Below are 224,440 nucleotides of genomic sequence, written 5' to 3'. Positions count from 1 at the left end.
CCATCACGGGGATAGCCACCACACGCCACCAGCCGTAGCGGTGGGCGAACCGGACCACCGGGTTCGGGTGATCCGGAATTCGCCTATGGCCCTGTTGAGCCTTGCGATTCTGCCTACTTTCCATAGGCATTGAGGATACCCGGTTGCTTATTCACACACTGAATTAGCAAACCTTTAGAAAGCCCCAAGCTTAGGCGCCGGCGAAACCGACAGATTGCTTCTTCGCGGCACCAACCTCGACGTACACCACGCGGTCCGTGCGCACGAGGTACTTGCGGCCCTTGTCATCTTCTAGCTCCAACGTGGAGTTTTCCGCCAAGGCGCTATTAATCTTTTTCGTCAGCTCCGCCTGCTCGCCGGTGGTGCTAATGATCAGCTCGCGCGGGGTATCTGCAAAACCAAACTTGATATCCATAAAAATTATCCTCCTCTAACGAGAGTTTTACATGCCAATGGCCCCACTATAACCATCCCGGCTACTATCAAGGTGTGTCTGTCATAAAAACCCAGCCACCGACCTTCGCGGAACTCGGCGTCGCCGCCGAAATCTGCGATGGGCTCGCTGACCGTGGCATCGCGCGAACCTTTGCAATCCAGGAATTAACCCTGCCCATTGCGCTCAATGGCCAAGACCTCATTGGCCAGGCGCGCACCGGCATGGGCAAGACCTTTGGCTTTGGCGTACCGCTGCTCGATCGCGTTTTTGATGACGCGGATATTGCCCCACCGGATGGGACGCCGCGGGCTCTCATCGTCGTGCCCACCCGCGAGCTAGCCCAGCAGGTCACCGCTGATCTGCAGGACGCGGCCGCGCACCTGCCGGTCCGCCTCGCTGCCATCTACGGCGGGCGCCCCTATGAGGAGCAAATTAAGCTCCTCCAGCGCGGCGTCGACGTGGTCATCGGCACGCCAGGCCGCCTGCTCGATCTGCATGAGCGCGGCGATCTGGTCCTGCGCCACGTCGCCATCGTGGTGCTCGATGAAGCCGATGAGATGCTGGACCTTGGCTTTTTGCCCTCCATAGAGGCGATTTTGGAAGCGCTTGATGGCAATGCGCACCAAACAATGCTGTTTTCTGCCACCATGCCGGGCGCAATCTTGAACCTATCGCGCCAGTTCATGCATAAGCCCGTACACATTCGGGCCGAATCGGAGGCGGATGAGGTCACGCACGAAACCACCCGCAAGGTCACCTTTCAGGCCCACCGCATGGATAAGGTGGCGGTCATCGCGCATATCCTGCAGGCCCAAGGCCGGGGGCGCAGCATCATCTTTACCCGCACTAAACGCTCGGCGGCGCAATTAGCCGATGACCTTGCTGAGCGCGGCTTCCGCGTCGGCGCCGTGCACGGTGACTTGGGCCAAAAGTCCCGGGAGAAGTCCCTGCAGGCCTTCCGCTCGGGCGAGGTGGACATCCTCGTCGCCACTGATATCGCCGCGCGCGGCATCGACGTCGATGATGTCACCCACGTCATCAACTACCAGGTTCCCGATGATCCCATGACGTTTATCCACCGCATCGGGCGCACCGGCCGCGCTGGGCATACCGGCACCGCCGTCACCCTCGTTGGCTACGATGAGCTGGCCAAATGGCGGGTCATCAACGATGAGCTAGGCCTAGATACGGCCACGCCACCACAGTGGTTTTCCACCTCGCCGGAGCTTGCCCAGGCGCTGTCCATCCCCGCTGGCGTGCAGGAAAAGGTGGGCCCTGCCACCAGCGTGATTGGCCAGCTTCCGGCGCATAAGCGGTCCGCGGGACAAGCCCAATCGCGGTCCCGTTCCGGAGCTCGGCGCGGCAAGGGCACGCCCCGAGGAGGGCGCCGATGACTAAGGCCCCCATCTTGCGGGCAACCGCGGCGGATTGGAAGGCCACCGGCATCATCGGCGCTATCTGCGCCATCGCGGTGGGCGGCGCGGTCGCCACCGCCAATATCCACCAGGCTGACCTGCACCAAGAGGCGGTTCCTGGGGAAGGTGATGCCGCTGTGCTTGCCGATGTCCCCTCCTCCCTCACCACTGCCTACAGCCTGCCCACCCAGCCCGTACCCGGCCAATACCGCGCCATTTCCGCCCACGGGTTGAGCATTAGCCACGATGGCGATGTACTCACGGCCACCAATGCCGATGGCTCCACGGCCTGGACCTATACCCGCAGCGATGCCGAACTCTGCTCGCTTTCTACCGCCTGGGGCAAGGTGGTTGCCACCTATCGCACGGGAGTGGGCTGCGGGGATACGGTTGCCATCGACGCCGCGACGGGTGAATATGACTCCACCCGCAGCGCTATTAATTCCCCGGATGTTGTACCCGTGCAATCCAATGACCGTGTAGGGACCGTTTCTGCCGGGCGAATCGATCTGTGGCGCTCAGATCTCGTGCGCACCGTGGAATACGGCGACGTAGAGGCCAAGCAGGAGGCGCAGAAGCAACCGCACGAGGAGTGCACCATTTCTTCGGCGTTGACGCGTACCGAGAATCTCGCGCTGACGGAATCATGCCCGGAAGAACCTCACACCACCTGGTTAAGGTTTCAAACCACCACCCCGGAGGACTCCCGGGAACCAGAAATGGACGCCGATATCTCCGTCGATCGCGATGGGGCGCGGCTTATCGCGGTGGGCCAAGACGCCGCCGCGGTCTATGTCCCCGGCCCAGAACCCCGCATTGAGTCTTATAACAACCAAGGCGAAAAGCTTTCTTCTACCCCCGTAAAGCCTTCCGACGCCATCGATTCCGGCACAAGCCCTTTCGCCCCGGCCGTTGCGGATCTCCCGCACCATATGACGTGGTTTGATGGGCAGCGCCTCTACCTCCTAACCCCCAGTGATTTGCGCGTCGATCACGTTATCGACGGCGCCATCGGCACCCCGATTTCAGTGGCTGGGCGCATGCTGATGCCCACCGAAAAGGGCATAGCTGTCGTGGACTGGTCTACCGGTAAGGTACTGCGCGAAATTGCCGTCGACCGCGGAGATTACCGCGGTCCCGTCCACCTCACGTTGGCGGGCGAGACCATTGTAGAAACCCGCGGTGATACCGTCGTTGGCCTCAGCAGCGACTAAGCGAGTGCCACTCGTGGGCCCCGCGCGAGTGGCCCAAACGCGAGTGGCCCTTAGAAATTCGAGGCGGCCCACTCTGAGGACTCGCGTCTAAACATCAAGAGATAAAGCACCGCGACCGCGCTTAACAGGGTGATAGTCCCCAGTACCGGTGATCCACCGCTATACATTTGAAACGCGCTCGCACCCAAGATGAGCTCTACGAGGACCACGGCGCCTCTTCCCCATCGCTTTCCTTTCACCATGGCCCAGGAGCCTGCGATGACAAACCCAAAGACAATGAAGATAAAGATGGCGGTGCCAAGCCCCACAAAGCTTCCCGAACCGGAATCAGAAACCATCGAGTCATTTTCCGCGCCCACCGCTTCGCGCACGATGAGGAATATGCCAAAACAAATAACCGCGATGGATTGCACCGTGGCAATGCCTGCGCCTATAAGCACCGACTGCGGGGCACTATCCGGTGCTGCCGCTGGCGCTGCCGACTTATCTCGCTGCTGCTTATTTACGTGGCGTTTGTTCTGCTTAGACACAAATCCCCAGTCTACTAATGCGGCGCGGATTTTTTCTGTGCCACCCACGGCGGGGCCTCGATGTTGCCTGCAGTAGCGCGGGGGCAAGGGGCTGAGCTGGGAGATTTGACGGCCTCTCCCTCACCACACTCACAACATAGCACCTATAGCTGCAGCTCACGGCGATTCTCACAGGCTTCTTTAAAATTTGATTTTGACATTTATGGCCCCCACACTGCGCCTATTTGCGTGATGTTAACCACAATTTAGCCTTTAACCCTAGCGGCGATCGGGTAAACATGTCATGATTCTCTAGTAGCAAAAAGAAAGAGGGCGTAAACCTCTTCTTAACCTGGAGGAAACTTCAGGCAACAACACCGTGAACCATAGGCGGCGGCGACGCTGGCCCGACCTCGAGACCGGGCCCCACTGCTAGCAGACCAGTTCACACACCACCTAAAAATCAAGGTGCTTTCCTGCCCCGCACGGATTGCGCTCGTATTTACTGCTGTCAAAAATTTGTTAGGAGATATCAATCATGGATTGGCGCCACGAAGCCGTTTGCCGCGACGAAGACCCAGAGCTGTTCTTCCCAGTAGGTAACTCTGGTCCTGCTCTTACCCAGATCGCTAAGGCCAAGCTGGTCTGCAACCGCTGCCCCGTCGCTTCTTCCTGCCTCAACTGGGCACTCGAGTCTGGCCTCGACGCCGGCGTCTGGGGCGGCCTGTCTGAAGAGGAGCGCCGCGCCCTCAAGCGTCGCCGCAACCGCGGCCGCGGCCGTTCCCGCGTGTCCGCCTAAAAGCGCGGACCCGGAGAGCCTAACGCCTACCCCAATTTTCGTTTCGGCGCCCTTAGCCGCTACAGTTGAATAAAGTTCAGAAACCCTCAACGAAGGAGTGCGCAATGAGCAAGCGTGGTCGCAAGCGCAAGGATCGCCGCAAGAAGGCCGCTAATCACGGCAAGCGTCCTGGCGCATAACGTACAGCAAACATAAAGCCCGGCTTAGTTGGCAGTGCATTTCAGCACTACCCAGCCGGGCTTTTGCTATATCTACGTTAAGGTCTAAACAAGAAATTTCTGCACCCCAAAAACCCCAGAAGCCTCCAGAGGGTTTCGCAGCTCTGAAGGACGCTTCTTACCAGCGGGATTCGATCTCCGTAATTTCTACCGAGATACGGCGGCGCAGCGATTGCGGTGCCTTAGCTTGGCCGGCACAGCAATTGCGCACGAGGGAGCGGACGAGCTCTTCGCGCTCTAGGCGTTGCTGGCAAAAATCGCATTGGGCGATGTGCTCGCGGATGGCTAAAGCGCGGGCGTAGGTCGTGGATTCATCGAGAAGCTCGCAAAATAGGTTGTGTACCTCAGTGGAGCTGCACGCACCACAGTTCTTTCCGGTTGCGCCTTCCATTACTTGTCCTCCATGTCCGGGTGTTCTAATCCAATTCCTTGTTCACGTGCTACGTCCTTCAACGCCTTCCGGAGCATTTTTCTTCCACGGTGTAGGCGGGACATCACCGTTCCCAATGGAGTATCCATGATTTCGGCGATTTCTTTGTACGCTAAGCCCTCCACATCGGAGTAGTAGACCACCATCCGGTAGTCTTCCGGCAAGTCATTAATGGCCTGCGAAATGGACCTATCCGGCATCTCTTTAAGCGCTGCCACCTCGGCGGATTCCAACCCGGTGGAATCGTGTCCCGCGGTGGTATAGAGCTGAAAATCACTCAGATCATCGGCAGAAGACTCGGTAGGGCGCCGCTTCGCCTTGCGATAAGAGTTGATGTAGTTATTGGCCATGATGCGATACAGCCATGCCTTCAGGTTCGTTCCCTGCTTAAAGGAATGAAAGGACTTATAGGCCTTCAGATAGGTCTCTTGCACCAAGTCTTCCGCGTCTTGCGGGTTTCGCGTCATGCGCAGCGCGCCGCCATAGAGCTGATCGAGTAGCGGGAGCGCTTCCTTTTCGAAGCGGCGCTGCAGCTCCTTTTCGCTCACTGTTTCTTTAACCACACAATCTATCCTAACGTCTCACGCTAAAATTCCTATATGCCGAAAAAGTCCCCGCATGCCGCTACCCCAGCCCTGAAAGTCATCGAGGATGCCGGAGTCAAGCACTCCGTTTCCACTTTTGAGGCGGGCAAGGATCACTTTGGCGACCACGCCGCGGCGGCCTTAGACGTAGAACCCGAGCGCGTACTAAAAACGCTCATCATTGATCTCACCGCGGGCAAGGGCCCTCGCCGCGAGCTGGCGGTATGCGTGATTCCTACCACGCACCATTTAAGCCTCAAGAAGGCGGCCGCTGCCGTAGGGGTGCCTAAGGCCACCATGGCGCAGGTTCACGATGCCGAGAAATCCTCCGGGTATGTACATGGCGGCATTTCTCCGCTCGGCCAAAAGAATGCGCTCCCCACCGCGATCGAGGAGTCTGCCGTGCTTTTCGATACTGTCTTTATCTCCGGCGGCCGCCGCGGCTTAGATATCGAGCTCAATGCAGAAGACCTCGCGCAACTGTGCGGGGCCGGTTTTGCTGATCTGCTGGCTGAGTAGCTCCGGGTAGTCATTAGAGACAGTCCCCACGGCCTTGTCCACAGCGTGGTACTCAAACCCTCGCAGGCCCGTGGGCACTAGCAGCTCCTTGGCCTCCTCGGCGCTACCCTCGAGCCAGGTGCGCATCTCCTCCGGCGCCAAGAATCGCGGCAACCTGTGGTGCAGCCACTCCATCTCTTCGGTAGCCGCGGTGGTCACGATGGTGGCAGAGAGCCGGTCCAACCCGGTATCCCAGAGCCCCGCGGCCCACAGCAGTCCCTGGTCTGGGTGGACGTAGTACGGCGTCTTGGTGGAGCCATCCTTGTGCCACTCGTAATAGCCGTTCATGGGGATAAGGCAGCGCTGGGATTTAAAGGCGGTGCGAAAAGACGGCTTGCTCGCCACCGTTTCTGCCCGGGCATTAAAAAGCGGCGGGCCATCTAGGTCTTTCTTCCACTGCGGCAAGAGCGCCCACCGCGCGGGATCGACTTCCGCTAGCTCCTCGCGCACGCGCACGATGGGAATGGGCTGAGTCGGGGCAATATTATATCGGGGCCCGGGCGTACCCTGTGGGGCGTGGACTTCCTGGATTCCCGGGAGGTTTCCCACCTCATCGAGGAGGGACTCGGTAAAAAGAACGAATCTTCCGCACATGGCCTCTATTATGGACACTATGTCTCAACCTTGGACCGCCCCGCTGGCTACCAGCCCCGTTACGGGGGAACACCAGGTGCCTGGATCGAAATCGATTACCAATCGCGCCTTCATCTTGGCCGCGCTGGCTAATTCTCCGTCTATCCTGCACGCCCCGCTGGTTTCGCGCGATACGCAGCTGATGGAGGATGCGCTCAGCGCCATGGGGGTTCGCTTCACCCATGAGGGGGCCGATATCCACGTCCAGCCGGGAAAGCTGCACGGTGCCACGGTGGATTGCGGGCTGGCCGGCACCGTGATGCGCTTTGTGCCACCGGTCGCGGCGCTGGCGGATGGCCCGGTGCGCGTCGATGGCGATAAGCAGGCCTATAACCGCCCCATGTCCACGACGCTGGATGCGCTGCGCAGCCTCGGCGTTGATGTAAAAGGCGATAGCCTGCCCTTTACGGTGTCCGCCAACGGCGTACCAGAAGGCGGGAAGGTCACCATCGATGCTTCTGGTTCTTCCCAGTTCGTCTCCGGCCTGCTGCTGAGCGGGGCACGTTTTTCCCAGGGCATCCAGCTCACCCACGAGGGCGGCCAACTGCCGTCCATGCCGCACGTGGAAATGACGGTGGGCATGCTACGCCAGGCGGGCGTGCGCGTGGATTCGGATGGCACGACGTGGACGGTGCATCCCGGCCCCATTGCCGGGCGCGAATGGTTCATTGAGCCGGATCTCTCCAATGCCACGCCGTTCCTCGCCGCAGCGGCGGTCACCGGCGGGCGCCTGACCATCAAGAATTGGCCGGCGAATACCACCCAGCCGGGCGATGCCATCCGCCATATCCTGCTGGATATGGGCGTGATGGTAACCCAGGAGCACAATAGCGTCACAGCAGAGGGCAACCCGGCGGGAAGGCTGCAGGGCATCGAGCGCAATATGGGCGATATCGGGGAGCTTACCCCCACAGTTGCGGCCCTGTGCGCGCTCGCGGAAACGCCGTCCCGACTCACGGGCATTGCCCACCTGCGCGGCCACGAGACCGACCGTTTGCAGGCACTCGCGGCGAATATCAATGCGCTGGGCGGCAGGGTCACCGAGCTTGACGATGGCCTGGTGATCGAACCCGCCGAGCTCCACGGCGGCGATTGGCCCTGCTATGCCGATCACCGCATGGCCACCGCCGGCGCCATTGTGGGCTTAAAGGTCCCTGGTATCCAGATTGAGGATATTTCCACCACCTCCAAGACCTTGCCCGGCTTCGCCCGCATGTGGGAGACGATGTTGCACCCCGACCAACAGGATTTACATGGCTAGACGTTTCGGTTCCTTTGATGAATCTGATGTGCGCGTGCGCCCCGGCAAGGGCTCGCGCCCGCGCACCAAGGATCGGCCCAAGCACAAAAATGCCAAATACGGCATGGTAATTACCAAGGACCGCGGTCGGTGGGGCGTCGCGCTTGACGATGGCCCCACCGTCACCGCCATGCGCGCCCGCGAGCTGGGCCGCACCGCCATCGAAGTCGGTGACCGCGTCGGCGTGGTTGGTGATACCTCTGGTGCGAAGGACACGCTGGCGCGCATCGTCAAGCTGGCGGATCGCACCTCCGTGCTGCGCCGCACGGCCGATGACACGGATCCGTATGAGCGCATCGTGGTGGCCAATGCCGATCAATTGCTGATCGTTTCTGCCGTGGCCGACCCGCCCCCGCGGTCCGGTTTTGTCGAGCGCGCCTTGATTGCCGCGTTCGTGGGCAACCTCCACCCCATCTTGTGCCTTACCAAGACGGATCTCGCGGACCCGACGCCGTTTGCAGAAGAATTCGCTGACCTAGATGTCACGGTGGTCGAGGCCGGGGTCGAGGATGGCTTGGAAGCCGTGCGCGCGCAGGTAGATGGGCATATCACCGCGCTCATCGGGCATTCCGGGGTGGGCAAATCCACGCTGGTTAACCGGCTGGTCCCAGATGCGGAAAGGGAAACGGGGGAAGTATCGGGCATCGGCAAGGGCCGGCATACCTCGACGCAATCGGTGGCCCTCCCCTTGCCCACCGACGCTCCTAGCACCGACTCCCAGGGCGGCTGGATCATCGATACGCCGGGCATTCGCTCCTTTGGGCTGGCGCACGTGGACGCGAATACCGTCCTTGGCGTTTTCGAGGACCTCGCCGCGGCTATTGAGGAATGCCCGCGCGGCTGTACGCACGCGGGGCCACCGGCGGATCCCGAATGCAGGCTCGATGATCCAGAGATCATCCCCGAAGGCACCGCTACCGCCCGCCGCCGCGATGCGGTACGCGGGCTGCTGCAAGCCCTGCGCACCAACGTGGAGTGGGAAAACTAGCGCGGCCTAGAGCAATTCCACAAGGAAGGGCAGCTCCGTGGGGTGGTAGAAGGCCATGAAGTTATCCAGGGCATCGCCCACCGCGAGCTCCGCATCCTCATCGCCGAGGTCCGCGGAATCAACGGCCTCGATGGCCTTGGCCGTTGCCTCTTCGGATTCTTCAATATCCACGTGAATGGCGGCGAGGTTATCGGTGCCAAACTGCGCTGGCTGGAGCTCTACCACCGGCTCGCCCATATCTGGGCGCGGGGTGACTGCAGCGTCATCAACGTCGATGGAAATGACCACGCGACGGTGCGGGAACTTCTCCTCATCCCCAATGGTCAACAGGCGCAGCGAGGCCATGGAGGCCTCGAGGAAAGCGGAGTAGGCGATCTCTTCTTCATCGCCTGCGGTATAAAAATCGCGCAGGGCTGGGGTGACCATGAATCCCCACCCAGAGCGCGCCGCGAGCGTACCGGTTTCTGCGAGCTCCGCCAGCATGGCATAGGTCGCCGGAATATAGACGCGGGCTTCAGCCACTAAAATTCCCCTTCAATATCGAATACGGCTTGAATTTCTACAGACACGCGGTCGAAGCTGGTGTACAAGAAACCGATCATCCCGGCATCGACGGCGGCGCGCACGTTGAGGATCGAATCATCGACCATGACGCAATCGCTCAAGGGCAGCTCGAGGGCATCGGCAGCCGCTTGGAAGGCCGCAACCTCCGGTTTTTCCGCCCCGATTTCGCCAGACAACACCACGGCATCGACGTTGCCGCGGTATTCCCACTCGCGAATGTGCTCGGCTCCGGAACCACCCGGGTCATTAGACAAGATAGCGGTTGCGGCACCATTTGCCTTCGCCGCAGATAGCAGAGCCTTCCAGCGGCGATTGTCCTCTTCAGCGCCATCGAGGACGCCGACATAGTCAACGATGAGACCACGCATAATTTTTAATCCTTCAGTACACGAATTCTTTGTAACTCCCGAAAGTATAGCGAACTGCGCTTATATTCTCGCCCGCCTCATACAGGAAACTGCCAGAAATAGCGCGCGCAGCGCCCCCATGAGATAATTATCACGCGTTCGCCTCCCTGCCCTTTTCGCAGGAGCACTCATTTCACCATGTATGAGCCCATTCCCGGCTACTCTCATCTCAAGCTATATATCGCCCCGCACCGCATCCATTACGGCCGCCTGCCCACTACGGCCGAGGTTGCCGTCCAGCACCATATCCAAGCCTGGGTCGTCTTTATCCTTGAGGTCGCCGCCGGCTACCGCCCCATTGCCCACCTCAATTCCCCGCGCTTTTCGGATTCCATCCGCCTGCATATCGGCTCTTGGGTGCACCGCCGGGAAAGCCCCTATGACACCGATGCCCTGCGCCTTACCAGCCTGCACGCGCGGCCTAATGGCGAATACTTCGGTTCCGCGGTCATCGGCACCCAGCGCCACGCCTTTACCGGCTCCGCCACAGACCAGGGCCTGCGCTCGTTTCGGCTGCTCTAAAACTGACCGCACCCTCCCTCTTTCCCCCACCGCGCGAGGACCGGAGGAAAAGGAAGGGGCGCAAAAGAGCGCGGAGGTTTTATGCCTCTACGGTTTCTTGGCCTGCAGGACCAGAGCCCGAGTCACCGCCGGACTCTTGGTTTTCTTCCTGCTGCTTGAACTGCTTGCGCAGCATGAACAACTGGCGCACGGTTTCTTCCTTCACGCCTTCATTCATGGCATTGAACATATCGCCACCCTCCTTCTGGTATTCCACCAGCGGGTCGCGCTGCGCCATCGCGCGCAGGCCGATGCCCTCCTTGAGATAGTCCATCTCATAAAGGTGCTCGCGCCATTTCTGGTCAATAATCGGCAGGATGACCATGCGCTCGGTATTGCGCATCTGCTTGTCTCCGCCGATGGCAGACACGGCTTCCTCCAGCTTGTCGTACTCCCGGTTCGCGTCGGTGACGAGGGCATCGCGCAGCTGCTCCGCGGTGAGCTCGCCTGGGGAGCCGTACTCGGAGCCTTCTACGAGTTCCTCCGGGGACATCGTGGGGCCGTAGAGCGCCTCAAGAGCGTTCCAGAGTTCCTCGAGGTTCCAGTCCTCGACATAACCGGTGGCGGTAGCGCCCGCGACGTAGGCAGAGACCGTGTCATCGATCATGGTGCGGATATCGTCCTTGATGTCATCGGCATCGAGGATGGAATAGCGCGTGGAGTAAACCACCTTGCGCTGCTCATTGAGCACCTCATCGTACTTCAGCACGTTCTTGCGCATCTCGAAGTTCTGGTTCTCCACCTGCGCCTGGGCGCCCTTAATGGAGTTCGAGACCATCTTGGCCTCAATGGGGACATCATCAGGCACGTTGAGGCGGTTCATCATGTGCTCCATGGACTGGCCCACAAATCGCACCATCAATTCATCGCGCATGGACAGGTAGAAGCGGGTCTCGCCCGGGTCCCCCTGACGGCCGGTACGACCGCGCAGCTGGTTATCGATGCGGCGGGACTCGTGGCGCTCGGTGCCCAAGACATAGAGTCCGCCCGATTCGCGCACCTCATCGCCCAAGCGCTTCGAGCGCTCTTTCTCGCCGTCGATCTCGGCTTCCCAGGCCTCCTGGTACTTTTCCTCATCTTCAAAGGGGTCGAGGCCGCGTTCGCGCAGCTTTTCATCGAGAATGACTTCCGGGTTACCGCCGAGCACGATATCGGTACCACGGCCGGCCATGTTGGTTGCCACGGTCACGGTGCCAGGGCGGCCCGCACGGGCAATGATCTGACCCTCTTCTTCGTGGTGCTTGGCATTGAGCACGTTGTGCTGCACGCCGCGCTTGCTAAGCAATTGCGACAGATACTCGGAGCGCTCCACAGAGGTGGTACCCACCAAGACCGGCTGGCCATGCTCGACGTGTTCTGCAATATCATCAACCACCGCGGCGAACTTTGCCTCTTGGGTCTTGTAAATGCGGTCCGAGTGATCGGTGCGCTGGTTCGGCTTATTGGTAGGAATAGGAACCACATCCAGCCCATAGATGGAATGCAGCTCCGCAGCTTCCGTTTCCGCGGTACCGGTCATGCCGGAAATCTTTTCATAGAGGCGGAAGAAGTTCTGCAGGGTAACCGTCGCCAGCGTCTGGTTCTCGTTTTTGATCTCCACCTGCTCCTTGGCCTCAATGGCCTGGTGCATGCCCTCGTTGTAGCGGCGTCCTGCCAGAACACGGCCGGTAAAGCCATCCACGATCATCACTTCGCCGTTGCGGACGATGTAGTCCTTATCGCGGGTAAATAGCTCCTTGGCCTTCAACGCGTTATTGAGGTAGGAAACCAACTGGGAGTGCTCCGGCGCGTAGAGGTTATCAATGCCGAGCTGATCTTCGACGTACTCCACGCCCTCTTCCAAGACGCCGATGGTGCGCTTTTTGTGGTCCACTTCGTAGTGAATTCCCTCGCGCATGCGCGGCGCCAGCTGCGCAAAGACGCCGTAGAACTGGGAGGAGCCATCAACCGGGCCGGAAATGATGAGTGGGGTACGGGCTTCATCGATAAGAATCGAGTCCACCTCATCCACGATGCAGAAATTGTGTCCGCGCTGAACTACATCATTGAGGGTGCGCACCATGTTATCGCGCAGGTAGTCAAAACCCAGCTCATTATTGGTGCCGTAGGTAATATCGCAGTCGTAGGCTTCCTTGCGCTCTTGCGGGCGCATTTCGGCCAAGATAACGCCCACGGACAGGCCCAACCAGCGGTGCACACGACCCATCATCTCGGCGTCGCGCTTGGCCAGGTAGTCATTGACCGTGACGATGTGTACGCCCTCGCCCTCCAAAGCATTGAGGTAAGCGGGCAACAAGGAGGTCAGGGTCTTACCCTCACCGGTGCGCATTTCTGCAACATTGCCAAAGTGCAGGGCGGCGCCGCCCATGATCTGCACGGGGTAGTGCTTTTGCCCCAAGACGCGCCAAGCAGCTTCACGGACGGTAGCAAAAGCATCGAGCAAGATGTCGTTCTTTTCTTCGCCATCCCTGAGGCGAGTTTTGAACTCGTCAGTCTTGGCCTTTAGCTCATCGTCCGAAAGTTCCGCGTACTGATCCTCGAGTGCAATTACATCGTCTGCAATCTTGCCCAGGCGTTTGACCGTACGGCCCTCGCCCGCGCGCAGCAGCTTGGAAAGCCCAAACACTATTCGTTAGTCCTTCTTGTCGCGACACATTAGTTAACTTCCCGCAATTGTACTCACGCCACTGCCCTTGTCGCGTTCTACCCGCCCTTAAACGATAGTGATTTCGGACTAAGATCAATAAGAAAATGGATAGCTCACAGCACGACAAATCCCCCACTCCCCACCTCATCGAGCGAGGGCGCGATGGGTAAGGAGGGAGGGATGAAGAGGTTTAGCGCTCTAGGCGGGGCGCTGTAGATTTTAGCTCTCTGCTTCCTCGGACAAGGAAATAATGCCGTAGTCGAAAGCGTGGCGGCGGTAGACCACGGATGGCTTGTTGTTTTCCTCGTTGACGAAAAGGAAGAAATCGTGGCCAACCAGTTCCATTTCACTCAGGGCATCGTCCACGCTCATCGGAGTGGCCGGGTGCTCCTTGCTGCGCACGATCTGGCCGGGGCGAACATCCTCGACGGTCTCAGCATAAGGATCGACCAAGCGCTCTTCCTTGGCGCGCTGAGCTTCTGCCTCCGCAACCATCTCGGCGGCGATTTCGCCGGTGCCCTTCTGTGCGCGGTGGCCGCCCTTGACGTATTCACGGCGCACCTTCACCTTGCGCAGGGAACGTTCCATCTTCCCCATCGCGGTTTCCAGTGCTGCGTAGAAGGAGTCTTCCTTGGCCTCTGCGCGGGCGATGTGCCCCTTGCCGGTCGCGGTGATCTGGATGCGGTCGGACTCTGCTTCGCGGCGTGGGTTCGGCTCGTGCTGCAACTCCACGTGGAAGAAGGTCAATGTGGGATCAAGGCGTTCAATCTTTGCCAGCTTCTCGTTGACGCGCTCCTGGAAGTGTTCCGGTACCTCAACGTTACGGCCCGTAATCGTTACCTGAGCTTTATTTGGCTGGGACATTGAAATGCCTCCCTTTGGTAGTGGGGACTAGAAACAATCACAGTAACTGTTCCTCTGTGACACCTTTAATAATACCAGTGGTTATGACCTGATGACATTAGGGGGTAACACTGTATACCCCGTTATGTGATGTTCCTTAAGCATCTGCAAAAGCCAACGCCCCATAGACCGTGGCGCCGGCAGCGCGCAGGGCTGCCATGCTGGCTGCGAGGGTGGCACCGGTGGTTATAACGTCATCGACAAGCAGCGCCGGCTCACCGCTCACCGCGGCGCTAACCCTTACTCGCCCCTGTAGGTTCGCCCATCTATCCTGCGCATTGAGCTCAGATTGGTCTGCCGTACCCTCGCCCATGGTAAGCGCCTCGCGTACCCGGAGGGTCCGTTGACGTCGCGCAGCGCCCTGGCACATGGCGGTAACGGGATCACCGCCGCGCATGCGCGCCGAGCGACGCCGAGTAGGAGCGGGGACCAGGCACAGCTCGCGGGGAATCTCGCCGCGGGCAGCTAAATGCGTCACGCCCGCGGCCACCACCGCACCTATATAATCGCGCACTTCCCTATTGCCCTGTTCTTTCATGCTGATGACGATGTTGCGGCGAATATCGGAATAAGGCCCTAGGGCGAATACCGGCGCCCCGAGCAACCGCGGCCGGCTTACCAGGTAGGGAGGCTGGCGCAGGTGTTCCCGGCACTGCGGGCACAAGACGTGGCCGGGCGCGCGGCACCCGGCACACGCACGCGGAAAAATCAGCTCTCGCACGCTCACGGCGCGACACCACCCCATCCCCCCGAAAGGTCCTCCGCGGCAGCGCCGCCCAGCGCGGCCGCCTCTTAGCTAGACACGATAGGCGAAGAGCGCCGGCCCTGCAGGCCAGGCACCTCGCGCCAGTTCACCTCATCGACCACCGTGGCGGGAAGCTCCAGCATGGCATGGGAATCCGTAATATAAAGCTTCGATGGCGAGGTAGCCACCGCAACTACCGGGGCGGTGATATTACCCGTCGGCATGGTAGAGGCCGAGGAACCATCCTGCTCGATGCGCCATACCGGCGACTGCCCAGAGGACGTACCCACAATGAGCGAGCCATCGTTATTCCAATCCAGCGATAGTGCCGAGCCGGAGACCTCAGGGCCCACCTCGCGGGCGTTGACGATGCGCTTATCGCCGCTGCTGGATTGGGCCACCGCGGCGATGTAAACGTGGCCGTCAATGATCATCGCCGCGCGTGCGCCGCTATGGGAGAGGCGGATAACGGAGATTTCGCCCTCGATATCGTCGATGCTGCGGGCATCGACCTCGGATTCTGAAATCCGCCCGGTGGTCTTGGAACGCACGACGCGCACGATACGGTCACCATCGACCACCGTCCAGACGGCCTGCCCGTTATATTCAAAGGTGGGCCGCGCCAGCGTCTTACCTTCGACCGAATCCTGCAGCGCGGCACCAATCTCGCCCATCTGCAGCTTGAAGTCGCCGCTAGGCTTCCGGCTAACCGCCGCAATCATGCCGGACTCGGTGACATCGACCGATTGCACATTGCCGCTCGAGCCCAAAGAGCCCTTAACCGGCTCGGCCACCCCGCTATCGACCTCCAGCACGTTGCCCTCGTTCAAGGCGTACAGCGTGGACAGGGAATTACTGTTTACCTTGGGGTTATAGTCAGCAAAATCGTCCACGCTGACGGTGTCCATGCCTTCTAACAGATTGCTGCCATCGGCCTTGACCTTGAAGGGGCCGATATGCCCGGCATCAGAAAGCGTCCAGACCAACTGCGCCGCAAAGCGGGTGCGGTCATTTTCATCCAGGTCCGACAGGCCCTCGAACTGGTAGCCGTTTTCGTTGTCATAGCCGGCGAAGGTGACCTTTTCATCCGCCGCCCGGCGGGTGGCCGGAGCAATGCTGCTAGATGGGCCTTCCATCAAGAGGGTAATTAGCGTGGACTCGGATTCCTCGCTGCCCTTATACAGCCACCGGCGGTCCGGGGCGAGGACGTCATCGGTTTGTTTATAAAAGTAGAGCGATTGCGGGGTGTAATGATTGCGCAGCTCATTGCGCTCGATAACCAACCCGGCCGGCAAACTATCAACGAGCCACTGGTCATCTACCATTTTCATGTCGATGGTAGCTTCGTAGCTCTCATTTTCCGGCACATAGGCCCCGCCGGATTTGAGGCGTCCAATGATGGTGCCGCGCACATTGAAGGAGCGCGCATCCGCCGCCGTATTTTGCTTCTTATCAGGCGCGGTCACGATATCCAGGCTATCGACCACCATGACATCGCCTGAGGCATCCCAGGCCCCGCGGGCGTTATTCGTGAGGAACCCGCGAGCGGCATCGTGGTCATTGGTGGGAACGGCCGCGGCGCGATAAAAATCGCGCAGGGTAAGGTCCGGGTCCGCCCCCACCTCTGGGGCAATGACCTCTTCCGGGCCATCGGCCTGTTTGTGGTAGGTACCCACGACCTGGGGGCTCGTATCGTGCGGCAAGGTTGAGCAGCCGGTGACAAAGCACAGCGCCGCCACCGCGCCCACGGCGGTGCTCCGCCGCCACAATCCATTGCGTATGACCGAATTCATTTATTTATCCCCCTTAAATCCGGCGCCTTATAGGAGCGCCTCTCGGGCGAGGCGGCCCCACGGTTGCGCTCAGAAGGCCACAAGATTCCGTCACCATCCGCCTCGGCCACCTCCGCCGAGTCATCGTCGATGCCAATTCCGCGGCCTACCACCGAGCTGCTGCTTGGCGATGCCCCACCGGCGCCACCCTCGCCCTCATCTTCTGCTGCACCAGCAGCCGCTTCCCCGGCAGCCGCTTCCCCAGCATCCGCAGTATCAGGCTCATGAGCTGCGTCGGCCGCGAAGTCAGCAGCGGCGCCGTTTTCTCCGGCGGCAGCGGTAGCGGGATCAGCGATAGCGGGGGCATCGGCAAGCGCATCATGCCCGTCGTCTGAACCGGTGCCCGGGGCGCCTGGAATCTCGCGGGAGATGGGTTCTTCACCGATCTCGGTATTCGGCTCGCGCGGGATGATGAGGCGGAAGCGGGAACCGTAGCCGAAGACGCCAAAGGCATCGAGCGTGCCGCCGTGCAAGACCGCGTCCTCGCGGGCGATGGCAAGGCCCAGCCCGGTGCCGCCAGAGTGGCGCTTACGGGAGGAATCCGCGCGCCAGAAACGGTTGAATACCAGCTCTTCTTGCCCGGGTTTCAGGCCCACGCCGTGGTCCGTGACCGCCACGCCCACGGCCTTCTCCGTGGTGGCGATATCGATGACCACGGGTTTGCCCTCAGAGTGGTCGATGGCATTGGCCAAGAGGTTGCGCAAAATGCGCTCGATGCGCCGGGAATCGGCCTGGATGGTGATCCGCTCGTCTGGCATATTGCGGACCACCTCCACGTCGAGCTTTTGGGCTAGGTGCTCAACCTGGCGGTAGGCGGCATCCACGCAGGATCGCAGGTCAATGGCCGTGGTGGACAGGTCCGCCACGCCGGCATCGTGTCGGGAAATCTCGAGCAGATCCGCGAGCAGCTCCTCGAAGCGGTCCAGCTCCCTGGACATGAGCTTGGAGGCGCGCTGCGCGCCCGCGGGCAGGCTATCGGCCTCGGATTCGATGAGGTCTGCGGCCATGCGCACGGTGGTAATGGGGGTGCGCAGCTCGTGCGAGACATCGGAAGTGAATTGCCGCTGCAAATCGCCGTATTCCTCCAGCTGCGCAATCTGGGAGGACAATTTATCCGCCATATTATTAAAGGAGGCGGCAAGTCGGCCCATCTCATCGTCCCGGTCCACGGCCATGCGCTCCTTGAGATGGCCGGCGGCCAGGCGCTGGGCAATGCGGGACGCGGACTTAATCGGGGTGATGACCTGCTGGGTAGCCAACCAGGCAATGCCCACCAATAAGACCACGACCACCACGCCGGCGGCAGAGAGCAGGCCGCGCATCAGCGCCATCGTGGACTCTTCCGATTCCATGGACAGGGCCAGGTAGACCTGCAGATTCGGAATCTCGGCATCGGTGGGCGTGCCCACCATGAGCGCGTTATAGTAATCGCCATTGCCGCGCGGGACCGGATAATACTGCTGCGCAATCTGGTCCTGGCCCACCATCTGCCGCATTTGTTCCGGCACCGGGAAATCCTCCGGCGAGGTGGTGATGGATCCATCTTGGTTTTCCACCACGATGACGGGTTCATATACGGCCTGCGCATCGCCTTGTTGCGCAGAGAGTTGATCCAAAGAAGCGCGGGCGGAGTTGATGCGCACCTGCACCGAGTTGGCCGAGCTGGTGGCATCGATTTGCTGTTCCACCGCCGTGCGGGCGCGTTCGAGTTCCTGCAGCGCCACGTCTTCTTTTTGGGATACCAACCGCTGGGTCAGCACGGAGACCAAGGCGTAGGCCAAGATGATCATGACCACCGAGGAGGCGACCACAATCATGCCGATAACGCGCGCCTGCAATGAGGTGCGCAGCGTATCTACTATGGCGTCACGAATGCGCCGCACGCGGTCCAGAATTCTGATGTTTCCTTACTCCCCGGCACCGGCCTTGCCGGTCTTATACCCCACGCCGCGCACCGTCAGCACGATCTGCGGATCTTCCGGATCGTGCTCGATCTTGGCGCGCAGGCGCTGCACGTGCACGTTCACCAAACGAGTATCGGAGGCATTGCGGTAGCCCCAGACGGACTCCAGGAGTGACTCGCGAGTATGCACCTGGCCTGGGTGGCGCGCCATTTCCAGCAGGAGATCGAACTCCAGCGGGGTCAGGTTCAATTCGGTGCCATCGGTACGGCGCACCGTATGTTCCGGCACGTCGATGATCAGGTCGGCGACCTCAAGGGTTTCCGGTTCCGCGGAATCGGTGCGGCGCAGGCGCGCCCGAATGCGGGCGATGAGCTCCTTCGGCTTAAAGGGCTTGGTGATGTAATCATCCGCGCCGGATTCAAGGCCCAAGACCACGTCCACGGTATCGGTCTTGGCGGTCAGCATGACGATGGGCACCGCGGATTCGCGCCGGATGGTGCGGCAAATATCCACACCGTTCATGCCCGGCAGCATAAGATCCAAAAGGATGAGATCCGGTTCGTGCTCGCGGAAGGCAGGAACGGCATCGTTGCCATCCATGACGGGGACGGGGTTTAGTCCCTCAGATTCAAGGACAATGGTCAGCATTTCCGAGATCGCTGGATCATCATCCACGACCAAAATCGTTGGCGCCACGTTTTAATCTCCTACAAGGTCATTAATTGCTGCCGTAATAGTATCCGCATCGGCGGTGGCGATCCAGCGCCCACCCCAACCGGATTCGACCAAGCACCGGTAGGCGGCGGCGGTGCGCTCCTGTAATCCCCCATCGCGTTCATAGTGGTCGCGCTCGCGGGTGGAATCGGTGGCGGCCCGGGACTGCGCTCTTGCCGATGCCACCTCCACCGCCGTATCCACATACACCTGCAGGTCCGCTTTCGGCAGGCCCAAGGTACCAAATTCTAGGTCGTAGACCCACTGGAAGAGGCTATCGTCGCGCAACCGGGCCGCGGAATAGGCAGCATTGGAGGCCACATAGCGATCCAAGATGACTATCTCGCGGGTTTCCTTCGCCGCCCGCAATTCCTCTTTTATCCCAAAGCGGTCGAGGGCGAAGAGCGTGGCCATACCGTAGGCCGAATCCGTGAGATCGCCCATCTTTCCGTACAGCGCCTCGCGCGCGAGCTGCGCGTGGATGGAGGTCTCATAGCGCGGAAAGGCTATGGTCCTTACCGGGACTTCGAGGGCGCTTCGCACTGCGGTCGCAAGCGTATTTTTTCCGGCGCCGTCAATGCCTTCAATGCTTATGAGCATGGTGAGATACGCAGAATCCTTTCTGCTCTGTGGCGGCGCCTTTGGCACCGAAGGACATGGTTTTTAAGAAAGTGCCTCGATAAAAGGTTCCACGTCGTAGTCTTCTTCGACGGTGTCCAAGATCTCGAGGGCATTTTCGGTCAAGGTATCGTCAACGGTTCCCACCAAGTCCCTAATATAGGGGGTTCCCACCAAGTCCCTAATATAGGGGTAGTCCTCAACGGTTTCGCTGGCACTGAACGGCGCACCCGCCCAAATGGCGGCGATCGTGGCCGCAGCGTGGGCGTTGAGTTGTTCCTCTTCGGTTATATCGTCCTTGCTGCGGGCCACCTCGCAGGCATCCTGTACTGCGCGGATTACCCCTTCTTCATCGAGGTTTGCTAATTCATCTAGAAAATCCACGTTGAGATCGGTGCTAAAAATCTCTTCGTCCCAGCTGCTCATCTATCACTCCTTCGACGGGTTTAGCGCCATTTATACACGCTTTTCCGGCGGAGAAAAATCGGGCATGAAAAGGATTGCATAAGCACTGCCATTTCTCATCTCCACGTTGTTTACATATCACGGAATCCGCAGCCTGTCGCGGAAATTCCAATACATGATACTCTCGTTATCAACTTGTTACCCACCCTATGCAACCAAGAAAGGAGGGCACGATGAAACCAGATTCACGTCGCGTGTACGTCTTCATCGTGCTCGGCCTTATCGCCGCCGTCGTCGTGGGAGTGGGCGTGTGGCGCATGAGCACGCCGAGCGCCCGTTACTCCAACGCCGCGAATGAGTCCCCTACCTCTACCGTGGCACCAAAAAATACTTCCGCTGAAGAGTCGACGACATCGTCGACGCATAAGAAGCCTTCGACGGAAAACTCTGCCCCCGCAGAGGCCAATTCTGGCGCCGGTGAATCAGACCACCAGCACCCTGAATCAACGGACCCATACTTGGCGCCGAATGCCGTCACGCATCCCCACGCGGCCACCCGCCCTACCAAGGTGTACCGCCCCGAAAATGTGTACTCGCCAGGAACTTCCGTTAATAATGCCCCGTCTAACCAGGGCGGGCAGGTGCCGCAAAATGGTAACGGCACAGGCACCGGCACCATGCAGGCGGTCCCAGACAACCCCAGCAAGCCGGATAACCTAGCACCGTCGTCCCAGGCACCGAGCTCACCGGCTCCATCCCCTGCCCCGGGCGAAGAGAAGCCTGATCAAGGTGGCGAGCCCGGCAAGCCTGGTAAGCCGGAGGAGCCCGCCGAATCCGGTATCCCGGCGCCGCCAGCGACGCAGGCTCCGCACAAGCCTCGTCCCGAGTCGAGCACGCAGCGCACCCCGTCGGCTCCCGATGCCACTACAGAGGGACACGGTGCAGGAGCGGGCGCGCCTTCTGGTACACAGCAGACGAAAAATAAGTCCCACGCCGAGCCGCAGGCAACCGAGAAGCTTGTTCCTACGCAGCAGCCAGGAAACCAAGAACCCACGGATCTCCCGGCAACGGGAAGCTCAGCCGCCAGTTCTTCTGCTGCGCGCTAACTTTTCACCGCGGCTAGCGCCTAAAAATGCCCCCTTGCTGGGATTTTCCAGCAAGGGGGCATAGTTGTGAGGCCGCTTAGACTCGGGCGACGAATAATTGCGCCGTGCTGCCCTCAGGATTTTCCTTTTCTACAGCGTGAGCCTGGGCGGTAACCATGCCGTCGGAGGCCGGCAGCCATGCGGCCTGGCCCGGGGAAAGGATCAATTCCTCGCCCGCAGCATTGCGCAGGTTGAGGGACCCACCGGTGCACAAGGCGATGGTGGGGCCGTCATAGTCGAGGTCGACGGAAGAATCCGGCCCGAGCTCGGCGCGGTCGAGCAGGAATTCATCGATGGGCACTGGATAGGACCACGCCTCGGCGCCGTGGACATTGTCCTGGTTTTGCTTATCCTTTTGCTGCACCCGCGGCTCATTGGCGGCCGCATAGGTCAGGACCTTGACCAGCTCCGGCACATCCACGAATTTCGGGGTCAACCCGCCGCGCAAAACGTTATCGGAATTGGCCATGATTTCTACGCCCAGCCCGGAGACATACGCGTGGAGTTGCCCGGCATCGAGGTAGACGGCCTCACCCGGGGCAAGCTCGATGTGGTTGAGCAAGAGCGCACCAAGCACACCGATATCGCCAGGATAGCGGTCATTAAGGTCCACCACCGTAGCCATGACCCGCGCCTTCCAATCCTTGGGATCGACGGCAATCAGGCGCTCGCCGGCGGCAACGATGGCCTTAATGAGCTCCTTGCGCTTGGCCGAAGGGATGGTAATCCACGTGGTGAAAAGCACCCGGAGGTTGGCGGACTCGGAGGATTCCGCGGGGTCATCGTCAAGCATGGCCAGGTAGCGCTCAAGCTCTGGGCATTCCAAGGCGGCAAAGAGCTCGCGGGTTTGTGCCAGGGGACGGAAACCCGCCATGGCGTAGAAATCCGACAGCGCCACGATAAGTTCCGGCTTGTGGTTATCGTCCTTGTAATTGCGGTTTGCAGCCTGCAGGGCAATGCCCGCCTCGTTTTCGCGGGCGAAACCCTCCTCGGCCTGCTCCTTAGACGGGTGGGCCTGCAAAGACAGCGGATCTTCGGCGGCGAGGATCTTCAACAGGAACGGCAGGTTCTCGCCGTATTCTTTATAGACTCGAGCGCCCAACTGGCCTTCTGGATCCGCCGCAATAACCTCATTGAGAAGCTGGCCATCCACCGTGGAGGGATCGCCTGGGTGGGCGCCAAACCAGAGTTCAGCCACCGGCTTTTCTGCGGCTTCTTCGCCCCGCAGCTCAGGGATGAGGGTGCGCGAACCCCACGAGTAGTTGCGGGTAGCGCCTTCCAGTAATTGCATTTATTTCTATCCTTTAGAAATCTCGTAGGCGGTCGCGGCAAAACTCCGCGTAATAAGCTGCAGTGAGCGGGCAAGATGCCCAAGGCCCGGTTCCGGGTCGGTGCTGCGGACTGCAAGCGAGTTGGGCAGGTTCGCCTCTTCCTGCCCCCAGAAAATCACTTTCAAGGGTATCAAAGGTGTATCCGCGCCAGCACCGTCGATGAAGGGATCGTAGAAAAGGTCATCGGCAGACGCGGGCGCCGTACTGGATTCAGCGCCCCGATCGAGTGCGCCGCGCAGGTCAGCGGGCTCGACAAAGGTGCCGGGCAACCCGTGCACGGCCCAGATGGTTGCTGCCATGCGGGCGACCAAGGTATCGATGTGCACGCGCTCGCGGCGCTCGGCATACGCGTAGGGATCGATGACGCAGGAGTGGATAATCCGCGCGCCCTCGGCGTATTCGCGCAGTTGCCGGCCGGGATTGATGGCATCATCGCGCTCTGGCGAAAGCTGCTCGATCTCGCGGTCCACGGCGGCGGCAAGGTCCTCTAATTCTTCGCACACCGCGCGCGGGGAGGTATGAACGATGCTGCACAGCGCGTACAGGGCCGTGATAAATCGCGCCGGCGAGCAGCCCTCTGCGGTGGGAAGCGACGGGGCAATCAGGGTGTCTTCCGGGCAATCCTCTACCAAGGGGCCGCTTGCCGGGCCCACCAGGATGGTGGTGGCGCCGCGCTGGCTCGCCGCAATGAGCGCGCGGGAGGCCCAATCGCATTCTGCGGGCTCGCCCACCGCCACGACGATATCGAGCGCGCCCACGTATTGCGGCAGCGATTCCGTCACCACCAGCGGGATGCGCAGCGGTTCGGCCAAGCCGACGCCGAGGTGCGCTGCCTCGCGGGCGATGGCATCGGTGGGCAAGATGACCAGGGAGCGCGGATTGAGCCCGTTGAGGATCTCACCCCAGCGCTCCATTTGCCCGGCGAGCAGACGAATCTGCGCGCCCTCGTGGGCGACATCAAAAAATCGCACCGTTTCGGTGTCATAGGCGGAACCCTCAGTGAAACCGTTATCCATATCGCTCAAGCATAGTCTGGCTCCCACTATGATGGTGCGGCATGACGTCCGCACAGATTCACCCCGTATCCCTTATCGGTGGCGGCCCCGGCGCGTGGGACCTGATTACGGTTCGCGGCATGCGCGCCCTACAGGAGGCCGAGGTCATCTTGACCGATCACCTGGGCCCTGCCCCGCAGTTGGATAAGCTCTGCGATATTTCAGCCAAGGAGCTTATCGATGTCTCCAAGCTGCCCTACAAGAAGTCGATTACCCAGGACAAGATCAACGAGCTGCTCATCGAGCACGCCCAAGCCGGGCGGAAGGTAGCGCGGCTGAAGGGCGGCGATCCTTTCGTGTTCGGCCGCGGCTTTGAAGAGGTACAGGCCCTAGCCAAGGCATCTATCCCCACCACCGTCATTCCAGGGGTGACCTCCGCGGTTTCCGTGCCCGCGGGCATTGGCATCCCCGTCACCCAGCGCGGAATGGTTCACGGCTTTACCGTCGTATCAGGGCATCTGCCGCCTGGCCACGAGAAGTCCCTGGTGGATTGGCACGCCCTGGCCCAGTCCGGCGCGACCTTGTCCATCATCATGGGCGTGAAAAATGCCCCGGCGATTGCCAGGGCATTGCAGGAAGGCGGGCTTGCTGGGTCGACACCGTGCGCGATTATCCAGGAGGGCACCCTGGATACGCAGCGGGAATTTCGCTGCGATTTAGAACGCCTTGCGCAGACAATGAAGGACAATAACGTCTCCTCCCCCGCCGTCTATGTCATTGGCGAGGTTGCCGGCCTCGACCCAGCCGGGGATTAGGCCTTATCCGCCTGCGGTGCGGACTCCTCCACGATGCTCGCGTCCTTAGAGGCACCGGCCGCGCTGTGTGCAAAGCCTGCGGCATGAAATTCCGCGTGCGCCTTGGTCTCGGCGTTTTCGGCTTCCAATTCCCTTGCGCGGGCTGCCCGGGTAGCGCGCGCACCGTGGATGGTGGCGGAAATGCCCACGACGAGGACTAGGACCATGAGCAGCGGGGAGACAAAGCCCGGTACCGTCAGCCCAAAGTAGGTTTCTAGCCCACCTAAGACCTTGCCGATATTGAGAGCCACGATGGCCGTACCCACGAGTCCACCGAGGACGACCGGCTCAATCCGGGAAATCACCCAGGCCGCAATCGGGGCGGCAATGGAACCACCGATGAGCAGGGCCAGCACGGCGGAGAGGTTGGCGACGATATCCTGCCACAATCCAACGACGAAGCCGAGGGTGGCACCCAGTGTGACCAGGAATTCGGCGGTATTTACCGTGCCGACGATGCGGCGGGGCTGCTCGCGGCCAATCGCCATGAGCGTCGAGGTAGACACCGGGCCCCAGCCGCCGCCACCGGTAGAGTCAACAAATCCGCCGACGGAACCGAGACCGATCAAAAATGGGGTGGAATGGCTGCGTTTTTGCACGAACTTCGCCCGGCGCGGGCGGGAAAAGCGCCAGATGAGGTTGCTGCCGATGGCCACCAAGATGAGCGCGGTAATCGGGGCTGCCGCATCGGTGGAGATATTGGAGAGCACGGTGGCGCCGATAAACGCCGCGATGGCACCCGGCACACCCAGCCGGAAGACGGTTTTCCAGTCCACATTGCCAAAACGGGCGTGGCTCAAGCCCGACATTGCGGTGGTTCCTAGCTCAGCGGTGTGGACTACGGCGGAGGCTTGGGCAGGCCCAAGGCCCGCGAGGAGAAGGATGGTGGTTGAGGTGACGCCGAAGCCCATGCCGATGCCGCCATCGACAAGCTGGGCGGCCGCACCGGCCACGGCGATTAAAATCAGGGTTAGCATGGAACACCGACCTCCTGGGCGATGTGGTAGTGAGCAGCAACGATGCCAGCGAGATCGGTACCAAGAACGGGATCGACGGTGACATTGCTGGGGGTAGATGACAGTGGTTTAAGGAGCAGTCCTGCGGTGACAAACAGCGGGATAACCCGCATTCGCGCAGTGCTCCTCGCCAATGCATGGATGTCATTGCTGCCGCCCCGGGTGGCAAACGCGGCCGTGGCGGGGACGCCGGTGAGCTGGGATACCCGAACGGCCAGCCGGTGGATGGAGTCATTGGCCGCAGCATCAGAGGAACCGACGGAGTAGATGACGTGGTGGGTATCTTCCGGCCTTGCGCGTGCCGCGAGCACCGCCGCCAGGTCCGCTTCTGCGGCTTCCCGCCTGCCCACATCTCGTACGCCATGTTCTGCGGCGCGCCCTCCGCCCAAGCACTCGCCTTGTACCAAGCGCACGCCTGAGGCCTGTTCGGCCGCGGCAATAACGCGGGGAACGTCAACGCGCTGGTGGTAGCCCTGCGTAAAGAGCAATGGAATGACTACGGCCGTATCCTCCCCACAACGGGCGAGGTCGACCGCAGCTGCGGTGAGATCGGGAGTATTGAACTCTAGGTGCGCCGCCCGATAAGCAGGGCGGGCTGGTATCGCGGCAGCAGCGGCCTGGGTGAGCCGTTCAATGCCAGCGGCGGCGCCCGGGTGGCGCGAGCCGTGGGACAAGGTGATGAGTGTGGTCATGGTGCATCCTTAATCCACCGGAGCCGTGGAGTGTCCGCGGCGGGCTAGGGAGCGCTGCAGGGCTTCGGTGGAAGAAACGGCCGGGGCCGGTGCCACGGGGGCATCGTCTTGGCCGTGGAAGCGGACCGAAAATACGCGCAGGCATTCCTGGCAATTCCAGGCAAAGTCGTCTTCTTCATCCGGGAACAGATCGGTGCCGGCGCAGTAAGGGCAAAAGGTGGGGTGATTGCGATTGGGATTAGGTTTACGGCGGAAATTCACTGCAGATCTTCCTCCTCGGCGCGCAGTACCCAGTGGCGAAACTGCTCGCCTTCTTCGCGTTGTTCCTTATATTTATTGACCAGCCGTATGACGTAGTCCGGTACCTCATCGGCTACGACCTTGTGTCCGCGGAGCTTGCGGCCCCAGTCGGGAGAAAGGCCGAGGGCACCGCCTAGGTGGACTTGGAATCCTTCGACGCGGTTGCCATCGGCATCGGTGACGATCTGACCTTTAAGTCCGATATCGGATACCTGGGAGCGCGCGCACGCATTGGGGCAGCCATTGAGTGCGATAGAAATGGGTACGTCCAAATCCCCCAGGGTGTCTTCGAGGATGTCCACCAATTCGATGGCGCGGGCCTTCGTGGTCACGTGCGCCAACTTGCAAAATTCCAGCCCAGTGCAGGAAATGACGCCGCGGCGAAACTCCGTGGGCTGGGAATACAGGCCCGTTTCATCCAGCGCGCGCGAAAGTGCCGGAATATCGTCTTCTTCCACATCGAGGAAGAGCAATTCCTTCATCGGGGTGGTACGGATGCGCGAAATACCGAATTTTTCCGCGACATCGGCAATGGCAATGAGCTGCTCACCCGTTGCATGGCCCACGGTGGGTTTTACGCCGACGTAGAACTTGCCGTCCTTTTGCCTGTGCACGCCCAGGTGATCGCGGCTGCCGGGATTAACCTCGAGCGGGATGCCATCGGCAAGCGGCTTCTCCAGGTACTCTTCCTCGAGGACCTGGCGGAACTTGTCGATCCCCCATTTAGCCACCAAAAGCTTCAGCCGCGCGCGGTTGCGGTTGCGGCGGAAGCCGTAGTCGCGGAAGATGCTGACCACACCGGCCCATACTTCCGGCACGCGCTCGAGTGGCACCCACGCGCCCAAGGATTGCGAGAGCATCGGGTTGGTGGATAGTCCCCCGCCCACAAAGCAATCAAAGCCGGGGCCATATTCGGGGTGGTTGACGCCGACGAAGGCAACGTCTTGAATTTCGTGCGTCACGTCCTGGCGCGCATTGCCGGAAATAGCGGTTTTGAACTTGCGGGGAAGGTTATGGAACTCCTCGCGCGGTAAGTAATTATTCTTAATCTCCTCGATGGCTGGGGTGGCATCGATGATTTCATCCTCGGCAACTCCCGCGACCGGCGAGCCCAAGATGACGCGCGGCACATCGCCACACCCCATCAAGGTGCCCAGGCCCACAGATTCGAGTTTGTCCCAGATGGTGGGTACGTCTTCGATCTGAATCCAGTGCAGCTGAATATTCTGGCGGTCCGTAAAGTCCGCGGTGGAGCGGGCATAATCGCGCGAGATTTCTCCCACCGCGCGCAGCTTGGCTGGATCGGCGCGGCCGCCATCGAAGCGCACGCGCATCATGAAGTATTCATCTTGCAATTCCGCGTTAGATAATTTGGCGGTCATCTCCCCGCCCAGGTTCTGGTTGCGCTGCGTATACAGGCCTAACCATTTAAAGCGCGGTGCTAAATCCTCCGGCGGGATGGAGGAAAATCCCTGCTTGGAGTAGATGTCTATCACGCGCTGCTTAGCGGAGAGACCACCATCATCCTGTTTGATGGCCTCATCGTTATTCAACGGTTCTTTACCGTCGATTTTCCACTGGCCCTCGGGCTTATTGGCGCGTGGCTTGCGTTTGGTCGTTGTTGCGGTAGCCATAATGTGGTGTAGACCTCCCTTTCAAAGCGTTGAGGGAAAACCTACCCGTCTATAGATTACAGACAAATCGGTCTGTTTTATTTTCACTTTCCCCAAAGCTATGACCTGCACTTTGAGAAGGCTTAATAAAGAATCTAATTCTTCCGCTTGTGTGCAAACAGACCATACGGTTCACTCTCTTAAGAGAAATCCCGCGCTCACTCACGATAAATAGACTATGTGGTCTATTTGCGCATATTTATTGAGAACTTCGTTCCCTTCATCCCACCGCGGGAGACTACGCAGACAAGAAAGGCAAAATTACCGTGTCAGATAAACCCTTAAACGTAGCCGTCATCGGTGCCGGCCCCGCTGGCATTTACGCCTCCGATATCTTGGTGAAAAAGACCGACGGAAACGTGCGCATCGATCTCATTGAGCAGATGCCCGCCCCCTTCGGCCTCATCCGCTACGGCGTGGCCCCTGACCATCCACGCATTAAAGGCATCATTAAATCCCTGCACCGTGTATTGGACACGGAGCAGATTCGCCTGCTTACCAACGTGCACATCGGCCGCGATATCACCGTGGACGAGCTGCAGCAGCACTACGATGCCGTCGTCTTTGCCACCGGTGCGGTAGGCGATCGCCACCGCGATATCCCCGGCGCACAGCTGCAGGGCGTGCACGGCGCCGGTGAATTCGTAGGCTTCTATGACGGCAATCCGCGCTTTGAGCGCGAATGGGACCTCTCCGCCAGCGAGGTCGCTGTCATCGGCGTGGGCAATGTGGGCCTGGACGTCTCGCGTATCTTGGCCAAGACTGGCGATGAACTTAAGGTGACCGAGATCGCCGATAATGTCTACGATTCGCTGGCACAAAATAAGGCAGAGACCGTACGCGTCTTCGGGCGCCGCGGGCCCGCCCAAGCCAAGTTCACCCCGCAAGAGCTCAAAGAGCTCGACCACTCGGATAACATCAATGTGGTCGTCTCCCCCGAAGATATTGATTACGATGAGGCCTCGCTAGAGGCACGCGCTTCCAGCAAGTCCACGGATTTGGTCTGCCAGGTTCTTGAGCAATATGCCATTCGCGATCCCAAAAAGGCCCCGCATACGCTGCAGATTCATCTCTTTGAGCAGCCGGTGGAGATCCTCGGTGAGAACGGCCGGGTGAGCGGGATTAAAACGGAGCGCACCGAGCTGACCGGCGATGGCAGCGTGCGCGGGACGGGTAAATTCACCACGTGGCCAGTGCAAGCGGTCTACTTTGCCACGGGCTACCGCTCGGACGCCGTGGATGGCGTGCCATTTAATAGCGAGAAAAACGTCATCAATAATGACGGTGGCCACGTCATCGACGAAGAGGGCGCCATCGTGCCTGGTCTCTATACCACCGGCTGGGTAAAACGCGGACCCGTGGGGCTGATTGGCAATACCAAGTCCGATGCCAGAGAAACCATTGGCATGCTGCTTGATGATGCCGCCGCGGGCACCCTACCGTCCCCCACTTCCGGCGATATCACCGAGGTCTTTGCGGATAAGGGCATCGACTATCTCACCTGGCAGGATTGGCAGCGCCTCGATGCCGCTGAGCGCGCTTTGGGCGAGCGCGAAGGCCGCGAGCGAAAGAAGCACGTGGAGTGGGACGACATGGTCGCCCACTCCCGCGCGCAGTAATTCAGTAATTACCGTCTGATGATGGCGAGGACCTCGTCCACAATCTGCTGGACCTCCTCGGAGGTCTTCGCCTCAACATTGAGTCGCAACAGCGGCTCGGTATTGGAAGCGCGCACATTGAACCACGCGTCCGTGCCCTTGAGCTCGACCGTGACACCGTCGAGCTCATCGACGGATTCGATCTTATCCGCCAGCCCATCGAGCACGGCCTGGGTGGCGGCCTTTTGGTCCGCCACGGTGGAGTTGATCTCCCCGGAAGCCTCGTAGCGGGAGTATTCCGCCATGAGCTCGCTGAGCGGCTTATCCGTCTGTCCCAACGCGGCCAGGACGTGCATAGCGGCCAGCATGCCGGAATCGGCATTCCAGAATTCCTGGAAGTAGTAGTGCGCGGAGTGCTCGCCGCCAAAGGCCGCCGTGTGCTCGGCCATTTGGGCCTTAATGAAGGAGTGGCCCACGCGCGTGCGCACGGCGGTACCGCCCTTTTCCGCGATGAGCTCCGGCACCGTCTTGGAGGTAATCAGGTTGTGGATGATGGTCGCGCCCGGGAACTTATCCAAGTAGCGGCTGGCCACCAGCGCGCAGATGGCAGACGGCGATACTGGCTGGCCTTTTTCATCCACCACGAAGCAACGGTCGGCGTCGCCGTCGAAGGCAAGGCCGATATCGGCGTTTTGCTCTACGGTGAATTTCTGCAGATCCTCCAAGTTCTTGGGATCCAGCGGGTTCGCCTCGTGGTTGGGGAAGGTGCCGTCGAGCTCGAAGTAGAGATCGCGGACATCAAAGGGCAGGCCATCGAAAACGGCCGGGACCGTGTGCCCGCCCATGCCATTGGCGGCATCGACGGCGACGACCAGCGGCTTGGATTCTTCCAGCGGCACGAGGTGACGCAGGAAGTCCGCGTAGCCGGTCAGGATTTCTTGCTCGGCGATGGCACCATTAGGGCCGTCGTAGCTTGGGGTGCCATCGATAAGCATCTGCTTGATTTCTTCCAACCCAGTCTGTTGCCCCACGGGGACGGCACCGGCGCGGCAGAGCTTGATGCCGTTGTACTTCGCCGGGTTGTGGGAGGCGGTAAACATCGCGCCCGCGCACTCCATAGAACCCGCCGCATAGTAGAGCTCATCCGTAGAGGTAAGCCCCAAAAGCGTCACATGGAGGCCTTGACTCACCACGCCCTCAGCAAAGGCTTGCGCCAACGCGGGAGAAGACGGGCGCATATCGTGGCCTACAGCCACGGTGTTTTCGCCTTCTTCGCGCAGGATTGCGGCGAAGGCGGCGCCAGTATCGCGCACGAAGTCTTCATCGATATCTTCGCCCACCACGCCACGGACGTCATAGGCCTTAATCACTGCATCAAGATGCTCACGAGTTCGCATACCTCGCAATATTACTCCCTGCCTACGGGCAACTAGCGCAGTGCTCCTTCCGTGTCTGCGGCTAGGTAGCGCGAGTTTTCTCAGGCGCTGTGCTCAGCGCCCTTGCTTTAATCAGATTCGGTGTCCGTGTCCTGCCTCTCGGCAGAATTATCTTCGCTCTGCGCATCAGGAACGACGGACAGGTGAGCGCGGCGGGCCTTTTTGGCATAGGCCACGCGGCGGGTGCGAAATACCGGATGATTGGAATTGGCGGGATCAGCGCCATCGAAGGTGGCGGCGTAATCGATGGGATCTGCCCCGGAGCCGGCGCTGCGGTCATCGACAAGCCCAGTGGTCACCCTGCCATCTTCCTTGACCGCCTGGGCCAGGGCCATAAGGTCGTCATCCTCGTCGAGCTCGATGCGGTCTACGCGCACCAGCTCCCAGCCCACCGGCGCGGAGATGCGGTCGCGGTGGGTGCTGCAGAGATCCCAGCTGTGCGGGTTATCCTCTTCTGCCAGCGGGCCAACCACGGCGGTTTGATCCGCGTATGCGTAGGTCAACGTCGCCACGGCGGGTCGGCCGCAGCCTGGGCGGGAGCAATGGCGAGATTCAGTCACGCGCATTAGTCTAAACCCTTGGTTGAGATTTAGATAGTACTTCCCCGGCGTGGCTGCACTTATTGCGCAACCTTAGAGCTTTAGAATCAACGCCATGACCGCTGCTCGCCCCCGCCCGCATATCCGCCCCGCCCACGATCGCCACGGGCGCGGCCTGCACGGGCCCCTTCTGCCGCAGCAAACCCCACGCTACCGCAGCGCCCGCGAGCTTTTCGATGCCGCCGTCCTCGAGGCCTACGCACCCATTCAGCACGCCTTCGCCCCGCAATTGCGCGGGCTCGACCTTGCGGTAGACACCATCCCGCGCATGCGCCTTTCGGCGGATATGACGGTGCTGCCGGATGAAATCATTGCCGATGGCCCCGTGCCGCTCGGCCGCATCGTGCCCGCCGGTGTCGATTCCGCTGGTAGCCCTACCCGCGCCCGGCTCGTTATCTTCCGCATGCCCATTGAGCAGCGTGCCGTGACCTCCGCCGAGCGCGCGGAGCTCCTCGGCACGGTCATTACTGCCCTAGTGGCCAATTACTTAAACCTCGCCCCAGAGGAGGTAGACCCGCGCTATAGCTGGTAGGAAGGCATATTCGCGTTAAAGAAAACTCTAGCCCTTGACCACACCACGTAGGGCGCGGCCAAGGGCTAGAGCACACACAACTTAATTAACCAATCTCGCGCTTGAGGCGGCGACGTTCGCGGTCCGAAAGCCCGCCCCAAATTCCGAAGCGTTCATCGTGCTCCAGCGCGTATTCCAGGCACTCATCGCGCACCGCGCAGGCTTGGCAGATACGCTTTGCCTCACGGGTGGAACCTCCCTTTTCAGGGAAGAATGCCTCTGGATCCGTCTGCGCGCACAACGCTTGATCCTGCCACTCCTGCTCGACGGCACCGAAGAGTTCATCGAGCGATACCTCTGCAGCAGCACCGCCACGGAGAATGGCGTTGTTATTAGCCATTTTGTCCACGCCTTTTCCTTTCTCCGAGGTTGGGTAATCCTAATCAGTGCAACCGACTGTACACGAGGCTGAAGTGCGGCTGAATCGCCGTCAATCCTCGAGCCAATCCGTAAAAACGGGTGTGTCGGTCGCCGTTTCTTGCACTGATGTAATTTCACACCGGATCACTAAATATCGTCAACCTGAATTAGTGCCTTTTTCGCGCTTTATCGCAAAAACGCTGCACACGATCCCCATCCGTCACATTAGTAACACCTGGTGCCGTCCGGGGGTATAGGTAGGGGGTACTAGATATAGTGGTGCCCGGTTTTTCTGTCAACAATTTTCAGGAAGTATCGGCGTGTCTCCCAAAATCTCGGCCGGGCGGGGATCACAAAACCCTCCGCACCGCGCTCGTGCCCGAGCTACAGCAGGTGCGGAGGGTAGGTGGCGGGTGTTTTAGGCGTCGGAGCTAAAGCGGATGCCGGCATCGGGGATGGTCACACCGGGAAAGACTCGCATGCCGTCCACGAGCTCACAGCGGGCGCCAACGTGGGCGCCTTCGCCGATGACGCAGTTTTCGATGACCGCATTGGCGCCAATATGCGCGCCGGAGGCGATGATGGAGTTGTGGATGATGGCCCCTGGTTCGATGCGCACGCCATCAAAGACCACCGTTCCCTCCAGGCGGGAGCCCGCACCCACCTCGGATCCGCGGCCCACCGCGGTGCCAGATAGCAGCAGCACGCCGCCGGCAATACCGGCCGAGGATTCCACGAGGGATTCGCCGGTGCGGCCTTCCAACAGCGGCGATGGCGCGATGCCGCGCACCAGATCGGAGGAGCCGCGGGTGAAGTCATCGGGGCGGCCCATATCGCGCCAGTAGGAGTTATCGACGTGGCCGACGACCAGGCGGGCATCGGCAAGCAAGCCCGGGAAGGTCTCGCGCTCAACCGAAACCACGCGGCCTGCCGGGATGGATTCGATAACGGAGCGGTCAAAGACGTAGCAGCCGGCATTGATCTGGTTGGTTGGTGGATCCTCGGTCTTTTCCAAAAAGGCCGTGACCCGGCCCTCAGAATCCGTGGGCACGCAGCCGAAGGCGCGCGGATCCGCCACGTTGAGCAGGTGCATGGTGACATCGGCACCCTTGTTGTGGTGCGTGGTCAAAATGCCCTCTAGATCCATGCCGGAAAGAACATCGCCGTTGAAGACCATGACGGTGTCATTGCGCAGCTTGTCATAGACGTTGCGGATACCGCCGCCGGTGCCCAGCGCGGTTTCTTCCACCACGTATTCGATGTCCAGGCCGAGCTCGGAGCCATCGCCAAAGTATTCCTCGAAAACCTCTGCCTTGTACGAGGTGGACATCACCACGTGCTCAATGCCCGCGGCCTTGATGCGGGCGAGCAGGTGCTGCAGGAACGGGTAGTTCGCCGTCGGCAGCATGGGCTTGGGCGTACCAATGGTCAGTGGGCGCAGGCGAGTTCCGCGCCCGCCCACCAAAATCACTGCATCGGTGGTGGCACCGTGGGTGGTGGCTGCTTCAGTCATAGTCATCCTTTGTATGCAGACAATCTTATTCTGAGGTTTTTCGAGGGTCAGTGTATGCGGCCGCGACCAGAAACCAGGTCAACGGCACGCGCTTCAGGCTTCCGAATCTTTGGCGGTACTGGCACGAGCGGCCGTTACCGCTCCCCGCGCCTGCAAGCCCAGCCACAACGCTGCGCGCAGCGGGGCCTGCCACCACGCCGGGTGGCGGTCGGCCTGGAAGCGGTACGCGGAGCTGTGGTGCGCGCGCAGCATCGCCCCGGCGTGCGCCTGGGTGGAATGCCCCTTGGCGTGGCTAATGACGGCTTCCGGACAGAAAATATTTTGATACCCGGCGCGCGCGAAGCGATCGCCCAAGTCCACGTCTTCCAAGTACATGAAGTAGCGCTCATCAAAACCGCCGATGGCATCGAAGGCCTCCCAGCGCACCAAGAGGCAGGATCCGGATAACCACCCGGCGGGGCGCTGGACGGACATATCGGCATCGTTGCGGTACGTGCGTGTCCACGGATTAGAGGGCCATAGGTTAGAAAACAGCGCGTGGCCGATGCCGGTGGATATATTCGGCACCGACCGGGCGGACGGGTAGTTGCTGCCGTCGGGTTCCACGATGCGCGGGCCAACCGCCGCGGCATCCGGCCAGCGGCGCGCGCACGCAATCATCTGGTCAATCGCGCCTTCGGTGAAGGTGACATCCGGGTTAGAGATAAGGAAGAACTCATCGTCTACGCGCCGGTTCTCCCGTACCCACCGCGCGCCGGCGTTCATGCCAGCGCCGTAGCCAATATTGCCGCCGGTATCGAGGAAGTCCACGCCTTCCCTTTCCGCCGCGGCGGCTTCGGGGATGCCATCGGTCGAGCCATTATCCGCCAGCACCACCTGGGCGCCTTGGGCGCTGGCGTCCGGCAGGGAGCCTATAAAGCGCGCCAAGTACTCACCGGGGTTATAGGTCACGGTGATAATGGCGAGCGGAGCTGTAGTTTCAGTAGTCACAATGGGCCCCAAGCTTAGTCACGCCAGAGGCTGTGTCCGGAGACAGACACTGTTCAATTGCGCGAAACTGGTCACGGATCCCTAATTTTGGCGAGATCTCCCCTAAACTGTCTCCAGATCCCCGGAAAGTAGAAAGCCTTCACTTGTGACTTCTGAGAACACTCGCCGGGCGCGCAATATCCAACCCGCGCCCTCTGCCGCTAACGCGGTTAAGCAAAAGGGTTCCACGGCCACCAAAACCATCGTGGCTGTTATTTCTGCCCTCATCCTGGCTGTCTCCGGCGTGGGCTACGCCACGGTGGGGCGCCTGGATACGGGCATGTCCTCCGCCTCGGACTTATCTTTGGGCGAGGATGGTTTATCCGATCCTTCCTTGGACGGCGCCGCCGATATCTTGCTCGTGGGCAAGGATTCGCGCACCGATGCCCAGGGCAACCCGCTCTCTGAAAAGGAGCTGGCGGATCTCCACGCTGGCGTTGCCGAGGGTGAGGAAAATACCGACACCATCATGCTCGTGCGCATTCCGGAAGACGGCTCGCGCGCTACCGCGGTTTCCATTCCGCGCGATACCTATGTCAACGATCCGGACTACGGCAATATGAAGATCAATGCCGTCTACGCCTCGCACAAAAACGACAAGGTCCAAGAGCTCCAGCAGGAAAACGCCCAGGCGGAGGCGCAGGGCGAAAAGGCACCGTATACGGATAAGGACATCGAAAAGCACGGCGTAGAAGCCGGCCGCGAAGGCCTGCTGAAGATGGTGCACTCCCTGACCGGCGTATCCATTGACCACTACGCCGAGGTGGGTCTGCTGGGCTTTACGCTGCTTACTGATGCCGTCGGTGGCGTCGAGGTCTGCCTCAACGAGGATGTTGAGGACGAGATGTCCGGCGCCAACTTCCACAAGGGCACCCAGACCCTTAATGGTGCGCAGGCGCTGACCTTTGTGCGCCAGCGCTATAACCTGCCGCGCGGTGACCTTGACCGCATCGTACGCCAACAGGCGTATATGGCCTCGCTGGTCAATAAGGTGCTCGATAATGACACTCTGACCAGCCCATCCAAGCTCTCCAAGATTGCCAAGGCCGTGGAGCGCTCCGTGGTCATCGATGACGGCTGGGACATCATGGGCTTTGTCACCCAGCTAGCAGGCCTGGCCGGCGGCAACGTCACCTTTACCACCATTCCGGTCACCTCCATCGATGGCCGCGGCGATTACGGTGAATCCATCGTCACCATCGATACCAATGAGGTCCACCGCTTCATGGAGGATCTGGCCATGTCGCACGAGGAAGCCGAAGAAGACGCGGCCCACAAGGAGGAAAACGCCGAAAACGCAGCGGAGCACGATGCCGATATCAACTCCGATAACGAGGTCCACGTCCTCAATGCCGGCAATATCGATGGCTTGGCCGCTGGCATCGGCACCTGGCTGGAAAACACCGGCTATACCGTCGAGCGCTCCGCCAATGCCCAGCCCGGCATCTACTCTGAGTCCCAGGTCGTTGCCGCCGACCCCGAGAGCGAAGATGCCAAGAAGCTGGCGGAAAAGCTCGGTGGCCTGCCAGTGGTAGAAAACCCGCAGCTCGATGCCAATACCTTGCTCGTCGTAGCCACCGATGATTACCAGGGCCCTTCCGATGAGGAAGCCAGCGCCGAGGAATCCGCGGCCGAAGAGGATACCGACCTGGTAGGAACCCCGGGCAACGACTTCGGTGCCAACAAGGTTGCCCCTGAAATCGACGCCGGCGGCGACGGTCCGCGCTGCGTGAACTAAGCAGGCTGGCCTACGATGGGCGGGTATGGAACTACTCGCCCATCTTTTAAACGCCGATGCCGCCACCCCGCGGCTGACTGTTTATAACGAATCCACCGGCGCGCGCATGGATTTTTCCGCCCAGACGCTCGATAACTGGGTGGCCAAGATCGCCAATATGTTGGAAGAAGAGCTCGACTTGGAGCCGGATTCCACCATCGCCATCGACGTGCCCACCTCGTGGCAGGCCGCCGTCATTGCTTTAGGCGCCCTCGCCGCCGGGCCCAGCTTTGATTTCGGTGAATCGGCCGCGCTTGCCGATGTCGTCTTTACCTCCCCCTCCCGCTACCTCGCCGCCCAAGAGCGCCAGCCGCAGGCCGATATCGTGCTCATCAGCGACGACCCCTTTGGCCGCGGCATCGTTGAATCCGGCGGGGATCTGCCCACCGGTGCCATCGACTTCGGCCCCACCGTCCGTTTTTATGGAGATCAGTACTTTGGTGAAACCCAGCCCCTGCCGGAATTGGTGACTCCGCCCGGCTGCGCCGAGCGGCTGCTATCTACCGGGTCGAGCGATAAATCTTCCTTCACCCGCGCCGTCCTCGAGCCCTTAGCGGCCGGCGGCTCCGCCGTCATCGTCGCTGGACTCTGCCCCGCGTCCCGCCTGGATGAAATTGCAGCGAATGAGAAAGTAACCGCCCGGCTCTAGGCCAAGTGCCCTATACTTGCCTTCCATCATGTTCTTGGGAATCTCTTCAGACGCGTGGGTCTACATCTTTATTGGTGTGCTCATTTTGGTCGGCACTATCACTCAGGGCTCGATCGGCTTTGGGCTCGGCACCATCGCCACTCCCATCATCGCGCTCTTGCGCCCGGATTTAGTCCCCACGCTCATCTTGCTCCTCGCGCTGTGCATTTCCATCTATACGCTGGCGCGAACGTACCGCGAAACCTCATGGCGCTTGGTCGGCATATCCGTCATCGCCCGCATTCCGGGCTCGTTCGCCGGCGCGTGGGCAATCGCATCCCTCTCACACGATGGCCTTTCCATCTTCATCGGCTGCGCCGTGCTCTTGGCGATGTCCCTCTCCAGCCTCGGCTGGAGCCCCGAGCCCACCAGGCGCAATACCGTTCTTGCCGGCCTTACCTCCGGATTCCTGGGAACCTCTACCTCCATCGGTGGCCCACCGATGGCGCTGATTATGAAGCGCTTCGACCCACAGCGCACGCGCGGCAGCCTCGCCGGCACCTTTGTGATCGGTACCGTCATGTCCCTTATCATCCTGGGCTTTAACGGCCAGGTGACCCAGCCGCAGGTCTACGCCGCCGCGGCCTATAGCCCGTTAGTAGTCGTCGGCTTATTCATTGCCAACTACCTCAACCACTTCATCGATACCAAGCGCCTGAACCGCATCGTCACGGTGGTAGCTATTACCGCTGCCCTGGCACTTATCGGCCAAGTGCTGTTTTTCTAGGCCGCCACTAAGACCGGTATTACCTCGTGCTCACTGCCCCCGGTTTTGTGCCCAGCCTGTCACGCTATTGTTTCGCGCGTAAAAAGGCTTGTACGCTAGAAGCACATCATCAGCGCAGAGGAAGGACCAGAGAGTCTGTGCCCCTAATAATTTTCCCTGCGCCCTATTCTCTTTCTTTTAGGTGATGAAATGAACGAATTTATCGCTGCGCGCTGGCAGGATATCCTTTTCCGCAGTTACCAGCACGCAAGCCTTGTCATCCAATCAGTCGCCGTGGCCCTGGTCATCGCGTTGATTATTGCCATTTTCGTAGCCCAGCGCCCGCGCGGTGCGGCTATCGCTAATGCCCTGACCTCCATCGGCCTGACCTTGCCATCGCTGGCGCTCCTTGGTCTTGCCATCCCGCTGTTTGGCATCGGCACCATACCGTCGGTTGCCCTCGTGGTCTTTTATGCCGTCCTTCCCATCCTGCGCAATGCCATCGTCGGCTTGCACAATGTCAGCGACGATGTCATCGAATCCGCCCGCGGGCAGGGCATGAGCTCGACGGCTATCCTCTTCCGCATCCGGCTGCCGCTGGCCTGGCCGGTGATTATGACCGGCATCCGCGTCTCCACCCAGATGTCTATGGGTGTTGCCGCCATCGCCGCCTATGCGCTCGGCCCAGGACTGGGTGGATATATCTACTCAGGACTCAGCCAAATCGGCGGCACCAACGCACTTAATTTCACGCTGGTGGGCACCATCGGCGTCGTCATTATTGCGCTCATCGTGGATGCGATTCTCGCCGGAATCCAAAAATTGACCACCCCGAAAGGTATCTAAGAATGTCTGATTCAACGCACGCTTCATCCACGCACGCCGCGGACGCGAGCAATAGCGGTGCCAGCATCGTCTTCGATCACGTCACCAAGGCCTATTCGGGCCAAGACTCCCCCGCCGTGGAGGACCTTTCCTTCGAAATTCCGGCAGGCAAGCTGGTCGCATTCGTCGGGCCGTCTGGTTGTGGTAAGACCACCTCGCTGAAGATGATTAACCGCTTGGTGGAGCCGACCAGCGGCACCATTTATATCGATGGCGAGGACGCCACCAAGAAAAACCCCACGCAGCTGCGCCGCGATATTGGCTATGTCATCCAAGGCGGCGGCCTCATCCCGCACATGTCCGTCGCGGATAATATCGCCTTGGTGCCCAAGCTGAAGAAGTGGAAGGCCGATAAGATTGCTCAGCGCACCGATGAACTTTTGGATATGGTCGGGCTCGATCCTGCAACCTACCGCGATCGCTTCCCCAGCGAGCTATCCGGTGGCCAGCAACAGCGCGTCGGCGTCGCCCGCGGCCTGGCTGCGGATCCGCCGGTGGTCTTGATGGACGAGCCCTTCGGCGCGGTCGACCCCATCACCCGCACGCGCCTGCAGGATGAATTGGTCAATATCCAGTCCGAGCTGAAAAAGACCATCATCTGCGTCACGCACGATATCGATGAGGCCATCAAGCTGGGCCACCGCATCCTCATCTTTGAGCCAGGCGGGAAGATCAGCCAGTACGATACGCCCGAAAATATCCTCGCCGCGCCCGCGAATGACTTCGTGGCCGACTTCATTGGTTCCGGCTCCGCCCTAAAGCAGCTCAACCTGCGCCGCGCGGACGAGCTGGAACTTGCGGATCAGGCCACCGCGCGCATCGGTGAATCCACAACCGAGGCCCTAGCGCGCCTGCGCGAAGCCGGCGAAGAAATGGTGGTCATCGTCGATGACAAGGGCCATCCCCGCGACTGGATCTTCGCCCGCCAGCTCGAGCGCTACGAGACCATCCCGGAGCCGCAATTCGAGCTCAACTCCGTTGTGGATGCGCACTCTACGCTAAGCGATGCCATGTCCGCCATGCTTGCTTCCTCCCACAGCGGGGCGCTTGTTACCCGCCGCGGTGAATTCGTGGGCGTTTTGTACTACGAAACGGTCACGGATTATATCCAGCAGATGAATGCCGCCGCCCAAGAGGCTTTAGATGACAAGGAGGTGGATTCCGGTGGAGAAATTTAAGCGCCTGACCGGCGAAGACCGCCTCCTAATCATCGGCATCCCCATCCTGGTGGTGCTCACGGTGGGCGGCTGGCTCTTCTGGCACGCCACGGCCGAGCTGGATGATATTGAAGAGCGCACCCTGCAGATTAGTTCTGTGCTCACCATGACCCGCGAGCACTTAGTCCTCGTGGTCATTTCCGCGCTGTTGGTCATCGCCACGGCCGTGCCGCTGGGCATCGTGCTAACGCGCAAGTCCACCAAGTTCATGGCGCCGATCATCACCAGCATCGCGAATATTGGACAGGCCGCGCCCGTCGTCGGTGTCATCGTCCTATTGGCCATCTGGCTCGGCTTTGGCGAGCCGGTGGCCATCCTCGGCCTCTGGTTCTATGCCTTTTTGCCGGTACTCGCCAACGTAATTGCGGGTTTGCGGGGTGTGGATAAGCAGCTTGTCGAGGCCGCCTATGGCCTCAGCATGTCACCAATCCAGGTGCTCACCAAGGTCGAGCTGCCCATGGCCCTGCCGGTCATCATGACCGGCATCCGCACCTCCCTGGTGCTCTTGGTCGGCGCGGGTGCGTTTGCCACCTTTATCGATGCCGGCGGCCTCGGCGGGCTGATTACCACCGGTATTACCCTCTACCGCAACCCTATTCTCATCTCTGGCGCGGTCCTCATCGCCGCCTTAGCCTTAGCGGTCGAATGGGTGGGCCGCGTTCTTGAGGTTGTCTTCGCCCCGAAGGGAATGATCCAATGAAACGCCTCCTCGCAACCCTCGCTGCCGCAAGCACCTTCTTCCTCGCCGGGTGCGGCCTCGGCACCGCCGGTGGCCTCATCCCGAGTGGGGAATTAAAGGGTGACCTGGCCGATATTGACCTCGACGGCGCCAATATTTCCATCGGTTCCAAGAACTTCACCGAGCAGGTCATCCTGGGCAAGATTGGTGCCATCCTCTTGGAATCCGCAGGTGCCAACGTAAAGGACCTAACCAATATCCCCGGCTCTACCTCGGCGCGCCAAGCGCTGGAGGTCGGCGATATGGACTCCATGTTTGAATACACCGGTACCGCCTGGATTACCTACCTGGGCAACGCCGATCCGGTCCCCGGCTCGCAGGAGCAATACGAGGCAGTGAAGGAGGCCGATAAGGACCATGGACTTACCTGGCTACCCCCAGCGCCGATGAATAATACGTACGCGCTGGCCATTAGCGAGCAGTCCCACGCACAGTACGGCCTCGAATCGCTGGCCGATATCAAGGGTATTCCCGCCAACGAGCAGACCTTTTGCACCGATAGCGAATTCTTAGCCCGCAATGACGGCCTGCTTACCATGTTGGATAGCTATGGCATTGAACAACCACCGCGCGACCGCATCAGGATTATGGATTCCGGCGCCGTCTATGCCGCCTTGAATAAGGGCGAGTGCACCCTCGGTTCCATCTTTGCCACCGATGGCCGCATTAAGTCCTTAAACCTCACCGTGCTGGAGGACCCTGAGCTCTTCTTCCCCAAGTACAACCTCGCCCCGGTTGTGCGCACCGAGGTCTTGGAAGAATACCCAGAGATCAAGGATCTCTTCGCTCCCCTCGCGAAACTCCTGACGGATGAGAAGATGCAGGAGCTCAATGCCCGCGTGGACGTCGACGGTGAGGACTACACCGCCGTGGCACAGGATTTCCTCATCGATGAAGGCCTGCTAGAAGGATAATCTTTGAGGGCCGCTTACCAGCGCAAATGGATTTACAGGAAACTTTCAGTATTTTTCAGCGACCTATCAGATAGATTCCATTGCTGTTCCAGCCGCGTGCCCCATACTTAAATCATGCGTTTGAGAGAGCGCATACGAGAGAGATAGAGAGAACCCCTCAGTTTCCAGAGGGCGGTGAAAACCGATACATGGAAACACCCTTGTAGAGAGAGACGCCAGCGGCACTCGGAACCGAAAGGAACCGGGTGCCACTGGCGTTTTACTAGTTCTACAGGCATAACCCGCGCGGGTTATGCCACCAGCTTGTTCTTGCGCGGCGCGAAGAGCACGGCAGTACCCGTCACGATCGCCGCAGCCACCAGATAAAAGGCCGGGGCTAGTTTATTTCCGGTGGTATCAATCAGCCACGTCGCGATCATCGGGGCGGTACCGCCGAAGATGGCATTGGCAGTATTAAACGTCAGCGCGAAACCAGACAGGCGCACATGCGTGGGGAACTGCTCGGAAAGGAAGGAGGGCAAGACGCCATCGTTAAGCGCCAGCACCCCACCCAGGCACACCTGAATGATGATGACGAGCAGGATGCCTGCGCCATCGAGAAGCATGAATGCCGGAATAATGGCAAGTCCCATAAAGAGCGCGGCGCACAGCATGGTGGTGCGCCGGCCAAGGCGATCGGACAGCAGGCCTGTCAATAGCGCAAAGCCCACGTAGAACGCGGAGGCCACCGAAGACGCGATAAACGCCGGAGTTTCTGCCATGCCCAGCTCCTCCGAAAGATAGGTGGGCAGGTAGGTCAAGATGACGTAGAAGCCAATCGCGTTGAGCACCGCGCCGGCAAAGGCAATGGCCAGGGCCTTGGGGTATTTCAGCACCTGGCGCAGGGGCGAAAGTTCGGTGTCCGCGTGCTTTTCAAAGCGGTTGGATTCCTCCGTATGGCGGCGGATCCATAAGCCGTACAGGCCGAGCGGCACCGCCACTAGGAAGGGCACGCGCCAGCCCCAGGAATGCAGGGCATCATCATCGAGCACGCCAGTAAGAAATGCCGCGATGAGCGAGCCCAAGAGCAGCCCGGATGCGGTGGCCGAGGGCACCACCGCAGCATAAATCCCGCGTTTCCCAGGTGGGGCAATCTCAGCCAGGTGGGTGGCGGCGCCGGCATATTCACCGGCGGCGGAAAAGCCTTGCACCATGCGGCATATAAGAAGCAAGAGCGTCGCGGCAAAGCCGATGGTGGCATACCCAGGCAATAAACCGATGCAGGCGGTCGCCAGTGACATCAACACGATGGAATAGGTCAACGTGTGGATGCGGCCGTGCTTATCACCAATATGTCCCCAGACGATTCCCCCGATGGGGCGCACCAAGAATGACAGCGCGAAGAGCGCGAAGGTCAAAATCAGCGCGCGGCGGCCTTCCATTTCTGGGAAAAAGACGCGCGAGATAATCGCGGACATATAGATATAGGCCGCATAATCGAACCACTCAATAAACGTGCCGATGAATGCGGCCTTGATGGCGGAAACGCGCTGTTCATGTGAAGTGCCAGGAACGTCCACGTCCGTTCGCGCAGATTCATCGCTCGCTGGCGGTGGGGCTATCAGAGGAGCCATGCTCCTCACCTCGTTTCTGTTGAGCTTCTTTCGCAAAAATGGCGCAGAATAGTCTGCACCCGTAGCGACGAGCCTACAGAATTTACTATGCTTTAGGTCACTTTTATATGCCTTTATAGCTTCGCTGACACGCTTTGCTTGCCGATGCCTCCCTTCCCCACCCAACTCACAGCACTTTGCAGCAACCTTTCAGGCAGATTCCATTGCCGTTCCAGCCGCGTGCCCCATACTTAAATCATGCGTTTGAGAGAGCGCATACGAGAGAGAGATAGAGAGAACCCCTCAGTTTCCAGAGGGCGGTGAAAACCGATACATGGAAACACCCTTGTAGAGAGAGACGCCAGCGGCACTCGGAACCGAAAGGAACCGGGTGCCACTGGCGTTTTACTATTCGTGTTATTGGCTGCCGCTTTGCCTGTTGCCTCTGGCCGCCGTCTCTGGCCGCCGCCGCTGGCTATCGCCTCGGCCCCGCTGCAAGGCCGAACCACCCGCGCTAGGCGGGCTTCTTTCGTGGGATTTCCTTATCGAAATCAATGAGCCGCCCCAACGCCCAATCGCGGTCCGTGAGCAACCGGGCAAATACCATTCCTGCGCCGATGGCTCCTACCACCATCAAGCCGGTGGCCACATTTGCCACCGCCTGATCCATCTGGCCATCGTTGAGGTAATAGACCGCGCGGAACATCGTCACTCCAGGAATCATGATGACGGCGGCCGGCACGGTGGTGGTAATGCGCGGCAACCGCGCCTTTTGGGAGGCCACCGCGCCCAAGAGCCCGATAATCAGCCCGCCGATAAACGCTGCAAAGTAAATGGTCGTGCCCAGCTCAAGGAGGCCAAGGCGCACCGCGTTGGCCACTGTCCCCACGCTTGCAGCCACCAACACCATACGGCGCGAGGAATTAAAAAGGAAGGCAAAGCCCGCGATGCCGAAGAAACTGGCGACAAACGCCAGCAGGTACCACCGCGTATCCGGTGCGGGGACCGGCGGATCCGGGCTGAGATCCGTTAGCCAACTGACCATGGAGACGGTAAACGTAGCGGTAAAGATGACCGTAAACGCATAACCCAGCCGGGCGATACCCGCATCAAAGTCAAAGCGCGCGATATCAATCAGGGCCGAGAACAGCGGGAACCCCGGAATCAAAAAGAGCACCGCCGCAACATAGCCCGAGGACAGCGAGCTCGGCTCTACTACCCCAGCAAATCCGAGAAGCTCGATGAGGATAAAGAAGGTGATGCTGGCTGCCGCGCCACCGGCAATGATCCCGCCAATTTGGTGCACGTGCTGGTGAAGCACTTCATAGCGCACAAACTGCCCCACGAATGCCGCCAGCGCCACGAGCCCTACCGCTTGCACTGGGAAGAAATTTAAGAAAGCAAACGCCGCGCACGCGACCGCGGCCGCCGTGGATAGGACCCACACGCTCCAGCGCTTTTTCACATCGCTTTCTATGGAATCGAGCATCCCTGAAAGCTCTTCCGCGGTAATGCCGGAATATAGGTGGTTATGGGTGAGGTCCTCCAATGCCTCAATGCGGGAGGCATCAACGGCCGGCGAGTGCGTGCGCGCAATCACGGTGCGAAAGGAATCGCCCCGGTGGAAGGTGCAGGTAATCTGCGTCAGGCCCACATTGGCGTCCAGGTGATCAAACCCCAACGCCCGGGCGCTGCGCTTCATGCCGCGCAGCACGCGATAGCCCGATGTGCCAGCCCCCATCAGCATCATTCCGACACGCAAGACGACGTCAGCTTCCACGCCCATCTGCCGGTGAAAATTCGGATCATACTGCGACGACAAATCTTCCACCTCTACCTCGTACGAAAACTGCGATCCAGGCCACTTCCCAGCGGCCATTGCCCCAGCTTCCACGCACATTTTGGCTATTTCTTCTACCTCCCAGACTAGCGCACCGCGTGCCTACCCCGTGATCTTCTTAGCCTGCACTAACTTTCAGGAAAATTTCAGCTTTTTTCAATGCCTATAACAGGATTTAGGCCCATACTTTCCTTAGCGTTTGAGAGAACGCAAGAGAGATAGAGAGAACCAGCTCCAGCGCCCTGCGGCCCTTCACTGCGGCCCGGGCGCTGGAGTTGTTTTTACTGCGCCATCTGGCTTGCGCACTGTTGCGTCCACCCAGTCGTCCCATCCGTGAAATAGGTGGTCCCTGGTTGCTGATTGGATGGGTCGCCACAGGAAGCAACTGTTTTATCGAGAGGGTGCGGATTCTCCACGCCAGGGGCTTGGGTAATTCCTACGACAGGCGCATCGCCAGCATTCTGGGGCGCATCGCCTTCCTGGTTGTTCGGGTTTACCTGCTGTTGTCCCCCACTATCTGTTCCCGATTTCGGCTGCGGGGCAGGCTGCGCAGCTTCGCCTGCGCGCTCTTGGGCAGGGTCATTCTTGGGGCTTGCTTCATTGGTGGGCTCCTGCGAAGAAGGCTCCGCTTCACCGCCACTTTCCACCTTAATCTTGTAGCTCACCTCATTCGTAGCCTTAAAGTGCAGCATATTGGTGTCTTTAGAAACATCGAGGAAAGCCGTACCGTCGGCGCTGTAGCCTGGGAATTCATCCATGAGGTTGAGGTAGCTGCCATCATCGCAGCTAACTTCTGCCCGCGCATTATTAATTTTGTTGTCAGCGGTGCTTACCCGCCACGGCATAGACCTAAAAGGCGAGGTGAATCCGTCATCCGCGCCCTCAGGCATGGACGCGGAAATCTCTACCGCGACAAACTTCCCTTTCTTCGACTCGGTACTTGCGCAGTGCGCATCATCGACAATGTCGTTGATTTTCACGGTCATGCACGTGGTGTCATCATTGCCGCTGCACGGTACATCGAAGCTATCGCCCTTGCCTAAGGCTTGCGCAGCCTCTGAGGTAGAGGACGTCGCTTCCGATTGTGCACTGGTAGATGGTTCTGCAGCATCATCGCCGCCGGAAGAACACGCCCCGAGTGCCACCGCACCTGCCAATATCAATGCCGAAAAGCCAAGCTTGCGCTTCATAAAGAGTCCTTTCCAAAGGTGAGAGAGATAATTCCAATGTAGCCTTGTCTGCTCATCCCAGGAAACCCGCGGCGGTTCACCTCCATCGGGTGTCGCGTCAGCCTCATTTTCCACGATTACACGCAGAACGCGTTCCAGGGCGAATTCAATACTGCTACCGTGACGGATTGAAAAGGCCAATACGCCCTATTAAATTTCAAACGGACGCAAAGGATCCTTTAGCTCATGGATACTTGGGAGCCAACACTTTCTACTGGCCCAATCCTCGGCATCGCCATCGCCGCGATTGCATTAATCCTCGTGCTTGTCATCTATTTCAAGCTGCATGCATTTTTAACGTTGCTGGTGGTCTCCGCCCTAACAGCACTTGCGGCCGGCATACCCCTCGAGGGCATTGTCCCTACGATGACGGAAAGCTTCAGCTCCACACTTGGCTCGGTGGCGCTTCTGGTGGGACTCGGCGCCATGATCGGCCGGCTCGTGGAGGCTTCCGGCGGTGCTCAGTCGCTTGCCGATGCCATGGTTCGCCGCTTCGGCGAGAATAAAGCGCCGCTTGCACTCGGCATCGCCTCGCTGATTATGGGCTTTCCAATCTTCTTCGACGCTGGGCTTATCGTGATGCTCCCGGTTATCTTTGCCGTCGCCCGCCGCTTGGATGGCCCAGTCCTTGCCTTTGGCCTGCCGGCCGCTGGCGCCTTTTCTGTCATGCATGTCTACCTGCCACCGCACCCTGGCCCTGTTGCCGCCAGCGAATTCTACGGCGCCGATCTCGGCTTGGTGCTGCTCGTCGGCCTGCTTCTGGCCCTGCCTACCTGGTATATCTCCGGCTATCGCTTTGGACTTTTTGCCGGAAAGAAGTTCCCATTCAAGGTCACTGACGCCATCGCCGGGCCTGTCCTTGAAAAGGAAGAACAACCCTTAAAACCTGCCTCCGCCACCACAGTGATTTCTATTTTGCTCATCCCGATGGTGCTCATCTTCTTTAATACTGGGCTCAACGCCCTAGCTTCTTACGGCACAATCGATGCCGATGCCACGTGGGTCAGGTTCTTCGTCATGCTCGGCCAAACTCCAATCGCACTGCTGATTACGGTGCTTATCGCGCTGGTAGTCCTCGGCCTGCGCCGCAGCGTGGAAAAGACTGCGCTGGAAAAACTCGTTGACTCCTCGCTTGGCCCTATCTGTTCCGTCGTGCTCATCACCGGCGCGGGCGGCATGTTCGGCGGCGTGCTTCGCACCTCAGGCATTGGCGATGCGCTTGCCGATTCCCTCTCCGGCCTCGGCATCCCCGTCATCCTGGCCTGCTATCTCATCGCCGTAGCCCTCCGCCTGGCACAGGGCTCAGCCACCGTCGCGCTCACCACGGCCGCCGCCCTCATGGTCCCCGCCGTGGAAGCTGGCGGTTTCAACGAAATGCAACTCGCACTCATCGTCGTAGCCACCGCCGCCGGTTCGGTCTTTGGCTCCCACGTCAACGATTCCGGCTTCTGGCTCGTCGGCCGCCTAATGGGCATGGATACCATGACAACTCTGAAGACGTGGACCGTCAACCAGATGCTCATCTCCGTCATCGGCTTCGCACTCGTCCTCGTCCTCTACGGCGCGGCTGCAGTCTTTTAAGCGCCGGTCTTTATCCAGGCAGCAGCCTCTTCTGCAATATCTTCCGCTGGCCGCGTCACATCGAAGACGCGGCCAGTTTCGTCCTCTTCCAACGCTTCCAAGGTGTCGAACTGCGACTGCAACAGCGACGCTGGCATGAAGTGTCCCGGCCGGTGTTGCATCCGCTTATACAACACATCAAAGTCCCCGTGTACGTGCACAAACGCCACGCCTGGGCAGTACTGCCTAATCAGATCCCTGTACTTGCGTTTTAGCGCGCTGCACCCCACCATCGCACCTTCCGGCCTATCCGCCAGCCACTGCCCGATCTGTTTTAGCCACGGCTCCCGGTCCTCATCATTCAGCGGCGTTCCCGCGGCCATCTTGTCGATATTTGCCTGCGGGTGCATATCATCGCCGTCGCGGTACTCTAGCCCCACCAACGGTGACAGGGCCTCCCCCACCGTTGTCTTACCCGAGCCAGAGACTCCCATGACGACGACGTGACGGAATTTGTTCTGGTCCATGGTGGCTCCTCGAGTTGGGTTTTCCTGTTCAGTTTATCCGCATCGAGTTACCAGCCCCGAACTGTGAATTTGCGGATGTGGATATTGACGAGGAGCAGCCTCATTCCCAAAAATTGCGAGGACTTCTCAATTCTGAAGAAGTCTACAAAGATCCTTGACCCCACAACCGGCTCTTAAAGTGAGAAGTAGTACTCCTTCATTTTCTTCGCCATCAAACGCCGCTGCTCTATATCAGTATTTATAAAGCAATGCCGCCCTTCTCAATCGGGACTCGGTTCGCTTAACTGCAATGAAGCAGTTTACGTTGGTCAAAGCACACAAAGAGCTAGGCGAGATTTTTAAGGGCCTCGGTTACCAAATTCCAGAAGCCCGCATGGTCCAGCTTGGTAGCGACCTGAGTATGGCAAGTGTCATCGGCGGGCTCCCGCAAATCAGTCACGGTCATACCGGTGGTAAGTGCGCCGGCGAGCTCAACGTGAACGGGTGCCTTGCGGGTTTGCACGATGCTCGGATCGATGAGGTAAGCCACCGTGCACGGATCGTGAACCGGAGGATCCGTGAAGCCTTGGTTTTGCTGATACGCCTCACGAAAGAAGCCGAAGAGGCCGACGACAAAGTCTGCGACGGGCGTATTTAACGCCTTAATTTCGGCTTCGACCCCGGCTGTGGCCAGTGCTTGGTGGGTAAGGTCGAGCCCGACCATGGTGACCGGCCACGGCTCTTCGAAGACGATATGCGCCGCCTCAGGATCAATCTTGATATTGAATTCGGCAACGGGGGACCAATTGCCTTCGTGGTAGCCGCCGCCCATAAGCACAACCTCTTTGACACGCTCTACGATGCGCGGTTCTTTGCGCGCGGCCATAGCGATATTGGTCAACGGACCCGTTGGAACCAAGGTAATGGTGCCGGGTTCGTGGGACATGACGGTGTCGATGATGAAGTCGATGGCGTGGGCATCGGCAAGCGCGGTGCCGGGCTCCGGAAGCTGGACTCCATTGACATCCATGCCAGTTGAGCCGTGAATGGCCTCGGCAACTTCAACGGGGCGCACGAGCGGGCGATCGCAACCAGCATAGACCGGAATCTCCGGATGACCGGCGATCTCCTTGACCACTAGGGCATTGCGGGAGACCTTGTCCAAGGTCTGGTTGCCGCCAACGGTGGTAATGCCCAGCAGATCGATGTTGGGGTTACCCATAGCCAGGAGCAGGGCTACCGCGTCATCGTGGCCGGGGTCGCAATCCAGAATAATTTTTCGCGTCATGTCTCGAGCCTACTTTTGGTCGGTGAAGACCGCCACGGTTTCAGCGTGTGGCATAGCTTCAATTCCTCCGAGCTCACCAGCTGTACCCTGGAAAGCAGCAAGTCACCCCGCAAACGGTATGAACCGTCGTGGAAAGGAATTCACCCCACCATGTCCACAATTTCTGACCGCCTGACCCACGCGCAGCAAGAATTTAACGCGGTGATTTCCACCATTTCTTTTAATGAAGACGCGGTGGATTCCGCGCCTACGCTGCGCGGATTGCCCATTGCCTTTAAAGACATCGTGGATATCGCCGGGGTGCCAACGACCTGTGGCACCAACGTGGATATGGGACCGGCTCCGACCATGAATGCCACGGTGACGCAGCGCCTAATGGATGCCGGCGCGATTCCCGTGGCCAAGGCCAACCTCCAGGAATTTTCCTATGGCATCTTGGGCGATGCCTCCGCGTATGGCCGCGTCATCAATCCGCGCGATCCGCAGGTCTGCAGCGGCGGTTCTAGTTCTGGGTCGGCGGCGCTGGTTGCGTCTGGGGCGCTCGATCTCACGGTGGGTTCCGATAGCGCCGGTTCCGTGCGCGTCCCGGCCGCCAGCCAGGGCGTGCTGGGATTTAAGCCCACCACCGGCACGATCCCGCTCGATGGTGTCTTCCCCTTCGCGCCGAGCTTCGATTGCATCGGATTCTTCGCCAGCTCCATCGAGCTCATCGAGCAAGCCCTGCTAGCCACGGTGGATAAGGCACCGGCTCCGGCCGAGAACGTGGCCACCATCGATGTCTCTGCGTTGAAAACCAAAGGTGAGCGCTTTGCTGGTCTGCTGTCTGCGCTGCAGGATTCCACGTTCGCAGCCGTGGAGCGCCTCGATTACTCCCAGCTCGAATCCACCCTCGCTACCACCGCGAAGCTCTACGCGCCGATGCGCCTCAAGGAGGCTTACGACGTCCATCAGCCCTACCTTGATCAGCGGGATAAGTATCAGGACGTCATCTTGGAGCGTGTCCTCGGCGGGCAGGATATTACTCAGGCAGACTACGACGCTGCAGCACAGCAGGTAGAACAACTGCGCACGGAAGCACTGGCGCTTTTCGATGCCTCCCCCATCATCCTCGCCCCCACCCTCGACGCCGGCCCCATCAAATGGGACGACATCACCGCAGAAAACACTGCGGATTCCGCTGCCAGCCTGCGCCGCTGGACCGAGCCATTCAATGTCTTGGGCTGGCCGGCGATCACTATCCCGCTGCGCACGACGGAGACCAAGGGAGTGGGTGATGCGGTGCAGGTCATCGGCAAGCCGGGCCAGGACCTCACCGTCTTGCGCGTCGCCCGCGAGATTCAGGCGCTGCTTTAAGCACACCGCAATTCTGCGCGTCTCTGCCTGCTGACGGCGTTGGTAAGGTGATGGTTATGAGCACTCCAGCACAGCTTGCCGCGCGGTTGCGCGCTGAGGCCGATGACGGGTCCTTGGAGTCATTCTGCTTGGATACCGGCATTGACCTGCTGGTTCTTTTTGGCAGCGCGCACGTAGATGCCACCAACGCGAATGATGTTGACCTTGCCTATTCGGTTGATTTCTCGCGCGCGAAAGCTGACCGGCCGAATCTGCTCGACGTTGCCACGGCGTTTTACGCCCGCTATGGCGACGGCATCGATCTCATGTGCCTGGATACCGCAGACACGGTGGCGCAACATGAAGCTCTGCAAAAGTGCGAGCTCTTGGTCGATCCATCCAACTCCAAGTATGGAACGCTGCAAATGATGGCGGCACGGGAATATATCAATACGGCGTACCGTCGCGAGTTCGAGCTCAGGAGCTTAATGTCATGAGCTGGCTAGCCTCCCGCTAACACGGTCTTTTCTTGCGTGCGCGGGCGCCAATACGCAGCTTCTACTGCGTTAAGTTCCTTAAAGTGCGAGGACGTCAGCTCATCCATCGCGGTTAAATAGTCGCCCACGTCCTCGCGCGGTAAGCGCAGACCCATCGTCAGATGCGGCGTCCAGCGCGGTCCGCGGCCCTCAGGATTGGCAGCGCTAATCTTCCGCGCTGCTATTTCGAGTTCATCGCTGGTCTCTAATAACCAGGCCACGGTTCGTTTCCGCTTCGTGCCGAAAATGACGTTTCCCACGCGCCGAAACGTCGCCGGAATAACCGCCGGTAAAAGCTCCGCGGCAAGCTCCACAACGTGAGGATCCATCTCCGGCGCGAAGGTCACCGTAATATGCGGGCGCTGATTTTGCACGGGGAATCCGCGCTCGGCAAGACCTGCAAAGATCTCCCGAATCTGCTCTTCCTGCTTTTCTGGCAGGTAGAGCAGGATATTATCCGGCGATGCTGTACTCACGATGCGGCTTTCTTCGTTTCAAGTGGGCACGATTCATTCGTGTTCCCCAAGTGCGGGCGGTTTCGGTTCTGTTTCTAGCTCTGGTTCTAGGGTACCGCCGGTCTTCACTTGTGCGATCTCCGCGATGCTATAGGTCCTTTGCACAGTTTAAGCAAACTCGCCCTTCAAAAATCGCATCGCGCCTTCAATTGACGCAGAGGAGGATGCGCATAGGACCCTGCACAGAGGAGGTTGCACATAGGAGGTTGCGCATAGGGCCCTTGCACGCCGGACCCTGCGCAAAGAACCTCCCCTTTTTCCTTGTGCTCGTTTACACGGGTGCCTTTAATAAGAATATGAGCACATCAGATTCTTCGCCTTTCATTCTCGCCATCACGGCGTGCCCAACGGGTATCGCCCATACCTATATGGCCGCCGAGAACTTAGAGGCCGCCGCCGAAAAGCTGGGCTACCGCATCAAGATTGAAACGCACGGTTCCATCGGCGTGGAGGGCCACTTCAGTACACAAGACATCGAGGAAGCCGATGCCATTGTTATCGGTGCCGATACCGTCATTGCAAAGGACCGATTCCACGGCAAGCGCTTGGTGGCCACCGGCGTGGACGAAGCCATCAAGCACCCCGAACAGCTGTTAACCAAGTCATTGGAGGCGGCAGCGTGGAAGGGTGAGGATGAGGGGGCATCGGAAAGCGAGGCAGAGGACGCCGCGGAAGATGCTGGGCTGCGCGGTATTGGGCAGACAATGTACAAGGCGCTGATGAATGGCGTTTCCCACATGATTCCTTTCGTGGTCACCGGCGGATTGCTCATCGCCGTGGCGCTGTCCTTGGGCGGCACGCCGACGCCGGAGGGGCTGTCCATTCCTGAAGATAGCTTCTGGAATACGCTCAATGAGCTCGGTGGCCTGGCGTTTTCGCTGATGGTGCCGGTCTTGTCTGGCTACATTGCCGTTGGCATCGCGGATAGGCCGGGGTTAGCGCCAGGCCTTATCACCGGGCTCATCGCCACAACCGGCTCGCTGTACGGGTCCGAGGCTGGCGCCGGATTCTTGGGCGGTATCGTCACCGGTATTCTCTCCGGCTACGTGGCCCTTGCAATCAAGAAGATTCCGGTGCACAAATTCATCGCGCCGATTTGGCCGATTATCGTCATCCCAATTTTCACCACGCTGATAGTGGGCTTGGCCTTCATCTATTTCATCGGCGCGCCGATTGCCACCGCCTTCGAGGCCATGACCGAATACCTCGGCGGGCTGGAAGGCTCATCGGCGATTGTGCTGGGTCTTATCATCGGTGCGATGATCGCTTTCGATATGGGCGGGCCCTTCAATAAGACTGCCTTCCTGTTTGGCGGCGGCATGATCGCCGCGGGAAATGCTGCTCCGATGGGGATGGCCGCCGCCGCGATTGCGGTTCCGCCGCTCGCAGTGGGCGTGGCTACCCTCCTGCGCCGCGGTTGGTTCAATAAGGCGGAAAAGGATTCCGGTATCGCCGCGCTATTCATGGGATTTTTCGGCATCACCGAAGGCGCCATTCCCTTGGCGGCGGCGCGTCCCCTGCAGGTCATCCCGGCCAACGTCGTCGGTGGTGCCGTTGCCGGTGCGATGGCGGGCGCGTTTGGGGTCCAAGATCATGTCATGCACGGCGGCCCGATCGTCGCCGTCCTCGGCGCGGTGGATCACGTGGCGTGGTTCTTCCTGTCCCTGCTCTGCGGCGTTGCCGTGTGTGCCGCGCTCATGCTCCTGCTCATTCGCCTGACGCAACGCTCCCCGCAAGCGGACGAGGCGACGGAGTCACCCGCAGTGCTCCCGCTTCTCGGTACCTCTACCATCAGCCTCGATGAGCCACTCGGCCAAGACTCCGAGGCCGTCATCAAGTCGCTCGTTTCCCTCGCGGCAGCCGATGGCCGCATTAACGACGCCGCCGTGGTTACCGATGCCGCCCTTGTCCGCGAATCCCAACACTCCACCGGCGTAGGCCACGGCGTGGCCATCCCGCATGCTCGTTCCGCTGGGGTTACCACACCGACGCTGGCCTTCGCCCGGCTTCCCGAAGGTGGCATCACCTGGGGCACCGGAGAAGGACCCACGAGCTTAGCGTTCCTTATCGCCGTGCCCGATGACGCTGCGAAACAGCACTTGAAGCTGCTGTCCACCCTCGCCCGCGCCATCATGAAGGAGGATTTCCGCGCCCAGCTGCACGAGGCCAGCTCCCGCGAAGAGGCAGAAGGGATTATCTCCTCTGTCCTCCAGGTCAAACCCCAAGCCGCCGTGGAGTCTTAGTTTTCTGCCTTGCCCTCGGTCTGTCCGGAAAGGAGCTGTTCCACCGACACCACCCCGCCCAAAAAGTAACCGCCTTCACAAATGGCAGTGGCACGGGTTACACTTGGAACCACACTTATTGTTCAACAATTAAGGATGGTGTTGAATGGCTTCGCTCCACATTGATCTCAACGCGGACTTGGGTGAAACCACCGCTGGCAACCCGGTAGCCGATGATGCCGCGATGCTGGAGATGGTCTCCTCCGCCAATGTCGCCACCGGCTTCCACGCCGGTGACCCGCACTCCATTGCCCAGACCCTTAAATCCGCGGCGCGTGCGGGAGTCACGGTCGGAGCACACGTGGGCTATAACGATCCGGCCGGTTTTGGCCGCCGCTTTATCGACTACAACGCGGCGGAGCTCGCGGACGAGGTCACCTACCAAATTGGTGCGCTCGATGCGCTGGCGCGCGCCAATGGCACGCGGGTGTCTTATGTGAAGCCGCACGGCGCGATGTACAACACCATCGTCAAGGACGAGGCACAAGCCAAGGGAGTTATCGCAGGCATCAAGGCCTTCGGTGACCTCCCCGTGATGCTGCTGCCGGGCGGCCTCGCGGTCGATATTGCAGAATCCCAAGGCCTCACCGTCATCCGCGAGGCCTTCGCGGATCGCAACTACAACCCGGATGGCACGCTGGTCTCCCGCAAACAGGACAATGCGGTATTGGGGGATGAGGGGGATGTCGTCAAGCGCGTGCTGGAAGTCGCCCAAACCGGATCTATTACCGCCATCGATGGCACCACGCTCGATGTCGATGCCCAATCCGTGTGCACCCACGGTGACTCACCGGGCTCCGTGAAACTGCTGCGCGGTGTGGTCGAACGCCTCAGCGCGGAAGGAATCGATATTCGGAGCTTTATCTAATGCCGCATATTCACTTCGTTGGCACCCGCGCCCTCCTCATTGATTTGGACGGGCTCGAGCAGGTCATGGCGTGGCACGCGGCGCTGTCCGCTAAACCGCTGAAGAACCAGGTGGATTGCATTCCCGCCGCCACCACGTTGCTCATTACCTTTGAGGCGCCGAATTCCGCGCGCGCGGCCGCAGAGTTCCTGACGGACTTCTCCCCTGCCGCCGCCACCGCCAAAGAGGCGCGCACGGTAGACATCGACGTGCTTTACGATGGCGAAGACGTCGACGCCGCCGCCGATCTCCTCGGCATGTCGCGCGAGGCCTTGATTGACTGGCATACCTCTACCGAATGGACCGCCGCCTTTGGCGGTTTTGCCCCCGGCTTTACCTACTGCGCGCCCTCCGATCCTGCCCAGGCCAAGGCCGTTCCCCGCCGCTCCGATCCGCGCACCGCCGTTCCGGCTGGTGCAGTAGGCATCGCGGGTGAGTTCTCCGCAGTCTACCCGCGCGTTTCACCAGGTGGCTGGCAGTTGCTCGGCACCACCAATACCCCGATGTGGGATTCGCACGCGAACCCGCCCGCGCTGGTACAACCCGGTGACCGCGTGCGCTACCGCGCCGTGGACGAGCTGCCGGATTTGGTGGATCGCAGCGCGGAATCCAAGCGCTCGCCGGCCCGCCTGCCCCGCATGGAGGTCCTCGATGCCGGCCTGCTCACGCTTTTTCAAGACCTAGGCCGCCCCGGTGTGGGTGACTTGGGCGTAACACCCTCCGGTGCCGCCGACCACGCCGCCGCGGCAACCGCGAATGTTGCCGTTGGCAACCCGCGGGGAGCTACGGTGCTAGAAAATATCGGTGGCATTAAGCTGCGCGCGCTGACCGATACCGTCATCTGCGTGACCGGTGCCATCGCCCGCGTCCGCCTGGGTGAGATGCCCGTGCACCTCGCCCGCCCGGTGCTCGTAACCGCTGGCCAGACCGTGACGGTCGGTGCCGCAACGGTGGGCATGCGCAACTACGTGGCCATTCGCGGTGGCATTATTGCCGAATCCGAACTCGGCTCTTCTGCCACCGACGTCCTCTCCGGCCTCGGCCCCGATCCCGTCACCACCGGCGATGTCATCGGCGTACTGCCGCGCTCGACCGGCATGACGGATGCACAATTGGTCAACCCCCTGCGCGTATCCGCTGATTCCGCTGGCAAGACTCGCGCGACACTGCGTTGCGTGCTAGGACCGCGCGATGACTGGTTTGGCGATAATATTTCCACCTTCCTGGATACCGAATGGGTTGTTTCCTCTGATTCCAATCGCGTTGGCCTGCGGCTTTCTGGGGCTAAAGACAGCGCAGAGGCTTCCGAAATCACCGTGCAGCGCGTGAAAGACGGCGAGCTGCCCTCCGAGGGAATGGTGGCCGGTTCCATCCAGATCCCGCCGAATGGCAAGCCGGTGGTCTTCCTGCGCGACCACGCCGTCACCGGCGGCTACCCCGTCATCGCCACCGTGCTGGAGGAAGATATCGACATCGCCGCGCAGCTCCCGCCCGGCGCGCGCGTGACCTTCCGCCTCGTGACACCCCAAGCTTTAAATACTGGAGAAGAAAATGCAGATTAAAACCGTCCTCATTGCTAACCGCGGCGAAATCGCCGTGCGCATCGCCCGCGTGGCCCACGATTTGGGCATTAAGTCCATCGCCATTTATTCCGAGGCCGACGCCGGTGCCCTGCACACCCAGGTTGCCGATGAAGCCTATGCGCTGCCCGGCAATACCGCCGCCGATACCTATATGAATATCCCGGCACTGCTGGATATCGCCGTGCGCGCCGGTGCGGATGCCATCCACCCGGGTTACGGTTTCCTCTCCGAAAACGCCGATTTCGCCCGCACCGTCACCGATGCCGGCATGATCTGGATCGGCCCCTCGCCGGAATCCATCGAGCTTTTGGGCGATAAGATTGCCGCCCGCCGCGTGGCCGAAGAGGTCGGCGCGCCCCTGGCTCCGGGCACCTCCGATCCCATTGATGATTGGCAGGAGGCCCGCGCCTTTGCTGAGGAGCATGGCCTGCCGATCGCCATCAAGGCCGCTTATGGCGGCGGCGGGCGCGGCCTCAAGGTCGTGGACTCCATGGATGAGATCGAAGGCGCGTTCAACTCCGCCGGACGCGAGGCCATGGAAGCCTTCGGCCGCGCCGAGTGTTACGTGGAGAAGTTCCTGACGCACCCGCGCCACGTGGAGGCGCAGGTCCTGGCGGATACCCACGGCAACGTCCGCGTGCTGGGCACCCGCGATTGCTCCACCCAGCGCCGCTTCCAAAAGCTCATCGAGGAGGCCCCGGCGCCCGCGCTTTCCGATGCCCAGCGCACCGGCATCATCGAAGGCGCCCGCTCCATTTGTTCCCACGTGGGCTATACCGGCGCCGGCACCGTGGAGTACATCGTTTCCGAGGACGGCACCATCTCCTTCTTGGAGGTCAATACCCGCGTCCAGGTCGAACACCCCGTAACCGAGGTAGTGACCGGCACCGATATCATCGCCGAGCAATTCCGCATCGCCGCGGGCGAGCCCCTGTCTATCTCTGAGGATCCAGCCTCCACCGGCCACGCCTTCGAGTTCCGCATCAATGCCGAGGACATCCTCAACGGCTTTGCCCCCTGCCCCGGCACCATCGTATCCTTCGAGCCGCCCACCGGCCCCGGCATCCGCGTCGATTCGGCTGTCCGCTCGGGATCCATTATCCCGCCGTACTATGACTCGCTCATTGCCAAGCTCATCGTCTGGGGCCCCACGCGCGAGGTGGCCCTCGCCCGCTCGCGCCAGGCGCTGCGCGAATTCGACGTCTCCGGCGTGCGCACCGTGCTGCCCTTCCACCGCGACATGATGGACGAGCCAGCACTTATTGGCACCCCGTCTTCCGCCGAGGCCGATGCGGGCGCCAGCGACATCGGCGTGTTCACCGACTGGCTCGACCACAACTACCGGCCCTCTGCCGCCAACCAGGTAGACAAGGTCGAGGCCATCTACACCAAGCGCCGGACGGTAGCGGTGGAAATCGATGGCAAACTCGTCAATATCGGCGTGCCCATGGACTTCCTCGCTGGTGCTGGTGCCGGCGCTGGCGCGGGCGCCGCGGGTGATTCTGGTGCCACTGCCACCGCTCCCTCGACGGCCGGGGCACAGTCCAGCGACGATAACGCGGTCACCTCCCCCTTCGAGGCCAACCTCGTGGCCTGGAATGTATCCGATGGCGATAGCGTCTCCGAAGGAGATTCCATCGCCACGGTCGAGGCCATGAAGATGGAATCTGCCATCAAGGCCCCGCGCGGCGGCACCATCAAGATCCTCGCTGAAGAGGGCGACCGCCTGGATTCCGCGACGGTGATTGCGACCATCGACTAGCGCGTGCTGCGCAAATACTCGCCAAGGTAGGGCAAAAGGAAATGCACGGTTCCGTAGCTGCGGCTAGCGATGAGATCGCGTTCTAAAAGCAGCTTGCGGGCCATGGAAATGGCATTGGGAGTCTTGCCCAGGTGCGCCGCGATGGCACCGGTGGGAATATCAGCCCCGTGTTCGGATTCCAGCTCCGCCATGGCGTTGAGAAAAGCGCGCTGGGCGTCAGGAACATTCTTCAACGCAATCCTGTGCACCTGGTTGCCCATATGCGCTGGAATCTCGCGCGCAATAGAGGACACGTGACGCTCTTCGATGGCATCCGCCCCATCGAGTACCGCACGGGTCCACGCCAAAGCGCCGACCAGCTGCAATAGGTACGGATACCCCTGCACCAATGCGGTCGCCTCCTTTAAAGCGCGCTCGCTGAAACCGCGCCCAGCCGCGGTGGCGGTGCTGTGGAGGGTTTCGGCTACGGTGGCATCATCAAGCAGCCCCAAATCCAGCCGTTGAGCGCGGCGCAAAAAGGTGGTGCCCTCGTGCTCCAATAGCTCTTCTACCCCAAACGTCAATCCCGCGGCGGCGAAGGCAATATCGTACTCGTCGCGAATGAGATCCTGGATGGCGGTGGCAAGTTGCGCAAGCTCATCCACGCTGGCCGCTTGCACCTCATCGACGGTCAATAGGACGCCCGCATCATGCGCACGCGCGGCCTTCAGGAGGCTGCGCGTGCGCGAAACCAAGCTGGGTTGGGCCTGGTTGTGGGGCAATTGCGTCGTTACAGATCCCACGCCCGCCACAGAAAATCCCGTGATCTTTCGGCCCGGAGTCTCCGTATAGTCCAGCTCCTCTATGGCTTCCGGAATCGTGGAATCGCGCAGCTGCGCCACCATCTGGGCATCCGCATAGGCGCGGATGACAACCCACCCAAGGCGGCGCGCGGATTCTTCGAACTCATTGAGAAGTACCGTTTTGCCCACCCCGCGCGTACCGCTGACCAGCAAGGCGCGCTGCATGGCGCCCACGCCACCCAGGAGCCCATAGTTAAACGAGCTGATTTCAAAATCGCGCCCGGCCAGCTGCACCGGCGACGCGCCAAAACTGGGACGAAAAGGATTCTTATCCGGAATCACTATGCCAGACCTTCCTTTTAGAACCTTTAGAACTATGGTCTCAGTTTAGATCCTTTAGAACTTCGCCGCCTCTTTAGAACTTTTAGATCTTTAAGTCATACGGAATGGCCGTTGACGCCTCACCCATTCAGTAAGGTGAGGGTCATGCTTTCCCAGTCCGTCGCCACCGCTTTGCGCCAAGAGATGTCGGCCGGCAATTTTCAGCCCGGCGAGCAGCTCAGTGAGGTAAAGGTGGCTGAGCAATTCGGTTGCTCCCGCAATACCCTCCGCGAGGCCTTCACCACGCTCGCCGCTGAGCGCCTGGTCGAGCGCATCCCCCACCGCGGCGTCTTCATCGCCACCCCGGATGCCGCCTATATCCGCGATTTATTCGCCGCCCGCGCCGCCATCGAGCCGGCCGCGGCGCGCTGGGGCGCGTTTGCCGATGCCCCCTCGCTTATCTCCCTCGCCTCCTCCGCCTTCGAGTGCGCGAGGCACGATAAACACCAGGAAGTCTCCTCCATTAACCAGCGCTTCCACCAAGCCCTGGTAGCAGGGCTGGGTTCCCCTACCTTGGATGAGCAGATGAGCAACCTTCTCGCGCGCATGCGGCTTACCTTCTTATTGGTCATCCCGCGCTACCCGCAGCTGCACGCCGAGCACATTCAAAACAACGTTGCTGTAGCCACGCTCATCGCGGACGGAAAACGCGAAGAGGCCACCACGCACTTGCGCGATAGCCTCTTAGAAACCTGCGATACCATTTTGTCCTTCACGGACTAAAAATCCCGTGGCGAGTCAATGCCTCAGGGATAAGGTACTCCGCATCGCGGGCATTGGTCACCAGCATCTTGCCCGGCGCATGGGCAATGGCCAGCTCCGGCTTTGATTCCATCACGATGGCCTGCGGGGTGACCCCACAAGCCCAAAAGACGGGCAGGCAGCCTTCTGGAATATCTACTGCATCACCAAAGTCTGGGTGCGCTAAATCCGCAATGCCGATAGCGGCCGGATCCCCCACGTGTACCGGCGCACCATGCACGGACGGATAGCGGGAGGTAATGCGCACCGCATCGGAGACTTGCGATGCCGGAATCGGGCGCATCGATACCACCATTGGTCCGGAGAATACGCCCGCAGGAGTAGTGGGGATACTCGTCCGGTACATCGGCACATTGCGCTGCTGTGCGATATGCGCGATCTCGATGCCCGCATCCACTAGCGCCGTTTCAAAAGTAAACGAGCAGCCGATAAGGAAGCTGACCATGTCGGGGGTGTAATAGGAGGTGGCATCGGCAAGCGTGGCGGTATGCTCACCGTTTTCAAAAATGCGATAGGCCGGGATATCGGTGCGGATATCGCCACCAGGCAGCAGATCCGAGGTGTACTGTCCCGCCTCAAGCACGCCGACGATGGGGCACGGCTTGGGATTGCGCTGGGCAAAAAGCAGGAAGTCGAAGGCGTATGCGCTGGGCAGCGAGAGCAGGTTGGCCTGCATGTATCCCCGCGCGTGCCCGGCGGTGGTGGTCATCTCGTGGGTGCGTGCGAACTCGCGCACCTCTTCTGGCGTGTGCATTATGCCCATATCGCTGTGATTCCTGAAACTGCGCGGAGGCCGATGAAAATGGTAAGCAGCCAGGCCAGGCCGCCAAGGATAAGCAGCCACTTTGGGTACTTATAGCCCTGCAGCAGGTCGCTACGCCGCCAGGCTACCCACATCACCAGCGCGAAGCCGATGGGAAGGATGAGCCCGTTAATCGCGCCGGCGAAGATCAAGAGCTTTTGTGGCGCGGAGTTGATTATTACAAAAATGACCGTGCAGACCGCAATGAAGATGACGGTGAAAATATTGCGCGTACGGGCCGAGGTTTCCTGGGTGGTCACGAAGGATACCGAGGTATAAGCGGCACCGATGACCGAGGACAGCCCTGCGGCAAAGAGCACCATGCCGAATGCGCGGAGGCCGAATTCACCGGCCGCGTGGTAGAAGGCATCGGCGGCGGTATTATCTTCTGCAAGCGTGACGCCGGTAGCCACCACGCCCAATACTGCCAAGAAGAGCAGCATGCGCATAATACCGGTGACGATGATGCCGCTAACGGAGGTTCGAGTAATGTTCTTGACGTTTTCAACACCAGATAGGCCCGCATCGATCAGCCGGTGTGCGCCAGCGAAAGTAATATAGCCGCCGACGGTACCGCCGATGATGGTGGTAATGACGAAGAAATCGATTTCACCCGGCGCGACGGTATTCCTCAGCGCCTCCCCTACCGGCGGCTGGCTGACGATGGCCACATACAACATAAGCAGGATCATTACCGCGCCCAAGGCGGCCACGAGGCGGTCCAACGCCATTCCAGCGCGGCGGGAGAGGAAGATGAAAACCGCAATCGCCGCCGCAATGACGCCACCGATGCGGGCATCGATGCCCAGCATCGCGTTCAAGCCCAAGCCTGCGCCGGCGATATTACCGATATTAAAAATCGCACCGCCGAAAAAGACGAAGCCTGCGAGAACCCAGCCCAAGCCGGGAAGAACGGTATTGCCTAGGGTGTTTGCGCGCATTCCCGTCACGCAGAGCACGCGCCACACATTGAGCTGGATGGCAATGTCCACGAGGATGGACAGCGCAATCGCGAAGGCAAAAGAAGCGCCCATCTGGACGGTAAAGACCGAAGTCTGGGTCAAAAAGCCCGGGCCGATAGCCGAGGTAGCCATGAGGAACATGGCGCCTGCCATGGCGCCGATGCCCTTGGGCGGGGTCTTCGCATCCGCCTGCGCCCCCGCCTGTGCCGGGGCGGAAGCCTGTTTTTCAGCACTCACTAATTTCACCTTTCGTGACGCCGGTCTCTCCTAAATGTGATTCGCATCATCATAATTGCTCCCCCGGAGGTTGTTCAACAACATTTATGGCAAGGGGTGCTGCGGGGGTGATCTACGCTACTTTTCCCGCCTTTCGCTCCAGGTATTCAACTATTGTCTCTACGACCCTATTCGGGTCATTGACCAGCTCTTTTGGCCCAAATCTCAATACCGTAAATTGCTGGTTTTCGATTTCTCGTTGCCGGCGCATCTGTTCCTTGACCACTGTTTCCGGCGCTGTCCCATACGTACCGTCGTACTTAGTGTCCCCGTCGACCTCGATAATGAGCCACCCATCGATACATAAGTCAGCCCGATACTTTCCCAATACGCGAAATTGAGGATACACAGTGGCAGCGGGAATCCTTTCAATAATTAACGCCCGCAAAAGCGACTCGTACGGTGATTCGGAACCGGCATACGCATGCTTGACTACCATTTTCATGGGGATAGGCCCCTTCATCCGAGCCATCGCTGCCCGTGTTTCCTTCAGATCTTCTACCGAAACCAGGCCCGCACGTAACGCGGAATCGACCGCAACAAGCCCCTCCGCAAACCCATGTAGCCTGGCGATATCCAAGCATGTCCGCGCCGGATTCGTCACGCGAACTCCAGACCTTTCCACCGTTGTTTCCTCTATCCGTGCCATGCGGTAATACTTTCGCGGCCACTGCGTGTGCGGTGGAATACTTCCTGACGGTGAAGCGAGCTCAATGAGCTCATTTCTCCGGGGAATCACCCAAATTCCCCAAATACGCGCAGCTGACTTAGCCACCAACGATGCCCTGTGCGCACTTAGGCCGGCCCCTAAAGTAAGGGCCAACTGTTGCTTATGCCATGGCCAGCTTTCCCACGTCGTTGTTTTTACTGCAATCCAGGGTGCAACCCGCTTTAGTTCTCCTGAGTAGAGCGCTGGATAGTAAGGACTAGTTGAACCTGCATAACGAAGATTAATGAACTCATGATTTAACATGCTCTTTATCTTCGCCGCTTCTTGGAGAAACTGCTGAGCGTGATGCTCCAAATGGTCACATTCTGAGCTCCTTGCGGGACACCTGCACCGAACGGGTGCCAATCCCACGGGACGGGCGACTAACACCTTTTGCGAAGGCCCGGAAGTCGGTCGCTTTGGTCAGAGTTCGAAGGTCAGCCTCCTATGGTCAACCTCCACTGCAATAACTGAGCAAACTGGCGCCTCAAATATCGCAAATCTTCTTCAAATATTGCATAGGACCCTGCACATTTTGCGAAGCTCCCTGAGGAGGCCTTCGAGCTGCCGGTTGCGGAGTATGCTGAAGCGGCTTTGCGCAGCTTTTGGCGGAGCTTCTGAGAGGCCCTTTGAACAACGAATTGCACAGCTCTTTTGCGACCCTGTTGCGGGTTGGAACGCAATGAGGCCTAGAACTATCGCGAACCTTCACGAATCGAGCCCACATCAGGCGCGTGCAGCTCACAGCTGGAATGGGGCGTGATTTACTAGAACCAATGGAACCCCTCGAGCTCTCAGCACTTACCGGCACGCAATCGCGCACCTATGGCACCCGCAAAATCACCAAGGACATGGTGTCTGCGCCGGTCCATGTGGCGATCGCGTTGTGGGATGAACGCTGGGATTCAGCGGAGGATGGAACCATCGAGGGGTGGGTCATTGCGGTCAATACCGCCCAGGCACGCTTCGTGCGCAAAGGCCAGATCAAAAAAGGCGATATCGTTAAAGTTGCGGTACGCGAGCTGCAACGCGCCCTGCACGGAATCGATGGGCGCACCTGGATTGTCACCGGGCGCAGGCAAAATGCGCTCCGAGCGGCGCTCGAGAAGCGCGGCTATACGGTGACGGGGAGCTTTGCGGGGGAGAATCGGGCATCGGCAAGCGCGAGCTCCGTACGCCGCAAACAAGCTGGCTTGACCGCGCGTAAGGCCCGCAAGCTGGGCGAGGCACCGAAAAAGAAGGAAGCCAACCAAGTCGAAACGCCAGAGGCGAAATGGTGGCCAAACTTCTCGCACACGACGTCGTGGCCGGCAGGCGCGGTGGTACGCATCGCCACCGACGCCTCCTCCGATACCGTATTCAAGGGCTCGATGTGTTTCGTAGCGGGCAACGGCGACTACCGCCTGCGCACCCGCGAAACGAAAGCCAGCACGGATGAACTGGAGTTGGAAGCACTCACGCTCGCATTAAAGTACCTGCGCAAAGTAGGTGCGACGAAGGCTGTCATCGAATCCGATTCTGTTGCGGCATTGGATGCGGTCAACCACATTGTGCACAAGAAAGGCTCGAAGGCGGCGCGGTCCGGACGCAGGTGGCGCGGGGTATCCTCTGGCGCGCGCTCCCGATTCCAGCAGGCTTGGGGCGACCTAGAAGGCACCTGCGAGGTGGATATCCGCCGAGTCCTCGGCCATGCTGGGGATCCGCTCAATCGCGCCGCCGATCAGATTGCGTATATGGGGCTGCGCGCCATTGCCCACCCCATGAAGCAATCGCGGCCTACCTTGCAAAGCGGGATCAGCAAGGCGCTCAAGGCGGTAAAGCCCCGGTAACGGTTACCGCCGCAGCACGCTTAGTGCAATCGGCGCGCGCCCTCTCCAGGGCGGGCCACCACGAAGGTCGGAGCGGGAAAGCCCTGCTGTGCCGCTGCTTCTTCAATAGCCTGCGCGGTCGCGTCCACGTCGTCCTTCGCTATTAGGGCGATAACTGCGCCGCCAAAGCCACCGCCAGTCATGCGCGCACCGAGCTCACCTGCCGCGTTAAAAGCAGAGTCGAGTTCGGGCGTTGTGACCTCGTAAAAATCCCGCAGCGAGACATGGCTATCGCGCATCAGCTGGCGAAATGTATCCATATCGGATGCGCACAAGGCGGAAGCAGCGCTCAAGGTGCGCTCGGTTTCTTCCACCACATGGCGCACGCGCCTTTGGTACAGCTCGGCCGAATCCGAGGACTTTTCGGCGACGGTTGCAGCAAAATCCACAGCATCCGGAATATCGCGAATGGTGCACCCAGCCGCGGATTGCACATCATCGATAATCCCGCGGCGGGAGGCGTATTGGCCATCGGAAAGCATGTGAGGTGCGTTGGTATCCGCAATGAGCAGCACCAAGTCCTGGGAGGCGATATCGAATGGGATGCGTTCGACGGCTCCGGTGGAAAAATCGAGAAATAGCGCCTTTCCACGCTGCCCAAAGAGGCTGGCATTTTGATCCAGTCCCCCGGTGGAGGCGCCCACCACCTCATTCTCCGCGCGAATACAGGCTTCAACGAGCCCGGCGCGGGCAACGTCATCGGGTAAATGCCCATGGTCAAGCTCATAAGCCGCTACGGCAATAGAGCACTCCAACGCTGCAGAACTGGATAAACCAGAGCCAACGGGAACGTCCGATACAATCGCGATATCGAGTCCATCGCATTGCAATAGATCGGCTTCCACCGCCGCCCAAATTGTGCCAGCGACGTAGCCTGACCAGTCAGCGGGATGCCTCGGCCGCACGCTAGAAAGCGGAACACAGGCCTGAGCTACGGAACCATCGAATTCCGACGCAATGCGTATTACACCATCTGTACGCGGGCGCACGGCCACGGCCGTATTTTGTTCCAAGGCAAAAGGAATGGATGCGCCACCGGCATAATCAATATGCTCGCCGATGAGGTTCACCCGCCCTGGAGCCGCCCACACCCCAACCGGCTCGGGGCCAGCAGCACTTGCTTCATCTTCAGCGAAAGTCGCCATAAAAAGCCGACGGGCAGCGGTCGCGAGTTCTTCGTCCGTGCGCGTAGTAAACCATTTAGGCATCCCAGACCTCCTTAAAGCGTGCAGCGATGCGTTCTGGGGTGGTGTCATTAATCCACACTCCCTGTGCAGATTCAGAACCGGCAAGGTACTTCATGCGATGCGGCGAGCGCATGAGCGAAAATAGCTGCAAATGCATGCGGACGCCCGAACGTAGCTCCGGATCCACCGGGGCTTGTGTCCAGCCGGCAATATATGGCGTCTTTTCCACGCCCTCAAAAAAGCGATCGACCGCGGAATAAAGCTTTTTCAGCACTCCAGCAAGGTCGGCGCGTTGTGCTTCATTAAGCGCCGAAAAGTCTGGGACATCGTCATTGGGCAGAACCATCGCCTCAAGCGGCCATTTAGCGGCCGCGGGGACGAAGACAGTGAAATATTGCGTCTCCGCAATGATACGATCACCTGCTTCCCGTTCCCTATCGAGAAGCTCCTGGAAAAGATCGCCGTCATAGGCGCGAACCGAATCCACAATGGAGCGCAACCGCGGGGAAAGGAACGGGTAAGAATAAATCTGGCCATGCGGGTGCTGGAGGGTAACCCCGATTTCTTCCCCGCGATTTTCAAAGGGGAATACTTGCTGTACTCCATCGATGGCGGATAGTGCAGCGGTGCGGTGTGCCCAGGCCTCGATCACGGTGCGAATACGGGATTCAGGCAGTTCACGGAATGAAAGGGTTGGGTCTTCGGTAAAGCACACCACCTCGCAACGGGCCTGGGCTGGCAGGCGCGGGACCATGCCGAGGAGCTCATCATTATCCGGTTCCTCAATCGTGGCGGCCGTGGAAAAAGAAGGGAAGCGGTTTTCAAAAACCACCACGTCATAGCTGGGGCTGGGAATCTCCGTGGGCAGTTGGTCTGGCCGCGTCGGGGCTAGAGGGTTTTCATTGGCCGGCGGCATGAAGGTTCGGTTCATGCGGTGTGCGGCAAAAGCCACCCAATCGCCGGTCAACGGATCACGGCGCATTTCAGAAGCAGGAGCGACGGCGGGGATATCGCGGGCATCGTCAAGCACGCGATCGGGGTGAGGTTGGTCGTCGAAGTAGATGATCTCGCGGCCATCGGCAAGCGTGGCATGGGTGATATCAACCATTACTCTTCTCCTGGAATCCGAATGGGCTTAAAGCGGGCCCAAAGGGCGAATAGTACCGCTACGGCAAGCATTCCGAGGCCTGCCCACAAGTTATCCGCTGCTTCTTTTGGCATGGCGGTATCTGGGTTAATGCCTGGGTCGAGGAAGAAATAACAGGCGATGAGGATGAGGCCGTACAAGCCTAATAAGGCCCCAATCACGTTGCGTAGGTCGAATGCGCCTGCGTGCTGTTTATCAGACATAAGCTACTCCTTAGGCGAAAATGATATTGAGGCCGACGGCCATGGCGAGGCAGATAATGCCCAATGGGACAGTTTGCTGGTACCACGGCAGGGACTTTTCGGTGTAATCCTCGAAGTGACCCTTTGGGGTAACGGAAGAAACAAAGCCCACGAGCTCGCTGTCCGGTTTGGGCTGGGTACACATGCTGACGATGATAGAAACGAGGATGTCCACGACGAAAGCGACACCCGCAGCGACGAACGCAGTTCCCTGCCCCGGAAGATTAATGGCATCAGTGAAGGTAGCTACGTACCAGAACGCGATCGCTGAAGCCGTACCAGCAACCAAGCCCGACCAACCGGCGTGCGGAGTCATCCGCTTCCAGAACATGCCCAAGATGAACGTGGCGAAGAGCGGCGCATTAAAGAATCCAAAGAGCGTTTGCAGGTAATCCATGATATTGCCAAAGTTTTTCGCCAACAACGCGGTGAAAATCGCAATCGCCGTCGCCGCTACCGTAGCCCATCGCCCGAACTTGAGGTAATAATCGTCCTCGCGATCCTTGACCACGTACGTTTGCCAAATGTCATAAGAAATGACCGTATTAAACGCCGAGATATTGGCGGCCATACCAGCCATGAAGGATGCCAGCAGACCGGCAATAGCCACGCCCAAAAGGCCATTGGGCAATAAATCGCGCATTAGCAGCAAAATCGCATCGTTCGGCTCGGCGCGTTCTTCCATCAGGTCTGCGACCGATACGGAAGCCACCATGCCGGGGATGACCACCAAGAACGGGATAAACATCTTGGGGAAAGCACCAATGATCGGGGTCTTGCGGGCCGCAGAAATGGAATCCGAAGCCATTGCTCGCTGCACTTCTACGAAGTTTGTGGTCCAGTAACCGAAAGACAGCACAAAGCCCAAACCCAGGACGATTCCGATGACCGACCACACGGGGTTTTCGAAACCGGAAATTTCCGTGCCCGGCCAGGTGTGGAAGTGCGATTCTTCAGCCACGGCATCCTTCAAACCGCTCCATCCACCAACCCGGTTAAGGCCGATGATGGTCAGTGGCGCTAGTGCAGCCACGATGACAAAGAACTGCAATACCTCGTTATAAATCGCTGCCGATAGGCCACCTAGCGTGATGTAGGACAGCACGATAATCCCGGCTACCAGCAGAGATACCCACATCTGCCATCCCAGCAAGGCTTCTACGATGGTGGCTAGAAGGTAGAGGTTCACTCCGGCGATAAGCAGCTGCGCGATGGCGAAAGAAATCGCGTTGACCAAGTGTGCTGCGTTGCCAAAGCGTTTGCGCATAAACTCTGGAACCGAGCGGACCTTGGAGCCGTAATAAAACGGCATCATCACGATGCCAAGAAATACCATGGCGGGAACGGCACCGATCCAGAAGTAGTGCATGGTCTGGAAGCCATATTCGACACCGTTGGCGGACATACCGATAATCTCCACCGCACCCAAGTTGGCAGAGACAAAGGCCAGCCCAGTTACCCAGGCCGGAAGTCCCCTACCAGATAAAAAGAAGTCAATGGAGTTTGAGACCCGGGCCTTTGCCGCCCAGCCGATGCCCAAAACGAATAGGAAGTAAATGGCTACCAACAGGTAGTCCACCCATGAGGCATCCAGCCTCAATACGGATTCAGCTGTTTCCATCGCTGACCTTTCTCGATTTTATTTTTCTACGGCAGACAAATGTAGGTTAAAAACTTGCGGTTTCCCCTGCTTTAGTCGCACAAGATCTATCCCACTGCGCAAGGCATTAGGTGGCGCACTCATAGGTTCAACTGCCAAGGCCTTGCCCGATGGTGCTACATCGCGGGGAAAATTCTCCGGTGTATACAGTTGCACCCACTCCAAACCAGGATCCATCTCCAGACGAACCCCACGGCCCTGAGCGGTATAGTCCGCTACAAGCGGGCCGTGTCCGTGAAAACAGTCATCCCAGTTCACACGGTCCAGCGGTGTGTCCACCAACTTCGCCGGGCGCACCTCACCGGTGGGCAGGTTTCTTTCACCCAGAAGGTGGTGCTCATCTACATTCAGGTTGAGCACGCACTCGTGGGTGGGCGCACCCTGCGCAGACAAGTAAAGGTGAAGCCCATAAGCAAATGGAATCTCCTCGGCGTGCTCGGTCACGGCCTTCACATGAGAATGCAAGCCGCTGTCATCCACGGCGTAGGTGGCCACTAGCTCTACAGTCCACGGCCAGCCATTGTGGGGCCCAATGCTAAAAGTTAGCGTGACCTCGTCTTTATGCTGTTCAACTAGCTTCCACCAGTTCACTGCAAGCCCATGAATAGCGTTATTGCGCTCTGGTTCTGTAATGCCCAGCTGGTAGTGCTCACCCTGCCAGGTGAATTGACCGTCTTCGGTGCGGTTAGGCCACGGCGCCATTACCACCCCGGCCATCATCGGGGGCTTGTCCTTATAGGTTTCTAACAGCGGCCGTCCCCGAAAGGTCAGGGATTTCACGCCGCCGCCCCATAAGGCAATTTCGGCTAAGTAATCGCCATGAGAGATGCTGACGCACTCAATGTCGGCGCGCTCTTCATTCGATGTATAACCGGTCATATTAACGACCTTTCTGGCTATAACGTGTGGTTGAAATCAGCTTAAGATCTCGCGCAAAATCAAGTCAATCGTTTGCACAACCCTCTCCTTAAAAGGAGCATTTGGCCAGCTCGGCCACTGCAAGATTGACCCATTTCAGGGCTACCGCGGTGTACATACCCACACCGTTGCGTACCCACATGCCTGAGATTGATTTTTACCTCTCCCCCAGAAAGCGAGGAATACTGGCCTCCCAGCAGTCCAAGCCAGACGAGATCACCCCCTACACAATCGCTTCCCACTACTTGCACAGTCGCCGCCACAGGATGCGCGCCGCGGAATGCGGGGTCGCCACAACCTCGCGCAGGTAATTGCTCGGCATCGCTAGCCACGGCGTGCGTGCGGGGTGAACGTTTATCGCAATGCCCAAATGCCAGGCCCACAATGTGGTGCGCAGCGCATGGAAATCGTTGGTAACTACCTGCAACACGTCATCTGGTGCGAGGCCGTGCGCGTTTTCTAGGTTCTCATTTGTGCTGGTAGCGGCTGGTTCCACGAGCACATCTGCAGGATCCACACCCCGCTGAATTAGGTACTCAGCCATCGCGCCCGCTTCCCCGCGGCCAGAGACGATGACCGTCTGCCCAGAATAGAGTTCGAGCGCCTTATCCAAGCGAGACCGCAGCATGGCGCCCGGATAACCGTGGGTGACACGGGAGCCCAATACAAGGAGCGGATCGCGCTGGAGATTTTCCATGATTATTAGCTTAGACCGGCGGGAACCCTTGACACCCATAAGAGTCAAACCGTAGAGTTAAAATAATCGTGCAAACGATTGCACACTTAGTCGTTTATTCCCCATCTATGAGGAGCTCGGCATGGCTACAACCACTCTGAAAGACGTCGCCGCGGCTGCTGGGGTGTCCATTTCCACCGCCTCACGCTCGTTGGCGGGAAATACCTCCATTTCAAAGGCCACGCGGACCCGGGTTCAAGACGTCGCCGAAAAGCTTAATTACAGGCCCAATGCTCAAGCGAGGGCCCTGCGCAGCGCACGCTCACACGCCATCGGGCTCATCATTCCCAACCTGGATAACCCCTACTTCGCCGCCATGGCAGCAGCGGTGGAAACAGAAGCAAACGCCCAAGGCATCGCCACCATCATTACCAGTTGCGGGGAAGATCCGGAACGCCTAGTGACAGCACTGGAAGCATTGGGACAACGACGAGTCGACGGCATCATCGCCGTACCACTCGCTGGAGCAAAGGATGCCCTGGCGCAATCGCAGGAACAACGCCCCCTCGTTCTCATTGACCGCGAACTCGACTCGCTGCCAGCCGTGGTTTCGGACCCCTCCCTTGGAATCAACGACGCCGTGGCCCAACTCAAGGACAAAGGCCATACCAAGATTGGTTATCTCTCAGGGCCGCAGGAAACATCTACTGGTCGCCAGCGCCTCGAAGTGTTTAAGCAGGCCGCTCAGGGAATGGATATACACATCCACCAAGGCAACTTTCGGCACAAGGAAGGCTATAAGGGCGCCATCGAACTGCTGCAAGCAGAAGTCACCGCAATTGTTGCCGGGGATTTCATGATGACTGCCGGCGCATTAGAGGCCTGTCATAACGCCGGTAAATCCATCGGCCAAGAAGTAGCGCTCGTTGGTTTCGATGATTTTATCTATCTGCGGTTTCAAGCAGCCCCAATTTCCGTGGTGGACCAAGATGTCGCCTGCATGGGCCGAGCCGCCGCTGCTGAACTCATCGCATCCATCGAAAACAAGCGACACCCCCAAGGAAAAATCCTTCCTACCCGCTATATTCCGCGGATGTCCACAGCCCACGAGGTGCAGGGAGAAAACACATGAGCGATACCGTCCTCAAACTCGACAACGTTACTAAGTCCTTCGGACCAGTCGAGGTCATCAAAGGCGTAGATTTAGACGTACGCTATGGGCAGATTCAAGCCCTCCTCGGTGAAAATGGTGCCGGGAAATCCACACTCATCAAGATGATCGCAGGCGTACACGAGCCGGATTCAGGACGAATCCTCATTGATGGATCCGAGGTAAAAATCCCCGATACTAAAGCCTCCGAAGCGCTTGGCATCGCCACAATCCATCAAGAGCTCAACCTCGTTCCCACGATGTCTGTGGCAGAAAACATCATGCTCGGGCGGACGCCGAATAAGTTTGGCCTAGTCAACAGAAAACACCTCAAAGCACAAGCTAAAGCAGCATTAGACCTCATCGGCTTGGACGTTGATTTAAATCAACCGGTAAGCGAGCTGGGCATCGCCAAGCAGCAATTGGTAGAAATAGCCAAAGCCCTATCGATGAATGCGCGCATCCTCATTCTTGATGAGCCAACCGCGGCATTGACGGGCAAAGAGGTCGATGCCCTTTTCGCGGTATTAGAGGACCTTAAAGCCAAGGGCGTCGCGATGGTTTTTATCAGCCATCACCTCGATGAACTGGCGCGAATCGCAGAAACCATCAGTGTGCTGCGAGACGGCGCCTTCATCGCTGAAGTCCCCGCTGATACCGAAAAGGACGAGCTGGTGCGCCTCATGGTTGGCCGTGAGATTGAAAATCAGTATCCGCGAAAAGCTTCGGCTCAGCCTGGCGAGGCACTGCTTGAAGTTAAAAACCTGTCCTCCGAAGGCGCATTTCACGATGTCTCGTTTGAAGTGCGCGCCGGCGAAGTGGTCGGGCTGGCCGGCCTTGTGGGAGCGGGCCGTACCGAGATTATCCGCGCTATCGCCGGTGCGGATTCGTATGATTCGGGCACCATATACGTCGCAGGAAATGCTTTACCCAACGGTGATATCAGTTCCTCTATCGCTGCAGGGGTAGGCCATATTCCGGAAAACCGTAAATCTCAGGCCTTGATTCTCGATGCCTCAGTATCCGACAACCTTGGCCTTGCCACCCTGTATCCCACGGCAAAGGCAGGGCTCGCAGACCGCAAGGGGCAACACCAACGGGCCGGTGAGGTTGCCGAAACCCTTCGGATCCGTATGGCCGGGCTGGACCAACCCATCCGTGATCTCTCGGGTGGTAACCAGCAGAAGGCTGTGTTCGGCCGGTGGGTACTGGCCGGCTCCAAAGTCTTATTGCTTGATGAACCAACTCGCGGCGTCGATGTTGGTGCAAAGGTAGAAATCTACAACATCATCAACGAAGTAACTGCAGAAGGCGGAGCAGTACTCATGGCTTCCTCTGATCTGCCCGAAATCCTCGGTATGTCTGACCGCATCCTCGTAATGTCCGGTGGCCAACTGGTGGGACAGCTACCCAAGGATTCCACTCAAGACGAGGTCATGGCACTTGCCGTTTCCAACGTAGCTGCCGCTACGGAAGTCTCCGCAGTCAACACCGAATCCGCCACACCACCTTCCGCCTCTACAAAATAAGGAATACTCATGACCAAGAATCGCATTGCCAACTGGGCCATGAATAATGGCGCGCTCGTGGGGCTCATCGCCTTGTGTATCGCGCTCTTTATCGCCACTCCCTATTTCCTTACGGTGGCTAACCTCCTCAACGTAGGTATTCAAGCTGCCACGGTGGCCATCTTGGCCTTCGGCATGACTTTCGTCATCGTCACTGCAGGCATTGACCTTTCTGTTGGCTCGGTGGCGGCCTTGGGAGCAATGGTTTCGGCCTACATGTTCTCCAACGCTGGGCTTCCCGGCTGGCTTACTCTGCTTATCGGTTTGTTCGTCGGTGCGCTCGCCGGTGCTATCTGCGGTATGGCCACTGCTTGGGGAAAAATTCCCTCTTTCATTGCAACTCTGGCCATGATGTCCATCGCCCGCGGCATCACTCTTGTAATTTCACAGGGTTCGCCCATCGAAACTGCACCCACAGTTAACGCTTTCGGCGGTGACGTATTCGGCTTCCCTGTTCCCATCATCATGATGGTCATCGCTGGCGTTATTTGTTGGTTTATCTTAGAGCGCACCGTCCTTGGCCGTTCGATGTATGCCATTGGCGGAAACCTTGAAGCCGCGCGCCTGTCTGGTCTACCAGTAAGGCGTATCCAAATCGCAGTATTCGCGCTTTCCGGATTTTTCGCCGCCTGGGCAGGAATGGTTATGGCGGGCCGCCTTGAATCCGCACAGCCACAAGCCGGAACCGGCTATGAGCTAGATGCTATTGCAGCCGTTGTCATTGGTGGTGCCTCCCTTTCCGGCGGACAAGGCAAAGCCACGGGCACACTCGTTGGCGCCATCCTTTTGGCCGTGATTCGCAACGGATTGAATCTGCTCAATGTTTCTTCTTTCTGGCAGCAGATTGTCATCGGCTTGGTCATCGCCCTAGCCGTGGGCTTCGACGTATTCCGTAATAAGACCGCGAATTAGGCAGGAGACCATGAAGAAACTTTTAGTCTCACTTATCGTCCCAGCACTAGCGTTGGGTCTAGCCTCGTGCAACCGCTCCGAGGAGGATCGAAACCGCATCACCCTGTCCGTATCGACGCAAACTAATCCATTCTTCGTAGAATTACTCCACGGCGCGCAGGATAAGGCCAAAGAGCTCGACGTTCCCCTCGATATCCAAGATGCCTCCGATGACCCGGCTCAACAGGTCAATCAGTTGGGAAATGCGACATCCATGGGCGCAAAAGTGGTGGTCATTAATCCCACCGACTCTGATGCCGTCGCCCCCGCTGTACGCAGCATCAAAAATGATGATGTGCCAGTCATCGGAGTCGACCGAGACGTCAATGGCGTGGAACTAGATTCCATGGTGGCTTCTGACAACGAGGCCGGTGGCGCCCAAGCGGCGGATAAACTCGCAGAATCTATCGGCGAAGAGGGCGAAATTCTCATCCTGCAAGGAACTGCTGGTACCTCTGCCTCGCGCGAACGCGGCAAGGGGTTTGAGGAAAGGATCGCGCAGTACCCGGGCATCAAGATCGCCGGCAAACAGTCCGCGAATTTCGACCGCACTGAAGGCCTCAACGTAACGACCAATCTGCTGCAGGCGAACCCGAATATCAGCGCCATTTTTGCAGAAAACGATGAGATGGCTTTAGGAGCTGTTGAAGCCCTCGGCTCCAGAGCCGGCAAGGAAGTCAAAATTGTTGCCTTCGATGGCACTTTTGACGGACTCAAAGCCGTGAAAGATGGCAAGCTGGAAGCCACAATCGCCCAGCAGCCTGCCGAGCTTGGTGCCCGAGCAATTGAACAAGCAGCAGCGCTTCTGCACGGCGAGAGCGCAGAAAAGAATGTCCCTGTTGAGGTTATTACCGTCACCAAAGACACCGTGGAGGATTTCCAATGAGCAAGCTAACCGTCGTCGGCTCCATCAATGCTGACCTCATCGTCCATGCCGAGCGCCACCCCCACCCCGGCGAAACCCTGCTGGGCTCTGGCGGTGAGATTCTAGCTGGCGGCAAGGGCGCTAACCAAGCGGTCGCCGCCGCGCAATTGGGCGCCAATGTAGCTTTCGTCGGCGCGGTCGGCTCCGATCCCTATGCCGAGCCCGCCATGCACTACATGCACAGCTCCGGCATCGATCTCAGCGCGGTGGAACAGTCCGATACCACTACTGGTTTGGCGGTCATCACGGTCTCCGCCGATGGCGAAAACACCATCGTCATCTCCCCCGGCGCGAACGCTCTTGTCGATGCCCCCTTCGTCACCGCCCGCCAATCCACCATCGCCGATGCGGACGTGGTCCTGCTCCAGGGCGAAATCCCCGCCTCCGGTTTCAAAGCTGCTGTCGATGCCGCCCAAGGACGCGTAGTCGTCAACCTCGCCCCGGTCATCGAGGTGGACCGCGACGCCCTCCTGCAGGCCGATCCCCTCATGGCCAACGAGCACGAGGCCGGCCTCATCCTTGAGCAACTGGGCCTTTCTTCCACCGGCACCCCGCGCGAGCTCGCCCACCGCCTCGTCTCCGCCGGCTTTAAATCGGTGGTGCTGACCCTCGGGGCCGAAGGCGCCTACGTGGCAACGCCCGAATCCAACACGGACATCCTCACCCCACAGATCACCGCGGTCGATACCACCGGCGCCGGCGATGCCTTTGCCGGAGCATTTTGCACCAAGCTCCTTGAAGGCGCCGCGCTTGTCGATGCCGCCACCTTCGCCGCCCGCGTCGGTGCCTTCGCCGCCACCAGCGCCGGCGCCCAGCCGTCGTATCCCACGACCTCTTCGAGGTTGCCAGAGGTCACGCAGAAATAGAACTGTGTTCGGTGGTATCTAGCCGTAGATTGGTTCGGACTCAAATCCGGCAAGAATCCAATGCCACTGCCACACGGGCTTGTGAACGTGCGACGTGAAGTTGGTGCGGTCCTCGTCTGCTTCGATTATTTGCTGTACTACATCAACTAAGTGGTGCTTCACGCAGCTTCCCGAGTACCGCAACACCGTATAGCCTTTCAACGCAGCGTTATTTCCCTTCCATCGGTCCTTAATGAAGGTCCCTAGGTCTTCAGCCTTGTGGTAGTCGTAACCATCAATCTCTACCGCCACCTTACCCACCACAATGTCCCACAGGTACGGACCGATTTGGTGGTTAACCTGCACCTTTTTACCGCGCTTCTGCAATGCGCGGGTCACCTTTCTCTCCACTTCACTATCGGCACCGATGGCGGCCTTTTTCACCAATTCTTTAACCCTTGCTGGTACCCGAGAGATAGCGCCCCGTTCCTTCTCTAGGGCTTGTTTCCCGCGTCGCGTCTGATAGCGCGCTTCTAGCATCGCCACCGCGTCCGCTTCGCTTACTTCTCCCGCAGCCAAAAGCGGATTCTGCACGGGAACGCCTTCATGGCTAAAGGTCGTTGTCTGACGCGTACGCTGCACTTTTAACCAAGTGGAGTTGGCTAGCGGGTGCTCGTAGGCACAATGCAGCGGAAAGGTCAGTTCCTTCTTGGAATAGAGCTCAACCGCAGATTTCCCCGCGAGCATTATTCCAGGCCATTTTTCATGCACGATGCGAGCAAGCTCGAATGGCGTAGGTTTCCGCCACGTATACAGCCCACGGCGAATTTTAATTATCTTGCCGCTGGCCAGACCGGACCTCAGTTGCCTTTGATTCAACCCCGATACTAAAAGTTCCTTCATCTACTCCCCCTCGGAGCACTTACGCCCCGAGTGGAAGTGTAAGTGAGGCAGCGCGGACTCGCAGGGCCACGTGCCACCGACCTCAGCCCTGAGGCGTCCATAATAACCGCGTTCCTCTAAAAATCAGGCCGAAAAATGAAGAAACGCGGTTGTTTTGAACGCAGCGCCGCCCGATGAACGCCCTAGGAGCCAGGAAACCTACGCAATCATACAAAAATGTCCAAAACAACCGCGTTCTTATAAAAATCGGGCCCAAAATTGGAGAAACGCGGTTGTTTTGGACACGGCGTGCTAGTGACTACTCCCCTAGCAGCTTCGAGCGCAGGTTCTTATCCTTTTGCTCAACCTCGTCCGCCATCTGTTCTTGGTAGGCAACCATCTTGTCTTGCAATGCGGGGTCGCCGGCACTCAAGATGCGGGCGGCTAGCAAGCCAGCATTCTTCGACCCTCCGATGGACACCGTGGCAACGGGTACGCCGCTGGGCATCTGCACGATGGAAAGAAGGGAATCTAGGCCATCGAGATCTTTAAGTGCGCGCGGAATGCCGATGACGGGCAGCGGGGTGGCCGCCGCGACCATACCGGGCAGATGTGCAGCACCGCCGGCGCAAGCAATGATGGTCTTCAGGCCGCGGGAGTGCGCGCCCTTGGCATAGGCCAGCATCTTTTCTGGGGTACGGTGAGCGCTGACCACGCCAACCTCAAAGGGGATGCCGAAGTCCGCGAGGACCTGCGCAGCCGGTTCGACGGTGGGCCAATCCGAGTCTGAGCCCATGATGATTCCTACCTGCGGTTCCATAATGTCCTTTCTAGAATTGGTTAAGCCCAGGTCGCGTGCATGAGAAAGTGCGCAGCTTGGCCAGCAGCATCGCGGGTCTCCTCAAGAGAAGTACCAGCGACATTGACGTGGCCGATCTTACGGCCAGCGCGGTGGTCCTTGCCGTACAGGTGAATCTTGGCGTGTGGGTAGCGTTCCATGACCTCGCGAACACGCTGCGGCATAGGCATCTTGGGATCTGCATCCGCGCCGAGCACATTGGCCATAACGGTCACCGGGGCAAGGGCGTCCACCGCACCCAAGGGCAGGTCGAGTACGGCGCGCAGGTGCTGTTCGAACTGCGAGGTCACGCAGCCATCCTGGGTCCAGTGGCCGGTATTGTGCGGGCGCATGGCCAATTCATTAACGGAGATATCTTCGCCACCTTCACCGTTGAAGGCGAAAAGCTCCACGGCCAGCACGCCGGTCACGCCAAGGGATTCGGCAATGCTTAGCCCCAGCGCAGAGGCGCGTTCGGCCAGCTTAGGCGAGAGATCGGGCGCGGGCGCGATGGCCTCGGCACAGATGCCGTTGGCCTGGCGGGACTGGGTAATGGGCCAGACCTTGGCCTCACCGGATGGGCGGCGCGCTACCAAGATGGATAGCTCGCGGGTCAGATCCACTTTCTCTTCGGCCATGAGCGGCGTGCCGGCATCTAATAGCTCGGCAACGAGGTCATCGAGATCAGCATCCGAAGGGAACCACACGCCCTTGCCGTCATAGCCACCGCGGCAGGCCTTGAGGCAAACGCGCCCGTCTACGGCATCGAAAAAAGCGCGGGCATCAGCAACGGATTCGATGGCGCTAAACCGCGGAACGGGCGCACCCAGAGCGGAGAGCTTTTCGCGCATGTCCAGCTTGTCCTGGGCATAGCGCAGGGCGCTGGGCTGGGGCTGGACGTTAAAGGAGGCATCAATAAGCGCAGCGGAATGCTCATTGGGCACATGCTCATGCTCGAAGGTAATGGCGTCCGCGCCGCGTGCTGCTGCGAGCAAATCCTCGTAGTGGTGGTAATCGCCCACCACAATATCCGGGGTGACCTGCGCGGTAGCAGAATCCGGGCTACCAGCAAGAATCCGCAGATGAATATCGAGTTCCGCGGCGGCAGGCTGCATCATGCGCGCCAACTGACCATCGCCACAGACAGTTACAATAGGTTTTGAGACACTCACGCACACAATATTAGCTTGGATACCATGTTTACCCGTCATTCGATCTTCCAGAACTCCCTCATGAGCGCCCTCCTTGATGGCATCTATGACGGCGAGATGACCATTTCTGAACTGCTAGGAAAGGGCAATTTTGGCATCGGTACCTTTAACGGCCTCGATGGTGAAATGATCATTCTGGACGGGACCTGCTACCAACTGCGCGGCGATGGCTCCGCGCGGGTAGCGGACTTGGACCAGCAGACTCCTTATGCCGTGGCCACTAACTTTGTGCCTCGCATTCTTGTCGATGCCCCACGGGGCCTGCGCCGCAACGAGCTTTCCGCCTTCATCGACGAGGTGGAGCCTTCCGCCAACTACATGTACGCCGTCCGCATCACGGGCAGGTTTTCTGAAGTCTCAACGCGCACCGTGGTTAAACAAACCAAGCCCTATCCCCCAATGACCAAGGCGGTCGGCGGCGATAAAGAGATGCTCTTTAGCGATGTCGAAGGCGTCATCGGCGGCTTCCGCACTCCCGTATACGAGCGCGGGATTTCGGTGCCCGGCTGCCACGTGCACTTTATCGACGCCGCGCGTAAGTCTGGCGGACACGTGCTGGATTACACCGTGGATGAAGCGAAAATCGAGCTCTGCCCCGGTTCCGATCTAGAACTGCGCCTGCCGCTGACCCAAGAATTCGGCCGCGCAAACCTCGCGCCGGAGGATCTTGATAAGCAATTGCACTCCACCGAGGTTAAAACCAGGGGCGATCATTAATAATCTCCGCCACCTGCTTTGACTTGGCTACGGTGGGAAAATACATGGCTCTGTCCCAGCCGTTGAGCGCAATGGAAATACCGCCGCGGCGCTTGCGGGCGCCGCGAATATCTTCCAGCGGGATCGAATCGATGTGGCGTCCTTCCCGCACGATGACGCGGCGGTTGGTCACGATGAACCGCTTGCGGCGGGCCTTATATAAAGGAATAAGGAAGCGCCACGTGCTCAGCCCAGCCCACAAAACGACGAGTCCATTGCGCAGTATTGGTTCTACCCCCTCGGCATCGCACCAGCCGATGGCAATCCACAGCACGCCCGTAATGAGGATGAGCTCCAAGAATGGGAAAACGAGCGCGCGAAACGGCGCGGACACGTCCGCGCGCTTAACCTCGCCTTGGCCCATCTTCATCAATCCCATAGCCATGGATAGTACCAGTGCGAGGCCGTGCTGCTCAGTCCACGCGGACTCCGCAGCACCTGCCGCGCGATGCCTATCGAGCGGCGTCTATCGTGCCGGACGCAGATGCGTCACGTCGCCGGCGGAGTAGTACTCGCCCGCGACATTAATGCGGCCGTCATCGCCGATGCCCTCGACGCGGCCGATGACATCGCCAGTCGGGGTCTCCAACCGCACCTCCTGGTCAATAGATGAGCACACCGCCCGGTAATCCTGCATCAGCTGCGGATCTTGGTTCTCCCACTGCGTAATGCGCCGGCGCAGGTTTTTCAGCACGGTAATGGCCAGCTCGGTGCGGTCGGTATCGCGGCCTTCCAGAGCCAACGAGGTCGCCTTTTCGATGGGCAATTCCTCGCGGGTGAGCGTGACATTAATGCCCATGCCCACGACCACGCGCGCAGAGGGCGCCTGCCCGCCGACGGCCTTATTTACCTCGGCTTTATTGACTTCTGCTTTGTTGACCTCAGCCTTGTTCAACTCAGTCTTATTGAGTTCTGCCTTATTAACCTCGGTCTTCGGTGCGGACTTGAAAGCTTGGCCCACGGGACCGGCCTCGGCAAGGATGCCGCACAGCTTATTGCCATCAATATGCACGTCATTCGGCCACTTCAGCACGGAGCCCTCGATGGAATCGGTCACGGCCAGGCCGGCAGCCAGCGGAAGCGTGCCCAAGTAATCGAGGGAATCGGGCAAGAGCAGCATGGAAAAAATCACTTGGGAGCCGGCCGGCGCAGTCCACGCCCGGCCGAGGCGGCCCTTGCCGGATAGCTGCTCATCGGCAAGCAGCACGGTGCCATCGGCAACGTTTGTGGCCTGCATCAGATCGGTATTGGTGGAACCGGTCTGATCCACAAAATCGATGGTGGTGAAATCCTCTGCCAGGGCGGTGCGAATGCGGTGCTTATCAAGTGCAGTCATAGATTCCAAGATACCGCCCGCTGGTGGTGCTAGTGTGTTGCGCATGGCAAAGGTCACTTTTGAAAAGGTAAATATCACCTACCCCGGCGCGGCGGCGCCCACCGTGAAGGAATTGGACCTAGAAATCGCGGACGGCGAGTTCCTCGTTTTGGTGGGCCCTTCTGGCTGCGGCAAGTCCACGACGCTGCGCGCGCTGGCGGGCCTTGAGCCAACGTCTAGTGGCCGGATTCTCATCGATAATGCGGATGTCACGGGCCTTGAACCGGGCGATCGCGATATCGCGATGGTTTTTCAAAATTACGCGCTCTACCCGCACCTTTCGGTGGAAGAAAACATGGGCTTTTCGCTCAAACTGGCCAAGCTCCCGAAGGCTGAAATCAAGCAAAAGGTCCAGGATGCCGCGGAAATGCTGGGCCTAAGCGAGTTCCTTAAGCGCAAGCCCAAGGACCTATCGGGCGGTCAGCGCCAGCGCGTGGCCATGGGCCGTGCCATCGTGCGCAATCCTAAGGCCTTCCTCATGGATGAGCCGCTATCTAACCTGGATGCAAAGCTGCGCGTGCAGACTCGTACCGAGCTTGCGAGCCTGCAGCAACGGCTTGGGACCACCACGGTCTATGTCACCCACGACCAGGTCGAGGCCATGACGCTGGGGCACCGGGTAGCCGTGCTCAAAGATGGCGTATTGCAGCAGGTTGCCCCGCCGCGCGAGCTTTATGCGGAACCGGCCAACGAGTTCGTGGCCGGCTTTATCGGTTCGCCTGCGATGAACATCTTTGACCACAACGGCGAGCGCCTGGGCGTGCGCCCGGAAAACATGCACCTCAATGAGGGTGCTGAGGGCCTGCGCGGCGTGGTCGACCTGGTTGAAGAATTGGGTTCCGAATCCTTCGTTTACGCCACGGTGGGTGGCGAGCGTTTCGTTGCGCGCTGTGAAGGCACCCCGCCGCAGCGCGGCGAGGAAGTTGTATTGACCTTTGATGAAAGCGCGGCACACCGCTTCGATCCGGAAACCGGGCAGCGCATCGCCGCCTCCTAAAGCACCCCCGTATAGAGGTGAATAATCAAAATCTATTCTGCGCGCGGTGTTTGTAAATTATTTTTAAGGAACACCCAAGCTTTCTGAAAGGTGAATCTCCCCATGAAGAAGTACTTCATTCGCACCACAGTCGCCACCACGGCGGTACTGGCACTAGCCGGCTGCTCCACGTCTGATGATGGTGCAGATAACGCGGATGGCTCCGCATCCGGTTCCGGTTCCGGCGCTGATTCCCACGGACCCATCACCTTTGCCATGGGCAAGAACGACACGGATAAGATCACTCCCATCATCGATAAGTGGAATGAAGAAAATCCGGATGAAAAGGTCACGCTCAAGGAGCTCGCGGGCGAGGCAGATGCCCAGCGCGAGACCCTCGTGCAGTCCCTCCAGGCCGGTAACGATGACTACGATGTCATGGCCCTCGACGTGGTCTGGACCGCGGAATTCGCCGCCAACCAGTGGCTCCAGCCGCTCAACGGTGACTTCGAGACCGATACCTCGGAGCTCTTGCCGGCCACCGTGGAATCGGCAACCTACAATGACGTGCTGTATGCGCTGCCGCAAAACACCAATGGTCAGCTCCTCTTCCGCAATACTGAGCTCGCGGACGCTACCCCGGAGAAATTCGCTGACCTCGAATCCGCCTGCAAGGCGCTGGAAGACGGCAAGAAGTGCCTGACCACCCAGCTCAAGCAGTACGAGGGCTTGGCTTTGAACACCGCCGGATTCATGGAGGGCTGGGGCGACTCGGTGCTTGACGATGACGGCAATGCCACCGTCGACTCCAAGGAGGCCCAGGAAGGCCTGCAGGCCATGGTGGATGCGTATGAAGACGGAATCATTTCCAAGGACTCCACCGCCGCCACCGAGGAAGAGACCAACATGGCCTTCACCGAGGGCAAGACCGCCTTCGCGGTGAACTGGCCCTACATGTACACCAACGCGGTCGATGCCGGCATCGACGTTGAGGTCCAGGCACCGCTGGGCAAGGACGGCGTGGGCGTGTCCACCTTGGGCGGCTACAACAACGGCATCAATATCAATTCCAAGAACAAGGGCACCGCCCTGGACTTCATGAACTTCATCATCAATGAGGAAAACCAGAAGTCCTTTGCTGAGCAGTCCTTCCCGCCGGTTCTTTCCTCCATCTACGATGACCCGCAGCTGCAGGAGGAATTCCCCTACCTGCCAGCGCTGAAGGAATCCCTGGAAAACGCCGCACCGCGCCCGGTATCACCGTTCTACTCCGCCATCTCTAAGGCCATTCAGGACAACGCTTATGCCGCGCTGACCGATGGCAAGTCCGTCGAAGATGCCACCTCCGATATGAAGGCGGCCATCGACTCTGCTTCGCAGGGTTAAAGATAAGCTCCCTGCCCCTCGCATCCCGCGAGCAGGGAGCACACTGAAAACCGAGAAATACATAGCGAACCGCTAGTGCACAAATGGGTGAGGAAGGCGCATACGCCATAGCCTCACCCTTTGTGGTTTTCCCACCCTAGTTGGGGATAGAATCTAGCGCACCAGAAATTATCTGAACCAGAAAGGCGAATAACCGTGGTCACCACTTCGCCGACGCAACAGACGCACCCATCATCGAAGAAACCCAAGCGCAGCCCTAGCTCCAGCAGGTTTGCCAATTTCGGGCGGCCGGCCGCGCTGATCGCCCCGGCGCTTATCGTGCTGGGCATTATCATCGGCTATCCCATCGTGCGCGCGGTCATCCTGTCTTTCCAGGGAAACCGGCAGCTGAACCCCAAAACGGGCATCTTTGAAGAAGGCGGTTTTGCCGGCCTAGACAATTACCTGTACTGGATCAATAACCGCTGTGTTTCCGGTGCGGGTGAAATCACGACGTGCCCGCCCGGTGTTATCGCCACCGACTTTTGGCCCGCCGTTAAAATCACGCTGTTTTTCACCGTGGTCACCGTCGCCTTGGAGACCATCCTCGGCATGTTCATGGCCATCATCATGAACGGCGAGTACCGCGGCCGCGGCTTGGTGCGCGCCGCCGTGCTTATCCCTTGGGCCATTCCTACCGCCGTGACTGCCAAGCTGTGGCAGTTCATGTTCGCCCCAGAGGGCATAGTCAATTCCTTGCTTGGTACGAATATCGCCTGGACCACGGACCCGTTTTATGCGCGCTTTGCCGTCATCATCGCAGACGTGTGGAAGACCGCACCGTTTATGGCGCTGCTCATCCTGGCTGGCCTGCAGATGATCCCCAAGGACGTCTACGATGCCGCCCGCGTCGATGGCGCCAACCGCATCCAAACCTTCTTCCGCATCACCCTGCCGCTGGTGCGCCCAGCCCTGATGGTGGCCGTACTCTTCCGCACCCTGGATGCGCTGCGCATGTATGACCTTCCCGTCATCATGATTTCGAGCTCCTCAAACTCCCCTACCGCCACTATTTCCCAGCTGGTGGTGGAAGATATGCGCCAAGGTAACTTCAATTCCGCCTCGGCGCTATCCACCCTTATCTTCTTGCTCATCTTCTTCGTCGCCTTCATCCTCATCCGTTTCCTCGGCGCGGATGTCTCCGGCAGAAAGGGTGCAAAGTAATGCGTAAATTCGGACACTACGCGGGCATTATCTTCATCATGTTCTGGGGCCTTGCCCCCTTTTATTGGATGGTGGTCACCGCCCTGCGCAGCCAGGAATTCACCTTCGATACCACGCCCTGGCCAACGCATATCACGCTCGATAATTTCCGCGATGCCCTCGCGACGGACAAGGGCAATGACTTCCTCGGCGCGCTAGGCAATTCGCTGTTCATCTCGCTCGCAACCACCGCGGTAGCCGTCTTGGTCGGCGTATTTACCGCGTATGCGCTCTCCCGCTATGACTTTCCCGGCAAGGGTATTGTCACCGGCATCATCCTGGCAGCTTCCATGTTCCCTGCCATCGCGCTGGTTACCCCGCTCTTCCAGCTCTTTGGCCGCCTAGAGTGGATCGGCACCTACCGCGCGATGATCATCCCAAATATCTCCTTCGCCCTGCCTCTGACGGTCTATACCCTGCTCAGCTTCTTCCGGCAGCTGCCGTGGGAGCTCGAGGAGGCCGCCCGCGTGGATGGCGCTTCCCGCGCCCAGGCATTCCGCCTCATCCTCCTGCCGTTGGCCGCACCGGCGCTCTTTACCACCGCGATCATTGCCTTTATCACCACGTGGAATGAATTCATGTTGGCCAAGCAGCTATCCACGACGGGCACCGAGCCAGTCACGGTGGCCATCGCCCGTTTCTCTGGCCCCTCGGCCTTCGAGTACCCTTATGCCGCAACCATGGCGGCTGGTGCATTGGTGACCATTCCGCTTATCATCATGGTGCTCATTTTCCAGCACCGCATCGTCGCCGGGCTTACCGCAGGAGGTGTCAAGGCCTAATGCGCCGGTCCCTGCTGTGGGATTCGCTCCTCGGATTCCTCGGCTTCTTCGCGTGCCTTGCGGTCATCCAAGCCGTAGTGAACTTATTTGAAGACTCCCCCGCCGTATGGCCCGGCCTAGTGGCCGGCGTGCTGTGCGCACTGACTTACCTTGCGTGGCGGGCAAAAAGAAAGGATCTGCAATGAGCTGGTACCACAACGCCGTCTTCTACCAAGCCCTGGTGGGCTCGTTTAAGGACTCCGGCAATAGCGAGGCCGAGAATAAGGGCATTGGTACGCTGCGCGGGGTCATCGACAAGCTGGATTACCTCCAGTGGTTGGGCGTGGACTGCCTCTGGCTCTCGCCGTTTTATGCCTCGCCGCTGCGCGATGACGGCTACGATATCGCCGATTATTATTCCATCCACCCTGATTACGGCACGATGGCGGATTTCGAGGAACTGGTCGAGGAATTGCACCGCCGCGATATGCGCATCATGACGGACCTGGCGCTCAACCACACCAGCTCCGATCACCCGTGGTTCCAGGCCTCGCGCTCCGACCCGGATGGCCCGTTTGGGGATTTCTACGTCTGGGGCGATGACCCCGAGCGCTACCCCGAAATCCGCGTCATCTTCACGGACGTCGAGACCTCCAACTGGACCTGGGACGAGGAGCGCCAGCAGTACTATTTCCACCGCTTCTACTCCCACCAGCCGGATCTCAATTACGATAACCCAGACGTGCAGGACGAGGTCTTTAATATCTTGTCCTTCTGGATGGACAAGGGCCTCGATGGCCTGCGCCTCGATGCCATCGCGTACCTCTTCGAGCGCGATGAGCTCGGCGGCGAGTCCCTGCCGGAGACGGTGGAGTTCGTGGAAAAGATTCGCGCCTTTATGGATACCCACTATCCCGAGGCCGTCCTCATTGCGGAGGCCAACCAGCCGCCCAAGGAGACCATGGAGTACTACGGCTCCGGCAATCGCTTCCACATGGTCTTCAACTTCCCGGTCATGCCGCGGCTGTACCAGGCGCTCGCGCTTGGCGATGCCACCCCCGTCTACGACATCCTCGACCAATTACCGCCGCTGCCCGAGGGGTGCCAGTGGGGTACCTTCCTGCGCAACCACGACGAGCTGACCTTGGAAATGGTCGATGATGACGTTCGCGAGCTGATGTATCAGACCTACCTTCCAGAGGAAGGCATGCGAGCGCATGTGGGTATCGCCAGGCGGCTCATGCCGCTAATGGGTGGGGACCGCCGCAAAGTGGAACTGATGTTTTCGCTGCTGATGACTCTGCCGGGTGCGCCTTTTATTTATTACGGCGATGAAATTGGCATGCTCGATGACACCTCTTTGCCGGATCGCTATGCCGTTCGCACCCCTATGCAGTGGGACGATAGCGAAACCGCGGGCTTTAGTACCCGTACCCCGGCGCGGCTGCCCATCGTCGGCGGCACGTCCGTGGAATCCCAGCTCAATGATGCCACTTCCCTGCTACACAGCGTGCGCACCATGATTGCAGAGCGCCACGCGCACCCCGAGCTGGGCACGGCGCCCTGCGAGCCGGTGGAAACCGGAAAAGAAAGCGTGCTGGGTTACCAGCGCGGCGACCTGTTGTGCCTGCACAATTTCAGCGACCGCTCCGTTGACCTAGGCCCCGTCGAGCTCGGGCCTTACGGGTACGCGTGGTTGCCGGCTTAACTTTGTGCATCCTCCACTGCGATAACTGAGCAAACCCAGCCTTCAGATATCGCAAATCTTCCTCAAAAGTTGCAGGGGACCCTGCACTTTGGAATGTGCACTTTGGAGGATGCACTTCTACAAAGCGGGCGTTGCGCGCTACGGGTTGTGCGCGCCACGGGTAGTGCGCGCTGAGCTGCCACAAAAAGAGCCCAGCTCCACACCTCATTCACAGGGTGCAGGCGGGCTCATTTCCGGAAGAATTAACTCCAGTCCGGGGCGTCTTCTAAGCGCAGCTCGGAATAGCGGGACTCCGGAACGGTGGCCGAGTATGGTTTGCCCACCGTTTCCCACACTTGATCTTGATTGCAGCGCACATCCTGGCCGTCGGTATCCAGCATGGTAAAGCCCCACACCAACTTGCCTTGGGAATTAGCGGGCAGAGTATAGGGGCCAACTACCTGGTTAATCTTCCAGTGCTGTTCGCTGACGTAGTTGAAGCCGTAGGTCTTGGTCAGGATCTTGGCCAGATCGCCTTCACCGCGCACGGAGCCAGACACTTGAACGGTTTCCGTTCGCGCTTTGGATACGGTGTGTTTAACCGGCAGCGGCTCAGCGTTGTGGTTTGCCACGCTGGCGGCATCGGTTTGCTTGAACCAGCGGCGCTTCGCGGTGACATAGGTGGAGTTCTCCCCCGGCGTTGCGCAATGCGTGCCGGGCTTAAAGTCATCGTTCCAGCGCTGGGGCAGCTCAAAGTCTCCGCCGAAGTCAGAGGCGTGGGCGACGGGGACGGCCACCAGGCTCAGCGCTGCGATCGCACTAGCGATGGACTTCGCCTTCACGGTTTAACCCCAATCGTTGTTATCGCGGGTGGAGACCGCGACGTGGCGTTCCTTGGGCAGGGTTGCGGTAAAGGTATCGCCGTTGGCCTGCCAGGTGTGGTCGGAACCGCACACGGTCTTTTGGCCCTCAAAGTCAGAAACTACCCATCCGGCCTTCAGCACAGCGGTCTTGCCCGGCGCGATATCGTATGGGCCGATTTGCTCGCCAACCTCATAGGACTGGCTCGAGGTGTAGCTGGAGGAGAAAGTGAAGTTGATCAGATCCAGCAGCTTGAAGTCCACACCAGCAGAAACGTTCCACTCCTTGGTCTTGGTTTCCTTGATGGAACGGGTCACTGGAAGCGGCTCGTCGTTGTAGTTAGAGATGGTCCAGGTACCGGCGGAGCCGTCGAAATAGGTGCGCTTGATGTCAACGGTTTGGCCGGTATCGCCGGGGTTGGCGCAGCGCTCGCCAATGGTAGTGGGGTTTGCTGGGCCCAGGTCGCGCTGTGGCAATGCGTTAGCGGCTGGGGCAGCGAATACGCCGGTGGCAACGGCCAAAGCCGCGGTGGTGGACGCAATCTTGGACATGCGCATGAGGTGTGCTCCTAAAAGGTAGTTAGTAGATGGTTTGGGTGGGTACGGGCAGATCGCGGTATTCGTCAGGGGTGACGTCTACGGTGCGGGTGCTGCCGTCTTTGGAGGTGATGGTGGCCTCGGCCCAGAAACCGCTCGGGGCGGTGGTCTGCTTATAGTTCGAGGTGAGGTCGTACTTGCCGGATTTTCCGCAGTGCACCTCACGGTAGTTGATGCGGGTCATGGTGGTGCCGTACTCCACGCGCACGCGTTCCCCGGGCTCAAGGTGTACGTGCTTGAGCTCGGTACCAACCGGCATATAGGCGCGCTTGACGGCACCGACGGATTCGAGCCAGCCCTGTGGAATATCGCCCCTATTGCCCCGCCAATTGGTATACGGATCGTGCTGGGCACCGACGACGAAGTCCGTTACCGGCGCAAATTCATAGTCCCCGTGCGACCAGTTGAGGAAGTCGGTGGAATAACCGGGCTTGCGGAAGGTGGGCTGCACTGCGGTGATATCCAGCGGGTACCAGGACTTATCTTTGGCCTCGCACGTATCGCCTTCCTTGGGCCAGGCGGGATCGCGTTGGGGTTCGGCGGCCGGCTGCACGATCTCGTCTTTGTCTGGGTCAGCAATCTTTTCCAAGCTGGGACCGGAGACCGCGGTGTAGTTTCCTTCGATGGGCTTGGAATTCGTGCTGCCGGAGCGGGAGGGAATTTCCATGGCCAGATCCGATACGGAGCCATCGGCCTTGATGATATAGGCAAAGGCATAGCGCTCTGCTGGGCCTTTACCGCGGATGACATTGGCGCCCGGGATGTTTTCGAGGCGATCATCATTGCAGCCGACGAACATGGAAATAAAGTCCTTTTCCACCACGCCGTATTCCACGCGGAAGGATTCGCCCGGCTTGAGCTTGACGGGGCCAAAGGTTTCCTTGTCTCGCCAGCCGTTGGCCAGCTTTAGGCCGATATCGGATTTAGCGGTGGTATCCCAGCCAGAGGGCAGCTTGGCCTTGGAATTGGCATCAATCTCGTGGTTGGTGCCGGTTTCTACCTCTGCGGTATACGGCACTTCCTGGTCGGTGCTGTTTTTAAATTGCAGGGTCCCATCGCTTAAATAGCGACGCCCGGTTTCAGCAAAACGCCATTCGCGCTCGGCGTTATCTCCGGCGGCACTACAGCTTTTGTAGAGATTGGTTATGGGATATGCCTGCGGCATTGGTGGAATATCGCGCGCCTGTGCTGCGGGGGCAATAAGCGCCGCGATGGCAAGTGGGGCGATGAATCTCAGTCTCTTTGAAATCACCTGAAGACCATCCTTGTGGTTGTGAAATATACAAGAAATTATTCGTGAAGACGCAGCTAATATTAAGCCCGCTCTTATAAGTCCTCAACAGTTACAGAATTTTTCACCCATGCCTTCTCACCCGCCGTGCGGTGGGAAAATACCGTCTTACTGGTAAGAAATGCCAGAGATTGCCACGCGCCCCATCCCCCAATAAAGGGGATCTAATGCTTCCTAAAGGCCCAGCCCCACCGATGCCGCGCCTATACCGCGCCGGCGCCCTCCCGTCGCCACCGCTAACCGGCCTGCGCGAATCCAGACAATTTCCGCATCTTTGGCCTTCCACTAGTAAACTCAACGCCTATGACTGACCTGAAGACCACCGCTGGCAAGATTGAGGACCTGGACAACAAGCTCGCCGAGTCCCGCGCGCCGTTGGGGGAAGGCGAGCCAGCCGCCCGCACCCGCGTGAATCAGCTGCTCGATGAGGGGTCCTTTGTAGAAACCGATGCACTGGCCCGCCACCGCTCCACCGACTTTGGCCGCGAACACGATCGCCCGTACACCGATGGCATCGTCACCGGTTACGGCACCATCGACGGGCGCCGCGTGTGCATCTTCAGCCAGGATGCCACCGTCTTTGACGGCACGATGGGTGAGGTTTATGCGGAAAAGCTCACCAAGGTCTATGACCTTGCGCTGAAAACCGGCGTGCCCATCGTCGGCATCTATGATTCCACCGGCCCGCGCGTGCAAGAGGGCATCGTCACGCTGGCCGGCTACGCCCGCAACCTCGCCCGTGCGACGGAGGCCTCCGGTCTTATCCCGCAGATCTCCGTGGTGGCCGGGGATACCAGCGGCATTGCGGCTTTTGCCCCCACGCTTGCCGATGTCCTCATTGTCACCCACGGCACCAGCCTGCACCAGGCAGCAGACGAGGTGACCCAAGCGGAACCGGAAACCTTTGGTGGTGCCGCAGTCCACGCGAAATCCGGCACCGCGCAGCTCAGCGCCCCGAGTGAGCAGGCAGCCCTCGCCTTGGTCCGCGACGTCTTGGCTTACCTGCCGGCTAATAACCGCGCCGAGGCAACGCGCATCGATACGCGCGAGGTCGCCGAGTTCGATCTGGATACCGTCATCCCGGATTCAGCAGAGGATGCCTATGACATGCGCGAGGTGGTCAACGCGGTCGTCGATAAGGGCTCCTTCTTTGAGCTTTCGGCCGAGGCTGCGCCCAATATCATTACCGGCTTTGCCTTCGTGGATGGCCGCGCTGTGGGCATCGTTGCCAACCAGCCGCTATCGCTTGGCGGCGCGTTGGATTCTGCCGCGGCGGAAAAGGCGGCGCGCTTTGTGCGCTTGTGCGATGCCTTTAATACCCCGATCATTGAGTTCGTGGACTCGCCCGGTTTCGTTGCCACGCCGGAGGAAGAAAAGGCCGGTCTCCTGCGCCGGGCGGCGGGGTTTGCGTATGCGCAGGCGGAAGCGAGCGTCGGCAAGCTTACGGTGGTCACCCGCAAGGCCATTGGCCCGGCCTACGCGTTTATGGGGTCCAAGGATCTGGGCGCGGATTTGGTCTATGCCTGGCCGACCGCGGAAATCGCCGTCGCCGAGGCGGCCCAGACCTCGCTGGCCATCTACGGCGATAAGGATAAGCAGGAAGAGATGGACGAGCTCTTCTTGCACCCCTACGCCGCCGCCGAGCGCGGGCTGGCCGATAATGTCATCGAGCCTTCCGCTACCCGCCACTATCTGGTTGAAGGCCTGCGCCTGCTAGAGCGCAAGGTCGTGGCCCAGGTACCCAAGAAGCACGGAACTGTTTAGGAAAAGATGTCTGAACCCGAAATCAAAGTCCTGAAGGGAAACCCCACGGCAGAAGAGCGCGCCGCGCTATCGACGGTGCTCAAGCAGATGAAAAAGGACCACTCCGGTGCTTTTGGGGAACGCAACCACTGGGGCAGGCCCAGCGAGCGCTTCGACCACTACGGCGCGCAGCGCGTCTTTAATCCATCTGCCTTCCACACCGTGCGGTATTACTAATGCGCCTCATTTTGGCCTCGCAGTCGCCCTCGCGCGCCGCCATCCTGCGCGGGGCCGGGGTGGAACCGGTGCTCGAGCCCGCCGATATTGACGAGCGCGCCCTGGAAACCCAGTTGGCGGGGCACTCGCCTGCCGATACCGTGGCGAAGCTTGCCACCGCCAAGGCCGAGAAGGTCGCTTCCCGGTACCCCGACGAGCCGGTTATTGGCGGCGATTCCATGCTGCTATTGGATGGCCAGCTGCAGGGCAAACCGCACACCGTCGACGCCACCATCGAGCGTTGGCACCAACAGGCAGGCCGCACCGCGCAACTGCTTACCGGCCATTGTCTGATTTTTGGCCCGCAGCGCCACGTGGAAACCTCCACCACTACCATCCGCTTCGCAGAGGCTTCTGCCACCGATATTGAGGCCTACGCCCGCACCGGCGAGCCCTTGGAGTGCGCGGGCGCGTTTACGCTGGAAGCCATGGGCGGCTGGTTTATCGATAGCATCGACGGCGATCCCTCTTCTGTTATTGGGCTGTCCCTGCCGGTGGTGCGCCGCGCGCTCTACTCTTTTGGGCTTAACGTTTCTGATTTCTGGTAGGCCCGCACGAGCATCGCTAGAGTGTGTCTTATGGAAATGAAAGACATGCTTGCCCCAGAACCGATTAAGTTGCCCGCCGATCCCGGTGCTAAGGACGCGGCCGCACCTGCCGCCGGCATCGTAGACCACCCGGATTCCCCGTTGCTGTGGGCCATGCTCGCGGAGCAGGAGCTCGCCAAGCTCGAGGGCGCGGACCCCAACGAGTACATCACCGCTTATGCCTATGCCCGCACCGGCTACCACCGCAGCTTGGACCGCCTGCGCGGCAACGGCTGGAAGGGCTGGGGCCCAGTCCCCTTCTCCCACGAGCCCAACCAGGGTGTCCTGCGCGCGATTGCCGCCCTCGGACGCGCCGCTAAGGCCATTGGCGAGGACGATGAGTACGACCGCATCCGCCAGATGCTTTCCGATGCCGACCCCGATAGCGTTGCCCAGCTGCTCGACTAAGCCCACACTGCGGCTTATTAGGCCAATACAAAAAGCACATTCTCCCTGTTCAATCCCAGAGGAGAATGTGCTTTTCTTGTAGCTTATGCCTAGTTCAGCCGGTGCAGGATTTCGCGGGTATATTGCGTCGTCCGGATATTTGCGACTCCAAACTCTAACAAGAGCCTTAAGCCAATGAGCTCGGCAAAGCAGATAAGCGTAACCAAGATGGCGGTGATAATCCCGAACGGACCAAAGAAAACGAATCCTAAAAGTAGGCCCAACAACCACGTGCAGCCAAGGATGATCATGCCGATGACATAAATCGCCGAAGCATAGCCTACGGTGATGAATTTATCGAAGCTGAAGTCCAACAGGCCGGAGAAGAAGCCATCGGTTGGCGTCTTCGTGCGCGGAGCCTGTGGCGGGAACTGCCCGCTGTTATTCGGATACGCAGTAAATCCTGGCTGCTGTCCATTCGGCGCGTTCCACGCCTGCTGTCCCTGCCAAGAATTGGTCTGTTCTGGGTAGGAATGAGACGGCTGCGCGGGCCCCGGTTGCGCTGGACCCGGTTGCTGCGAGTACTCGGGGTGCTGATAAGCCGCCTGTTCCTGGCCCGATTGCGGGTGCTGCTCTTGGCTGCTTTGCGAGCCTTGTTCCTGGCCAGCCTGCGGGGTGCCATGGGAACCGAAAGCTCGCGCGTCATTGTCCGCAAAAGCACCGAAATCCTCGGTAGTGTCATTGCGCGGACCCTCAGAGAAATCACGAGCAACGAAGCCCTTCGAGAATTCCTCGTTGTCGTTAGTGGTGTTGTCGCTATGATCAGCCATAATCGCAGCCCATATTCCTAGGTCTAGGGAGAAACAGAACGATCTGACTATAGACCTTTTCAGCGCGTGGCGCGGTGTAAACATGATTAAAATTCGCTGCCCCGATTAATCTTCGAGAGCTATTGGGTGCGCGCCTTAAGTAATGCGGCGGGAAAACTTGTAGAATCGCGGCTCCAAGTAAAAGCACTATTATGTTTAATTCTTTCCCGCCCCCACTTGGCTGTCTTATTGTAAGGAATACCACACTACGGCCTCCCAAGTGATCAATTTGGCATTCATCGGGTTAGAGTGGTGGGAGCGAATCATCCCGTTTTATTAGAAAGGCAGGCGGGCAGTGGCAGAAGTAGACCCCTATCCCCCATTCCAGCAATATGCGCACCCAGAGCGGCTTGTCTCCGCTCCGTGGCTGTCTGCGCGCCTGGGCGTTAAAGGGCTGCGCGTCATCGAGGTCGATGAAGACTCCCTTTTGTACGATATCGGGCACATTCCCACAGCCACGCGGATCAATTTCCGCACCGAGCTGTTGAGCTCGCTGACGCGCGACTTTATCAACGGCGAGGAATTTACCCGCTTGATGCGGGAAAAGGGCATCCACGAGGACGATACCGTTGTTTTGTATGGCGATAAGTCCAATTGGTGGGCGGCCTATGCGCTGTGGGTATTTACCCTCTTTGGACACAAAGACGTCCGCCTTCTCGATGGCGGGCGCGATGCGTGGATGTCAGAAGAGCGCGATACCTCCTTCATGGTCCCGGAATTCCCGGAGTCGGATTATCCCGAGGTAACCCGGGACGATTCCCTCCTGCGCGCCTTTGTTTCCGATGTCCGCGAGGCAACTGGTTCCCTGGTTGATACCCGCCCGCCGGAGGAATTCGCGGGTGAAGCGACGGAGTTCGACCCGAATGGAAACTCGCCGTATGGCACGACCATGTGCCACGGCCACATTCCGGGTGCGATCAACTTGGAGTGGGACCGCGCAACCTACCCCAATTCCTGTTTCCGCAACGTTGATGACCTCAAGGTCAACTACGGCATGCTGGAGCCGGATACCCCCACCATTTTGTATTCCCACGTGGGCGCGCAGGCCGCGTTTACGTGGTTCGTGCTGACCTACCTTTTGGGCTTTAAAAAGGCGCAGGTCTACGATGGATCATGGTCTGAGTGGGGCAACATGGTCAATATGCCGATTGAAAAGTAGATTTTCGTCCGGTCATTAATTACCCACATCGTGACGATGTGGGTTTATTTTTGTTTAAACGTAACAATTATTGCCAAACGGACGAATTAATATTTTGGTGTGCAACAATAGATCCCGTAGTAAACGAAGTGTATTCAGGAGGTTACTGCCGTGGCAGTAGAAACCAAGAAGATCTCCAAGGTTCTCGTAGCGAACCGAGGTGAGATCGCCGTGCGCGTCATTCGTGCTGCTCGCGATGCCGGGATCTCCTCAGTCGCCGTTTATGCCGAACCGGATGCGCAGGCGCCCTTCGTCACGCTTGCCGATGAAGCCTTTGCCCTCGGCGGTTCCACCTCTGCTGATTCTTATCTTGTCTTTGACAAGATTCTGGACGCTGCCGCTAAGTCCGGCGCGGATGCCATCCACCCCGGCTATGGTTTCTTGTCCGAAAATGCCGATTTTGCTCAGGCCGTTATCGATGCCGGCCTAACCTGGATCGGCCCGCCTCCCCAATCCATCCGCGCTTTGGGCGATAAGGTCACGGCCCGCCACATCGCCGAGCGCGCCGAAGCCCCCATGGCCCCTGGCACCAAGGATCCTGTGGCCAACGCGGACGAGGTCAAGGCCTTCGCGGATGAGCACGGCCTGCCCGTGGCCATCAAGGCGGCGTTTGGTGGCGGCGGCCGCGGCATGAAGGTCGCGCACACCGCCGAAGAGATTCCGGAGCTTTTTGAATCCGCGACCCGCGAGGCCACCACCGCCTTTGGCCGCGGCGAGTGCTTTGTCGAGCGCTACCTCGATAAGGCCCGCCACGTGGAGGCCCAGGTTTTGGCGGATAAGCACGGCAATGTGGTGGTCGTCGGCACGCGCGATTGCTCCCTGCAGCGCCGCTTCCAAAAACTCGTAGAGGAGGCGCCGGCGCCTTTCCTGAGCGACGAGCAGCGCGCCTCCATTCACGAGTCCGCCAAGCGCATTTGCCGCGAAGCTGACTACTGCGGCGCCGGCACCGTGGAGTATTTGGTTGGCGCCGATGGCCTGATTTCCTTCCTCGAGGTCAATACCCGCCTGCAGGTGGAGCACCCCGTTTCGGAGGAGACCACCGGGCTGGACCTCGTGCGCGAGCAGTTCCGGATTGCCCAGGGCGAAAGGCTTTCGCTGAGCGAAGACCCGGCACCGCGCGGGCATGCCTTTGAGTTCCGCATCAATGGTGAAGACGCCGCGGCTGGCTTCATGCCCGCCCCCGGGACCATCGTCAAGTACTCCGAGCCCGCTGGGCCTGGCGTGCGCGTGGATTCGGGCGTCGTCGAGGGCTCCGTCATCGGCGGGCAATTCGACTCCATGCTGGCCAAGCTGATTGTTTGGGGCCCAGACCGTGAAACCGCCCTGCGCCGCTCCGCCCGTGCCCTGTCTGAATACCAGGTTGAAGGCCTGCCCACCGTGCTGCCCTTTGACAGGGCCATCGTCGCCGATCCCGCCTTTACCGCGGAAAATGGTTCCTTCGATGTCTACACCAAGTGGATCGAGGAGTCTTGGGATAACCAGCTGACGCCGCACGATGATTCCACCGATGCGGAAGCCGGCGCACCCGAGGCCTCCCAGGTCCACACCGTAGAAATCGACGGCCGCCGCATCGAGGTGGCCTTGCCCGCCACCTTTGGCATTACTGGCGCGCGCAAGCGGAAAAAGCGCAAGGGTGCCGGTGCCAAGGCCGCGGTATCCGGCGATGCCGTGACCGCACCGATGCAGGGCACAGTCATCAAGGTCAACGTGGAAGAGGGCCAAGAGGTAGAAGAGGGCGATATCGTCCTGGTCCTTGAGGCGATGAAGATGGAAAACCCCGTCAAGGCCCACAAGTCCGGCACCGTAACCGGGCTGGCGGTCGAGGCCGGCTCGTCCACCACCAAGGGCGCGCAGCTGCTGGAAATTAAGTAGCCGCCCCAGCTAACCTGGAAGAATGACTGATTCTTCTCTTGGTGTTCGCTTGGCCAAGGAAGAGGACCGCGACTACCTTGCGGGTCTCTTCCCCTCCCATATCGCGGACTGGTCCCCCATCGTTGATGGCGGCGTCATCGCCTTGCCCCTCGCCGCCAATGAGGACCCAACCGTAGAGCCCGTGGGGGCCGCGCTCCTGCGCTACTACCCCGCCGCCACCAAGGGCCCAGCCTTCCTTGGGGATCCGGGCGCTGACCCGCTTGACGATGCCACCTGGCTCACCCCCTTCGACCCCGAGGACATCCCCGAGCTCATCGTCGCCACGAATGGCACCGACGACGAGGCTTCCCGCGCCCACGACCTGCTCGTTGCCAACGCTACAGACCTCGCGGCCGAGCAAACCGCCCCCGGCATCGCGTCCGCCACGCCACTACCGGGCTTCGAGGAGCTCACCCAGGGTAAATTCTTCCGCCGCTTCTAATCTGGCGTCTGTCTCTTGCAGGCCTCCGGTTCCAGCAAGAGATGAATTTTAGCTAGTACCCTTGTGTTCTGCACCACAGCTGCTATTGTTGAAAGCTATGAAGATTTCCGCCTAGTACGACGTCCCTTGCACACTCGTTCTTTAAAGGTGGATTCTTCATGCCGATTTCTTTTTCCCAACTCAGCCTGTCGTGGCCAGACGGCACGCCCTGCTTTTCACAGCTTTCCGGAACGCTCCCTGACTCGGTTACGGGGATGATTGGCGATAAGGGCTCCGGAAAGTCAACCCTTGCTAAGGTCCTGTCCCACCAGATCGCGCCGTCCTCGGGTACATTCACGGCACCAGAGGTTACCTACCTAGACCAAGATCTTGGCTTGCGTGATTCCTTAACCATCGCCGAAGTATTCGGCGCGGCGGAAAAGATTGCCGCGCTCCACGCACTTGAAGCGGGAAATTACTCCGAGGATCTGCTAAAAACCATTGGTAACGACTGGGATATCGAAGACAGGATCCATGCTTGCCTTCATAACGTAGGCGTTGCCCACCCGCTAGATCGCACCATCGGTACGCTGTCTGGAGGCGAAGCGGTCACCATCGCATTAAACGCCGCCTTTTTTGATCACCCGGACTTTGTCATCCTCGATGAGCCGACCAATAACTTGGACGCAGCAGGAAAAACCAAGGTCACCGAGCTTATTTCCAGCTCTTCTACGCCCATTCTTGTCATCTCCCATGACCTAGACCTGCTCTCCCATGTCGAGCACATTGCAGAACTCTACGCGGGACGTTTGCGGTTATTTTCCGGAAATTATCACGCCTACCGGGAGGCCATAGAAACCGAACAGCGCGCTGCCGAAGCAGAAACGCGCGGGGCTAAAGCCGAGCACCGCAAGCAAGTGCGCGAGCGCGAGGCGATGCAAGTGCGCATTTCCAGGGATCAGCGCCGCGGCAAAGCCTTCTCCCACAACAACCGGAAACCCGGGATGGCAATGGGCAACGACAAGAATCGCTCCCAAAATACCGCGGCTAAGCGCTCAGCTCAGGCAGCGGGTTCGGTAAAGGAAGCATTTGATGCCTATCAAGCTGCGCAACATAAGATCCGCCCGGACGAGCACGTACACCTTGATCTCCCGGGCACGCAGCTGCCCAATGGCACCCGCGTGCTCACCAGCAGCATCGTGGACTTAACCGGACCTGAACATGTACGTCTCATGGGGCCAAATGGCAGCGGGAAAACCACGTTCCTTAATGAGGTTGCGCGGGGCGGCGTTGAGTACAGCTTGGACTGTGGATATTTGCGGCAGAAAATCACCCTGCCAGAAAATCGCACAATCTTAGAAATGGTCACGGAGGCCAACCCCACTGCTCACCCACAATTCATCCGCGATCAATTGGCACAGCTACTATTTCGCGATAACCAAGTGCACCGCCGCACCGACCAGCTATCGGGCGGCGAACGCTTCCGCGCGGAATTTGCCCGGGTGTTGCTAGCCGAGCCCAGCCCGCAATTCCTCCTGCTTGATGAGCCCACCAATAATTTGGATATCACCACCATAAAGTGGCTCGTGCAGATTCTTGAGTCCTACGAGGGTGCGTACCTGCTGGTCAGCCACGATGAGGGCTTCTGCAAGCAGCTCAGCTTAACCTCGCAGGTGCATATCTAGTCCCCAGTCTCCGCTTTGTATTACCTCCACTAATACAGACTATGCTACTCTTAGTTGCACAAAACTTATTGGAAGGAGGTAGCTCATGCTCATCACGCTCAACCCTGACGCGGATGCGCCGGTCTTTCAGCAGATTCACGATGAAATCGTGCTGGCCATCGCCCGCGGGCAACTGCTTGCTGGCGAAAAGCTCGATCCCGTGCGCCACGTCGCCGCGGATATTGGCATTAACCCGGCCACGGTCAAAAAGGCCTATGACCTACTCGTGGCTGATGGCCTCGTCGAAACTGTGGGTCGCTCCGGATCGATCGTCCGGTCCGGCGCGCACACCGCGGCGCAAGAACAGCAGGTACGGCAACGCCTGCGCCGCGTGGCAGCGCTTGCCCGCGCCCAGGGCTTTTCCACCGATGAGCTCCACGGCTACCTCGATTCCACACTGAAGGAGCTATCATGATTCTCACCGTCCTCATGGCCGCGATCACGCTGGTCATAACGTGGATAATGACCACAATCCCGGCGCTTGCGGCGCCAGGCGCCCCGCTCGGCGTTCGCGTTCCCCAAAGCCACCTTTCTGATCCGGTTGTGGTCGGTGCTATTTCTGGATTTAAGACTCGGACGTGGGTTGTGGGCATCGCCGCGACGGTTATCTCGCTGTTCTACGTTAACCATTCGTGGGTGGCGGCCCTGTCTTCCCTGCTGGTCATTATCGGCAGCATGTGGGCTTACCTCTCCCAGCGCCGCTATATCATCGCGGCTAAGAAAAACGGTGGCTGGTTCGACGGGGTAGAAACCGCGGTCAGCGCCCAGGTAGCGGAGCGGGACGCCGACGCTGTGCAGGATATTGATGTACCAACGCCGTCTTTTCCCTGGCTGACCATGTTGGGTTCCTTGCTTGCCATCGTCGCCGGCGCGCTCATCGTCGCCGCCCATTGGACCGATATCCCCGATCCCGTACCGGTGCACTGGGATGATTCTATGGAGCCCGATAGCTGGAGCGACAAGTCCATCGGCAGCGTCTTTTTCATCACGTTTATCGCGCTGGGAATGTGGTTGCTTTTCGCCGGCATCTGCTGGCTTATCCAATGCACCGCGGTTCGTCCACGTTCGGAGCGCTCCATCAAGGCGCGGCTGCGGAATCAGGCAAACCTTGCAGCCTCCAACGAAGCGATGGGCGTCCTGCTGCTTCTCATGTCCCTCGGGCTGGCGTTTATACAGATAACCGGCCCGGTACCGAGCTATCAGGACCTGGCTGGCCTCTCCTTTATCACCATGGTGGTGATGACCATTAGCGGCACCATAGCCATCGTGGCAATGATACTGCGCGCCCAATCGCAGCTCGAGCAACAGCTGCGTGGGGTGAAACTTCCGGATAAAGACAAAGAATCCCCCGATAATGACGAGCATTATAAGTGGGGGATCCTGTACTACAATCCCGATGACCCAGCGGTGCTGGTGGACAAGCGCCTGGGCGTCGGAGTGTCCTTCAACTACGCCACGTGGCAGGCAAAGGTCTTCCTCGCCGTCATGGCACTCATCATCATCGGGTCGATTGCACTTCCATTAATCCTGATTTAACCAATGCGGTCCAGGATGATCTGGCGCTCCTTATCCAGCGGGGCGTCGGTAATCTTAAAGCCCTGCTGCAAGGTCTCAAGGGAGCGCTCGAAGCACTCTGGGGTCTCCGTGTGCAGGGTGAAAAGCTTCTGGCCCTTGGATACCTTCTCCCCCTTCACCGCGTGCAATTCGATGCCCGCGGTTGCCTGTACCGGGTCTTCCTTCCGGGCACGGCCAGCGCCCAGGCGCCAGGAGCTCACGCCGACGGACAAGGCATCAAGCTCGGTGAGGTAACCATCGGATTCAGCAATGACATCGTGGGTATGCGTAGCCACTGGAAGCTTGGCGTCTGGGTCGCCGCCCTGCGCCTTAATCATTTGCTTCCACTTATCCATGGCGCGGCCATCCTTGAGCGCCTTTTTCACGTCGGCATCGTGCACGCCGGCTGCTTCCAGCATCTCGCGCGCAAGTGCCAGGGTCAGCTCGACGACATCGCTTGGCCCACCGCCGGCTAGAACCTCGACGGATTCTTCAACCTCGAGCGCGTTGCCCACCTTGCGGCCCAACGGGGTGGACATATCCGTTAGCAGTGCCGTTGTGGCGGTGCCGGCATCATTGCCCAAGTCCACCATGGTCTGCGCCAGCTCGCGGGCCAAGGTCTCATCCTTCATAAAGGCGCCAGAGCCCACCTTGACGTCGAGGACCAAAGACGAGGTACCTTCCGCGATTTTCTTCGACATGATGGAGGAAGCAATAAGCGGAATCGCCTCAACGGTGGAGGTGATATCGCGCAGGGCATAGATCTTCTTATCCGCGGGCGCGAGGCCAGAGCCTGCCGCGCAGATGATGCAGCCTGGGTCCTCCAGGATTTCCATCAATCGCTCATTGGAAATATCCGCCTGCCAGCCCGGGATGGCCTCCAGCTTGTCCAGGGTGCCACCAGTGTGGCCCAAGCCGCGGCCAGAAAGCTGCGGGACCGCGACGCCAAAGGCGGCCACGAGGGGTGCGAGCGGCAGCGTAATCTTATCGCCAACGCCACCGGTGGAGTGCTTGTCCGCGGTCTTCTTGGACAAGGACTCAAAGCTCATCGTCTCACCGGAGGCAATCATCGCCTTGGTCCACTGCGAGATTTCCTCGCGGTTCATGCCGTTGAGGAAGATCGCCATATTGAGCGCAGCCATCTGCTCATCGCCCACGACCCCGCGAGTATAGGCATCGATGACCCAGTCGATTTCCTCCGGGCTAAACACCCCCTTATCGCGCTTGGTGCGAATAACATCTACCGCATCGAATTTCTCGGCCATGACGACTCCTCCTGTAATGATTTGGAAACCGAAACATACAAGCACATAATGTGATTTACTGCACTATATATAGTGGTTGTACACTCCACCACGTCCAATTATTATTCCCTATAGAACAGATGTCAATGAGTATTTTTCTTTTTGTTCTAATGGAGAATTAACGCAGTCTCTCTTCATCCCGTAGAAAGAAAGTCCATACCGCAATGAACGCCACCCCGGATTCACCTCCTACCGATGCCGAATTGCTCAGCCTCGCAGAAGAAGCAGCCCACCACGCCTGGGCGCCCTATTCCTCTTTCCCAGTCGGTGCGGCTTTGCTGCTTGCCGATGGCCGCATTGTCACCGGCTGCAATGTCGAAAACGCCTCCAGCCCGCTAGGCATTTGCGCCGAACGCAATGCCGCCGCGCACATGGTCACCACCGCAGACGTAACGGCCACCGATGGCCACTTGCCCAGCATCCCGCAGATTAAAACGGTTGCTATCGTCGGCTTAAAGTCCGCGCCTTGCTACCCTTGCGGTGCCTGCCGCCAGGTCCTGCGGGAGTTCAACTGCGAGCGCGTCATCGTCTCCGTCGACGGAAAGCCCCGGAGCCACGACTTTGCCGAGATCCTCCCCCATTCCTTTGGCCCAGAGTCACTCTAACTAAAAAGTCCCTTCACAGAACGGTCAGAAAATATGGAACGCTTACAAGGATTGCTCGGCATCATTGCCATTCTTGCAGTGATCTACGTCTTGTCGAGCTCGCGTAAAAATATCAAGTGGCGCACCATTGGCGTGGGCCTTGTCCTGCAGGTGGTCTTCTGCTTCTTGGTCCTCGCGTGGGAGCCTGGATTCAAAGCCCTCAAGGGCATCGCCAATGGGCTCACTAAGCTCACGGAATTTACCAACGAGGGCACCCAATTCGTCTTCGGCGGGCTTTTCGGTGATGACTTCGTCTTCGCCCTCAACGTGCTGCCCGTGATCATCTTCTTGGGCGCCATCATCGCCGCCCTGTACTACCTCCGAGTAATCCAGTACTTCGTGGAATACGTCGGATCCGCCATCAAGTGGCTCATGGGTACCTCCAAGGTGGAATCGGTCTGGGCCACCACCGTCATCTTCCTCGGTCAATCCGAGGCCCCGCTGGTGATTAAGCCCTACCTGCCCAAGCTCACCCGATCCGAGCTTTATACCTGTATGGTCGGCGGCTTTGCCTCCGTGGCCGGATCCACGCTGATCGGCTACTCGCTCTTGGGCGCGCCCTTGGAGTACTTGCTCGCCGCTTCGCTCATGAATGCGCCGGGCTCCCTGCTCGTCGCCAAGGGCCTCATGCCAGAGACGGAAGAGACGAACCTCGACGCCACCGTTAAAGACGTCCGCGATACCGAATCCAAAAACATCATCGACGCCATCAGTAGCGGTGCCATGGCCGGCGGTAAGATCGCCATCTCGGTTGCCTGCTTGCTCATCGCCTTCATCGCCTCGATCGTGATGCTCTCTGCCATCCTCGGCGGCATTGGTTCCCTCTTCGGCCAAGATAACTGGTCGCTCGAAGGCCTCTTCGGCATCATCTTCGCCCCAGTGGCCTGGCTTATCGGTACGCCGTGGAACGAGGCGCTCGAGGTGGGTAACTTCATCGGCCAAAAGACCATCCTCAACGAGTTCGTTGGCTACACCGCATTCGGTGAAAGCGTCGATGAGCTCAGCGATAAGGCCGTCTTGATCTCCTCCTTCGCCCTCGCTGGCTTCGCCAACCTGTCGTCCATCGGTATCCAGATTGGTTCCATCGGTGGCCTCATCCCTGAGCGCCGCGGTGAAGTCGCAAAACTTGGCCCGCGCGCACTCTTCGGTGGCTTCCTTACCAATATGCTCAATGCCGCCATCGTCGGCGTCATTGTTGCACCCATGGTTCTCTAACCGGGTACGCCGCACTTAAAGCATAAAAATCCCCTCCCAGCAGTTCAGTTCATTCATCCAAGCCGGGAGGGGATTTACGCGTCTGTGCTAGGTGGCTCCTCTATTTGATGACGGCTATAAGATCCCCGCCTTCTACCTTGGTGGCCTGGCCAATGGCCACGCGGTCCACCACGCCATCCTTGGTGGCGGAAATGGAGGCTTCCATCTTCATGGCCTCGATGACCGCGACCTGGTCGCCGGCCTTTACCTCGTCGCCTGGCTCTGCCGTGGGGTTGACCACGCCGGCGAACGGGGCCGCTACGTGGCCGTCATTGGACGGATCCGCCTTCTCCACCGTGGCCACGGTGGATTCGGCGTTTTCATCGCGCACCTTCATCGGGCGGATTTGGCCGTTAACGTTGAGCACGACATTGCGCATGCCCTTCTCATCCGGCTCACCCACGGCATCGAGGCGCACCACGATCTGCTTAAGGTTGGAGCGATCGGTGGAGTTTTCTGGGAAGAAATGCACCACCTTTTCTTCGCCTTCGGTCAGACCGTAGAAGAAGGTCGTATCCGTCAGCGCCTCGGTATTGCCAAACTTGCGGCGGAACTCATTGAATTCCTCAAACTGCTTAGGAAAGAGCAAACGGTTCAGGCTGGCGCGACGCTCATCCGAGTCATCCGAGTCCAAGTGCGGCTGTTCCTCAGCCGGGACATCGTTAATCTGCGCGCCGGTTTCGGCTCGGCCATCAAGGACCTTATCGCGCAGCTCAGGCCAGCCACCCGGAGGGGTGCCCAGCTGGCCGCGGAGGAATTGGTCCACGGAATCCGGGATATCGTACTTCGTCGGGTTGGCCGCGAAATCTTCCGGAGCAACGCCAGTGCCCACGAGGTGGAGTGCCAAGTCACCCACCACCTTGGAAGATGGGGTGACCTTGGTGGGGCGGCCCAGCATCTCGTTGACGGCGGCATAGTTATCCTCGATGACCTCGAAGCGATCCGCCAGGCCCAATGCGACGGCCTGCGCGCGCAGGTTCGACAGCTGACCACCCGGAATCTCGTGCTTGTACACACGGCCGGTCGGGCCAGGAATGCCGTTCTCGAACGGGGCGTATAGCTGACGCACGGCCTCCCAATACGGCTCCAAATCCGAGACCGCTTGCAGGTCGATTCCTGTATCGCGCTTGGAGTTGGAGAATGCAGCGATGAGCGCGGAAAGCGAAGGCTGAGACGTGGTGCCGGCCAGCGGCGCCGAGGCGCCATCGACAATATCGGCACCGGCGCGCGCCGCAGCAAAGTAGGTAGCGATCTGCCCACCGGCAGTATCGTGCGTGTGCACGTGGACCGGCAGATCGAATTCCTTGCGCAGCGCGGTCACCAGCGTGTGCGCGGCCTCTGGGCGCAGCAGGCCCGCCATGTCCTTAACGGCCAGGATGTGCGCGCCGGATTCTACAATCTGCTCGGCGAGCTTCAAGTAGTAATCCAAGGTGTAGAGGTCTTCCTTCGGCGAAGAAAGGTCACCGGAATACGCCATGGCTACCTCGGCCACGGTGGTATTCGTCTCGAGCACGGCATCGATGGCAGGGCGCATCTGGGAGACATCGTTAAGCGCATCGAAAATGCGGAAGACATCCACGCCGGACTTAGCCGCTTCCTGCACGAAGGCGCGGCACACCGAATCCGGGTACGGGGTATAGCCCACGGTATTGCGCCCGCGCAGGAGCATCTGGATGTTCTGGTTCGGCATCGCCTCGCGCAGCAGATCCAGGCGCACCCAGGGATCCTCGTGGAGGAAGCGCATGGCCACGTCATAGGTAGCACCGCCCCATGCCTCCACGGAGAAGAGATCTGGGGTCAGGCGCGCCACGGCCTCTGCCGCGGAAACCAAGGCGGTGCTGCGCACGCGGGTGGCAAGCAGGGACTGGTGGGCATCGCGGAACGTCGTATCCGTGACCATCAAAGGGTCTTGGGCGCGAATCTTTTCCGCGTACTTCTGCGGCCCGAGCTCCAAGAGGTCATCGCGGGAGCCGCGCGGGAGCGGTTCTTCCGCATTAAACTTCGGCAGCTTATCAAAGGGGCGCAGCGCGGTGGGCCTATCGCCATTGGGCTTATTCACGGTGACATCCGCGATGTACTCCAAGATGCGGCCGGACTCATCTACCGCCGGTGGGGCCTTGAGCAGATCTGGGTGCTCGGTAATGAATCCGGTATCGACGCGGGTATTGACGAAGTCGGACTCATTGAGCAACGCGCGCAGGAAGCCGATATTGGTCGCCACGCCAGAGACGTGGAACTCGTTCAGCGCGCGGCGGGCACGGTGGACGGCCTGCTCGAAGGTGGTGCCGCGGCAGGTCATCTTCACCAACAGGGAGTCGAAGTTGGGCGATACCTCAGCACCCACGGAGGTCGCACCATCCAGGCGCACACCAGCACCGCCCGGCGAGCGGTACGCGGTCAACGTACCCGTATCTGGGCGGAAGCCATTATTCGGGTCTTCGGTAGTAATGCGGCACTGCAGGGCAGAGCCGGTAATGGTGATATTTTCCTGCGACAGGTTGATGTCTTCCAAGGAAGCACCTGCGGCGATATTCATCTGCGCCTTGACGATGTCCACACCGGTAACCTCCTCAGTCACGGTGTGCTCCACCTGCACGCGGGGGTTCATCTCAATGAAGACGTGGTTGCCGCGCTCGTCTACGAGGAACTCCACCGTGCCGGCACCCTCATAGTTGATGTGCTCGCAGAAGTTCACGGCATCCTGGCAGATGCGATCGCGCAGCTCCGGATCCAGCGATGGCGCCGGAGCGATTTCTACGACCTTCTGGTGGCGGCGCTGCACGGAGCAGTCGCGCTCAAAGAGGTGGATGACATTGCCCTGGGAATCCGCAAGCACCTGCACCTCAATGTGTTGCGGATTAATCACCGCAGTCTCGAGGTACACGCTGCCATCGCCGAAGGCCGCCTCCGCCTCGCGCGAGGCCTCTGCCGCCCGTTCGCGCAGCTCAGATTCCGATTCCACGTAGCGCATACCGCGCCCGCCACCACCAGAGACGGCCTTGACAAAGACCGGGAAGCTGAAGTCACCGGCGTCTGCTACCAGCTTATCGATGTCCGTGGTCGGCTCCGAGTCCTGCAGCGTCGGCAGCCCTGCTTCCTTCGCGGCGTTGACCGCGGCGGATTTATCACCGGTGAGATCTAGCGTGCTCGGGGTGGGGCCAATGAACTTAATGCCATTGTCCTCGCAGGCGCGGGCCAAATCGGCGCGCTCGGACAAGAAGCCGTAGCCCGGATAGATCGCATCCGCCTCAGACTTCTTGGCAGCGCGGATGATTTCCTCGATATCGAGGTACGCCTTAACGGGCTGTCCCTCGTCACCAATGCGCACTGCTTCATCCGCAAAGGCGCGGTGGAAGGAGTTGCGGTCTTCACGAGGATAGACGGCGACGGTCTTCGCCCCCGTTTCAAAGGCAGCGCGGAAAGCACGCACGGCGATTTCACCGCGGTTGGCTACCAAAATCTTGTCGAACGATGGAAGGGCGGAATTGGCCACTTGGGTGTTCCTTTCAACTTGGAAGACGCCGCGTTGCAACGTCCCCACTGGGGTGATCCGTCTCTCAGTTTAGAGATAAGAATAGTTTTTATCATCCCTTTTTAAAAACGGGATTTTCTACACTCACCTGCAACTTAAACCCCACGTAAGCAATTTCTGCCAGCCAACCAGTATTAACAGGCCTAGCAATTCTGCAAAGTCTGCAAATTTTCAGGCGGCAAATTTTTCGCAGCCACAGCCGCTACAACAGCCGCCGCAGTCGCAGTCGTGGCCACAGCCACCGCCGAATCCACAACCGCCGCAGCAGTCGGTACCGCAGCCGCTACATGTGCATCCTCCTCTGCAATACCTGAGGCGAAAATGCAACATCTGAGGGCGCGGTTTGCTCAGTTATATCGTAGGAGGATGCACATTTAACGCCGATGGATACACATTTAACGCAGCAAGATGCACAAATGCTCCCCACGCGAACGTGGGGAGCAAATTCGGTCCATTTAACGGCCTACTTCCTGCTCAACGGCCCACCGCGGGACGCAAGCGCGCGGAGGCCGAGCGATTAGAAGGACTTAGGCGGAACGGAGCGCTGGTCTTCGCCGACGTAGGCGGACAGCGGGCGAATCAGCGAGTTGTTCTCGTTTTGTTCCACGATGTGCGCGGTCCAGCCGGTGATGCGGGCCATGACGAAGATCGGGGTGAAGAACTGAATATCGAACCCGAGGATGTGGTAGGCAGGGCCGGCCGGGAAGTCCAAGTTCGGCTTGATCTTGATCGAGGTGTTTTCTTCCATAGTCTTGGCCATAATGTCGTACATGTCGATCCACTTGGTCTGGTCGTGCTGCTCGGCCAACTCCTTGAAGGCAGCTTCCATGGTGGGAACGCGGGAGTCGCCGTTCTTGTACACGCGGTGACCAAAGCCCATGACCAGGTCCTTGTTGGCCAACTTGTTCTTGGTCCACTCCTCGGCCTTGGCAGGATCGTCTACCTCGAGGAAGTTCTTCATGACGGCCTCGTTGGCACCACCGTGCAGCGGCCCCTTGAGCGCGCCAATGGCGGCGACGATGGCGGAGTAGGTATCAGACATCGTGGAGGTAACCACGCGCGCCGAGAAGGTGGAGGCATTGAAGGAGTGCTCGGCGTAAAGGATGAGGGACTTATCAAAGGCCTCGATATCGGCGCGGTTGACCGCTGGGGAGCCTTCTTCATCGCCGAAGACCATCCACAGGAAGTTTTCGGCAAAGCCCTTCTTGCGGGACGGCTCGATGTAGCCCTCACCGCGGCGGCGACGGATGTCGAGCGCGATGATGGTGGGGATCTTCGCCATGAGTTCGAGCGCGGTACGGCGCACGTGCTCGGAGTCCTTGGTGTATTCCTCCGCGTCCTGGGCACCGATGAAGGAGATGGCTGTGCGCAGAACGTCCATGGGGTGGCAGCTTTGCGGCATGGACATGATCAGGTCAATGAGGTGGCGGTCTAGGTGTCGCAATGCCTTCTCACGCGCGGAGAAGCGGATGAGGGATTCTTGCCCCGGCAGCTTGCCATTCCACAAGAGGTAAGCGACCTCTTCGAAGGAGCAGTAGCGGGCCAGTTCTTGGACCGGGTAGCCGCGGTAGGTCAAAGAGTTGGTCTCTGGAACGACCTTGGAAATGGCGGTTTCATCGACAACGACACCGTAAAGGCCCTTGCGGATTTCTGGGGTTTCGTTTTTCTTATCGGACATGGTCACTGGCTCCTTAGCTTTCAAAAATGGGTTGGTAGCTGTCTTTGGAATAGGTGAATACGGACTGGTCAAACTCGTTGTATTCCTGGTAGCGGACCAGTTCGTACAGGCGGGAGCGGTGCTGCATGCGCTCTAACCACTCGGTCTGGATGCCGGTATCTTGCAAGTCGCGCAGGAATTCTTCGGTAGCGCCCATGGCCACGCGGAAGCTGGAGACCGGCCAGATCACGGCGTTGTATCCCAACCCGTCGAGGGTCTTTGCTGATTGCAGCTCGGTCTTGCCAAACTCCGTCATATTCGCCAACAGTGGCGTATCCACGGCGGCGCGGAACTTTTCAAAGTCCTCGGGGGAATACAGCGCCTCGGTGAAAATCAGATCCGCACCGGCTTCGGCATAGGCCTTAGCGCGGTCGATGGCGTCATCGATGCCATTGACACCGGCGGCATCGGTGCGCGCGCAAATGATGAAATTAGGATCGCGGCGCTCGTTGACGGCCGCGCTGATGCGGCGGACCATGACTTCCTTGTCCACCACTTCCTTGCCGTCGAGGTGCCCGCAGCGCTTCGGGTTGACTTGGTCTTCCAGGTGGCAGCCGGCCAGCCCGGCATCTTCGAGGGCGGCGACGGTGCGGGCGGCGGACATAGGTTCACCGAAGCCGGTATCGGCATCGACAAGCACGGGCAAGTCCGTAGCGCGCGCAATCTGCCCGGCGCGCTGGGCTACCTCGGTCAAGGTGGTCAGGCCGATATCGGGCAGGCCCAAATCATTGGCCAGCACCGCGCCGGATACGTAGACGCCGTCGAAGCCGCCGATGTCCTGGATAAGGCGGGCGGTCAGCGGGTTAAACGCGCCCGGCAGCGTGGTGATCGATCCGGATTCGATGGATTTGCGGAAATTCGCGCGCTTTTCTGCGTTGCTGATTGTAGAACCAAATAGTCCAGCCATTAGAAGATTCCCTCCGGTTTCTCGGGCGCGGTGGCAAGGTGCTCATCGCTGACCCGCACGTTGAGTTCGGTTAGATCGGTGAGGTTTTCTAGGTCTTGCACGGCGGTGAGGAAGCGCTCTTGCTCGGCCTCGTCGACGACGCCATCGGCAAGCTTTTTGAACTTGGCAATGTACTGCTCGCGGGCGAAGGGGCGGGCGCCCAGCGGGTGGGCGTCAGCTACGGCGCGCTCGTCTTCGATGACGGTGCCGTCCTTGAAGGTGATAACGGCCTTGCCGCCGAAGGCTTTTTCCTCAAGGTCGTTGGAGTGATAGCGGCGCGTCCACTCGGGATCCTCAACGGTGGAGATCTTCTGCCACAGCTCGATGGTCTCCGGGCGGTTGGAGCGCTCAGGGGAATAGGAGGTTTCGTGGTCCCAGACGCCATCTTCTAGCGCGACCGCGAAGATGTACATCACAGAGTGGTCCAGGGTTTCGCGGGAGGCGGAAGGATCCATCTTCTGCGGATCGTTCGCGCCGGTGCCGATGACGTAATGGGTGTGATGGGAGGTGTGCAGCACGATGGACTCGATATCCGCCGTCTTCAGGCCCTTATCCTCCAGCGTCTTTTTCAGCGCAAAGGCCATGTCGATGGGAGCCTGCGCCTGGTATTCCGCGGAGTGTTCCTTGGTGTAGGTATCCAGGATGGCGGTCTTGGCCTCACCGTTTTCTGGCAGGGGCACGGTGTAGGTGCGCTCTGGTGAATGCAGCATCCAGGCGATGAACCCGTCCTCGCCCTCCCAGATCGGTGCCGGGGCACCCTCGCCGCGCATGGTGCGGTCGACGGCCTCGATGGCCATCTTGCCCGCGAAGGCCGGCGCGTAGGCCTTCCACGAAGAAATCAGGCCCTTGCGGGACTGGCGGGTTGCCGTGGTGGTGTGCAGCGCCTGGCCGACGGCCTGGTAAATCGTGTCCCTATCCAGGCCCAACATGGTGCCAAGCCCTGCGGCTACCGATGGCCCCAAGTGCGCCACGTGGTCGATCTTGTGCTCGTGCAGGCACATGCCTTTGACCAGGTTGACCTGGATTTCATAGCCGGTTGCGATGCCGCGGATAAGGTCGCGGCCGCTCAGCCCCTTGTGCTGCGCTGCGGCAAGAAGCGGCGGAATATTATCGCCGGGGTGGGAATATTCGGCGGCGAGGAAGGTGTCGTGATAGTCCAACTCGCGGACTGCGGTGCCATTGGCCAGTGCGGCCCACTCCGCGGAATACGTGCCATCGATGCCGAAGATGGTGGAACCGCCCTTATCCACCGGATGGGCTTCTGCCATCACCCGCGCGGAGGTGACGGGGCCACGGGCAACGGAGGCCATAGCTACGGCGGCGTTGTCGATGATGCGGTTGATGATCATCTCGGTGGTTTCTTCCGGAACCTCTACGGGGTCCGCAGCCACCTCGGCCACCTTGTACGCCAAGTGCTCCTCGTAGGGGAAGTCCTCGGCGGATTTATGAGTGCGTACCTCATGGTTTTTCACTGGTTGCGTCCTCCTTCATCAAGAATGCGTTGCACATCACAGTAAATGCTTGCATGTGGTACACGCTATAGGTAATGTTTGTGGAAATTAGCGGACTTCTTTTGTGAAATCTGCAAAACTTGTGATTTTCACAGCACAGGGGACTTAAAGGAAGGACGGGGACGCATGACCAAGCACTATGCGGGGGCACGGATTCACGCTTTGCGCAAGCAGCGCGGGCTCACCCAGGTGGCGATGGCGAAGAAGTTGGGGTTATCCACGAGCTACCTCAACCAGCTAGAAAACGACCAGCGCCCGCTGACCGTCACCGTGTTAATGCAGCTAGCCCAGCGCTTTACCGTGGATCCCAGCTACTTCGCCGAAGACCGCGATATCCATACGATTACCGAGCTCCGCCACATCTTCCCCGATGCCTCTGAAGAAACGCTCTCGGATCTCGCCTCTCGCTTTCCCGAGTTGATGCCGCGGTTTGTTGATGTTGCTTCCCGCGCGCCCGCTGCGGACCCCTCCCCCTTTGAAGTGGTGCGGGATTTCTTTTATGACGCGCATAATTACATCCACGAGCTCGATGTGCTCGCAGAAGAACTCGCTGGCCAGTTGGGCGATCGCGTCCTGCGCCGCGGCCGGCTCGCCTCCCGCATGCATGAGGATCTGGGGGTTACGGTGCGCTTTTCCCGTCCCGGCCCTCGGCGCAGCTTCGACCCAGATACGCGCGAGCTCTCGCTGCGCGATGGGTTATCTGAGGCGCAATTGGTCTTTGAAATGGCCCTGCAATACTGCCTGCTGGCCTACGGCGATATCTGTGACAACCTCGTATCTGAACTGCCCGAAGGCGAATCCCAAGACTTAGCCACCCTGGGCCTTGCGCAGTACTTCGCGGCGGCTGTCACCATGCCCTACCAGCGCTTTCTCACGATGGCAGAAGATACCCGCTACGATATCGACCTGCTGTGCAACTACTTTGGGACTGGGTTTGAAACAACCGCGCAGCGCCTCGCCACGCTCCAGCGCCCAGGGCTTAAGGGCGTGCCCTTTTCCTTCATCCGCACCGACCGCGCGGGCAATATTTCCAAGCGGCAGTCCTCTACCGCCTTTCACTTCGCGCGCTCTGGTGGATCCTGCCCCCTGTGGGTAATCCACCGCGCCTTTGAAACCCCGAACCGCATTACCCGCCAGGTCGCCGCCATGCCGGATGGCCACGCTTACCTGTGGATCGGGCGTTTCGTGCAGGGAACCGCCAAGTCGTGGGGCACGCCGCGCAAGGAATTCGCGGTAGGCCTAGGCTGCGATATCGCCCAGGCGGATCGCATCGTCTATGCCGATGCCCTGAACCTAGACATTTCCGCCGCCACCCCGATTGGCCCAGGCTGTACCGCCTGCCCCCGCGAATTCTGTCCGCAGCGCGCCCTGCCGGAGGCAGATAGGCCGATCAAAATCGAGCTTAACCGCACTGCGGAGCATGCTTACTCCACGTTCTAGGAACGAGGTTTACTCCAGGTCATCATGGGCCACCAAGCGGCGGGCGGCCTCGGTGATGGTGCCAGATAGCGATGGGTAGACCGCAAAGGAATCGGCCAGCTGGTTCACCGTGAGCTGGTTGGTCACTGCCATAGCGATGGGCAGGATGAGCTCGGAGGCGGTCGGCGCGACGATGACGCCACCGATCACGCGGCCGGACGTAGCGCGGCAGAATAGCTTGACAAAACCGTGCTGCAGCGAGCGCATCTTTGCACGCGGGTTGGTATTCAGCGGCATGGTAATGGCGCGGGCGGCGACCTCGCCGGCCTCGATTTCGGCCTGGGTAAAGCCCACCGCGGCGATCTCCGGGCGGGTAAAGACCGCGTTAGCCACGGTCTTCAGGCGCAGCGGCGAGACGCCTTCACCGAGCGCGTGGTACATCGCCACGCGGCCCTGCATCGCGGCTACGGAGGCAAGCGGGAAGAGATCGGAGCAGTCACCGGCTGCGTAAATGCCGGCGATATTGGTGCGCGAGACGCGGTCTACCTGGATGTGACCAGACTTCGCGGTTTCCACGCCCACGTTTTCCAGCTTCAGTTCCTTGGTATTCGGGACGGAACCAATGGACATGATGACGTGCGAGCCGTGAATCTCGCGCCCGTCTTGCGTGGTGACCAGCACGTTGCCGTCCTCGGTGCGGTTAACGGTTTCCACGCGGCAGTTCTTTTCCAGCTCCACGCCGCGCTCGCTCAGCACGGTTTCGAGGACGTCGGCGGCATCGGCATCATCATGCGGCAAGATGCGATCGCGCGAGGCCACCATCGTGACTTTGACGCCCAGCTCGGCGAAGGCGGAGACAAACTCGGCACCGGTGACACCGGAACCCACCACAATGAGGTGCTCTGGCAGCTCGGTGAGGTTATAAACCTGCTGCCAGGTCAGGATGCGCTCGCCATCCGGCTGAGCGCCGGGCAAAATGCGCGGGGTGGCACCGGTAGCCACCAAGACGAGGTCCGCATCGAGCGTCTCCTCGTGTCCATCCTCGTTGAAGACCGCCGTGACCTTGTGCCCACCAAAGGCATCGGCCTGCTGATCCTCCGGGAAGTGCGCGCGGCCATCGATAACGCGGGCACCCAGGGAATCCATGGTATTGCGGATATCACCGGATTGCTTAGCCGCCAAGTCCTGCACGCGCTGGTTCAGCGCACTGATGGAAAGCTGCGCCTTGCCGATGCCCTCGTTCAGCTCCATGTCATCCGCGCGACGCAAGTCCGTTTTAATATTGGCGCCGGCGATGAAGGACTTGGAGGGAACACAGTCCAAGACAACGCTATTGCCGCCCATGCCTTGGTCTTCGATGATGGTGATTTCCGCGCCGTACTTGGCGCCAGCCAGCGCTGCCTCGTAGCCCGCCGGGCCACCGCCGATGATGACAATTCGCTTGGTCTGGTTCAACACGCAATTGCTCCTTTATAGGCTCCACTTTTAAAGTCGCCTACGAGTCTAACCCGTAGGTAACCCCAGCGCGTTAGTCCGCCTGCGCATTCTCCCCCATAAATTGCTCGACCACGGCCCCGAAAAGCTTAATGCCCACACCAATTGCCCGCTCATCCACGATGAGGTCACCCATGTGCAGATCGTGCTGCTCCCCCTCCCCGGACCAGCAACCAAGGCGCGCCATGGAACCGGGCACCTTTTCCAAATACCAGGAAAAGTCCTCGCCTCCGGAAGACTGCGGGGCCTGGACCACGGCTTGCGGGTCGATGGACTGTGCGGCAGAAGCAAGCATGGCGGTAGCGACGTCATCGTTAAGCACCGGCGGCACGCCGCGGTTATAGGACAATTCGTGTTCTACCCCCACCGGCGCAAGGATCTGATCCACCAGCTCCGCGAAGAGCTCCTGCATCTGGCGCCAGATGGTGATATCGGCGGTGCGCATCGTGCCGGTCAGCATGCCAGTTTCCGGGATTGCGTTAGGGGCATAGCCGGAATTGACCTGGCCAAAGACCAAAACCGTGCCGGTGCGCGGATCAACGCGGCGAGACAGCAGCGCCGGCAGCTCCGTAATAACCTTGCCCAGCGCATAGACCACATCCGCGGATAGGTGCGGGCGCGAGGTATGCCCGCCCGGGCCTTTAATCTTGAGCTCCACCACGTCGGTTGCCGAGGTAATGGCCCCGGCGCGGATTCCGATGCGCCCCACGCGCAGCTTCGGCTCGGCGTGGATGGCGAAGATGGAATGCACGCCTTCTAACGCGCCCCAAGAAATAACGTCGGTGGCCCCGCCGACCCACACTTCCTCCGCCGGCTGGAAGATGATGCGAATGCCCAGCTCCAGCTCATTAACCCGCTGAAAATCCGCCAGCGCGCAAGCCAGGCCGAGCGCCACGGTAGTGTGCACGTCGTGACCGCACGCGTGCATGGTTCCGGGCTTCTCAGAGGTAAACTCCAGCCCAGTTACCTCGGTAATGGGCAAGGCATCGATATCGGCGCGGAAGGCCAAGCGGCCAAGCTCTGTATCCGGGCCGATATCCACCATGAGGCCGGTGTGCGGGAAGCGCTGCGGCTCAAGCCCGTAATCCGCAAGGATATTCGCGATGTAATTGGTGGTTTCCACCTCTTGGTTCGCCGTTTCCGGATTGCGGTGGATATGGCGCCGCCACGCGATGACCTCCGCACGGTGAGCATCGAACCACTCGTTAATAAACTCCGAGATCACGCGCACGCCTCCCTGTTGCTGGACTATCTCTTGGAGGCAGTCTACAACTAGACCATGCGGTTCAGTAAGTCAGGGTGGTTAGCCCCGCGCATCACTAAAGCGCCGCTGGTTGATGTAGTCCTGTGGAAAGGGCGCCACATCTTCTACCCCGAGCACGGCGGAGTCTGCCAAGTGGCCCTCCACCACGTCCCCACCGGCCGGCAAGAGGACCGCCGGCGGGATTTCTAAAGCCAGCGCCAGCTTGTACACCGTGGATAATTGCGGGTCCGCCATGGTGTGTAGGCCATTTTCATTGCGTTCCAGATTGGAAATCTGGCTGCGCGATACCCCCGAAATATCCGCAAGCACTTGCTGGGATACCCCGCGCCGCTCGCGCACGCGGCGCAGCTGTTGCGAAAATCCGTAGCCGTAGCTCGACCACATTAGTTGAATAAAACTCACGATCATTTCCCCCTTTGAAAGCCACCTTCGGGCTTTCAGGGAGAAATACTAGCTTAAAGATCGATATTGCGCGGGCCGTAGAGGCGATCGCCGGCATCGCCAAGCCCCGGCACGATATAGGCATCCGCATTGAGTTCAGGGTCAATGGCGGCGGTGACGAGGCGGACGGGAAGGCCCGATTTCTCCAGCGCATCCACGCCATTTTGGGCCGAGACCATGCAGATGGCGGTGATATCGGTAGCGCCGCGGGCGGCCAAGAGGCGCAGGGCGTGCAGCAGGGATCCGCCGGTGGCCAGCATGGGATCAACGACGAAGACGGTGCGCCCGGTCAGGTCTTGCGGCAGCGCCTCCAAGTACGGCACTGGCTCGTGGGTTTCTTCATCGCGCGCCATGCCGATGAAGCCGACCTGGGCATCCGGAATCATCGACAGGGCGGGATCCACCATGCCGAGCCCGGCGCGAATAATGGGCACGATGATGGGTGGATCCTGCAGGCGGGTGCCTTGTGCTGTGGCAACCGGGGTTTCGCAAGCGAAGTTTTCTACCGCCAAATCGCGGGAGGCTTCATATACGAGCATGGTTCCCAGGTCCTTGAGCGCAGCGCGAAAAGCGGAGTTATCACTGCGCGCATCGCGCATCAGGGTCAGGCGGGAAGCGGCAAGCGGGTGGTCTACGACGTGGATATCCATGCCCACTACTTTAAACTTTTTGGGAACCACTTGGGCCATTGGCCAGTCCAATAGGGCATGAGACCATTTCAGATAGATACCGCCCACGCCCGCCATTTAGCCCGTGACCTGCATGCAAACGCGCAGGGAGACAATCCACCCCACCCGGCATTGCCCGAAGATCCGGCCTTTACCGGGTTCAATGAAGCGGTCCATGCCGCCTTAGACAATATTGGGGCGCGGATGACCATGCTGCGCCACGATATGGGGCACATCGCGCAGTCTTCCTTCCAGATGTCGCGCGAGGCGGAAGACTCCGATGCGGCGTTGCGCGACTCCCTCGGGGCGGCGATCTAAGTGCTTGCTACCGCCATTAAAAATATCGCCGCGCTGCAGCCTTCGCCGCTTCCCGATGTCCAACTTCCCCGCGTCCCAGATCTCTCCGCCGCCCAACCGCTGGCGGATATCGCCCACGGCGATGCCTCGCAGCTTATCGCTGCCGCGAACCTCCTCACCGGCGATAACGAGACCATCTCCGCAGTACTCAACCAGGCCCGCGGCCTCGTTACGGCGGCTGCCAGCGATATCTTTGGCATCGGCACGCGGCTCATCCAAGCCGCTGCGCCCATCGCGATGGGATTAATCTCCCTTGATCCCGCCTCCCGGGCTGCAGCGCTTGCGTCCCTTCGCGCCGTGATAGACGAGCACATTGGCTTGGCGATGGCCCGGGTCAACCGCCTGAAAGACGAGCTCACCACCACCGCCGCGGCCCTGTTGCCCATCTCCCAGCGTCCGGTGGAATCAGCCGTTGGCCAGCCCCAGCAGGCCACGGCCGCCGCGGCGACGCATACCGCGGTGGCTTCTCCGGCGGAGCTAGGCGCTGCACCCGCGCCGCCCCCATCAGCGGGCGCAGAAGCCGGCTCAGAGGCAGGCCGCGCGGCCGTGGCCGCGGCCAAGAGCCAGGTGGGCCAGCCCTATACCTGGGGCGGAACCGGCAACGGTGGCTTTGACTGCTCAGGGCTTACCCAGTGGGCCTATTCCCAAGCGGGAGTGGATATACCGCGCACGGCGGACCAGCAGGCCATCGGCAAGCAGGTCAGCGCCGATCAGCTACAGCCCGGCGATCTGGTGGTCTGGGATGGCCATGTGGCGATGTATTCCGGTAATGGCGAGATTGTGGAGGCCGGCGACCCCGTGCAGACCAACCCGCTGCGCACGAATAATATGGGCATGCAATTTAAGGGTTTTTGGCGGCCGACTGCCTGACAATGCCCCGGCAATTCCGCACGGCAGCTGGGGCGTTGGGTAGACTAAAAGCTCATGAGTACCCGTGCGATTGTGCCTATTAAGCTCTCCTTGACTGAGGGCGATTTTTATACCCTCTGGGCGCCCAAGTGGCGCGAAAATGGCTCCGAGTGGCAAGCCTTTTTGGGCGACGATGACTCCGTTTTGGTTTTTGACTCCCCCGCTGAGCTGCTGTGCTACCTGGAGTCCGATGCCAAGCATGACCTGCTGGATCACCCGCAGTGGGAGCAATTTTCCGCCCGCCCGGCGCACCGCGTCACCCCGGCCAAGCGCGATGAATACGATCTCATCGGCATGCCGGAAGCCCTCGCCGGCCGCCCCAGCCACGCCAATGTCTCCACCGTGGCGCGCGATCTCGAGGTGGCATCCGCGCTTGCCGATGTCGCCGCTGCCGAACAGACCACCATCTTCTTCGCCACTCACTCCATCCTGCGCAACGTCTCCCGCGGCGCAGACCACTACTCGGGCGAGCAGGGCCTGAACGAGTGGACCGGCGTCGGGCGGGTCATCTTGACCAACTGGAAGAAAGTCATCGCGGACCTGGATAAGCACGTCCGCGTGGTCCCTAGCGATGAATTCGACGCCGCCGCTATCTCCGATGCCGAAACCCGCATCTCCGAGGCCGCGAGTGCCGCCGAAGCCGCAGCCAAGGAAGCCGAAGAAAAGCGCAAGGCCGCAGCAGAGGCTGCCGATCCTTATGACGAGTCCCCCTGGGCCGCCGCCGGAATCGACCCGATTAAGATCACCGCGCAGTCCAAATCCGTCTACACGCTGCGCACCTACCTGGACGGCAAGCCCATCTTCTTGGGCAAGTGGGGCGAAATCTTTACCTTCGATTCCTCCAAGACGCTGGTGCGATGGCTCATCGATAATGATGACCACGACTTGGCGCGCGTATCTACCTGGGAGGACGTCGTCACCGCCGCCAACGCCGGCGAATTGGAGGTCCAAGTCCACCCGGATAACCAATATTCCTTTAACGGCCTCGTGCGCGATATTGAAAAGGGTCCAGAAGCGGTAGACTCCGACCAGCTGGCCCGCTGCTACGAGGTCTGCGCCGATGCCGCGGACTGGGCCGGGGATGATTCCATCAACTCCTATATGCTGGCCAATCCGCGCCTGCAGGACTACCTGGGCTACATGCTCGGTTCCACCGAGCACGCCGGCTACGTCCCGTCGAAGCCGTATAACGAACACGCCGAGTCCTGGAAGGGCCTCGAGAACATGCTGATTAAGCGTTTCTCCCGCTTCTAGAATCACCAGGTCTCTTTAAAACAGAAGAAAGCCAGCCACTCCCCGATCTGGGTGGCTGGCTTCTTTTGTGGCCAAGAGCCCCGACGAGGCGGCTAGGAACGGCGGCTCCTGTTGGCGCCGCTTCCCAGCGTGGCCCACGGTTTTAGAAGTCGCGCAGGATGCGCTGTGCCAAAGGCTCAGAGGATGCCGGGTTCTGGCCGGTGTAGAGGTTGCGGTCAACCTCAACATAAGGCTGCATCGGGTCGGTCTGCTTGAAATCAGCGCCGAGCTCGCGCAGGCGGGTCTCAACAACCCACTTGGCGGCGGCGATGGTCTCCTCGCCCTCTTCGGCGTTGGTAAAGCCGGTCATGGTGTAGCCCTTAAGCGGCCAGTTGTCATTGTCCAGCGCGAGCAATGCAGCCGGTGCGTGACAGACCAGGGATAGCGCGCGGCCGGAGTCGATGCGCGCCTGCAGCAGCTTGGCGGAGTCCTGGTCATAAGCTAAGTCCTCCATCGGGCCGTGGCCGCCGGGGTAAAAGACAAGGTCGTAATCGGCTTCCTTAACATCGGCCAGGTTCAGTGGGTCTTCCAGATCTGGACCGATTTCTGCGAGGTAGTTCTCCTGCTCGGCGCGGTCGCCCTCAGACAATACCTCGAGGCTGTACTCGTCTACCACGGGTGCCTTTGCGTTCGGCGTAGCAAAGTCGATATCCCAACCAGCGTTCTTAAACACGCGGTGCGGAGCGATGAGCTCCTCGGCCCAGTAACCGGTAGGACGGGCGCTGCCATCAGCCAGCGTCCACTTATCAGCGGCGGTAACAACGAATAGTGCGGAAGGCATGTCTTCCTCCTTTATGTAGATTAACTATCTATTACTCTTCGGAAGCGTTGTCATTCAGGTTCATTGAGACCCCGGAATCTTGGAGCGACTCCTCAGTATCGGGGCCGGCAAGTTCCGGATCGGAGAGGTCCTCGTAGGCCGGAAGGACAACGGTCTCAAGGATACGCTGCCTTGTCTCCTCCGTGCCGAAAATATTCTCAATCGCCTTCACGGTGAGATCGAAAAACTCCTCCAAGCCGTACCCAAAGGTCTCGCTCAAGGCGAGAAATTGCCTGCTCAGAGTGGAATCGCCGGAAGAGACGGAACAGGTAAAGCCAAGCTGCTGCAACAGCGGCAGCGGATGATCCGTCAGTTCCTCAACGTCATTCACGGGCGAAAATACCAATGGAATGTGTCGGTCGCGGATCCATCCGGAGGCCTTGCCTGGGCGAATTCCATCGACATCGGCGGTGAAATCATCGATCATATTCACCGGTCGCAGCAAACGGTTCACTCCGGCCTGCGCCGCGCTTTCGGTGGCGGCGAAATCCTCACCCACCGCGATTTGGGTAGGCAGGTACTTCGCGCGGAATTCCGCTGCGGCGGCAGCGCTACCTTCCGGCAGGGTGTAGCCCGCAACGCCCGCAGTGTCCTCGGCGTTAGCCGTCGGCTCTGCCGCCTCGAGGACAAACCGAGCCTCAAGGTCGCCGAAGCGTTCTGCGGCCACCTCGCGCACGACCGCTGATGTATCGAAAGAATAAGCCGCGGGGTTGAGCTGCAATTCGGCGTAGACCACGTGGTCATCGGCAAGCTGGGCGCACTGCTCGCGAATATCCGCGTTCAATTCCTCCGCGGTGCCGGCCTGCGAACGAACCGGTTCCCAGAGGGATACCTTGGGCAGTTGTTCCACCACGCTCTCGGCGGAATCCTTGTTTTCGGGGCTAATCAAAGGTGCATCATGCATGCGCACCATCGTAGGCACGCGCCCTAGGATGCGCCATGTCAGCGCCCCACCCGCGTTTTACTTGTGAGGCTTCCTTTTAACCACTTCGGCGTTTGCGAGATCGTCGTGGGAACCGCGCAGGTTGTTTTCCTCGTTGATGGTGGTCGCGTGCACCACTGCACCCAACATGCCCACCAACTGCCCAATGCCAGGTATCACGTTGATAAGGCGCCACCACTGGCGCTTGGCGGACTGGCTAAGGCTGAGCTTTTCCTTCGTATCCACGTCCCGCACGGTGTAGCCGGAAAGAATCTTTGCCGGGCTAGCGCCCATCCATACCTCGCTGCCCAGGACGTAAACCACCATCACGATGCAGGCAGCGACGAAGGACAACGCTTCCACATCCACGAGCTCGTCGACGCCCGCGCCAACCGCGCCGCTGATGCCGCCGGCCAAGAAAAAGTCCAAGATGCCCATGCCGATGCGCGTTTCTTGGGACGGCCGTTTCTGCGCTTGGTGCTGGACTGGTGCCGGCGCGGCAGCGGGCGATGGCACCATCTGCTGGCGCGGCGAAGCATGCTGGGCGAATGGATCGCGCGCGTACGGGGAGCTATACGGGCTGGGCTGGGCAAAACCGGGTGCCTGCGCCGGGTCCTGCGGTTGATCGTGGAAGCTCGGCTGCGGGCGCGGCGCCGGCGACCACTGCCCCACCGAGCTCAGCGTGCCGAGCTCGCCCCACGTCGGGCGGAGGCCGGTGCGCAGTGCTTCATCGTATTCGGCCCTCTTCTTCGCCGAACCCAGGATGCTGGCCGCTATGCGCAGCTGGACGCGCCGCGGCTCATCCTGGTTATATCCCTGCTGCCCGAGCTTGATGTCTTTTGCTTCCAATAAAACGGAAAGCTCATCCGCGCCACCACTGCGGTCGAGGTCCCACTTTTCGTAGAGGTCTGGGGCAATATCATCGGCGTTCATAGTGTCCTATCTTAAAGGTATAGCTCGGCGCACTCCTCACCCGTAGGGAGGATTTTTATTTGCGGCGGAAAAGCTTCGCCACGCCCACGGCCGCAGCACCCAGGGCGGCGCCCACGCCGAAGACCGCGCCGGCCGGTGCGCCCTCGCGCACCTCATTGCGCACGCGAATAACGGCAGGCTCCGGAACCGGCGGGTGCGCGTACTTCAAGGATTCTGCGGTCGTCGCGGTCCATGCGGAGATATACAGCACCACGCGCCACACCAGGTACATGACAATCATCAGGACGATGACAGGGCCAAAGACCGCACCGGCCGGGCTGCCGGTGGCAGAGGACATAATCACCGTGGACAGCTGCTTAATGGCCTCGAATGCCACCGCACCAATGGCGGCGCCGGTAAAGCCGGATTTCTTAGGCACCTTCGTGCGCGGCAGGATCATAATCAGCCACCACATGACGATGAAGTTGGCGATAAGACCCAGCAGCAGGCCACTAAAGAAGAACACGTAGCCCATGCCAGGGAAGGAATCGATGCCTAAGAGGTCAAATACCTTCTGCGTAAGCCCAGAGGAACCAGCCGCGGTCACGCTGAAGGCCACGACGAAGGCGACGATCAGGCCGATAAGGCCCAGAAGATCCGAGAACTTCTTCTTCAGGAAGGAGCCGCCGTCGTTGGCATCGATGCCCCACATGGCAGAAATGCCGATGCGCAGATGGTTCATCCAGCCCAGTCCGGACCACAGGGTGGTCAAACCACCGATACCGAACATGGCACCGCGCTGGTCAATGGCCTTATCCAAGATCTCATTGACCGACTCGCTGAGGTTCCCGTCAATGGAGTCCGTAATATAGGACTGCAAGTCATTGAGCAGGTCCTCGCGATTAGCAAGGACAGCAGCGATGGTAGCCACCAGCAGCATCGCCAACGGGAAGATGGACAGGACCGAGTAATAGGTAATGCCCGCGGAAAATTGGTTACCGCCCTCTGCGGCATAGCGCTCCTGCATGCGCATGAGGTGATCAACCATGGGCGATTTACGCCGGACCTTATCTATCGCTCCCGGATCATCGGCGTTGGCACGCTCGATACCGTAGTGGTCCGTCTTCTTAGAGGAGGATTGCGTGGTGGACACGTGCTTCCCTTCTTGTTCGCACAGCGTTTATCCCGTATAGCGTAGCTGGCAAATACCCAGTTGTCCCTCGGTGGGGTGGGTTAAGGGGTACCTACTACCTGCGCGGGCGAGGAAGGAAGCCGACTTTTTCATAGACGGCATCGACAAGCGGCTGCGCTACTTCCTGTGCGGTCTGCGCACCGCGCTCCAAGATGCGCTCCAGCTCGCCGCGATCCGCCATGAGCTCGTCATAGCGCTGCTTGAGCGGGGTGGTAAAGGCCTCGAGCGCCTCCGCGGTATCCACCTTCAGGTGCCCGTAGCCCTGGCCGGCGTACTTCTCCACCAAGGAGTCGATGGACTCGCCTGTCAGCGCGGACTGGATGACCAGCAGGTTCGATACGCCCGGCTGGTTTTCCCGGTCAAAGGCGACGGTGCCCAGGTCATCGGTCACGGCGGACTTGATGCGCTTGGCAGAGGTCTTCGGGGCATCGAGCAGGTTGACCAGGCCCTTGGGGTTGGGGCCGGACTTAGACATCTTGGACGTCGGGTCCTGCAGGTCATAGATCTTCGCCGCGCCCTCCGGAATGAATGGTTCCGGCACGTGGAAGGTTTCGCCGTACTTGTTATTGAAGCGCTCTGCCAGATTGCGGGTGAGCTCCAAGTGCTGGCGTTGATCCTCGCCCACCGGCACGTAATCCGGCGAGTACAGCAGGATATCGGCAGCCATCAGGATGGGGTAGGTAAAAAGGCCCACCGAGGTGCGATCGGCGCCGCGCTTGGCGGATTTATCCTTGAACTGCGTCATGCGGGAGGCCTCACCGAAGCCGGTCAGGCACTGGAATACCCAGGTCAACTCCGCATGGGCGGGCACGTGGGACTGGACGAAGAGGGTGGATTTTTCCGGCTCGATGCCCAGCGCGATGAGCTGCGCCGCACCGGCCATGGTGCGGTTGCGCAGCTCCTCCGGATTTTGCTCCACGGTAATCGCGTGCAAATCCGGGATGAAGTAAAAGGCATCGTAGCCTTCCTGCAAGTTGATCCACTGCTTGAGCGCTCCGAGGTAATTTCCCAAATGATAGGAATCAGCGGTGGGCTGAATGCCGGAAAGAACGCGGGATGCAGAATTAGATGCAGTGGAATCAGTCATGTCAGGTAATGTTACTCCGTCATTTTTGCTTGTTGATTGGCCGCCCCTAGATGCTGTGCGGCGTCATCACAAATCGAGACCAGCCGGACGCCGCGGGTAACGTGCGGCGTCCACGAGGTATCGATCACGTCATCGAGGTTGTCATCCTCCAGCGAGGTCACATACGCCTTGACCTGCTCCAATGCTTCCTGGGTATAGCTGCGGAGCTTGCCGATGTCCTGCGTGGTCACCGCACGCGCTTCCTCCGCCGATTGGCCATAGCCCATGGCATCCGGCAGGTCGAGGTCGTAGCGCTGCCACAGCTCTTCTTCCCCAGTCAGTTGCGCTAGCTGCAGGTCTGCCATGCGGCCGGTGTGCCATAGCAGCCACGTGATCGAATTCGGATGATCACCAAAGTGCGCATTGGCGGTCTCGTTGCTCAGCTCCGGCAATGCGGCGAGCGCATCGAGCGGGCGTTGCGCCATGTCCGTGAGCAGATCGATAGCCCTCATCGCCAGACCGCGCCCTTAGACCTTGCGGGAGGTGGGGCTGACGATGTCCATGAAGACGGCGAAACCGGACACCATGAAGGCACCGCCGACGCCCATGAGGACGATGGGGCCAAGGAAGGCGAAGGACGGTCCGACAGCGGTCCACCACCAGATGCTCAGGGCGAGGATTACGGCGCCAAGGACAAAAGGAATAATTGCGCGAGCCATGAACTTTCTCCGTTGCAGATTTCGAAATTTTTAACGTGTTTATACTAGCACTACTGCTTGTGCTTGGGGGTCCTTTGCCTGCCCACATCCTCCTTGTTGAAGGTCCATTGCTGCTGCACATCCACTCCCCTCGCCCCAGGCGAGTGCTTCCCACTGGGGCGGGTAATGGATGGGTGGGCAGGCGGCCGTGCAATCCGGTTGCTATTTAGCTCCTCGAGGCTGAGCGGGGAGGAAAAATCGCTTGCGGTGCGCTTGTTACGAATCAGCGGCCGGGTAATCGGGCTGGCGTAGCGGGTGGCCGCGCCCGCCTTCCGCTTGGCCCGGCGGGCACCATCGCGCACGATGCGCGCCGATAGCCGCAGGCGCGGATCCATCTGTTGCTCGCCGTCGCGGTACTCGAAGACCGGCAGGCCCTTCTTGAAGTAGATAGCAGCAAGGCGCGCGGTAAAGCAGACCAAGGCGGTGATGATCGCTGTGGGTTCCTCCGATAGCCCGGCGCGCAGGAGGATCATGTACAGCCCGGCCGCGAGGATCGAGATGGCCGCATAAAATTCGCCGGAAAATACCAGCGGAATGCGGTCTGAGAGTAGATCGCGCAGCACGCCGCCGAAGACGCCGGAAATAACCGCTGATACCGAGGCGATGATGAAGCCATAACCCAAATGCGCGGCAATCTGGGTGCCCAGCACGGAAAAGACCGCCAGCCCCAAGGCATCGAGGATGAGGAAGAGGTGGCGGAAATAGTGCATGAGGAAGGACATGCCCACCGTGACGATGGCGGCGGCGATGACGATGACCAGATAGATGGGGTGTTCCACCCAGGTCAGCGGTGGATCCGCAAGCACGATATCGCGGACGGTGCCGCCGCCTAGTGCCGTGATGGAGGCGATCATCGTCACACCGAACAGGTCGAGTTTTTGCCGGCCGGCCGATAGCGCAGCGGTCATGGACTCGGCGGTAATGCCGATGACGTACAGGACGCTAAAAAGCGGCGACATCAGGCGTATTCCACCAGCAGCGGCGAGTGATCGGACCAACGCTGCTCCACGGTCGGGGCCTTATCCACCCAGGTGCGCTGCGCGCGATCGAGCAACGGCTGGGTAGCGGCCTGGTAGTCAATGCGCCAGCCCGCATCATTATTGAAGGCCTGGCCGCGGTAGGTCCACCAGGTATAGGGGCCATCGGCCTCTGGGTGGAGGCGGCGCGCCACGTCGAACCACTGCGGCGCGGTGGCCGGCTCCCACGGCGTGGTGCCCGCGTAGTCCACGACTCCGAGCCACTCCCCCAGGTTCTTTTTCTCCTGCGGCGCCTCATCCGGGAAGCTGCCGAAGACGTGGTCCAGAAAGGCGCGCTCTTCTGGCAGGTGGCCGGCCTTCTTCTCGTTGGCCTTATTATTCTTCAAATCCTGGGCGCGGTGGCAGATATTCCAGTCACCGCCGATGACCATGTCCTTATCGGTGTTTTCTGCCAGCACGGCATCGAATTCATCCAAGAAACGGTACTTTTCATCCAACTTTGGCGAATCGGTATCGCCGGAAGGCAAGTACAGCGAGGCCACGCGGATATCGCGGGTGGTGGCGGCAATCCAGCGGCCGGCATCGGTGAAGGAGCCGAAACCGATTTCGACATCGGCAAGCGGCGTGCGGGAAAGGATGCCTACTCCGGCGCGGCCCTTGGCGGCGGCATCGGCAAGCTCTAGGTGCCAGCCCGCCTCCAGGGCGGGTGCCAGGGCTTTTCTGGCTTGGTCCGGGGTGGCGCGGACCTCTTGCATCAGCACGATATCGGCCGGGGTCTGTTCCAACCAGGCATTCATGCCGGGGTTATTCTCGTTGCGCTGCTTGCACGCGGCGCGGATTCCATTGACGTTGACGCTAGCGATGGTAAGGCTCATGGTGCTCCAGAATATAGGCGTGTGCGGTGGTAGTTCTAGCTGCGATTGGCTAGGCGTTTTTTATCCCACATTGTTATCGCCCACACAACGCAACCCGCGGCCGCCAAGCCGGCACCCGCCAGTGCCGGGGCGGAATAGCCCAAGCCCGCGCCGACGACAATGCCGCCGATGGTCGCACCGGCAGCATTCGCGATATTGAGCGCGGACTGGTTGAGTGCGGCGGATAAGGTCTGGGCATCACCTGCCACGTGGACCAGGCGCAGCTGCAGCGACGGCACCAACGTGGAGCCCATAAACGCCACCATGCCAAAGCAAATGGTGGCGGGGATGGCGTGGCTGGACAGGAAGTAAAAGGCCGTGAGGATGATGATCAGGCTGGCCAGGGCGAAAATGATCCCGAATTCGAGGTTGCGGTCCGCCAACCAGCCGCCAAAGGCATTGCCTATCGTCATGCCAATACCGTAGGCCATGAGCACGACCCAAATCAGGCTATCGCTCAGGCCAGCAACCTCGGTCATGGTCCAGGAGATATAGGTGTAGACGGAGAACATGCCGCCGAAACCCACCACGCCCATGATGACGGTGAGCCACACCTGGCTGTTTTTAAAGGCACCGAACTCGGTGCGGATATCGGTCTGTTTCATCTCCGTCATGTGCGGCATAAGGAAGAACAGGGCCACGGCGGTAATAAGGCCAATGACCACGACCACCAGGTAGGCCGCGTGCCAGCCCAGCGCGGAGCCTAAGGCCTGTGCCGCGGGCACGCCGATGACCGTGGCGATGGCAAGGCCCATGCCCACAAACGCCATGGCCTTGCCCCGCCCGCCGGGAGGGGCCATCGATGCCGCGGACAGGTTAGCCACGGAGAAATACGCGCCGTGGGGCATGCCGGCGATGAAGCGGGCCACCATGAGCACCCAGTAATTCGGCGCGAGGACCGAGAGCAGGTTGCCTACCACCAAAAAGCCGATGAGCAAGAGGATGAGGCGGCGGCGCGGGAGCTTGCCGGTAAAGGCCGCAATCAGGGGCGCACCGACCACTACGCCGAGTGCGTAGGTGGTAATCAGCGTGGAGGCGGTATCCTCAGAAACCCCGAAGTCCTCCGCGATCAGCGGCAGCAGGCCCATCGAGACGAACTCGGTAGTACCGATAGCAAACGCACCAAGGGCCATCGCCACCATGACGATGGTGCGGCGCGCGGTAGAAATCTCCGTCTGGCGGGGCAGAGGCCGACGGTGAATGCGATGTTCATGGGCGCTGCGCGGGCTTAACTGATCGATAATTTTCACGAGGGGCGACGATACACCCCACCTGGGCATAAAGCATGTTCAGGGCGTGGACAGGTGAAGAGATTTACCCAGCGCATGGCCCCGTGACCGATGCCACCCAGCCCCAGAATGTACCGAGCGCTCCACATGGAGCGGACAAAATCGGTAATCTGGTCACCTGAAGAAATTTTCCCACATTTAATAGGAGAATCATGGCTAAGATTACGTGGACCCGTACCGATGAGGCGCCGCTTCTGGCGACCTATTCCCTCAAGCCCATCGTGGAGGCCTTCGCTTCCACCGCGGGCATTGACGTAGAAACCCGCGATATTTCCCTGGCTGCCCGCATCGCCGCGCAGTTCCCGGAGCGCCTCACCGAGGACCAGAAGGTGGAAGACGCCCTGGCTGAGCTGGGCAAGATGGCCAAGACCCTAGAGGCTAATATCATCAAGCTGCCGAATATCTCGGCTTCCCTGGTGCAGCTGAAGAAGGCCATCGCCGAGCTGCAGGCCGCCGGCTACGACTTGCCTGATTACCCGGATAACCCCTCCACCGACGAGGAAAAGGACATCGCGGCCCGCTACGATTCCGTCAAGGGCTCCGCCGTTAACCCCGTCCTGCGTGAAGGTAACTCCGACCGCCGCGCGCCGGAGGCCGTAAAGAACTTTGTTAAAAAGCACCCGCACCGTATGGGCGAATGGTCCAAGGATTCCAAGACCAACGTCGCCACCATGGACGATAACGACTTCCGCCACAATGAGAAGTCCGTCATCATCCCTGAGGAAGACACCCTGTCCATCGTGCTGAAGACCGCCGACGGCGAGCAGACCCTGCTGCCGGAACTGCCGGTTCTTAAGGACGAGGTCATCGACGGCACCTTCATGTCCGCCAAGGCCCTCGATGAGTTCCTGCTACAGCAGGTCAAGCGCGCCAAGGAAGAGGGCGTGCTCTTCTCCACCCACCTGAAGGCCACCATGATGAAGGTCTCTGACCCCATCCTCTTCGGCCACGTGGTGCGCACCTACTTCGCCGATGTCTTTGATAAGTACGGCGACGAGCTCATCTCAGCCGGCCTCAACGGCGAAAACGGCTTGGGCTCCATCCTGGAGGGCTTGGACAAGCTCGACAATGGCGAGGAAATCAAGGCAGCCTTCGAATCCGCGCTTGCCGATGGCCCCGATCTCGCCATGGTCAACTCCCACAAGGGCATCACCAACCTGCACGTGCCTTCCGATGTCATCATTGACGCCTCCATGCCGGCCATGATCCGCACCTCCGGCCACATGTGGAATAAGAACGACGAGGAGCAGGACACCCTCGCCGTCATCCCGGATTCCTCCTACGCCGGCGTGTACCAGGCCGTCATCGAGGACTGCAAGGAAAACGGCGCCTTCGACCCCACCACCATGGGTACCGTGCCGAACGTCGGCCTGATGGCCAAGAAGGCCGAGGAGTACGGCTCCCACAACAAGACCTTCAAGGTACCGGCAGCCGGCACCGTTGAGGTCCGCAACTCCAAGGGCGAGGTGCTCATCGAGCACGACGTCGAGGCCGGCGATATCTGGCGCGCCTGCCAGACCAAGGACGAGCCGATCCAGGACTGGGTCAAGCTCGCCGTCAACCGCGCCCGCCTGTCCGGCATGAAGACCATCTTCTGGCTCGACCCAGAGCGCGGCCACGACCGCAATATCCAGTCCCTGGTGGAAAAGTACCTGAAGGACCACGACACCGAGGGCTTGGACATTGAGATCCAGGATCCGGTCACCGCTACCAAGACCTCCATCGAGCGCATCCGCCGCGGCGAGGACACCATCTCCGTGACCGGTAACGTGCTGCGTGACTACAACACGGACCTCTTCCCCATCCTCGAGCTGGGTACCTCCGCAAAGATGCTGTCCGTGGTTCCATTGATGGCAGGCGGCGGCCTCTTCGAGACCGGTGCCGGCGGCTCCGCCCCGAAGCACGTCCAGCAGGTGCAGGAAGAAAACCACCTGCGCTGGGACTCCCTCGGTGAGTTCCTGGCGCTGGCCGAGTCCTTCCGCCACGAGAACCAGACCAACGGCAACGAGAAGGCCGGCGTGCTGGCCACCACCCTGGACAAGGCCACCGAGCGCCTGCTCAATGAGGGCAAGTCCCCATCCCGCAAGGTGGGCGAGAACGACAACCGCGGTTCCCACTTCTTCCTGGCCACCTTCTGGGCCGAGGAGCTGGCTAACCAGACCGAGGATGCCGATCTCGCGGCCGCCTTCAAGGACGTCGCCTCCGACCTTTCCGGCAAGGCCGATGAAATCTCCCAGGCTCTTATCGATGCCCAGGGTGAGCCCGCCGACCTCGGCGGCTACTACTGGCCCAACGACGAGAAGACCTCCGCTGTCATGCGCCCTGTCGCACAGTTCAACGAGATCATCGATGGCCTGAAGAAGTAAACCCGCGTTAGGTTTCTAGCCACAGACCGCCTCGATTACTCCTCGGAGTTCGAGGCGGTCTTTTCTTGCTTCGTTCGCCGAAAACCCGGACAAAACAGCCGCTTTTATCATCAAATTTACCCATTTACCTGCGCAAACTTTTTCTTGCTCGTTTCTTGCTTCTCAAGCCAAAACGGTTGCGCCCGCTAGCGTGGTGTGGAGCTCGTGGTAAGCCTCACGGCCGTGCACAATAGGGCGACCATCATATCGATCCAACGGACCTGACCTCCGCCTCGTCGGCGCCGTACTAGCTGAGCAGCATAAGATTGGATTCCGCAAAAGCTCTTTACGCGGCAGGCGAGCACAAGCTGCTAGCCAAGGAAGCCAGGCTCAACATCGTTGACTGCTTGAAGAAGTAAGAGCTTCTTCACCAGCTAATTTTCACCGCGCGTTCCCTTCACTGGGGCGCGCGGTGTCGTCGTTTTCGCTCCTTCAAATTCACACAACTGAAAAAATCTTTCACCTTCCGGGAACCAGGGTTGCCTAAGTTCCGACTATTAGTGCAGTTGATATCAGCACCCATGCAACTGACCACTAAGCACGAAAGAGAACTATTTTATGAGTCGGACGACTCTGCGTTCCTTCATCCAACGCATACACTTTTACGGCGGCATGTTCGTCGGCCCCTTCATCCTTATCGCGGCTTTGACCGGCTGCCTCTATGCACTGGCGCCGACCCTGGAAAAGTTTGCTTACCGCGACGTCATGACCGTTGAGGAAGTAAATAACCCGGTAAGCCTGGAGGACCAAATCAGCGCTGCCCAAAAGGAGCACCCGGATATGCCGGTCTCCCAGGTGTGGCCGGCGGAATCGGCTACGGACTCCACGCGCGTGCTGGTGGCGGATCCGGGCATCGACGAGAGCCTGCAGCGCACCGTTTTTATTAATCCGGCCGATGGCGAGGTCATCGGTGACTACCCCACCTACTCCGGCTTGGGCGAGATGCCGCTGCGCCGCTGGATCTCCTCGCTGCATGAAAGCTTCCACCTGGGCCAGCCGGGCGAGCTCTATTCCGAGCTAGCCGCCTCCTGGCTGTGGGTCCTGGCCTGCGGCGGGCTCTACATGTGGTGGATTCGCCGCCGGCCCAAGAAGGCGGCCGCGCCGCTGAAGAAGCAGCCACAGCGATCCAAGCGTTGGAAGGCCACCCGCCTGCACTCCACGATGGGCGCATGGATTTTCATCGGGCTCATTGGCCTGTCCGCTACCGGCATCACCTGGTCCCAGCTCGCCGGCGAGAACGTCAATTCCGTGGTGGAGAAGATGAACTGGAAGGCCACGCCGGTAGAAACCGCGCTCACCACCGATTCCTCCGCCGATGCCACACACGATGCCCACGCCGGGCACGAAGGCCACGGTGCCCACGGCGCTCACGGTGGGGATGCGGAAGCTCCGGGCGAGGCACCGGAGCCGGAGGTCATCGCCAAGCAGGCCGAGCGCGTCTATGCCACCGGCCGAGCGGAAGGACTAACGGGCCCGCTGCGCCTGTACGCCCCGGAGGACACCGACTCGGGGTGGAAGGTGAGCGAGCGCTGGGTCGAGTGGCGCTATACCTCCGATGAGGTCTCCGTCAACGGTTCCACCGGCGAGGTCATCGACCGCCTGCCATTCTCCGGACTGCCGCTATTTAGCAAGCTCAGCAGCTGGGGCATCTACCTGCACATGGGCATCATGTTTGGCCTACCGCTGCAGATTGCCCTCTTCGCCCTCGGCCTCGCCATTGCCGCCATGGTTGTTCTGGGCTACTACATGTGGTGGAAGCGTCGGCCGCAATTTGCACCTGGCTCCAAGCGGCACTTCTCCTGGACCACCACCGGCCTGGGCGCTCTCTTTGCCGCCACCGTCGGTGTATTTATGCCGCTTTTGGGCATTACTCTTGCCGCATTCCTCGTACTTGACATCATCGTGATGAATACCGGAAAGCGCAAGGCCACCGCGCCAAAGAAGAAGGATGAAGACGCGGAGCTCGTTCCCGTGGGCTAGCAATCTTAGTGAAAGCCATCACACAGGGTGGAGTAAATGGGTACATTGGTCATTTATGACTAATCCATTACTCCACCCTTCATCATTGCCCTACCAACTCCCGCCGTTTGCGGAGATTGAGGTCGAGCACTACCGCCCCGCCTTCGACGAAGCGCTCGCGCTCCACGATGCCGAGATCTCCGCCATTACTGAAAATCCCGCTGCCCCCACCTGGGAAAACACCGTGGAAGCCCTCGAGCGTTCCGGCCAGGACCTCGACCGCGTGATGTCGGTCTTTGGCAATCTTTCTGGCACGGACGTCACCGATGAGATGGAAGAGATCGCCGCCGATATCTATCCGCGCCTGTCCGCCCACTACGACGCGATGTACCAGGACGAAAAGCTCTACCAGCGCATCAAGGACGCCACCCCGCCCGCTGGCGATGAGGAGGGAGCGCGCCTGCACCAACACCTGCTACGCACCTTTGCGCGCCAGGGAGCGGATCTCGATGCCGCCGGCAAGGCCCGCCTCTCCGATATCAACCAGCGCCTGTCCGCCCTATCGGAGGAATTCGGCCGCAATCTCATGGCCTCCACGCGCGAGCGCGCCGTCGAGTTTACGGAGGAAGAGCTCGAGGGCCTGCCGCCGGAACGCATCGCCTCAGCCAAGGCGGATGCCAAGGCCCTAGGCCGCGAAGGCTACGTCATCCCGCTCGAGCTGCCCACCGTGCAATCGGAGCAGTCCCGCCTGGCTAGGGAGGGGGCGCGGAAGAAGCTCTATGCGGCATCGGCAAGCAGGGGCTCCGAGAACAACATTCCAGGGCTTATCGAGGCCGTCCAGCTGCGCGCCGAGCGCGCCGAGCTGCTGGGCTATGCCTCCCACGCCGATTACGTGATCGCGGAAGAAACCGCTGGCAGCGCCGACGCCGCGCGCGACATGCTCGCAGACCTCGCTCCCGCCGCCGCGGCCAATGCCGCCGGCGAGCACAAGCTGCTAGCCGAGGAAGCCACGCTCAACGAGCAAGACTTCCACGCCGCCGACTGGCCCTACTGGGAATCCAAGGTCCGCGCCCGCGACTTCTCGCTCGACGAGGAGGAACTGCGCCAGTACTTCCCTCTGGACAAGGTCCTTACCCAGGGCGTATTCGCTGCTGCCGAGCGCCTATACGGCATTACCGTTGCCCCGCGCGAGGACCTGGAGGGCTATGCCGAGGGCGTGCGCGTCTGGGAGGTGCTCGACAAGGGTGTCGAGCACGGAGAAAATGACGAACACGAAGATAACGTCGAGCACGGCGATAAGGGAATTGGCCTGCTGCTCACGGATTACTTCGGCCGCCCCACCAAGCGCGGTGGCGCGTGGATGAGCCAGTTCGTGGGCCAGTCAGGCCTGCTGGAGCGCAAGCCGGTCATCGTCAACGTGCTGGGCATTACCAAGCCCGCCGATGGTTCCCAGCCCCTGCTGAGCCTGGACGAGGTGCACACCCTCTTCCACGAATTCGGCCACGCCTTGCACGGGCTGCTTTCCGATGTCCACTACCCCACCTTCGCCGGCACCAACGTCCCGCGCGACTGGGTGGAGTTCCCCTCGCAAATCAATGAGAACTGGGCGCTGGATAAGCAACTGGTCAAGCAGTATGCGCGCCACGTCGACACCGGTGAACCGATCCCCGATGAGCTGCTCGATGCCGTGACCGCCGCCTCCGAGTTTGGCCAGGGCTTTGCCACCTCGGAGTACTTGGCGGCCTCCATTATCGATTTGGCGTGGCATTCGCTCAGCGCCAAGGACGCCGCAACGCTAGAGGCCACCCCGGAGGCCGTGGACGCATTCGAGGAGGAGGCCCTGCGCGCAGTGGGGCTGGATAACCCGCACATCGCTCCACGGTACCGCTCAACGTACTTCAACCATATCTTCGCCGGCGGCTACTCCGCGGGCTACTACTCCTACCTGTGGGCGGAGGCGCTCGATGCCGATGGCTTCGAGTGGTTCAAGGAACAAAGCGATCTGCGCGCCGCAGGACAAAAGTTCCGGGACCTCATCCTCTCCCGCGGCGCCTCCCGCGATTTCGGCGCGGCCTACCGCGACTTCCGCGGGCGCGATAAGGACGTCGCGCCGCTGCTCAAGCGCCGCGGCCTATCCGGTGCCTAGCGAATACTAGCCAGCCAGGCGGCGTGCACGCGCGCCTCATCGTTTTCTTCCGGGTGAAAGCTCAAAGCGGTGACGGCGCCGTGGCGCACGCCGACGACCGCCTCCTCCGCGCCGTCGCGCGGCACGGTCGCGATGACCTCCACGCCTTCACCGACGCGGGTGACCAGCGGGGCGCGGATGAAGCTCGCCTCGATGGGCAGCGTTTCTTCCCCGACCAGGACCGGCAGGGTGCGCTCGGCGGAAAAACGCTGGTTGCCAAAGGCATTGCGCCGCACGGTGATATCGAGCAGCCCCAGGGTCTGCTGGCCCGGCGAGGGGTTATCCAGCTCGCGGGCGCAATAAATCAGCCCGGCGCAGGTAGCAAGCACGGGAAGGCCGTGGTTCACGGCCTCGCGCAGCGGACCTGCCACGCCGAAGGTGCGGGCGAGCTTGTCGATGACACTCGACTCCCCGCCCGGAATCACCAGCCCATCCAGGCCCTCAAGGTCGCGCGGTACGCGCACCCGGCGCGTGTCCGCCCCCAGGCCTTCAAGGATGTGCAGGTGTTCTTCCACGCCGCCCTGCAGCGCGAGCACCCCGATCGTGGCGCTAGCTTCTTGTGGCATGACCACGCGATTACCAGCCGCGCTCGGCCAGGCGGTGCGGTGCCGGCACATCGCCGACATTGATGCCGACCATGGCCTCGCCCAGGCCGCGGGAGAGCTTGGCGAGTTCCGCGGGGTCATCGTAAAGCGTGGCGGCTTTCACGATGGCCTCCGCGCGCGCCGCCGGGTTACCGGATTTGAAGATGCCGGAGCCCACGAAGACGCCTTCGGTGCCCATCTGGCGGACGAGGGCGGCATCGGCAGGCGTGGCCACGCCGCCGGCAACGAAGAGGACGACCGGCAGCTTGCCGGTCTCCGCAACCTCCGCAACCAGGTCATACGGCGCCTGGAGTTCCTTGGCGGCGACGTACAGCTCGTCGCGGTCAAGGTGCTGCAGGCGGGCGATTTCCGCGCGAATGGTGCGCAGGTGCTTGACGGCCTCGGAGACATCGCCAGTGCCGGCCTCGCCCTTGGAGCGAATCATGGCCGCGCCCTCGGTGATACGGCGCAGGGCCTCGCCCAGGTTGGTCGCGCCGCACACGAACGGCACGTCGAAGTCCCACTTATTGATGTGGTTGACGTAATCGGCTGGGCTGAGCACCTCGGACTCATCGATGAAGTCCACGCCGAGCTCGCCCAGAATCTGTGCCTCGACGAAGTGGCCGATGCGCGCCTTCGCCATCACGGGGATGGATACGGCGTCGACGATGCCCTCGATAAGCTCCGGATCGGACATGCGGGCCACGCCGCCCTGGGCGCGGATATCGGCAGGCACGCGCTCAAGTGCCATGACGGCGCTCGCGCCCGCATCCTCGGCGATGCGCGCCTGTTCCGGGGTCACGACGTCCATGATGACGCCGCCCTTGAGCATATCAGCTAGTCCACGTTTCACGCGCGTGGTCGCAATGTTTTCGGTCATGCGCTCTATACTGCCCTGCTCAAGTGGTACAAGTAAAGAACCATTTCCCGCGTGTTGGGTTGTACCACTTATACTGTGTTTATGCCCCTGCGCTTCGACCCCGCCGATACGCGCGCCCTGCCGGTACAAATCGCCGCCGTCGTGCGCGCCGATGTCACCTCCGGCGCCCTGCTTCCCGGCGAGCCCGTGCCCTCCACGCGCACTCTGGCCACCCAGCTCGGCGTCTCCCGCGGCAGTGTCGTTACCGCATATGAGCAGCTCACAGCCGAGGGCTATCTCAGCGCCCAGGTTGGATCCGGCACCGTCATCAATCCCCGCCTGCCCCACAGCCCGCCGCCACGCCCCGAGCCCGCGCCGCAGCCCACTCCCGCGCCCAACCTGCTGGAACTGACGCCCGGTCTGCCCGATACCGCCGGCATCATCACCCCCGAATGGCGCGCCGCCTGGCGCGATGCCGCCGCCCAGCCGCTTTCCGATGCCCCTCCACTCCCCCACCACATCGCCAACCACCTGCGCTACATGCGCGGGCTCCGGGTCGATCCGCGCCGCATCGTCGTTACCGCCGGTGCCCGCGATGGCCTCGCTTTAGTGCTGCGTACGCTCGGTACCGCGCTGCGCGTCGGCGTCGAATCGCCCGGTTACCCCAGCCTGCGGCGCGTTCCGCAAGCGCTTGGCCATGAGTTGGTAAACGTGCCCACCGATGCCGATGGCGTTACCGTGCCCGATACCGACCTTGACGCGCTGATCGTGACCCCAAGCCACCAGTATCCGTATGGCGCGTCGCTGCCGGCCGAACGCCGCGCCGAACTCGTGGCCTGGGCCCGCCAGAACGGCGCTTTACTCATCGAGGATGACTTCGATTCCGAGCTGCGCTACGTGGGTCAGCCGCTGCCCGCGCTCGCTGCGCTCGCCCCAGAGCGCACCGTGTTGCTCGGTACCTTTTCCACCGTGATTTCGCCGTCCATCGCCTGTGGCTATGTGGTGGTCCCGGATGGACTGCGCGGGGGCATCGACAAGCAGCGCGACATCTTTGGCCAGCCGGTCGGTACCATCCCGCAGGCCGCGCTCGCCCATTACCTGGCCAGCGGGGCGCTGCGGCGCCACACCGGCCGCATGCGCCGGACCTATAAGCGCCGCCGCGACCTCGTGGCCGATGCCCTAGGCACTCTCCCCGGCGCGCGCCTGCTGCCCATTAACGGCGGCCTGCACGCGGTCTTGTTATGCGATCCCGCCGTCGTCCCGCGCGCTGCCGCCCGCGGCATCAAACTAACCCCGCTGCGCGAATACTGGGGCGGCGTGGACGCCGAAGACGGCGTCGTTTTAGGTTTTGGCCACTTAAGCGATGACGACCTGCGCCGCAGCCTGAGCGCGGTCGCCGCAGCCCTGCGCGAGTGTTAGCCTGAAATTAAATACCCCCGCACAGAAAGGCGTAGCCATGGCGCTTGGCCCGCTCGAACTTCTGCTCATGCTCATCCCGCTAGCTATCTTCATCGGACTTATAGCCGGTGTCATTTATTTAATCGTGCAGGTCGCGCGCAATTCCAATGATATTAAGCAGAATTCGCAGGCCATCGCGCAACTTCGAGAGGCACAGAAAAACGGCCCCTCCGCTGGGCAGGGGCCGCATTCTTAAATGCCTAGTCCGCAGGCTTTTCCGTATTCACCGCGTGCGAAAAGTTTTCGCTGAATTCCTTGAAGCCCTTATTAAAGGTGCCCAGGTTTTCCATGAACCCGCCCATGATGTCTATGGGCAGCGGGAAGACGATGGTGGAATTTTGGTCCGCGCCGAGTTCCAGCACCGTTTGTAGGTAGCGCAGCTGCAGCGCCGCCGGGGCCTTGCCCAGCTCCTCTGCAGCCTCGCGCAGCTCGCGGGAGGACTGCAGCTCACCGTGGGCCGAAATGACCTTGGCGCGACGCTCGCGCTCCGCCTCCGCCTCGCGCGCTAGGGCGCGCTGCATCATCTCTGGGATCTCAACGTCCTTAATCTCTACGATGCGGGTCAGCACGCCCCACCGTTCGGTTTGGCCGTTGATGATCGCCGCCAGGTCCTCGTTGAGCTCCTCGCGGTGGGCCAGCAAATCATCGAGGCTCGCCCGCCCCAAGAGCGAACGCAGGGTGGTTTGGGCAATCTGCGAGGTGGCCACGGCGTAGTTTTCTACCTCGAGGACCGCCTTGCTCGAATCGGTGACCTCGAACATGACCACCGCATTCACGCGCACGGACACGTTGTCCTTAGTGATGATTTCCTGCGGCGGAATCGTCAGCGTCACCACGCGCAAATCCACGCGCTCCAGCTTATCGATGCCCGGCAGCAAGAAATGCAGCCCCGGCTCCAGCATCGGCCGCAGGTGGCCAAAGCGGAAGGTCACGCCCCGCTCATACTGCTTAATCACCTTGAGCGAGTAGGACAAAAACACCCCGATGAGAGCGATAATGATGCCGATGACGATCGGCCAGAATACGGGAGCGGACACTTAGACTTCCCCTTCCAGTTCTTGACGCACCGAGCGATAGCGCGTGGATTTTCCGTACTTCGAACCATAGCGATCGACCTGCGCGGCCAATTCCGCCTCGCGGTTATCCATCTCCGGCACCACAAGCTGCGGCGCGTTCGAGGGCGTATTCCACAGGTGGCGGGCCAGCGGGTACACGCCGAATCCGGTAATGATGAGCACCGTGGCCAGCGTCAACGCCACCTCCGATGGCGAATGGTGGCTAATTAGCGAGGCCAGCGGCAGCAGGTAGCCCATCGCCGCCACCGCCAGCGCGATGCCGCGGTGGAAGCGCCCCGAATCCGAGTGCGGCCACGGGTCCAACTGACGCGTGACCTCCCGGCCGTGGTGCGAGACCGTGCACTGTTGCTTGACCGGGCAGGTATTGCACACGGTCGGGTTCGCACGGTAGCGCATGACGCGGTTTTCCGGGTCGAAGCTGGAGGGCCAGAGCCAGTGATCTTCGGGGCATCGCCAAGCATCGTGGTCTTCCAAGTACCGGAACGTGCCGGATTGGTTGGACATGGTGCGGTTGGCGGTTTGTTGCGCGAGCAGGTCGAATACCCAGGCCACTGCGAGCAGGAAGAGCCCGTAGCACGCGGATAATACGGTAAATGCACCCGGCATTAGTCGTCCTTCTTATCCGAGCGGTAGGTACCGCCCCACTTGGTGCGCGATTCAAATTCCTGGCGCGGCGCGGTGGCGGAATCGCCGCGCTCGGCATCGGGATCTTCCTCCTCCACGAAGGCACCGCGCTCATCGATGTACCCGTAGCGCCGGCCCGTGGAGCTGCGCTTGTCGACGCGCCCCTTGCCGCCCGAAACCAGCCCCACCGAGGAACCCACGGGGACCTCGCCTGCGTGGTCGTCCTCGTCCGGGGTGATGATGCTAAACAGCGGGTTGGTTGGGTGCTCCTCCACCGTTGGGATCTCCTTCTTGTAGAGCACGCCACGCAGCGCCATCCAGAGGAAGGGCAGGACGCCGAGGAGGAACATGACATCGCCAGGCAGGCGCAGCCATTCCATGATGAAGTTGCCGGGCTGGGTGATATAGCCCAGCGACCGCGCTTCCACGTAGCCCGATCCGACGGATTCGTAGAGCTGCATGATACCCAGCGGCAGGAGCGAAATGACCACCATCCACAACAAGCCCAGGTTTTGCAGCCAGAAAGCCCAGCCCATCGCCTTATCGGACCACTTATCCTTAGGGATGAGGTAGCGCAGCGCAAAGACCGACAGGCCCACGGCCAGGAAGCCGTAGACGCCCATCATCGCGCCGTGGGCGTGGTTTGCGGTAAGCGCCGTGCCGATTTCGTAGTAGGAGACGATGGGCAGGTTGACGAGGAAGCCGAAGATGCCCGCGCCCAAGAAGTTCCAGAAACCGACGGAGACCAGGAACATGACTGCCCAGCGGTGCGGGAAGGGGCGCTCGCCCGAGGCGCGTTGGCGGGAGCCCAGCTGCATGAAGGTCCATGCCTCAACCGTCAACAGGGTCAGCGGCACGACCTCGGCGGCCGAGAAGAATGCGCCCAGGGCCATGTGCTCGACCGGGGTGCCCGAGAAGTACAGGTGGTGCATCGTGCCCAGCACGCCACCGGTGGAATAGAGGATGACGTCCAAGAAGATGATGCCCAGGGCAATCTTTTCGCGGACCACGCCGAGCAGGACGAAGACGTAGGCCACCATGACGGTGGTAAATAGCTCGAGGAAGTCTTCCACCCACAGGTGAACCACCCAGAAGCGCCAGAACTCTGCGACGGAGATGTGGGTTTCCGATCCCGCCAGGTTGCCCACCGCGTAGAACGCTGGGATGGCCAGGCCGGCGAAGAAGAAGAGCCACGGCATATTGGACTTGTGCTCGTTTTTCAGGCGGCCGCGCAGCTGTCGGTAGATAATGCCAATCCACACGAACATGCCGATGGTAAGCAGTACCTGGAAGAAGCGCGGCAGGTCCAGGTATTCCCATTGCTGGGAAAATAGCGTGCCCTCTTCGATATAGCCCATGGTAGAAAGCCATTCAAAGGCCATGGAACCAAAGACCACGACCGCGATGGCGCCGAGCAGGAACCATACGAGCCAATCCTGCTTCTTCGGTTCCTTCTTGCCCACGAACGAGGCCAGGAAAATACCGGCCGCCAAGAGCCCGCCGGCGGTCCACAGGAGGGAGAGCTGCACGTGCCAGGTGCGCGAGACGTTATACGGCAAGATTTCTTGCAGCGGGATGCCAAAGAAGCCGGTTAGTTCCGTGCGGTAGTGCTGGCTGGCCGCACCCAGTAGCGCCTGGATCAAGAACAGCAACGCAATGACCAGGACGAACCAGGCCACCACCTTCTGCGACTTGGTCAGCCCAACCTCGCCCGGCTGCTTAAAGTCCAGGTTCGGTGCTTCTTCCGAATGCCAACCGATGGACTTGGACCACCGGCCGTAAATCGCAAAGATCAGGCCGGTACCGCCGATAAGCGCGATGAGCGAGAGCACCGACCACACCACGAGGTCCGCGGTCGGACCGTTGTCCACGCGCGATTCCGCTGGCCAGTTATTGGTATAGGAATAGTCATGGCCCGGACGCTCTGCCGCCGAAGCCCACGCGGTCCAGCCGAAGAAACCAACGAGGTTATTGATGTCTTGCTCATCGGTAATAAAGTCCGACGGCAAGCCACTGTTGTGGGAATCGGGGCCAAAGTACTGGGCGTAGTAGTCCTTATTGGCCTCGAATGCCGAAATCTGGTTATCGGTCCACTCCAGCACGCCCGTTTCTTCGTCATAGCGGTTGGTGCGGAATTCTTCTACCACGGCCTCTTCGGGAGTGGCGGAGGAATCAACGAAATCGGGGATACCGTTCGCGTCATTTTCCTCGCGGGCATGGTCGAGGGCGCGGCGCAGGTACTCCGCCGTATAGTCCGGGCCCAGGTAGGCGCCGTGCCCCAGCACGGAGCCGTATTGCTGCAGACCGCGGGCCTGATACAGCGCCTGACCGTTAGTGATCTCGTCCTTGGTTAAGACCGTTTCGCCGGTGGATTCGGAGACAATCTTTTCCGGCAACGGCATCGATGCGTCATAGGTGCGGTACGCCAAAAATCCCATGACCAAAAAGCCAAAAATCATGACGAGAGCAATCCCTTGCACCCACACATTGCTCACCTTGAGTACCGGCTTTGACCGATCCTCAGCCCCAGTAGTGGTGGCCATAATGCATCCTTTTCACAGTTCTAGAGAGTTCGACATACATCATTATGAACGGACAAAGCGGTGTTAAATAGTCGAACAACAAGCACCTACCCCCATTCACCCTCATCGGCCGGCCCTCACGCGGGCACTGTTGGGAAAATCGGTGCACCATATAGCCGGGTTCCGCCCCCAAAATTCCCACCCAGCTTGTTTACCCCCGGTTTTTCCGTAACAATTAATGCATGACATTCGCAGAGCACACCAAGCGCAATTGGCTCATCACTTTTTTCGCTGCGATTTTCCTCGCCGCCATCGTCTGCATGATTTTCTTAAACGATCCGCACCGCACAATGGTGATCGCGATGGTTTTCATCGCATCATCACTCCTGCTCTTCGGCGCGATCCTCGGAATCTGGTACCTGTTTCAGCGCAAGCCAGAAAAGGAATCCGCAAGCGAGGATCGCTAGCTCAGGCGCACCTCGACGAGCGTGCGGCCCGTAGGTTCCGCACTGCCTGCGGCGGGTTCCTCCGTCACCATGACCTTGACGGCATTGGTTTCAAAAGGCATCCACACTCCATCGTGCGGGTCTTGGCCGATGACGCCGGCCGAGGTCATCGTTTTATCCTCGGAAATCGCCCACACCTGCGCGCCCATGCCTTCCTTCAGCTCAGGCTGGCCATCGACCATCGCGCCGGACTTGCCCATCGAGGCCGAGGACACGATATCCAGCCGCGCACCTGAGGCATCGGCCTTTCCTTGAATCAGGTCATCAGCCTCCATGATGTGGTGCATGGACTCCTCGCCCGACGATTCTGCGACCACGGTATTGCCCTCACCAGCGTCTTCTCCACCCTGGTGGGGAATCCACAGCACCACACCGGCGATCACAACGGCCGCGGCTGCGGGGACCGCAACAAAAGCCCGCCAGCGCCGGCGCGGCATCTCCACCACCTCGGCTTCCACGTCGAGGGAGGAAAATACCTTGTCCTTCATCTCGGGCGGCGGATCGATCTCAGGAAGGGAATCGAGGAAATCATCAAACTCCGCTTCAGAAAACTCGTGCGTGTTGCTCATTTCCCCTCCTTCCCGAGTATAAGTTTTAGTTTCTGCACACCATCGCGCACGCGCGTCTTCGCCGTACCAATCGGTACATTTGTTGATTCTGCCAATTCGGCGCGGGTTAATCCAGCAAAGAATGCAAGCATCACGGCCGTGCGGTGCGGCTCGCCAATCTCGTCGACGGCCGCGCGCAAACGCTGCGATTCCACATTGCTGAGGGCTTCATCTTCGATGTCTAGGTGAAAGGCGGCATCGGCAAGCGCGGCTTCCCGGTCATCCCGCTCCACGCTGGCAACGTGGCTGCGCAGCTTATCGACGGCCCGCCCATGCGCAATCCGCCCCGCCCACGAACGCGCCGTCCCCTTCTCCGGATCGAAGTGCACGGCCTTGGTCCACACCTCTACGAAGACGTCCTGGGCCACTTCCTCCGCCAACGCCTGATTGCGCAGAACGTGCAGGCACACGCTGTAAATGGTCGGCGCGAGGGCGTCGTAGAACTGGCTGAAGGCACGCTTATCCCCCGCGGCGGACGCCGTCAAGAGGCGGTTTAATCGCGCGTGATCGTCGGGAGTGAGCGTAGACACAGGGTGTGAGTTTACCTCCAGCAGTCGGGCGGGCATAACGGCGAATTAGTGCGCCATCTCAGACGACGGCGCCATCATCTCGTCGCTTTTCATGGAGTCCTTGTCCATGCTGTCCGATTCAGGCGCCATCATCTCGGACGACGGGGTCATCATCTCAGACGAGGTCTCCCCAGACTTCGAGTCATCGTTATTGCAGGCAGCCAGGCTACCGGCGGCGATAGCAAGGGCAGCTGCGGCGGAAATGATCTTCTTCATGAGGGTTCTCCTTGTAGTCGCGGGCCGGCTTTTCCGGCCCTCTATCCACCCATTCGGAGCGGTAAGCGGAAACGGATTGGAAAAACTTTCCAGCAATCCACTCTCGCCCCGACTCCGAATTGGTTGATATATCACTGCACCGACATTTCGGAGGACACAACGAATGCTAGAGACACTGTTTATCGGGTTTACCGGTGGCCTTATCACGGGAATTTCCCCGTGTATCCTGCCGGTTCTACCCCTCGTCGTCGCGGTCAGCGGCGGCTCGCGCCGGCGGCCTTGGCAGGTAGTAGGTGGGCTGGTCACCAGCTTCACCCTCGTGACGCTTTTCGCCACTACGGTACTCAACGCCCTGCATCTGCCCGCCGACATCGTGTGGAAGGTGGGCGTCGTCTTACTCATCCTCGTGGGCCTCGGCATGATTTTCCCCAAGGTGCAAGAAATACTCGAATGGCCCTTCCAGAAACTGCCACACGCCGGCGGGCTGCAAGCCAAGGCGCGCGATAAGGGAGGATTCGCCGTGGGCCTGGCCATGGGCGTCATCTTCGTCCCCTGCGCCGGGCCGGTCCTCGCGACGATTTCCGTCGCCGGGGCTACCGGCCAGATCGACGCCCATATCCTTGTGCTCTGCCTGTCCTTCGCGGCTGGCGTCGCCATCCCTCTTCTTGCCTTCGCCCTTGGCGGCAACGAGGCCGGCAAACGCGTTGACGCTTTCCGACGCCACCAACGCCCCCTCCGCATCACCGCCGGCATCTTGGTCATCGCCATGGCGATTGCCATTGCCGCAGGCGTGCCGACGTGGCTGCAAAAGAAGCTGCCGAGTGTGGAGTGGAAGGGGGAGACATCGGCAAGCGCGGAGGGCACCCCCGTACCCGAGTTCCAGGGCCTGACCGGGTGGTTTAATACCGACGGGCCCGTAGATCCCCGCACAAATGGGAAGGTAACGCTCATCGACTTCTGGGCCTATGCCTGCATCAACTGCCAGCGCAACAACGAGCACATCACCAAAATCTACGACCACTACAAGGACTTTGGACTCGAGGTCGTGGGAATCCACGCGCCCGAGTACGCCTTCGAGCGCGAGGCCGCCAACGTCCGCAAGGCCGCCAAGGAGCAAGGCATCAATTATCCGGTCGCCCAAGATAACGACTTCGCCACGTGGAAGGCATTCGATAACCACTACTGGCCGGCGCACTACTTGGTAGACAGCAACGGCACGGTGCGCGAAACCCACCACGGCGAGGGCGATTACGCCGCCACCGAGCGCCACATTCGCGAGCTTTTGCTCGAGCGCGACCCCGGCGTTGCGCTACCCGAGCCGTTGGAAGGAAGCGATTACACAGGGGCCTCGGAGCGCAATCCGGAAACCTACCTGGGCACGGATCGGGCTCGCTATTTCGACAACAACGGTTACCGCCCCGGAACCCACGATTTTGAGCTCGGCGAGCCGAAACCGGGCCAGTATTCGCTGGGTGGGACGTGGACGCTGGAGGACCAGCCCATTACTGCGGGCGACAACGCCCGGCTTCGCCTGAACTATCACGCCGCATGGGTACAGTTGGTGGTCTCCGGGAAAGGCACCGTTACCCTGCACCGCGGAAACGGCGATACCGAGGAATTCCCCATCCACGAGGATGGCACGATTGACCTGGTCAAGGGAGAGGAAATGTCGGAGACCATCGAGCTCGAGGTCAGCGAAGGACTAAAGCTTTACTCGTTTACCTTCGGTTAAGCTGGGGCGTATGGAATTTAGTCTGCTTGGCCACGCCTGCGTCGCCGTCGAGGCACCAGGCGGGCGCATCCTTATCGATCCCGGAACAATGACGCCGACTATCCCCGATGCCGATGCGGTGCTCATTACCCACGCGCATGCGGATCACCTGGATCCGGACCGGCTTCCCGATGCCCCGCTCTGGGGCCCTGCCGAGGTCTGCGAGAAGCTGGGGCGCGGCACCGCGGTCTCACCCGGCGAGACCATCACCGTCGCGGGGCAGGACATCGAGGTGCTCGGCGGGCGGCACGCGCTGATTCATCCGAATATTCCGCGGCCGGTCAACGTGGGCTATTTCTTGGGCGGCCTGCTCCACCCCGGCGATCAGTACATCGATCATTCGGCCGAGGTTTTGCTCCTGCCCATTGCCGGTCCGTGGGTAAAGGCTGCTGAGGCGGCCGATTATGCCCAGCGCGTGGGTGCCGCAGCCACGGTTCCCATCCACGACGCCGTGCTTTCCGATGTCGGCCGCACCGCCTTCGACACCATGCTCACCAAAGCCGGAGTACAGGGCTATAAGCGGCTAAATCCAGGCGAGAAATTTACCGCTTAGTCTATTTTTATTCTCTGACTACCCTGCGGTTTCACGACAGGGTGCTGTACGTTACATACCGCTTGGTCTAGTCTTGCGTGGCATGACGACGAAATACGATAACTCCAACGCAGACTGGTCCTTTGCCACTCGCTCCGTTCATGCAGGCCAAAACCTCGACGGCGCGCACAATTCCCGCAACGTGCCGATTTACCAAACCACCTCGTATGTCTTTGATGACGCCGAGCACGCGGCCAACCGCTTTAACCTCTCCGATGCAGGCCCCATCTACACCCGCCTGACCAACCCAACGCAGGATGCGCTGGAAGAGCGCCTGGCCTCCCTTGAAGGCGGCGTGGCCGCCGTGGCCTTTGCTTCTGGCCAGGCAGCAGAGACTGCGGCCATTTTCAACCTCGCCTCGGCAGGCGATCACATCGTTACCTCCCCGCGCCTCTACGGCGGCACCTCCACCCTCTTTACCGTCACCCTCAAGCGGCTTGGCATCGACGTCACCCTCGTAGAAAACCCGGACGATCCCCAATCCTGGCAGGACGCCGTGCAGCCCAATACCAAGGCCTTTTACGGCGAGACCTTTGGCAACCCGGTAGCCGATGTCCTCGATATCCCTGCCGTTGCCGAGGTCGCGCACAATAACCAGGTCCCGCTCATCGTGGATAACACCATCGCCACCGCGGCGCTGGCCCGCCCGCTCGACTTGGGCGCGGACATCGTCGTGGTCTCGACCACGAAGTTCTACACCGGCAACGGTTCTGCCGTGGGCGGCGCGATTATCGACGGCGGCTCCTTCGACTGGACCGTCGAGCGCGACGGCAAGCCAGTATTCCCCTACTTCGTCACCCCGGACGAGGCCTACCACGGCCTGAAGTACGCCGACCTCGGCGCCCCCGCCTTCGCGCTCAAGGCCCGCGCCGGCCTGCTGCGCGATACCGGCGCCGCCATTTCCCCGTTCAATGCATGGCTGACGCTCAATGGCATTGAGACGGTAGGGCTGCGCATCGACAAGCACAATGCCAACGCCCAGGCCGTGGCCGAGTACCTGGAAGGCCACGCCAAGGTGACGAAGGTCAACTACGCCGGCCTGGATTCCTCGCCGTATAAGAAGGTCAAGGAGAAGCTGGGCTATTCCTACACCGGCTCTGTGCTGTCCTTCGATATTGACGGCGGGCGCGAGGAAGCATGGGTGTTTATCGATGCTCTGAAACTCCACTCCAACCTCGCCAATATCGGCGATACTCGCTCGCTCGCCGTTCACCCGGCAACCACCACGCACTCGCAGTCCGACGACGCCGCCCTAGCCGCGGCGGGTATTGCGCAGTCCACCATCCGATTGTCCGTGGGCATTGAAGATATCGACGACATCATTGCTGACCTCGAATTGGGATTTAACGCACTGGCATGAGCTGTATAAGTATCGGCGATTTTCGCACCGAAGCAGGCGCCACGCTTTCCGATGCCCACATCGCCTACCACCGCTTCGGCCATTTCCTCGGCGATCCGCACGGCGGGAATAACGTCATCCTGGTGGAACACGCGCTGACCGGCAATGCCGATGTGGCCGAGTGGTGGTGCGATCTCATTGGCCCAGGCAAGGCGCTCGATACGACGAAGTGGTGCGTTATCGCCATGAACGCACTCGGTGGCTGCAATGGCTCCACCGGCCCCTCCTCCCCGCATCCGGATGGCCGCAGTTGGGGATCGCGATTTCCGGCGCTATCCATTCGCGATTTAGTGGCCGCAGAGAAAAAGGCGCTGGAAGAGCTGGGGATAACGCGCGTGCATGCGATCATCGGCGGTTCCATGGGTGGCGCGCGCACCTTGGAATGGACGCTGATGTATCCCGAGGCCGTCGATGCTGCGTGCGTTATCGCCGTTTCCGCGCGCGCCTCCGCCTGGCAGATTGGTATCCAGTCGGCGCAGATTTCCGCGATTGAACGCGATCCCTTCTGGCACGGCGGCGACTATTATTCCTCCTCCCAGCGCCCCCGCGAGGGCTTGGCGGCGGCGCGGCGCATCGCGCACCTGACGTATCGCGGTGAACAGGAAATCGATGAGCGCTTTGGCGTCCAGGCCCAAACCGGTGAAGAGCCGCTCGGACCTTACCGCCGCCACGATCAGCGTTTCGCCGTGAACTCCTACTTGGATTATCAGGGCTCGAAACTGGCGGATCACTTCGATGCAGGCTCCTATGTCACGCTTACCGAGGCCCTCAACCGCCACGACATCGGCCGCGGCCGCGGCGGCCTGAACCGCGCGCTCGGTTCTTCACAGGTGCCGACCATGGTCGTGGGCGTCGACACGGACATCCTTTATCCGTATCACCAGCAGGAACACCTCTCGCGCAACCTGGGCAACCTGCTAGCCATGGCGAAGGTAGTCTCACCCGTTGGCCACGATGCATTCCTCACGGAATCGCGCCAGATGGACCGCATCCTGCGCAACTTCCTCACCCTGTCCCAACCGCACCCGCTGGACGTGGACAGCACCATCGACTACGCCATCTAGCCATCCCCACCTGCGCACGGACACTCGGCCCCAGACACAACTTCTTGCGGTTGCCGAGTGGTCCGGCAAGGCTGGAACAAGCAGCGCGCAGATGGCGGGCAGTCCGGAGCGGCATGCGGTGGCGGGTGGTTCGGCGCGGCTGGGATGAGCAGCGTGCAGGAGGCGGGCAGTTCGGAGCGGCATGCGGTGGCGGGTGGTTCGGCACGACGGGTATGAGCAGCGCGCGGGCCATCGCGCTGGCATGCCTTGGCGCATGGCTTGTCGTCGCGGGGTCCGCGCGGCATGCCGGGTGGCAAGGAAACTTATACAAGGATCGCCGAAGCGGCGCAGGGTTTAACTGCGCTGGCTTCGGCGATGCTTTTTTATCGGGCCCAGGGCGGGCGCCACACGATACCTTCATGTGGGCGGCGCTCTAGGCGCCCGCGCCGCGGCGGGGCATTGGGGTCATCGTCGTTGACGGCATTGTGATACTTGCAGGCGATGGTCAGGTTCTCAGCATTGGTCTCGCCGCCGAGCAGCCACGGTTGCAGGTGGTGAACGTGGCATTCATCGGCCGGAATATGGCAATCGGGCCATGGGCACACAGGATTTTCCGCCATCGCCATCTGTCGCTGCTTCCAGGTGGCCAGACGGCGCGTGTGGTACAGGTTCACGGGGCCGGTGACGGGGTGGATGAGGGTGATGAGGCCGGCATCGGCAAGCGCGCGCTCCGCTAGCTGCGCACCGGTGATGGTGGCGCCGTTGGTCAGCTGCAGGGTGACATCATTCTCGCCGTGGGTGACCTTCACCATGTCATCCAGGGTCAGGACCACGTTCGTAGTGATGGTGGAGGTGGCCGCGCCCTCTGCAAAGACCCGGCGCGCATCGTCCACGGTGGAGACGTGGTTATTAATCTCGGCCACCAAGTCCGATTCCGCGGTGATGGTCAGCGTCCACAGGTCATCGGTGCGGCGGGTGAGCCGGACGCCCTCCGCGCGCTTTTGGGTGCGTTCTTCTTTGACGCGGCGGCGGGCGCGCTTTTCTATCTCGCTGGTAGAAACGTTGAGCCGGCACAACTCCTCGCGCAGGGCCCACGCCGCGCGCTGGGTCTTCAGCTTCTGCGCGTGCACCTCAATGATTTTCAGCGCATCGAGCGGGAGCGCGGTGGTGCGGGCGGCGCGCTGCTTGGCGCTAAACGATGTCCTGCCAAAATACGTATTCGCCAAGCGCGCGAATTCCGCGGCCTCTTTATCGCTGAAACCGCGGTCTACCAATTCGGCTTCGGATAGCCCGGCGCACTCCCCGATGAGCGCCATCGGGGAGTTTATCGCTGCGAGGTAATCCGAAATCATGGCCCCGAGCCTAAACCGCGGGTAGCGGCGGGCGCGAGGCCAAGAGTGCTGCGACTGTGGATAACCACGCGACACGCCGCAGATTGGTGATACTGAAACAATCACCTGTGGATAACTAGCTGCCCAGCGCGTCCACGGAGTAGGCGAGAAAGGCCATCAGCGCACCGATGACGCCGGTAAACGTGGCATCGAAGCGGCGCGAGCGCACCGCCAGCACGCCGACACGGCTCGAATCGCACGTCAGGCGCACCACCGTCAGCCACAGCAGCGCAAGCCCGAGCAAGAAGGTGGCCCTGCGCCAATACTCGAAAATGGCATAGCCGCCGGACAAGGCCACCCCGGCGATGAAGAGCCCGATGGCCACCCACTGCACGGAGGCGGGCAGCGGGGACGGTGCCAAGTGCGCGTCGTGGGGATTGTCTAAATTCACGCCAGCTTTTCCGCGCGCTCAACGATGTTGCGTACCAAAAAGGCGCGCGTGAGCGGTCCGACGCCGCCTGGGTTGGGCGAGACGTATCCGGCCTTATCCCAGCAATCGGGGGCGATATCGCCGGTGAGCTTGCCGTCGACGCGGGACACGCCGACATCGAGAAGCGCGGCGCCTTCTTTAATCATGTCCGCAGTGAGCATGTGAGGCTGACCGGCGGCGGCGATGACGATATCGGCTTCACGGGTTTCGGCGGCAAGATCCTTCGTGCCGGTGTGGCACAGGGTGACGGTAGAGTTCTCGCTGCGACGGGTCAGCATCAGGCCGATGGGGCGGCCGACGGTCACGCCGCGGCCGATGACGACGGTCTTAGCGCCGTTCAGCTCCACGCCGAAGCGCCGCAGCAGGTGCAGGCAGCCATTCGGGGTGCACGGCAGCGGGGCTTCCTCGTTAAGCACGAGCTTGCCCAGATTGACCGGGTGGAGGCCATCGGCGTCTTTTTCCGGATCGATGCGCTCGAGGATGGCGTTTTCATCCAGGTGCTTGGGCAGCGGGAGCTGGACGATGTAGCCGGTACAGGCGTCATCGGCATTGAGCTCATCGATGACCGCCTCGAGCTCTTCCTGCGAAATATCCGCCGGCAGGTCCTTGCGAATGGAATTAATGCCCAGCTTTTCGCAATCGCGGTGCTTCATCTTTACATAGGACTGGGAGCCTGGGTCCTCGCCCACCAGAACGGTAGCCAGGCCAGGGGTTATCCCCTTGTCTTTCAGGGCGGCCACGCGCTCGGCGAGGTCCGCAAAAATCTCGTCACGGTACAAGGTGCCATCTAGTTTGGTAGCGCTCATAGCCCCCATCCTAGACTGAAGGCATGAGCCAGCTGCACATCGTCTTTGATAATCCCGTCATTCCCACCAATACCGGCAATGCCATTCGGACCGCGGCGGTGACGGGCGCGAGCCTGCACCTGATTGAGCCGCTGGGGTTTAACTTTGACGATAAGCACCTAAAGCGCGCCGGGCTGGACTATCACGACCTGGCGGATGTGCAGATTCATAAGGATTTCGACGCGTGCATGGAGGCGCTGCCCGGCGCGCGCGTTTTCGCGTTTACCACGCATACGGATAAGTGGTTTACAGACGTGGAGTACCAGGACGGCGACGTGCTGCTCTTCGGCACGGAGCCGACCGGCCTGCCGGATGAACACGTCAACCATCCGCGCATCACCGATCAGGTGCGCATTCCGATGGTCCCGGCTAGGCGCTCGATGAACCTCTCCAACTCCGCATCAACCGCGGTCTTTGAGGCCTGGCGCCAGCTGGGGTTTAAGGGAGCGGTGTAAGTTCTGGCAGGTCGCGGGAGCGCAGGCGGTTAAGGAGGGCGTGGGCATCGGCAAGCACGAGGTTGCGCGCCGCCATCTTCACGGGCCCCTGCACGAGGTCGAGCTCCACCGTGGCTAGGCCGAATAGCTGGGAAATCGGGCCGCGGCGCAGGGTGAGTTCCTGGATGTGGCGCAGCTCGATGGCTTGGACGCGGCGGTTGAAGCGGCCGGCGCGCACGATGACGTAGTCGCCGGCCAGCGCGACGGTTTGCTGCCGGTAATCGATGGGCGAGACCCATTTGGCGCGCGCGGGCGAGGCGTAGGTCGGGGCGGCATCGGCGGGCAGGAATTGCCGGGCTTGCTCGCGCTTGCCGACGGGCACGATCCGCGTCGATCCCGATCCCTCGCCGCTCGCCGTGCCACCGTAGCCGGCGACCGACACGCGCGTTTCGTACCAGTCGAAGGGCCGCCACAAGAACGGCTGGGTGACCTGGACGGCGTGGATGCGCTCGAGGCGGATGTTTTGGCGGCGGCGATCGGCAAGGCCGTAGGTGATATTGAGCACGCCATCATCAAGGCTGGCGGTATAGCGCCACGAGGAGTCAATCACGTTCCAGGCGCGCGGGACGGTGGCCACAAGGATGGGCAGCGTGATGGTCAGGGACATCGGCGTGACCACGAGGAATAAGAGGGCTGTAATGAGAATAATCGTGGATACATGCAAAGCGGCCGCGGCCAGGGAACGCGCGATGGGGATTTCGGGGATAAGGACATTGTCTTCTTCTTCAGCCGGCCGTTCTTCAGCCGGCCGCTCTCGTGGCTCGCCGTGGACGCGGGAGAGGATTTCGGCGCGCAGGGCCTCGGCATCGCGCTTTGTCAGGAAGGCGATTTCGATGGCGGACGACTGCCCGCCGGCCGTTTCCACGCGCACGGCCGCGAGCCGGAAGAGACGGGCGATAACGGGCTCGACAACGTCTACAGCCTGCGTGCGGTCATAGCGTGCCGTGCGCTGCTGCTTCGAAATTACCCCGCGGCGCAAGGTGAGTTCCTCCTCGCCCAGCTGGTAGCCCATCTGGCGCCACCACACGCCGGAGACGAGCCAGACCACCGCGCACACTGCGATGAACCCGGCCAGCGCGAGGCCAATATCGCGCAGGTCTGCCGCGCTGTGTTCGCCGGTAACGAAGGCAAAGATTCCGCGCAGCGCCTCCATATTGACGTTTAAGGCAAAAGCCGCGATGACGGCCAGGATGACCGACCACAGCCGCAGCAGCGGGGTCATGCGGTGGACGCGGTGGTACCTCATAGCCCGCTCATCCGTTCGCGGGCGTGGTGGGTGAGGCGGGTGCGGAGGGCATCGGCAAGCGGGGCTTCCAAACCCTTCACCGTGGCGTCCGTGGTTGCGGAGGCGGTGTGCAGCTGCAGCTCCTTGAGCCCGAAGGCGCGCTCGAGGGGGCCGGCAGTCACGTCCACGAACTGGATGCGGCCGTAGGGCACGACGGTGAAAGAATGCCACAGCTTACCGCGCGTAATGAGCAGCTCATCGTCTGTTTCGCACCAGCCCATGCGGCGCACCTGGGCCGGGATGAGCCAGAGCAGCCAGAAAAAGAGGACGGCGAAGAGTCCCGCCGCCCAGTAGAACCACGGGGTCCACCAGTACCCTGCCGCTGCGGCCGCCGCGGCAGAAATAACCGTCCAGCTCAGGTAGCGGATGTAGCGCACCTTAACCAAACGCGGCGAGACGGGGTTCATTTCTTCGCTCATAGCTACTGACAGTAGCAATCGGGCCCGCACCCTTGCGCAACTTATCGTTAATCGATATTATCGAATTACGACAACATCGAAAGTCGATAAGGAATCGACGGAAAGGATTGTCATGACCACCCCGCAACCCACCTCCCAAACTGAGCGCCGCGAAATTACTGCGGCGGCCACCCTCTGCCTGTTCACCATTATCATCCTCGGCCCCACCTACCTGCGCGACCTTGTCACCGGACGCTTTTCCACCGCGCTGAGCGCGGCCATCCCGGAAGGCCTAAGCAAGCACAACCTCGACGGCGGGCCATTCTGGATGCTCACTGCGGGGCTCGTCGTCAAGATTGCAGGAATCTTGATTATCGCGTTCTTCGCCTACCGCTTGGTCAAACCAATGCTTCGTGGGCAGGTTTTCAATACGAAAAATGTCCGCTTCCTTAATGGAATGACCTTTGGGATTCTCGTCTGGTTTATCGGACGCTTCCCACTCGAAGGTATGGGCAATAACTGGGCTTCCTCGCAGCTCGACATTGACTGGTGGGCCAACCAGAGCGGTTCCTCATTAGGCGAGCTTGCGCTGCCCTACCTTTTTGTCTGCACCCTCCAGCTCTTCTCAGTTGCCATCAAGCGCGGCAGCAAGCTCGAAGAGGAAGTTGAAGGCCTTGTCTGAGCAGCAAGAACCCCAGGTGATCTGCCACCTCGACCGGATAATGGAGGAGCGCGGTATTACCGGAGCGGCACTCGCCAAAGAGGTAGGAATCACGCCAGTTAACCTGTCCGTCCTGAAGAATAATCGCGCCAAGGCCGTGCGCTTTAACACCCTTGCGGCACTGTGTGCGGCGTTAAACTGCCAGCCGGGCGATATCTTCGAAGTAGAGTAGGAAACCTTGTCATAGTGTTGGGTTTATGCAGTACTTTGACCTATGTCCACGGAAATCTATAGGAAGAATTCCTAATGGCTAACTAGCTCACCGCAAGCGCTTAGTACTAGCCGGCGATGTTTTCTCGGCCTAGCCACCGCTTTTGGGCTTCGATGCGGAGAAAACTAGCGGAAATCGCGGGAGCCGCGCGAGAGGAAATCGCCAAAATCCAGCGGCTCGAGCTTGTCTGCAACCACGCTTACCGCGCCGGTGGCATTTTGCACGATGCCGCGGATGATAAGCGCGCGGGCGGTACGGGCGAGCACCTTCTGGCGGGACCACAGCCCGGGCGAGACCATCACATTCATCAGGCCGGTTTCGTCCTCCACGCCCAAAAAGGTCAGGCCGGAGGCGGTGCGCGGGCGCTGGCGGTGCGTAATGATGCCAGCGATGCGCACGCGGGTGCCATCGGGGACGTGGGGAAGGTGGGAGGAAGGCAGGACATCGCCAAGCGCGGCCCTGACTAACTCCATAGGCTGCTTATCGTGGGTGACGCCGGTGGCGGCGACATCGGTAGCCATCAGCTCGAAGGCCGACATGCCGGGCAGGTGCGGCGAGGCGAGCGCAGACGTGCCAGGCAACATGCCCTCGCGCTCGGTGGCGGCGACGCCAGCCTGCCAAAGCGCTTGGCGGCGTTCCAACCCCAAGCACTCCAGCGCCCCCGCCGTGGCCAGCGCCTCCACCTGCTCCACGCTGAGATCCGCGCGGCGCGACAGATCGGAGACGCTACTAAAGGGCGCGGCGGCCTCCACGCGCTCGGCGGCCTTATCCCCCAGACCCTTGATGAGGTTGAGGCCCAACCGGATTTCGCCGGTGGGCAGCGCCCTGGCCTGCGCGCCGGAGTCGTTGATGCTCACTGGCAGCACGCGCACGCCGTGGCGCCGGGCGTCCTGAATGAGCGACTGCGGCGAATAAAAGCCCATGGGCTGCGCGCGCAGCAAGCCCACGCAGAACTCCGCTGGGTAGTGGTGCTTGAACCACGCGGAAAAATACACCAGCGAGGCGAAGGACTGCGAGTGCGATTCCGGGAAACCGTAGGCGGCAAAGGCGGTGATCTTGGCCCAGAGCTTCTCCGCGACCTCACCGTCGATGCCGTTGGTGGCGCGCAGGCCCTCGAAAAAGCGGCTGCGCAGCGCGGCCATCTTGGCCGGTGAGCGCTTCGAGCCCATGGCGCGGCGCAGGTCATCGGCCTCGGCGCCGGTAAAACCGGCGGCATCCACCGCAATCTGCATCAGCTGCTCTTGAAAAAGCGGGATGCCCAAGGTCTTGCCCAGCGATTTCTCCAGCACCGGGTGGTCATAGGTCACGGGCTCGAGGCCATCGCGCCGGCGCAGGTAGGGGTGCACGGAACCGCCTTGGATGGGGCCGGGGCGGATGAGCGCGACCTCCACCACGAGGTCGAAGAAGCAGCGCGGTTTGAGCCGCGGCAGCGTGGCCAGCTGCGCGCGGGACTCCACCTGGAAGACGCCGACGGCATCGGCGCGGCAAAGCATGTCATAAACCGCGGGCTCGGCCAGGTCGAGCTCCCACAGGCGCACCTCGCGGCCGGTGGTGGCGCGCACGGCATCGATCATGTGGTGCAGCGCCTCCAGCATGCCGAGACCAAGCAGGTCGAATTTCACCAGCCCGGCGGCGGCGCAATCGTCCTTATCCCATTGCAGCACGGAGCGGCCTTCCATGCGGGCCCATTCCATCGGCACCACGTCCGCGATCGGCCGGTCGCATAAGACCATGCCGCCGGAGTGGATGCCGAGGTGGCGTGGCTGGTCGAGGAATTGCTCGGCGAGTAAGGCGACATCGGCAGGCGGCTCGGCTATTCCCTTCGACCACGCATCGGCCGAGCCCTGCGGGTAGCCCAGCGCGCGTGCGGCGTCGCGGGTAGCCCCCTTGCGGCGGTAGGTAATAACGTTGGCAACCTGTGCTGCGCGGTCGCGACCGTGGGTGCGATAGACGTACTGGATGACCTCCTCGCGCCGGCCGGATTCGATGTCGATGTCGATATCGGGCGGGCCATCGCGATCCGGCGACAAGAAGCGCTCGAAGAGCAGCTGCGCCGAAATGGGCTCGGCGTTGGTAATGCCCAGCGCAAAACAGACGGCGGAATTGGCCGCGGACCCGCGCCCCTGGCACAGGATATTTTCCTGGCGACAAAAATCCACCAGGTCGCAGACGATGAGGAAATAGCCTGGAAAACCCAGCTGCTTGATGATGCCCAGCTCGTGCCGCATCTGCTTTTTCGCCTTGGCCTGTATTTCGGGCGGGCGCGAGGCGTAGCGCTTTTTACCGCGCCGCCACACCTCGTGTTCGAGCCAGCTCATCTCGGTGTGCCCCTCTGGGACGACAAAGTCCGGCAGGTTGGGCGCAAGTGCACCCCAGGTAAAGGAGCACTCGCGGGCAAGGCGCACGGTTTCGGCGATAAGCTCGGACCGGCCGGGAAGCAACTGGGCCATCTGCTCGCCGGAGCGCATCCAGCCTGCGCCCATCGGGTGGGCATCCGGTGCGGCTTCCTCTAAGGATTGGCGGTGCGCCAAGGCGCGTTTGGCGGCGGCGAGCCTTACCTGGTCGCGCGTTGCTGCCGCAGGTCGAGCGGTTGCGATGGCGCGGAGATTATTGTACTTATCCAGGAAACTGTGGTGATCCGCATCTTCGGGAGACATTGTGCACGCATATTCGAGAACTATGCTGTCTATTTTTATTCTTTCGAGAACGTGATCGATTTTTTGTATAGCCTCCCACCCCAGTAGGAAAAAGCACTCTTCCTCCAGCTCGCGCGCCACGGCGTCTAGGGACGGGTACGCGACACTCCCCTTCTCACCGGCGTCCATCCGCGCACGGGCGATAAGGCGCGAGAGGCGGCGATAGCCTTCCGGCGTGCGCGCCAGCACGGTCACTGGGACCTCCGCGAGGGAAAGCTCCGCGCCATACATGGCCGGAAGGCCCGCCTTAGCTGCGGCTTCCGCGAATTTCATCAGGCCGTAGAAGCCGTCCCGATCCACAACGGCCAAGCCCTCGAGGCCAAGTTCTAGGGCGCGGGCGACCAGCTCTTCCGGCTCGGCGGCGCCGTCGAGAAAGCTATAGGAGCTTACCGCGTGCAGCTCCGCAAAGGGCACGGCGGAGTGCCCACGCTGGACAGGCTCATCGCCGCCGCCAAGGTGATGTACGGCGACGGGCGCGGCAGTGTCCTTGCCGGATAGTATCCTTTCTAAACGCGACCACGGTAGCGCCTTTCCACCATTAAATTTCACCCTTCACAAGGTAATGTCGAATTGGTGTTCTATACAACCCGGCGCGATGAGACGCGTTCAATAGACAAAGCGGTTCGCTTATTGCTAGATTGCTAAACGGTCAATTTATTTCAACTCCTACATGTAAGGGGACCTCATGCAGATTCGTCGCGCAGCGGCCGCTACCGCCGCCGTTACCGTCGCCGCCACCAGCCTCGTGGCCTGCTCCTCCGACGCAGATGATGACAAGACCATCACCGTTGGCACCACCGATGATGCAAAGCAGGCCTGGGTTGCTTTTGAGCAAGAAGCCAAGGACGCCGGCTACGACATCGACATCAAGTCCTTCTCGGATTACAACACCCCGAACCAGGCCCTAAACCAGGGCGAGCTGGATACCAATAACTTCCAGCACCTGAAGTTCCTGGCTGAGTACAACCACGGCAACGGCACCAACCTGGTGCCCATCGTCGCCACCGAAATCGTGCCGCTGGCGCTGTTCTGGAAGGGCCACGACTCCCTCGACGGCATCGAGGGCGAAGAAGTTGCCATCCCGAATGACTCCACCAACCAGGGCCGCGCCATCAACGTGCTGGTCCAGGCTGGCCTTATCACCTTGAAGAAGGACGGGCTTATCACCCCGACCCCGCTGGACATCGATGAGAAGAAGTCCAAGGTCAAGGTCGTGCCGGTCGATGCCGCCCAGACCCCATCCGCGCACGGTGAGGGCACCCCGGCGATTATCAATAACTCCTTCCTGGAGCGCGCCGGCATCGACCCGGCCACCGCCGTCTTCCAGGATGACCCGAACTCCGAAGAGGCAGAGCCTTATATCAACGTCTTCGCCGTTCGCGAGGAAGACGCCGATAACGAGGACATCAAGAAGCTCGCCGAGCTCTGGCACTCCGATGCGGTACAAAAGGGCGTCGACGAGGACTCCGCAGGTACCTCCGTCGAGGTCGAGCGCACCCCAGAAGAACTCCAGGAAATCCTGGATAAGCTCGAAGCAGATTTGGACTAATCACCCTTGCCTTCTACCCCGCCGGTTTTCACCCCGGCGGGGTTTGGCACTTCCTCACTAAGGACGCAACCCGTGGCAGATTCCACCCAGAACGGCACTCGCATTGAGTTCCGCAATATCACCAAGGTCTTCCAGCAGAAAAAGGCCAAGGTCAAAGCTCTTGACGATGTCTCCTTGACCGTCGATTCCGGCGAAATCATCGGCATCATCGGCTACTCCGGCGCCGGCAAATCCACCCTGGTCCGCATGATCAACGGCCTGGACACGCCCACCTCCGGCGAGCTGCTGCTCGATGGCCAAAATATCGTCGGCATGTCCGAAAAGAAGCTGCGCGGCATCCGCCGCAATATCGGCATGATCTTCCAGCAGTTTAACCTCATGAACTCCCGCACTGCGGCGGGCAATATTGAGTACCCGCTGCAGCTGCAGGGCATCGGCAAGCGCGAGCGCCAACAGCGCGTGCAGGAGCTGCTGGATTTCGTTGGCCTGGGAGATAAGGGGAAAAGCTACCCGGAACAGCTTTCCGGCGGCCAGAAGCAGCGCGTGGGCATCGCGCGCGCCCTGGCCACGAATCCTTCGCTGCTGCTTGCCGATGAAGCCACGTCCGCCCTCGACCCCACCACCACGCAGGAAGTCCTCGACCTGCTGCGCCGGGTGAATAAGGAACTCGGCATCACCATCGTGGTCATCACCCACGAAATGGAGGTCGTGCGCTCCATCGCGGATAAGGTTGCGGTGATGGAAAATGGCCACGTTGTCGAACAAGGCAGCGTCTACCAGGTCTTTTCCAATCCCCAGACCGCCGTGGCCGCCAAGTTCGTCGCCACCTCGCTGCGCAATGAGCCCGACGTGGTGGAAACCGATGACCTGCTCGCCCACGAAGGCCGCCTGTTTACCATCAACCTGACCGAGGAATCCGGCTTTTTCGGCGCCGCCGCCAAGCTGAAGGATGCGGGCGTATCCATCGCCGTCGTCCACGGCGGCATTACCACCTTGCAGCAGCACTCCTTTGGCAAGCTCACCGTGCGCTTGAGCGGTGACGATGCCGCCATCGAAGAGTTCTACCGAGCCCTATCTGCCACCACTCAAATTGAGGAGATTGAACGATGAACGTCAACTATCTCGCCGCCGCCGACTGGGACCGCTTGGGCGGATCGCTTGTCGATGCCATCGTCGACACCCTCATCATGGTCTCGACCACCCTCATCGTCGCCGGCATTTTGGGCCTGGGGCTCGGCATTTTGCTCTACACCGCCCGCCCAGGCGGCATCCTGCAAAATAAGGCCGTCTACCTGGTGGTCAACCTGCTGGTGAACTTCGTTCGCCCCATCCCGTTTATTATTTTGCTGGCGTTCGCGCAGCCACTCACCGTCGCCGTGATGGGCGGATCCATCGGCCGCGAACCGGCCACCTTCGTGATGGTCATCGCCGCCACGTTCTCCGTGGCGCGCGTGGTGGAACAAAACCTCGTGGCCATCGACCCCGGCGTTATCGAGGCCGCCCGCGCCATGGGTGCTTCACCGTGGAAGATCATTACCTCCGTGATTATCCCGGAGGCCCTCGGCCCGCTGATTCTGGGCTATACCTTCCTGTTTATCGCCATCGTGGATATGTCCGCCATGGCCGGCTACGTCGGCGGCGGCGGACTGGGTGACTTCGCCATCGTCTACGGCTACCGCGCCTTCGAGTGGGAAGTCACCGTCGTGGCCACGCTTATCATCATCGTGCTGGTGCAGGCCGCGCAGTTCTTTGGCAACTGGCTCTCCTCCAAGGTTATGCGCCGCTAATAAGCTCCACGCCCGTGGCCACAAGCGCCTTGCCGGTCTTGGGCGCGTCGCCGCAGGAAGAGACCACTCCTTCCACGGCGCGCTGCTCGAGCGTCACGCTCCACCGCCGGCCATCGGCATGCGTGACCACAGGACCCTGCTTTTCGTCTTCTGCGTGGAGCTGGCCGTAGTAGAGGTCCTCGGAGGCATCGATAAGCTCGCGCGCTACCGCCAACTCCGCCACCTGGCCGCGCGGGCCGAAGATGCCGCGCCCGCGATTGACCGGGTAGAAATACTTTCCTTGCGCCGCCGCCGCAATCATCTGCGCGGCGGCTTCCTTATTCATCCGGCCAAAGGAATAGGCCCAGGGCATGAGCATGACCGAGGGCGCGAAGCGGTGCCCCTTCGTGTGCGAGGTCTCCCACACCATATCCGGGTAATCCTCCACCAGCTCCGCGGCAAGCGGCCGGCCCTTCACGGCGCAGCACTTATCGCGCTTAGCGTGGGTGCACACCAAAACCAGGGGCGTATCGAGGGATCCTCCCCCGTTGCGGCCCGGCGCGGTGAGATCCAAATCCAAGATCTTTTCCGGACCGGTCATAAGGACCAATTCCATCACGCCCTGCTCGGCCCACACCAGGTAGCACCGGTGCATGGTGCCGATCTGGCGGCCATCGCGGCCGGGACGGCGAATCAATTGCAGCCCGGCCAGGCCCTTGAGCTTTTTCTTCAGCTGGGCCGTGAGCTCCGGGCCAAAAGTATCGCCATCAAGCACATCGCGCGACCAGCCGCCGGGCCACTCAAAGAGGACAAATACGGACTCTTTTTTCGCCGTGCCGGGCAGCGGTTCCACCTGGTAATCTGAACAGAAATCGGTCATGTATCTTAGCCTATCCCGTCTGCAACTCAGCTCACATATTTGGCAACAATTCGGTCAAGATCTGCCCCCAACGCTAGGCAGCAATTACTGGAAATTATACTCTAGTGGTCATGTATAAAGCCCGCCTCTCGCTCCTGCTTGCCGCCGCAGCCTTCCTCACCGGCTGCAGCACCGAATCAGCGGATGACACCACCATGGCGGCCTCTGTGGGAAACTCGCACATCAACCCACTGGGTGAGGCGGATATGAGCATGAAAACGCTGCGCCCAGAGGCCCCTTCGCAGCTCGTGGTGACCAAGGTGCGCGTGGGCCAGCACGATGGTTTTGAGCGCGCCGTCTTCGAGCTCGAGGGCGAGGGTTCCCCAGGCTGGTTCGTGGATTACGCCGATAATCCCAAGCAGCAAGGCTCTGGTCAACCCATTAACTACGCCGGTGATACCGCGCTCAATGTCAATATCGATGGCGTTGTCTATCCGTTTGAGGCCGGCATTGACGAGCCGCGCATTGGCATCGTCGAGGCACCTGCCGGCGGCGTTATTACCCAAGTGGTCAACGGCCGCACCTATGAGGGCCGCAGCCAGTTTGTCATCGGTATGAACCAGCGCAAGCCTTATTCCGTGCAGGTGCTAGAAAATCCCACGCGCCTCGTGGTAGATATTCGCTCCTAATACGTCGCCTCCACGCGCCAGCGCCCCTCTGACCACACTAAAAGCCAGGCGCGCTGGCGTTGCTCCCGCTCAGCTTGGCCCACAATTTGTAGTCGCGCTGCGTGCTGTGGCTTTTCGGTCCACCACTGCGTATCCACCGGCCACGGTCCGGCCCAGCCGATGACGCGGTAGCGGTGCACGCCCCACCCGAGCGCCACGGGCACAGAGGATAGAAGGGCCTCAGCGGTGACGATGACGTCCCGCGCGGCGGCATCGATAAGCCGAATGCGCGCGGCCGGGTGGTTCGGCCCGCCGCCTAGGCGCGCGGGAAGCGGCGCGGGGATCCTGCCTGGCCAGCTGCCCTGCGGCGTGGCATCGCGCTGCTCCCCATAGGGAACGTACTCGATGCGCTCGGCCACCCCACGGCCGCCGGCGGCCCGCGGCTGCAAGACGCGATCTATGCCCAGCTGCGATTGCACGCGCGAAATCACCCGCTTGACCTGTTCCTGTGAGGCATCCCCGCCCCAGAGGCCATCGGCCTGCGGCCTAGCCACCTCCACCGGCTCGAGCACCAGCCGCACGATCGCTGCACCGTCCTTGCCGCTCGAACGCGCCGCCGTAAGCCACCCATCCAGCTGCCAGCGCACCCGGTCCGCGGTCGCTTGCTCCGTCAACGCCTCGTGTGTGCGCCATACCCGGGCAACAGTCTCACCAGTGGCCAGCTCCGCCACCACGCGCAGGCGCACGCACACCACTTCCGCCTCCGCCAACCGCACGTGCAGCTGCGCGGCCAATTGCCGGGCCACGAATGCCGCCGCATCCACGCGCTCGATGGATTGCTCGCTGCTCACGGACAGATCGGGCCGCGCCATTTCCGGGGACACGCGCCGGTCCGCCCGCGCGTGCGCCACCTCGTGCGCACGTTTGCCCTGCTGCCCAAACCGGGTGACCACCTGCTTAAACGGCAGCTCCGCCACATCACCTAACCGGCGCACGCCCAATTTCTGCAGCTGGGCCACAAATTCCGCAGAAAACCCCAGCGCAGCCTCCTCGGCTAAGACGCCCACGGGCTGGGCGGTCAAGAAATCCCGGGACCCGCCCTCCGGCACCACCGCGCCTACCCCGCGGTGCCGAGCCGCGATGATGGCCGTGGCGATCTCGTCTGCCACGCCGAGGGTGGAATCAAAACCGGCGTGCGCGGTGGCATCGGCAAGCATCTCCAGCGCTTCCGGCCCGTGGTAGCGCAGCGCCGCACCCGCATCCACGATGGCCAAGCCGGGGCGCAGCACCTCCACAGACGAAGCCACGGCGTCCAAGCCCACCGCAATCTCCGCGAAAGCCGCGCCATCCCTATCCGGGTTCGCCTCCACCACCTTTATCTCAGGACAAATCGCCTGGGCCTGGCGCAGGCGCATCCCGCGCCGAATACCCACCCGACGCGCCGCGCTATCGCAGACCAGCACCGCATGATTGCGCGCAACCAGCCCCGGCCCCGCCTGCCCAACCGCCTGGATGGGCCAATCCGGAAACCACACCGCGGCCACCCTCATACGGCCTCCAACCTGCGGGCTTCGCCCATGGTGAGGCTCCCGCGCGCCGTGCCCTTTTTCGAGTCCACCGCAAGATCAATATCCACGCCGCGGATGCGCCCGCTGCCCTTGCCGATGCCCCGATACGTACTCACCTCCGCCCCAATGCGCACCGCGGTGCCCGGCAGCCGCGCGCCCACGGTCAGCACCGCAGCCTGCCCGCCGCGGATCTTCGCCCACACCGGCCGCGCCTTGGCCGAGCTCAGCTCGCCGGGCGGGCCATGGTGGACGATAAGGTCCATGCCCTCTGCCAGCACACTGGTTACCGCCCATGACTCCAGGCCCGGATCGGGGACGGTGACCACGTTATTGAGACTCCCCATTTCGGCAACCTGTGCGAGAGAAAGATCCGGCCACCCCACTATCCCCACATGGCCCCCGCGGGCCGTAAGATGGCAGATAAGCTCCACCACGAGCGCGGGACACTCCGCACACGAGACCACCTTCCGCCGGGCGAGCCCACCTGCGGGAAGTAGCCGCGCCAGCTGGGGAACGGTATCTACCAGCTCGTCTTCATCCTCCTGCTCCATCGCCTGCATGCGGGCGCGCAGCACCGCAACGCGGTCGGACCTCTCCAGCCCCGCTACCGCTTTTTCCAGGCGAACGTTCGTTTGACTCACCCACACAGTATGAACCCTCAACCGGACACATGCAACTGTATGTTCGAATGGTAGTCTTAAGCGCATGAACCTGAACGAGGCCTACGGTGCTATGCGCGAGAATCTAACCCCCATCCCCACCCCGCCGTGGGTGCGCCTCGGATCCTCCATCCTGCTCGGTGCCACCGTCGCGCTGCTGACCACCCGCACCCATTTCTTCGCCACCCTATCTGGGGCCGCGGTCTGCCTCGTGGCGGCCTTCGTCTTGGTCTTTGCCCACCCCTACCGCCGCGAGATGCGCTCCTATGCCGACCGGCACGATGCCGATCTCATCCCCACCATCGCGCAGCTAGTACCGCTGATGATTTTATGGCTCCTTATTATGCTCGCGCCCATCCTCGGCCTGCCCGCGTGGGGCTCGGCGCTGGTGTGGGTTGCGGTCTCAGGTATAAGTTTTATCGCCTTCCCCCACGTGGATGGCACGCGCCGACTGGCCTTTGTCTAATCCATGCGACACTGCGGGGACTTATCCACAGGATTTCCCCGGGTTTTCGCGCTGCGGATTCGGGTTATCCACAGTTTGCACCTTTGCAGTTGCCCTAGCGATTGAGCGCGGGCTACTACCGCCCTAGCGTAGGCGGCATGAACGCACTCGAGACCTACCTCACCGCCCTCGCGCCCGGCATGGATATCATCGCCGCGTGCCGCGGGCTCTCTGGGTCTGAGCTCATGGAGCGCGGCGCGCCCGATGCCATCGCCGCCGACCTGCTCCTTTTATGCGAAAGCTACTACGGCCGCACCGCCTTTAGCCGGATGCAGCGCCGCGCCATTGCCGATGCCCGCACCAACGCCCACCCCATTGCCCTCCTCGCCGGCATCGAGCGCGTGGTCAACCGCGCGCCCAGCAAGAAGCAGGCGTGGGAGCTGCGCGCGGAGTGCTGTGCGATGTCCGCGGAGATGAGCGCCATTATCAAACACGCCCGGCGCCGGGTGCGCGAGATGAAAAAGTCCACGGTCAGCCCCGGCGTGCGCACCTACCGGCGCCCCAATGACTACTGGACGCTCGCCATTACTGGTACCTCCCGCTTCATTGCGGATCTGCAGGGCGCGATTACAGCCGCCGATAAAAAGCCGCTGCAGGCGGTGGAAGATATCTTCTTCGGCGCCGGCAGCGCCGCGCGCTCCACGGTGGTCACCAACGCCATCGTGCCGCTGGAGAAATTCATTCGCATCCGCGACGGCCACGGCGACGACGTGCAACTCGATCTCACCAACGGTGCGACCATGTCCGGTACCGAGTACCTGCGCCGCGTGCTTAACGATGCCGGCTATTCCGCCCCCGGCCCCAGCGGCAACGGCAGCGGTGATGGCGAAACGGGCTATGTCACCCTCGTGCATCCTGTAGAAGGGCCGGTCAACCTCTACCGCACGGCGCGCGTGGCCACCGATAAGCAGAGGATGATGGCGGCCGCGGAAAATCCGCGCTGCGCCTGGCCCGGATGCAATCAACCGGCCGATTTATCCCAGGTCCACCACCTCACGGCCTGGAGCCGCGGCGGGGAGACCAATATGAACAACCTCGTCGTGTGCTGTGCTTACCACAACGGCATCAACGACGACGATCCCAATGCCCCGCCTCGGCGCGGGCGGCTAGAAAGGGTGGGCGGTCGCATCGTCTGGCGGCCACCCGTAACACCCCGCAACTAGCCGCAGGTATGCGAAAAGGCGCTCAAGTACTGAGCGCCTTATACGCATGCCGTTTTGTGGGTTTTACTCCCACTCGATGGTTCCCGGTGGCTTGGAGGTGCAATCCAAGACCACGCGGTTGACGTCCTTAACCTCGTTGGTGATGCGGGTGGAGATCTTCTCTAGCACGTCATACGGCAAGCGGGTCCAGTCCGCGGTCATGGCGTCCTCGGAAGATACCGGGCGCAGCACGATGGGGTGGCCGTAGGTGCGGCCATCGCCTTGGACGCCGACGGAGCGGACATCGGCAAGCAGCACGACCGGGCACTGCCAAATCTGCTCGTCCAATCCGGCATTGGTCAGCTCGGTGCGGGCAATCAGATCCGCCTGGCGCAGGGTCTCGAGGCGGTCCTCGGTGACCTCGCCGATGATGCGGATGCCCAGGCCCGGGCCCGGGAAGGGCTGGCGGCCGACGATCTCTTCCGGCAGGCCCAACTCGCGGCCCACCGCGCGCACCTCGTCCTTAAAGAGCAGGCGCAGCGGCTCGACGAGCTCGAACTCGACGTCATCCGGGAGGCCGCCGACGTTGTGGTGCGACTTAATATTGGCGGTGCCGTCGCCGCCGCCGGATTCAACGACGTCCGGGTACAAGGTGCCCTGGACGAGGTAATCGACGGTGGAGCCGGCGGGGGCATCGTCAAGCACACCGGCCACGGCGCGCTCGAAGGAGCGGATGAACTCCGCACCGATAGCCTTGCGCTTCTCCTCTGGGTCGCTCACGCCAGCGAGCTTCTGCAGGAAGGCCGAACGCTCGTCGGCGGTAACCAGCTTGGCGCCGGTCGAGGCCACGAAATCCGTTTCAACCTGCTCGCGCTCGCCCGCGCGCAGCAGGCCGTGGTCGACGAAGACGCAGGTCAGGCGATCGCCGATGGCGCGCTGCACCAAGGCCGCGGCGACGGCAGAGTCCACGCCGCCGGACAGGCCGCAAATAGCGCGGCCTTCCTCGCCTACTTGGGCGCGGATATCCGCGATGAGCTGCTCGGCGATATTATCGGCGGTCCAGTTCTGCTCCAGACCGGCGATCTCCGTGAGGAAGCGGGTGAGCACTTCTTGGCCGTGCGGCGAGTGCAGCACCTCTGGGTGGTACTGCACGCCGGCCATCTGCTTGGCCGGGCACTCCATGGCGGCCACGGGCGCGCCAGCGGAGGTAGCCGTTACCGCAAAGCCTTCGGGGGCCGCGGAGACGGCATCGCCGTGGGACATCCATACCTTGTGCGTGGGCTCGAGGCCCTCGTGCAGGATGCCGCCCTTGACGTCGATATCGGTGCGGCCGTATTCACGCTCACCGGTAGACGATACGGTACCGCCGAGGATGTGGTTCATGGCCTGGAATCCGTAGCAAATGCCGAAGACCGGAACGCCAAGCTCTAGCAGCTCAGGCTTGAGCGCTGGGGCACCGTCGGCATAGACGGACGACGGGCCGCCGGACAAAATAAGCGCGGCGGGGTCCTTGGCTTTGATTTCCTCGATAGAGGCGGAGTTGGAAACAACCTCGGAATAGATTTTGGCCTCGCGCACGCGGCGGGCAATGAGCTGCGCGTACTGAGCGCCAAAGTCCACGACGAGGACTGGGCGCGGGGTAGTATTTGGCTTAGTCACGCCCCATAGTCTAACCCATAGGCCCCGCGGCCCAGGAAGCGCTTGCTCATGTAGGGCATTGCGGCGGCTTTCGCGCCGTGGTGGCGCGGGCCGCGCAAGCGAATCGGGGTGCGCGAGGGCCCATGGACGCAAGTAACACAGGGTGCGCCAGGAAGCCGTGGGCGCGGCGGCGCCGGGCGCAGCGATTCGGCGCGCGGTGGGACTCGGGGCGCAGCAGCGCGAGCCCGCACCGTGCGAGGCGCGCCGCGCGCTACTTAGTAGCGAACCGCGAGCTCGACCTTCTGGAACGACTTCAAGTCGGTGTACCCACACTTTGCGAGGGCACGCCGCAGCGCACCCACGAGGTTGGTGCGGCCGAATGGTTCGCTGGATGGGCCGTGCAGCACGGTTTCCAGGCTCGGCGCAGCCACGGGCGCAGCATCGCCTGCGGTGAGGAAATCCACATCGAGGTCGGTATCGACGCCGGCGAACTGCGCGTATCCGCGCGGGAACCGAGGATGGCCTGCGGTAGCCGGCCAGTACCATCCCCTACCGCCTGCCTCTCGGGCCTGGGCAAGAAGGGGGCCGAGCGCGACACTATCGGCGCCGCAGGCGAAGGCCTTGGCGATGGTCCCGGAGTTATCGAATTCCGCATCCGCAATGATGTGCACGTAGCGGCCTTCGGTCTCGTCGAGGTAGTCGCGGCGGGCGGCGGCGGCATCGGCAATGGCGGTGGCCATGGCGGTATCGATGCCGACGGTTTCCGCGTTAGTCGTCACTCCCGCGCCCACGATGACGCCGGCCGCCCCGGTGCGCATCAGGTGCAGCGCAGTGGTGTAGTCCGCCACGCCACCGGCGATGACGGGTACTTCAAGCGAGCCGATAAATTCCTTCAGGTTCAGCGGCTCGCCGCCGGTGGCGACGTGTTCCGCGGACAGCAGCGTGCCCTGGATGAACAGTAACTCGGCCCCAGCCGCGATGGCCTTGGGCGCCATCTCGCGGGCATTTTGGGGCGAAACGCGCACGGCGACGGTCACACCGGACTCGCGCACTTGGGCAATGCGGGAGGCAAGGAGGGCATCGTCAAGCGGGGCGGCGTGCAGCTCCTGAATGGTGGAATTATCGCCCGGCTGGGAATAGATGCGTGCCAAGGCACCCTCGAGGTCCTCGTGGCGGCCCCACAGGCCTTCGGCGTTGATGACACCGAGCCCGCCCTGCTTGCCCATCTCGATGACGAACTCGGGCGTGGCGAGAGCATCGGTGGGGTGCGAAACGAAGGGGGTATCGAAGGTATAGGCATCGATATTCCAGGTGGTATCCACGTCCTTGGACGAGCGCGTGCGGCGCTGGGGGACGATGGAGACCTGGTCTAAATCAAAGGTGCGGCGGGCCTCGCGGCCGATGCCGATTTCGGCGTATTCACGCATGCTTGTCCTAGCGGTAGTTCGGGGCTTCGGCGATTTGCTGCAGGTGGTGCGGGTGGGATTCCTTCAGTCCCGCGGCGGTGATCTGGACAAATCGCTTGGTCTTGAGCTCATCTAGGGTGGCCGAGCCGGTGTAGCCCATGGCCGCGCGCAGGCCGCCGATGATTTGGTGCACGATGGCATCGATCTCACCGCGGAAGGGCACGCGACCCTCCACGCCTTCTGGCACCAGCTTGTCCTCGCTGCGTACGTCGGCCTGGAAGTAGCGGTCCTTGGAGTAGGAACGCTTTTCGCCGGAGAGCCCGCGGCCCTGCATGGCGCCCATGGAGCCCATGCCGCGGTAGCGCTTGTACTGCTTGCCCTGGTAGACCACGATGTCACCAGGCGCCTCGGTGGTGCCGGCGAACATGGAGCCCAGCATGACGGTATCGGCACCGGCGGCCAGCGCCTTGGCGATGTCACCGGAGTACTGCATGCCGCCATCGCCGATGACCGGCACGCCCGCGGGAGCGGCGACGGCTGCGGCTTCCATCAGCGCGGTGATCTGCGGCGCACCAACGCCGGCGACGACGCGGGTGGTGCAGATGGAGCCCGGGCCGATGCCGACCTTGATGGCATCTGCGCCGGCGTCGATCATCGCCTGGGCGGCCTCGCGGGTGGCGAGGTTGCCGCCAATGACATCGACCTTGTCGCCGAAGTCCTTCTTCACGCGGGAAACCATCTCGAGCACGCGGTTATTGTGGGCGTGGGCGGAATCGACGACAAGGGCATCAACGCCGGCATCGACAAGCGCGGCGGCGCGCTGATAGGACTCCTCGCCGGTACCAATGCCCGCGGCAACCAACAGACGGCCGGAAGCATCCTTGGAGGCGTTGGGGTACTGCTCGGATTTGACGAAGTCCTTGACGGTGATAAGGCCAATGAGCTTGTTATTTGCATCAACAATCGGCAGCTTTTCTACCTTATTGGCCGACAGCAGCTCTAGGGCCTCGTCCTTGGACACGCCCTCGCGCGCGACGACGAGCGGCATCGCGGTCATGACATCGCTGACCTTGCGATCAAAGTCCGGCTCGAAACGCATATCGCGGTTGGTGCAAATGCCCAGCAGGGTGCCGTCCTTATCCACGACCGGCAGGCCGGAAATGCGGAAGCGGGCGCACAGGGCGTCGACCTCGCCAATGGTCATCTCGGGGCGGGCGGTGACCGGGTCCGTGACCATGCCGGACTCGGAGCGTTTGACGATTTCTACCTGCTCAGCTTGCGCTTCCGCAGAAAGGTTGCGGTGCAGCACGCCGATGCCGCCCTGGCGCGCCATGGCGATGGCCATGCGGGCCTCGGTCACGGTATCCATCGCTGCGGATGCCAGCGGCACGCCTAGGCGAATATTGCGGGTAAATTGCGCGCCGGTATCGACCTCGGAGGGCACGATATTGGACTCGGCGGGCAAAAGAAGCACGTCATCAAAGGTCAAGCCGCGCAGGGCTACCTTGTTCGGGTCATCTCCACCAGTGTGAATAGGGTAATCGCTCATCGAGGTATCTCCTTAAACAGGTTCAGCGGCTACCCCAACTGTAGTGCGTGCCCGGCCAATGACACCATTCAGGCTAGGGGTTAATTGCCTTAAGCGGGCAAGTTCAATAGGCTCGCAGGCGTGAACTTCTTCGCCAATATGCCCCGCGATCCTTTTGCAGACGATCCGAATGACCCCGCCTCCTTCTTGGAGGAGGACGAGCAGGTCATGCCGCTTTCCGATGAAGACCGCCTCGCCCTCATCCACGATCTCGCCCTGGTAGAGAAATTCGCAAGTGTGCTCGGCCCGCGCGGGATCGATGGCATCTTCTTCCTGTGTGAAGACTGCCAGGAAAACCACTTCTACGAGTGGGACATTATGGCCGCCAATATGCGCGCCACGCTGGCAGGCGAGCTTGCCCCAGTGCACGAGCCTGGAGCAGAGCCGGACCCGCGCCGCTACGTGCCGTGGGACTACGCGCTGGGTTACTTGGACGGCTTGGAAAACCGCTAGGGCTTTAGTGCGAGGGCTTTAGCCCTGCCCTCGTTACTCGAAGCCTGTTACTCGGAGCCTGGCCCCAACTGAATGGTTGTGGTGGGGCTTTCTTCGGGCTCGCGCGTCTCAGGCTGCGAGTTCTCCGGTGCTTGCTCCGTTACCACCACGGTTGAGGTCTGGTACTGCGTTTCCGTCACGGTCTTCGGCGCCGGTTCGGGCTTGTCCTGCGGCTGCTGGCCCGGCACGGTCTCGGTGGCGGTTTCCGTCACGGTCGTGTGCTTCGGACGGGCAGAGCGCTTCTTTTCGGCCTCTTCCTTGGCGGCGATGGCGTTTTCTTCCTTGCCTTCAGCCTCTTCGAGCTTGGCGCGGGCTTCCTTCATGAGTTCGCGCGCGCCTTCGATATCTCCCTCTGCCGCGCGGGATTCCATCTCATCTAAGGTCCCGGCCAGCTCCACGTTGCGGGTTTCATCTGGGTGATCAAAGGCGCCGGAATTAACCATGACCCCGCCCGCACCGGCGAGGATCACAGTGGCGGCGGCCGCGCCGATAAGCCCATGCATCACGGGGCGATTGCGCCGGCGAGACCGCACCTTATTGAGGCTTACGACTTCCGGTTCTTCCTCTACCCCATCCACGCGCGGGGCTGGCGGCATCTGCTTATCGATGTCCCCCTTCAGCCCCAACAGCAGCCCAGCGAGCTCATCGCTGCCATTGGAGGGATCTTTACCCTGCGACAGCTCGGTGAGGAATGCATCATCATCTACCAAGGGCTGGAGCTGCTCCGTCAGGTCATCGTTATTCTTTTTAGAATGCTTGGAGGCCATGATGGTTTCTGTCCCTCCTTCCTTTCTTAAGGTGTACGCGTGCGACTAGAGCGGGGGTTGTGGCTTTAGCCCTCGGTAGCTAGTTGTTGCCCAAGAGCCTTTCGCAATTGTGCGAGAGCTCGGTGCTGTGCGACGCGAACCGCACCCGGGGTAGACCCCACGATATCGGCGGTTTCTTCTGCCGAAAGACCAACGAACACGCGCAAAATAACGATGTTTTTTGCCTTGTCACTTAAGGTATCGAGCAAGGCGCGCATTCTGTTACTACCGTCATTTTCCAGCGCCCATTCCTCGGGAGTCGCCTCGTTCGCGGTGCTTTCTGGAAGCTCTTCGGTGGGTGTAGAGCGGTCGCGGCCCATGGCGCGGTGGGCATCGGTGACCTTATTAAAAGCGATGCCGTAGACATAAGCCATAAACGGCCGGCCCTTGTCTTCATAGGAATCGATAGAGGTGGCGACGGCGAGGCAGATTTCTTGGGTCACGTCTTCCGCGGTGGGCTGGCGCCCGCCACCGATGCGCGCGCGGCAATAACGCAGCACCTGCGGATGAATAATTTGCAGGATAGATTGCAGTGCGCGGCGGCTACCACCAGCGGCCAGCGGGACGAGTTCCGCTAGCTCTTTATCCTTATCGCTCACGAGTGCACCCTCTGCAGACTATTAAATCGATATTCAACCATATTTCCTCTGGGGTAGGGAGTGCAAAGGGACTATTGCGTTGCACACCTCCGCCTCGGCACTGCCCTTGCTTGGCGATGCCCCAGCAAAGAAACCCCCACCAAGAAACCCGCGCCCAGCGGTTGTACCCGCATTGAAGGCGGGTTTATGCCCCCTGCACAATAGAAAGAGGAAAATTCATAATTCGTTAACCTTAGTCATTATTGCAGGTAAATGGGCGCTAACGAGTCCCATAAATAGATACAATACCTAGAAGTTAAATACTAGTAACCCTTTGTTTACCAAGACGCGACACACTACAAATCGTTGCGGTTCGCGGATGACTCTCCACCGGCCGCCAGCGTAAGAATTCTCGTCCTGTTATAAGGAGCTTAAGAAACGTGTCTCAGTCCAAGTCTCTTCTCGGACCTACTGCAGATGTTTGGGATTGGCAGTTGCAAGGTGCGTGCCGCGGTGAAAACTCGGACGTGTTTTACCATCCAGACGGAGAGCGTGGCCGCGCCCGCGCCCAGCGCGAAAACCGCGCCAAGGCCATTTGCAATTCCTGCCCGGTTATCGAGCTCTGCCGCGAGCACGCCCTGCGTTCGGCAGAACCGTATGGCGTCTGGGGTGGCATGAGCGAGTCTGAGCGCGTGGTGGCGCTGCGCAAGCGCCGCCGCGCAACGGTCAACGCTTAAGCCAAAACTAAAGTTGGCGCACAAAGTCCACACACCGCGTTCGCGGCGGGCGGGAGTGCGGGGTTCCGGATTAGCCCTGCGTAGCAAGCGCCTGCTGCAAATAACGCCCCGTGAGGGACTCCTTCGAGCCCGCTAAGTCCTGGGGTCTTCCGCTAAAAACGAGGCAACCTCCGGCTGAGGAGGAACCCTAAGCTTGGCGCCTTTTGTGAGCTAGCCTCTCTCGTGCTGCCGCTGGCGGCTAAAAAAGCCTACCGTGGCATCGCACGGGTTATGTGGTTCCCGCGTGCTTTACATATAAGCCAGAAGCCCGCCGCAGCCTCCCCAACAAGGCGGGGAAGACGCGGCGGGCTCTGGGCTATATGCAGCGCAGGAATTAGTGGTGGTGATGGCCGTGGCCGTGACCAGCCTCAGCGTTATCTTCTTCCTGCGGCTTTTCCACAACGGATGCCTCGGTGGTAAGAACCATGCGGGCAACGGAGGTGGCATTGACCACTGCGGAGTGGGTGACCTTGACGGGATCGATGATGCCGTTATCGATGAGGTTTCCGTACTCCAGGGAGTTGGCATTAAAGCCTTCGCCGTTGGCCATCTCGGATACGCGGGAGACGATGACAGAGCCATCAAGACCTGCGTTTTCTGCGATCCAGAATGCCGGGCGGGTCAGAGCGCGGGCGACGGCGAGCACGCCGACCTTAGCCTCGCCCTCAAAGTCCTGGGCAAAGGACTCAAGCTCCTTGGAGATCTGTACCAGCACGGAACCGCCGCCGGCGATGACGCCTTCTTCCACGGCCGCGCGGGCGGCGTTGATGGCATCCTCGACGCGCAGCTTGCGTTCGTTGACCTCGGTCTCGGTTGCGGCACCGACGCGAATGACGGCCACACCGCCGGAGAGCTTAGCCAAGCGCTCCTCGAGCTTTTCCTTATCCCAGGTGGAATCGGTGCGGGCGATTTCGCCGCGGATCTGTTCACGGCGATCATCGAGGGCTGCGGCACTGCCGCCGCCATCGACAAGCACGGTGTCTTCCTTGGTGATGGTCACGCGGCGCGCGGAACCCAGCACCTCAAGGCCGACCTCGTTCAGGTTGACGCCCACCTCAGGGTCCACCACGGTGGCGCCGGTAACCACGGCCAGGTCATCCATGAAGCCCTTGCGGCGCTCGCCAAAGTACGGTGCCTTCACGGCGGCGACCTTCAGGACCTTGCGGATGGAGTTGACCACGAGCGCCTGCAGCGGCTCGCCTTCAACGTCTTCCGCGATGATGAGGGTCGGGCGGTTGGTCTCCGCGATCTTTTCCAGCAGCGGCAAGAAATCCGGCAGGGAAGAAATCTTGTTGCGGACGAGCAAAATGGCGGCATCGTCAAGCACGGCGTGGTTGGTCTCTTCCTCCGTAGCGAAGTACGGGGAAAGGTAGCCCTTGTCAAAGGAAATACCTTCGGTGACATCCACGGTGGAGTCCATGGTCTGGGACTCCTCGACGGTGACGACGCCGTCCTTGCCCACCTTTTCCATGGCGCCGGCAACCATCTCTCCGACCTCCGGATCGCGGGAGGACACGGTGGCTACCTGCGCGATTTCGGAAGCAGAGTTAACCGGAGTGGCGCGTGCCTTGAGCTCCTCGACGGCCTTTTCCGCCGCCGCGGAGATGCCGCGGTTGAGCTCAATCGGGTTAGCGCCGGCTGCAACGTTGCGCAGGCCTTCAAAGATGAGCGCCTGGGCCAGCAAGGTCGCGGTGGTGGTGCCGTCGCCGGCGATGTCGTTGGTCTTGACCGCAACGGACTTAACCAGCTGCGCGCCGAGGTTCTCGAAGGGCTCCTCGACGTCGATATCGCGGGCGATGGTCACGCCGTCATTGGTAACGGTCGGGCCACCGAAGGCCTTGGACAATACGACGTTGCGACCACGCGGGCCGAGGGTGACCTTGACGGCATCAGCCAGCGTATCGACGCCGCGCTGAATTCCCTCGCGGGCTTCTTGGTCGAATGCAATAAGCTTTGCCATAAGTAGTTCCTACTTCTCGATGATGGCGAGGATGTCGCGCTGGCTCAGCAGCAAGTACTCTTCACCGTCGTACTTCAGCTCGGTGCCGCCGTAGCGGGAGAAGACAACGGTGTCGCCTTCCTTAACGTCCATGGGGATGCGGTCATCGTCGTCTTCCCAGCGGCCCGGGCCGACGGCGATAACGGTTGCTTCCTGCGGCTTTTCCTTTGCGGAGTCCGGGATAACCAGGCCGGATGCGGTGGTGGATTCTGCTTCTACGATCTGTACGAGGACGCGGTCCTCAAGCGGCTTAATAGTTGCCATGATGTTTCCTCCGTATTGTTCGTTTGCGCACCTTAATGGCGCGCGCGTGCCGGTTGTGGATGTCCAGCACAGCCGTCGTCGCGGGTGAACAACTGTGGGTCAAACAACCTGATTAGCACTCTACCCTCGTGACTGCTAACCCTCAACAACGACGCGACCCCCGCAGCCGGACCGAGCTACGGCGCCAAGTGCGTCAGGGACACCACGTGCACCCCGCTCGGATGCCGAAAGCTCAGGTTTCCTCCCGTCACGATCATCAAGACCGGCGTTACCTCCCATTCAAAGCGTTCTGCGAAGGCCTGCAAATTGCTTGCCGCCTTCTCAATGATCTCTTGGCTTTGCCCCAATTTAATTTCTACGAAAACGGTCCTGCCCGCCAGCTCAAATACCGCATCTACTTCCAGCCCAGATGCGTCACGGGCATGAAAAATGCGCTTCCCGCTTAGCACTGCCAGGTCATGGACAACTTGGGATTCAAAAAGCTGCCCGGCAAAGGCAAGGTTGCGCAGCAACTTGTCTGGGGACGCGTCCACGGCAGCAGCGGCCAACGCCGGATCCGCCAGATGCCTCTTCGGTGCCGTTCGCAGGCTAGCCCGGGAGCGAAGATGGGAGGACCATGCCAACTGTTCTTCCACGATGAAGATGCGCTGCAACGCGGCAAGGTACTCGCTGACCGTAGCCCTTTGCGCGCCAATATCGGTAGCAATAGAAGAAATGGACTGTTCTGTGGCTACCCCACGGGCAAGCGAACGAATAAGTGTCGTTACTTTTACCGGATCCCTTCGCACACCATCGGCGGCATTGATATCCACGTGGGCCACAGTATCGATATAACTGCGCAGGTTCTCTTGCGCCGCCTCAACGGAATAATTCCGGTTTGCGGGCCAGCCTCCGTGCGCCATGCGCTCGATAATCCCTGCAACATCTACAACCGTCTCCCCATTCGACTGGGGGGATTCCTGAGCTACCAATTCGGCTAATGATACTGCGCCATTAGAATGCCCCGACTCATAAAAACTGAAGGTCTTCATCCGCAGCCTGGCTATGCGCCCCGCACCCGAGTGCCTGGATTGTTCCTCCATTGGCGCAGTCGCCCCAGTAAGAATGAACTGCCCAGGCGCTTGCCGACGGTCAATCTCATGCCGCACCAAGTTCCACAACTGCGGTTTTTCTTGCCACTCATCAAAAACTCGCGGCGTATCCCCCTCCAACGCCAAATCTGGGATGGTGCTGAGCTGCATGTCGAGGTTTAAATCCGTATCCACCTGAACAAGACTGCCCGCAACTTGCCGAGCGGTCGCAGATTTCCCGCAGCCCTTTGGACCTTCTATCAACACTCCACCAGATCGCTGCAGGGCTCCATGAAGCCGCGAATCCTCTACTCGCGGAAGATAAACATAGCCTTCTTGACCAGTCATTTTAAACCCATCCATCAATTTGAGCGCGTTCTAACCATCAGAATATCAGAGTTTTACCCATCAGTCTGAGCGCGTTTTACCCATCAGAATATCGGCGATTCATCCATCAGTTTGTGCGGATCTGGACGGTTGAGCGCAGGAATCCCGCGAGAATGAGCTTGACCGCACACAGCGCAAGAAACATGGCGCCAAAAACTAGGCCGAACGGCGCCCACCACACTCCGGCAAGCCCCTCCCACAGCGCGCCTATCCCGGAATGAGAACCGGGATACAACAGCTCGTTGAGCACCGCGACCACCGCGACGCTCAAGGTGATGACTATGGCCGCGGCAGTAATAGTCAGGCAGAATGCCTCTCCCACCTGCACCCGTGCCCACGCCGCCGGTGAGGCGCCGGCCAGCCGCAGGCCGCGCACATCGCTGGCGATGCGCGAGCGCATAATGAGTGAGGTCAGCACCGCGCCAACGATGCTCGGGGCAACGACTGGGCCGAGAAACGCCGCGAAGACCTGCCCCGACGACAAGGTGTCTAAGTCGCCCATACTACTTTTGAACATCCTTATCCCCGAGCCGACCGCGACAATCAAGCCACCAAACAGCACCCACGGGACGATATGGGGCACGGAAAAGCGGCGGCGCACCCGCACATTGGCCCCGGCGATGCCGCATAGTCGCGTCCATTGGTCCACGGCGGGCATGAGCCATGGCGTCATGAATGCCACCAGGATGACCAGCCCCATGGAAGCGGCGATGCTATCGGCCGGCTCCTCTATCTGCAGGCAGCCGTACACGGCACCGCCCACCAAACCGGCAGCCACAAGGCAGCGCAGCATCACCCACACGCGGCGCGGTTCCACCCGCGGGCGAAAGACCCGGCGCAGTGGCACTAGGGCACCGCAGACCGCCGATGCCACGCAAATGGATACAGCGATGCGGATGACTAGCGGGGTAATGGCCAACTCCGGCATGGGAATCCCATCACTGCGAAAGGCCGCGGCCATGGGTTCAACAAACAGGCGTGCCGGGAAGGTCCCTATCAGCGCAGCGATAGCACTCACGGCAATCACCTGCCCCACGATGAAGCTATTGATCATCCACCCAGGCATACCAATCATGCGCCACGAGCGGTACACGGGTTCGCGTTCTTCAATAATCAGCCGCATCTGCGACAGCGTGATCAACACCACTGTGCAGACCGCCATGCCCAGCACGGTGCCGCCGAGAGGCCCCGTGGGATCATCGTCCGCGTCCGCGGTGGCCACCAGCATCGATACCGCCAGCGCGCACGCGGCCGAGGAAACCACCATGGTCAAAGCCACGGCAAGCCATGAGAGCCAATTGCTTTGTAAATCCTTAAGCCACACCAGCATGGTTGGCCTCCTGGAGCTCGATAATGCGGTCGGCGGCCTCCGCGGCAAGGTGCGAGTGGGTCACCATGACCACCGCGGCCCCACCCCGTGCGGCGGTGCGGAGGTGGGTGAGGACGAGCTGGGCGGTGGCATCGTCAAGCGCGCCCGTGGGCTCATCGGCGAAGATATACGGCGCACCGGCCAGCAAGGCGCGGGCGACGGCGACGCGCTGCTGCTGGCCGCCGGACAGCTGCGCGGGCAGGCGGCGCTCCAGCCCGTCAAGCCCCAGAGACGCAAAGGTCTTCTGCACCTCGTCGCGGCTGCAACGCCGGCCGGAAAAGTGCGCGGTCAACGTGGCATTTTTGCGGGCGTTAAGCGATTCCAGCAGGTTATAGTCCTGGAATACGAAGGCGCGCTCCGTGCGGCCCGGCGCGTTGACCGTGCCGGAACTGGGCTTATCCAGCCCGGATAGCAGGTTCAACAGCGTGGTCTTGCCGCTGCCAGATGGCCCCATAATAGCGACAAATTCCCCCGGCTCGATGCTTAGGTCCACCTCGGCGAGTGCGGTATGGCTGCCGTAGCGCTTGCTCAGATTCTGTGCTTTCAACATGCCTTCTATTCCACCGGCCGCATCCCGCACGCGCGATAGGGAAGACTGCCCAAAAAATGGTGGGGCTAGCTCTACTGCCACCACCCCGGCGCGGCGGCTAGGCTGAACGAATATGCGAACTGTCAAGGCCAACGGGTGGAGCCTCGTCCTCGGAATACTTGCTCTTCCGGGACTCGTGATTTCGGTGCTCATGCTGCCATGGATTCCACTAGTCGCACGCGCCGCGGAGTCTATCGGCCGCTACGGCGCAACGTGGATGGGCGAAAATATTTCCCCGCGGCGGGCCAACCGATGGTTTGATTGGCAGCAGTTTTATCACCTCATCCTGCAGCTGCTCATTTGCGCGGCCTGCTTTGCCAACTGGGTCTTTGTCGGTTTTATCGCGGGCGTATTGGTGGTCGCACCGTTTATTCCGCAGGCTGAATTCAACATCGGCGAATGGTCCACCGACAATCGCCCACTGATCTTTGTCGTGTGCTGGTTGGCAGCAGCCGTGCTCCTCGTCCTGCTGGTAGCGCTCAACCGCCTGCTGGTCAAGGCCTCCATTTCCCTCACCCGCCTCGCACTGAGCCCCTCCGCGCAGGAGTTGGAGGCCTCGCGCGCCACGCTTATTGATGCCTTTTCGGGCGAGCGCCGCCGCATCGAGCGCGAGCTCCACGATGGCCCCCAGCAGTACCTCACCGCGCTCAAGCTCAACCTGGCAGCGGCCAAACTCCAGTCCCCGCCCGAGGCCCAGCAGGCGCTTGCCGATGCCGAACATAACGCCACCCAAGCCCTATCCGCCCTGCGCGCTACCGTGCGCGGCATTGCGCCACAGGTGCTTTTCGATGACGGCCTCATCCCCGCCCTCGATGAGCTCTTGGCCCACAGCGGGCTCGACGCGGAACTGCACGTCGAAGGCGCGGAACGATCGATTGGGGAAACGACGGCGCTACTGGCCTACCACGCGGTAGCAGAGGCGCTGACCAACGCCTCAACCCACGGCGCGGCCACCGCCGCCACCGTGTCCATCTCTTTTGGCGACGATCTTCACCTCAGCATCCGCGATAACGGCTCCGGTGGCTTCTCTACAGGAGTAGGCCCTAGCGCGTCCGACCCCGCGCACTCCCGTGTCGGTGCTGATACCAGCGCCGACGCGACTGTTGGCACGAGCGCCGACGCGACCGCCGGCACGAACACCGGAAAGCCCGCGGGAACGACTGGGGGCACTGGGCTGGCCGGGCTGCGCGAGCGGGCCGCGGCGCTCGGCGGCACCGTCGACTTCTCCCCCGCGCACAATGAGGGACAAGGAGCAACCGTAACCATGTCACTACCGCTGAAGGAGGCGCGATGAAACTCTTATTGGCAGAAGATTCTGCCCTTTTGCGCGCCGGGCTGGAACAGCTGTTAACGGCACTAGGCCATAGCGTGACCGCCGTCAACGATGCGGAAGAATTGCGCGCCTGCGCAGGCAGCGATGACTTCGATCTGATCATTAGCGATGTCCGCATGCCGCCCACCATGAGCGATGATGGGCTGCGCGCCGTGCACGATGTGCGAGCAGCAGACCCGTCGCAACCGGTGGTGGTACTCAGCCAGTACGTGGCGGCAAGCTACTTGGACCGGCTCTTAGAACACGGCGGATTCGGCTACCTGCTCAAAGAGCGCGTATCCGATGTGGATGAATTCGTGCACACCCTTGAGGAAGTGGCAGGCGGTGGCACCGTCGTCGACCCAGAAGTGGTTACCGCCTTGCTCTCCGCGCGGCGCACGGGGCTGAGCCAATTAACCGCCCGCGAACGCGAGGTTTTGGGGCTGATGGCGCAGGGATTGAGCAACCAAGAAATCGAAGACAAGCTGGTATTAACCGCTGGGGCGGTAAGCAAGCACGTCTCCAATGTTTTTCTCAAGCTCGGGTTTCGGCCCGAAGACGCCAATCGCCGCGTCAAGGCCGTGCTGATGTGGCTACGCCACACCGAACGCTAAAGGAGGGGGCTTATGCGCTCTTCGTGGAGTTGATGACCGCAGCGCGCCAGAGCGTGTACTCGTCAGGAAAATCCTCGCGGTAGTTTTTCACCGCGCGGATGCCGTGCTCGACGGAAGCAATGACCTCATCGATGAAGTCCTCCTCGCCCTCAGCATCCACGAAGATGACCGAGCCGCTAATAGCGCGGATGGGATCTTGCAAGAAGGCGGAGTTTCCCGTGTCGGCGGCATTGCGCGCTAGGGATGCAACCGGGTTGGGCTCGGCGCCTTCCTGCTTGGCTTCTGGGTTATAGAGCGCGGCGTAGGTCGTGCCGTCATCTTGAAAGACGACAGAGACGCGATCCTCGGTGGTGCCGCCCAAGAACTGGTTGGCGTGTTCTAATTCGAACTCGATTTTCCGGCGAGTGAGATCGGGGTTGACGAGGAAACCAACGGTCATGAGAGAAAGCTCCTTTAAAGCGGAGAGGGCGTGAACGCGTTAAAGGTTACCGCCGCTTCCCCCACCCCGCAGTGCGAGGAAAAAGAACTTTAGGTTAACTGTGGCTCTTCCACGTCCAGTTGCGTATCGGTGCCAATACCCAGGCCCGACGGCGCGGCCCTTTCATGAATGAGCTGGGCGCCGAGGGCAGCAATCATCACGCCGTTATCGGTGCACAGATTAAACCGCGGCACGCGCAGCTCCACACCAGCGGCGTCGCAGCGCTCGGCGGCCAGCTCCCGCAGCCGGGAATTGGCCACGACGCCGCCACCGAGCAGGAGCACCTTCGCCCCGGTATCCTCACAGGCGCGAATGGCCTTGGCGGTCAGCACATCGGCCACGGCCTCTTGGAACGAGGCACATACATCCTCCACAGAGATGGTCTCGCCGGCCTTTTCGGCGCGTTCCACATAGCGCGCAACGGAGGTCTTTAGCCCCGAGAACGAGAAATCATGCCGGTGCTCGCCGCGCAGGTCCTCGGCGCGCGACATGCCGCGCGGGAAATCGATGGTGGGTTTTCCGCGGGCGGCCAGCTTATCGATGACCGGCCCTCCCGGGTATCCCAGCCCTAGGAGGCGGGAGACTTTGTCGTAGGCCTCACCGGCGGCATCGTCAAGCGTGGAGCCCAACTCGCGCATGGGCTTTCCCACGGCTTCGACCTCAAGCAGCTGGGTGTGCCCGCCGGAGACCAGCAGCGCGACCGAGTGCGGCAGGCTCTCGCCCTCGAGGTTGGCCACGGCCACGTGGCCGCCGAGGTGGTTGACACCATAAAAAGGCACGCCCCACGCGGCGGCATAAGCCTTGGCAGCGGAAGCGCCGACGAGCAGGGCGCCGGCCAGGCCCGGGCCCACGGTGGCGGCAATGGCATCGGGCTTATCGATGCCCGCCTCCTCCAACGCCGCCCGCATCACCTGCGGCATGGCCTCCAGGTGCGCGCGGGAGGCAATTTCGGGCACGACGCCGCCAAAGCGCGCATGCTGCTGCATCGACGAAGCAACGGCATTGGCGAGGATCTCCATATGGCCGTTCTGGTCCAGCTCGACGATGCCCACCCCGGTCTCATCACAGGAGGACTCGATGCCCATAACCTTCATTACTGCTCCTTTGCTTCGCGCTGGCGTGCTTGCGGGGACTGGCTGGGGCGCACCATCACGTGCGCATCCGCGCCGGAGGGCTGATAGTAATTGCGGCGAATCCCCTCGATGCTAAAACCGTAGCGCCGGTACAGCTCGATGGCGGGATCGTTTCCCACACGCACCTCCAAAAAGACCGGCGCGCTTTTTAGGTCCGCGATATAGCAAATATTATCCATCATCATGCGCGCGATACCGCGGCGCTGCGCCTGCGGATCGACGCCGATGGTGTGGATTTCAAACTCTGGGTCTGCAGCCGGGCCCATCATGCCGATGCCGGCATAGCCTAGAAGGACTGGATCCTCGCCGTCCTCCGGCGCTGCGGGGTCAAGGGCACCTTCCACCCCGAGGTAGAAGGTGAAGGGCTGGGCCATTTCTTGCTCAAATACCGCTGCCGTCCACGGAGTTTCGCCAGGAAACAGCACCTTTTCCAGCTCGGCGCAGCGCGGCGCATCGGCGGGAGTAAGCTCGCGCAGGTTCACAGGTGTACCTCTGGAATGGCCGGGGAAAGCTGCTGCTTTTTGGGTGGAACCGCATCGGGCCGGCGCAGGTACATGGGCACGAATGGCGCCGGTTCTGCGTCGAGCCGCGCGACGGCCACCAAGCCCTCGGCGGTGGGTGCGCCCTCGCTACGCGGCAGCGTGGCGAGTTCTTCCGGCAGCTGGTCGGCCAGCTTCTCCGGGATGATCACCTGCGCGATATCCTGCACGGCAAGCTCCCCCGGCTTCGATACATCTGGGCCCGCAATGCGTTGTCCCGCGCGGTAGGTGGCCCAATAAATTTCCTTGCGGCGGGCATCGGTGGCAACTAGCGCCGCGTCCGCCGCCTCCCTTTCATCGGCTGCATCGGCCCCAACTAGCGCAGCGTGCGCGATGGCATCGTGGGTGCAGACGCCGTGGAGGGGGATGGAGAGGGCATCGGCAAGCGCCTGCGCCGTGGCCATGCCAACGCGCAAGCCGGTAAAGGGGCCAGGGCCCATGCCCGCAACGATGGCGTCGAGGTCGTCGAGCTCCAGACCGGCCTCGCTCATTACCTCGAGGATGGTGGGCATGAGCCGCTCATTATGCGCGCGCGCATCGGCCAGAATGCGCTGCGTAATCTGCCCTGACTCGGTGTCGACTGCCCCGGTGACCAGGGCGGTCGTCGCCGTATCAATGGCCAGGACGCGCATTAGCCGACCAGCTTCCACACGCCGTCTTCACTCTGGAAGGTCAGCGGCTGGGAGCCCTGGACCAGCGGAACCCCGCCGTCTAGGCCGTGGCCCTGCTGCTCCATGGCTTTAACCTGGGCGTTGATCATCTCGCAGACCTCCACCTCGGAGGAATCCAATTCCTCTACATAGGGATCAACGTTGTGGCCCAGCGCCATGACGTAGCTCTTGCCCTCAGGAACAACGCCGTCCTCGAAGGTGATGTCATCAGGGTTCGGGGCGGCTTCCTTGACCTTGTCTTCTGCCATGCCCTCGCAAATGAAGCCGATGGCGCTGTAGTCCGCACCGTAGACATCAGAAGGAATGAGCGACATTACCTCGAGGTTCCGCGGGGCATGCTGCAAGGTGTTGGTGAGGTTGCCCTCCAAGGAATCCTCATCACGCAGGGTGGCCCCGGCAACGAGCACCATCATCACAATGATAAACAGCGCGATAATGGTCGTGGTCAGGTTGCGAGCAAATTTAGTCATGGGGTGAGTAACGCTCCTCGGGTCAAGGGGGTCCTATATGTACATATGGTGAAGTGATTGTCAGTTCTATTACCGAGGCTACTCGGCGGCCAACAAACACTCACCCACGGGGTAGTGCCTGTCAGTGTAGGCGGCTTACCCAGTGGGTGAATAATTAGCGCGGGGCATATGGGGCTAAAGCAATAACAATAACAGCACCTGAGCGGCGATAATCTTGCCGATGATGGTGGTTGGATACACCGTTGCCCAGCCGCGCCCGGCTAGCTCCGTGCCGGTTTGGCCCCGGATATAGGCAAATACTGCCGGGTTCGTGGTCATGCCGGCCGCACAGCCCATGGCCTCGTCCCACTTCAAGCGCAGCACAAGCATGCCGATAACGCCGATGAGGATGGCCGATACCAAGGTAATGATAAAGCCGACGCCGATGATGGTCAGCGAGGACGGATCCGTAAGCGCATCGCGGAACGATGCGCCTGCCGATGTCCCCACGCCCGCCAGGAAGAGCGTCAGCCCCAGGTTTGAAAGTGTTTCCCTGGTGTGGAAGGGCATCTGCCAATTGATGGGGCCGGTGCGGTTCAGGTAGCCGAGGAATAGGCCGACCACGACGGGGCCGCCACCAAACCCGAGCTGCAGGGTCGATCCGCCCGGCATGGGGATGGGGATAAGGCCCAGCAGCATGCCCAAGGTCAAACCGATGGACATGGATAAGAGGTCAGCATTGCCGAGCGCCGATTCGGAATCGCCCAAGTACTTGCGCACTTCGCGCACGTGGTGCGAGCTGCAGACCACGCGCACGCGGTCGGAGTAATTCAGCACCATATCCGGGTGCGGCACCGCATCGCTATCGCCCTTGCGCACACGCGCGATGATAAATCCGTGCTCGAGCGCATCGATATCGCGGATGCGTTTGCCCGCAACCTGCGGATTAGACACGGTTATCCGCTTAAATTCCAGGCCCGCCTCTGGGGTGAGCTCGACGGGGTATTCCTCACCGAGCACCTCGATGGCACCGGCAACGTCTTTTTCGGAGCCATTAATAAGGAATGCTTCGCCCTTGCGCAGGGGCATATCCGGCTGCGCCAGGCGGTGGTGTTCCATATCGGAGATCTCGCGGGTGGCCACTACGCTGTGCCCGGTTACTTGATAAAGGTGTCCGGCCGTATCCGGGAAGTCTTTGGTCAGCCGCACGCCTTTGGCCACCAGCGGGGCGGGAATCATTCCCTCTTCCTTGGCGTCCGCCTCGTGGTCCACCTTCAGTATTTTCGCGCCGATGGCGGCGACCAGGATCGCGCCGATGACCGCGCCCGGATAAGCCAGCGAATAACCGACGACCGGGGTGGAATTGCCCAGCATATCCACCACCGCCGCCATACCTGGGGTGGACGATAGCGAACCGGCAAACATACCCGCGGCGCCATCCGTATCGAGGTCGAAGACGCGAATGAGCCCGAAGCCTACACCCACGAGCAGGACCAACATGCCGATCATAAAGACGGTCAGCTTCCAGCCGCGGGTAGCAAATTCGCGGACGAACGACGGCCCGAAATTAAGGCCGATGGCATAAACAAAAATGGCCAAGCCGAATTGATACACCAGCGGTGGAATCTGGATATCCGGATTGGCGGTAGAAAGCCCAAGCGCCACGAACATCGCGGCCGCGGCGCCCAAAGAGATGCCAAAGAATTTGATTTTGCCGATGGCCAAACCGATGGCCATGATGGCAAAAAGGGCGAGCAAAGGACTGGAGGCTAGGAGATCTAACACCCTTCAAGGATCCCGCACCTTAAATACCTAAAGCAACTTGACGCCCTAAGATATCCATCACTTATACCTTCAAATTAATGAGGCCCAGCTAATCATTGTGGCGCCACGACCAGCTGACGCGGCGCACGTCCTCATCGGCGCCGGCGAACTCCGCCGGTTCGCGGTCGATGCTCACAAAGAGGTAGGAATCCGCAATCTGCTCGATAAGGCCGCCGCCCCATTCGGCGATGACGACGGCATCGGCAAGCTCGGTATCCAAATCCAAGGCATCCAGCTCCCCCAGGGGATCGCCGGAATTGGCCCCGCCCTCATCCAAGAGGCGGTACGCATCCACGTGCACCAAGTCCGGTCCCCCAACCCGGGAGCGGTGCACGCGGGCGATGACGAACGTGGGCGAGGTAATCCGGCCCTTGACCTGCAAGCCCTGCGCAATCCCCTGCGTGAAAGTGGTCTTTCCCGCACCCAATGGGCCATCCAAGATGATGACATCGCCAGCTTCTAGTGCGGCGCCCAGTTCCTTGCCGCAGGCGTGGGTCTGTTCCACCGTTGCCAGATCGCGGGTTCCAGTCTCCGGAAAATTACTGCGCATCGACCTCTCCTATATATTCGCGTTCGGTGCGGCCGGTGGGCCGGCACACCACTTCATAGTTGATGGTGCCCACGGCATCAGCAAGCTCGGTGGCAGACATGCCGCCCTGGCCAAAGATGGTCACCTCATCCCCGGGGGCAATGCCGTGCGAGTTTTCTCCTAAATCCACCACAATCTGGTCCATGCACACCCGGCCTACCTGGGGATACAGCCGCCCGCCGATGCCCACCTGAAGGTGACCCTGGTACGCGCGCGGCAGGCCATCGGCATAGCCACAATCCACCGTGGCCAGGAACCCTGGCTTATCCGCGCTCCAGGTACGCCCGTAGCTGGTGGCCTCATTCTTATCAATTGGCTTGACCCCGAAGACATTTCCGGACCAGGTCATTGCCGGGCGCAAGCCATGGTCCCGCCCAGCGATGGGCTCGAGCCCATAGCACGCAATCCCCACCCGCACCTGCTCAAAGTGCGCCGACGGGCGCGAGAGCGTGGCCGGCGAATTGGCCAAATGATTGACCGGGCACTCCAAACCGGCCGCGCGCGCCGCATCCAGGGCGCGCCGAAACTCTTCTTCCTGGGCGTCATTATGCGCGTTGTCTGGATCGTCCGCGCAGGCAAAATGGGACATCAGCCCCAGGACGCTAATATGCGCGGCATCCCGAAGTAGCGCAATGACCTCATCCCACTCCGCTTTATCCACCCCAGAGCGGTGCATCCCGGTTTCTACCTTGATGTATACCTCGGCGGGGATTTCCGCTTCTACCAGCTTGTGCGCCTGCGCCGGAGAATTGACCGCAATCTGGATTCCACATGCCAGGGCCTCTTCTAGCACCTGATCCGACTGCCAGATCCACGCCGCAATGGGCGAATCCACCCCCATACGCCGCAGCTGCACTGCTTCTGTCAGCGTGGCGACGCCAATGGAATCCGCCCCTGCTTCCAGCATCACGGGCACGACCCTTTCTACGCCGTGCCCGTAAGCATCCGCCTTCACCACGCACATCAGCTTGACGTCTGGGCCGATCTTCTCCTTAATCAGCCGCACATTATGCGCGATGGCAGCAAGGTCAATTGTGGTTTTCAGCATGCCACTATTGTGCCACTTTCCACCCGCGCGCTGAATTTACTGCAGATACGTATAAACCCCTCCCCCGCCCGTGCAAGCAAGGGCGAGAAAGGGGTTTGCGGCGCTGGAAAGGTTATTCCACGGTCACGGACTTAGCCAGGTTGCGCGGCTGGTCAACGTCATATCCCTTGGACTTTGCCACGTGTGCGGCAAAGATCTGCAGGGGCACCGTAGCAAGGAGGGGCTGCATCAACGTCGGTGCCTTTGGCACGCGGATGACGTGGTTAGCGTAATCCTCTACCGCGGTATCGCCTTCTTCTGCGATCACGATGGTGATGGCACCGCGGGCGCGGATTTCCTGGATATTGGATACCACCTTGGAGTGCAGCGAATCGCGCCCGCGCGGGGAGGGGACGATGACAAAGACCGGCTGGCCCTCTTCAATCAGCGCGATCGGGCCATGCTTGAGCTCGCCTGCGGCAAAACCTTCCGCGTGCAGGTAGGCGATCTCCTTGAGCTTCAGCGCACCTTCAAGGGCAACCGGGAAGCCCACGTGGCGGCCCAAAAAGAGCACGGATTCCGCATCCTTCATGGAGTTAGCCAGGCCGGCTACCTGCTGTTCTTCATCGATGACGCTTTGTACCTTATCCGGCATATTGCGCAGCTCAGCAAGAACCCCCTGAATTTCATCAGAGAACATATTGCCGCGCAGCTGTGCCAGGTACAGGCCCAGCAGGTAGGTCGCGGTAATCTGCGCCAAGAAAGCCTTGGTTGAGGCCACCGCGATTTCGGGACCCGCGTGGGTGTAGAGCGCCGCATCGGATTCGCGCGGAATGGACGAGCCCTGCGTATTGCAGATGGCGATGACCTTCGCTCCCTGCTGGCGGGCGTGGCGCACGGCCATCAGGGTATCCATGGTCTCGCCGGACTGGGACAAGGCCACGACCAAGGTCTTCTCGTTGACGATCGGATCGCGGTAGCGGAACTCGTGGGCGAGCTCGACCTCGGTGGGGATGCGGCACCAGTGCTCGATGGCGTACCGCGCCACATGGCCGGCATAGGCCGCCGTGCCGCAGGCGATCACGATGATCTTATCGATGGACTTTAAGACCGATTCATCGATGCGCAAGTCATCCAAGGTCAGCTGGCCCTGCTCATCAAAGCGGCCCAACAGGGTATCGCGCACAGCGGCGGGCTGATCGTGGATTTCCTTTTCCATGAAGGAATCAAAGCCACCCTTTTCAGCGGCAGCCGCGTCCCACTTGATCTCAAAGGACTTGCCCTCGGTGGGGTTGCCGTCGTAGTCAGTAATGACGACATCGTCAGCGGTGATGGTGACCACTTGGTCATTGTCCATTTCCACTGCGGACTTGGTGTAGTCAATAAAGCCCGAGACGTCAGAGCCCAAGAAGTTCTCGCCCTCGCCCAAGCCGATGACCAGGGGCGAATCGCGGCGGGCGGCAACGATGCGATCCGGCTGGTCAGCGTGAATGGCCAGCAGGGTAAACGCACCGTCGAGGCGCTTAGCGGTCAGCTGCATTGCCTTGGTGAGATCCCCTGCGGCGTCGTTGTGGAAAACATCACCAAGCAAAGCAGCCGCAACTTCGGTATCGGTTTCAGAAACGAAGTTATAGCCCTTGTTCAACAGCTCGGTGCGCAGCTCCGCGAAGTTTTCGATGATGCCGTTGTGCACCACGGCCAGCTTGCCACCGTCAACGACGTGCGGGTGTGCATTGAGATCGGTCGGACCACCGTGGGTGGCCCAACGGGTGTGCCCGATTCCCAAAACGGAATCCTTCAGCGGACGGGCTGCGATCTCATCGTCTAAGGCAGCAACCTTGCCCGCCTTCTTCCGCCAGCTAATCTCCCCATCGGCGTACATCGCCACACCAGCGGAGTCATAGCCGCGGTATTCCAGTCTGTGCAGACCTTCCACGACTACATCCAGAGCGAAGTATTCGCGGTCACCGCTAGCGTGACCAACATATCCAACAATTCCACACATAAAAAGGAATCCTACCTCATTGGTCAACACGAACCGGGGGTTGGACTAGGGCCTGTTATTTATGACCGCATACTAATTCGGGCCGTTTATAGTTACCGAAAACTGGCCTTCGCACCGCTAGTTTTCGCACCCTCGGTGAGCAACCCTCCCGCGCTGCAGCTGACCGGGTTGCGGGAGAAGAGGGGGCATCGGCAAGCAGCCGCGCCCCTTCCCTGTCGGACCACTAACGCGTGGCGCGCTCCAGCATCTCCAGGACGTGGTGGTAATCCTCGCCGGTGGCGCGGGTCATGCCCAGCTCACACGTGCGGTTGGTCGAAGCGTGACACTGCGCGCCCAGCTCCGTGACCTGGGTGGCCTCGGCGCGGGTGGCAGACTCCGTGAGTTCCGGGTGGAGCATGCCGCGGTCACCGGCATAACCACAGCAAGTCCAGGCGGTGGGGATATGTACCTCCGTGGCTGCAGCACGCGCGACCTTTTCTACATCCCCCATCATGCCGAGCTGGAATGCCGAACAGGTCGGGTGAATCGTCATCGAACCCACCGGCTGGGTGGTCTCGAGGCGCGGCAGCAGCGTATCTGCGGTAAAGCTCAGCGCATCGATGACGGTAATGCCAATGGATTCCAGCATCTCCTGAAAGCCCGCGGTGCAGCTGGAAGCATCGACGATCACGGGAAGGCGGGTATTATCTGTGGCCTCCATAATGCTCTCGCGCACGCGCTGCTCCATGATGGCGTGGCCTTTGCGCATGCCCTTTGATGCCCATGGAGTTCCGCAACAAAGCTTCTCGATGCCCTTGGGGATCTCCAGCGCGATCCCCGCCCGCTCCAACACGGTGATGAAGGCTTGCGTTGCACCCATGCCCTCGCCCTGCGGGGCGAACATGGAGTTTACGCAGGCTGGAAGGTAGATTCCCGAGGTCTCAGCGTAGCGATCTCCCACGCGCCCGGCCAGGCGCTCGCGGGACTTGCCGCCCTTGCCGAGCTCCGGCTGGTATCCCGGCACAGTATCGGGGCCGATGAGCGAGCGGGCCACATCGGTGACTTTCGTGACCAACTGTGCCGGCAACATGTGCGCGCCGGTTAGCGCCGTTGCTGCACCACGGCTGGTGACCTGCCAATTCTTGGCGGCAGTAGACCAAACCTTTTCTTCTGCGGCCCCAGCATTCTCGTGGCGCAGCTTCTTGATGAATTTACCGGTATCAATGCCCACTGGGCAGGCGGTTAGACACATAGAATCCACGGCGCACGTATCGATGCCCATGTACTCATAGGCCTCATCGAGTTCTGCAACCAAGTGTGTATCGCCACTTTCTTGCGCCCGCTGGCGGGCACGGCGCACCACGATGCGCTGGCGTGGGGTCAAGGTGAGATCCCTCGACGGGCAGACCGGCTCGCAATAGCCGCACTCAACGCACGGGTCGATTTCTTCTTCCACCGTGGGGTTGAGCTTGATATTTGTAATGTGTGCATCGGGGTCATCGTCCAGGATGACGCCTGGGTTCATGGTCCCGGCGGGATCGCAGGCGCGCTTGAGCAGCTGCATGACCTCGTAAAGCTCATCGCCGTACTGGCGGCGCACATACGGGGCCATGGCGCGGCCGGTGCCGTGTTCGGCCTTGAGGTTTCCCTCTGCCGAAAGCACCAAGTCCACCATTTCCTCATTGAAGTTGTTATAACGGCCAATGGCGCTATCGCCTTCGAAGCGGTCCGTTAGAAGGAAGTGGATATTGCCGTCTTTCGCGTGGCCGAAAATGACCGCATCGTCGTAAGAATAGCGGGTAAAAAGCTCCTGCAAGGAGGAACAGGTATCGGCCAAATCGCCCACCGGCACCACAACGTCTTCCAAGAGCGCCGTGGTTCCTGAGGGCCTCGCTTCTGCCACCTGGGCATACAGGCCCTTGCGGAAGTTCCACGCGGCGGTGCGGGTGGGAATATCGGCAGAAAATTCCGCCGGTGATTGCAGGTCCAATTCGCGCAATAGGGACGAGCCCTTGTTCTCTTTTTCCCGCAGCTCTTCTTTGTCATCGGATTGGTACTCGATAAGCAGCGCGGCCTGTGAATCCACATCGAAGCCGGTAATGGCCTGTGGGACCTTATCGAATCCTTGACCCACGCGAATGGAGGCAGAATCCATTAGCTCTAGGGTGGCGGCACCGGTCTCAACGAGCGCAGGCAGCGCCTTCGTAGCGGCGGAGAGATTATTAAAGACCGCCACGGTGGTCGTCGTGAGCGCAGAGATGGACACGGTGCGAAAGACCGCTTCCGCGATAAACGCGAGCGTTCCTTCGGAGCCAACCAACAGGTGCTCAAAAAGCTTGACTGGGCTATCAAAATCCAGGAAGGAATTAAGCCCGTAGCCCATCGTATTTTTCAGCTGGAAGTGGCGGCGGATGATATCTACTGATTCCTGGTTATCGCGCACGCGGCGCTGCAGGCGGGTCAGCGTATCCACCAGCTCGGGTTCTTGCGCCTGGAATTGCCGGTCCGCATCCGCGTCCGCAGTATTGATCACCGTGCCAGAAGGCAAGACAAAGGTCAGCGATTCCAAGGTGTTATAGGTATTGAACTCGGTGCCGCAGGCCATGCCGGAGGAATTATTCGCCACCACGCCGCCGATGGTGCAGGCCGCTTCGCTGGCCGGGTCTGGGCCGAGCTTGCGGTTGCGCAGCCCCAAACGCGCATTGACCTGGCGCACGGTTGCCCCTGGCTGCACGCGCACCCGCTTGCCGTCATCGAGGACTTCTATGCCCCGGAAATGCTTGCGCACATCCACCAGGTAGCCCTCGCCGGAGGCCTGGCCGGCCAAGGAGGTGCCGCCCGAGCGCAAGGTCACCGGAATACCTTGCTGCCGCCCCGCTTTGAATATGGCGGCCACGTGTTCTGCCGAGCGCGCTTCAATCACGGCCTTCGGGGTGTAGAGGTAGTGCGAGGCATCGGAAGCATAGGCCACCCGGTCGATGATGCCGGTCTTTACCTCCGGCCCATCCTGCGGAAATAATTGATCGATCTTAAGGGTGCCGGTAGTCATATGCGGCGACCTGCCTTCCCAGAGAAGCATAGAGAATGTTACCTAGTGCACATTTTCGCCCGCCTTCTCGCCGCCGCGCAAATAAGGCAACCCATATAACTTCGGCACCGCCAACCCCTTTTGTCCTCCGCGAATCCCCCGCATGTGCCACTCGCCACCCCTTGCCACCAGCACGGGGTGATCTTCATCTATCCTAGAATGCGTGTCTGCGAATTTGAATAAACACTTAGGAACGTTATCGAAGCGTGGCCGCAACCGCGTGCTGGTTGGCGACCTCGATTATGCGGGTATTACCGGCAAGGTTTATACCCCTGCGGAAGGCCAAGGCCTGCCCGCCGTCGCCTTTGGCCACGATTGGATGCACAAAATCAAGGATTACCACGCCACGCTGCGCCACCTCGCCAGCTGGGGCATCGTCGTGGTCGCCCCCAATTCTGAGACCGGCATGTTCCCCGATCACCGCAACCTGTCTGCAGACATGGAATCTGCGTTGCAGATCGCCGCTGGGGTAAAGCTCGGAACCGGCAATATCACCGTATCGCCGGGCAAGCTCGGCATGATTGGCCACGGCATGGGCGGCGGCACCGCGGTTTTGAGCGCGGTTGATAACCCGAAGGTCAAGGCCGTCGCGGCTATTTATCCTGCCGTGACCGCCCCTTCCGCCGTTGAGGCTGCCCGCAGCCTCGATACGCCGGGCCTGGTTATTGGCTCTAGCCGCGATGATATTTTCAATGCCGGAAACCCCGCCAAGCTGGCCTATAACTGGCGCGGCCAGGTGGCCTACCGGGCCATCGATAAGGGCACGCAGGCCGGCTTTAGCGAAGATCGCTTCCGCAAATTAGCCATCGGTTCCGGCGCCTTCCAATCCGGCCCCACCGAAATCGCCCGCGGTCTCGTCACCGGTTTCTTGCTCTCTACCCTTGCCGGCGAGTCCGCCTATGACGGCTTTGCGGATCCTGAGGCGAGCGCGAAGAAGGTAGAAAGCTTGACCGGCGATGACCTGGCCGAGCGCGCCGGCGTTGCCCGCGATGACTAAAAGCTAACCCGCTGAACTAGGCCTATCCACGTCGCAGCACAGATTTCACCTGCCCCGATGCGTTATTGACACGCGTTGGGGCAGCACTATTTCGGCGCCACGTTCCAGCAGCTGCTTGCCGATGCCCCACCGCATCACCGTCCCTTCCCCCGCGCTGCTCATTTTTGGCCTGCTGCACGGCCTTGGCCGTGGACTTTTCTAGCTCGTCTTGGGCCTTAGCCAGGCTTTTTTCAAATTCCAACATGCGCCGCGCGGTGCGCTCGCGAAATCCCTGCGCGAATTCTGCGAAATCGTTATTCATTACCACTGCCCTGCCTTTCGTGCAGTCACGGATGGTTCATCTGAGCTTGGCGCTGGCGCAGGCTCGGGGGCCGGGGCTGGTTGCGGGGCTGGGGCCTGTGGCTGCGCAGGTTCCGGTGCCGGTGCTGGTGCAGGCTCAGGTTGAGGCTGCGGCTCTGGCGCAGGTGCTCCAGCTCCAGCGGCTTCCGCTGCCTGCAGGTGCTGTACCTTTTCTGGAGGCGGGGCCGGCTCTTCCACCTGGGAAAGCTCCGGAGGTGGCTCAATTGTTCCGTCTTCCGGGCAGGGTTCAGGCGCGGGCTCGGGCTGCGGCTCAGGTTCTGGGCACGGCTCCGGTTCTGGTTCTGGTTCTGGTTCAGGGCAAGGTTCTGGTTCAGGCTCCGGTGCGGGCTCGGGTTCCGGCTCAGGCGCAGGTTCCGGTTCAGGCTCTGGGCAATCTGCATCGGCGATATTTTCCAGGCACTCCGCAGCACCCTCAATGATGAGGCCTACGCCCACCAAAGCGATTCCTGCACCGACGATTCCCAAGCTGCCGCTGCAGGAGGACTCGATGTCACAGGCCGCATCATCTTCCACGGCAGCCGGTGTTGTTGGTTCTTTTTCGCATTCAGAATCTTCCGGCACAGGCTCAGGTACTGGGTCCTGTTCTGGCTGCGGTGCGGGTTGTTCCTGTTGTTCTGGTGGGCAGTCTTGTGGTTTGGGTTCCGGCTCAAGATTCGGATCTGCGTGCGCCGGAGTGGTCGTGGATTCGTTCTGTCGAGGCGGCTCGTTTACGAAACCGCGGCACTGTTGGCACTGGCACCCGGAAGGGTGCTGCTCAGGTGCGGGTTCAGGAGCCGGCTTCGGAGCCGGTCCTGGTTTCGGCTCCGGTTGCGGCTCGGGAGCTGGTTTCGGCTCGGGCGCGGGTTGCGGTTGCGGTGCCGGCTTCGGGTCTGGCCTTGGCTCCGGGGTCGGCTCTGGCATCGGTTCCGGCTTGGGCGGGCACTCAGCGGTAGATACGGGTTGCGTCGGCTGCGCTGGCTGTGGCGGGTTGGAAGTGGTGTCGCCCCCGCCATCGGGCATCGGGCGCGTGGGAGCTGGCGTATCTGGGCACTTTTCCACTGGCGGTGGGCAGGAATCCTCCTCGGCCTCTGCCGGCTCGGGGCATTCCTCAGGAAGAGGCCGCTCACAGACGCATTCGCAGCGGGATTCAAACTCGTCATAGCAGGATTCAATGGCATCATCGCGGTCCCGGCACGTGCTGGCGATGGAGTCATTGGTGTCATCGATGATCTTCGCACCAATAGTGGAGACGATGGGAATAATGAACTTGGCCAGCGGGTGCCTGGTAGCCACCATGGACAAGATATTGAGCAGTGGGATTACCGCAGAAATCAGCTCGGTGAGTGCGGTATCGGAGGTATCGACGACATCGGAAATAGCGCCCGAGCATTGCTTGGCAGAGTCAGTAAGCTGCTTGCCTTCATCGCGGTGGATATCAAAATCTTTTTGAATGCCGGTCAGGTGCTCGCGCAAGGTGCCATGGGCGACTTCGGAATCATCCGTGCGCAGAAAATCCGCAAGCCCCTTTCCACCACTGTGCGGGAGATTTCCTCCCACCGCGGAGATGGTATGGCGCAGTATGTTTTGTGGGGCGATTCCATCTACCGCGCTGATGAGCTCACTCAGAAGCCCCAAGGGCATGCTGGGGCCGGAGTAATTTCCCAGGCAGGCCAATTGGAACTGCGAAATGGCGGCGGAATAATCCCCTAAAAGCGACTTAGTCAGCGTACTCATTAGTCCACTGCCTTTCCGCTTTCTCCTGCAAAGGAGCGGCTAAAGTCGGCATCGTACGTGGCGAATGCGCGCATCTGATCGTGCGCTGCCTGACCCGTGGCAGAGATATTGTCTAAGCGCCACGTTCCATTGTCATGAATGCGCGCGAGGATGCTGCGTATGCGCTCCCCGTGGCCGGAAAAATTCCGCCCAGCCGAGGCAACGGGAAAGTCTGGAACATCGGCGCGGTGGGCTTGGCGCTGTTCATCGTTGGCGCTTATAGCTTGTTGTAGTGCGGACATCGCCTCTGCGGGGCGAAGAAAAACCTCAGACATCGGTATAATCCCCAAATCCATATGCGGTAAGTGTGCTCACCTTCATTGGACTGGGGTTTATACCAAATGGTTCCCGGTACTTCTTATTTTCCTGCCTATACCGAGGCGACGACGGCAGAAAGCCTACCCGCCACCTTGCGGGCATGTTCCTCTTCTGCAGCTTCCACCATGACGCGGAACAGCTCTTCGGTGCCAGAGGGTCGGAGCAGGACGCGGCCGGTTTCCCCGAGCTCTTCTTCTGCCTCGACGATGGCCTGCTTGACCTCGGCAGAATCCATGATCGCCGCCTTATTGGATACCGGAACGTTGATGAGCACCTGCGGCAATACGGTCATCACGGAGGCCAATTCCTTCAGGCTCTTTCCGGACTTAGCCATACGCGCCATGATGGAAAGGCCGGTGAGGGTGCCATCGCCGGTAGTAGAGTCATCGGGAAGCACGACGTGCCCAGACTGCTCGCCGCCCAAGGAGAAATCGCCGCGGTGGAGCTCTTCGAGCACATAGCGATCGCCCACCGCCGCGTGGCGGACCTCAATGCCTTGCTCCTCCATGGCAAGCGTCAGGCCCAAATTGGACATGACCGTGGCCACGAGCGTGTTAAAGCGCAGGTCATTGTCTTCCTTCATCCCTACTGCGAGCAAGGCCATGATCTGATCGCCATCGACGACGTTGCCTTCGGCATCGACGGCGAGGCAGCGGTCCGCATCGCCATCGTGGGCAAGGCCCAAATCGGCACCATGCTCGAGCACCGCTGCCTGGGCTTTTTCAATATGGGTAGAGCCACAATTTTCGTTGATATTAAAGGCATTGGGCCGGTGGTAGATCGGGATGACCTCAGCGCCTGCTGCTTCATAGGCGCTAGGAGCAACCTTTGAGGCCGCGCCATTGGCCGTATCCACAACCACCTTGATGCCGCTCAAGTCAGTGGAGACGACCTCCTTCAGGTGCGCTAGATAGCGCTCACGGCCATCGGGCGCCTCCGAGATAATGCGGCCCAGCTTGGTGCCCGTCGGGCCCTCCTCAACGAGGTTATCCATCGCGGCCTGAATCTTATCTTCCACGCTATCCGGCAGCTTTTTGCCGCCTGCGGAGAAGAACTTAATGCCATTATCTGGCATCGGGTTATGGGAGGCAGAGATCATCACGCCGAGATCCGCTCCGTAATCATCCGTCAAAAAGGCGATGGCTGGGGTAGGAAGCACCCCCACGCGCACCACGTCCACACCGCGGGATGCCAAGCCAGCGGCGATAGCGGCATCGAGCATTTCGCCCGATACACGGGGGTCACGGCCGATGATTGCCAAGGGGCGGCGCTCATAAGATTCGCGCTGCGCAGTAAAGACCTCTGCAGCCGCTTGTCCCAGCGTCAAGGCCAAAATGGGAGTCAGCTTTTTATTCGCGAGGCCGCGAACTCCATCGGTTCCAAATAGTCGAGTCATGCAGACAATTATGCCTTGTTAGTCCCGCGGGTCGCATGTTTGGGGCATCGGCAAGCAGGCCAGTTGGGTAACCAACATCACGAAAAATGTCCTTGTGGTGAAAAGGAAAATTTGCTTAAAATCGTATTTTTTGGCTTTTATATGAAATTATTAGCTAGGTTATACTTCACTCTTTTGCCCTAGAGAGGATCAACGATGAACGAACCTAGATCTTCAGGTGACAAGTCACCTGAAACTACCTCGCAGAAGGCTCGCTCAGCCATTGCGAAAGCCGCTTCTGGGGAACGCGCTATTCATCCAGCCCTCATTCCCGGAGTAAGTGTCGAAAACACCCGCGCCGATTTCAAGACCAATAAAACTGTCTTTGCGGTGGCCTTGGCATCAACAGTTGGCATTATCCTGTGGGCCATCATCGCCCCAGATAATCTGGCCAACACAGGAAGCACCATGCGGGCATGGGTCGTCCAAAACTTTGGATGGCTATTTACGATCATCATGATTGCCACCACGGCATTCCTGCTGACCATTGCCATCGCCCCAACCGGCAAAATTAAACTCGGCGCCGATGATTCCAAGCCCGATTTCTCCCGGAACGCCTGGATCGCCATGCTCTTTGCCGCCGGTATGGGAATCGGCTTGGTCTTCTACGGCCCGATGGAGCCACTTGCCCTATTCTTGACTCCACCGCCGTATCTCTCCGGTGTCGAATCCGGCAGCCAAGAAGCCATCCTTCCTGCCTTTGCCCAGGCGGTTCTGCACCACGCTACGTTGCCGTGGATGATCTTTGCGCTGGTGGGCGGCGCGCTTGCCTATGCCGCTTATCGACGCGGCCGCATCCCGCTCATTTCCTCGCTATTTGAACCCCTCATTACGGATTCGAATAACCGGGTATTTGGAAAGATCGTCGATATCTTCGCAGTGTTGGTCACCCTCTTCGGCACGGCTACCTCCCTGGGTATCGGCGCGCTGCAGATCCGTACGGGTACCTCTATCCTTACCGGCAAGCCCCTCGAAGGCAACGGAATCATGGTGGTGATCATTACGATCCTCACCATCCTTTTCATTCTTTCCGCAATGTCCGGCATCAAGCGCGGCATCCGCATCCTGTCCAATATCAACATGGGCCTGGTCATCGGACTCGCGGTCTTCGTGCTCATCACTGGGCCGACGCTCTATATTCTGGACCTGCTTCCCGCCTCCCTGCTGCAGTTTTTCAAGCACTTCGAAGACATGATGTCCCTGTCGGCCTCCCAGGGTGAACCGGAAAAGGAATTCGTCACCGCATGGACCATGCTGTACTGGGCGTGGTGGATTTCTTGGTCGCCCTTCGTCGGCATGTTCATCGCGAAGATTTCCCGCGGGCGCACCATTCGCGAATTCGTCTTCGTCATCATGCTCGTGCCCACCACCCTGTCGCTTTTCTGGTACGTCATCTTTGGTGCCACCGCAATCAAGACCCACCTGGACGGGGATGGAATCGAGATCGAAGGTTCCGGCGAGAATGTGATGTTCGATCTCATGAGATCGCTACCGCTCTCTAGCATCACCACGGTCATCGTCCTCCTCGCTGTGGTCGTCTTCTTCAATACAGCCGCTGACTCCGCTACCAACGTCATGGGCTCCATGTCCCAATCAGGCCGACCAATTCCCTCGACGTCGATTTCCGTTATTTGGGGCGTTGCCCTGGGTGGCATTTCCTTGTCCCTGCTGCTCATCGCCGGCAAGGATGCCCTGAGCGGCCTGCAGTCCATCATGGTCTCCAGCTCGCTGCCGTTTACCTTCATCCTCATCGGCATCATGGTGGCGTGGGGCAAGGACTTGGCACGCGACCCAGCAATACTGCGCAGGAAATACGCCCATGCTGCCATTGAGCGCGGCACCCACCTGGGACTCCAAGAGCACAACGGCGACTTCGTATTCAGCTCTTCCGCCGTTCCAGAAACCCACGGTGCCGGGGCAGAAATTGAAAACGATGACCCGTACCTCCACGAGTGGTACACTATCAACGCATCGGATGAATACCTCGCAGAGCAGGCAGCCCTCCGCGAAGAGCGCCGCGCCGAGCTCAAGGACTTTGCACAGAAGAAAATCAAGGGCAAGGACGCAGAAGACGATGAATAATCTCCCTGCCTAACCGGCCTTCTCCTCTAGGCTCTAGGTCCCTAGCCCGCCTCCATCGCGCTGCGCATTAGCGCTCACCGCGATGAGAGGCGGGCTTTTCTCTGTCCCTACAGTCCGTGGCGCGCTGCGGCGTGCGAGCGCTTCATCGCGACCCGAGCTGAGCGCCTTTGTCTCGCGCAAGGCTAAGCCTCAAGAGGCCGGCCAGGCGGGGTTTGGCCGGCCCAACCTAAGGGGACATCGGCAAGAGCGATAAAACGACAAAGCCGCCGCCTCCCAGAATGGGAAGCAGCGGCAATGTATGGCGCTTGCGCGCGCAGTAGAAGCGAGATTAACGCTTGGAGTACTGCGGTGCGCGACGTGCCTTGTGCAGACCAGCCTTCTTACGCTCAACTGCACGAGCGTCACGGGTGAGCAAACCAGCCTTCTTCAGGGTGGAGCGATCAGCCGGGTTGTAGATGTTGAGTGCACGAGCGATAGCCAGGCGCAGGGCGCCGGACTGACCGGTCGGGCCACCACCGTTAACGGTGACCTTCAGGTCAAACTGGTTCTCGCGGTCCAGCAGGGTCAGCGGGGTGAGGATGTCCTGCTGGTGCAGCTTGTTCGGGAAGTACTCAGCGAACTCGCGGCCGTTGACCACGATCTGGCCGGAGCCAGCAACGAGGCGAACGCGAGCGACGGCGCGCTTACGGCGACCGACGGTCTGAATTGGGCCCTCGTGAACCGGAGCAGCGGCCTCAACCTCTGCCTCGGTCTCAGCGTTGGCGCTAGCCAACGAATCACCGATGGTGTTGGTGAACTCTTCGGTAGCGGCGCTTGCTGCAGCGATGTCAGCAGCCTCGGCTACATTGTTGTCGATGTTCTGCTCAGCCATTACTGTGCCACCTGCTTAAACTCGAAGGTTTCCGGCTTCTGACCGGCGTACGGGTGCTCATCGCCTGCGAAGACGTGCAGCTTCTTGATGGAAGCGCGGGAGAGCTTGTTGTGCGGCATCATGCCGGCAACAGATTCTTCGATAACGCGAACCGGGTTGGCGTCCAAAGACTGACCCAGGGTCATGGACTTCAGACCGCCCGGGTAACCGGAGTGGCGGTAGCGCATTTCGCGGTCGCGCTTGGTGGAAGAAACGTGAATCTTGTCAGCGTTGATGATGATCACGTGGTCACCGGTGTCAACGTTGGGTGCGAACTGTGGCTTGTGCTTGCCGCGCAGCAGGTCTGCCACGGTGGAAGCAAGCTTGCCCAGCACCACGTCAGTAGCATCGATGACGTACCACTTGCGGGTGATGTCACCGCTCTTTGGGTGGAAAGTAGACAAAATGACTCCTTGAAAGTCTGTCTCGGAACTGCCGGCCAGCGCTAAGCATCCATTCGCTTCCCAACAGCGGCCGGTGGAGACCTGCGGGAAGCGCTTCGCCAGCTGCTTGCCGACGAGCGAACACATAGGGCTACAACTCTAGCCGCTACCGGGGTAAAAGACCAAAACGCCGAAACCGGCACCTTTCCAGAAAGAAGAGGTACCGGTAAAAGAGGTTCTATGTGGCGGTTTGTGCAAGTAGCGCGGTAAGGAGACGGCGGCTGCGTTCGCCTCCTGCCGGATGGATACGGGCACGGGCACCGCCCGACTCCCCTACTGCGCTTTAAAGAAGCAGGCTAGATAGATGCTGCCAAGGGTGCGTTAACCCCAGCTAGCGGCGGCGCGGCGGTTGACATCGCTCATGGCGTCATTGCCCTGGGACACGGTCTTGGAGATGGTTGCCAGCACGGTATTGAGTTCTTGTGCTGCCTTATCCCACTTGGCCTGGGCCTGGTTATAAGCCACTGCGGATTCACCTTCCCAGGTGCTCACCATGGGCTGGAGGCGGGACTTGAGGTCGGCCAAGGTGCTGTTGATGCGGCCGGAGGTGGCGTTGATATCAGCTGCGGCAGAAGAGATGGCGCCGAATTGGTACTTAATTTCGGACATGGGAAAAATGCTTCCTTTCGAAGTTGTTGGTGGAGGTGGCTGGGTTACAGGGCGAGGCCGCCGCCAACATTGGAGAAGGCCTGGGTGTTTTCGGCTTCGACGTTGTCAAAGTTGTGGGCATTGCTGCGGATGTTTTCAGAAATCGAGGTCAATGCCTCGCGCAGTTGCTGCGCGGAGGTGTTATAGCGCTGCATCAAGTTATCGAATGAAACCTGCGCCTGGCCGGCCCAGCTGCCGCGGACAGAATCAACTACACCCTGCAGGCGGGTGAGCTCGCCTTGGACCTCGTCATTGGTGTTATCGACGCGGCCGGCGGTAGAGACCATGACATCGGCTTGTGTCTTAAAAGTCTGAGACATAACAGTGCGCCCCTCCTTAGGGCGGGAAGAGATGTTGAGTGTGATTTCCCCCGAAAAAGCTTCTGTGCTTTCTCACCGTTATTGGACTGTGCTCAGACCCATTTGGTTCCCGGGACGTTAAAAACTTTTCTGTTTATTTCTTACTCAGGGATTCGGTGGCCATCCGGCACGCGGCTTTTTGCACGGCATTGGCATTATGACGGGTATGGCACCCCACCGACATGTGGTGCCCGGTATCTTCCCAGATGGTCCATTCCACAACGGAGCCATCGCCGGGGTCTTCTATATAGTGCAAACGCCCTGCGTCCTCGGATACATCGCGCAGTTCCGGATCCTTGTCTACCTGCGCTTTGATTTCACCAAAGAGCGCCTTGGCCGGCACGTTAAAAAGCGAGTCCGCCGCTAAGAGAATCCTTAAATCAGGGTCTTCTCCTGTGGCGGTCACTAGGCCTTCCTCCACAGTGGCCTGAAATCCGGTGGGAAGGACGACGGAGAGCCCTTCGATATCAAGGCGCTTTTCGCCTGGGTTGAGCTCGCCGTCACCGCCCGCGTCGCCAGCCGCGTCCGCGTTGTCATCGCTGCCACCACCAGATTCGTCCGTCGGCACGGAATCGGCGGCGCTCGCAGCGGTGGCACTTCCAGCGGTGGTGCTGGCCTCGCCGTCTTCCTCATCATTGGATGCATTCGCTCCCATGGCCCACCACGAGGCACCGATGACGGCAAAGATCACCACGACGATGGCGACGTGGAACATATCGATGGCACCTATCCAGCCGCGCAGCTTATCGGCCCGCCGCGTGCCTGTCCCCTGCCCTTTTTCTGCTCGCGCACCAGTTCCCGGGTCAGCCGTTGTTTCCGTGCGGTCCGTGGAAATATCCATCTGGGCGGTGGGCGCGGATTCTGGGGCATCCGCAAGTGCCGATGCCGCCGCTACTGCCGACGGTGCCCCTGCCTCGCCCGCAGCCGATTCAGCCTCTCGTGCTGGAGTTGATTCCGGTGCGGGTGTTGCTTCCTGCTGTCGCACGCGGGCGCCGGCTACATCGAGTTGGCGGGTAAGGATGGTGACGGCCTCGCGGGAGACTGCGGTGCCAGAGGGGTCCGCGATGACGGATACGTCCACGTCCGGCCAAGCGGATCCAGCGATCTTCGCGATCTGGTCCATGACGTGGCCTAAGGCCTTGCCTTCTACGATGCCGGTCCCAGCAAGATCGTAGCGGTACACGGTTTCTGGGCCTTCAAAGATGGTGGCCGCATCCATAACGGTCACCGTAATCGTTGCCGTTGCTGCGGAGATAGGCGTTTCTGTAGACATTTATTCTTCTCCTTCCCCGTAAACCACTTGGGCGATTCCCAGGTTTTCGCCGCGGATGCTCCACTGCCCGCGCCCGGGCGGCTGGTGGCTGGGCTTGAGGCCGAAGATGGTGCCTTCGTCGCGGTCGGCATCGAAAAGCAGGAATGCGGGTTGCAGATCGCGCACCGCGGAAAAGAATTGGCCGAACAGCGCCCGGCCAATGCCGCCGGATTTTCGGGCGATGACCATGTGCAAGCCGATGTCCCGCGCGTGCGGCAGAAGATCGATTAAGGGTGCCAAGGCTATATCGCTCACCAAGTCCGCATCATCGATCACCACGTAAATATCCGGGCCCTTCCACCAATCGCGGGCGGCGAGTTGCTCTGGGGTGATATCCGGCCCAGGCAAGCGTTGTTCCAGCGTGCGCACGGTATTGACGATTGCCTCCTGCGCACTTGATTGCGTTGCGGCATAGGCCGCCACCATCTCCTGATCTAGCGTGCCCAGGTGGGCGCGGCGCTGATCGATGACCACCAGCCGCGCCTCCTCCCGCGGAAGGCTACTAATCCCGCGCATTATCTGTGCCAAGAAGTTGGACTTGCCGCAGCCCTGGGCGCCGATGGCAACCAAGTGCGGTTCGCGCTCCGGATTCCACGCCAGGGTGGAAAGGTCGCGCCCACCGATGCCCCACGGGATGCCGCCAGTAGATGCTTCGCCATGGGCGGCGAGCGCCTCTGGTGTTAGAACCGCGGGCAGCATCTTCAACCGCGGGGCGGGAACGGCGTTTGCATGCACGCGGCAGATATGGGCAATATCTTGATTCGAGGTGTGGGCGAGCAGCATATTTTCGCCCGCCTGTGTCAGCCCCCTGCCCGGCGCGCTGGGCAGTTTTTGCTGCAGCTTGCGGTCAATAAGCGAATCGAGCGCCTCGCCCAAGCGCAGCTCGAGGCGGTTCGCAATGAGATCCCTAATCGCCGGGCGCATCGTGGTCCACCGGGAGGTCGCGATGACAACGTGGACATTGGCGGAGGCGCCATCAGCGACGATATCCGTGATGGATTCGGCTAAATCCTCAAACTCCGCATTGGATGGACCGATGTGGTGCCAGCCATCGATAATCAAGAAGGTCTCGCGCGATTCCGGCCGGCGAATAAACCCGGCGACCTCATCGACGATGCGGCGGATCTTTTCGCCTTCTTCGCGCCCGGCTACCCCGGCAACGTGCGGTAACCGGTCTAGGGCCGCTAACTGCCCGCCGCCCAAGTCGATGACATAAAAGCGGATATCTTCCGGCCGCCGGTTAAGCGCCAAGGAGGAGACTATCGTGCGCAGCGCACCGGACTTGCCGGTTTGCGGTCCCCCGCACAGTGCAAGGTGGCCGCCGTGCTGGTGAAAGTCGATGACTAGTTGGTCTTGGCGCTGGTAGTACGGCCTATCGATAATCCCGATCGGCGCGGATAGTTCCGCTGCGGTGGACTCCGCGCCCTCCATATCGAGGGACGATAGTTCAATGACCGGTGGCAGCGGAGGTAGCCAGATGCGGTGGGCCTCCTGGCCGCGCGCGGCGGCCTCCTCGCCGGCGGCGCGAACCACCTCAGTAAGAACCGATGTGGATTCATCCATCACCACAGCAGGAGAATTCTGTGCAGCGGCATCGTCCTGCGCCCATCCCGTAAAAAGCTCCACCCGGCGCGGCGGGCCGGAAGGATTACCTTCCAGGTCCGTGGCCGCGTGCATCCCCGCGCCAGGTGCAGCCCGGCGCGCGAGCGGCCCTGATACGTAGGAAGCCTGAAAGCGGGTGAGATCCTCGGCATCGGATTTCAGGTAACCGGCGCCGGGTTGGCCGGGAAGGTGGTAGGCATCGGTCACGCCAAGGACCTGGCGGGATTCGGCGGAGGAAAAGGTTTTCAGGCCGATTCTGTAGGACAAGTGGGAGTCCAGCCCCCGCAAGCGCCCTTCCTCGAGCCTTTGGGAGGCCAAAAGAAGGTGCACGTGGAGGCTGCGCCCCAAGCGCCCCACGGCAACGAAGAGCTCGGCGAAGTCCGGGTGCTGGCCCAAGAGCTCGGAAAATTCGTCGACGACGATGACCAGCGCCGGCAAGGGCCCATAGTCCCGCACGGCATTCGCAGAAGCGTTGTACTCGCCCACATTGGCAAAGTTGCCGGCGGTACGCAGGAGTTCTTGACGGCGGTTCATCTCCCCGGAAATGGCATCGTACATGCGCTCTACCAGGGTGGATTCCTCTTCAAGGTTGGTAATGACCGCGGAGGTATGCGGCAGGCGATCGCAGCCTAAGAAGGTCGCACCACCCTTGAAATCTACCAACACGAGATTGAGTTCATCCGGGCTATGCGTGGCGGCAAGTGCGGTCACCAGGGTGCGCAGGAGCTCAGATTTACCGCTGCCCGTCGCCCCGATGCATAGGCCGTGCGGCCCCATTCCGCCATGTGCGGATTCTTTGAGATCCACGGTTACCGGCTGTCCGATGGAATCGATGCCGATGGGCACCATGAGCCGCGAGGCGCCATCGCGCCCGTGCCACATGCCGCTAGCGGCCAACTCATCCACGCCGCTGTAGCCGAGCAGCCCCAGCAAATCATTGCCCCGGCGCCCCGAGGTGCTATCGGGGCGGCGAAAGACCGCCATCCGGCGGGCCATAATCGTGGCCGCGGCAGTGCCCAAACTATCGGGTGTGCCTAGTTCTTCCACGCCCGCGGCCGTGACCGCCTGCAGGGTATCCGCCGCGACGAGGCACAGGCCTTCTTGTTCCGCGCGCAGGCTCAACGCAGACGACGGCGCGCCGCCTACCTCAATGACGGTGGTATAAGAATCGCCGTGGAAGGAGTCTTCGGTGCCGGTGGCCAGGAGGGCATCGACAAGCACAATGCGAAACCGCGCCTTATCGGGCTCCCGGGTATGCGGCAGCCATTTTAGCCACTCCCACTCGCCGCCGATGGCCTCAACCCCGATGGTCTCGGGACCGTGCGCCAGGGCTAGCTGCATGACGAGGGCGCGCACCGTATCGCGGGCATTATCGCCGGTAAAGGATAAAAACCTAAAGGCCTGCAATTGGATCACCACCGGGAGATCCGGCACGGTGCCCACCGCCTTGATGGCCTGGCGCATGCTCACCGCACAGACCGGGTCCAGGTCCTCGGTCGCACCAGAATCAGGCACGTTGATGGGCGTGCACAACGTGGTGGGCCCAGTGCCCACGCGCACCTCCAAGGCATCCGGATCATCAGGCCCACGCTCCCACATGCGCCGCGATCCCACCAGCGGTTCCAGCCCCGCCGGATCCGGATGCCGGTACAGCTCGTGCGCACGCTGCGCACCGGCATTATCCAGCGCCTTTTCCCGCAGCGCCTTAATGTGGCGCAAGTAGGTCCGCCGGGTTTCATCCGGGTCCTGCCCGCTATTGTGCGGCCCAAACATCATGGCCATACTGGCCAGCATCATCAGCGGAAACATCAGGGATACCGGGCTGATATGCCGCGAATCGCCCGCGCCCAACACCATCAGCGCCACCATGCCCAACATCGCGGCGATCATCACGATGGGCAGCAGCAGACGCACCAGCGGCACCGGCTGCGGGCGCACCGCTTCCGGAACTTCCTCTGCCTCGATGGTGCCGGTGGGAAGCGGCGGTGGCGCGTCCCTGAGCGGCATGGACAATGGCTCCACGATGTGGGTTTCCCCGATCCCAAGCATGGGCAAAATCCTCCCCCGATCCACACGCTTAGCGCCCTTGGCCCCCTGCCAAGATTCCCCGCGCTGCGGTGGACACGACGCCACCAGTAAGCCACAATATGTGGCATTGGGCAAGGGGGACGCCCACAATCTTTAGACAATTCGGGGGAATTATGACCGCTCCAACGGCGCATCACCTGCGCCTTACCATCCGCATCCACGCCGATTCCTTCCACAAGGAAGCAGACGTGGCATTGCCGTTAAGCTCCAGCCTTGGCGAGCTCATGGCAGAACTTACTGACCTTGTCGATGCACCCGCGATCGCCTCGCCGTGGCGCGCCAGCACGGCCTCTGGGCGCACCATCGACCTCACCGCACCGCTTGCCGCCACGCCGCTTGCGGAAGGTTCCATCCTGGTGCTCGCCCCGCGCGAGGAGCGGCCCGCGCCCGTAATCCGCGACGCCGCCGAATCCCTCGCCGCCCAGAGCCACGACGACACCACCTCCGCCATTCCCATCGTCTGGGCGTGGGCGGGGCTTGCCGCGGCCTTCGCCGTCACTTGGGTACTCTCACTTCCGGCGGTGGCCTGCACTGGGCTCGCCATCGCGGCCTTCGTGCTCGCCCTGTGGACGCGGGCGCTATCGCTTGTCATGCTCACCCTAGCGGCAGGGGCGGCGAGCGGCTGGGCACTTATTTCGCCCGCGCTTGCCGATGTCCCCTATGCCGCCCTCACCACCAGCGCCACCCTGCTCGCGGCGTTATTGGCCTGCCACCTCACCCGGTTAAGCACGGTACGCATTACCTCCGGCGCGCTCACCATCGCCGGGCTAGTGCTCATTGCGTCCGTGAGCTACCTGCTTCCTGGACTGAGTGGCAATGCGGGCATCGGCACGAGCCACGGCACCGCGGCGGCCGCGGGCACCGTTATCGCCGGAGTCATTATGCTTGCCACCGCCCCCGCGCTGACCATCGCCACCGCGGGGCTCAAGGTGCCGCAATTGCCCACCGCTGGCCAAGACCTCGCCGTCTCGGATGAACTCCAGCCCGACGTGGACGATCGCGCCACCCGCGCCGGGTACGCCTACGAGGGCATCTGCTGCGCAATCGCGCTCTGCCTCATCCCGGCCCTTATCGCACTCAGTTTCACTGGCACCGGCACCCTCGTGGCCACGGACGGGACCGTGGACGAGGCGGGATCCGCCGCTACCATCGGGTCTCGCATCGCCGTGCTTTTCGGCACCGGTTTAACTGGGCTCGGCTTCGTCCAAGCGCTCTGCGTCTCTGTTGCTGGAACGGTGGTCATGCACGCCGCGCGTCACGGGCGCGTGCTTGCCAGCTGGGCTCTCATGCTCGTCGCCATGGTTGCCTGCCTCACCGCCTGTCTGTGCGCCGTGCATGCGATTGCCGCAGATGGGCTTGCTGGCGCTTGGGCGCCAACGGTGGTTGCGGCCCTCCTGCTTACCGCGATGCTGAGCGCACCACTGTGGACGGCCAAAATAAGCGAGGTGGAACCAACGACCATCGCCTGGTTCGAACGCATTGAGTCCCTCACCATCGCCGCCTGCCTGCCGCTTGCCGCGCACCTCGCTGGGATCTTCGAGCTCATCAGGGGGCTGGGATAATGGGCCAAACCCGCTCGCGTCGTTTTTCCGCACAACCTGATTTCAGCGGCAGTTCAAGGCTTGCTGCTTGCGCCCTTACCGCATGTGTCCTCGCCGGAACCGGCGGCTTCATCACAGGAGCTCCCACCGCGCCCATCGCGGGCGCACGGGAACCGGACCGGGAATGCGCCACCGCGCATCCTTCTCCCCTGGCACCAGAACCTTCCGGGGACCAGCGCGCCTACCGCTCCCAGCTGCATTCCTTTGCCACGGGCGAGGGCATAAAGGTAGCCGTCATCGATACCGGCGTTGCCCACCACGATCAGCTGCCGAATCTCACCGCAGGCGCGGACCTGGTCACTCCGGAAGAACCGGATCCGCACCGAGATTGCGACCTGCACGGCACCGTTGTAGCCGGCATCATTGCCGGGCACGATATTGGCATCGCCCCACGCGCTGAGATCCGCGCCATCCGCCAAACCAGCGCGCATTATCGCCAATACGATGGCACGGCCGGCGAATCCGACGAGGACAGCACCACCGGCTCGCTCGACACATTGGCCCGCGCCATCGATCATGCCGTGCAGGACAACGCCCGAGTGATCAATATTTCCGTCGTGTCCTGCGTTCCAGAGAAGACCGCGCGGCGCATCGATAGCTCCCGCTTGGATGAGGCGCTCGGCCACGCAGAAGATGCCGGCGCGGTAGTCATCGCAGCCTCCGGCAATATTTCCTCCGGCACCTGTGAAGAAGGCGATCACGTCTTTCCCGCTGATTCACCAACCGTTTTATCCGTTAGCGCCCAAGAGGATGCCCACGCACTCGCCGAGTACTCCCTCACGCCTGCCGATGGCCCACAATTATCCGCCCACGGCTTCGTCCCTTTAGCGCTTAATCCCGCCGGTGGCTGGGCGGACGGGAAGAACCAACAGGATTCCCTGGCACAGTTCCATGGCACCTCGTTCGCGGCTCCGGTGGTTAGCGGCACCGCCGCCTTATTAGCCGAGCGCTACCCAGACGCCAGCGCCGCCGATATACGTCAACGGCTGCTTTCCGCCGGCGAGCCCGGCAACGGTTTCATCGATCCGCTCGCCGCCCTTACCCATATCGATGGCGAGTACGCCGCACCCGCGCGCGATCTGACTATCCAGCCCTCCAAAGACGAACGCTCCCCGGCTGCGAGCCGCACCGGATGGGTGCTCGGCGGGCTAGTCCTGCTGCTGACCGGCCTGGCGGTTGCCCGCGGGCTACGCCGGCCCAAGTCGGCCTAGGGGCTGACCTGCAGGGCTTCGTCCCGGTCCAAGCGCGAAGCCTCTGGCAAAAGCCGGATGATTTCCCACGGAACCTCCGCCCCAATACCGGTGCCGAGGGCCTCTAAGAGTTCCTTATTGTCCACCGCATGGCGCTGCCCCGTAGGCGAGACAACGTGGTAGCCATGCCCGGTATCCACACCAACTCCTCCTGCTGATAGCCCGCCAAAACGATCCGCTATACCCTCTCCGGCGAGCGCTACCGTCCCGGGGTTCTCAGTCACCAGCGCTGCCCCACCATCGCTATCAGCGCACATCCAGCCCTCATCTGGGCCAACGAAGTCGAAGGTGGTGGCGGGCAGGCGGAAGTTTAAGGGGGCATCGGCAAGCGCGCCTACCTCTTGTGGTGAGGCTTCTTTGCGCGTCGCGCCGTAGCTAACCAACATGTCTGCTTGGGTGGCGGAGAGCTCGGCGACGCCGTCGTCCGTCCGGGCCCACTGACCCTGCCCGGTGTCCATGATGTCCGGCAGCGGATCGGGAAACGTCAACGGCGGCTGCTCCGCAAAGGCATTGAGCAACTCCGCGGGGACGGGCCAGGCATGGGTGCTCCCGTCGATGCCAATCCCGCGCCGGATAACCCGGCCCTCCGTACTCTGCGCATCGGGCAAGCGCACGCGCCCGTCCGCGGTGAGCAGCCACTGCGTGCCATCCGTTTCTGCGAGCGCGGCGCGCTCCTCCCCAAAGCCCTCCTGCGGCGGATCCGCCACCACGATGACCTCTTCTTGGGCCACCTGTTGGCCATCGATGCTGGTGGGGTTATCGGCAGGCTGCTCATCGTGGCCGGCAAGGCACGCCGCCCACGAGCGCTGCGGTGTCTCGCCCGGTGCGGCCAAATAGCCAGGCGCATCCGAAATCCCCACGGGAGTGCCCAACAAGGCCTCGCGTAAATGCTCGTCCCCAATGGTCTGTGCCTCGGCCGCCTCGCCGGCGATGATCCGCGCGGACGACAGGTTATAGACGGGGTGGTACGTATCGTTGACGTCCACGAAGAGCTGGCCTTGCTCCGAGCGCACGATGGGCGCATCCCCTGGCTGCGGGCTCGGCTGCAGCCAAGCCAAAAGGCCCGAGCCGACCGCTAAAAAGGCCACTCCTACTCCGCCGAACATCATCGCCTTGCGGCGGCGAGCCAGCGGATCGTGGATCATACGGGTATCGCCCAATACGAGCCCGTGTTCCACACGCCGGCGTAAAAATTTATGGCCCGAGACTTGGGCCTTGGTCGTTGGCAATGGACGTGCCATGAATTTCCCCCCCGAAAATTCCCCGAAAAGTCTAAATAAACCCAGACCTCAGGCTAGCGCAGGCTCCTCACCCCTGCCACTTGGCAGCGTGTTTTCACAAGGTCGTGCGCTTTTCCCTCGTTATATCCGCCCGCGCGGACATTTCGCCCGCCTCCGGGTAATCCACCTGCACTAAAGACAGGCCCTTCGCCGGTGCCACTGGGATGCGAGAGGAGCGCTTGGTTTCCTGCAGCAACGCCGCGGCAAAGTCGACGTCCCTGCGGCCTTCCCCAACGCTTAAGCAACAGCCAACCAAAGAGCGCACCATCGACCAGCAGAAGGCGTCCGCGGTCACCAGGGCCTCAAAGAGCTGCGGTTCCTCCGGCGTCGAGACATCCTGCCAGCTAAATTCCTGTAATTCGCGAATGGTGGTGGCATTCGGCTTGGCCTTACAAAAGGCCGCAAAATCGTGCAGATCCACCAGCGCATTGGCCGCGTCTTGCATGGTCCCGATGTCTACCGGTTTGAACCATTCGGCCGTATCGCGCGCCCGCGTCGGCAGCGCACCCCGCGGGCTGGTGGTTATCCGGTACACGTAGTGCCTGCGCAGCGCGGAGAATCGGGCATCAAAACCTTCTGGCGCGAAATCGCAGCCGTGCACCCGGACGTCTTCCGGCAACAGCTTGGCAAGCCTGCGTACTAACTTCCCCGGATCGCCTGCCACCGACCGTTGCTCCAGCATCTCCTGCGGCACGTCCACGTGCGCCACCTGCCCGCGTGCATGGACGCCCGCATCCGTACGGCCAGCCACCGTCAGCGGAACCTCCGTACGAGCGATCATGGCCAGCTGTTCCTCGAGCACGCCTTGGACGGTGCGCAGTCCGCCCTTTTGCCTGGCCCATCCGTGAAAATCGGTGCCGTCATAGGCCAGATCTAACCGGATCCGAACGAATCCTTCTGCTGGTCCCTCATCTGTGATCGCTGCTGCTTCAGTCATGGTGGACCTAATGCTACCGGAGGCATCGGCGAGTTCCCGAAATGTGCAACCTCCCCTGTTCGTTTTGAGCAGACAATGCAATATCTGAGGGCCCTGTTTGCTCAGTTATCGCAGTGGAGGATGCACATAGGAGGTTGAGCGTTGGAGGTTAGACATAAGTGTCGTAGTGCATTGGACGTTGGGTGGCCTGCTGCATGGCGCAGCCGCACGATGGAGTCGCGCAATGGCGCCACACGACGGCGTGGGACCAGGAACATAAGGATCCAAGTTCAAAACGACAAAAGCCGCCTTCCCGGGTCTCTTCGTAAAGAGAATGGGAAGGCGGCGATTGTGCGCTACTGCTGCGAGTAGTCGGTGCAATCCACGCGCGGCGTTAGGGCCGGAGTGAATTCAGCAGCCAGGAGAGATTACTTCTCCTCGGACTCCTCTGCAGAGGTGTTCTCAGCTGCGGTGTCCTCGGCCGGAGCCTCGGTCTCCGCAGCCTCGTCTGCCTGAGCCTCTTCAGCCTCAGCAGCCTTGGAAGCGGCAGCGCGGGTAGCGCGGTTAGCCTCGGAGGTCACGGTCTCCTCAAGAACGAGGGAGATCTGGGACATCGGGGCGTTGTCACCGGTGCGGTTGTCCAGCTTGATGGTGCGGGTGTAGCCACCCTCACGGTTCTCAAACTTCGGTGCAACCTCGTCGAACAGGTGGGAAACAACATCCTTGCGCGGGATGAGCTTCAGCACTGCGCGGCGGTCAGCAATCGTGCCGGACTTAGCCTTGGTGATGATCTTTTCGACGTACGGGCGAAGAACCTTCGCCTTGGCATCGGTGGTCTTGATAGCGCCGTGCTCGATCAGGCTAGCTGCCAAGTTGCTCAGCATGTGAGCTTGCTGCTTGGCGGAGCCACCGAGACGGGCACCCTTCTTCGGGGTAGGCATTGTTTACTCCTCGTGTGCGGTAAAAGTTGAGCGCGCGGCAACGAGTGCCGCAGTTCAGGGTGATTCTTTACTCGGAATCGTCCGCAGCCGGGTCCTTGAAGTCACCGGTTTCTGCGTCGTAGCCCTCGAGCTGGGTTGGGTCGAAGTCCTCAGGGGTATCCTTCAGAGCAAGGCCCAAGTTAGCCAGCTTGATCTTTACCTCATTAATCGACTTCTGACCGAAGTTACGGATATCCAGCAGGTCGGACTCGGTGCATTCTGCAAGCTCGCCGACGGTGTGGATTTCCTGACGCTTCAGGCAGTTATAGGAGCGAACGGAGAAGTTCAAGTCCTCGATAGGCATGCCGTAGGCGGCGATGTACTCGGTCTCCTGCGGGGAGGGACCAATCTCGATGCCTTCGGCTGCGTTGTTCAGCTCGCGTGCCAGGCCGAACAGTTCGACCAAGGTGCCGCCGGCAGAAGCCAGGGCGTCGCGTGCGGAAATCGAGTTCTTGGTTTCGACGTCGATAGTCAGCTTGTCAAAGTCGGTGCGCTGCTCAACACGGGTAGCTTCGACCTTGTAGGAGACCTTCAGCACTGGGGAGTAGATCTGGTCGATTGGAATACGGCCGATTTCCCCAGAGGTTGCGGCAGCCGGGACGTAGCCACGGCCGCGCTCGACGACGAGCTCAATGTCCAGCTTAGCGGTGTCATTCAGCGAAGCGATGTGCAGATCCGGGTTGTGGATCTCCACGCCAGCCGGCGGCTGGATATCGCCCGCGGTGACATCACCAGGGCCTTCCTTGCTCAGGTACATAACCACCGGCTCATCGGAGTCGGAGGACAGGACCATGCTCTTGATGTTCAAGATGATCTCAGAAACGTCTTCCTTCACACCGTTGATGGTGGTGAACTCGTGGAGCACACCATCAATCTTGATGGAGGTTACCGCTGCGCCCGGGATGGACGACAGCAGGGTGCGACGCAGCGAGTTACCGAGGGTGTAGCCAAAGCCCGGCTCGAGCGGTTCGATGACGAACTTGGAACGAGACGAGTCGATGAATTCCTCGGTGAGCTGAGGACGCTGGGAAATGAGCATTGCAATTCTCCTTTTCGGCGACCGCTATTTGACGCCGGTAGAGGGGGTAAAAATCTTGAGGTTGAAGATTCCTGATGGACCGCGTGGGCTTGAAGGGCCGTGCGGTATAACAGTTTACTTCGAGTAAAGCTCGACGATGAGCTGCTCTTGCAGCGGAATGTCGATCTGAGCGCGCTCGGGCAACTGGTGCACGAGGATGCGCAGCGTATCAGGAACGACCTGCAACCATGCCGGTACGTTGGCATCGATAAGAGCGTCCTGAGCGTCTTCGAACCATTCCATCTTCTGGGAACGCGGGCGGACATCGATGATGTCGTACTGCGTAACCCGGTAGGACGGGATGTTGATGTTCTTGCCGTTCACGGTGAAGTGACCGTGGGAAACGAGCTGGCGAGCCTGGCGGCGGGTGCGTGCCAGACCTGCGCGGTAAACCACGTTGTCCAGGCGGGTCTCCAGCAGGATGACCAGGTTGTCACCGGTCTTGCCTGGGAGGCGGTTAGCCTCGGTGTAGTAGCGGCGGAACTGACGCTCCAGCACACCGTAGGTGTACTTTGCCTTCTGCTTCTCCTGGAGCTGCAGCAGATACTCAGATTCCTTGATGCGGTTGCGGCCAGCCTGTCCCGGAGGGTACGGGCGGCGCTCGAATGCCATGTCTCCGCCGACCAAGTCGACGCGAAGACGGCGGGATACGCGGGTAGCGGGGCCAGTGTAACGAGCCATTTTCTTACCTCTTTCCTTCCCTTAAACCTTGCGACGCTTGGTCGGACGGCAGCCGTTGTGCGGCTGTGGAGTTGCATCCGTGATCGAGGAAACCTCGAGGCCTGCAGCCTGCAGGGAACGGATGGCGGTCTCGCGGCCGGAGCCCGGACCCTTGACGAATACGTCAACCTTCTTCATGCCGTGGTCCATTGCCTTGCGTGCGGCGCTTTCAGCGGCCATCTGCGCGGCGAACGGAGTGGACTTACGGGAACCCTTGAAGCCAACGTGGCCGGAGGATGCCCAGGAGATAACAGCACCGGTCTGATCGGTGATCGAGACGATGGTGTTGTTGAAGGTGGACTTGATGTATGCGTGGCCCAGAGCCACATTCTTCTTGACGACGCGACGGCCGGAACGGCGTGCGCCGGAACGAGTCTTTGGAGGCATGAACTACTTCTTCTTTCCTGCGATCGTCTTCTTCGGGCCCTTACGAGTACGCGCGTTGGTCTTCGTACGCTGACCGCGTACCGGCAGACCGCGACGGTGGCGCAGACCCTTGTAGCTTCCGATTTCAATCTTGCGACGAATATCAGCCTGAACCTGGCGGCGGAGGTCACCCTCTACCTTCCAGGAGCCTTCAATTGCGTCACGCAGTGCCGAAACCTGTTCATCTTCCAGGTTGTCGGTGCGCAGGTCAGGAGAAATGCCAGTCTTTTCTAGCAATTCCTTGGCACGGGTTGGACCGATGCCGTAGATGTAGGTGAGAGCGACCTCCATACGCTTATTGCGTGGGAGGTCAACACCAGCTAGACGTGCCATAAGGCGTGTCCTTTCGGGTTGTTACGGCGGTTTTCTCCCCATCCGTCCCGCTCCATGCAACGCTTCGCCCGGACCGTGCCGGGAATCCTTGGGTTGCTTACCAGTGCGGGCTCAGGCCACCGTAGCCTGAGGTGTACAGGACAAAGCCATGCTTCGCCCTTGGGTGAGGAGGCTGACTGTGTTTACTTGTAGCGGTAGACGATGCGTCCGCGGGTCAGGTCATAAGGAGACAGCTCTACGACGACGCGATCCTCCGGGAGGATGCGGATGTAGTGCTGACGCATCTTACCGGAAATGTGTGCAAGAACCTTGTGCCCATTGTCGAGCTCGACACGGAACATTGCGTTTGGCAAAGGCTCGACGATGCGACCCTCTACCTCAATTGCGCCTTCCTTAGCCATAACCTCTACTTTTCTGGCGACAGACAAGTACCTGTCACCTGCATGTTTGTTGTCTACTGCGGTGGTGCAAGCCAACCAGACCTACTGGCGCTATACACCGTCAAACCAGCATACGCTGCAGCGACACGATTTCCAAACCGCACGCACTTTCATAAATCCCCAACCGGCAGCGGAAAACTAAAAATACCCTCGCGTTCAGTTCCAGATTCCGGAACCAAGCGCGAGGGCGAGGCGCGTTAACGCGGTGAGCTACACCGAATTAGTAGATGTAGACCTTGTCACCAATCTGGACATCGTTCCAGTAGCGAACCGCTGCATCGTAAGGCAGGTGGACGCAACCGTTGGAATCAACGTTGGTGTTGTCCAAGTGGAAAGCGTGGCCGTTATTGGTGAAGTAGATGGAGAACGGCATCGGCGCGTTATTGAACTCGCGGGAGATTTCGTCCTTCACCTTGCGGTTGACGTGGAAGGTACCGCGCGGGGTTTCCTCGCCCACCATGCCGGCGGACATGGATGGGGAAATGTAGGATACGTCGCCACCTTCCTGCAGCCAGGTGCGGCGGCCGTCAAGGTCGACACAAATCTTGGCATCTGCCGGGCAGGAGCCGCGGTCGAATTGGTTAGCGCGGCGCTGCTCCTCCGCACGGCGCGCCGCCTCTTCAGCCTTCGCCTTTTCTTCCGCAATCTGCTGTGCGTGTGCGCGCTCAGCAGCCTCGCGAGCCTGGCGTGCTTCCTCGTTCTTCTGAGCCACTAGGCCCGGAAAGAGGAATTCCAGGGCACTATCGACTGCGGACTGCACGTTAGGCACCAGTTCCGGGGTGTACTTCTCAGCCTGGTCCAGGATGTCATTGCGGGTCTGCCATGCCTGGTCGCGGGTCTGGCCGTGGAAGTTATCAAGCTGCTGCTGGGCCTGGGCAGTGAGCTGATCGAGGGAAGGGAGTTGCTGAGCAGAGGCTGCAGGGGCGCCGGCAATCGTGCTCAATGCCATGACGCCAGCCACTGCTGGTGCAGCAACGGTGGCACTTAACTTGCGGAGGCTGAATTTAGACATAGTGGTGAGTATAAACCTTTCAGGGGATTTACGCCTAGTTTAAGCGGCGATTTTTCAGGGAATATGTACTGGGAATTTATTAGTAGCGCCTGGTGAGGATACGCGGGCCGTCCGCCGTCGCGGCTACCGTGTGCTCCCAATGTGCGGCAACGGAACCGTCGAGCGTGACCACCGTCCAGTCATCTTCTAGCACCGCACTATCGACGGTGCCCAAAGTAAGCATTGGCTCGATGGCCAGGACGGAGCCCTCCTGAATGACGGGCCCGCGGCCAGGCTTTCCCTCATTTTCCAAATAGGGCTCTTCGTGCATGGTCCGGCCAATTCCATGACCGCCGTAACCATCCACGATATAAAGGGATACGCCAAACTTGTCTTCGGCGCGGTAAGTTGCCTGCTCCAAGGCGTGGGACACGTCGGTCAGGCGGTTGCCCGGGACCATCGCCTGCAGTCCTTCCATGAGCACCCACTCGGTCGCCGCGTTCAATGCCGCAACGTCCGGGTCCAGTTCACCGATGGGAAAGGACCACGCGCTATCTCCTACCCAGCCATCGAGGGTGGCGCCGCAGTCGATGGAGAGGAGGTCGCCATCGGCAAGCACGGTCTTCGCATCCGGAATCCCGTGCACGATGACATCGTTAACGGAGGAACAAATGGAGCCCGGAAATCCCTCGTAGCCCTTGAAGGTAGGGGTGGCACCGGCGGCGCGGATGGTCTGTTCCGCCACCGCATCGAGCTCCAGCGTGCTCACCCCCGGCGCCGCCGCGGCGCGGACTGCTTGCAGCGCCTTGCCGACGATCTCGCCGGCGGCCTGCATAGCATCCAGCTCGCCCGGGGTGCGGGCGGGAATGCGCTTGGTGCGGCGCCGAAAAGCCATTACTTGCCCAGCGCTTCCATGGCGCGGGCGTTGATCTCTTCGACGGAGCCTTCTGCCTTGATGGGGATGATGGCATCGCCGTAGTGCTCGATGAGAGGGAAGGTCTCATCGCGGTAGACACCCAGGCGGGTGCGGATGGTTTCCTCGTTATCGTCGGCGCGGCCGCGGGCCATCATGCGCTTGACAACAACGTCCTCAGAAACCTCGAAGTTCAATACGCCGTCGAGCTTTTCGCCCTTCTTGGACAACAGCTCTTCCAAGATGTCTGCCTGCTCGGTGGTGCGCGGGAAGCCGTCCAAGAGGAAGCCGTTCTTGGCGTCGTCTTGGCTGAGGCGCTCTTCTACCATGCGCGCGGTGACATCGGTAGGCACGAGCTTTCCGGCGTCAATATAGGACTTCGCCTCAACGCCCAGCGGGGTGCCCTCGCCAATATTGGCGCGGAAGAGGTCACCGGTGGAGATGTGTGGAACGCCGAGCTTTTCGCTCAGGATTGCTGCTTGGGTGCCTTTGCCAGCACCGGGAGGGCCGAGAAGTACAAGACGCATTATTTCAATAGTCCTTCGTAGTTGGATTGGAGAAGTTGAGATTCAATTTGCTTGACCGTGGTCAAGGCGACGGAGACCATAATCAAGATGGCCGTACCGCCAAAGGCGGAGGTGCCGGCGGCCGAAGAGTGGCCAACGCCAAGATCCAGCAGGATATTCGGCAGGATGGCGATCAACGCCAAATACAGGGCACCGACGCTCAGCAGGCGGTTCATGACAAAGCCGAGGTACTCCGCGGTGGGGCGGCCCGGGCGGATGCCTGGGATGAAGCCACCGTACTTCTTCATGTTATCGGCTTGCTCAGCGGGGTCGTACTGCACCGAGACGTAGAAGTACGCGAAGAAGATGGTCAGCAGGAAGTACAAGACGATGTACTGCCAGGACGACGGCGCCTGTAGGTGCGCAATAACGTTGCGCTGCCACCAGTTATCCGGGGTGTGTACGGAGCTGGAGTTGACGATCTGCGTGATCAGCACCGGCATGTAGATAAGCGAGGAAGCGAAGATGACCGGGATAACGCCGGCCTGGTTGACCTTCAGCGGCAGGTAAGTGGAAGAGCCACCGTACTGGCGCCGGCCCACCATACGCTTGGCGTATTGCACCGGAATGCGGCGCTGGCCCTGCTCGATGAAGGTAATACCGACGACCAGAACAATAAGGCCAGCCAGCACCATGGCGAAGACCATACCGCCGTTGTTTTGCAGGATATTCATGCCATCGGTAGGCAGGCGCGTCGCAATACCGGCGAAAATGAGCAGGGACATTCCGTTGCCAATGCCCTTTTCCGTAATCAGCTCGCCCATCCACATCACGAGGACGGCGCCGGAGGTCATCGTCACCACAAGCAGGATCAGGGTGAAGAAGTTGCGGTCTTCCGCCAAGACCGGCACGCCTTGGCCCAGCAACTGCTCGCGGTCCGCCAGCGCGACGATGCCGGAGGATTGCAGCAGCGCCAAGGCGAGCGTGAGGTAGCGGGTGTACTGGGTCATTTTCGCCTGCCCAGACTGACCTTCCTTCTTCAGCTGCTCAAAGCGCGGGATGACCACGGTCAGCAGCTGCACGATAATGGACGCCGTAATGTAGGGCATGATGCCGATGGCGAAGATCGACAGCTGCAATAGGGCGCCGCCAGAAAACAGGTTAATCACGGAGTAGAGGTCTCCGGATTCCTCTGTCAGCTGACGCAGGCGCCCTGCAATTGACGCGTAATCTACACCCGGCGACGGGATCTGTGCACCGATGCGGTACGCAATGATCATCACGATGGTGAAGATGATCTTCTTGCGTAGGTCGGCATCCTTAAAAGCCTGCAAAATGGCGGACACTACAAAATCCTCCTGGCCTACCGCTGTCACGCGCGAATCTATGGATTCCTCACGCAGCAACACACGGAGGTGGACACTCTATGGCTCCCGCAGGGCTCCACATCTTCCTCACTTGGCGTTAAGAAGTAAAGACAAGGAGTCCCAAAGGAACGGTGGAACACTTTTGACCCCATAACCCTACCAGTCTTATATCTGCGCGCCACATCTAACCCGCATTATGTGACAATGATTGCCTATTCTTTCGCGCTTATTCCGCTGGGGGTTTACCATGTTAATTATTGCCCTGCGCAATTTTTTACCCGTAGTTTTCCGGCCTGGCGGTCCCTAAACGCCAAGGTCGTTATTGGTGTGAACCCAACGTTGCGAAAGAAGTCTGAATGAGCAAAAAATTCACGCCGATGACCGTTGCTGAGATCATCGACGTCTTTATCCCTAGTCCCAACCCCTTCCGCTGGGAGGCCTTTGATGGCTCGGCCACCGGCCCTGCCGATGCCGATTACAAGGTCACCATCAATAGCCTCGGCGGACTTGCTTATATCGCTACCCACCCAGGCGATGTCGGATTCGCCCGCGCCTATGTCACAGATGGCATCTCTGTAGAAGGCGAGCACCCCGCCCACCCGTACGGCATCTTCAATGCCCTGCACTCCATGTATGACAAGTTTGAAAAGCCCAGCGCTAAAGACTTGGCCCGGGTTGTTCGCTCGCTCGCTTCCATGGGTGCCTTCCACATCCAGCCGGTGCCCGAGGTAGAGCGCGCCTCTTGGCTGCGCCGCAAGCTGCACGATGGCCTGTCCAAGCACTCCAAGGAGCGCGACGCCGACGTCATTTCTGATCACTACGACGTGGGCAATGACTTCTACGAGCTCTTCTTGGGCGATTCCATGACCTATACCTGCGCCTACTTCCCCACCCCAGATGCCACCTTGGAGGAAGCGCAGGAAAACAAGTACCGCCTCATCTTTGACAAGCTGCGCCTAAAGGAAGGCGACACCCACTTGGACGTGGGCTGTGGCTGGGGCGGCATGGTGCGCTATGCCGCACGCCGCGGCGTGAAATCCATCGGCGTGACCTTGTCACAGGAGCAAGCCGAGTGGGGCCAAAAGAAGATCGAGGAAGAAGGCCTGCAGGATCTGGCTGAGGTCCGCTTCATGGACTACCGCGATGTCATGGAAGAAGGCTTTGACGCCATCTCCGCCATCGGCATCATCGAGCACATCGGCGTGCAGAACTACGATGACTTCTTCAAGTTCATGTACAGCAAGCTCAAGGTCGGCGGATTGATGTTGAACCACAACATCACCTACCCGGATAACCACAAGACGCCCAAGGGCGGGTTCATTGACCGCTACATTTTCCCCGATGGCGAGCTCTCCGGTTCCGGCAACGTCACTAAGGCTATGCAGGACAATGGATTCGAGGTCTTCCACACCGAATCCCTGCGCTTTGATTATATGCGCACCCTGCACGAGTGGTGCGAGAACTTGAAGGAGAACTGGGAAGAGGCCTGCGATTTGGTCGGCCTGCCCACCGCGCGCCTCTACGGCATCTACATGGCCGGCTCGGAGTGGGGCTTCGAGCGCAATATCATTAACCTCTACCACTTCTTGGGCATCAAGCTCGGCGAGGCTGGCTCCCGCGCCGGCGTGCCTGAGCGCCGTTGGTGGGAAGACAGCCGCTTTTAAAAGGAGCCCATATGACCCTTTTGGATCACTTACGCGAGCGCGTTTCTGCCCTGCAGCCGCGCCCGGTCGATGCCGTGCATATCGAGCCCGTGGGCTGGCAGGCCCACCGCGCCGGCGTAGACACCTTACTGCGCAGCTTCCGCGAGGTCCCCGTCGGCAAGCGCGTGCGCCTGGCTAAAAAGACCTCTAACCTCTTCCGCGGCCGCAGCGAGAATCAGATAGGCCTCGACGTCTCCGGCTTGGGCGGGGTTATCGAGGTCGATCCCCTCGCCCGCACCGCCGATGTGCAGGGCATGTGCACCTACGAGGACTTGGTTGATGCCACCCTGCCGCACGGCCTCATGCCGTTCGTCGTTCCGCAGCTAAAAACCATCACCCTGGGCGGCGCGGTCACCGGCATGGGCGTGGAATCCACGAGCTTTCGCAACGGCCTGCCGCACGAGTCCGTCATCGAGATGGATATCCTCACCGGCACCGGCGAGATCCTTACCTGCTCGCGCGAGCAGAACGTCGATCTCTTCCGCCTCTTCCCCAATTCCTACGGTTCTCTGGGCTACGCGGTGCGCCTGAAGATCGAGCTCGAGCCCGTGCCGCCCTACGTGGAGCTGCGCGAGCAGCGTTTCCACACGGTGGAGGAGGCAAGCCGCGTGCTTGCCGATGTCTCCGTTCACCACACCCACGAGGGTGAAACCGTCGATGGCCTAGACGGTGTGGTCTTTTCTGAGGACGAGGCTTACCTCGTCTTCGCCCGCTTTACCTATGAGGAGGGCCCTACCTCCGATTACACGCGGGATAAGATCTACTACCGCAGCCTGCAGCACGCCCAGGGCATTCGGCGAGACCGCCTTACCATCCGCGACTATATCTGGCGCTGGGATACTGACTGGTTCTGGTGCTCGCGTGCCTTTGGCGCCCAGAACCCCAAGGTGCGCAAGGTCTGGCCGCGCGAGCTGCGCCGCAGCTCCTTCTACTGGAAGCTCGTGCGCCTGGACCGGAAGTACGAGTTGGAGTACAACTTCATCAAAAAGCCACACGGCAAGCCGCGCGCCGAGCGCGTGGTCCAGGATATTGAGGTCACCCCGGAAAACCTCCCAGAGTTCCTCCACTGGTTCTTCCAGGCCTCCGATATCCAGCCGGTATGGCTGTGCCCCATCCGGCTGCGCGATGGCGTGGGCGAACTCGTGGGCACCGGCGATATTGCCGCCGAGTCCCAGGACCCCTGGCCGCTGTACCCGCTGCGCCCCGGCAAGACGTGGGTCAACGTCGGCTTCTGGTCCGGTGTGGACGGCGATCACGTCGATCCCAGCGCTCCTGGCAATGGGGCCTTCAACCGCGTCATTGAAGAAAAGGTCAATGACTTGGGCGGCCACAAGTCGCTGTACTCCGAGGCCTTCTACTCCCGCGAGCGGTTCGAGGAACTCTATGGCGGGAAGCTTCCCGATGCCATCAAGGCCGTAACGGACCCCGATGACCGCTTCCCAGGACTTTTTGAAAAGACCGTGGACGAGGCCTAGGACGGCTCCCAAAACCAGATAAGGGTGGAACGCTCGTAAAAGCGTTCCACCCTTTTTGTAGCTACGGGCCCAATCCCTGACAGGGCCAGAGGCTTAAATCAGCGCGATTACTGCTCCTGGGCCACCTGCGCGGTCTCAGTGTTATCTGGCTGGGACAGCTGCGGGTTGGCGTCGACGGGGCCGGTGGAGCCGGCGAGCGCCAGCACGGCGGAGATGACAGCGGCAAAGAATGAAGAAATGGACGACATAGCAAACTCCTAGCTAGTAGGGATGAGTGTTTACGATGATAACACTACCACTGCTATGCATACGTCCGCATAGATCGACTGCACCCCCTCGCCCCGCACACAAGGTGCGAGGAAAGGGGGTGCAGTTAGTCTCTAGTCCAGATTACTTGGTGTTGGCGGAACCGCCAGCAGCCTCAATCTTTTCTACGGCGGACTTGGAGAACTTGTCTGCGGTGACGTTCAACTTAACGTTGATGTCGCCGCTGCCCAGAACCTTGACCGGCTGGTTAGCGCGGACGAGGCCAGCAGCTGCGATGTCAGCGACGGTGATGTCGCCGCCATCGGCAAACTTCTCGGCCAAGTCAGCCACGTTAACAACCTGGTACTCAACGTGG

General features: G+C 60.6%; 217 protein-coding genes (2 of these 217 only partly in view). 85 read left to right on the top strand and 132 right to left on the bottom strand.

Features of this window, described 5'->3' with window-relative positions; all coding sequences use genetic code 11:
• Together HMPREF1261_RS05600 and HMPREF1261_RS05595 are read right to left on the bottom strand one after the other, a co-directional pair.
• A protein-coding gene (locus HMPREF1261_RS05600) for a DUF3152 domain-containing protein (RefSeq protein WP_051142520.1) crosses the window boundary here: on the bottom strand, positions 1 to 124 show its 5' end (the start). 830 nt of this gene lie to the left of the window's left edge; the window shows 124 of its 954 coding nt (coding positions 1-124); the start codon lies at positions 122 to 124; its stop codon lies off the left edge, out of view.
• A 66-nt stretch (positions 125 to 190) separates the two neighbouring features.
• The gene (locus HMPREF1261_RS05595; protein ID WP_005277549.1) at positions 191 to 415 is read right to left on the bottom strand and encodes a DUF3107 domain-containing protein; all 225 of its coding nucleotides are present in this window, start codon (positions 413 to 415) and stop codon (positions 191 to 193) included.
• A gap of 74 nt (positions 416 to 489) precedes the next feature.
• On the opposite strand from HMPREF1261_RS05595, the gene HMPREF1261_RS05590 reads away from it, so the two are divergent.
• Positions 490 to 1,830 carry a DEAD/DEAH box helicase gene (locus HMPREF1261_RS05590; RefSeq protein WP_023030260.1) on the top strand — a complete coding sequence of 447 codons (1,341 nt, stop codon included), beginning with the start codon at positions 490 to 492 and terminating at the stop codon, positions 1,828 to 1,830.
• The gene (locus HMPREF1261_RS05585) at positions 1,827 to 3,065 is read left to right on the top strand and encodes a hypothetical protein (protein ID WP_023028448.1); all 1,239 of its coding nucleotides are present in this window, start codon (positions 1,827 to 1,829) and stop codon (positions 3,063 to 3,065) included. The genes HMPREF1261_RS05590 and HMPREF1261_RS05585 overlap by 4 nt, the downstream gene beginning before the upstream one ends.
• Positions 3,066 to 3,115: 50 nt before the next feature.
• Here the strand turns inward: HMPREF1261_RS05585 and HMPREF1261_RS05580 are convergent, their stop codons facing one another.
• Positions 3,116 to 3,595 carry a membrane protein gene (locus HMPREF1261_RS05580; protein ID WP_034658073.1) on the bottom strand — a complete coding sequence of 160 codons (480 nt, stop codon included), beginning with the start codon at positions 3,593 to 3,595 and terminating at the stop codon, positions 3,116 to 3,118.
• A 517-nt stretch (positions 3,596 to 4,112) separates the two neighbouring features.
• Between HMPREF1261_RS05580 and HMPREF1261_RS05575 the strand changes: the two genes are divergently transcribed.
• A complete protein-coding gene (locus HMPREF1261_RS05575; protein ID WP_005277545.1) occupies positions 4,113 to 4,373 on the top strand; it encodes a WhiB family transcriptional regulator in 261 nt (86 codons plus the stop codon).
• Positions 4,374 to 4,477: 104 nt separating this feature from the next.
• Positions 4,478 to 4,552 carry a 50S ribosomal protein bL37 gene (locus tag HMPREF1261_RS13265; RefSeq protein ID WP_369707509.1) on the top strand — a complete coding sequence of 25 codons (75 nt, stop codon included), beginning with the start codon at positions 4,478 to 4,480 and terminating at the stop codon, positions 4,550 to 4,552.
• Between the two features lie 157 nt (positions 4,553 to 4,709).
• Here the strand turns inward: HMPREF1261_RS13265 and HMPREF1261_RS05570 are convergent, their stop codons facing one another.
• Positions 4,710 to 4,982, bottom strand: a complete 273-nt coding sequence (locus HMPREF1261_RS05570; protein ID WP_005281801.1) for an anti-sigma factor — start codon at positions 4,980 to 4,982, stop codon at positions 4,710 to 4,712.
• On the bottom strand, positions 4,982 to 5,584 hold the full coding sequence (locus HMPREF1261_RS05565) for a sigma-70 family RNA polymerase sigma factor (RefSeq protein ID WP_023030259.1): 603 nt from the start codon (positions 5,582 to 5,584) through the stop codon (positions 4,982 to 4,984). The genes HMPREF1261_RS05570 and HMPREF1261_RS05565 overlap by 1 nt, the downstream gene beginning before the upstream one ends.
• 36 nt (positions 5,585 to 5,620) lie before the next feature.
• On the opposite strand from HMPREF1261_RS05565, the gene ybaK reads away from it, so the two are divergent.
• Positions 5,621 to 6,124: a Cys-tRNA(Pro) deacylase gene (gene ybaK, locus HMPREF1261_RS05560; RefSeq protein WP_023030258.1), complete on the top strand. Its 504-nt coding sequence runs from the start codon at positions 5,621 to 5,623 to the stop codon at positions 6,122 to 6,124.
• Here the strand turns inward: ybaK and HMPREF1261_RS05555 are convergent.
• Positions 6,050 to 6,757: an SOS response-associated peptidase gene (locus HMPREF1261_RS05555; protein ID WP_023030257.1), complete on the bottom strand. Its 708-nt coding sequence runs from the start codon at positions 6,755 to 6,757 to the stop codon at positions 6,050 to 6,052. The two genes, ybaK and HMPREF1261_RS05555, sit on opposite strands and share 75 nt — an antisense overlap.
• Between HMPREF1261_RS05555 and aroA the strand changes: the two genes are divergently transcribed.
• Together aroA and rsgA are read left to right on the top strand one after the other, a co-directional pair.
• Complete coding sequence (gene aroA, locus HMPREF1261_RS05550) at positions 6,756 to 8,057, top strand: 3-phosphoshikimate 1-carboxyvinyltransferase (RefSeq protein ID WP_034657933.1); 1,302 nt, start codon at positions 6,756 to 6,758, stop codon at positions 8,055 to 8,057. The genes HMPREF1261_RS05555 and aroA overlap by 2 nt on opposite strands.
• Positions 8,050 to 9,084: a ribosome small subunit-dependent GTPase A gene (rsgA, locus tag HMPREF1261_RS05545; RefSeq protein WP_023030255.1), complete on the top strand. Its 1,035-nt coding sequence runs from the start codon at positions 8,050 to 8,052 to the stop codon at positions 9,082 to 9,084. Before aroA ends, rsgA begins: the two co-directional genes overlap by 8 nt.
• A gap of 6 nt (positions 9,085 to 9,090) precedes the next feature.
• Here rsgA and HMPREF1261_RS05540 read toward each other — a convergent pair whose 3' ends face one another.
• Entirely contained in the window at positions 9,091 to 9,567 is a 477-nt protein-coding gene (locus HMPREF1261_RS05540; protein WP_051142528.1) for a hypothetical protein, read from the bottom strand.
• Between the two features lie 38 nt (positions 9,568 to 9,605).
• The gene (locus tag HMPREF1261_RS05535; RefSeq protein ID WP_005281786.1) at positions 9,606 to 10,016 is read right to left on the bottom strand and encodes an HAD-IA family hydrolase; all 411 of its coding nucleotides are present in this window, start codon (positions 10,014 to 10,016) and stop codon (positions 9,606 to 9,608) included.
• Positions 10,017 to 10,193: 177 nt separating this feature from the next.
• On the opposite strand from HMPREF1261_RS05535, the gene HMPREF1261_RS05530 reads away from it, so the two are divergent.
• Positions 10,194 to 10,577 (top strand): hypothetical protein, encoded by a 384-nt coding sequence (locus HMPREF1261_RS05530; protein WP_023028441.1) that lies wholly within the window; start codon positions 10,194 to 10,196, stop codon positions 10,575 to 10,577.
• Positions 10,578 to 10,656: 79 nt separating this feature from the next.
• Here the strand turns inward: HMPREF1261_RS05530 and secA are convergent, their stop codons facing one another.
• The 8 genes from secA to HMPREF1261_RS05490 form a co-directional block, all read right to left on the bottom strand.
• Positions 10,657 to 13,242, bottom strand: coding sequence for a preprotein translocase subunit SecA (gene secA, locus HMPREF1261_RS05525; RefSeq protein ID WP_023030253.1), 2,586 nt, complete (start codon positions 13,240 to 13,242; stop codon positions 10,657 to 10,659).
• A gap of 240 nt (positions 13,243 to 13,482) precedes the next feature.
• Positions 13,483 to 14,127 carry a ribosome hibernation-promoting factor, HPF/YfiA family gene (hpf, locus tag HMPREF1261_RS05520; protein ID WP_023030252.1) on the bottom strand — a complete coding sequence of 215 codons (645 nt, stop codon included), beginning with the start codon at positions 14,125 to 14,127 and terminating at the stop codon, positions 13,483 to 13,485.
• A 136-nt stretch (positions 14,128 to 14,263) separates the two neighbouring features.
• A complete protein-coding gene (locus HMPREF1261_RS05515) occupies positions 14,264 to 14,893 on the bottom strand; it encodes a ComF family protein (protein WP_034657932.1) in 630 nt (209 codons plus the stop codon).
• Between the two features lie 65 nt (positions 14,894 to 14,958).
• The gene (gene lpqB / locus HMPREF1261_RS05510; protein ID WP_023030250.1) at positions 14,959 to 16,704 is read right to left on the bottom strand and encodes an MtrAB system accessory lipoprotein LpqB; all 1,746 of its coding nucleotides are present in this window, start codon (positions 16,702 to 16,704) and stop codon (positions 14,959 to 14,961) included.
• The gene (gene mtrB / locus HMPREF1261_RS05505) at positions 16,701 to 18,581 is read right to left on the bottom strand and encodes an MtrAB system histidine kinase MtrB (protein ID WP_198012714.1); all 1,881 of its coding nucleotides are present in this window, start codon (positions 18,579 to 18,581) and stop codon (positions 16,701 to 16,703) included. Before mtrB ends, lpqB begins: the two co-directional genes overlap by 4 nt.
• A 69-nt stretch (positions 18,582 to 18,650) precedes the next feature.
• Positions 18,651 to 19,343, bottom strand: a complete 693-nt coding sequence (gene mtrA / locus HMPREF1261_RS05500) for an MtrAB system response regulator MtrA (protein ID WP_005281774.1) — start codon at positions 19,341 to 19,343, stop codon at positions 18,651 to 18,653.
• Between the two features lie 3 nt (positions 19,344 to 19,346).
• On the bottom strand, positions 19,347 to 19,961 hold the full coding sequence (locus tag HMPREF1261_RS05495) for a dTMP kinase (RefSeq protein WP_023028436.1): 615 nt from the start codon (positions 19,959 to 19,961) through the stop codon (positions 19,347 to 19,349).
• 63 nt (positions 19,962 to 20,024) lie between these two features.
• A complete protein-coding gene (locus HMPREF1261_RS05490; protein ID WP_023030248.1) occupies positions 20,025 to 20,405 on the bottom strand; it encodes a DUF4259 domain-containing protein in 381 nt (126 codons plus the stop codon).
• Positions 20,406 to 20,617: 212 nt separating this feature from the next.
• On the opposite strand from HMPREF1261_RS05490, the gene HMPREF1261_RS05485 reads away from it, so the two are divergent.
• Positions 20,618 to 21,490, top strand: a complete 873-nt coding sequence (locus tag HMPREF1261_RS05485) for a hypothetical protein (protein ID WP_005277506.1) — start codon at positions 20,618 to 20,620, stop codon at positions 21,488 to 21,490.
• A 76-nt stretch (positions 21,491 to 21,566) separates the two neighbouring features.
• Here the strand turns inward: HMPREF1261_RS05485 and manA are convergent, their stop codons facing one another.
• Both manA and HMPREF1261_RS05475 read right to left on the bottom strand, forming a co-directional pair.
• Positions 21,567 to 22,820, bottom strand: a complete 1,254-nt coding sequence (manA, locus tag HMPREF1261_RS05480) for a mannose-6-phosphate isomerase, class I (protein WP_023028435.1) — start codon at positions 22,818 to 22,820, stop codon at positions 21,567 to 21,569.
• 6 nt (positions 22,821 to 22,826) lie between these two features.
• Complete coding sequence (locus HMPREF1261_RS05475; RefSeq protein WP_005277502.1) at positions 22,827 to 23,876, bottom strand: hypothetical protein; 1,050 nt, start codon at positions 23,874 to 23,876, stop codon at positions 22,827 to 22,829.
• Positions 23,877 to 23,917: 41 nt separating this feature from the next.
• Between HMPREF1261_RS05475 and cobA the strand changes: the two genes are divergently transcribed.
• Positions 23,918 to 24,670, top strand: a complete 753-nt coding sequence (gene cobA / locus HMPREF1261_RS05470; protein ID WP_023016908.1) for a uroporphyrinogen-III C-methyltransferase — start codon at positions 23,918 to 23,920, stop codon at positions 24,668 to 24,670.
• Here the strand turns inward: cobA and HMPREF1261_RS05465 are convergent.
• The 4 genes from HMPREF1261_RS05465 to HMPREF1261_RS05450 are packed head-to-tail and all read right to left on the bottom strand — an operon-like array spanning position 24,667 to position 28,351.
• Positions 24,667 to 25,686: a sulfite exporter TauE/SafE family protein gene (locus HMPREF1261_RS05465; RefSeq protein WP_005281760.1), complete on the bottom strand. Its 1,020-nt coding sequence runs from the start codon at positions 25,684 to 25,686 to the stop codon at positions 24,667 to 24,669. The two genes, cobA and HMPREF1261_RS05465, sit on opposite strands and share 4 nt — an antisense overlap.
• Positions 25,680 to 26,417, bottom strand: a complete 738-nt coding sequence (locus HMPREF1261_RS05460; protein ID WP_023030247.1) for a sirohydrochlorin chelatase — start codon at positions 26,415 to 26,417, stop codon at positions 25,680 to 25,682. Before HMPREF1261_RS05460 ends, HMPREF1261_RS05465 begins: the two co-directional genes overlap by 7 nt.
• A gap of 9 nt (positions 26,418 to 26,426) precedes the next feature.
• On the bottom strand, positions 26,427 to 26,678 hold the full coding sequence (locus HMPREF1261_RS05455; RefSeq protein WP_005277497.1) for a hypothetical protein: 252 nt from the start codon (positions 26,676 to 26,678) through the stop codon (positions 26,427 to 26,429).
• Positions 26,675 to 28,351 (bottom strand): nitrite/sulfite reductase, encoded by a 1,677-nt coding sequence (locus tag HMPREF1261_RS05450; protein ID WP_023030246.1) that lies wholly within the window; start codon positions 28,349 to 28,351, stop codon positions 26,675 to 26,677. Before HMPREF1261_RS05450 ends, HMPREF1261_RS05455 begins: the two co-directional genes overlap by 4 nt.
• A 305-nt stretch (positions 28,352 to 28,656) precedes the next feature.
• Here HMPREF1261_RS05450 and HMPREF1261_RS05445 point away from each other — a divergent pair, with 305 nt between their 5' ends.
• A complete protein-coding gene (locus HMPREF1261_RS05445; protein WP_023030245.1) occupies positions 28,657 to 30,009 on the top strand; it encodes an FAD-dependent oxidoreductase in 1,353 nt (450 codons plus the stop codon).
• 8 nt (positions 30,010 to 30,017) lie between these two features.
• On the opposite strand, the gene HMPREF1261_RS05440 is transcribed toward HMPREF1261_RS05445, so the two are convergent.
• Positions 30,018 to 31,385 carry a phosphomannomutase/phosphoglucomutase gene (locus tag HMPREF1261_RS05440; protein ID WP_005277491.1) on the bottom strand — a complete coding sequence of 456 codons (1,368 nt, stop codon included), beginning with the start codon at positions 31,383 to 31,385 and terminating at the stop codon, positions 30,018 to 30,020.
• A 107-nt stretch (positions 31,386 to 31,492) separates the two neighbouring features.
• Positions 31,493 to 31,990 (bottom strand): DUF3499 domain-containing protein, encoded by a 498-nt coding sequence (locus HMPREF1261_RS05435; RefSeq protein ID WP_023016906.1) that lies wholly within the window; start codon positions 31,988 to 31,990, stop codon positions 31,493 to 31,495.
• Between the two features lie 88 nt (positions 31,991 to 32,078).
• On the opposite strand from HMPREF1261_RS05435, the gene HMPREF1261_RS05430 reads away from it, so the two are divergent.
• Positions 32,079 to 32,555, top strand: coding sequence for a metallopeptidase family protein (locus HMPREF1261_RS05430; RefSeq protein ID WP_005281750.1), 477 nt, complete (start codon positions 32,079 to 32,081; stop codon positions 32,553 to 32,555).
• A gap of 85 nt (positions 32,556 to 32,640) precedes the next feature.
• Here HMPREF1261_RS05430 and HMPREF1261_RS05425 read toward each other — a convergent pair whose 3' ends face one another.
• The 3 genes from HMPREF1261_RS05425 to HMPREF1261_RS05415 all read right to left on the bottom strand — a co-directional run bounded on the left by HMPREF1261_RS05425 (position 32,641) and on the right by HMPREF1261_RS05415 (position 35,469).
• Positions 32,641 to 32,934 (bottom strand): WhiB family transcriptional regulator, encoded by a 294-nt coding sequence (locus HMPREF1261_RS05425; protein WP_005277485.1) that lies wholly within the window; start codon positions 32,932 to 32,934, stop codon positions 32,641 to 32,643.
• A 438-nt stretch (positions 32,935 to 33,372) separates the two neighbouring features.
• Positions 33,373 to 34,467 carry a sugar phosphate nucleotidyltransferase gene (locus tag HMPREF1261_RS05420; RefSeq protein WP_023025580.1) on the bottom strand — a complete coding sequence of 365 codons (1,095 nt, stop codon included), beginning with the start codon at positions 34,465 to 34,467 and terminating at the stop codon, positions 33,373 to 33,375.
• A gap of 93 nt (positions 34,468 to 34,560) precedes the next feature.
• Entirely contained in the window at positions 34,561 to 35,469 is a 909-nt protein-coding gene (locus HMPREF1261_RS05415) for a glycosyltransferase family 2 protein (RefSeq protein WP_034657931.1), read from the bottom strand.
• Between the two features lie 133 nt (positions 35,470 to 35,602).
• Between HMPREF1261_RS05415 and HMPREF1261_RS05410 the strand changes: the two genes are divergently transcribed.
• From HMPREF1261_RS05410 to HMPREF1261_RS05380, 7 genes are all read left to right on the top strand, one after another.
• Positions 35,603 to 37,234: an LCP family protein gene (locus HMPREF1261_RS05410; RefSeq protein WP_023030243.1), complete on the top strand. Its 1,632-nt coding sequence runs from the start codon at positions 35,603 to 35,605 to the stop codon at positions 37,232 to 37,234.
• A gap of 25 nt (positions 37,235 to 37,259) precedes the next feature.
• Positions 37,260 to 37,922, top strand: a complete 663-nt coding sequence (locus HMPREF1261_RS05405; protein ID WP_023030242.1) for a TIGR03089 family protein — start codon at positions 37,260 to 37,262, stop codon at positions 37,920 to 37,922.
• 28 nt (positions 37,923 to 37,950) lie between these two features.
• Positions 37,951 to 38,688 (top strand): sulfite exporter TauE/SafE family protein, encoded by a 738-nt coding sequence (locus tag HMPREF1261_RS05400; RefSeq protein WP_005281740.1) that lies wholly within the window; start codon positions 37,951 to 37,953, stop codon positions 38,686 to 38,688.
• A 189-nt stretch (positions 38,689 to 38,877) separates the two neighbouring features.
• Complete coding sequence (locus HMPREF1261_RS05395; protein WP_023016902.1) at positions 38,878 to 39,513, top strand: ABC transporter permease; 636 nt, start codon at positions 38,878 to 38,880, stop codon at positions 39,511 to 39,513.
• A 2-nt stretch (positions 39,514 to 39,515) separates the two neighbouring features.
• Positions 39,516 to 40,730, top strand: coding sequence for an ABC transporter ATP-binding protein (locus HMPREF1261_RS05390; protein ID WP_023030241.1), 1,215 nt, complete (start codon positions 39,516 to 39,518; stop codon positions 40,728 to 40,730).
• Positions 40,717 to 41,469, top strand: coding sequence for an ABC transporter permease (locus HMPREF1261_RS05385; protein ID WP_023030240.1), 753 nt, complete (start codon positions 40,717 to 40,719; stop codon positions 41,467 to 41,469). Before HMPREF1261_RS05390 ends, HMPREF1261_RS05385 begins: the two co-directional genes overlap by 14 nt.
• The gene (locus tag HMPREF1261_RS05380; protein ID WP_023030239.1) at positions 41,466 to 42,422 is read left to right on the top strand and encodes a glycine betaine ABC transporter substrate-binding protein; all 957 of its coding nucleotides are present in this window, start codon (positions 41,466 to 41,468) and stop codon (positions 42,420 to 42,422) included. Before HMPREF1261_RS05385 ends, HMPREF1261_RS05380 begins: the two co-directional genes overlap by 4 nt.
• Before the next feature lie 290 nt (positions 42,423 to 42,712).
• Here HMPREF1261_RS05380 and HMPREF1261_RS05375 read toward each other — a convergent pair whose 3' ends face one another.
• The 3 genes from HMPREF1261_RS05375 to HMPREF1261_RS05365 form a co-directional block, all read right to left on the bottom strand.
• Entirely contained in the window at positions 42,713 to 44,035 is a 1,323-nt protein-coding gene (locus HMPREF1261_RS05375; protein ID WP_023016898.1) for an MFS transporter, read from the bottom strand.
• Between the two features lie 493 nt (positions 44,036 to 44,528).
• Positions 44,529 to 45,800, bottom strand: coding sequence for a threonine/serine exporter ThrE family protein (locus tag HMPREF1261_RS05370; protein WP_198012713.1), 1,272 nt, complete (start codon positions 45,798 to 45,800; stop codon positions 44,529 to 44,531).
• A 335-nt stretch (positions 45,801 to 46,135) separates the two neighbouring features.
• On the bottom strand, positions 46,136 to 47,044 hold the full coding sequence (locus HMPREF1261_RS05365; protein ID WP_023030237.1) for a hypothetical protein: 909 nt from the start codon (positions 47,042 to 47,044) through the stop codon (positions 46,136 to 46,138).
• Between the two features lie 225 nt (positions 47,045 to 47,269).
• On the opposite strand from HMPREF1261_RS05365, the gene HMPREF1261_RS05360 reads away from it, so the two are divergent.
• Positions 47,270 to 48,664, top strand: coding sequence for a GntP family permease (locus HMPREF1261_RS05360; RefSeq protein ID WP_023030236.1), 1,395 nt, complete (start codon positions 47,270 to 47,272; stop codon positions 48,662 to 48,664).
• On the opposite strand, the gene HMPREF1261_RS05355 is transcribed toward HMPREF1261_RS05360, so the two are convergent.
• Positions 48,661 to 49,170 carry a gluconokinase gene (locus tag HMPREF1261_RS05355; protein WP_023030235.1) on the bottom strand — a complete coding sequence of 170 codons (510 nt, stop codon included), beginning with the start codon at positions 49,168 to 49,170 and terminating at the stop codon, positions 48,661 to 48,663. The two genes, HMPREF1261_RS05360 and HMPREF1261_RS05355, sit on opposite strands and share 4 nt — an antisense overlap.
• Positions 49,171 to 49,495: 325 nt before the next feature.
• Complete coding sequence (locus HMPREF1261_RS05350; protein WP_023030234.1) at positions 49,496 to 50,437, bottom strand: nucleoside hydrolase; 942 nt, start codon at positions 50,435 to 50,437, stop codon at positions 49,496 to 49,498.
• A gap of 150 nt (positions 50,438 to 50,587) precedes the next feature.
• Here HMPREF1261_RS05350 and HMPREF1261_RS05345 point away from each other — a divergent pair, with 150 nt between their 5' ends.
• Positions 50,588 to 51,790, top strand: coding sequence for an amidase (locus tag HMPREF1261_RS05345; RefSeq protein WP_023030233.1), 1,203 nt, complete (start codon positions 50,588 to 50,590; stop codon positions 51,788 to 51,790).
• A gap of 56 nt (positions 51,791 to 51,846) precedes the next feature.
• On the top strand, positions 51,847 to 52,266 hold the full coding sequence (locus HMPREF1261_RS05340; RefSeq protein WP_023016889.1) for a nucleotidyltransferase domain-containing protein: 420 nt from the start codon (positions 51,847 to 51,849) through the stop codon (positions 52,264 to 52,266).
• Between the two features lie 5 nt (positions 52,267 to 52,271).
• On the opposite strand, the gene HMPREF1261_RS05335 is transcribed toward HMPREF1261_RS05340, so the two are convergent.
• Positions 52,272 to 52,781: a 2'-5' RNA ligase family protein gene (locus HMPREF1261_RS05335; protein ID WP_023030232.1), complete on the bottom strand. Its 510-nt coding sequence runs from the start codon at positions 52,779 to 52,781 to the stop codon at positions 52,272 to 52,274.
• Between the two features lie 335 nt (positions 52,782 to 53,116).
• Here HMPREF1261_RS05335 and HMPREF1261_RS05330 point away from each other — a divergent pair, with 335 nt between their 5' ends.
• The 4 genes from HMPREF1261_RS05330 (at position 53,117) to HMPREF1261_RS05315 (ending at position 59,354) form a co-directional block, all read left to right on the top strand.
• Positions 53,117 to 55,063 carry a fructose-specific PTS transporter subunit EIIC gene (locus tag HMPREF1261_RS05330; RefSeq protein ID WP_034658067.1) on the top strand — a complete coding sequence of 649 codons (1,947 nt, stop codon included), beginning with the start codon at positions 53,117 to 53,119 and terminating at the stop codon, positions 55,061 to 55,063.
• Between the two features lie 145 nt (positions 55,064 to 55,208).
• The gene (locus HMPREF1261_RS05325) at positions 55,209 to 55,970 is read left to right on the top strand and encodes a LamB/YcsF family protein (protein WP_005281702.1); all 762 of its coding nucleotides are present in this window, start codon (positions 55,209 to 55,211) and stop codon (positions 55,968 to 55,970) included.
• Complete coding sequence (locus tag HMPREF1261_RS05320; RefSeq protein WP_023030230.1) at positions 55,970 to 57,571, top strand: 5-oxoprolinase/urea amidolyase family protein; 1,602 nt, start codon at positions 55,970 to 55,972, stop codon at positions 57,569 to 57,571. Before HMPREF1261_RS05325 ends, HMPREF1261_RS05320 begins: the two co-directional genes overlap by 1 nt.
• Positions 57,561 to 59,354 carry a biotin carboxylase N-terminal domain-containing protein gene (locus tag HMPREF1261_RS05315; protein WP_023030229.1) on the top strand — a complete coding sequence of 598 codons (1,794 nt, stop codon included), beginning with the start codon at positions 57,561 to 57,563 and terminating at the stop codon, positions 59,352 to 59,354. Before HMPREF1261_RS05320 ends, HMPREF1261_RS05315 begins: the two co-directional genes overlap by 11 nt.
• Here HMPREF1261_RS05315 and HMPREF1261_RS05310 read toward each other — a convergent pair.
• A complete protein-coding gene (locus HMPREF1261_RS05310) occupies positions 59,351 to 60,478 on the bottom strand; it encodes an ATP-binding protein (RefSeq protein WP_023030228.1) in 1,128 nt (375 codons plus the stop codon). The genes HMPREF1261_RS05315 and HMPREF1261_RS05310 overlap by 4 nt on opposite strands.
• Positions 60,479 to 60,622: 144 nt before the next feature.
• On the opposite strand from HMPREF1261_RS05310, the gene HMPREF1261_RS05305 reads away from it, so the two are divergent.
• Entirely contained in the window at positions 60,623 to 61,240 is a 618-nt protein-coding gene (locus tag HMPREF1261_RS05305) for a GntR family transcriptional regulator (RefSeq protein WP_023030227.1), read from the top strand.
• Here the strand turns inward: HMPREF1261_RS05305 and HMPREF1261_RS05300 are convergent.
• The 3 genes from HMPREF1261_RS05300 to HMPREF1261_RS13010 all read right to left on the bottom strand — a co-directional run bounded on the left by HMPREF1261_RS05300 (position 61,230) and on the right by HMPREF1261_RS13010 (position 64,343).
• Positions 61,230 to 62,033: a putative hydro-lyase gene (locus tag HMPREF1261_RS05300; protein WP_051142519.1), complete on the bottom strand. Its 804-nt coding sequence runs from the start codon at positions 62,031 to 62,033 to the stop codon at positions 61,230 to 61,232. The two genes, HMPREF1261_RS05305 and HMPREF1261_RS05300, sit on opposite strands and share 11 nt — an antisense overlap.
• Complete coding sequence (locus HMPREF1261_RS05295) at positions 62,033 to 63,196, bottom strand: NRAMP family divalent metal transporter (protein WP_034658064.1); 1,164 nt, start codon at positions 63,194 to 63,196, stop codon at positions 62,033 to 62,035. The genes HMPREF1261_RS05300 and HMPREF1261_RS05295 overlap by 1 nt, the downstream gene beginning before the upstream one ends.
• 196 nt (positions 63,197 to 63,392) lie before the next feature.
• Positions 63,393 to 64,343: a DUF559 domain-containing protein gene (locus HMPREF1261_RS13010; RefSeq protein ID WP_232207987.1), complete on the bottom strand. Its 951-nt coding sequence runs from the start codon at positions 64,341 to 64,343 to the stop codon at positions 63,393 to 63,395.
• Positions 64,344 to 64,804: 461 nt separating this feature from the next.
• On the opposite strand from HMPREF1261_RS13010, the gene HMPREF1261_RS05285 reads away from it, so the two are divergent.
• On the top strand, positions 64,805 to 65,857 hold the full coding sequence (locus HMPREF1261_RS05285) for an RNase H family protein (protein WP_023030223.1): 1,053 nt from the start codon (positions 64,805 to 64,807) through the stop codon (positions 65,855 to 65,857).
• A gap of 20 nt (positions 65,858 to 65,877) precedes the next feature.
• Here the strand turns inward: HMPREF1261_RS05285 and galK are convergent, their stop codons facing one another.
• The 6 genes from galK to HMPREF1261_RS05255 form a co-directional block, all read right to left on the bottom strand.
• The gene (galK, locus tag HMPREF1261_RS05280) at positions 65,878 to 67,104 is read right to left on the bottom strand and encodes a galactokinase (protein ID WP_023030222.1); all 1,227 of its coding nucleotides are present in this window, start codon (positions 67,102 to 67,104) and stop codon (positions 65,878 to 65,880) included.
• Positions 67,097 to 68,191 (bottom strand): galactose-1-phosphate uridylyltransferase, encoded by a 1,095-nt coding sequence (gene galT / locus HMPREF1261_RS05275; RefSeq protein ID WP_023030221.1) that lies wholly within the window; start codon positions 68,189 to 68,191, stop codon positions 67,097 to 67,099. The genes galK and galT overlap by 8 nt, the downstream gene beginning before the upstream one ends.
• The gene (locus HMPREF1261_RS05270) at positions 68,191 to 68,433 is read right to left on the bottom strand and encodes a hypothetical protein (protein ID WP_023030220.1); all 243 of its coding nucleotides are present in this window, start codon (positions 68,431 to 68,433) and stop codon (positions 68,191 to 68,193) included. Before HMPREF1261_RS05270 ends, galT begins: the two co-directional genes overlap by 1 nt.
• Before the next feature lie 10 nt (positions 68,434 to 68,443).
• Complete coding sequence (locus tag HMPREF1261_RS05265; protein ID WP_023030219.1) at positions 68,444 to 70,093, bottom strand: sodium:solute symporter family protein; 1,650 nt, start codon at positions 70,091 to 70,093, stop codon at positions 68,444 to 68,446.
• An 18-nt stretch (positions 70,094 to 70,111) separates the two neighbouring features.
• On the bottom strand, positions 70,112 to 71,011 hold the full coding sequence (locus HMPREF1261_RS05260) for an aldose 1-epimerase family protein (RefSeq protein ID WP_023030218.1): 900 nt from the start codon (positions 71,009 to 71,011) through the stop codon (positions 70,112 to 70,114).
• Positions 71,012 to 71,291: 280 nt separating this feature from the next.
• The gene (locus HMPREF1261_RS05255; protein WP_034657929.1) at positions 71,292 to 71,747 is read right to left on the bottom strand and encodes a YdcF family protein; all 456 of its coding nucleotides are present in this window, start codon (positions 71,745 to 71,747) and stop codon (positions 71,292 to 71,294) included.
• Between the two features lie 121 nt (positions 71,748 to 71,868).
• Between HMPREF1261_RS05255 and HMPREF1261_RS05250 the strand changes: the two genes are divergently transcribed.
• Genes HMPREF1261_RS05250 through HMPREF1261_RS05230 form a run of 5 tightly spaced genes read left to right on the top strand, consistent with a single transcriptional unit; the run spans position 71,869 to position 77,186 of the window.
• Positions 71,869 to 72,858, top strand: coding sequence for a LacI family DNA-binding transcriptional regulator (locus tag HMPREF1261_RS05250; RefSeq protein WP_023030216.1), 990 nt, complete (start codon positions 71,869 to 71,871; stop codon positions 72,856 to 72,858).
• The gene (locus HMPREF1261_RS05245) at positions 72,855 to 74,405 is read left to right on the top strand and encodes a sugar ABC transporter ATP-binding protein (protein ID WP_023030215.1); all 1,551 of its coding nucleotides are present in this window, start codon (positions 72,855 to 72,857) and stop codon (positions 74,403 to 74,405) included. Before HMPREF1261_RS05250 ends, HMPREF1261_RS05245 begins: the two co-directional genes overlap by 4 nt.
• Before the next feature lie 9 nt (positions 74,406 to 74,414).
• Positions 74,415 to 75,356 (top strand): ABC transporter permease, encoded by a 942-nt coding sequence (locus HMPREF1261_RS05240; RefSeq protein WP_023016865.1) that lies wholly within the window; start codon positions 74,415 to 74,417, stop codon positions 75,354 to 75,356.
• A 10-nt stretch (positions 75,357 to 75,366) separates the two neighbouring features.
• Positions 75,367 to 76,281, top strand: a complete 915-nt coding sequence (locus HMPREF1261_RS05235) for a substrate-binding domain-containing protein (RefSeq protein ID WP_023030214.1) — start codon at positions 75,367 to 75,369, stop codon at positions 76,279 to 76,281.
• Positions 76,278 to 77,186 carry a ribokinase gene (locus HMPREF1261_RS05230; protein WP_023030213.1) on the top strand — a complete coding sequence of 303 codons (909 nt, stop codon included), beginning with the start codon at positions 76,278 to 76,280 and terminating at the stop codon, positions 77,184 to 77,186. Before HMPREF1261_RS05235 ends, HMPREF1261_RS05230 begins: the two co-directional genes overlap by 4 nt.
• A gap of 18 nt (positions 77,187 to 77,204) precedes the next feature.
• Here HMPREF1261_RS05230 and HMPREF1261_RS05225 read toward each other — a convergent pair whose 3' ends face one another.
• From HMPREF1261_RS05225 to HMPREF1261_RS05215, 3 genes are all read right to left on the bottom strand, one after another.
• Positions 77,205 to 78,068, bottom strand: coding sequence for an endonuclease domain-containing protein (locus HMPREF1261_RS05225; RefSeq protein WP_023030212.1), 864 nt, complete (start codon positions 78,066 to 78,068; stop codon positions 77,205 to 77,207).
• A 298-nt stretch (positions 78,069 to 78,366) separates the two neighbouring features.
• Complete coding sequence (purE, locus tag HMPREF1261_RS05220) at positions 78,367 to 78,867, bottom strand: 5-(carboxyamino)imidazole ribonucleotide mutase (RefSeq protein ID WP_005277415.1); 501 nt, start codon at positions 78,865 to 78,867, stop codon at positions 78,367 to 78,369.
• 20 nt (positions 78,868 to 78,887) lie between these two features.
• Positions 78,888 to 80,096, bottom strand: coding sequence for a 5-(carboxyamino)imidazole ribonucleotide synthase (locus HMPREF1261_RS05215; RefSeq protein WP_051142518.1), 1,209 nt, complete (start codon positions 80,094 to 80,096; stop codon positions 78,888 to 78,890).
• Between HMPREF1261_RS05215 and budA the strand changes: the two genes are divergently transcribed.
• Positions 80,082 to 80,813 carry an acetolactate decarboxylase gene (gene budA, locus HMPREF1261_RS05210; RefSeq protein ID WP_023016860.1) on the top strand — a complete coding sequence of 244 codons (732 nt, stop codon included), beginning with the start codon at positions 80,082 to 80,084 and terminating at the stop codon, positions 80,811 to 80,813. The genes HMPREF1261_RS05215 and budA overlap by 15 nt on opposite strands.
• Here budA and HMPREF1261_RS05205 read toward each other — a convergent pair.
• The gene (locus HMPREF1261_RS05205) at positions 80,791 to 81,231 is read right to left on the bottom strand and encodes a membrane protein (protein WP_034653800.1); all 441 of its coding nucleotides are present in this window, start codon (positions 81,229 to 81,231) and stop codon (positions 80,791 to 80,793) included. The genes budA and HMPREF1261_RS05205 overlap by 23 nt on opposite strands.
• Positions 81,232 to 81,318: 87 nt before the next feature.
• Entirely contained in the window at positions 81,319 to 82,188 is an 870-nt protein-coding gene (locus HMPREF1261_RS05200; protein ID WP_023030209.1) for a biotin--[acetyl-CoA-carboxylase] ligase, read from the bottom strand.
• A 43-nt stretch (positions 82,189 to 82,231) separates the two neighbouring features.
• Between HMPREF1261_RS05200 and HMPREF1261_RS05195 the strand changes: the two genes are divergently transcribed.
• The 6 genes from HMPREF1261_RS05195 (at position 82,232) to treS (ending at position 88,300) form a co-directional block, all read left to right on the top strand.
• Positions 82,232 to 83,224: an ABC transporter ATP-binding protein gene (locus tag HMPREF1261_RS05195; RefSeq protein ID WP_023030208.1), complete on the top strand. Its 993-nt coding sequence runs from the start codon at positions 82,232 to 82,234 to the stop codon at positions 83,222 to 83,224.
• Positions 83,225 to 83,326: 102 nt separating this feature from the next.
• Positions 83,327 to 84,589 (top strand): ABC transporter substrate-binding protein, encoded by a 1,263-nt coding sequence (locus tag HMPREF1261_RS05190; RefSeq protein ID WP_023030207.1) that lies wholly within the window; start codon positions 83,327 to 83,329, stop codon positions 84,587 to 84,589.
• Between the two features lie 195 nt (positions 84,590 to 84,784).
• Entirely contained in the window at positions 84,785 to 85,792 is a 1,008-nt protein-coding gene (locus tag HMPREF1261_RS05185; protein ID WP_023030206.1) for a carbohydrate ABC transporter permease, read from the top strand.
• Positions 85,792 to 86,613 (top strand): carbohydrate ABC transporter permease, encoded by an 822-nt coding sequence (locus HMPREF1261_RS05180; RefSeq protein ID WP_023016855.1) that lies wholly within the window; start codon positions 85,792 to 85,794, stop codon positions 86,611 to 86,613. Before HMPREF1261_RS05185 ends, HMPREF1261_RS05180 begins: the two co-directional genes overlap by 1 nt.
• The gene (locus HMPREF1261_RS13005) at positions 86,613 to 86,798 is read left to right on the top strand and encodes a hypothetical protein (protein ID WP_023030205.1); all 186 of its coding nucleotides are present in this window, start codon (positions 86,613 to 86,615) and stop codon (positions 86,796 to 86,798) included. Before HMPREF1261_RS05180 ends, HMPREF1261_RS13005 begins: the two co-directional genes overlap by 1 nt.
• A complete protein-coding gene (gene treS / locus HMPREF1261_RS05170) occupies positions 86,795 to 88,300 on the top strand; it encodes a maltose alpha-D-glucosyltransferase (RefSeq protein WP_023030204.1) in 1,506 nt (501 codons plus the stop codon). The genes HMPREF1261_RS13005 and treS overlap by 4 nt, the downstream gene beginning before the upstream one ends.
• 242 nt (positions 88,301 to 88,542) lie before the next feature.
• Here the strand turns inward: treS and HMPREF1261_RS05165 are convergent, their stop codons facing one another.
• Genes HMPREF1261_RS05165 through HMPREF1261_RS05155 form a run of 3 tightly spaced genes read right to left on the bottom strand, consistent with a single transcriptional unit; the run spans position 88,543 to position 90,988 of the window.
• On the bottom strand, positions 88,543 to 89,121 hold the full coding sequence (locus HMPREF1261_RS05165) for a hypothetical protein (protein ID WP_005277394.1): 579 nt from the start codon (positions 89,119 to 89,121) through the stop codon (positions 88,543 to 88,545).
• Positions 89,122 to 89,124: 3 nt separating this feature from the next.
• On the bottom strand, positions 89,125 to 89,697 hold the full coding sequence (locus tag HMPREF1261_RS05160) for a hypothetical protein (RefSeq protein WP_005277392.1): 573 nt from the start codon (positions 89,695 to 89,697) through the stop codon (positions 89,125 to 89,127).
• Between the two features lie 22 nt (positions 89,698 to 89,719).
• Positions 89,720 to 90,988: a hypothetical protein gene (locus HMPREF1261_RS05155; protein WP_023030203.1), complete on the bottom strand. Its 1,269-nt coding sequence runs from the start codon at positions 90,986 to 90,988 to the stop codon at positions 89,720 to 89,722.
• A 342-nt stretch (positions 90,989 to 91,330) separates the two neighbouring features.
• Here HMPREF1261_RS05155 and HMPREF1261_RS05150 point away from each other — a divergent pair, with 342 nt between their 5' ends.
• The 4 genes from HMPREF1261_RS05150 to HMPREF1261_RS05135 are packed head-to-tail and all read left to right on the top strand — an operon-like array spanning position 91,331 to position 94,041.
• Positions 91,331 to 92,791, top strand: coding sequence for an acyl-CoA carboxylase subunit beta (locus tag HMPREF1261_RS05150; RefSeq protein ID WP_023030202.1), 1,461 nt, complete (start codon positions 91,331 to 91,333; stop codon positions 92,789 to 92,791).
• 6 nt (positions 92,792 to 92,797) lie between these two features.
• Positions 92,798 to 93,007, top strand: a complete 210-nt coding sequence (locus tag HMPREF1261_RS05145; protein WP_023030201.1) for an acyl-CoA carboxylase subunit epsilon — start codon at positions 92,798 to 92,800, stop codon at positions 93,005 to 93,007.
• Positions 93,007 to 93,594, top strand: a complete 588-nt coding sequence (locus HMPREF1261_RS05140; RefSeq protein ID WP_023030200.1) for a nucleoside triphosphate pyrophosphatase — start codon at positions 93,007 to 93,009, stop codon at positions 93,592 to 93,594. The genes HMPREF1261_RS05145 and HMPREF1261_RS05140 overlap by 1 nt, the downstream gene beginning before the upstream one ends.
• A gap of 30 nt (positions 93,595 to 93,624) precedes the next feature.
• Entirely contained in the window at positions 93,625 to 94,041 is a 417-nt protein-coding gene (locus tag HMPREF1261_RS05135; RefSeq protein WP_005281598.1) for a DUF3151 domain-containing protein, read from the top strand.
• Positions 94,042 to 94,130: 89 nt separating this feature from the next.
• On the opposite strand, the gene HMPREF1261_RS05130 is transcribed toward HMPREF1261_RS05135, so the two are convergent.
• On the bottom strand, positions 94,131 to 94,850 hold the full coding sequence (locus HMPREF1261_RS05130; protein WP_023030199.1) for a DUF4282 domain-containing protein: 720 nt from the start codon (positions 94,848 to 94,850) through the stop codon (positions 94,131 to 94,133).
• Between the two features lie 334 nt (positions 94,851 to 95,184).
• Between HMPREF1261_RS05130 and HMPREF1261_RS05125 the strand changes: the two genes are divergently transcribed.
• From HMPREF1261_RS05125 to HMPREF1261_RS05100, 6 genes are all read left to right on the top strand, one after another.
• Complete coding sequence (locus tag HMPREF1261_RS05125; RefSeq protein ID WP_023030198.1) at positions 95,185 to 96,048, top strand: sulfurtransferase; 864 nt, start codon at positions 95,185 to 95,187, stop codon at positions 96,046 to 96,048.
• A gap of 150 nt (positions 96,049 to 96,198) precedes the next feature.
• The gene (locus tag HMPREF1261_RS05120) at positions 96,199 to 97,959 is read left to right on the top strand and encodes an acetyl/propionyl/methylcrotonyl-CoA carboxylase subunit alpha (protein WP_023030197.1); all 1,761 of its coding nucleotides are present in this window, start codon (positions 96,199 to 96,201) and stop codon (positions 97,957 to 97,959) included.
• 22 nt (positions 97,960 to 97,981) lie between these two features.
• The gene (locus HMPREF1261_RS05115) at positions 97,982 to 98,440 is read left to right on the top strand and encodes a hypothetical protein (RefSeq protein ID WP_023030196.1); all 459 of its coding nucleotides are present in this window, start codon (positions 97,982 to 97,984) and stop codon (positions 98,438 to 98,440) included.
• 158 nt (positions 98,441 to 98,598) lie between these two features.
• Entirely contained in the window at positions 98,599 to 100,104 is a 1,506-nt protein-coding gene (locus tag HMPREF1261_RS05110) for an ATP-binding cassette domain-containing protein (RefSeq protein ID WP_023030195.1), read from the top strand.
• Positions 100,105 to 100,189: 85 nt separating this feature from the next.
• On the top strand, positions 100,190 to 100,558 hold the full coding sequence (locus tag HMPREF1261_RS05105; RefSeq protein WP_023030194.1) for a GntR family transcriptional regulator: 369 nt from the start codon (positions 100,190 to 100,192) through the stop codon (positions 100,556 to 100,558).
• Positions 100,555 to 101,679, top strand: a complete 1,125-nt coding sequence (locus HMPREF1261_RS05100) for a DUF1648 domain-containing protein (protein WP_023030193.1) — start codon at positions 100,555 to 100,557, stop codon at positions 101,677 to 101,679. The genes HMPREF1261_RS05105 and HMPREF1261_RS05100 overlap by 4 nt, the downstream gene beginning before the upstream one ends.
• Here the strand turns inward: HMPREF1261_RS05100 and HMPREF1261_RS05095 are convergent.
• Complete coding sequence (locus HMPREF1261_RS05095; RefSeq protein WP_023030192.1) at positions 101,676 to 102,962, bottom strand: thymidine phosphorylase; 1,287 nt, start codon at positions 102,960 to 102,962, stop codon at positions 101,676 to 101,678. The genes HMPREF1261_RS05100 and HMPREF1261_RS05095 overlap by 4 nt on opposite strands.
• A 203-nt stretch (positions 102,963 to 103,165) precedes the next feature.
• Between HMPREF1261_RS05095 and HMPREF1261_RS05090 the strand changes: the two genes are divergently transcribed.
• Positions 103,166 to 103,606, top strand: coding sequence for a cytidine deaminase (locus tag HMPREF1261_RS05090; RefSeq protein WP_023030191.1), 441 nt, complete (start codon positions 103,166 to 103,168; stop codon positions 103,604 to 103,606).
• A 33-nt stretch (positions 103,607 to 103,639) separates the two neighbouring features.
• Positions 103,640 to 104,860 carry a NupC/NupG family nucleoside CNT transporter gene (locus tag HMPREF1261_RS05085; RefSeq protein WP_023025404.1) on the top strand — a complete coding sequence of 407 codons (1,221 nt, stop codon included), beginning with the start codon at positions 103,640 to 103,642 and terminating at the stop codon, positions 104,858 to 104,860.
• A gap of 100 nt (positions 104,861 to 104,960) precedes the next feature.
• Here the strand turns inward: HMPREF1261_RS05085 and HMPREF1261_RS05080 are convergent, their stop codons facing one another.
• The 4 genes from HMPREF1261_RS05080 to prpD all read right to left on the bottom strand — a co-directional run bounded on the left by HMPREF1261_RS05080 (position 104,961) and on the right by prpD (position 112,566).
• Positions 104,961 to 108,392, bottom strand: coding sequence for a pyruvate carboxylase (locus HMPREF1261_RS05080; protein ID WP_034657928.1), 3,432 nt, complete (start codon positions 108,390 to 108,392; stop codon positions 104,961 to 104,963).
• Positions 108,393 to 108,948: 556 nt separating this feature from the next.
• Positions 108,949 to 110,109 carry a bifunctional 2-methylcitrate synthase/citrate synthase gene (locus HMPREF1261_RS05075; RefSeq protein ID WP_023030189.1) on the bottom strand — a complete coding sequence of 387 codons (1,161 nt, stop codon included), beginning with the start codon at positions 110,107 to 110,109 and terminating at the stop codon, positions 108,949 to 108,951.
• 13 nt (positions 110,110 to 110,122) lie between these two features.
• Complete coding sequence (prpB, locus tag HMPREF1261_RS05070) at positions 110,123 to 111,055, bottom strand: methylisocitrate lyase (protein ID WP_023030188.1); 933 nt, start codon at positions 111,053 to 111,055, stop codon at positions 110,123 to 110,125.
• Positions 111,055 to 112,566, bottom strand: coding sequence for a 2-methylcitrate dehydratase PrpD (prpD, locus tag HMPREF1261_RS05065; RefSeq protein ID WP_005277360.1), 1,512 nt, complete (start codon positions 112,564 to 112,566; stop codon positions 111,055 to 111,057). The genes prpB and prpD overlap by 1 nt, the downstream gene beginning before the upstream one ends.
• Before the next feature lie 165 nt (positions 112,567 to 112,731).
• Here prpD and HMPREF1261_RS05060 point away from each other — a divergent pair, with 165 nt between their 5' ends.
• On the top strand, positions 112,732 to 114,045 hold the full coding sequence (locus tag HMPREF1261_RS05060; RefSeq protein ID WP_023030187.1) for a short-chain fatty acyl-CoA regulator family protein: 1,314 nt from the start codon (positions 112,732 to 112,734) through the stop codon (positions 114,043 to 114,045).
• 9 nt (positions 114,046 to 114,054) lie between these two features.
• Here the strand turns inward: HMPREF1261_RS05060 and HMPREF1261_RS05055 are convergent, their stop codons facing one another.
• From HMPREF1261_RS05055 to upp, 4 genes are all read right to left on the bottom strand, one after another.
• Positions 114,055 to 115,482 (bottom strand): NAD(P)H-quinone dehydrogenase, encoded by a 1,428-nt coding sequence (locus tag HMPREF1261_RS05055; RefSeq protein WP_023030186.1) that lies wholly within the window; start codon positions 115,480 to 115,482, stop codon positions 114,055 to 114,057.
• Positions 115,483 to 115,552: 70 nt separating this feature from the next.
• On the bottom strand, positions 115,553 to 116,743 hold the full coding sequence (locus tag HMPREF1261_RS05050; RefSeq protein ID WP_023016834.1) for a M20 family metallopeptidase: 1,191 nt from the start codon (positions 116,741 to 116,743) through the stop codon (positions 115,553 to 115,555).
• Positions 116,744 to 116,821: 78 nt separating this feature from the next.
• A complete protein-coding gene (locus HMPREF1261_RS05045) occupies positions 116,822 to 117,190 on the bottom strand; it encodes a helix-turn-helix domain-containing protein (RefSeq protein WP_023028365.1) in 369 nt (122 codons plus the stop codon).
• A gap of 47 nt (positions 117,191 to 117,237) precedes the next feature.
• The gene (gene upp, locus HMPREF1261_RS05040) at positions 117,238 to 117,873 is read right to left on the bottom strand and encodes a uracil phosphoribosyltransferase (RefSeq protein WP_034653796.1); all 636 of its coding nucleotides are present in this window, start codon (positions 117,871 to 117,873) and stop codon (positions 117,238 to 117,240) included.
• Positions 117,874 to 117,930: 57 nt separating this feature from the next.
• On the opposite strand from upp, the gene HMPREF1261_RS05035 reads away from it, so the two are divergent.
• Genes HMPREF1261_RS05035 through HMPREF1261_RS05025 form a run of 3 tightly spaced genes read left to right on the top strand, consistent with a single transcriptional unit; the run spans position 117,931 to position 120,411 of the window.
• Entirely contained in the window at positions 117,931 to 118,209 is a 279-nt protein-coding gene (locus HMPREF1261_RS05035) for a hypothetical protein (protein WP_023030185.1), read from the top strand.
• Positions 118,210 to 119,118, top strand: a complete 909-nt coding sequence (locus tag HMPREF1261_RS05030; protein ID WP_023030184.1) for a C40 family peptidase — start codon at positions 118,210 to 118,212, stop codon at positions 119,116 to 119,118.
• Between the two features lie 54 nt (positions 119,119 to 119,172).
• Positions 119,173 to 120,411, top strand: a complete 1,239-nt coding sequence (locus HMPREF1261_RS05025; protein WP_005277344.1) for a hypothetical protein — start codon at positions 119,173 to 119,175, stop codon at positions 120,409 to 120,411.
• A 142-nt stretch (positions 120,412 to 120,553) separates the two neighbouring features.
• Here HMPREF1261_RS05025 and HMPREF1261_RS05020 read toward each other — a convergent pair whose 3' ends face one another.
• The 10 genes from HMPREF1261_RS05020 to HMPREF1261_RS04975 form a co-directional block, all read right to left on the bottom strand.
• Entirely contained in the window at positions 120,554 to 121,231 is a 678-nt protein-coding gene (locus tag HMPREF1261_RS05020; protein ID WP_023030183.1) for a type 1 glutamine amidotransferase domain-containing protein, read from the bottom strand.
• A 31-nt stretch (positions 121,232 to 121,262) separates the two neighbouring features.
• Positions 121,263 to 122,183 carry a hypothetical protein gene (locus HMPREF1261_RS05015; RefSeq protein WP_023030182.1) on the bottom strand — a complete coding sequence of 307 codons (921 nt, stop codon included), beginning with the start codon at positions 122,181 to 122,183 and terminating at the stop codon, positions 121,263 to 121,265.
• A gap of 48 nt (positions 122,184 to 122,231) precedes the next feature.
• Complete coding sequence (locus HMPREF1261_RS05010) at positions 122,232 to 123,125, bottom strand: RDD family protein (RefSeq protein ID WP_023030181.1); 894 nt, start codon at positions 123,123 to 123,125, stop codon at positions 122,232 to 122,234.
• Positions 123,126 to 123,180: 55 nt separating this feature from the next.
• A complete protein-coding gene (locus HMPREF1261_RS05005; protein WP_023030180.1) occupies positions 123,181 to 124,257 on the bottom strand; it encodes a YhjD/YihY/BrkB family envelope integrity protein in 1,077 nt (358 codons plus the stop codon).
• A gap of 94 nt (positions 124,258 to 124,351) precedes the next feature.
• A complete protein-coding gene (gene trpS, locus HMPREF1261_RS05000; protein ID WP_023030179.1) occupies positions 124,352 to 125,383 on the bottom strand; it encodes a tryptophan--tRNA ligase in 1,032 nt (343 codons plus the stop codon).
• Positions 125,384 to 125,394: 11 nt separating this feature from the next.
• On the bottom strand, positions 125,395 to 125,874 hold the full coding sequence (locus HMPREF1261_RS04995) for a DinB family protein (protein ID WP_023030178.1): 480 nt from the start codon (positions 125,872 to 125,874) through the stop codon (positions 125,395 to 125,397).
• Positions 125,875 to 125,889: 15 nt separating this feature from the next.
• On the bottom strand, positions 125,890 to 126,081 hold the full coding sequence (locus HMPREF1261_RS04990; RefSeq protein WP_023030177.1) for a hypothetical protein: 192 nt from the start codon (positions 126,079 to 126,081) through the stop codon (positions 125,890 to 125,892).
• Positions 126,082 to 126,131: 50 nt separating this feature from the next.
• Complete coding sequence (locus HMPREF1261_RS04985) at positions 126,132 to 127,079, bottom strand: trimeric intracellular cation channel family protein (RefSeq protein ID WP_023030176.1); 948 nt, start codon at positions 127,077 to 127,079, stop codon at positions 126,132 to 126,134.
• Entirely contained in the window at positions 127,079 to 127,972 is an 894-nt protein-coding gene (locus tag HMPREF1261_RS04980) for an exodeoxyribonuclease III (protein WP_023030175.1), read from the bottom strand. The genes HMPREF1261_RS04985 and HMPREF1261_RS04980 overlap by 1 nt, the downstream gene beginning before the upstream one ends.
• Positions 127,973 to 128,007: 35 nt before the next feature.
• A complete protein-coding gene (locus HMPREF1261_RS04975; RefSeq protein WP_051142517.1) occupies positions 128,008 to 129,261 on the bottom strand; it encodes an MFS transporter in 1,254 nt (417 codons plus the stop codon).
• A gap of 191 nt (positions 129,262 to 129,452) precedes the next feature.
• Here HMPREF1261_RS04975 and HMPREF1261_RS04970 point away from each other — a divergent pair, with 191 nt between their 5' ends.
• The 3 genes from HMPREF1261_RS04970 to HMPREF1261_RS04960 all read left to right on the top strand — a co-directional run bounded on the left by HMPREF1261_RS04970 (position 129,453) and on the right by HMPREF1261_RS04960 (position 135,810).
• Positions 129,453 to 131,666: an NADP-dependent isocitrate dehydrogenase gene (locus HMPREF1261_RS04970; RefSeq protein ID WP_023030173.1), complete on the top strand. Its 2,214-nt coding sequence runs from the start codon at positions 129,453 to 129,455 to the stop codon at positions 131,664 to 131,666.
• Between the two features lie 597 nt (positions 131,667 to 132,263).
• Complete coding sequence (locus HMPREF1261_RS04965) at positions 132,264 to 133,685, top strand: PepSY domain-containing protein (protein WP_005281497.1); 1,422 nt, start codon at positions 132,264 to 132,266, stop codon at positions 133,683 to 133,685.
• Between the two features lie 55 nt (positions 133,686 to 133,740).
• Complete coding sequence (locus HMPREF1261_RS04960; protein WP_023030172.1) at positions 133,741 to 135,810, top strand: M3 family metallopeptidase; 2,070 nt, start codon at positions 133,741 to 133,743, stop codon at positions 135,808 to 135,810.
• Here the strand turns inward: HMPREF1261_RS04960 and pdxT are convergent.
• Together pdxT and pdxS are read right to left on the bottom strand one after the other, a co-directional pair.
• Positions 135,807 to 136,415: a pyridoxal 5'-phosphate synthase glutaminase subunit PdxT gene (gene pdxT / locus HMPREF1261_RS04955; RefSeq protein ID WP_034658056.1), complete on the bottom strand. Its 609-nt coding sequence runs from the start codon at positions 136,413 to 136,415 to the stop codon at positions 135,807 to 135,809. The two genes, HMPREF1261_RS04960 and pdxT, sit on opposite strands and share 4 nt — an antisense overlap.
• Before the next feature lie 10 nt (positions 136,416 to 136,425).
• Positions 136,426 to 137,313: a pyridoxal 5'-phosphate synthase lyase subunit PdxS gene (pdxS, locus tag HMPREF1261_RS04950; protein WP_023030170.1), complete on the bottom strand. Its 888-nt coding sequence runs from the start codon at positions 137,311 to 137,313 to the stop codon at positions 136,426 to 136,428.
• 81 nt (positions 137,314 to 137,394) lie between these two features.
• On the opposite strand from pdxS, the gene HMPREF1261_RS04945 reads away from it, so the two are divergent.
• Together HMPREF1261_RS04945 and HMPREF1261_RS04940 are read left to right on the top strand one after the other, a co-directional pair.
• Positions 137,395 to 138,711 carry a PLP-dependent aminotransferase family protein gene (locus HMPREF1261_RS04945; RefSeq protein ID WP_023030169.1) on the top strand — a complete coding sequence of 439 codons (1,317 nt, stop codon included), beginning with the start codon at positions 137,395 to 137,397 and terminating at the stop codon, positions 138,709 to 138,711.
• 37 nt (positions 138,712 to 138,748) lie between these two features.
• Positions 138,749 to 138,946, top strand: coding sequence for a hypothetical protein (locus HMPREF1261_RS04940; RefSeq protein WP_023030168.1), 198 nt, complete (start codon positions 138,749 to 138,751; stop codon positions 138,944 to 138,946).
• Positions 138,947 to 138,950: 4 nt separating this feature from the next.
• Here HMPREF1261_RS04940 and HMPREF1261_RS04935 read toward each other — a convergent pair whose 3' ends face one another.
• Genes HMPREF1261_RS04935 through HMPREF1261_RS04925 form a run of 3 tightly spaced genes read right to left on the bottom strand, consistent with a single transcriptional unit; the run spans position 138,951 to position 142,993 of the window.
• Entirely contained in the window at positions 138,951 to 139,787 is an 837-nt protein-coding gene (locus tag HMPREF1261_RS04935) for a slipin family protein (RefSeq protein ID WP_023016814.1), read from the bottom strand.
• On the bottom strand, positions 139,788 to 140,432 hold the full coding sequence (locus HMPREF1261_RS04930) for a hypothetical protein (RefSeq protein WP_005277290.1): 645 nt from the start codon (positions 140,430 to 140,432) through the stop codon (positions 139,788 to 139,790).
• Positions 140,432 to 142,993 carry a nitric-oxide reductase large subunit gene (locus tag HMPREF1261_RS04925; RefSeq protein ID WP_023016812.1) on the bottom strand — a complete coding sequence of 854 codons (2,562 nt, stop codon included), beginning with the start codon at positions 142,991 to 142,993 and terminating at the stop codon, positions 140,432 to 140,434. Before HMPREF1261_RS04925 ends, HMPREF1261_RS04930 begins: the two co-directional genes overlap by 1 nt.
• Before the next feature lie 221 nt (positions 142,994 to 143,214).
• Here HMPREF1261_RS04925 and HMPREF1261_RS04920 point away from each other — a divergent pair, with 221 nt between their 5' ends.
• Positions 143,215 to 143,439: a hypothetical protein gene (locus HMPREF1261_RS04920; RefSeq protein WP_005277286.1), complete on the top strand. Its 225-nt coding sequence runs from the start codon at positions 143,215 to 143,217 to the stop codon at positions 143,437 to 143,439.
• Here the strand turns inward: HMPREF1261_RS04920 and HMPREF1261_RS04915 are convergent.
• From HMPREF1261_RS04915 to HMPREF1261_RS04905, 3 genes are read right to left on the bottom strand one after another with little or no spacing between them, the layout of a single operon-like run.
• Positions 143,436 to 144,047: an anti-sigma factor gene (locus HMPREF1261_RS04915; RefSeq protein WP_023016811.1), complete on the bottom strand. Its 612-nt coding sequence runs from the start codon at positions 144,045 to 144,047 to the stop codon at positions 143,436 to 143,438. The genes HMPREF1261_RS04920 and HMPREF1261_RS04915 overlap by 4 nt on opposite strands.
• On the bottom strand, positions 144,044 to 144,652 hold the full coding sequence (locus tag HMPREF1261_RS04910) for a sigma-70 family RNA polymerase sigma factor (protein WP_005281476.1): 609 nt from the start codon (positions 144,650 to 144,652) through the stop codon (positions 144,044 to 144,046). The genes HMPREF1261_RS04915 and HMPREF1261_RS04910 overlap by 4 nt, the downstream gene beginning before the upstream one ends.
• A gap of 9 nt (positions 144,653 to 144,661) precedes the next feature.
• Positions 144,662 to 144,871 carry a hypothetical protein gene (locus tag HMPREF1261_RS04905; RefSeq protein ID WP_023016809.1) on the bottom strand — a complete coding sequence of 70 codons (210 nt, stop codon included), beginning with the start codon at positions 144,869 to 144,871 and terminating at the stop codon, positions 144,662 to 144,664.
• A 163-nt stretch (positions 144,872 to 145,034) separates the two neighbouring features.
• Here HMPREF1261_RS04905 and HMPREF1261_RS04900 point away from each other — a divergent pair, with 163 nt between their 5' ends.
• The 4 genes from HMPREF1261_RS04900 (at position 145,035) to HMPREF1261_RS04885 (ending at position 149,697) form a co-directional block, all read left to right on the top strand.
• Positions 145,035 to 146,603 (top strand): cytochrome c biogenesis protein CcdA, encoded by a 1,569-nt coding sequence (locus tag HMPREF1261_RS04900; protein ID WP_023030167.1) that lies wholly within the window; start codon positions 145,035 to 145,037, stop codon positions 146,601 to 146,603.
• A gap of 10 nt (positions 146,604 to 146,613) precedes the next feature.
• Positions 146,614 to 147,195 (top strand): MBL fold metallo-hydrolase, encoded by a 582-nt coding sequence (locus tag HMPREF1261_RS04895; protein WP_023030166.1) that lies wholly within the window; start codon positions 146,614 to 146,616, stop codon positions 147,193 to 147,195.
• 82 nt (positions 147,196 to 147,277) lie between these two features.
• Positions 147,278 to 148,594, top strand: a complete 1,317-nt coding sequence (locus HMPREF1261_RS04890) for an O-acetylhomoserine/O-acetylserine sulfhydrylase (protein WP_023030165.1) — start codon at positions 147,278 to 147,280, stop codon at positions 148,592 to 148,594.
• The gene (locus HMPREF1261_RS04885) at positions 148,591 to 149,697 is read left to right on the top strand and encodes a homoserine O-acetyltransferase (protein WP_023030164.1); all 1,107 of its coding nucleotides are present in this window, start codon (positions 148,591 to 148,593) and stop codon (positions 149,695 to 149,697) included. The genes HMPREF1261_RS04890 and HMPREF1261_RS04885 overlap by 4 nt, the downstream gene beginning before the upstream one ends.
• Before the next feature lie 362 nt (positions 149,698 to 150,059).
• On the opposite strand, the gene HMPREF1261_RS04880 is transcribed toward HMPREF1261_RS04885, so the two are convergent.
• The 3 genes from HMPREF1261_RS04880 to HMPREF1261_RS04870 form a co-directional block, all read right to left on the bottom strand.
• Positions 150,060 to 151,028 (bottom strand): HNH endonuclease signature motif containing protein, encoded by a 969-nt coding sequence (locus tag HMPREF1261_RS04880; protein WP_023030163.1) that lies wholly within the window; start codon positions 151,026 to 151,028, stop codon positions 150,060 to 150,062.
• Between the two features lie 115 nt (positions 151,029 to 151,143).
• Positions 151,144 to 151,458, bottom strand: a complete 315-nt coding sequence (locus HMPREF1261_RS04875) for a DUF3017 domain-containing protein (RefSeq protein ID WP_023030162.1) — start codon at positions 151,456 to 151,458, stop codon at positions 151,144 to 151,146.
• On the bottom strand, positions 151,455 to 152,303 hold the full coding sequence (locus HMPREF1261_RS04870; RefSeq protein ID WP_023030161.1) for a bifunctional methylenetetrahydrofolate dehydrogenase/methenyltetrahydrofolate cyclohydrolase: 849 nt from the start codon (positions 152,301 to 152,303) through the stop codon (positions 151,455 to 151,457). Before HMPREF1261_RS04870 ends, HMPREF1261_RS04875 begins: the two co-directional genes overlap by 4 nt.
• 23 nt (positions 152,304 to 152,326) lie before the next feature.
• Here HMPREF1261_RS04870 and HMPREF1261_RS04865 point away from each other — a divergent pair, with 23 nt between their 5' ends.
• Positions 152,327 to 152,797, top strand: a complete 471-nt coding sequence (locus HMPREF1261_RS04865; protein ID WP_005277253.1) for a tRNA (cytidine(34)-2'-O)-methyltransferase — start codon at positions 152,327 to 152,329, stop codon at positions 152,795 to 152,797.
• Here the strand turns inward: HMPREF1261_RS04865 and HMPREF1261_RS04860 are convergent.
• Both HMPREF1261_RS04860 and HMPREF1261_RS04855 read right to left on the bottom strand, forming a co-directional pair.
• A complete protein-coding gene (locus HMPREF1261_RS04860; protein ID WP_023030160.1) occupies positions 152,781 to 154,082 on the bottom strand; it encodes a PH domain-containing protein in 1,302 nt (433 codons plus the stop codon). The two genes, HMPREF1261_RS04865 and HMPREF1261_RS04860, sit on opposite strands and share 17 nt — an antisense overlap.
• Positions 154,079 to 154,540 carry a PH domain-containing protein gene (locus HMPREF1261_RS04855; RefSeq protein ID WP_084538512.1) on the bottom strand — a complete coding sequence of 154 codons (462 nt, stop codon included), beginning with the start codon at positions 154,538 to 154,540 and terminating at the stop codon, positions 154,079 to 154,081. The genes HMPREF1261_RS04860 and HMPREF1261_RS04855 overlap by 4 nt, the downstream gene beginning before the upstream one ends.
• A 112-nt stretch (positions 154,541 to 154,652) precedes the next feature.
• Between HMPREF1261_RS04855 and HMPREF1261_RS04850 the strand changes: the two genes are divergently transcribed.
• Together HMPREF1261_RS04850 and HMPREF1261_RS04845 are read left to right on the top strand one after the other, a co-directional pair.
• Entirely contained in the window at positions 154,653 to 155,201 is a 549-nt protein-coding gene (locus HMPREF1261_RS04850) for a hypothetical protein (RefSeq protein ID WP_023030158.1), read from the top strand.
• Positions 155,185 to 155,412: a helix-turn-helix transcriptional regulator gene (locus HMPREF1261_RS04845; RefSeq protein ID WP_034657925.1), complete on the top strand. Its 228-nt coding sequence runs from the start codon at positions 155,185 to 155,187 to the stop codon at positions 155,410 to 155,412. Before HMPREF1261_RS04850 ends, HMPREF1261_RS04845 begins: the two co-directional genes overlap by 17 nt.
• A gap of 164 nt (positions 155,413 to 155,576) precedes the next feature.
• Here the strand turns inward: HMPREF1261_RS04845 and HMPREF1261_RS04840 are convergent, their stop codons facing one another.
• On the bottom strand, positions 155,577 to 158,696 hold the full coding sequence (locus HMPREF1261_RS04840) for an error-prone DNA polymerase (protein WP_023030156.1): 3,120 nt from the start codon (positions 158,694 to 158,696) through the stop codon (positions 155,577 to 155,579).
• A gap of 136 nt (positions 158,697 to 158,832) precedes the next feature.
• Here HMPREF1261_RS04840 and HMPREF1261_RS04835 point away from each other — a divergent pair, with 136 nt between their 5' ends.
• The 3 genes from HMPREF1261_RS04835 (at position 158,833) to HMPREF1261_RS04825 (ending at position 161,483) form a co-directional block, all read left to right on the top strand.
• Positions 158,833 to 159,696 (top strand): MetQ/NlpA family ABC transporter substrate-binding protein, encoded by an 864-nt coding sequence (locus HMPREF1261_RS04835; RefSeq protein ID WP_023016795.1) that lies wholly within the window; start codon positions 158,833 to 158,835, stop codon positions 159,694 to 159,696.
• Positions 159,697 to 159,768: 72 nt separating this feature from the next.
• Complete coding sequence (locus tag HMPREF1261_RS04830) at positions 159,769 to 160,806, top strand: methionine ABC transporter ATP-binding protein (RefSeq protein ID WP_023016794.1); 1,038 nt, start codon at positions 159,769 to 159,771, stop codon at positions 160,804 to 160,806.
• A complete protein-coding gene (locus tag HMPREF1261_RS04825; protein WP_023030155.1) occupies positions 160,803 to 161,483 on the top strand; it encodes a methionine ABC transporter permease in 681 nt (226 codons plus the stop codon). Before HMPREF1261_RS04830 ends, HMPREF1261_RS04825 begins: the two co-directional genes overlap by 4 nt.
• Here the strand turns inward: HMPREF1261_RS04825 and HMPREF1261_RS04820 are convergent.
• Positions 161,470 to 162,342 (bottom strand): sucrase ferredoxin, encoded by an 873-nt coding sequence (locus tag HMPREF1261_RS04820; protein WP_023030154.1) that lies wholly within the window; start codon positions 162,340 to 162,342, stop codon positions 161,470 to 161,472. The two genes, HMPREF1261_RS04825 and HMPREF1261_RS04820, sit on opposite strands and share 14 nt — an antisense overlap.
• 110 nt (positions 162,343 to 162,452) lie before the next feature.
• Here HMPREF1261_RS04820 and HMPREF1261_RS04815 point away from each other — a divergent pair, with 110 nt between their 5' ends.
• Positions 162,453 to 163,010: a hypothetical protein gene (locus tag HMPREF1261_RS04815; RefSeq protein ID WP_023028331.1), complete on the top strand. Its 558-nt coding sequence runs from the start codon at positions 162,453 to 162,455 to the stop codon at positions 163,008 to 163,010.
• Here the strand turns inward: HMPREF1261_RS04815 and HMPREF1261_RS04810 are convergent.
• Both HMPREF1261_RS04810 and HMPREF1261_RS04805 read right to left on the bottom strand, forming a co-directional pair.
• Positions 163,007 to 164,539: a DNA polymerase Y family protein gene (locus HMPREF1261_RS04810; RefSeq protein ID WP_023030153.1), complete on the bottom strand. Its 1,533-nt coding sequence runs from the start codon at positions 164,537 to 164,539 to the stop codon at positions 163,007 to 163,009. The two genes, HMPREF1261_RS04815 and HMPREF1261_RS04810, sit on opposite strands and share 4 nt — an antisense overlap.
• Positions 164,536 to 165,204 (bottom strand): hypothetical protein, encoded by a 669-nt coding sequence (locus HMPREF1261_RS04805; protein WP_023030152.1) that lies wholly within the window; start codon positions 165,202 to 165,204, stop codon positions 164,536 to 164,538. The genes HMPREF1261_RS04810 and HMPREF1261_RS04805 overlap by 4 nt, the downstream gene beginning before the upstream one ends.
• Positions 165,205 to 165,262: 58 nt before the next feature.
• Between HMPREF1261_RS04805 and HMPREF1261_RS04800 the strand changes: the two genes are divergently transcribed.
• Positions 165,263 to 165,682, top strand: a complete 420-nt coding sequence (locus HMPREF1261_RS04800; protein ID WP_023030151.1) for a hypothetical protein — start codon at positions 165,263 to 165,265, stop codon at positions 165,680 to 165,682.
• A gap of 137 nt (positions 165,683 to 165,819) precedes the next feature.
• Complete coding sequence (locus HMPREF1261_RS04795; RefSeq protein WP_023028329.1) at positions 165,820 to 166,884, top strand: HNH endonuclease signature motif containing protein; 1,065 nt, start codon at positions 165,820 to 165,822, stop codon at positions 166,882 to 166,884.
• Positions 166,885 to 166,947: 63 nt separating this feature from the next.
• Here HMPREF1261_RS04795 and guaA read toward each other — a convergent pair whose 3' ends face one another.
• The 3 genes from guaA to guaB form a co-directional block, all read right to left on the bottom strand.
• A complete protein-coding gene (guaA, locus tag HMPREF1261_RS04790) occupies positions 166,948 to 168,522 on the bottom strand; it encodes a glutamine-hydrolyzing GMP synthase (protein WP_023030150.1) in 1,575 nt (524 codons plus the stop codon).
• A 254-nt stretch (positions 168,523 to 168,776) separates the two neighbouring features.
• The gene (locus HMPREF1261_RS04785) at positions 168,777 to 169,928 is read right to left on the bottom strand and encodes a GuaB3 family IMP dehydrogenase-related protein (protein WP_005277202.1); all 1,152 of its coding nucleotides are present in this window, start codon (positions 169,926 to 169,928) and stop codon (positions 168,777 to 168,779) included.
• A gap of 7 nt (positions 169,929 to 169,935) precedes the next feature.
• A complete protein-coding gene (gene guaB / locus HMPREF1261_RS04780; protein WP_023016786.1) occupies positions 169,936 to 171,456 on the bottom strand; it encodes an IMP dehydrogenase in 1,521 nt (506 codons plus the stop codon).
• Positions 171,457 to 171,576: 120 nt separating this feature from the next.
• Here guaB and HMPREF1261_RS04775 point away from each other — a divergent pair, with 120 nt between their 5' ends.
• On the top strand, positions 171,577 to 171,948 hold the full coding sequence (locus HMPREF1261_RS04775; RefSeq protein WP_023028325.1) for a DUF5319 domain-containing protein: 372 nt from the start codon (positions 171,577 to 171,579) through the stop codon (positions 171,946 to 171,948).
• Positions 171,949 to 171,995: 47 nt separating this feature from the next.
• Here the strand turns inward: HMPREF1261_RS04775 and HMPREF1261_RS04770 are convergent, their stop codons facing one another.
• Both HMPREF1261_RS04770 and HMPREF1261_RS04765 read right to left on the bottom strand, forming a co-directional pair.
• Positions 171,996 to 172,754 carry a hypothetical protein gene (locus HMPREF1261_RS04770; protein ID WP_023028324.1) on the bottom strand — a complete coding sequence of 253 codons (759 nt, stop codon included), beginning with the start codon at positions 172,752 to 172,754 and terminating at the stop codon, positions 171,996 to 171,998.
• A 65-nt stretch (positions 172,755 to 172,819) separates the two neighbouring features.
• The gene (locus HMPREF1261_RS04765) at positions 172,820 to 173,392 is read right to left on the bottom strand and encodes a sigma-70 family RNA polymerase sigma factor (RefSeq protein ID WP_005277195.1); all 573 of its coding nucleotides are present in this window, start codon (positions 173,390 to 173,392) and stop codon (positions 172,820 to 172,822) included.
• A 419-nt stretch (positions 173,393 to 173,811) separates the two neighbouring features.
• On the opposite strand from HMPREF1261_RS04765, the gene HMPREF1261_RS04760 reads away from it, so the two are divergent.
• Positions 173,812 to 174,108 (top strand): WhiB family transcriptional regulator, encoded by a 297-nt coding sequence (locus tag HMPREF1261_RS04760; RefSeq protein WP_023016784.1) that lies wholly within the window; start codon positions 173,812 to 173,814, stop codon positions 174,106 to 174,108.
• Positions 174,109 to 174,481: 373 nt separating this feature from the next.
• Here HMPREF1261_RS04760 and groL read toward each other — a convergent pair whose 3' ends face one another.
• The 5 genes from groL to HMPREF1261_RS04735 all read right to left on the bottom strand — a co-directional run bounded on the left by groL (position 174,482) and on the right by HMPREF1261_RS04735 (position 179,786).
• The gene (gene groL / locus HMPREF1261_RS04755) at positions 174,482 to 176,107 is read right to left on the bottom strand and encodes a chaperonin GroEL (protein ID WP_023030149.1); all 1,626 of its coding nucleotides are present in this window, start codon (positions 176,105 to 176,107) and stop codon (positions 174,482 to 174,484) included.
• 9 nt (positions 176,108 to 176,116) lie between these two features.
• A complete protein-coding gene (gene groES / locus HMPREF1261_RS04750) occupies positions 176,117 to 176,410 on the bottom strand; it encodes a co-chaperone GroES (protein ID WP_005277188.1) in 294 nt (97 codons plus the stop codon).
• Between the two features lie 176 nt (positions 176,411 to 176,586).
• Positions 176,587 to 177,828 (bottom strand): ATP-binding protein, encoded by a 1,242-nt coding sequence (locus tag HMPREF1261_RS04745; protein ID WP_023030148.1) that lies wholly within the window; start codon positions 177,826 to 177,828, stop codon positions 176,587 to 176,589.
• A 106-nt stretch (positions 177,829 to 177,934) separates the two neighbouring features.
• On the bottom strand, positions 177,935 to 179,197 hold the full coding sequence (locus HMPREF1261_RS04740; RefSeq protein ID WP_023030147.1) for an FtsX-like permease family protein: 1,263 nt from the start codon (positions 179,195 to 179,197) through the stop codon (positions 177,935 to 177,937).
• The gene (locus HMPREF1261_RS04735; RefSeq protein ID WP_023030146.1) at positions 179,181 to 179,786 is read right to left on the bottom strand and encodes an ABC transporter ATP-binding protein; all 606 of its coding nucleotides are present in this window, start codon (positions 179,784 to 179,786) and stop codon (positions 179,181 to 179,183) included. Before HMPREF1261_RS04735 ends, HMPREF1261_RS04740 begins: the two co-directional genes overlap by 17 nt.
• A 112-nt stretch (positions 179,787 to 179,898) precedes the next feature.
• On the opposite strand from HMPREF1261_RS04735, the gene HMPREF1261_RS04730 reads away from it, so the two are divergent.
• The gene (locus tag HMPREF1261_RS04730; RefSeq protein ID WP_023030145.1) at positions 179,899 to 181,119 is read left to right on the top strand and encodes a sensor histidine kinase; all 1,221 of its coding nucleotides are present in this window, start codon (positions 179,899 to 179,901) and stop codon (positions 181,117 to 181,119) included.
• On the top strand, positions 181,116 to 181,751 hold the full coding sequence (locus HMPREF1261_RS04725; protein WP_023030144.1) for a response regulator transcription factor: 636 nt from the start codon (positions 181,116 to 181,118) through the stop codon (positions 181,749 to 181,751). Before HMPREF1261_RS04730 ends, HMPREF1261_RS04725 begins: the two co-directional genes overlap by 4 nt.
• 10 nt (positions 181,752 to 181,761) lie before the next feature.
• On the opposite strand, the gene HMPREF1261_RS04720 is transcribed toward HMPREF1261_RS04725, so the two are convergent.
• The 10 genes from HMPREF1261_RS04720 to HMPREF1261_RS04675 all read right to left on the bottom strand — a co-directional run bounded on the left by HMPREF1261_RS04720 (position 181,762) and on the right by HMPREF1261_RS04675 (position 193,494).
• Positions 181,762 to 182,190, bottom strand: a complete 429-nt coding sequence (locus HMPREF1261_RS04720; RefSeq protein ID WP_023030143.1) for a hypothetical protein — start codon at positions 182,188 to 182,190, stop codon at positions 181,762 to 181,764.
• 89 nt (positions 182,191 to 182,279) lie between these two features.
• The gene (tsaD, locus tag HMPREF1261_RS04715) at positions 182,280 to 183,323 is read right to left on the bottom strand and encodes a tRNA (adenosine(37)-N6)-threonylcarbamoyltransferase complex transferase subunit TsaD (protein WP_023030142.1); all 1,044 of its coding nucleotides are present in this window, start codon (positions 183,321 to 183,323) and stop codon (positions 182,280 to 182,282) included.
• On the bottom strand, positions 183,323 to 183,844 hold the full coding sequence (locus HMPREF1261_RS04710; protein WP_023016776.1) for a GNAT family N-acetyltransferase: 522 nt from the start codon (positions 183,842 to 183,844) through the stop codon (positions 183,323 to 183,325). Before HMPREF1261_RS04710 ends, tsaD begins: the two co-directional genes overlap by 1 nt.
• Positions 183,841 to 184,533 carry a tRNA (adenosine(37)-N6)-threonylcarbamoyltransferase complex dimerization subunit type 1 TsaB gene (gene tsaB / locus HMPREF1261_RS04705; protein WP_023030141.1) on the bottom strand — a complete coding sequence of 231 codons (693 nt, stop codon included), beginning with the start codon at positions 184,531 to 184,533 and terminating at the stop codon, positions 183,841 to 183,843. Before tsaB ends, HMPREF1261_RS04710 begins: the two co-directional genes overlap by 4 nt.
• Positions 184,533 to 185,042: a hypothetical protein gene (locus HMPREF1261_RS04700; RefSeq protein WP_005277164.1), complete on the bottom strand. Its 510-nt coding sequence runs from the start codon at positions 185,040 to 185,042 to the stop codon at positions 184,533 to 184,535. Before HMPREF1261_RS04700 ends, tsaB begins: the two co-directional genes overlap by 1 nt.
• A gap of 174 nt (positions 185,043 to 185,216) precedes the next feature.
• Positions 185,217 to 186,806: an aspartate:alanine exchanger family transporter gene (locus HMPREF1261_RS04695; protein WP_023030140.1), complete on the bottom strand. Its 1,590-nt coding sequence runs from the start codon at positions 186,804 to 186,806 to the stop codon at positions 185,217 to 185,219.
• 88 nt (positions 186,807 to 186,894) lie between these two features.
• The gene (gene tsaE / locus HMPREF1261_RS04690) at positions 186,895 to 187,395 is read right to left on the bottom strand and encodes a tRNA (adenosine(37)-N6)-threonylcarbamoyltransferase complex ATPase subunit type 1 TsaE (protein WP_023030139.1); all 501 of its coding nucleotides are present in this window, start codon (positions 187,393 to 187,395) and stop codon (positions 186,895 to 186,897) included.
• On the bottom strand, positions 187,385 to 188,482 hold the full coding sequence (gene alr, locus HMPREF1261_RS04685) for an alanine racemase (RefSeq protein WP_023030138.1): 1,098 nt from the start codon (positions 188,480 to 188,482) through the stop codon (positions 187,385 to 187,387). The genes tsaE and alr overlap by 11 nt, the downstream gene beginning before the upstream one ends.
• Positions 188,483 to 188,594: 112 nt before the next feature.
• Positions 188,595 to 190,466: a glutamine--fructose-6-phosphate transaminase (isomerizing) gene (glmS, locus tag HMPREF1261_RS04680; protein WP_023030137.1), complete on the bottom strand. Its 1,872-nt coding sequence runs from the start codon at positions 190,464 to 190,466 to the stop codon at positions 188,595 to 188,597.
• 223 nt (positions 190,467 to 190,689) lie between these two features.
• The gene (locus tag HMPREF1261_RS04675) at positions 190,690 to 193,494 is read right to left on the bottom strand and encodes an FAD-binding and (Fe-S)-binding domain-containing protein (RefSeq protein WP_023030136.1); all 2,805 of its coding nucleotides are present in this window, start codon (positions 193,492 to 193,494) and stop codon (positions 190,690 to 190,692) included.
• Between the two features lie 202 nt (positions 193,495 to 193,696).
• Here HMPREF1261_RS04675 and HMPREF1261_RS04670 point away from each other — a divergent pair, with 202 nt between their 5' ends.
• Positions 193,697 to 194,530: a dienelactone hydrolase family protein gene (locus tag HMPREF1261_RS04670; protein WP_023030135.1), complete on the top strand. Its 834-nt coding sequence runs from the start codon at positions 193,697 to 193,699 to the stop codon at positions 194,528 to 194,530.
• 22 nt (positions 194,531 to 194,552) lie between these two features.
• On the opposite strand, the gene HMPREF1261_RS04665 is transcribed toward HMPREF1261_RS04670, so the two are convergent.
• From HMPREF1261_RS04665 to glmM, 4 genes are all read right to left on the bottom strand, one after another.
• The gene (locus tag HMPREF1261_RS04665; protein WP_023016768.1) at positions 194,553 to 194,831 is read right to left on the bottom strand and encodes a hypothetical protein; all 279 of its coding nucleotides are present in this window, start codon (positions 194,829 to 194,831) and stop codon (positions 194,553 to 194,555) included.
• Entirely contained in the window at positions 194,831 to 196,603 is a 1,773-nt protein-coding gene (locus HMPREF1261_RS13185) for a hypothetical protein (protein WP_023030134.1), read from the bottom strand. Before HMPREF1261_RS13185 ends, HMPREF1261_RS04665 begins: the two co-directional genes overlap by 1 nt.
• Positions 196,603 to 196,917: a hypothetical protein gene (locus HMPREF1261_RS04655; RefSeq protein WP_034657918.1), complete on the bottom strand. Its 315-nt coding sequence runs from the start codon at positions 196,915 to 196,917 to the stop codon at positions 196,603 to 196,605. The genes HMPREF1261_RS13185 and HMPREF1261_RS04655 overlap by 1 nt, the downstream gene beginning before the upstream one ends.
• Before the next feature lie 95 nt (positions 196,918 to 197,012).
• Positions 197,013 to 198,356 (bottom strand): phosphoglucosamine mutase, encoded by a 1,344-nt coding sequence (glmM, locus tag HMPREF1261_RS04650; RefSeq protein ID WP_005277129.1) that lies wholly within the window; start codon positions 198,354 to 198,356, stop codon positions 197,013 to 197,015.
• A gap of 195 nt (positions 198,357 to 198,551) precedes the next feature.
• On the opposite strand from glmM, the gene HMPREF1261_RS04645 reads away from it, so the two are divergent.
• Positions 198,552 to 200,477 carry a BCCT family transporter gene (locus HMPREF1261_RS04645; protein WP_023030132.1) on the top strand — a complete coding sequence of 642 codons (1,926 nt, stop codon included), beginning with the start codon at positions 198,552 to 198,554 and terminating at the stop codon, positions 200,475 to 200,477.
• 328 nt (positions 200,478 to 200,805) lie between these two features.
• Here the strand turns inward: HMPREF1261_RS04645 and rpsI are convergent, their stop codons facing one another.
• The 6 genes from rpsI to HMPREF1261_RS04615 all read right to left on the bottom strand — a co-directional run bounded on the left by rpsI (position 200,806) and on the right by HMPREF1261_RS04615 (position 207,800).
• Positions 200,806 to 201,348, bottom strand: a complete 543-nt coding sequence (gene rpsI, locus HMPREF1261_RS04640) for a 30S ribosomal protein S9 (protein ID WP_005277123.1) — start codon at positions 201,346 to 201,348, stop codon at positions 200,806 to 200,808.
• Complete coding sequence (gene rplM / locus HMPREF1261_RS04635; protein ID WP_034653789.1) at positions 201,348 to 201,791, bottom strand: 50S ribosomal protein L13; 444 nt, start codon at positions 201,789 to 201,791, stop codon at positions 201,348 to 201,350. Before rplM ends, rpsI begins: the two co-directional genes overlap by 1 nt.
• A 360-nt stretch (positions 201,792 to 202,151) precedes the next feature.
• Positions 202,152 to 202,439 carry a WXG100 family type VII secretion target gene (locus HMPREF1261_RS04630; protein ID WP_005277116.1) on the bottom strand — a complete coding sequence of 96 codons (288 nt, stop codon included), beginning with the start codon at positions 202,437 to 202,439 and terminating at the stop codon, positions 202,152 to 202,154.
• A gap of 44 nt (positions 202,440 to 202,483) precedes the next feature.
• Complete coding sequence (locus HMPREF1261_RS04625; RefSeq protein ID WP_005277114.1) at positions 202,484 to 202,798, bottom strand: WXG100 family type VII secretion target; 315 nt, start codon at positions 202,796 to 202,798, stop codon at positions 202,484 to 202,486.
• 133 nt (positions 202,799 to 202,931) lie between these two features.
• Positions 202,932 to 204,110: a type VII secretion-associated protein gene (locus HMPREF1261_RS04620; RefSeq protein WP_023030131.1), complete on the bottom strand. Its 1,179-nt coding sequence runs from the start codon at positions 204,108 to 204,110 to the stop codon at positions 202,932 to 202,934.
• Positions 204,111 to 207,800 carry a type VII secretion protein EccC gene (locus tag HMPREF1261_RS04615; protein ID WP_023030130.1) on the bottom strand — a complete coding sequence of 1,230 codons (3,690 nt, stop codon included), beginning with the start codon at positions 207,798 to 207,800 and terminating at the stop codon, positions 204,111 to 204,113.
• Positions 207,801 to 207,952: 152 nt separating this feature from the next.
• On the opposite strand from HMPREF1261_RS04615, the gene HMPREF1261_RS04610 reads away from it, so the two are divergent.
• Together HMPREF1261_RS04610 and HMPREF1261_RS04605 are read left to right on the top strand one after the other, a co-directional pair.
• The gene (locus HMPREF1261_RS04610) at positions 207,953 to 209,401 is read left to right on the top strand and encodes a type VII secretion integral membrane protein EccD (RefSeq protein WP_023030129.1); all 1,449 of its coding nucleotides are present in this window, start codon (positions 207,953 to 207,955) and stop codon (positions 209,399 to 209,401) included.
• A complete protein-coding gene (locus HMPREF1261_RS04605) occupies positions 209,401 to 210,651 on the top strand; it encodes a S8 family serine peptidase (RefSeq protein WP_023030128.1) in 1,251 nt (416 codons plus the stop codon). The genes HMPREF1261_RS04610 and HMPREF1261_RS04605 overlap by 1 nt, the downstream gene beginning before the upstream one ends.
• On the opposite strand, the gene eccB is transcribed toward HMPREF1261_RS04605, so the two are convergent.
• From eccB to secY, 12 genes are all read right to left on the bottom strand, one after another.
• The gene (eccB, locus tag HMPREF1261_RS04600) at positions 210,648 to 211,931 is read right to left on the bottom strand and encodes a type VII secretion protein EccB (protein WP_023030127.1); all 1,284 of its coding nucleotides are present in this window, start codon (positions 211,929 to 211,931) and stop codon (positions 210,648 to 210,650) included. The genes HMPREF1261_RS04605 and eccB overlap by 4 nt on opposite strands.
• A gap of 94 nt (positions 211,932 to 212,025) precedes the next feature.
• A complete protein-coding gene (gene truA / locus HMPREF1261_RS04595; protein ID WP_023030126.1) occupies positions 212,026 to 212,907 on the bottom strand; it encodes a tRNA pseudouridine(38-40) synthase TruA in 882 nt (293 codons plus the stop codon).
• A gap of 407 nt (positions 212,908 to 213,314) precedes the next feature.
• Positions 213,315 to 213,827, bottom strand: coding sequence for a 50S ribosomal protein L17 (gene rplQ, locus HMPREF1261_RS04590; protein ID WP_005277082.1), 513 nt, complete (start codon positions 213,825 to 213,827; stop codon positions 213,315 to 213,317).
• A gap of 67 nt (positions 213,828 to 213,894) precedes the next feature.
• A complete protein-coding gene (locus HMPREF1261_RS04585; RefSeq protein WP_005277080.1) occupies positions 213,895 to 214,905 on the bottom strand; it encodes a DNA-directed RNA polymerase subunit alpha in 1,011 nt (336 codons plus the stop codon).
• A 114-nt stretch (positions 214,906 to 215,019) separates the two neighbouring features.
• Positions 215,020 to 215,625: a 30S ribosomal protein S4 gene (rpsD, locus tag HMPREF1261_RS04580; protein ID WP_023016758.1), complete on the bottom strand. Its 606-nt coding sequence runs from the start codon at positions 215,623 to 215,625 to the stop codon at positions 215,020 to 215,022.
• Between the two features lie 21 nt (positions 215,626 to 215,646).
• The gene (gene rpsK, locus HMPREF1261_RS04575; protein ID WP_005277076.1) at positions 215,647 to 216,051 is read right to left on the bottom strand and encodes a 30S ribosomal protein S11; all 405 of its coding nucleotides are present in this window, start codon (positions 216,049 to 216,051) and stop codon (positions 215,647 to 215,649) included.
• A gap of 3 nt (positions 216,052 to 216,054) precedes the next feature.
• Positions 216,055 to 216,423, bottom strand: coding sequence for a 30S ribosomal protein S13 (gene rpsM, locus HMPREF1261_RS04570; protein WP_005281309.1), 369 nt, complete (start codon positions 216,421 to 216,423; stop codon positions 216,055 to 216,057).
• Between the two features lie 182 nt (positions 216,424 to 216,605).
• Positions 216,606 to 216,824 (bottom strand): translation initiation factor IF-1, encoded by a 219-nt coding sequence (infA, locus tag HMPREF1261_RS04565; RefSeq protein ID WP_003854422.1) that lies wholly within the window; start codon positions 216,822 to 216,824, stop codon positions 216,606 to 216,608.
• A 259-nt stretch (positions 216,825 to 217,083) separates the two neighbouring features.
• The gene (locus tag HMPREF1261_RS04560; protein ID WP_005277016.1) at positions 217,084 to 217,875 is read right to left on the bottom strand and encodes a L,D-transpeptidase; all 792 of its coding nucleotides are present in this window, start codon (positions 217,873 to 217,875) and stop codon (positions 217,084 to 217,086) included.
• 79 nt (positions 217,876 to 217,954) lie between these two features.
• Positions 217,955 to 218,749 carry a type I methionyl aminopeptidase gene (map, locus tag HMPREF1261_RS04555; protein ID WP_023030125.1) on the bottom strand — a complete coding sequence of 265 codons (795 nt, stop codon included), beginning with the start codon at positions 218,747 to 218,749 and terminating at the stop codon, positions 217,955 to 217,957.
• Positions 218,749 to 219,294 (bottom strand): adenylate kinase, encoded by a 546-nt coding sequence (locus tag HMPREF1261_RS04550; RefSeq protein ID WP_005277013.1) that lies wholly within the window; start codon positions 219,292 to 219,294, stop codon positions 218,749 to 218,751. The genes map and HMPREF1261_RS04550 overlap by 1 nt, the downstream gene beginning before the upstream one ends.
• On the bottom strand, positions 219,294 to 220,619 hold the full coding sequence (gene secY / locus HMPREF1261_RS04545; RefSeq protein WP_023030124.1) for a preprotein translocase subunit SecY: 1,326 nt from the start codon (positions 220,617 to 220,619) through the stop codon (positions 219,294 to 219,296). The genes HMPREF1261_RS04550 and secY overlap by 1 nt, the downstream gene beginning before the upstream one ends.
• 377 nt (positions 220,620 to 220,996) lie before the next feature.
• On the opposite strand from secY, the gene HMPREF1261_RS04540 reads away from it, so the two are divergent.
• Together HMPREF1261_RS04540 and HMPREF1261_RS04535 are read left to right on the top strand one after the other, a co-directional pair.
• Positions 220,997 to 222,304, top strand: coding sequence for a class I SAM-dependent methyltransferase (locus HMPREF1261_RS04540; protein ID WP_023030123.1), 1,308 nt, complete (start codon positions 220,997 to 220,999; stop codon positions 222,302 to 222,304).
• A gap of 11 nt (positions 222,305 to 222,315) precedes the next feature.
• Complete coding sequence (locus HMPREF1261_RS04535) at positions 222,316 to 223,818, top strand: FAD-binding oxidoreductase (RefSeq protein ID WP_023030122.1); 1,503 nt, start codon at positions 222,316 to 222,318, stop codon at positions 223,816 to 223,818.
• Positions 223,819 to 223,925: 107 nt separating this feature from the next.
• Here the strand turns inward: HMPREF1261_RS04535 and HMPREF1261_RS12875 are convergent, their stop codons facing one another.
• Both HMPREF1261_RS12875 and rplO read right to left on the bottom strand, forming a co-directional pair.
• Positions 223,926 to 224,066 (bottom strand): hypothetical protein, encoded by a 141-nt coding sequence (locus HMPREF1261_RS12875; protein ID WP_005281295.1) that lies wholly within the window; start codon positions 224,064 to 224,066, stop codon positions 223,926 to 223,928.
• Positions 224,067 to 224,208: 142 nt separating this feature from the next.
• On the bottom strand, positions 224,209 to 224,440 hold the 3' portion of the coding sequence (gene rplO, locus HMPREF1261_RS04530; RefSeq protein ID WP_005277000.1) for a 50S ribosomal protein L15. The gene runs 215 nt beyond the window's last position; the window shows 232 of its 447 coding nt (coding positions 216-447); the start codon falls outside the window, past its right edge — the gene reads right to left on this strand; it ends in the stop codon at positions 224,209 to 224,211.

This window comes from Corynebacterium sp. KPL1818 (assembly GCF_000478135.1).
GTDB classification, from domain to species: domain Bacteria; phylum Actinomycetota; class Actinomycetes; order Mycobacteriales; family Mycobacteriaceae; genus Corynebacterium; species Corynebacterium accolens.
This window is presented reverse-complemented; position numbering and strand designations above follow the sequence as displayed.

What these genes read in the sequence shown, in the direction of transcription:
- HMPREF1261_RS05595 (WP_005277549.1), bottom strand. Translation starts at nt 415, where the DNA reads ATGGATATCAAGTTTGGTTTTGCAGATACCCCGCGCGAGCTGATCATT.
- HMPREF1261_RS05585 (WP_023028448.1), top strand. Translation starts at nt 1,827, where the DNA reads ATGACTAAGGCCCCCATCTTGCGGGCAACCGCGGCGGATTGGAAGGCC.
- HMPREF1261_RS05575 (WP_005277545.1), top strand. Translation starts at nt 4,113, where the DNA reads ATGGATTGGCGCCACGAAGCCGTTTGCCGCGACGAAGACCCAGAGCTG.
- HMPREF1261_RS05570 (WP_005281801.1), bottom strand. Translation starts at nt 4,982, where the DNA reads ATGGAAGGCGCAACCGGAAAGAACTGTGGTGCGTGCAGCTCCACTGAG.
- ybaK (WP_023030258.1), top strand. Translation starts at nt 5,621, where the DNA reads ATGCCGAAAAAGTCCCCGCATGCCGCTACCCCAGCCCTGAAAGTCATC.
- aroA (WP_034657933.1), top strand. Translation starts at nt 6,756, where the DNA reads ATGGCCTCTATTATGGACACTATGTCTCAACCTTGGACCGCCCCGCTG.
- HMPREF1261_RS05555 (WP_023030257.1), bottom strand. Translation starts at nt 6,757, where the DNA reads ATGTGCGGAAGATTCGTTCTTTTTACCGAGTCCCTCCTCGATGAGGTG.
- rsgA (WP_023030255.1), top strand. Translation starts at nt 8,050, where the DNA reads ATGGCTAGACGTTTCGGTTCCTTTGATGAATCTGATGTGCGCGTGCGC.
- HMPREF1261_RS05540 (WP_051142528.1), bottom strand. Translation starts at nt 9,567, where the DNA reads ATGCTGGCGGAGCTCGCAGAAACCGGTACGCTCGCGGCGCGCTCTGGG.
- HMPREF1261_RS05535 (WP_005281786.1), bottom strand. Translation starts at nt 10,016, where the DNA reads ATGCGTGGTCTCATCGTTGACTATGTCGGCGTCCTCGATGGCGCTGAA.
- HMPREF1261_RS05530 (WP_023028441.1), top strand. Translation starts at nt 10,194, where the DNA reads ATGTATGAGCCCATTCCCGGCTACTCTCATCTCAAGCTATATATCGCC.
- hpf (WP_023030252.1), bottom strand. Translation starts at nt 14,127, where the DNA reads ATGTCCCAGCCAAATAAAGCTCAGGTAACGATTACGGGCCGTAACGTT.
- lpqB (WP_023030250.1), bottom strand. Translation starts at nt 16,704, where the DNA reads ATGAATTCGGTCATACGCAATGGATTGTGGCGGCGGAGCACCGCCGTG.
- HMPREF1261_RS05495 (WP_023028436.1), bottom strand. Translation starts at nt 19,961, where the DNA reads ATGCTCATAAGCATTGAAGGCATTGACGGCGCCGGAAAAAATACGCTT.
- HMPREF1261_RS05490 (WP_023030248.1), bottom strand. Translation starts at nt 20,405, where the DNA reads ATGAGCAGCTGGGACGAAGAGATTTTTAGCACCGATCTCAACGTGGAT.
- HMPREF1261_RS05485 (WP_005277506.1), top strand. Translation starts at nt 20,618, where the DNA reads ATGAAACCAGATTCACGTCGCGTGTACGTCTTCATCGTGCTCGGCCTT.
- manA (WP_023028435.1), bottom strand. Translation starts at nt 22,820, where the DNA reads ATGCAATTACTGGAAGGCGCTACCCGCAACTACTCGTGGGGTTCGCGC.
- HMPREF1261_RS05475 (WP_005277502.1), bottom strand. Translation starts at nt 23,876, where the DNA reads ATGGATAACGGTTTCACTGAGGGTTCCGCCTATGACACCGAAACGGTG.
- cobA (WP_023016908.1), top strand. Translation starts at nt 23,918, where the DNA reads ATGACGTCCGCACAGATTCACCCCGTATCCCTTATCGGTGGCGGCCCC.
- HMPREF1261_RS05465 (WP_005281760.1), bottom strand. Translation starts at nt 25,686, where the DNA reads ATGCTAACCCTGATTTTAATCGCCGTGGCCGGTGCGGCCGCCCAGCTT.
- HMPREF1261_RS05460 (WP_023030247.1), bottom strand. Translation starts at nt 26,417, where the DNA reads ATGACCACACTCATCACCTTGTCCCACGGCTCGCGCCACCCGGGCGCC.
- HMPREF1261_RS05450 (WP_023030246.1), bottom strand. Translation starts at nt 28,351, where the DNA reads ATGGCTACCGCAACAACGACCAAACGCAAGCCACGCGCCAATAAGCCC.
- HMPREF1261_RS05440 (WP_005277491.1), bottom strand. Translation starts at nt 31,385, where the DNA reads ATGCGAACTCGTGAGCATCTTGATGCAGTGATTAAGGCCTATGACGTC.
- HMPREF1261_RS05435 (WP_023016906.1), bottom strand. Translation starts at nt 31,990, where the DNA reads ATGCGCGTGACTGAATCTCGCCATTGCTCCCGCCCAGGCTGCGGCCGA.
- HMPREF1261_RS05430 (WP_005281750.1), top strand. Translation starts at nt 32,079, where the DNA reads ATGACCGCTGCTCGCCCCCGCCCGCATATCCGCCCCGCCCACGATCGC.
- HMPREF1261_RS05425 (WP_005277485.1), bottom strand. Translation starts at nt 32,934, where the DNA reads ATGGCTAATAACAACGCCATTCTCCGTGGCGGTGCTGCTGCAGAGGTA.
- HMPREF1261_RS05420 (WP_023025580.1), bottom strand. Translation starts at nt 34,467, where the DNA reads ATGACTGAAGCAGCCACCACCCACGGTGCCACCACCGATGCAGTGATT.
- HMPREF1261_RS05405 (WP_023030242.1), top strand. Translation starts at nt 37,260, where the DNA reads ATGGAACTACTCGCCCATCTTTTAAACGCCGATGCCGCCACCCCGCGG.
- HMPREF1261_RS05400 (WP_005281740.1), top strand. Translation starts at nt 37,951, where the DNA reads ATGTTCTTGGGAATCTCTTCAGACGCGTGGGTCTACATCTTTATTGGT.
- HMPREF1261_RS05395 (WP_023016902.1), top strand. Translation starts at nt 38,878, where the DNA reads ATGAACGAATTTATCGCTGCGCGCTGGCAGGATATCCTTTTCCGCAGT.
- HMPREF1261_RS05390 (WP_023030241.1), top strand. Translation starts at nt 39,516, where the DNA reads ATGTCTGATTCAACGCACGCTTCATCCACGCACGCCGCGGACGCGAGC.
- HMPREF1261_RS05380 (WP_023030239.1), top strand. Translation starts at nt 41,466, where the DNA reads ATGAAACGCCTCCTCGCAACCCTCGCTGCCGCAAGCACCTTCTTCCTC.
- HMPREF1261_RS05375 (WP_023016898.1), bottom strand. Translation starts at nt 44,035, where the DNA reads ATGGCTCCTCTGATAGCCCCACCGCCAGCGAGCGATGAATCTGCGCGA.
- HMPREF1261_RS05370 (WP_198012713.1), bottom strand. Translation starts at nt 45,800, where the DNA reads ATGGGCGTGGAAGCTGACGTCGTCTTGCGTGTCGGAATGATGCTGATG.
- HMPREF1261_RS05365 (WP_023030237.1), bottom strand. Translation starts at nt 47,044, where the DNA reads ATGAAGCGCAAGCTTGGCTTTTCGGCATTGATATTGGCAGGTGCGGTG.
- HMPREF1261_RS05360 (WP_023030236.1), top strand. Translation starts at nt 47,270, where the DNA reads ATGGATACTTGGGAGCCAACACTTTCTACTGGCCCAATCCTCGGCATC.
- HMPREF1261_RS05355 (WP_023030235.1), bottom strand. Translation starts at nt 49,170, where the DNA reads ATGGACCAGAACAAATTCCGTCACGTCGTCGTCATGGGAGTCTCTGGC.
- HMPREF1261_RS05350 (WP_023030234.1), bottom strand. Translation starts at nt 50,437, where the DNA reads ATGACGCGAAAAATTATTCTGGATTGCGACCCCGGCCACGATGACGCG.
- HMPREF1261_RS05345 (WP_023030233.1), top strand. Translation starts at nt 50,588, where the DNA reads ATGTCCACAATTTCTGACCGCCTGACCCACGCGCAGCAAGAATTTAAC.
- HMPREF1261_RS05340 (WP_023016889.1), top strand. Translation starts at nt 51,847, where the DNA reads ATGAGCACTCCAGCACAGCTTGCCGCGCGGTTGCGCGCTGAGGCCGAT.
- HMPREF1261_RS05330 (WP_034658067.1), top strand. Translation starts at nt 53,117, where the DNA reads ATGAGCACATCAGATTCTTCGCCTTTCATTCTCGCCATCACGGCGTGC.
- HMPREF1261_RS05325 (WP_005281702.1), top strand. Translation starts at nt 55,209, where the DNA reads ATGGCTTCGCTCCACATTGATCTCAACGCGGACTTGGGTGAAACCACC.
- HMPREF1261_RS05320 (WP_023030230.1), top strand. Translation starts at nt 55,970, where the DNA reads ATGCCGCATATTCACTTCGTTGGCACCCGCGCCCTCCTCATTGATTTG.
- HMPREF1261_RS05315 (WP_023030229.1), top strand. Translation starts at nt 57,561, where the DNA reads ATGCAGATTAAAACCGTCCTCATTGCTAACCGCGGCGAAATCGCCGTG.
- HMPREF1261_RS05305 (WP_023030227.1), top strand. Translation starts at nt 60,623, where the DNA reads ATGCTTTCCCAGTCCGTCGCCACCGCTTTGCGCCAAGAGATGTCGGCC.
- HMPREF1261_RS05300 (WP_051142519.1), bottom strand. Translation starts at nt 62,033, where the DNA reads ATGCACACGCCAGAAGAGGTGCGCGAGTTCGCACGCACCCACGAGATG.
- HMPREF1261_RS05295 (WP_034658064.1), bottom strand. Translation starts at nt 63,196, where the DNA reads ATGGCAGGCGCCATGTTCCTCATGGCTACCTCGGCTATCGGCCCGGGC.
- HMPREF1261_RS05285 (WP_023030223.1), top strand. Translation starts at nt 64,805, where the DNA reads ATGGAACCCCTCGAGCTCTCAGCACTTACCGGCACGCAATCGCGCACC.
- galK (WP_023030222.1), bottom strand. Translation starts at nt 67,104, where the DNA reads ATGCCTAAATGGTTTACTACGCGCACGGACGAAGAACTCGCGACCGCT.
- galT (WP_023030221.1), bottom strand. Translation starts at nt 68,191, where the DNA reads ATGGTTGATATCACCCATGCCACGCTTGCCGATGGCCGCGAGATCATC.
- HMPREF1261_RS05270 (WP_023030220.1), bottom strand. Translation starts at nt 68,433, where the DNA reads ATGTCTGATAAACAGCACGCAGGCGCATTCGACCTACGCAACGTGATT.
- HMPREF1261_RS05265 (WP_023030219.1), bottom strand. Translation starts at nt 70,093, where the DNA reads ATGGAAACAGCTGAATCCGTATTGAGGCTGGATGCCTCATGGGTGGAC.
- HMPREF1261_RS05260 (WP_023030218.1), bottom strand. Translation starts at nt 71,011, where the DNA reads ATGACCGGTTATACATCGAATGAAGAGCGCGCCGACATTGAGTGCGTC.
- HMPREF1261_RS05255 (WP_034657929.1), bottom strand. Translation starts at nt 71,747, where the DNA reads ATGGAAAATCTCCAGCGCGATCCGCTCCTTGTATTGGGCTCCCGTGTC.
- HMPREF1261_RS05250 (WP_023030216.1), top strand. Translation starts at nt 71,869, where the DNA reads ATGGCTACAACCACTCTGAAAGACGTCGCCGCGGCTGCTGGGGTGTCC.
- HMPREF1261_RS05245 (WP_023030215.1), top strand. Translation starts at nt 72,855, where the DNA reads ATGAGCGATACCGTCCTCAAACTCGACAACGTTACTAAGTCCTTCGGA.
- HMPREF1261_RS05240 (WP_023016865.1), top strand. Translation starts at nt 74,415, where the DNA reads ATGACCAAGAATCGCATTGCCAACTGGGCCATGAATAATGGCGCGCTC.
- HMPREF1261_RS05235 (WP_023030214.1), top strand. Translation starts at nt 75,367, where the DNA reads ATGAAGAAACTTTTAGTCTCACTTATCGTCCCAGCACTAGCGTTGGGT.
- HMPREF1261_RS05230 (WP_023030213.1), top strand. Translation starts at nt 76,278, where the DNA reads ATGAGCAAGCTAACCGTCGTCGGCTCCATCAATGCTGACCTCATCGTC.
- HMPREF1261_RS05225 (WP_023030212.1), bottom strand. Translation starts at nt 78,068, where the DNA reads ATGAAGGAACTTTTAGTATCGGGGTTGAATCAAAGGCAACTGAGGTCC.
- purE (WP_005277415.1), bottom strand. Translation starts at nt 78,867, where the DNA reads ATGGAACCGCAGGTAGGAATCATCATGGGCTCAGACTCGGATTGGCCC.
- budA (WP_023016860.1), top strand. Translation starts at nt 80,082, where the DNA reads ATGTTTACCCGTCATTCGATCTTCCAGAACTCCCTCATGAGCGCCCTC.
- HMPREF1261_RS05215 (WP_051142518.1), bottom strand. Translation starts at nt 80,096, where the DNA reads ATGACGGGTAAACATGGTATCCAAGCTAATATTGTGTGCGTGAGTGTC.
- HMPREF1261_RS05205 (WP_034653800.1), bottom strand. Translation starts at nt 81,231, where the DNA reads ATGGGATTGATGAAGATGGGCCAAGGCGAGGTTAAGCGCGCGGACGTG.
- HMPREF1261_RS05200 (WP_023030209.1), bottom strand. Translation starts at nt 82,188, where the DNA reads ATGACTGCACTTGATAAGCACCGCATTCGCACCGCCCTGGCAGAGGAT.
- HMPREF1261_RS05195 (WP_023030208.1), top strand. Translation starts at nt 82,232, where the DNA reads ATGGCAAAGGTCACTTTTGAAAAGGTAAATATCACCTACCCCGGCGCG.
- HMPREF1261_RS05190 (WP_023030207.1), top strand. Translation starts at nt 83,327, where the DNA reads ATGAAGAAGTACTTCATTCGCACCACAGTCGCCACCACGGCGGTACTG.
- HMPREF1261_RS05180 (WP_023016855.1), top strand. Translation starts at nt 85,792, where the DNA reads ATGCGTAAATTCGGACACTACGCGGGCATTATCTTCATCATGTTCTGG.
- HMPREF1261_RS13005 (WP_023030205.1), top strand. Translation starts at nt 86,613, where the DNA reads ATGCGCCGGTCCCTGCTGTGGGATTCGCTCCTCGGATTCCTCGGCTTC.
- treS (WP_023030204.1), top strand. Translation starts at nt 86,795, where the DNA reads ATGAGCTGGTACCACAACGCCGTCTTCTACCAAGCCCTGGTGGGCTCG.
- HMPREF1261_RS05160 (WP_005277392.1), bottom strand. Translation starts at nt 89,697, where the DNA reads ATGCGCATGTCCAAGATTGCGTCCACCACCGCGGCTTTGGCCGTTGCC.
- HMPREF1261_RS05150 (WP_023030202.1), top strand. Translation starts at nt 91,331, where the DNA reads ATGACTGACCTGAAGACCACCGCTGGCAAGATTGAGGACCTGGACAAC.
- HMPREF1261_RS05145 (WP_023030201.1), top strand. Translation starts at nt 92,798, where the DNA reads ATGTCTGAACCCGAAATCAAAGTCCTGAAGGGAAACCCCACGGCAGAA.
- HMPREF1261_RS05140 (WP_023030200.1), top strand. Translation starts at nt 93,007, where the DNA reads ATGCGCCTCATTTTGGCCTCGCAGTCGCCCTCGCGCGCCGCCATCCTG.
- HMPREF1261_RS05135 (WP_005281598.1), top strand. Translation starts at nt 93,625, where the DNA reads ATGGAAATGAAAGACATGCTTGCCCCAGAACCGATTAAGTTGCCCGCC.
- HMPREF1261_RS05130 (WP_023030199.1), bottom strand. Translation starts at nt 94,850, where the DNA reads ATGGCTGATCATAGCGACAACACCACTAACGACAACGAGGAATTCTCG.
- HMPREF1261_RS05115 (WP_023030196.1), top strand. Translation starts at nt 97,982, where the DNA reads ATGACTGATTCTTCTCTTGGTGTTCGCTTGGCCAAGGAAGAGGACCGC.
- HMPREF1261_RS05110 (WP_023030195.1), top strand. Translation starts at nt 98,599, where the DNA reads ATGCCGATTTCTTTTTCCCAACTCAGCCTGTCGTGGCCAGACGGCACG.
- HMPREF1261_RS05105 (WP_023030194.1), top strand. Translation starts at nt 100,190, where the DNA reads ATGCTCATCACGCTCAACCCTGACGCGGATGCGCCGGTCTTTCAGCAG.
- HMPREF1261_RS05100 (WP_023030193.1), top strand. Translation starts at nt 100,555, where the DNA reads ATGATTCTCACCGTCCTCATGGCCGCGATCACGCTGGTCATAACGTGG.
- HMPREF1261_RS05095 (WP_023030192.1), bottom strand. Translation starts at nt 102,962, where the DNA reads ATGGCCGAGAAATTCGATGCGGTAGATGTTATTCGCACCAAGCGCGAT.
- HMPREF1261_RS05090 (WP_023030191.1), top strand. Translation starts at nt 103,166, where the DNA reads ATGAACGCCACCCCGGATTCACCTCCTACCGATGCCGAATTGCTCAGC.
- HMPREF1261_RS05085 (WP_023025404.1), top strand. Translation starts at nt 103,640, where the DNA reads ATGGAACGCTTACAAGGATTGCTCGGCATCATTGCCATTCTTGCAGTG.
- HMPREF1261_RS05075 (WP_023030189.1), bottom strand. Translation starts at nt 110,109, where the DNA reads ATGTCCGATAAGAAAAACGAAACCCCAGAAATCCGCAAGGGCCTTTAC.
- prpB (WP_023030188.1), bottom strand. Translation starts at nt 111,055, where the DNA reads ATGGCTGGACTATTTGGTTCTACAATCAGCAACGCAGAAAAGCGCGCG.
- HMPREF1261_RS05060 (WP_023030187.1), top strand. Translation starts at nt 112,732, where the DNA reads ATGACCAAGCACTATGCGGGGGCACGGATTCACGCTTTGCGCAAGCAG.
- HMPREF1261_RS05045 (WP_023028365.1), bottom strand. Translation starts at nt 117,190, where the DNA reads ATGATCGTGAGTTTTATTCAACTAATGTGGTCGAGCTACGGCTACGGA.
- upp (WP_034653796.1), bottom strand. Translation starts at nt 117,873, where the DNA reads ATGGATATCCACGTCGTAGACCACCCGCTTGCCGCTTCCCGCCTGACC.
- HMPREF1261_RS05035 (WP_023030185.1), top strand. Translation starts at nt 117,931, where the DNA reads ATGAGACCATTTCAGATAGATACCGCCCACGCCCGCCATTTAGCCCGT.
- HMPREF1261_RS05025 (WP_005277344.1), top strand. Translation starts at nt 119,173, where the DNA reads ATGAGTACCCGTGCGATTGTGCCTATTAAGCTCTCCTTGACTGAGGGC.
- HMPREF1261_RS05020 (WP_023030183.1), bottom strand. Translation starts at nt 121,231, where the DNA reads ATGCCTTCCGCACTATTCGTTGTTACCGCCGCTGATAAGTGGACGCTG.
- HMPREF1261_RS05015 (WP_023030182.1), bottom strand. Translation starts at nt 122,183, where the DNA reads ATGGTGCGCATGCATGATGCACCTTTGATTAGCCCCGAAAACAAGGAT.
- HMPREF1261_RS05010 (WP_023030181.1), bottom strand. Translation starts at nt 123,125, where the DNA reads ATGAACGCCGATGATATTGCCCCAGACCTCTACGAAAAGTGGGACCTC.
- trpS (WP_023030179.1), bottom strand. Translation starts at nt 125,383, where the DNA reads ATGACTGATTCCACTGCATCTAATTCTGCATCCCGCGTTCTTTCCGGC.
- HMPREF1261_RS04995 (WP_023030178.1), bottom strand. Translation starts at nt 125,874, where the DNA reads ATGAGGGCTATCGATCTGCTCACGGACATGGCGCAACGCCCGCTCGAT.
- HMPREF1261_RS04990 (WP_023030177.1), bottom strand. Translation starts at nt 126,081, where the DNA reads ATGGCTCGCGCAATTATTCCTTTTGTCCTTGGCGCCGTAATCCTCGCC.
- HMPREF1261_RS04985 (WP_023030176.1), bottom strand. Translation starts at nt 127,079, where the DNA reads ATGTCGCCGCTTTTTAGCGTCCTGTACGTCATCGGCATTACCGCCGAG.
- HMPREF1261_RS04980 (WP_023030175.1), bottom strand. Translation starts at nt 127,972, where the DNA reads ATGAGCCTTACCATCGCTAGCGTCAACGTCAATGGAATCCGCGCCGCG.
- HMPREF1261_RS04970 (WP_023030173.1), top strand. Translation starts at nt 129,453, where the DNA reads ATGGCTAAGATTACGTGGACCCGTACCGATGAGGCGCCGCTTCTGGCG.
- HMPREF1261_RS04965 (WP_005281497.1), top strand. Translation starts at nt 132,264, where the DNA reads ATGAGTCGGACGACTCTGCGTTCCTTCATCCAACGCATACACTTTTAC.
- HMPREF1261_RS04960 (WP_023030172.1), top strand. Translation starts at nt 133,741, where the DNA reads ATGACTAATCCATTACTCCACCCTTCATCATTGCCCTACCAACTCCCG.
- pdxT (WP_034658056.1), bottom strand. Translation starts at nt 136,415, where the DNA reads ATGCCACAAGAAGCTAGCGCCACGATCGGGGTGCTCGCGCTGCAGGGC.
- pdxS (WP_023030170.1), bottom strand. Translation starts at nt 137,313, where the DNA reads ATGACCGAAAACATTGCGACCACGCGCGTGAAACGTGGACTAGCTGAT.
- HMPREF1261_RS04945 (WP_023030169.1), top strand. Translation starts at nt 137,395, where the DNA reads ATGCCCCTGCGCTTCGACCCCGCCGATACGCGCGCCCTGCCGGTACAA.
- HMPREF1261_RS04940 (WP_023030168.1), top strand. Translation starts at nt 138,749, where the DNA reads ATGGCGCTTGGCCCGCTCGAACTTCTGCTCATGCTCATCCCGCTAGCT.
- HMPREF1261_RS04930 (WP_005277290.1), bottom strand. Translation starts at nt 140,432, where the DNA reads ATGCCGGGTGCATTTACCGTATTATCCGCGTGCTACGGGCTCTTCCTG.
- HMPREF1261_RS04925 (WP_023016812.1), bottom strand. Translation starts at nt 142,993, where the DNA reads ATGGCCACCACTACTGGGGCTGAGGATCGGTCAAAGCCGGTACTCAAG.
- HMPREF1261_RS04920 (WP_005277286.1), top strand. Translation starts at nt 143,215, where the DNA reads ATGACATTCGCAGAGCACACCAAGCGCAATTGGCTCATCACTTTTTTC.
- HMPREF1261_RS04915 (WP_023016811.1), bottom strand. Translation starts at nt 144,047, where the DNA reads ATGAGCAACACGCACGAGTTTTCTGAAGCGGAGTTTGATGATTTCCTC.
- HMPREF1261_RS04910 (WP_005281476.1), bottom strand. Translation starts at nt 144,652, where the DNA reads ATGCCCGCCCGACTGCTGGAGGTAAACTCACACCCTGTGTCTACGCTC.
- HMPREF1261_RS04905 (WP_023016809.1), bottom strand. Translation starts at nt 144,871, where the DNA reads ATGAAGAAGATCATTTCCGCCGCAGCTGCCCTTGCTATCGCCGCCGGT.
- HMPREF1261_RS04900 (WP_023030167.1), top strand. Translation starts at nt 145,035, where the DNA reads ATGCTAGAGACACTGTTTATCGGGTTTACCGGTGGCCTTATCACGGGA.
- HMPREF1261_RS04895 (WP_023030166.1), top strand. Translation starts at nt 146,614, where the DNA reads ATGGAATTTAGTCTGCTTGGCCACGCCTGCGTCGCCGTCGAGGCACCA.
- HMPREF1261_RS04890 (WP_023030165.1), top strand. Translation starts at nt 147,278, where the DNA reads ATGACGACGAAATACGATAACTCCAACGCAGACTGGTCCTTTGCCACT.
- HMPREF1261_RS04885 (WP_023030164.1), top strand. Translation starts at nt 148,591, where the DNA reads ATGAGCTGTATAAGTATCGGCGATTTTCGCACCGAAGCAGGCGCCACG.
- HMPREF1261_RS04880 (WP_023030163.1), bottom strand. Translation starts at nt 151,028, where the DNA reads ATGATTTCGGATTACCTCGCAGCGATAAACTCCCCGATGGCGCTCATC.
- HMPREF1261_RS04870 (WP_023030161.1), bottom strand. Translation starts at nt 152,303, where the DNA reads ATGAGCGCTACCAAACTAGATGGCACCTTGTACCGTGACGAGATTTTT.
- HMPREF1261_RS04865 (WP_005277253.1), top strand. Translation starts at nt 152,327, where the DNA reads ATGAGCCAGCTGCACATCGTCTTTGATAATCCCGTCATTCCCACCAAT.
- HMPREF1261_RS04860 (WP_023030160.1), bottom strand. Translation starts at nt 154,082, where the DNA reads ATGAGGTACCACCGCGTCCACCGCATGACCCCGCTGCTGCGGCTGTGG.
- HMPREF1261_RS04855 (WP_084538512.1), bottom strand. Translation starts at nt 154,540, where the DNA reads ATGAGCGAAGAAATGAACCCCGTCTCGCCGCGTTTGGTTAAGGTGCGC.
- HMPREF1261_RS04850 (WP_023030158.1), top strand. Translation starts at nt 154,653, where the DNA reads ATGACCACCCCGCAACCCACCTCCCAAACTGAGCGCCGCGAAATTACT.
- HMPREF1261_RS04835 (WP_023016795.1), top strand. Translation starts at nt 158,833, where the DNA reads ATGCAGATTCGTCGCGCAGCGGCCGCTACCGCCGCCGTTACCGTCGCC.
- HMPREF1261_RS04825 (WP_023030155.1), top strand. Translation starts at nt 160,803, where the DNA reads ATGAACGTCAACTATCTCGCCGCCGCCGACTGGGACCGCTTGGGCGGA.
- HMPREF1261_RS04820 (WP_023030154.1), bottom strand. Translation starts at nt 162,342, where the DNA reads ATGACCGATTTCTGTTCAGATTACCAGGTGGAACCGCTGCCCGGCACG.
- HMPREF1261_RS04815 (WP_023028331.1), top strand. Translation starts at nt 162,453, where the DNA reads ATGTATAAAGCCCGCCTCTCGCTCCTGCTTGCCGCCGCAGCCTTCCTC.
- HMPREF1261_RS04810 (WP_023030153.1), bottom strand. Translation starts at nt 164,539, where the DNA reads ATGAGGGTGGCCGCGGTGTGGTTTCCGGATTGGCCCATCCAGGCGGTT.
- HMPREF1261_RS04800 (WP_023030151.1), top strand. Translation starts at nt 165,263, where the DNA reads ATGAACCTGAACGAGGCCTACGGTGCTATGCGCGAGAATCTAACCCCC.
- HMPREF1261_RS04795 (WP_023028329.1), top strand. Translation starts at nt 165,820, where the DNA reads ATGAACGCACTCGAGACCTACCTCACCGCCCTCGCGCCCGGCATGGAT.
- HMPREF1261_RS04785 (WP_005277202.1), bottom strand. Translation starts at nt 169,928, where the DNA reads ATGCGTGAATACGCCGAAATCGGCATCGGCCGCGAGGCCCGCCGCACC.
- guaB (WP_023016786.1), bottom strand. Translation starts at nt 171,456, where the DNA reads ATGAGCGATTACCCTATTCACACTGGTGGAGATGACCCGAACAAGGTA.
- HMPREF1261_RS04770 (WP_023028324.1), bottom strand. Translation starts at nt 172,754, where the DNA reads ATGGCCTCCAAGCATTCTAAAAAGAATAACGATGACCTGACGGAGCAG.
- groL (WP_023030149.1), bottom strand. Translation starts at nt 176,107, where the DNA reads ATGGCAAAGCTTATTGCATTCGACCAAGAAGCCCGCGAGGGAATTCAG.
- groES (WP_005277188.1), bottom strand. Translation starts at nt 176,410, where the DNA reads ATGGCAACTATTAAGCCGCTTGAGGACCGCGTCCTCGTACAGATCGTA.
- HMPREF1261_RS04745 (WP_023030148.1), bottom strand. Translation starts at nt 177,828, where the DNA reads ATGACTGGTCAAGAAGGCTATGTTTATCTTCCGCGAGTAGAGGATTCG.
- HMPREF1261_RS04740 (WP_023030147.1), bottom strand. Translation starts at nt 179,197, where the DNA reads ATGCTGGTGTGGCTTAAGGATTTACAAAGCAATTGGCTCTCATGGCTT.
- HMPREF1261_RS04735 (WP_023030146.1), bottom strand. Translation starts at nt 179,786, where the DNA reads ATGTTGAAAGCACAGAATCTGAGCAAGCGCTACGGCAGCCATACCGCA.
- HMPREF1261_RS04730 (WP_023030145.1), top strand. Translation starts at nt 179,899, where the DNA reads ATGCGAACTGTCAAGGCCAACGGGTGGAGCCTCGTCCTCGGAATACTT.
- HMPREF1261_RS04725 (WP_023030144.1), top strand. Translation starts at nt 181,116, where the DNA reads ATGAAACTCTTATTGGCAGAAGATTCTGCCCTTTTGCGCGCCGGGCTG.
- HMPREF1261_RS04720 (WP_023030143.1), bottom strand. Translation starts at nt 182,190, where the DNA reads ATGACCGTTGGTTTCCTCGTCAACCCCGATCTCACTCGCCGGAAAATC.
- tsaD (WP_023030142.1), bottom strand. Translation starts at nt 183,323, where the DNA reads ATGAAGGTTATGGGCATCGAGTCCTCCTGTGATGAGACCGGGGTGGGC.
- tsaB (WP_023030141.1), bottom strand. Translation starts at nt 184,533, where the DNA reads ATGCGCGTCCTGGCCATTGATACGGCGACGACCGCCCTGGTCACCGGG.
- HMPREF1261_RS04700 (WP_005277164.1), bottom strand. Translation starts at nt 185,042, where the DNA reads ATGACTAAATTTGCTCGCAACCTGACCACGACCATTATCGCGCTGTTT.
- tsaE (WP_023030139.1), bottom strand. Translation starts at nt 187,395, where the DNA reads ATGCGCAGTAATTTTCCGGAGACTGGAACCCGCGATCTGGCAACGGTG.
- alr (WP_023030138.1), bottom strand. Translation starts at nt 188,482, where the DNA reads ATGCTGAAAACCACAATTGACCTTGCTGCCATCGCGCATAATGTGCGG.
- glmS (WP_023030137.1), bottom strand. Translation starts at nt 190,466, where the DNA reads ATGTGTGGAATTGTTGGATATGTTGGTCACGCTAGCGGTGACCGCGAA.
- HMPREF1261_RS04675 (WP_023030136.1), bottom strand. Translation starts at nt 193,494, where the DNA reads ATGACTACCGGCACCCTTAAGATCGATCAATTATTTCCGCAGGATGGG.
- HMPREF1261_RS04665 (WP_023016768.1), bottom strand. Translation starts at nt 194,831, where the DNA reads ATGAATAACGATTTCGCAGAATTCGCGCAGGGATTTCGCGAGCGCACC.
- HMPREF1261_RS13185 (WP_023030134.1), bottom strand. Translation starts at nt 196,603, where the DNA reads ATGAGTACGCTGACTAAGTCGCTTTTAGGGGATTATTCCGCCGCCATT.
- HMPREF1261_RS04655 (WP_034657918.1), bottom strand. Translation starts at nt 196,917, where the DNA reads ATGTCTGAGGTTTTTCTTCGCCCCGCAGAGGCGATGTCCGCACTACAA.
- glmM (WP_005277129.1), bottom strand. Translation starts at nt 198,356, where the DNA reads ATGACTCGACTATTTGGAACCGATGGAGTTCGCGGCCTCGCGAATAAA.
- HMPREF1261_RS04645 (WP_023030132.1), top strand. Translation starts at nt 198,552, where the DNA reads ATGAACGAACCTAGATCTTCAGGTGACAAGTCACCTGAAACTACCTCG.
- rpsI (WP_005277123.1), bottom strand. Translation starts at nt 201,348, where the DNA reads ATGGCTGAGCAGAACATCGACAACAATGTAGCCGAGGCTGCTGACATC.
- HMPREF1261_RS04630 (WP_005277116.1), bottom strand. Translation starts at nt 202,439, where the DNA reads ATGTCCGAAATTAAGTACCAATTCGGCGCCATCTCTTCTGCCGCAGCT.
- HMPREF1261_RS04625 (WP_005277114.1), bottom strand. Translation starts at nt 202,798, where the DNA reads ATGTCTCAGACTTTTAAGACACAAGCCGATGTCATGGTCTCTACCGCC.
- HMPREF1261_RS04620 (WP_023030131.1), bottom strand. Translation starts at nt 204,110, where the DNA reads ATGTCTACAGAAACGCCTATCTCCGCAGCAACGGCAACGATTACGGTG.
- HMPREF1261_RS04615 (WP_023030130.1), bottom strand. Translation starts at nt 207,800, where the DNA reads ATGCTTGGGATCGGGGAAACCCACATCGTGGAGCCATTGTCCATGCCG.
- HMPREF1261_RS04610 (WP_023030129.1), top strand. Translation starts at nt 207,953, where the DNA reads ATGACCGCTCCAACGGCGCATCACCTGCGCCTTACCATCCGCATCCAC.
- HMPREF1261_RS04605 (WP_023030128.1), top strand. Translation starts at nt 209,401, where the DNA reads ATGGGCCAAACCCGCTCGCGTCGTTTTTCCGCACAACCTGATTTCAGC.
- eccB (WP_023030127.1), bottom strand. Translation starts at nt 211,931, where the DNA reads ATGGCACGTCCATTGCCAACGACCAAGGCCCAAGTCTCGGGCCATAAA.
- truA (WP_023030126.1), bottom strand. Translation starts at nt 212,907, where the DNA reads ATGACTGAAGCAGCAGCGATCACAGATGAGGGACCAGCAGAAGGATTC.
- rplQ (WP_005277082.1), bottom strand. Translation starts at nt 213,827, where the DNA reads ATGCCTACCCCGAAGAAGGGTGCCCGTCTCGGTGGCTCCGCCAAGCAG.
- HMPREF1261_RS04585 (WP_005277080.1), bottom strand. Translation starts at nt 214,905, where the DNA reads ATGCTCATTTCCCAGCGTCCTCAGCTCACCGAGGAATTCATCGACTCG.
- rpsD (WP_023016758.1), bottom strand. Translation starts at nt 215,625, where the DNA reads ATGGCTCGTTACACTGGCCCCGCTACCCGCGTATCCCGCCGTCTTCGC.
- rpsK (WP_005277076.1), bottom strand. Translation starts at nt 216,051, where the DNA reads ATGCCTCCAAAGACTCGTTCCGGCGCACGCCGTTCCGGCCGTCGCGTC.
- rpsM (WP_005281309.1), bottom strand. Translation starts at nt 216,423, where the DNA reads ATGGCACGTCTAGCTGGTGTTGACCTCCCACGCAATAAGCGTATGGAG.
- infA (WP_003854422.1), bottom strand. Translation starts at nt 216,824, where the DNA reads ATGGCTAAGGAAGGCGCAATTGAGGTAGAGGGTCGCATCGTCGAGCCT.
- HMPREF1261_RS04560 (WP_005277016.1), bottom strand. Translation starts at nt 217,875, where the DNA reads ATGTCTAAATTCAGCCTCCGCAAGTTAAGTGCCACCGTTGCTGCACCA.
- map (WP_023030125.1), bottom strand. Translation starts at nt 218,749, where the DNA reads ATGGCTTTTCGGCGCCGCACCAAGCGCATTCCCGCCCGCACCCCGGGC.
- HMPREF1261_RS04550 (WP_005277013.1), bottom strand. Translation starts at nt 219,294, where the DNA reads ATGCGTCTTGTACTTCTCGGCCCTCCCGGTGCTGGCAAAGGCACCCAA.
- HMPREF1261_RS04540 (WP_023030123.1), top strand. Translation starts at nt 220,997, where the DNA reads ATGAGCAAAAAATTCACGCCGATGACCGTTGCTGAGATCATCGACGTC.
- HMPREF1261_RS04535 (WP_023030122.1), top strand. Translation starts at nt 222,316, where the DNA reads ATGACCCTTTTGGATCACTTACGCGAGCGCGTTTCTGCCCTGCAGCCG.
- HMPREF1261_RS12875 (WP_005281295.1), bottom strand. Translation starts at nt 224,066, where the DNA reads ATGTCGTCCATTTCTTCATTCTTTGCCGCTGTCATCTCCGCCGTGCTG.